Here is a 204,433-nt window from a genome sequence, read left to right on the forward strand (position 1 = left end):
TGCCAGGAGGCTGAGCAAATGCGAAGCTTCCGCAGGCGCGGGAGCTCCACCCTCGCTGCTCTTAGCCCACACTCATTTTGGCATGGTTTGTTAGGGGTCAGTCGGCTTCTTCTGTGGCTTCGATCTTGTCCTGGGTCCGGGTCTCAAAATCGCTTGCTGCGTGGCGTTCGCGAAGCTGCGTGTGCAACTCGCCAAAGGCGCGGTTCACCATACGGCCGCGGCTAACGGCTGGGCGAGCGTCGATTTCTTTGGCCCAACGCATCACATTTTTGTAGCTCTCCACATCCAAGAACTCAGCCGCATCATAGAGACGTCCTAGCACCAGCTGACCATACCAGGGCCAGATGGCGATATCGGCAATGCTGTAGTCTTCACCGGCGATGAACCGGTTCTCTGCCAATTGTCTGTCCAACACATCGAGCTGACGCTTGGCCTCCATCGCAAAGCGGTCGATGGGATATTGCCATTTCTCGGGTGCATAGGCGTAGAAGTGGCCAAAACCGCCGCCCAGATAGGGGGCACTGCCCATCTGCCAGAAAAGCCAATTCATCACTTCGGTACGCGCGCTGCCTTCTTTGGGCAGAAAGGCGTCGAATCTCTCTGCCAGGTGAACCAGAATAGAGCCCGATTCAAACACGCGCTGAGGCTCTGCGCCGCTGCGATCCATCAGGGCCGGGATCTTTGAATTCGGGTTGACCTCAACAAAGCCTGAGCCGAATTGATCACCCTCACCGATATTCACCAGCCAGGCGTCATATTCAGCGCCGCTGTGGCCAAGGGCCAGCAGTTCTTCGAGCATAACGGTGACCTTCACGCCATTGGGTGTGGCCAGGGAGTAGAGCTGCAAGGGGTGTTCACCCACAGGCAATTCCTTGTCGTGTGTTGCTCCGGCGATGGGGCGGTTGATCGACGCAAAGCGACCTCCGCTTTCTTGTTCCCAAACCCAAACCTTCGGAGGTGTATATGCTGTGTCGCTCATCTCTCTGCCTTGTCTAAAAGATCTGATTTCGTTTTCCAGTGCGCCAAATTGCGCAGTAGTCCCTGAAATAGGAACCTTCCTGAAAATTCCAATGACTGGAAGGTCCGATCAGATCTTTTTTGCAGCAGATCACAAAAACTCTACCGGGAACACAGTGGCGTGACCCCGGTTTCAACGGTCGATTTTCCTGCATATTGTCTCTTCAGCAGACCCCAAGCGGACACAGATCCCAATAGGGCGACGAATTTTCTTTTGTGCCGCTGGGAAGGCGGCGCCGACAAAAAAATAGGAGAAACACGAGATGAAGCGCTTTGCATTTGCTGCCCTGGCGGCCATCAGCTTTGGCTTCCCGGCCCTGGCGGGAGAGCAGTTTGTTGATGAAACGGGCTATGCTGTATCTGGGTTTGATGTTGTGGCTTACCGGAGCTTGGAACAGTCTTCTGTTGGGGCGGCGCAGCCAGCTGCGGTTCCTGGCCTGGCCAGTATCACGGCAGAGTACAATGGCGCGACTTTTGCCTTTGCCAGCGAAGAAAACCGGGCCAAGTTCCAGGAAAACCCTGCCTATTATGCTCCGCAATATGATGGCCACTGTGCCTATGGCGTGTCCCGCGGCGGTAAGGTGCCAGGAAATCCGAATCTGTGGCGGATTGTCGACGACAGGCTCTATCTGAACATCACACCTGTGGTTGTCGGGTTCTGGGAAGAGGATATTCCTGGGAACATCGAAACAGCAGAAGGCAACTGGCCCAGCATCGATCCCAAGCCAGCTTCGACCAACACAATCCCGAATTTCTCCTCTGCGGCGCCTGAAACAAACTGAGGCCGCAGCCAGTCAGACTGATCATGACAAAATGAAAAGCCCGCTTCTTCAATAGAAGCGGGCTTTTCATTTCAAATTCTGCGCTGCGGCGACTAGCGTTTACGGTCGCGACGCGCGCTCATGGGCTGGAACGCGACGCCAACATGGGCTTCGCAATAGGGCTTGCCCTGTTGAACCGGCAAGCCGCAGAACCAGAAATCCTCGGTTGCGGGGTCGCCAACCGGCCATTTGCAGGTTCGCTCTGTCAGTTCCATCAAGCTCAGCTTCTTGGCCTTCTTTTCGATCTCATTGACCTTGGCCAGCGCTTCGGGGCTGATCTCATTGGCAGAAGGCTGAGGTGGCAGGGGCTGTCCTGCGGGGATGATCTGCTTGCGCGCCGGCAGGCTGGGTTTTGCTTCGCTGTTGGCAGAAGCTGCAGGCTGCGCTGCCGCAGGCCGCGCGGGCTCAGTCTTGGGCTGCGGTTTGGGTTTGGGCGCGGCTTTGGGCGCCGGAGCCGGCTTTTCCTTGGCCTCTGCCGATTTGGCACTGCTGGTGGCGCGGTTGGAGAGGCCGAGGCGATGCACCTTGCCAATCACTGCATTGCGAGTCACCCCGCCCAGTTCTTTTGCGATCTGGCTGGCCGACTGGCCTTCGCCCCACATCTTTTTGAGCAATTCGACGCGCTCGTCAGTCCAGGACATCTGTTGCCTTTCCAAGCTAATAGCGGCCCCAGAATCCTGCGGCCGCCATCGTGTTCCGTATTCAACTGCCTATACTAGCCACTGAGGGCAGAGTTACAAGGCATCTTGCACCTGCTCAGGCTTTGTCTATGCAGTCAAACCACACAAGAGTGGAAAAAACATGTCACAAAACGAAACAGGATTTCAGCTGGCCCTTGGTGAACGGCGCTTTGGGCGGGTGAACTGGCTGGGGTTGCAGACATTGGCAGGTCGAGAAATCACCAGGTTTCTGGTCGTGTGGACCCAAACTTTGCTGGCGCCTTTGGTCACTGCGGCGCTGTTTTTGTTGATTTTCAACCTGGCCATAGGTCCGCGCCGGGGGGATGTCATGGGGGTTCCATTCCTGCAATTCCTTGCACCGGGCATCATGATGATGACGGTAATCCAAAATGCTTTTGCCAATACCTCTTCTTCCCTTGTCATCTCCAAGGTGCAGGGCAACATCGTGGATACGTTGATGCCACCGCTTTCCGGGCTGGAGATTCTGCTTGGCTATCTCGCGGGCGCAATGGTGCGTGGAGTGGTGATTGCTCTTGGTATTGCCTGCGGTTTGGCTGTGGTACTGGGGCTATTTCCCGCGCACCCTGTGCTCGCCTTGCTTTTTGTCACGCTCGGAGCGGTTTTCCTGGGAGGGCTTGGTATCGTTGCCGGGGTCTTTGCAGAAAAATTTGACCAGATGGCGGCAATCACCAATTTCATTGTGACCCCTTTGGCCTTCCTTTCAGGGACTTTCTACTCTGTTGCGGCCCTGCCGCCGGTGCTGCGCAGCCTGTCGCAGGTCAATCCGGTTTTCTATCTGATCGATGGGCTGCGATTTGCCATGATTGGAACTTCGGATGCACCAATTGGTCTGAGTATCGCGGTCTGCCTCCTGGCTTCCTGTTCGATCTGCGCATTGGCCTGGGCCATGCTGCAGCGGGGATATCGGTTGAAACCCTAAAGCTCCTTTGAATTCGGCGCTCTCTTGCTCAAGGCCGAGCAAACCGCCTATTCAGCGGCCAGTTCGCGGGGGGAATTCGCTGGTGATTGGCCCACTTGCCGGACGGGGGCGGATTGAGGTTGCCGTGGCCGTCCAAGGCGAGGATGGAGTTTGCCTGCCAGTAGCCCTGCTCCGGCAAGCGCCACGCCCCCGGCAGCAAAAATCCCGGCAACCGGCAGCAATAGCAAAACCGCCCAGGCAAGCCCCGGTGTGAGAATGCCCGAAACATCGCGGTAGCTGGAATAGACCGCTGACATCTCGGTCCGCTCAGAGGGTTTGACCGCCATCAAGAATGGCAGGCCCGCGCAGATGTCCAGCTCGATCAGGGCAATGGACCCCATGACCAGAAGGATGACTGCGACCCAGGGCTGGCCAGAGTTGAGGTAGGCCAGGGTAAAGCAGAGGGCGACAATGAGAAACCCGAACTGCACTGCAAAGCGGATAGAGTGCCGTTGGATCCAGCGTTGCAGCAGGGGGGCGCCAAAGAGGGCAGCATTGGTGAAGGAGAGAAGAAACCCTCCGAGCTCCTCTCCGAGGTTGGATTCGATTGCGAAAATCGGCAGGTAAACCACATAGATCCACCACCCGCAGGAGCGGATGACCGCAAAGAGCCAGCCAGCAATCAGACGCGGCTGCGCTAAAAAGCGCGGCAGATAGGCGAGGGGATTTGCCGCTGGGCTGCGCGCTTTGGAAATCTGTTTCCCGTTGCCCATGCGCATGCGCCAAAAGGTTGCCAGCATCACCAAAGCGGCAAACCCTGAGAGCAGAAACGGGGCAGGTTCCCAGTGTTTCATCATGACCACGCCGACCATGGGGCCGGCGGTCCAGCCGAGAGCTGAATAGAACATGCGAGAGGTCTCACAGCGGCCCAGTTCAACCCGTTCGATATAGTCTAGAACATAGGCGTTGAAACAAATGAAGGTCACCACCGCGGCAATGGTGTTGAGCGCCAAAGCCAGCAACATGCCAGTGGTTCCGCCCCAGCAGGCGCAGGCAGCTGAGGCAACAAACATCAGCGTTCCAATGGAATAGGCCCAACGACGCGGGATCAGCCGGATTAGTCCCGGCAAAAGCAGCCCAACAATCAGGGAGAGAATGCCAACCGCGAAATAGCTGGCAGAGACCAAAGCTGCGTCTCCGAGGCTTCGGTACAGGGCCAAAGGGAAAACCGAAATCAGACTTCCACGCACCACGGCCTCAAGGCCTGCGAGAATTCCAAAATCACGAATGGATGGGGCCGGAGAATGGCGCAGCCACTCCGGAATACGTCTCTCGTGCATCGACGCGCTCCTGCTCTGTTTCCAAGTAGGTTGCGCCGCAAATTCTTTGGGAAATGCCGGTTTTCGACCTCTGTGTCGCGGCTGGGATTTCTCACGAAAATTTATTTGCTCGGAGGGGTGCGCCTAGTTCCCGCTCTTGGCCCGCAACCGCCCCTCTCGCCAGGCCAGCAATGCCGCACCAGATAGGATGGTGGCTGCCCCGGCGATCGTGATGAGGTCAGGCTTTTTTGCAAAGCCAATAAAATCATAAAGCGTTGCAAAGATTAACGTGGCATAGCTGAATGGCGCTGCAAAAGAGGCATCCGCCCGGGCCATGCCATTGATGAAACAGGCCTGTGCGCAGGCCATCAGGATCCCTAGTCCCGCCAAGGCCAGCCATTGGGTCGGGGTAGGGGCCTGCCAAACAGTGCTGGCAGCGATGCTGGCGATGATCAGCCCCAGCGCATTGTTGAACCAAAGAACCTGCAAAGGGCTTTCCTGCCCCGCCAGTTTCTTTATCAGTATCAGCTCCATCCCCATGACAAGTGCTGCCGCCAGAGCCAAGAGAGCGGCGGGCTGGAAACTGGAAGGCCCGGGACGAAGCAGTATCAAAGCCCCCAGGAGCGCGACAAAGGCCGCAAGCCAGCGCCAGGGGCCAACCCGCTCTCCGAGGAGAGGGATCGCCAGCAGCATTGCAAAAACCGGATTGAGAAAGGTGATCGCGGTGGCATCCGCCAGGGGAATATAGGCCACGGAGGCAAACATCAGGGTCACACCCAGCCAGCCAAAACTGGTGCGCCCCAGATGCAGCCTCCACTGTGGTTTTTGCAGTTTGAAACGCAGGACAATCACCGCGCTGGAGATCGCAAGAAAGGCGAAACAGAAGCGGCCAAAGCTGATCTGCATCGGATGCAGCGGCGTACCCAGAGCCTCTGTGCCCAGGGCTTTGGCAAAAAGGGTGGTGGCGGCGATGAATACCGAGGCGGTGGTGATCAGGATGGCTGCCAGCGCCGGGTTTTGTTTTGTTTCGATCTGCATCTGGCCAGCTGTGCGGTGCCAATCCTTCTTTTGCAAGTCCTATCGCCTCGCCTACGGTTCTGCGTGGTCAGGTGCCACGCCGCACCTTGCATGGCAGGGGTGGCAAAATGTTTGCGCAATGGCTCCGAAAGGGGTTTCTTTTTGGCATTCGCTCCGATATGGAGCCTGCCTATGATCAAAGATGCACATATCCCTTTGCTGCGACGCCGACGCCGTTTGGCGTAATTTGGCCGTTTTGATCTCTTGTGCCTGTCCTGTGGTGCAAAAACACTCTCCCATTATTGACCCTTTGGCCCGGCTCATGCACTGCTTTGGCCTCAACCCGTGAAAAAGGATGATCCTGATGATCCCCTCCGTATTGCCCACCTATAATCGCGCTCCATTGGAGTTCGTGAAAGGCGAAGGTTCCTGGCTGATTGAGGCGGATGGGCGACGTTTTCTGGATCTTGGTTCCGGGATTGCGGTGAATGCGCTGGGCCATGCCCACCCAAAGCTGGTTGAGGTTCTCAGCACCCAGGCGCAAAACCTTTGGCATGTCTCCAACCTCTATAAGATCCCGCAGCAGGAAAAGCTGGCGGATCTGCTGGTGGAGCATACCTTTGCCGATACGGTCTTTTTCACCAATTCCGGCACAGAAGCCTGCGAGCTGGCGGTGAAGATGGCGCGCAAGTTTTTCTACGAGAAAGACCAGCCGGAGCGGGTGGAGATTATCACCTTCGATGGCTCCTTCCATGGCCGCTCCTCGGCGGGGATCGCTGCTGCAGGCAGCGAGAAAATGACCCAGGGATTCGGTCCGCTTCTACCCGGATTTGTGCATCTCACCTTTGGCGATCTGGATGGGGTGACCAATGCGATCACCGATCAGACTGCGGCCATTCTGATTGAACCGGTGCAGGGCGAAGGCGGTATTCGCCCGGTGCCAGACGCGGAACTGAAGGCGCTGCGCCAAATCTGTGATGAGGCGGGCATCCTGCTGATCCTGGACGAAGTGCAATGCGGTGTGGGCCGGACCGGCAAGCTCTTTGCCCATGAATGGGCGGGCATCGCGCCTGACATCATGATGGTGGCCAAGGGCATCGGCGGCGGCTTCCCGCTGGGCGCTGTGCTGGCCACGGAGGAGGCCGCCTCTGGCATGACAGCCGGCACCCATGGTTCCACCTATGGCGGCAACCCCCTGGGCTGCGCCGTGGGCTGCGCCGTGGTAGAGGAAGTGACCGCCGACGGATTCCTTGAAGAGGTGAACCGCAAGGCGGGCCTGCTGCGGCAAAAACTTGAGGGGATCGTTGCTGATTATCCCGATGTTTTTGAAGAGGTCCGTGGATCTGGGTTGATGCTTGGCCTCAAATGCAAAGTCTCCAACATTGATGTTGTAAACGAAGGCTATGAAAAAGAGCTTATCACGGTTCCTGCCGCCGATAACGTTATCCGTCTGTTGCCACCTTTGAATCTTTCGGATGAAGACGTCGCTGAAGCCGCTTTGCGAATTGAGGCGACCGCTGGCGGTGTGCGTATCGGCAACGGCTGACCCCAGAAAAGACCAAAATGTTGTTGAGCTGGGCAAAGCAGCCTGCAGCTCTGACCTAAAAGTAAAGCGATTCCACGATGAAGCACTTCCTAGACATCCACAAAACCGACCCTGCTGATCTGCGGGCCATCATCGATCAGGCCAGCGCCACCAAACAGGCCCGTCTGGGCCGGCCCAAAGCTGCGTTGGACGATGAGCTGCCGCTCAAGGACCGTATGGTGGCGCTCATCTTTGAAAAACCCTCGACCCGGACCCGCGTCTCCTTTGACGTTGGCGTGCGCCAAATGGGAGGCCAGACCATGGTTCTCTCGGGCAAGGACATGCAACTGGGCCATGGCGAAACCATCGCCGACACCGCCCGCGTGCTTAGCCGCTATGTGGACATGATCATGATCCGCACCTTCGATGAGACCGTGCTGACCGAGATGGCGGAATATGCCGATGTGCCGGTGATCAACGGGCTCACCGACCGCACCCATCCCTGCCAAATCATGGCGGATGTCCTGACCTATGAAGAGCACCGCGGCCCGATCAAGGGCAAAAAGGTGGTCTGGGCCGGGGACGGCAACAATGTCTGCGCCTCATTCCTGCATGCGGCGGGCCAATTCGGTTTTGACCTCACCTTTACCGGTCCCGCGCAGCTGGACCCAGAGGAGGAGTTCATCGGCCTGGCCCGCAAAGCGGGTTCGAAGATCTCAATCGAGCGTGATGCCTTCAAGGCCGTCGAGGGTGCTGATCTGATCGTCGCCGATACCTGGGTTTCGATGCATGACAGCCAGTCCTCGAAAGAGCGCCGCCACAACATGCTGCGCCCCTATCAGGTCAATGATGAGCTGATGTCCCACGCCAAGTCGGATGCGCTGTTCATGCATTGCCTGCCAGCCCACCGGGAAGAAGAAGTGACCTCTTCTGTCATGGACGGGGCACAGTCGGTGATCTTTGATGAGGCCGAGAACCGGCTCCATGCCCAGAAAGCCGTCATGCGCTGGTGCCTGGAAGGCTAGGCCTTTTCTCACCACACGTCACATGGGTTGACCTCTGGTCATTCCTTGCAGCTTCTGAAACCCTCACCTCACTTCAACATGAGGCGAGGGTTTTTCTATGTCGAGCAATGTGGCGCTTTTGGTGGTGGATATGCAGGAGGAAATGGCCATTGTTACGGCCTCTGGCCGTCAACGGGCCATTCCGAATGCCGAAGAGAATATCGCGCAATTGGTCAGCGGGTTTCGCCGGGCTGGCCTGCCGGTGGTGCATGTCATGCATGATGATCCGCAACCCGAAAGCAAATTTCGCCGCGATCTGCCAAGTGGCCAGCCGATGGCGTGTTCCAAGCCCATCGAGGGAGAAGAGGTTTTCTGGAAGACCGGTTCCTCAGGATTTACCGGAACAAGGCTGGCAGAGGGTTTGGCAAAACGGGGGATCACAAAGCTGGTAATTGTTGGCGGGGTTGCGGCCTTCTGTGTAAATTCCACCGCCCGCTTCGCCGCCAACCTCGGCTTTGAAACCGAAGTGGTGGAAGATGCGCTGATTGCCTTTGACATGCCCGCGCGCAAAGGCGGGATGCTGGATGCGGAAGTTGTCCTGGAGGTGACGCTCTCTGCGCTTCATGCGGGCTTTGGCAAAGTTCTGCCCGCAAGTGAGGTCATGGAGCAATTGGCTATGCCAGCTTGATCTCGCGTTTCGTCGTGAAATCTGTTGGCATTATGGGTTGATGCTGGAACGAAAAAGGCCTGCTGCAGGAAATGCAGCAGGCCTTTTGGTGTTTTGCTCCACAGGTCAGAAGGGCCTGAAGAGTGCGTCGCGGAAGTTACCCTGCGACGGCGTTCAGCAACAGATAGATCACGCCAGAAAGCAGTGCTGCCGCAGGCACAGTGATGACCCAGGCCGCAGCGATGGTCATGAAGTGGCTGCGACGAACCAGCTTGCGGCGGCGGCGCTCTTCTGGAGCGAGACGCAGTTCAGCCGGACGTGCCCCTGCGGATTTCTTCAAGCGACGCTCATGGTGCCATTCGCGGAAGAACCCAACGCCAAAGACCGCACCAACCGCGATATGGGTGGAGGAAACGGGCAGGCCCAGCCAGCTCGCCACAATCACGGTGATGGCCGCCGACAGCGACACACAATAGGCGCGCATCGGGTTCAGCTTGGTGATCTGGCTGCCAACCATGCGGATCAGCTTGGGGCCAAAGAGGAAGAGACCAAAGGAAATCCCGAAGGCGCCGATCACCATGACCCAGGTCGGGATCGCCACTTTGGAGGCAAAATCGCCGAACTCGGAAGCATGCACAATGGCGGCCAGCGGGCCTACGGCATTGGCCACGTCATTTGCACCATGCGCAAAGGAAAGAAGGGCGGCAGAGATCACCAGCGGGATGCGGAAGAGAACCTTCAGCGACTTGTTGCGGTTCTCCATGCCCTCGGACTGGCGCTTGATCAGCGGAGCGGTGATGACATAAGCGACCGCGCCTACCATGGCGCCGATCAAGAGCGCGGTCTGCAGGTCGATCTTGATGATGCGCTTCAGGCCTTTGAGGGCCAGATAGGCGCCAAAAGCGCCGGCCATGATGCCGACCAGGACCGGCACCCAGCGGCGCGCGGCTTCGATCTTATCCTCTTGATAGATGATCTTGGCCTTAATCAGGGCCAGGAAGAGCGCCGCAATGACACCGCCCAGCACTGGGGAGATCACCCAGCTGGCGGCGATTTTGCTCATGGTGGCCCAATTCACCGCAGTGAAGCCAGCCGCGGCAATGCCTGCGCCCATGACGCCACCAACAACAGAGTGGGTGGTGGAGACCGGAGCGCCGATCCAAGTGGCCAAGTTGACCCAGAGCGCAGAGGAGATCAGCGCTGCCATCATCGCCCAGATGAAGACTTCGGAGGTGGCAACGACTTCGGGGTCGATAATGCCCTTTGAGATGGTGGAGACCACATCGCCGCCGGCAATCAGGGCGCCTGCGCTCTCGAAAATCGCGGCAATCATGATGGCGCCGCCCATGGTCAGGGCATTTGCGCCCACCGATGGGCCCATATTGTTGGCGACATCATTGGCGCCGATATTGATCGCCATATAGGCACCAAAGACCGCAGCGGCGACAACAATCAGATTGGCCTGGCTACCGCCAAAGAAAATCGCAGCACCTAGGCCTGCCATCACGATAAAAACCAGGGCGATCCCTGGTGCGATCATGGGCCGGGCCACATATTGGGTGGCGGATTCAAGATGGGAGAAGCGATGTAGATCGCGATCCAGCGTTTCGCGGTGATCCGCGTCATTGGGTGATGGAGTGCTCACAGTAGTCGTCCCTCTGGAGGCAAAGATGAGGGTGCACTAAGTGAGCCTGCTGCATGTGGCAAGCCAAACTGTCACAAAATTGACGCAGAAGTGTTACAATTGGCGCAGGAGAGCCTGCAATTCGGGCTCCCGCACCCGATTTGCCGCCTCTTGCGGAGAGAACCATTGCCTTTTGCGCTGATGGGCCTCTGGGTAGTCATCGCAGAGTTCTACATTTGCGATGGAGTAGACAAAGGTCTCCACCGGTACCGGCAGCCCGGTCTTCAGCTCTTTTTCATAGCTGAAGGCGCCAATGGGCGCGCCCTCCACTTGGCCCTTTTGGACACCAGCCTCTTCCCAGGCTTCCTGCAGAGCGCTTTCTCCGCCGTCCTTTCCCTTGATGGGCCAGCCCTTGGGCAGGATCCAGCGCCCGGTGCCCCGGCTGGTGACCATCAGCACTTCTTTCTGGTCCTCTGTCGTGCGATAGCAAAGCGCTGCAACCTGAACGCGCTTGGGGCGAAACAACATCGGCTTGATCACCGAGCTCCAGGCTTTGGAGAAAACATTGCTCATTGGAACCGCCTTTTTGTCATTTTTTGCTTTGCCGGGAGAACAGATAAAGGAACATAGTGAGCCTGTGGATAAAGTGCAAGTTGGGTGCGGTTTTGCTGTCTCTCCTATGGGGTGTAGTTATGTTTTTCCTTTTCAGCTGAAAGGAAGGCACCTGCAAAAGCGCGTTCAATGGTGAAGTTTAGTAAACAAAGGCAAAGAGAATATGAAAACCGCATTGATAACAGGCGCTGCTCGCGGCATCGGGCTTGCAACAGCCAAGATCCTGAAGGCGGAGGGGTGGAAGGTTGTCCTATTGGATCGGGACAGTGAAGAGCTTTCCCGCGCGTCCGAGACGATTGAGGATTGCCTGCCTATCGTGGCGGATGTCTCACAGCCCGAGGAGGTTGACCGCGCCTTGGCGACACTCACCGAGCAATGCGGCAGGTTGGATGGTTTGGTTAATAATGCAGGTGTTGCGGATTTTGGTCCTATCCGCGAGACCAACTTTGCGCGTTGGCGGCGGGTCATGGAAACCAATCTTGATGGGCCATTCCTAATGACCCAGGCCTTTACTGAGCTTCTAGCTGCGGATGGTGGCGGTGCAGTGGTCAACATTACCTCCATCTCTGGTCTGCGCGCCAGCACCCTGCGGGTGGCCTACGGCACCTCAAAGGCCGCACTGGCGCAGCTGACCTTACAACAAGCCGTGGAGCTGGGCGAACTGGGGGTCCGGGTGAATGCAGTGGCGCCGGGGCCGGTGGCGACCAAACTGGCCATGGCGGTGCATACGCAGGATATCATTGATGCCTATCACGACGCCCTGCCGCTGAACCGCTATGGCAAGGAGGAAGAAATCGCAGCGGCTATCGTGTTTCTCTTGTCGGAGAAGGCCAGTTTTGTCACCGGGCAAATACTGGCAGCAGATGGGGGATTTGAGGCAACCGGGATAGGGCTGCCTTCCCTGCGAGGTTGATCCCAGAGTAGAGGTCCTAGTGATGAGGGCAAGGCGGGGCGCTCCCGCCTGCGAGTCTGGTGCATCAAAGATGCCCCAACCGCAGTTGGGCCGAGCAGCGCCCTGGGTGGCGCGCTGGTCACCGCTCCTTGCGCCGTTTCGCCCTGAGCGTCGGATCTTCCTGGGTGGGGTCCTCTGGCCAGGGGTGTTTGGGGTATTGCGCTCGCATGTCCTTGCGCACGTCCGAGTAAGAACCGGCCCAGAAGCCGGGCAGGTCCATGGTGATCTGGATTGGGCGCTGCGCGGGGGACAAGAGCGTCACCTTCAAGGGCGCGCCGCCAACACTTGGGTGCCGGGTGACGCCGAAAAGCTCTTGTAGCCTGACGGAGATTTCAGGACCTCCACTGCCATAGGTGATTGGGATCTTGCGCCCCAGAGGTGTCACAAAACTGCCGGGCGCCTCCCGATCCAGGAGCTGGGTTTGCTCCCAACTGAGGGCGGCACGCAGGGCAGGGAGAAGATCGAACTGTTTCCAGGCGGCAGCGGAGCGCACGCCTGAAAGCACCGGCAGCAGCCAGTCTTCCAGCCGCACCATGAGGCCCGCCTCGGAGAAATCAGGCAATTCATGTCCTTCTGCGCGCAGCAGCTCGACCCGGGCGCAGAGCCGGGCCGAGGCGCCTTCGATGCGAAGTCCAAGGTCGCGCACGCCGTCAAGCATGGCCAGGGCAATCTGATCTTCTGGCGCATCCTTCCAGATGCGGTCTTCCAGAACCAGTGCACCAAAACGCTCTTGCCTGCGCGCTTCGACGCGGCGCTCGCGTTTGGACCAGCTGCACTGGTCATGCCATGAGATTTGATCGGCAAAGAGCTCCCGAATCTCCGCTAGAGAGATCTGTGTAGCCAGCCGCAGACGGGCTTCGCGCGGGTTGCCGTCGGTGTCCAGAGCCACCAGAAATGGCGCTGCTGCCAAGCTGTCGCCCGCATCGAGGATCGCCCCTTTGCCCCCGGAGAGGACATACCGCGGCTGGTCTCCCTTGCGGCGCTGGCCGATCCGGTCGGGGTAGGCCAGAGCAGCCATGGCTGCCGGGGGCAGTTTGGGCTGGGCCCCCTTAAGCTGTCGGCGCAGCCGTGCGGCCTCGGAGCGGATCTGCTCCACCACCGCGCGGTTCAGCTGATAGGGGCGCTTTTGCTGAAATGCCTTGGGGTCCTTGATGGCCTCAAGCCGCAGCAAGAGGTCGCTGGGCGCCCCTTTCAGGGGATCGCGGTTGGCCAGAAGTGCTGCCAGTTCCGTGGCCTGCAGCCCGGCTTCGAGCAGCATATGGCCAAGGCGCGGATGCAGGGGCAGGGCGGCCAGGGCCTTGCCATGGGGGGTGATGCGGTTTTCCGCGTCTAAGGCACCCAGCATCTGCAAGAGGCTGCGGGCCTCGGCAAGGCTGCCCTCTGGCGGCGGGGTCAGGAACGAGAGTTCCTCTGGCGCAGCACCCCAAAGGGCCAGCTCCAGTGCCAGTCCGGTCAGGTCTGCTGAGACGACTTCCGGGGGCGGGAATGCGGCGAGCGCGCCTTCTTCGCCCTTGCTCCAGAGCCGGTAGCAGGTGCCTGGAGCCACCCGGCCCGCGCGACCCTGGCGCTGGGTGGCTTCGGCGCGGGTGACGCGCTCGGTTATCAGCCGTGACATGCCGGAGCCTGGGTCAAAACGCGCGCGCCGGGCCTGGCCCATATCGACCACTACGCGAATATCCTGAATGGTCAGCGAGGTTTCTGCGATGGAGGTGGCCAGAACCACTTTCCGACCCGATTTGGCCGGGCGGATGGCGGCTTGCTGCTGGGCAAAGGGCAGGGCGCCAAAAAGGGGCTGGATCTGGCAATCTGCGGGCAGGCGCCGGGCGAGTGTTTGTTCGGCCCGGCGGATTTCACCTTCGCCGGGCAGGAAAACCAGAATGCCGCCGCCATTCTCACCCCTGTGCGCGGATTTGCGAGTTTCGCTCTCGGCCTGGACCACGAGATCGCAAAGCGCATCCAGTCGACGGGCCTGCGCAGGCAGGGGACGGTCCAGCCAGCGGGTCTCTACTGGGAAACTGCGCCCTTCTGATGTGATCAGGGGCGCATCCATCAGTGCGGCGACCGGGGCGGCATCCAGGGTCGCGGACATCGCCAAGAGGATCAGATCCTCGCGCAGGGCGCTGGCGGCCTCCAGGCAGAAAGCGAGGCCCAGGTCCGCATTGAGGGAGCGTTCGTGAAACTCGTCGAAAATCACCGCACCCACGCCGGGCAGGTCCGGGTCTGACTGCAGCATGCGGGTCAGGATGCCTTCGGTGACCACTTCGATGCGGGTGGATTTGCTGCACTTGGCCTCACCGCGGATGCGGTAGCCCACGGTTTGGCCGGCTTCCTCGCCCAGTGTTTCGGCCATGCGCTGGGCCGCAGCGCGGGCGGCGAGGCGACGGGGTTCCAGCATGATGATGCGACCGGGGCAGAGGCCAGCTTCGAGCATGGCCAGCGGCACACGCGTGGTTTTGCCAGCGCCGGGAGGGGCTTGCAGGACTGCGCGTCCGCTTTGCTTCAATGCGCTGAGCAATTCGGGCAGGGCTTCTTCGATCGGCAACCGTATCATGAGCCGCTTATCGCCAAAGCAAGGCGGCAGGTCTAGGGGTGGCCGACAGGCAATGCAGCTCTTGGGAAAGCTTTGACGTTTCCCGGCATGCCTGCGACGGAGAAGCACTGGACAAGGGGGATGCGCCTGCGTCAATTAAGCGGAACATTTGCAGATGCAGGGGGCGGGACGTGGACATTGCCGAGCTGAGTGAAAAGATACTCAATGGAGACCGCCGTGCTTTGGCACGGGCCATCACCTTGGTTGAAAGCGGCCGGGAAGATCACCGGACACAGGCAACCGCTTTGCTGGAAACACTCGCCAAGTCCAAGCGTCAATCCCTGCGTATTGGGCTTTCGGGCACGCCCGGTGTTGGAAAATCCACCTTTATTGAGAGCTTTGGCATGATGCTGACTGCCCAAGGGTTGCGGGTGGCCGTTCTGGCGGTGGATCCAAGCTCTGCCCGCTCAGGCGGGTCAATTCTGGGGGATAAAACCCGGATGGAGCGCCTAAGTCGCGAGCGCTCTGCCTTTATTCGCCCCTCTCCCAGTCAGACAACACTGGGGGGCGTTGCACGGCGCACCCGCGAGGCGGTGGCGCTATGCGAGGCGGCTGGGTTTGACGTGGTCCTGGTTGAGACAGTCGGGGTTGGCCAGTCCGAAACAGTGGTGGCACAGATGTCGGATCTATTCCTGCTCCTGCTGGCGCCTGCGGGCGGCGATGAGCTGCAGGGTGTCAAACGCGGCATCATGGAGATGGCCGATATCATCCTGGTGAACAAGGCTGACGGAGATCTGAAACGCACCGCGATCCGCACTTGTGCGGATTACACTGGCGCGCTGCGGCTTTTGCGCAAGCGGCCACAGGATCCTGTGGGGTTTCCGATGGCACGTACCGTTTCCGCCGTGGAAGAGTCAGGGCTTCAGGAGGCCTGGGAGGAGATGCAGAAGCTCTCTGACTGGCGCAAAGAGCAAGGCCATTGGCACCGCAGCCGTGCGGAGCAGGCGCGCTATTGGTTTAGCGAAGATGTGCGCCAGGCCCTGCTGGCGCGGCTTGAAACCCCCTGGGCACAGGCGCGTATGTCTGAGTTGTCTGATTCTGTTGCAGGTGGCGAAATCTCTCCGGCTTTGGCGGCACAGGATATGCTGAAGGGCATTGGGGCCGCGGGGTAGGATACCCTTAAATTGAGATCGGGACCTCCTGGGTTTTCAATTTCCACGCGCTGGGCTGGTCAAGCCCCGCTGAACCCCCTATAGGACTTGTGAAATCACCGGTTGGGCGAGGGTCCGGCTGTTTCCGCAGGGCACATCCATAAAACCCTGCCATATGGCTTGACCCCCGGGGCGATTCCTCCTAAATGCATCCAACCAGTTTTCGGGCGCCGCCTATGGCCGCGCCCTTTGAGATATGGCGGATGATTCGAGTTTGTCGGGTGCCGCCCCAGATACGAAGGATGAACCAATGTCGCGCCGTTGCGAACTGACCGGAAAAGGCCCGATGACTGGCAACAATGTCAGCCACGCCAACAACAAAACCAAGCGTCGCTTTCTGCCCAACCTGAACGACGTGACCCTGCAGTCCGAGACTCTGGGTCGTGGCATCAAGCTGCGCATCTCTGCTGCTGCTCTGCGCTCGGTTGATCACCGTGGTGGCCTGGACGCCTTCCTGGCAAAAGCCAAAGACGATGAGCTGTCCACAGCCGCGCTGAAAGTGAAAAAAGAGATCGCAAAAGCACAAGCTGCTGAAGCCTGATCCTTTTCACATTTCGTGAATTCAAGGCGCCGTGCATCGCAAGATGCGCGGCGTTTTGCCATTATTCCTATATCTGATTTACAACTTGCAGAGGCAGGAGTGGAGGGGCATACCCTAGGATAATGCGATCAACCCTGCGGACATATCTGGCCCTTGTTTTGGCCCTTGTCATGACCCTCACCGGGCATGCGGCGGCCTCTATGCAAGTTGGAGGGCAAGCAGCAGTTGGTCAGATGGTGCTTTGCACCGGTTCCGGCCCCGTGGTGGTCTATACAGACAGCGATGGCCAGCCGACCCCCCCACCACATCACTGTCCTGACTGTGTTCTGAGTGTATTGGAGGTGACCCGCTCGGGTGATGTTGCCACCGTGCCGTTCTATGGTGGTGAAGAGCGTCAGAGCAGAACCGAAGCGGTTCTTTCTGTCAGTACAGTTCTTGTCTATGCGGTTGCGCGCTCGCCACCCCTGACGCTGTGACCCCACGCAAGATCCAAACCTCAGAAAATTGAATAGTCTAAGAAGGAGACTGATATGTCCCTGAAATCCGTTGTTGCTGCGGCTGTTGCTGCCGTTGTGTTTGCTGGCGCTGCCTATGCTGAAGGCGCCAAGATCATGGTGCATGACCAATATGCGCGCGTTTCTGCCAAAGCCTCCAAGAGTGGCGCTGCCTTCATGGAAATCATGAACATGGCATCTGAAGCGGATCAATTGATTGCCGCACGTTCTGATGTCGCCAAGCGGGTGGAATTGCACACCCATATGGAAAGTGGCGATGGCATCATGAAGATGATGCATGTGGAAGAGGGCTTTGCCATCCCTGCTGGCGGTATGCACAAGCTGCAGCGTGGTGGCGACCATGTGATGTTCATGGGTCTCAACCAGTCGCTGGAACATGGGGATACGGTCAAAGTGACCCTGGTGTTCCAGAATGCTGGTGAAGTGGAGATCGAGATCCCGGTGGATCTGGAACGCAAACCCGCCGAAGGTGGGCACATGGATCACTCGAGCCATTCGAACTGATTTGTTGCTTCAGTCGTGACTCATGGCCCGCTGCATCCTGATGCAGCGGGTTTTTTATGTGAGCAGAGCCGCTACCCATTCTGGGACGGTCTCTGTTGCAGGACCAAACCGATGGCTGTGAAAGCGATTGGCCAGATCGGAAGGCTCCAGGTTGATTTCCAGGGTTTCTGCCCCAAAGGATCGGGCCGCCTCGACAAAGCCGGCTGCCGGATAGACCTGGGCGGAGGTTCCAATGGCAACAAACAGGCTGGCTTCGCTTAGATGTGCCTCGATCTCCTCCATCGCATAGGGGATTTCACCAAACCAAACGATGTCGGGTCGCGCCGACGGTGCGCTAGAGTGAGGGCAGGTGGTTTCAGGTTCCATCTCATCAGGGGCAGGCCAGCGGTGGTCACAGGTCGCGCAGAGTGCGCCTTCCAATACGCCATGCATATGGATCACGTTCCGCGCACCGCCCTTCTCATGCAGGCTGTCGACATTCTGCGTTACAATCACCACTTCGCCGGGAAAGTGCTCTTGCAGCTGTGCAAGGGCTTGATGGGCCTTATTTGCTTTGGCTTCAGCCGCTTGAATGCGGCGGGCGTTGTAAAAATCATGCACCAACCTTGGATTTCGGGCAAAGCCTTCAGGCGTTGCCACATCTTCGATTGCATGCTGCGCCCAAAGCCCGCCCTCATCACGAAACGTACCTAGTCCGCTTTCGGCTGATATGCCCGCGCCGGTCAGGATAACAATTTTCTCGCGCTTTGCTTGCATCGCTTGACTTCCCTGTCTTAACACAGCCCCAAGGAGGAATGGCCACCATGACGCAAAAAGTGCTCTTTGTCTGCCTGGGAAATATCTGTCGCTCACCTGCGGCAGAGGGGGTCTTTCGCTCTCTTTGCCCCAACGTCGCGACCGATAGTGCTGGCACGGCAAGTTACCATGTCGGAGATCCCCCCTATGGGGCAATGCAGCAAGCAATCAGGGGTAGGGGTTTTGACATCTCGGACCTGCGGGCGCGGCAGTTCCGGCCCGTGGATTTCCAGACCTTTGATCTGATCGTCGCCATGGATGACAACAATCTGTCAAACATCGAGGCCCTACGACCTAAAGGCAATGAAACGCCCGTGCGGCTCTTTACCGACTATGCGCCGCAATCCGGCATGGATCACGTTCCTGATCCCTATTACACGCGGGATTTTGAGGGCTGTCTGGACCTTATTGAGGCCGCGGCAAAGGGGCTGAGAGACAGTCTTGGAGGAGACGGTTAGAATTGACCTTCGACCAGTTTGAACTCTTCCGCGAGCCATGGGAGGCGATTGACCGCAGGTTCCACCATTTGCCGCCGCAGCAGATCTAGCGTGGTCTGGGCCACCGTACGGGGCAGCTGATCAGCCCAGTCCCTGCTGGTGAACAGAGAAATGGTGCGCGCGGAATTGCCAAAGGGCAGAGGGTAGGCTTCAATCTGGTCGTGGAAACGCACGGCCCGCATATAGCCCAGAGGAGTCGTGATCGCCCAGCCGATACGGCGGGCAACCATCGCCATAAGGGCAAGGTGAGACCCGACTTCAAAGCGGTTTTCAAATTCGGCTTGAGCCCGCTGCAGCTGCGCCTCGATCTGTTGCGCGATCATCTGATCCCCCGCATAGCGCAGGAAAGGCAGGCTGCTCAGCTGATCTAGAACGCCGCTAGCATCGCTGAAGAACCCATTGGGGGCCACCAGAATGAAGGGATCGCGCACCAGCGGGTATTCGATAAGCCCCTCATGCAGCTCCCCTGTAGTGGCGGAGATTGCGATGTGAATGTCCTCTGCCTCGATTGCCCGCAGGATTTCGAGGCTGGAGGCGGTGATCATCTTGAACCGGCACTGTGATAGGCGCTCCGCCAAGGCAGTGACCAGGCGCGGTGTTAGATCATTGTCGAAATCATCGATCAGTCCAATGGAGAGGGCCGGCAGATGGCTGAGATCTGTCATCGACAGCTCGCTCTGCGCTAGGCGCAGCTCCGACAGAACTGCTTCGGTGCGGGCCAGGAAATTGCGACCAGCAGAGGTGGGAACCATAGGGCGACGGCTATGATCAACCAGATCTGTTCCCAGCGCTTTCTCAAGGTTTCGCAACTGCTGGCTGACAGCAGGCTGGCTGAGGCCGGTGACTTCAGCGGTTTGTGCAACAGAGCCCGTCTTGGCAAGGGTCTCAAAGACCTCCAGACCCCTAAGGGTAACGCCCTTTATCAACATGCACATACTCCAAAAAAACTAATCAAACTTTCCCGTTCACGGCAGGCCTAAACCGGTGCGGGGTATGTTTGCAACCGTTTTTCTCCCTAGAGTGGAAGAGGTTAGATCAGTTCCACAGATTCGCCACAGGTTGCCGGTTGTGGCATCCTATCTAATTTATGAAATATAATTGAAACGGAATGTAAAGCCAAAGTCGCAGTGAAACATCACTTCTTCCAAGAGTGCGTTATGCGGCTAAAATGGCAGGGATCAGTGCTAGCTGCAGGTTTTTGCGGCGCTGTCACCAAAGAGCTTATAGCGCTCCCAGAGCCGTGCGTCGCGACTGCTGTCTGACTGACGGGTAACCTGCGCCTGATGCGGGTCGGCAAACCATTTTGAGACGGTCTTGCGCTCAGCGGTGGTGAGTTTCACATTGGCCACTTTTTGGATGCAGCGGCAGAGGGAGGGGTTTGCGGCGGAGCGATCCGATTGACGGCAGGCGCGCTCGATTGCGCCTGCTTCGGCAGCAGGTGCCAGAGCAACGGTGACAGAAAGAGCCTGCAGAGCCACAACCAACCCAAGCCCCGCTGTGCGCAGAGAGATCATCCGAGCCTTCATCCTACTGTCCTTTTTGTCTGCCGGGTGGTCTTTGCCACCCCGGAATGGGCGGCACTATGGCCAAAGCTGCCTGAGTCGGCAATCGTGGTTAACACCGGTTCAAAATTGCGCAGGAATTTGCCTGACCGTCTTTTCCTCGCATCGTCGATTGGCAACTCATTGGGACTGCAAGCTCACATGACCGGCAGGAAGCCGGTCAGCGCTCAACCTAGGTCAGGCGCCGATCTTCGGTGCAATCATTTTGCTAGTTGAAGGACAGCAAGCGTTCGCCCGGGTGGGTGCGGAACGCGCCCGCCGTGGGGCGGGCGGACGCGTGCCCGTCACAGCCGTGACGGGCGAGTCTCAAACAGAGGGGCTAGTGCGCAAGTGAGGTGAGAAATTTACCTATTGCTTTGGCCACAGCGTCTATCGACCCAGGTTTTACGATTTCGGTTGCGCCAACTGGCCCCATAGTAGCCCCAAAGGCTTTTGCCGCAGCCTTTACCGAGACATCCATTGTTGCACCGCAATAGGCCGCAATCCTCAGCGCTATTTCAGACAGGGATTGGGCAACGCGTTTCAGAACGCTGGGCGAGGGTTCTGGCTTAGCAAGTTCGGTTTCCAGTTCTTCAATGTCCGACCAGATCAAGACAAGGTCTTTCTTGAAGGCCTTGGCGTTTGGACCATCCATCGGCGGGCCGCCGTTGTCGCCGATCTGCGGGTTTCTGGCTAGGGCCTGTTGCTGTGCGCTCAGTTGCTCTTTGAGGGTGGCAACCTCTTGCTCTAACTCAAACTTCGTACGAATACGCTCGATTTCTTTGGCGACGGCTTCGGGGCCTGCTTCCCAGACGGCGTCTTCAATCAGCGCCACCCGGCGTTGCAGCTCCCAGTCGAGCGGTTTGCCGTCGAGGAAGCCTTGAAACCAAGCGGTCCAAAATGCCCAAGTTGTAGAGCCCTCCATTGTGTGGCGAAAACTCGCCCAGGCCCCTAAGGTGGAGGCGCTAGCTATGTTTGCCGGCCACAGAGGCTTCTCAAGCACGTCATGTGAATCCAAATACTGCCCAGGTTCCGGATCTGTAAGAGCAGCTGAGAGCGCCCATTTGCCACCAGTTTTGTCCGATGCACTAAATGAAACTGTGTCTCCTGCGCTTCCAGCGTAGCCATCAAAGGAAATTGCGGTGGCTGAGCTAACTGCTGCAAGTTCGGGGTTTCTTGTTGCGTTGGAAAAGTCTTTCAGAGTTGCAGGATAAGCTAGCTCACGTGTCAAATTCTGAAAGGTCCACCGGCCCTCCACCGAAAGTTCCCTGGTGGCTAGCTGGGCTAGGCTCAACAGCGCGCGCAATGAATGGAGCTCAGTTCTTGGGGACTGAAAGTAGTTCGGTCCGTCTGCGAGTATCAAAGGTACGCCCCTCAGGGCGGCCCGAACTCCGACAGCAATAGCCATTTCGGTTTCTTGTGCTTTAAGCCAATACTCTAGGGCCGCGACGCTGTCTATCTTAGAGAAATCGCCCAAATCAGTCTTCCACATTCAAATAACTGCTTTGCAGCTTACACGCCCGCTTGACCACGGCCAGAATCCAAATCATATCCCCATCCATGACTGATCTGGCCAAAATCCGCAATTTCTCCATCGTCGCCCATATCGACCATGGCAAATCCACCCTCGCTGACCGGCTCATCCAAGAGACCGGAACAGTGGAGGACCGCGATATGAAGGCGCAGCTCCTCGACTCGATGGATATCGAGCGCGAGCGCGGCATCACCATCAAGGCCAACACGGTCCGGATCGAATACAACGCCGAAGACGGTGAGCACTATGTGCTGAACCTTATCGACACCCCCGGCCACGTCGATTTTGCCTATGAGGTCTCCCGCTCCATGCGTGCGGTTGAAGGTTCCTTGCTGGTGGTTGACAGTACCCAGGGTGTTGAAGCGCAGACATTGGCCAATGTCTATCACGCTATTGAGGCGGATCATGAGATCGTGCCGGTGCTGAACAAGATCGACCTGCCGGCCTCTGACTGCGACCGGGTGGCGGAGCAGATCGAGGATGTGATCGGCATCGACGCGACCGAGGCCATTCAGGTCTCTGCCAAGACCGGTCAGGGTATCCGCGAAACGCTGGAAAGCATCGTGCACAAACTGCCCGCCCCAACCGGCGACCGCGATGCGCCGCTGAAGGCGATGCTGGTGGACAGCTGGTATGACGCCTATCTCGGCGTGATCGTTCTGGTGCGGATCATGGACGGCGTCCTGAAGAAGGGCGACAAGGTCAAGATGCTCTCCAACGGGTCGGTGCATCATGTGGACCGCATTGGCGTCTTCCGCCCCGAGATGACCGTGATTGACGAGCTGGGACCGGGCGAGATTGGCTTCCTCACCGCTTCGATCAAGCAGGTGCGCGACACCCGCGTGGGTGACACCATCACCCATGAGAAAAAGGGCACAGAAGATGCGCTGCCCGGCTTTAAGCCCGCGCAGCCGGTGGTCTTCTGCGGGCTCTTCCCGGTGGACAGTGCCGAGTTCGAAGACCTGCGCGATGCGATTGATAAACTGGCACTGAACGACGCCTCCTTCTCCTATGAAATGGAGACCTCGGCGGCGCTGGGCTTTGGCTTCCGCTGCGGTTTCCTGGGCCTCTTGCACCTGGAGGTGATCCGCGACCGGATCGAGCGCGAGTATGATATCGAGCTGATCACCACCGCGCCGAGCGTGGTCTATCACGTCTATATGAAAGACGGGACCATGATTGATCTGCACAACCCGGCTGATATGCCGGATCTGTCGGTGGTGGATCACTTGGAAGAGCCGCGCATCAAGGCGACCATCCTGGTGCCGGATGAATATCTGGGCGATGTGCTGAAGCTCTGCCAGGAGCGGCGCGGGGTGCAGATGGATCTGACCTACGCGGGCAGCCGTGCCATGGCGGTCTATGACCTGCCGCTGAATGAGGTGGTCTTTGATTTCTACGACCGGCTGAAATCGGTGACCAAGGGCTATGCCTCTTTTGACTATCAGATGACCGGCTATCAGACCGATAATCTGGTCAAGATGTCGGTGCTGGTGAACGATGAGCCGGTGGATGCGCTGTCGATGATGGTGCACCGGGACCGCGCCGAGCAGCGTGGTCGCGCCATGTGTGAAAAGCTGAAAGAGCTGATCCCGCGTCACATGTTCAAGATCCCGATCCAGGCGGCTATCGGCGGCAAGGTTATCGCGCGTGAGACATTGTCTGCGATGCGCAAGGACGTGACCGCAAAATGCTACGGCGGCGACGCAACCCGGAAGAAGAAACTGCTGGAAAAGCAGAAGAAGGGTAAGAAAAAAATGCGTCAGTTCGGCAAGGTCGACATCCCGCAAGAGGCCTTTATCAGCGCCCTGAAGATGGATAGCTGAGCCCCGGCGACTACCCGAGAGCAGGTTCTTTGCTCTGCGTTGAATACCAAAAGCGAGGCTTCGGCCTCGTTTTTTTGCCTCTACCTATCATTTAGGCGTTTCAGTTGTGGATGGGCGGCCAGCTATGGGTTCTCGCTAGAGGAGAGTGTTTTACGATGATTTTGGCAGGGGCGCCTCCTTACCATCAAATCTGCGAAACACTCCCCAGATCTCGCGAGTGGGTTGATCCGCGTCAAAGTGATACACTTGTTATTGGGGTTGGCTTTGATGGGTCAGCTGAATGGGAGGATCAGAAATGGATCTTTTACAATACAAGCAGGTACTTTCGGCGCGGCGTAAGGCCTTGACTGGGCACCTGGTTGAGGTTGAGCATGATTTGGATGCGCCACAGCCAAGCGATTGGGAGGATCGCGCCTCGGAGCGGCAGGGCGATGAGGTGCTGGAGCGTCTTGGTCTCAAGGAACTGGAGGAGCTTCGCCAGATTGATGCCGCGCTCGCAAGACTGCGGGAGGGCTCTTATGGGTTTTGTCAGATTTGTGGAGATGGGATAAACCCAGAGCGGTTGAGCACTCTTCCTGCGACACCCTTTTGTAGCAGCTGTGCGCAATAAGCGCGAAGCCTGGCTGCGGGCGGATCTTTGCGAGAGGGCAAATTGTGGCGTATCTTTTGGTGGTCCTTGAGAGTTGTCGCCGAGAGGCCGTAGATGGAATTCGGCCACAAAATGTTGCGCAAAGTGCCTTGGCCCGCCAAAAGCGCAAAGGCCCCGTTGCCGCTCCGGCGGGGATGTGGCACAACCCTTGCTAACCGACTGAACAGATGAGTTTAGCATATGACCGATTTCGCCGAACGCCGCCGCATGATGGTTGACACGCAGGTCCGCCCTTCGGATGTGACCAAATACCCAATTATCGAGGCTCTGCTTTCTGTACCGCGCGAAGAATTTGTACCCGTTGCGCAGAAAGAAGGCGCCTATGCGGATCGCAACATGGAGCTGGGAGGCGGCCGGTCGCTGCTAGAAGCACGCACATTGGCGAAGGTTTTGGATGCGCTAGATATCCAACCAAATGAACTGGTGCTGGATGTTGCTTGCGGGCAGGGCTACTCCACCGCCGTAGCAGCGCAGATGGCAGAGATGGTCATTGGCGTGGAAGAAGACGAAACAATGGCCGCTGAAGCGCAGGAGCAGCTTTCGACAATTGGCGCGGACAATGCCATCGTGCATATGGGCCCTCTGACCGAAGGTGCTGCCGAACATGGCCCCTATGATGTCATCATGGTTCAGGGCGGGGTGGAAACTGTACCCGAAGGGCTCTTGAACCAGTTGAAAGATGGCGGGCGCATTGCTGTTCTCTTCATGACCGGATCACTTGGTGAAGTGAAGATCGGTTACAAAAACGCAGGTCGCATCTCTTGGCGATTTGAGTTCAATGCCGGTGCGGCGGTATTGCCTGGTTTTGAACAGCCAAGGTCCTTTGCCTTGTGATTTTCAAAGGCCAATCCGGTTGTGGGGGTGCGCCTTTGCATAAAGGATTGAACATTTTGGCAGCCCAAAGGGGCTGCCAGTACCCATAAACCAACCGCGGCTGGCGGCGCGGCAAACGATAAGGCCACCGAATGTATAAGAAACTCTCGGTAAACCTGGTGAAAACGTTTGTACGGGCTGGCACCGTCGCATTTGCTTTGTCTCAGGCTGCCAGTGCGGATAACCTCTCGGACGCTATGATTGGCGCCTACAAAAGCAGCGGTCTCTTGGAGCAAAACAGAGCATTGCTGCGGGCCAGCGATGAGAGCGTGGCCGCTGCTGTGGCGGCACTTCGCCCGGTTATCAATTACACGCTCACGGCACAGACCCGTCGCAACCGCTCGGCAACCCGTCGCTCGGTTTTGTTGTCGGAGTCTGAAACGAACGGGATTGTTCCGGCGTTGAACTTGACCTGGCTGCTTTATGATGGCGGGGCAAGCAAGCTGAACCAGCTGGGCGCGCAGGAAACCGTGCTGGCCACGCGACAGACGCTATTGCAGATTGAGCAGCAAGTTTTGTTCTCTGCGGTGCAGGCCTATGTGGATGTGCTGCTGCAGCAGGATACTGTTCAGCTTCAGAGCAACAACCTGCGTTTGCTGCAGGAAGAGCTGAAAGCGTCGCAGGATCGTTTCGAAGTTGGCGAAGTGACACGGACGGATGTCGCACTGGCGCAGAGCCGGGTTGCTTCTGCACGGGCCAATCTGATTTCGAGCCGTGGCAACCTGCAAGAGGCGCAGGCGACCTATATCGAGGTTGTTGGGCACCCTATTGGGACCGTAGCCGGGCAGCCACCGCTGCCGCAGCGCGTCGCCTCGATCAATGCCGCTGAATCCATCGCGGTGCGTAACCATCCAAGTTTGCTGTCTCAGCAACACACGGTGAAGGCTGCGGATTACGCCGTTCAAAGTGCGAAAAAGGGCCTGGGGCCGCGTGTCACCTTTAGTGCGGACGCCAGCGTGACCCATGATTGGAACAATTCGCTGAACACCAATTCCTCTGGCGCGAGCTTGACCTACTCACAACCGCTCTATGCGGGGGGCTCTTTGGCCTCTTCGGTGCGGGCCAGGTTTGCTCAACTGGATGCGGCCAAGGGGGCCTTGGTCTCAGCACGCCGTGCGGTATCTCAGGATGTCGCGGCGGCCTATGTCTCTCTCGATGCCGCGACGGCCAGCCTTGTTTCCTCGAACGAAAGTGTTCGGGCGGCACGAGTTGCCTTTGATGGGATCCGCGAAGAGGCGACACTGGGCGCACGCACAACTCTGGATGTTTTGCAGGCAGAGCAGGACCTTTTGAATGCGCAGACTGCTCGGGTTCAAGCGCGTGCAAATCAGGCTCTTGCAGCTTATTCGCTGCTTCAAGCTCAGGGATTGCTGACTGCAGAACACCTTGGTCTGGCAGTGGAAATCTACGATCCGACGCTTTATTACAATCTGGTCAAGGACGCTCCGGCGCAGGTCAGCCGCCGCAGCAAAGACCTGGATCGTGTGCTTAGAGCTCTGGGAAAAAACTAATTTTTCCTCTAAATGTTGTCTGAAGAGATGCGGGAAGTTACACTTGCCGCAAATCTAAAGAGTGGTTCACCAAAAATGTCCGACCCCGTCTCGCAGGCTGAAATCGAAGATGTTCTTTCCTCCATCCGCCGTTTGGTCAGCGAAGATGGGCGAAAAGCACCTGAGGTGGAAGGCAAGGCCCCCCCTGTAAAGCGTGTCGATTCTCGTTTGGTTTTGACCCCAGCACTTAGGGTTCATGAAGGCGGGGAAGCCCGAGTGGCTGAGATGCCACTGCGGGCGCGTGACCCACAACAAGAAGATACCGCCGCTGCTGCAAAGGGCGCAAGCGAACCGCATCAACTTGTCTCTGAGGTCGAAGCTGAGGCTGAAGTTAGAGTTGGTTCGGATGAGATCGTGGCCCATCCCAGTGCGGGGGAGCACGCCGCTGGCAACGAAGGCGAAGGCGTAGAGGAAGTAGCTGCGGTTCAACAGGTCGCGGACGAGCTGGAGGAAGCACCCTGGCGAGACCCTTCTGCAACGCTGTATCAGGCGGCAGAACACGCCGGGAATGTTGAGGATCTCGAAGCGCTCATCGCGCCGAAAGAAGAAACTTCAGATGCAGACACCAATGTGTCCGCAGTCGTAAAGAAAATTGCCGAACTGGAAGCCAAGGTAGCGCAACGTGGGGATCATTGGGAACCGGACGGGATGTCCGGTGAGCCCTATTCCGGTAAGGGCAATGTGGAAACTCTGGAGTGGCAAGATCACCTGGAGGACGAGGCGCCCGAAGCTCACGAGAGCGCAGTTCACGAGAGCCAGGAAACCCCTTCGCTAGAGGCAGAGGCCTTGGCACAAGATGCGGTTTTGGAGGGCGCGCGGGATGCTCTCAATGATCTGGCGGCAGAGGAAAGCGTGATCGATGAGGAGAGCCTGCGCGAACTCGTGGCTGAGATTGTCCGTTCAGAGCTGCAGGGCCCATTGGGGGAGCGTATCACACGCAATGTGCGCAAGCTCGTCCGTCGTGAAATTCACCGCGCATTGGCCGCTCAGGATCTGATCTAATCCAGTCCTTGAGCGTTCTTTGACGGGCGTCCTTTAGTGTGATGAGACGCCTGTAGTGTCGCTCGACCTAACCTTAGATCTAACATCCGTCATAAACTAAGGGCCTGTTTCAATGAAACAGGCGCCTTTGCCGAGTGTGCCTTGAGAAGGGGCCAGACACGCTGACCATTCCTACCATTGTTTTGATTTGGTTTCTGGCCTCGAAAATGGCCTAATTTCCCTGTGGAACAGGTTGGGCAAGCTCCAGTAGATGATCCAGATCCATATGGCGCTCCAGATGATCCGCCAGATGATCCAGGGTTTCCTCCACGCCATCCTCGTAGCCGACTGTGCTTTCGTACCCAAGACCAGAGAGGAAGCTGGCGCGAAAGGCGTCAGAGCTGAAAAGCCCGTGTAGATAAGAGCCGCGCACGCGACCGTCTCTGGAGGCTGCCCCCTCAAACCGGTCACCAACCCGAAGCCAGGCACGATCGCAATCGGGGCCAGAGCTGCGGCCCATATGGATCTCATACCCGGAGACGGGCAGGTTTCCATCGCGACTGATCGCTTCGGTTAAGGAGACCCGCTTTTCACCGGACATGACCGTGTGAATATCCAGAAGACCCAGGCCCTCTACCTTGCCGGGACGACCATCTACACCATCTGGATCGTCTATGGTCTTACCCAGCATCTGATAGCCTCCGCAAAGCCCCAATACGTGGCCTCCGCGCCGGTGATGGGCAAGGATATCGATATCCCAGCCTTGCGCGCGCAGATAGTTCAGATCGCCAATGGTGCTCTTGCTGCCGGGAATGAGAATGAGATCCGCATCGCCGGGCAGGGCTTTGCCCGGAGGCACGATTTCGATCGACACCTCGGGTTCTGCGGCCAGTGGGTCGAGATCGTCAAAATTCGCCATCCGCTCCAGCTGGGGCACGACGATCTTGCAGCCACCGCCCTGATGAGAGGCAATATCCATCATATCTTCAGCGGGCAGCTTCCAGGCCTCCCAGAACCAGGGGACAACGCCCAACGAAGGCCAGCCAGTGCGCCGAGCAATATCATCGCGTCCAGCATCAAACAGGCTGAGATCGCCACGGAACCGGTTCACGGCAAAGCCAACAATCCGTTCCAGGTCCACTTGCTCCAGAACCGCCTGCGTGCCGACGATCTGCGCAATGACGCCACCGCGATGGATGTCACCAACCAACATCACGGGCGCCTCTACCGCACAGGCGAACCCCATATTAGCAATGTCGCCTTTGCGCAGGTTTGTTTCTGCCGGGGAGCCCGCACCTTCGATCAAGATCAAATCCGCCTGTTGGGCCAGTCGGAAATAGCTCTCTTTTGCGGCCTCCAGCAGTCCAGATTTGTCCCGCATAAAGGAACCTGCTGCCTGGGTGCCGCGTCGTTTCCCCTGAACGATGACTTGCGCACCGGTGTCAGTTTCCGGCTTTAACAGCACCGGGTTCATATCCGTATGAGGGGGCAGCCCCGCAGCGCGCGCCTGCAGGGCCTGAGCGCGCCCGATCTCACCCCCTTCGGGGGTAACCGCAGCATTGTTGGACATGTTCTGGGGTTTGAAAGGCGCAACTTTCAGACCGCGGCGCTTGTAGGCGCGTGCTAGCCCGGCCACCAACATGGATTTGCCAACATTGCTGCCGGTTCCCTGAATCATAAGTGCGCGTGCGGGCATGTGGCTCTCTCGTTCTGCTGCAAGCTGTTGCCAGCTTTGATGCCGGATTCGCGGCAAAAGGAAAAGCACCGCTGGTAACGAGCCTAAGCAATCGCTGGCTGAAAACTCTGGGGAATGCGCCGCAAGCAGGCCCCGGCGCGACATCAAAAATCCATTTCGCAAGCGGTGCAGGCGAGGGGCTCCCCAAAAAGAAAAACGCGCCCCCCAGGACGCGTTTTTCTTCTGGCAGTTTTTTGGCTGCAGCTCAGGCGGCTTCGGCCTGTGCTGCATTGCGGCGCTCGCTTTCCTCGCGCGACAGAGCGACAGAGGTACGCACACCCCGGCCAACAAATTCCATCAGGCCACCAACAACCCGCTCATTGGGGTCGATGCCGGCGCAGCTTAGTACTTCACGGCCATCACGGGACCGTGCCCAACGTGCAATCTGCTCTGGCCCATTGCCATATTTTTTATCATCCGCAATGGCATCATCCAGCGCGGCCAGCACTACAGCGGCAAAGAGCTTACGTGCTCGATTGCCCTGTTCATTATTATAGGCAGTGCCGTCAACGAAATCTCGCATCTCGTTTCCTTTGTTGTTCTTGCTATTGCAATTCTCGGCGTGGCGTTCCTTATGACGGAACTATGACGATTCGGGTAGCCCGCAAATGCATAGCTTTCATGCAATTAACGCATAGCTAACGTGGTGCAACTACGAGATATCGTTGTCTTGCCAGCCGAGACCACGAAAGATATAGGATCGCTTAAGATATCATCAACCTTCCCAGATGGATTTTTCAGATGCCCAAGATCAATGGTAACGAAATCCGCCCCGGCAATGTTCTGGAGCACAACGACGGACTTTGGGCGGCGGTCAAGGTCGATCACGTAAAGCCCGGCAAGGGCGGTGCCTTTGCTCAGGTCGAGCTGCGCAACCTGCGCAACGGCTCCAAGCTGAACGAACGCTTCCGTTCGGCGGATAAGGTCGAGCGCGTGCGCCTGGAGCAGAAAGATCAGCAGTTCCTCTATGAGAGCGACGGCATGCTGGTCTTCATGGACGCCGAAACCTATGAGCAGATCGAACTGCCAGCGGAGCTTTTGGGCGATCGTCGCCCGTTTCTGCAGGACGGCATGACCATCGTAGTAGAATTCTACGACGAAGAGGCACTGAACGCGACCGTTCCGCAGAAAGTGATCTGCAAGATCGTCGAGACCGAGCCAGTCGTCAAAGGCCAGACTGCTGCCAATTCCTTTAAACCTGCGATCCTGGACAATGGTGTAAAAGTCATGGTTCCTCCTTTTGTTGGTCAGGACGAGATGATCGTGGTCAATACCGAGACCATGGAGTATTCCGAACGCGCTTGATCTCGAAGAAAACAACGCAAAAGAACCCCCGGTGCATGGCGCTGGGGGTTTTGTTTTGGGTTTTGGGCCCCGGCGATGAGGGGCGCTAGTTATAGTCGATTTCGATCTGTTGCAGTTCCAGGCTGAACCCGCACTCATCCATCATCTTGCCATAGGCCGCAGTAAAGCCAGCAAGTGAGGCACGCATTAGGTGGATGCCTCCGTCATAGGGGCGCACCATATGGGCATCCAGATGCGTGCCCGATTGCATCCACTTGATCATCTCGAGCGCATTGTCCCAGCGTACTCTGACCGTAGTCTCCTGCAGGCCTTCTTCGTTGATATCGGTATGGGCGAGCCCATAGAAGACTACCTTCTGGTCCACGATGAAACCAACGGCCTGGCCATTGACCATCTGCGTAGAATGACCGCGTGGTGCCACCGAGTTGAGCTGAAGCTGGGGAAAGCTCTCCGGTGGGCCCACATCATCACGGGTGACTTTCATCCTGAGGGTGGGCATGCCGTCTCCACCAGTCCATGCGGAACAATCCAGCCAGTCGTGTTCTTCGGTAATCCGCTCTTCAACGGCGACGGACCAGTCCTTGTACTCCCAATACCCTGTGGCATGTGCGGGAGCTATCCCCAGTGACAGGCCCAAGCCGACTGCGGGCAAACTTGCTGCCCTTTTCAAAATACCCATCATTGGACCCTTTGCTGAATTGGCGGATTTGCGCAAACCTAATGCGCAGGGCCTTGCCAGCTGGTTACGGCGAGACCTTCAATTGCAGCAATTTGAATCAGTTCCGGATTACTTTTGATTGCTTGATTAAAGCCCAACAAATCGCAAGTCCTCCGCTGAGGGCTCACCCCTCCTTGGACCATGAGATCTGGACGCCAGCGGCCTCCATATCTTCGCCCGCGCGATCATAGCGGAGGTAGGCGATGGCCTGCCCATCGGCGGACGTGAAGAGGGTGCCAACGGCTTTGTCCTGGCGCTTGATCTCGCTACCGCTGGGGGCCTCGCCTGTGACTTTGACCGTGACCAGGCCTTTGCGCAGCTCAGTCTTGTGCTTCATCCGCGCGGTCACTTCCTGTCCAACGTAGCAGCCCTTGCGAAAATCGACACCGTTCAGGCGTTCAAAGCCAGCCTCTAGGATGTAGCTGTCCGGGCCCAGCTCAATGCTGGTTTCCGGGATGCAATGGGCAACACGGATCGCATTCCAATTGCTCCCGTCATCGCCGCCCTCGTCGCCATAGAGGCGCCAGCCCATGGCTGAGTGGCGCGGGTCCGACAGGGCGCCCTCCGGGGCCTCACCTGTGCCGCGTTTGACTTGCAGGTCGGTCGTTTCGATCTCAACCGCTGCGCGTAGGCGATACATCGACAGGCGCTTGGCCAAACCCTCTGCCAGGCTCTCATCGACATCCAGCAGCACGGCCTCGCCAGCGGGTGCGAGAAAAAAGTCTGCGATGTATTTCCCCTGTGGGGTTAGCAAAGCGGCATAGACCAGCCCGTGATCCAACTTGTTCACATCATTTGTGATCAATCCCTGCAGAAAGCTGCGGGTATCTGGGCCGGAAAGGCGGAGGATTTTGCGCGCGGTCATGCCGGATGCTCCGTAATTTTGCTTGGCCCGATGGAAACGAGCTTTACCAGTGATATAGAAACCGGGACGGAGTTGAATAGGAAATCGTCATGCCTGCCCCCATCAGTGTCATTGTTCCCAGTCTGAATGCAGCCGAGGAGTTGCCGGGCTGTCTGGCTGCCTTGATGGAGGGGCTCGAAGCCGGATTGATCCGAGAATTGGTGCTGAGTGACGGCGGCTCGCAAGATGCCACGGTTTCGCTTGCTGAAGAGGCCGGCGCCACAGTTGTCGTCGGACCAGCGTCCCGTGGTGGGCAGTTGCGCCGTGGCTGTGCCAGGGCAAAGGGAGACTGGTTGCTGATCCTTCATGCGGATACACAATTGCAAGAAGGTTGGAGCAGGGTGGTCGCAGAGCACCTGAGAGAGGGGCAGGGCAGCCCCGCATATTTTCAGCTTCGCTTTCGCGCCAAAGGGGTCATGCCAGGTTGGGTTGCTGGTTGGGCGAACCTGCGCGCGCGCCTCTTTGCGCTGCCCTATGGGGATCAAGGACTACTGATCCCTCGAGCGGTCTATGAGGCTGCCGGGGGTTATCCTGATCAACCTTTGATGGAGGATGTCGCTTTGGTAAACCGCCTCAATGGTATTGTTGCCTTGAAAGCCGTCGCAGCGACCGGTGCAGAACGCTACCAGCGCAATGGATGGCTTCGACGCGGTAGCAGAAACCTCTGGACTTTGGCGCGCTACCTCTTGGGGTGGGACCCGGTGGACCTGGCGCAACGCTATCAAAAATAGCAAAGATCAGCGATTCGGGCCTTTGGCAGAAAGGCAGTAGTCTTGGGCCGAGGTGCAGAGAAGGCCTTAACTGATCAGACGACCAAAGATGCGGCTGAACCAGCCTGGTTGCGCTTGGGACCCGTTGTTTTCTGGCGTAGGGATCTGCGCGGCGACACCTGCTGGATCCATCAGGGTTTTGCCATCCTGGAACTGCAACCGGTAGAGATCCGCGTAGATGCCACCACGTGCCAAAAGTTCTTCATGAGTGCCTTGGTCGATGACTTGGCCGCGATCCATGACCACGATCTTGTCAGCGTTTCGAATGGTCGACAGACGGTGGGCAATCACCAGTGTTGTGCGCCCACCAGAAAGCTGATCCAGAGCCTGCTGAACCACCTTTTCGGATTGGGCGTCCAGGGCGGAAGTCGCCTCATCCAGCAAGAGGATAGGGGTGTTTCGCAGCAAGGCACGGGCGATCACAACCCGCTGGCGTTGCCCACCGGAGAGGGCCGAGCCACGCGGCCCAACTCGTGTGTCCAATCCCTCAGGCAGCTTTGGCAGGAAGTCTGCCACATGGGAGGCTTCCAAGGCCTTTTGCAGGGCATCTTCGCTGACGTCTTGTCCCAGCACGATATTCTCACGCAGGGTTTCATCAAACAGGAGTGCCTCTTGGGTCACAACCGAGAATAGCCCGCGCAGATCATCTGTCGCCAGATCGGCTACAGGGGTGTCACCCACGGCTACGCGACCCTCTTGCGGATCAACCATCCGGGTCAGGAGGTTGAAGATTGTGGACTTTCCAGCCCCAGAGGCCCCAACCAAAGCAGTGGTCTTGCCAGCGGCCGCCTCCAATGTCAGTCCGCGCAGGATCTTCGCGTCGCCATAGTTCAGATCAACATTGCTGAGTGTAATGTCGGGCAGGCCTTCGGGGGCGGGTTTGGGGTCTTCGGGTGAGGTCAGAAGGATTGGCGCGTCCATCAGCGCCTTGATACGCTCCAGAGCTGCCGCCGCCGCCTGCCAAACGCCTGAGATATTGGCGAGCCGACGCATGGGTTCAAAGGATAGGCCAATGGAGGTGAAAAAGCTCATGAACTGGCCGACGGTCTTATCGCCAGAGATGATCTCTGACCCGCCATAGAGCAGTACGGCCATGAAGCCGACACCAGCCATGATGTCGGTCATGCCGGAAATGGAGGAGGTCCCAAAGGCGGCTTTGACCTCTGCCCCGACAAAGCGGTCGGTATGCTGGCCGAATTTCTGCAGCTGATACTCTTCCAGCTTGTTCAGCTTGATCGGGACGATGCCATGGAAAATCTCATCAAGGCGGGTAGCAAGGGCGGCCCCCAGATCCCGCGCTTCGGATGCCCGGCGGCGCACGTATTTCTGCAATAGTGAAATGGGCAGAAGCAGGCCGGGAACACCAATCAGCAGGATTGCGGTCCAGCGCCAGTCAATGCTGATAGCCACGCCGAGCACCGCAACCAAAGCAACCGCATCGCGTCCGGCCCCGGTTATCATCGCCTGCCAGACCGAGTTGATTGCACTCACATCGCTCTGCACCCGTTGCAATAGCAATCCCGGTGCATGGGTCTGATGAAATGCAGGATCCTGACGGATCAGACGAGCAAGCATATCCTTGCGTAAATGCGCCGCAGAGGTCTGCGAGACCTTACTTAGGAGGACCTTTTGGGTGACGCTGGAAATCCCACGCATGGAAAAAATCGCCAGGAAGGCGAGACTGACCCAGACCAGCGCATTGGTATTGCCCGCAACAAAAACCAAATCAAACATCGGCTGCATCATGTAGCCCAGCGCGCCCATGGTGGCGCCTTCGATCAGCATAAAAATCACAGCTATGCCCAGCAATCCCATGTAGTGGCGGAGATAGCCGCGCCATAGCCAGCCCAACAGCTCGCGGGAGGAAGTATGCTCTTGCTTCATGGATTGAGGTTCCGGCTGGGACAACGTTGTTGCTCTGGGGTCATTTTGCGCCAAGATCGGCGCGCCTGCGCCATTTAAGCAGCTCAGAGGTTTGGCGCAAGCGGTTGCCAGATATGTCTGCCTGAACGCGGGGTTTCAGCATCAAAAAAAGCGCTTTAGGCAATTGACCTTATACAGACGCAGGCTAGGGTTGCACCAATTGCGAATTGGTCCAGCCTGGCGGGCGCCGGATTGGACACCAACAGGCGGATCAGAACAGATGCAGGAAAACTACACTCATTCCGGTGGCCGCGGGTATCTTGCCATACCCGGACCATCAGTCATTCCTGACGAGGTGCTGCAAGCGATGCACCGTCCTTCCCCAAATATCTATGCGGGGGATTTGCTGACCCTGACAGATAGCCTGATCCCAGATCTTAAGGCAGTTGCACGCACCAAACACAGCGTCGCGATTTATATCGCCAATGGGCATGGTGCCTGGGAAGCAGCACTGATGAACACATTGCAGCCAGGTGATAGGGTTCTGGTCCCTTCATCGGGGCGCTTTGCAATTGGCTGGGCCGAGATGGCCGAGGCCCTGGGGATCGAGGTTGAGATCCTCGATTTTGGCACTGAAGCTGCCTGGGATTTTGAAAGGATCGCCGAAGCCTTGAAGGCAGATATCGGCCATCAGTTCAAAGCGGTGCTTGGTGTTCATACAGACACTTCCAGCTCTATCCGCAATGATGTCGCCGCGTTGCGTCACCTGATGGATGAGCTGCAGCATCCTGCCCTGCTCATGGCAGATTGCATCGCTTCTCTTGGTTGTGACCGCTTTGAGATGGACCTCTGGGGAGTCGATGTGATGGTTTCAGCCTGTCAAAAAGGTCTGATGACCCCGGCTGGGATCAGTTTTGTTTTCTTTAACGACAAAGCGGCAGCGGCGCGGGCGCGTCTTCCTCGGATCAGCCAATATTGGGATTGGAGCCCGCGCGCCAACCCGGAAGTGTTTTACCAGTACTTTGGGGGCACCGCTCCGACCCATCACCTTTATGGGTTGAGAGCGGCATTGGATTTGATCCACGCAGAAGGCATGGAACAGGTCTGGGCGCGGCATGCCCGACTTGCTCAGGCCATTTGGACTGCCTGCGAGGCTTGGGGAGACATTGAAGACCCCTCAAAGGGCCTGCGTTTCAATGCCCCAAGCCGAGCGCTGAGGTCCCATGCGGTAACGGCTTTGCATCTTCCCTCTCCCAAAGCCAGTGATCTTCGAGCCTGGCTGGAAAGCAATCTGGGCCTGACACTTGGAATTGGATTGGGGCTTGCACCTTCTGACAGCCCCGCTTGGCACGGGCATTTTCGCTTGGGCCATATGGGGCACGTCAATGGCCATATGATTATGGGGCTCTTGGGTGGCATTGAAACAGGGTTCAAAGCACTTTCTATTCCACATGGGGCCGGGGCACTTGAAGGCGCTGCCAAGGTCTTTTCGGCAAAGGCTACTGACCTTTTGTGACAGGCTTTGGTGGCGGCATCTCACTTCTAGCCTGCCAAGCAAGGCCAGGCTTCAAACCCGACCGTTCCAATCGGTGGTGGTGAGTTTGGGCAGTCCCGCTCAGAAAGAGCATAGGCGGGGACAGAAGGCCCCCGTCTGCCAAGAACTTTCAAGAGTGAGCCTTGGCTCAGCTCTCGCTTTCCAGCATGCGTGCTTCGATGCGATCGATCATGTGGTTCAGGAACAAGGCCAGCAACAGAACGGGAACCATGCCGAATAGGACCCAAATTGCGAAGAAGATCCACAAAAGATTGATACCAAGGAAGGCAATGGCCGCTGAAAACAGGTCCGTTGCTTCTTCAGGCTGCTTGGTGGCCTGCCTGTGGTTATGATTGTGATAGTCCATGAGTAGTCCTCCTGGATATTTACCAGGAAGAGGGTAGCCCAAGAAAGGTGAATGTCCGGTAAAACCCGCGAGAGCGATGCGAGAGGTGTTAATCCCGTTGCCTTTGACCCGCCCGCTCCAGCGCCATGGGCAGAGCAGCCTCAAGAAGTAGAAGGTCGCTTTCTGGGCCACAGCTGACCCGGATGCAGCGGTTTTGTGGCGGCGCAAATGGCATGCGTACAAAGAAACCATCTGCGACCAGTTCTTCCAATACGGCTTTTGCGAAATCACCATCGGAACCACAGTCGATAGTGACAAAGTTGGTTGCCGAGGGAAGCGGGACCAGTCCGTTGTTCCTGGCGATTTCTGCAATTCTATTGCGAGCCGCCTCCATCTGTTTGAGCACGTGGGCCAGCCAGTCCTGGTCTTGCAATGCTGCAAGTGCTCCCGCTTGGGCGGCGCGGTTCATGCCGAAGTGATTTCGAACCTTGTTGAAAGCGGTGATCAGCTCAGGATGGGCGAGGGCATAGCCAACCCTGGCACCGGCCATGCCATAGGCTTTTGAAAAAGTGCGCATACGGATCACGCGCGGATCATCGGCGTCAATTGCGGCCGCTGTGCCTTCGGGCGCGCATTCGACATAGGCCTCATCCAGCAGCAGCAGGCATCCTTCCGGCAGATCCTCAAGGGCATCGACAATCTTCTGGCCGCTGTGCCAGCTTCCCATCGGGTTATCCGGATTGGCCAGATAAACCAGTTTTGCACCGACCTCGGCCGCTTTTGCAAAGAGGGCTGCTGGGTCTTCATGGTCACCTTTGTAGGGCACGAAATGCAGCTCTCCGCCAAAACCCGCGACATGGTAGTTAAAGGTTGGATAGGCGCCAGAGGAGGTGACAACCGGATCACCAGGGCCAATGAGCAACCGGACCAAATAGCCCAAGAGGCCGTCGATGCCTTCGCCGACCATGATATTGGCTGGTTCGACCCCATGGTGCGCAGCCAGGGCCTGGATCAGATCGAAGTTCTCTGGGTCTCCATATTTCCAGATCTCGGCTGAGGCTGCTCGCATGGCCTCAATCGCCTTGGGGGAAGGGCCAAAGATGTTTTCATTGGCGCCGAGCCGCGCTTTGAACACCGCACCACGGGTGCGCTCCTGTGTTTCCGGTCCCACAAAGGGCACAGTTGAGGGCAAAGATTGGGCGAGCGGCGTATAGCGAGGTTTTGTCATGGGCGCAGATAACGCGATGGCAGGTTGAACAGCAAGTCTTGCGTAAGAGCAGGTCCCGACGCAGAGTATGGCCAGACAATCAGGACCTGTATTCATGAAGAAAATTCTGCTGCTGATTTTGGCCCTTGGCATGGGCTATTTGCTGTTTTGGCCGGTGCCGGTTGAACCAGAAAAGTATGAGCCCCTGAAGGGCCCCGGCTTTACCGGAGAATTCTACGAGAATTCGGATATGGATGCCCTGGAATTGGTCCTGCTGCCGGATGATGCCATCGGGCCAGAGGATCTGGCGGTGATGCCCGATGGCACGATCTATACCACTGATCTCTCGGGGAAGCTTTACCGTATTGATGGTTCTGCGCCTGAGCTGGTCGAGGATCTCGGCGGGCGGCCCCTGGGTTTGGATGCCGGACCTGATGGGGCGCTCTACATTGCGGATAGTTTCCGCGGGATTATGCGCTGGAGCGGGCCGGGCACGCTGGAGGTGCTGGTGGATGAGGTCGAAGGCCAGCCGCTGATCTATGCCAACCAACTGGATGTGGCCAAGGACGGGACCATCTATTTCTCCAATTCCTCTGACCGCTTTGATCCCGAAACCATGGGCGGCACAAAGCCCACCTCGGTTCTGACCATCTGGGAGCAATCGAAAACGGGCTATGTCGCACGCCGTAACCCTGATGGATCGGTTGAAAAACTCGCCAGTGGTTTTGTCTACACCAATGGGGTGGCGCTTTCGGAGGAGGAAGACTTCCTCCTGATCAATGAGACTGGGCGCGCACGGGTGCATCGCCTCTGGCTCACCGGGGAGAAGACTGGCGAATTGGAGCTGTTCCTGGGCAATCTGCCCGGTTACCCCGACAATCTGGAAGCCCAAGGGGATGGCTCTTTCTGGCTGGCCTTTGCCAGTCCGCGTGTGCCCGCTGAGGTGCTGATGCCCTATCCCTTTCTGCGTAAGGTGCTCTGGCGCCTGGGGCCAAAGGTTCGCCCTGCACCGATCCACCGGGGTATGGTGATCCAGTTCAATAAGGATGGTGAGATCCTGCGCAACCTGCAGGATCCTACTGGGCGCTTTGGGGTGACCACCGGGGCTTTGATCGTCGAAGACCAATTCTATGTGATGTCATTGGAGGGGCGCGGCTTTGGACGTGCTGGGCTGTCTGACATCCCACCTATTCCATGAGCCGTATTTTCGGCGGAAACGGTCAGCGCTTCGCTGGCCGTTTTCATTTTTGAGCACAGGCCCTGCTGATTGGAGAAATGGAAATTCCTCAAAAGCTGCCCTGACGTTCCCGTGGTATGGGAGGGCATTCCAAGGCAGACTTTTGGCAAAAGATAACAGGAGAATGAACCATGGCGCGGGTTTCCGTTGAGATTACAGACCACATTGCCCATGTGACCCTGACACGGGGCGACAAGATGAACGCGCTGGATGATGCCATGGTCAAGGGTATCCTGGGCGCGGCCGAGGAGGTGTCGGCCTCTGATGCGCGCGTGGTGGTCCTATCCGGGGAAGGAAAGAGCTTCTGTGCCGGCCTCGACCTGATGAGTTTCATGCAGATGGGCAAGGTCGACCCCAAGGCCTGGCTGATGGAGCGTAGTCATCACGATGCCAATGAGATGCAGGAGGTCTCTATGGCCTGGCGCCGGTTGGATATTCCGGTGATTGCCGCCCTGCAGGGAGCTGTCTACGGCGGAGGTCTGCAACTGGCGCTGGGCGCGGATATCCGCATCGCTGCACCGGATGCCAGATTGGCGGTGATGGAGATGAAATGGGGGATCATTCCGGATATGGGTGGCATGGTTCTGCTGCCCAAACTTGTGCGGTCCGATGTGTTGCGCCAGCTCACCTATACGGCCGCGCCCATTGAGGCTGAACAGGCAGAACGCTGGGGGCTGGTGACATCGCTATCAGAGGATCCGCTGGCGGCGGCGCAGGCCATGGCGGCTGAAATCGCTAGCAAGGGGCCCAATGCCATCAAAGCGGCCAAGCGGATGATCGATTTTGCCGAATCCGGGGCCAGCCAGTCAGAGGTTCTGCTGCGCGAAAGTGCGGAGCAGGTCGAACTGATCGGCAAACCCGAGCAGATGGAAGTTATCGCCGCTCAGATGCAAAAACGCGCGCCGGTCTTTAAATAGAAAATCCAATGCCTATATCGGGTTGGACAGTGTCCCCTCCCTAACTGTCCTAGGCTTCTTTCACCTGCGTCCCACGGGTGAAGAGACAGTAAAGGCGGCACCGGTTTGATCCGGCGCCGCCTGAAATTTTTTCTCAATGGCTCAGAAATTGGCCGGGATTACTCCGCTGCGGTTTTCCCCTGCGGGATCACCTCATAGCCGGGCTCTTCAGGCTCATCATCTAGCATTTCCGGCGGAAAGCCCGGCGCGCGAATGTCGAGGCCGGTTGCGTCCTCAAGACGGCGGATGATGTTGGGCGATAGTTCGCGGTCACCATATTTGGCGATACCGTCGTCAAAGATCTTGACCATCAGCGGGCTGACTTCCAGCGGCACATTGGCGCGATCAGCCACCTCCTGGAACAGGCCCACATCTTTTTTCACCAGATCCATGGTGAAGGAGATGTCGCGGCTGCCGTTCAGGATCACCTGGCTTTCGGTCACATGGCTGAAAGAGTTGCCAGAGCTGATCTTGATCGCTTCATAGGTGGTGTTGAGGTCCATGCCTGCAGCCGCTGCAGTGACCAGCGCCTCGGCATTGGCGACCAGATGCACAGTGGCCAGATAGTTGGTCACCACCTTCAGAACCGAAGCAGAGCCCAGATCGCCGGTATGCAGAATGCGGCGGCCCATGGTGGTCAGGAAGGGCAGGATACGGTCAAAGGTTTCACGGTCACATCCGGCAAAGATCGAGATATTGCCGGTATCGGCCCGGTGGCAGCCGCCCGAAACCGGGCAATCGACCGCTGCGCCGCCACGCTCAATGACCATGGCGCCCAGGCGCTTGGCCTCGGCCTCATCCGTAGTGGACATCTCCATCCAGATCTTACCGGGCTTCACCTCTGGCAGCATTTCCTGCATCACCGCATCAGAGGCGGATGGCGAGGGCAAGCAGGTGATCACAGCATCACAATCACGCATCATCTGCGCTGGGCCTTCCCCCGCGGTTGCACCTTTTTCAACGAATTTCGCCATCAGGTCCGAATTGAGATCAAAGACCGTCAGGTCAACGCCGTTGCGCAAGAGCGACCCAGAGAGTTTGTGACCGACATTGCCGAGGCCGACAAATCCGACTTTCATGTGCTTTCCTCCCAAGCAGAAATGTCAAAATGGGGCCGTGTTCGACAGTCCCGTTCCTTGGTCAAGAAAAGGCGCGACGAGCTAAAAGTAAAATGATAAAAAATCGGCAAAATGGTCAAAAAATTTTGGTGATACTATGGATGACCGCCTGGCAAATTTGACCTGGCTGCGCACCTTCGAGACTGCGGCGAGGTTGCTCAATTTTACCGAGACAGGCCGCGAGCTGGGGCTGACGCAGACCGCTGTCAGCCTGCATATCCGCTCGCTGGAGGCGCGCCTGGGCAGTCAGCTGTTCTATCGCAACGCCAGACATCTGGAACTGACAGAGATCGGCCAGGCCTATGCTTTGACGGTGCGCCAGGCGCTCGGGGATATTTCTCTCTCGACACGGCGACTATTTGGGGCCGAACAGGCGCAGACCCTCACGGTGAGGGTACCTGTCTCTACCTCAGCGCTGTGGCTGGCGCATCTTTTGCCGGAATTCTCAAAGGCCCATCCCGAAATAAATATCAGGTTGGTCTCCAATATCTGGGCGGAACCCGAGCCGCGGGATGAGGTGGACGCGGATGTGGAGATCCGCCTGGGACGGGGTGATTGGGAGGATGTGACCGCGGTTCAGCTCTCAGAGGAAACCATCGTTCCGGTTGGTTCTGCAGCAGCGGCGAAGCCGGGAGATATCGCGGCGCTGCTGCAGGGCCCGCATATCCATATTCTGGGCTATGAGGATCACTGGGCCCGCTACTTTGCTGCGCATGATCTGACCTATATGGACCAGCACGCGCGATTTTCTGTAGATACCACGGTCGCGGCGCTGCAGCTAGTCGCGGGAGGCGGGGGATATGCGACGGTGCTAACACGGTTTGCCTGGCTGGCGATTTCGACAGGCATGCCCTTGGCGATAGCCGGGCCAGAGATGCCCTTTCAACAATCACACTATCTGATCAGGCGGCATGGGCGAAAACCTCTGCGGCCAGAGGTGCAATTGTTCGAAGCATGGCTGGCAGAGTGTTTTACTGGCGCCCCTGATAGGTTTGGGGGCGAGGGGTAAGCTATCTGGGGGCGTCGCGCATCAATGAGCTGCCACTTCCCCAGGTTCGAACCATTGCATTCGGTTTGGCCCAGGGATTTGCAGCTATCAACCAGCACCAAAGGCTCTAAAAGCAAAGGGCCGCTGCCAGGTTTGGCAACGGCCCAGAGCTGGTGTCAGGTCATCTGAGATCAGAGCGAGGCCTGATAGATCTTTTCGATGTTGGAGCCCAGAGCTGCGTTATATTCTTCTTCTGTCATCGCGACGTTCAGACCTTCGGTCAGGGCGCGGCTGAAGGAGGCAATCATTTTGCCGTTCTGGGCCAGTTTCTCGCAGGCATCAGCGGTGCTGTAGCCACCGGAAAGCGCCACAACGCGAACAACGGAAGGGTGATCAGCCAGGGAATCATAAAGACCCGCTTCTGTTGGGATGGTCAGTTTCAGCGAAACCTTGGTGCCTTCGGGCAGGGCGTCCAACTGATCTTTGATCTCAGCCTTCAGGAAGATCTCCGCTTCCGCTTTGGTGGGGGAGTTGATATCGACCTCGGGTTCGATGATCGGAACCAGACCAGCGGCTGCAATTTGCTGGCCGACTTCGAACTGCTGGGCCACGACATTCTTGATGCCTTGTGGGTTGGCCTCTTTTACCACCGAACGCATCTTGGTGCCAAAGATGCCTTTTTCGTTCGCGCGGGCCAAAAGCGCGCCGAGTTCGGGCATGGGCTTCATCATCTGAACGCCGTCAGCTTCATCCGCCAGGCCTTTGTCGACTTTCAGGAAGGGGACTACGCCGCATTTTTCCCAGAGGTAGCTGGGAACGGGCGTGCCGTCGATCGCATTGTCCATGGTTTTTTCAAACAGGATCGCGCCGAGGATCTTGCCAGAGCTGAAATCCGGGGAGCAGATGATACGGGCGCGCATCTTCTGGATCTCGTCAAACATCTCATCATCATTGGAATAGGCGTCTTCGGTTACGCCATAAAGACCCAGAGCCTTTGGGGTGGAGCCGCCCGACTGATCCAAAGCCGCAATGAAACCGCCACCATTGGCGATACGGTCGAACTGTTCCTGATTGATCGAAGTCGCTTGCGTCATGATCCGGACTCTCCACATAATGTCGTTGCTATAACTGGCTCTTCCTATAACGCGGTTCTGTCAGGAAACAACTGGCGAGAAGCGACGCTATCGCTAACGGAGGAAGGATTTTCTTGCGTCACGCGCCATCTGATAGCGCATTTCCAGATCCGCGATCCGGGCCATCGCAGTTTTTCGCGCGGTAGGGTCTTGGGTATCTCGATAGAGCTTGCGAGCTTCATCCAGCTCAGCCTTTAGTCTGAGCTCCTCGGGCACCACCCCCGCCTGCGCCATGATCTTCATGCCTGCCGCGATGCCGGGATCGACCAGGGCTTCACCGCTGCGGTCAGGCAGCGGTTGGCCTTCGCCTTCCAGGCCCTCCAATTGCCCTTCGGATTTGGCTTTTAGGATCTGGCGTTCGATGAGGTTTCTAAAACCGCGCAAGCGTCGCCCCTCTCAATTCCGAGTTAGCTACCCGAACAGGTTGCTGTTGTTAGCTTGATACCAGCAAAGCCCCTTATGTCCAGCATACCCTTCTCCTCCCAGGCCCTGATAATATCGCGGGTTTCGGATTTGGTGAAACCATTCTGCGGTAGGATGCCGCCGGCTTCGGCATTTGTCATTTGGCAGCCATTCTCGCGGATCAGTTTGAGGAGCAGGTCAGATTTCTCCTGCGTTTGGGCGAGCGCAGAGCTGGAGAATAGGAGGCACAGGGCAAGTGAAAAGAGGCGCATGGGGAAAGGTCCAAAGTAGTTGGGTTGAATGCGCTCAGTTGAACACCCCCGGCACTGTCCTGCAAGTTAGGGCTACGGGGAAATTCCCATGACCCTGCACCTATGGAATTGGCTACGAGCGAATGGGAAACGGGCGGAACCTGTCTAAGGCCCGCCCGTAAAATGTATTTACATAATGGGGTGCAGATCAGACCAGACGCGAGGTCTCTTTTGCGGCGCGGACAAAATCTGCAAAGAGCGGATGCGGCGCGAAAGGCTTGGACTTCAACTCCGGATGGAACTGAACCCCGATGAACCAGGGGTGGTCCGCCCATTCCACGATCTCGGGTAGGCGTCCGTCGGGCGACATACCAGAGAACTTGAGGCCACATTCCTCCAGCTTTTCGCGGTATTTGATGTCGACCTCATAGCGGTGACGGTGACGCTCTTCGATATGGCTGCTGCCATAGACCGACGAAACCAGCGACTCCTCGGCCAATGTGGCATCATAGGCGCCCAGGCGCATGGTGCCGCCCTTGTCGTCATCGGCCTTGCGGCTGACTTTATGGTTGCCCTGCACCCATTCTTTCAGGTGATAGACAACGGGCTCAAAGCGTTTCTTACCGGCCTCATGGTCGAATTCTTCCGAACCCGCCTCGCTGATGCCAGCCACGTTGCGGGCCGCTTCGATCACCGCCATCTGCATGCCAAGGCAAATGCCGAGGTAGGGGACGTTATTCTCGCGCGCATATTGCGCTGCCTTGATCTTACCCTCGGTGCCGCGCTCTCCAAAGCCGCCGGGAACCAGGATGGCATGGAAGCCCTGCAAATGCGGAGTGGCATCTTCGCGGTCAAAGAGTTCGGCGTCGACCCATTCGATCTTGACCTTCACGCGATTGGCCATGCCGCCATGGGTCAGGGCCTCAGCGATGGATTTATAAGCGTCTTCCAGCTGGGTGTATTTGCCAACGATAGCAACGCGCACTTCGCCTTCGGGGTTATAGATGCGGTCGGCCACATCTTCCCAGCGTGCCAGGTTCGGTTTGGGGGCAGGGGCAATGCCAAAGGCATCCAAGACAGCCTGATCCAGGCCTTCGCGGTGATAGGCCAACGGCGCTTCATAGATCGATTTCAGATCCTGTGCGGCGATAACACTGTCAGGACGCACGTTGCAGAACAGCGCCAATTTCTCGCGCTCTTTACGCGGGATAGGCCCTTCGGAACGGCAAACCAGCAGGTCCGGCGCCAGGCCGATGGAGCGCAGCTCTTTGACCGAGTGCTGGGTCGGTTTGGTCTTCAACTCACCAGAGGCCTTGATATAGGGCAGCAGCGTCAGATGCATGAAGATGCACTCGCCGCGCGGCTTGTCCTGGGCGAACTGGCGGATGGCTTCAAAGAAGGGCAGGCCTTCGATGTCGCCCACGGTGCCACCGATCTCGCAGAGCATGAAATCGACCTCATCCTCACCGATCGAGATGAAGTCTTTGATCTCATTGGTGACATGCGGGATCACCTGAATGGTCTTGCCCAGGTAGTCGCCGCGACGCTCTTTTTCCAGAACGTTGGTATAGATCCGACCAGAAGAGACAGAATCGGTCTTGCGGGCTGGAACGCCGGTGAAGCGCTCGTAGTGCCCCAAGTCCAGATCGGTTTCGGCACCATCGTCGGTGACAAAGACCTCGCCGTGTTCAAAGGGGCTCATCGTGCCCGGATCGACGTTCAGGTAGGGGTCCAATTTGCGCAACCGGACGGAATAGCCGCGGGCCTGAAGCAGTGCGCCCAGTGCCGCCGAAGCCAGGCCTTTGCCCAGAGATGAGACCACACCGCCAGTGATGAAGATGAAACGCGCCATGAGTGTTCGGCTGCCCCCGTGAGATGTAAATATCGAGCTGCCCGGCAGAGTTCGAATCTACTCGAAAACCGCAGCATCACGGGACTTTATATATATAGGATTCGCACAAAGAGTGCAAGGGAACCGCAAGATGCTGTTGCGGCCCCAAAAACCCTCTCTAGGTGTAGTGGTTTAGTCTGCGGCAGGAACCAGAGGCGCATTGTCGCCTTCGGCTGGTGGCAGAAGATCGCTGCCCAGGGGCGCTGCCGGAGCGCTTGCGGCACCTTCATCAGCACCATCAGTGGCTTCGATTCGGTCAGTTACCGAAGAGCCTGCAGATTTCTGTGCAGCCAGCACGGTCAGTGTTACCGAGGTGCAGATAAAGGCAATCGCCAAAGCCCAGGTCACTTTGCTTAGTGCGGTTGCAGCAGAACGGCCGGTCATGGCGCCACCGCCGCCGCCCCCCATACCCAGGCCGCCGCCTTCGGAGCGCTGCAGGAGCACAACGGCAATAAGGCCGAGAGCAAGAAGAAGATGGATGATGAGAACAACGTTTTCCATAGGACCCTGCGGCTGTTGGCTGAGTATCGGGCGGTAAATAGGCAAGAATGGACAAAGGGGCAAGGGCTCAGTTCACATTGTCTACAGCATTGCGATGACGTGGTGTCAAAGCCGCCTCCCTAGGTACAAATGTAACTGGACCTTTGGGCTTTCTTTAGGGCAGGCTCCGCCTATGCCACATGATCATACCGACCACCCGCACGCGCTTTTGCCGCCAGAGCCCGCGCTCCGCGTCAAAGCGCTTGAAACGATTCTCACACGCAAGGGTCTGATCGATCCGGCGGCATTGGATGAGATTATCGATACCTATCAGAACAAAATCGGACCGCAGAATGGCGCTTCGGTCGTTGCCCGCGCCTGGAGTGACCCTGCCTTCAAGGCCGCTTTGCTGGAGAATGCGGACCCGGTTCTTGCCGATCTTGGTTTCTATGGCCGTCAGGGTGAACATATGGTGGTGGTCGAGAATACGCCGAACCAGCACAACATGGTCGTCTGCACCCTCTGCAGTTGCTATCCGTGGCCGCTTTTGGGAATTCCGCCCGGTTGGTATAAATCCGATGCCTATCGCGCCCGTGCCGTGCGGGAACCGCGCAAAGTCCTGGCGGATTTTGGCGTGACATTGCCAGAAGGAACCGCGGTGCGGGTTTGGGATTCCACCGCCGAAGTGCGCTATCTTGTCTTGCCTATGCGCCCTGAGGGCACAGAAGCGATGACTGAGGAAGAGCTGGCTGCCCTGGTCTCACGCGACAGCATGATTGGCACCGATCTGCCAAAGGTGCCCGCATGAGCCGCCTTCATGACATGGGCGGTCGGTTCGGAGATGGTCCCGTTGTGCCCGAAGCAGCTGATGCTGCCGTCTTTGAACAGGATTGGCATGCGCGCGCCTTGGCCGTCACGCTGGCCTGTGGCGCTTTGGGGAAATGGAATATCGACATCTCTCGCCACGCAAGAGAGAGGCTCTCACCCAAGGATTATAGCCGCTTCAGCTACTACGAAAAGTGGATATCTGCCCTGGCGGATTTGCTGGTCGAGACAGGTGTTCTGACCAGTGAAGACTTGACGGGAGAGAGTGGGTCCAGCCCGCATGACCTGGCCAGCAAAGCACTAAAGGCCGATCAGGTCGCGGGTGTTCTAGCCAAGGGTGGGCCTGCGGATCGGCCAAGCGATGTCCCCGTGCTCTTTGCGCCCGGTACGAAGGTGATGACACGTGCAATCGCGGAAAACACCGCAGTGGACGGGGGGCATACTCGATTGCCCAGCTATGTTGCTGGGGCGCAAGGGGAAATCCTGCGGCTACATGGAACCCATGTCCTGCCGGACAGCAATGCCCATGGCCTGGGTGAGGCACCAGAACCGCTCTATGCAGTGGTTTTCAAGGCGTCAGAGCTATGGCAGCACCCGGAACACCCTGATGACGAAGTGGTTCTGGATCTTTGGCAAAGCTATCTTGCACCCGCTCCTGCGGGTAGGGAGCAGGGGGTATGACTGAGTGTCTCGACCATAGCGCGCCGGAACCGGTTTTTGCGGAGCCCTGGCATGCTCAGATCTTTGCCCTCACGGTACATCTGAATGAAGCCGGAAGGTTTTCCTGGGCAGAATGGGTCGGGCGCTTCTCTGCGACCTTGAAACACCATGGGCTCGCACGGGACCTGGATGGGGGCAACGACTATTTCGTCGCTTGGCTGGAAACGCTGGAGGCGATTCTGGCGGAAGAGGGGACGGCACCGTCCAAAGAGGTGGAGCGCGTGCGGCAGAGCTGGGAAGACGCCTTTCTGGCGACCCCGCATGGGCAACCGGTGCGGATAGAGGCCCCGTAAAGTCCTATTTGCAGCTCAAATCCGGTTTAGCTTGGCAATGGTAGCAGCCTGCGGCGAATTTACGGTTTCGCTGCAGCGCATGCATCGCTATACGGGGCTCTGGTTTTACCCAGCATAATTCAACCAGCATGCAAAGGACCTGAGATGGCCAATGTCGTGGTAGTCGGTGCCCAGTGGGGCGATGAAGGAAAAGGCAAGATCGTTGACTGGCTCAGCGAACGCGCCGATGTGATTGCGCGTTTTCAGGGCGGTCACAATGCCGGCCATACGCTGGTCATCGACAGCAAGGTTTACAAACTGCATGCGCTGCCCTCTGGTGTGGTGCGCGGTGGCAAACTTTCGGTGATCGGAAACGGCGTGGTGCTGGACCCCTGGCATCTGCTGAAAGAGATCGAAACCGTGCGCGCGCAGGGGGTCGAGATCACCCCTGAAACCCTGATGATCGCCGAGAACACGCCGCTGATTCTGCCTCTGCATGGTGAGTTGGACCGGGCGCGCGAAGAGGCGGCCTCCAAAGGCACCAAGATCGGTACCACTGGCCGTGGCATTGGCCCCGCCTATGAGGACAAAGTAGGCCGCCGCGCGATCCGCGTTGCCGACCTGGCGGATGAAGCCACATTGATCGCCCGTGTCGACCGCGCGCTGCAGCACCACGACCCGCTGCGCAAAGGCCTGGGCGTTGAAGCCATCGACCGTGATGCGCTGATCGAGCAGTTGAAAGAGATTGCTCCGAAGATCCTGCCCTATGCCGCACCGGTCTGGAAGGTTCTGAACGAAAAGCGCAAAGCAGGAAAACGGATCCTCTTCGAAGGTGCGCAGGGCGCGCTGCTGGACATCGATTTCGGTACCTATCCCTTTGTCACCTCTTCCAATGTGATTGCCGGGCAAGCTGCGACCGGTGTTGGCATCGGGCCGGGGTCAATCGACTACGTTCTGGGCATCGTGAAGGCCTATACCACCCGCGTGGGCGAGGGACCTTTCCCGACCGAACTTTTAAACGCAGAGGGTAATCCGGATGCGGATGGCCAACGTCTGGGGGAGCGCGGTCACGAGTTCGGCACCACCACAGGCCGTCAGCGCCGCTGTGGTTGGTTCGATGCGGCTTTGGTGCGTCAGACCTGCGCCACCTCTGGTATCAAAGGCATCTGCCTGACCAAACTGGATGTTCTGGACGGCTTTGAAACCCTGAAAATCTGCACCGGATATGACCTGGATGGTGAGCATCTGGACTATCTGCCAACCGCGGCGGATCAGCAGGCGCGTTGCAAACCCATCTACGAAGAAATGCCGGGCTGGAGCGAGTCGACCGAGGGTGCGCGCAGCTGGAATGAGCTGCCAGCCAATGCCATCAAATATGTCAAACGAGTTGAAGAGCTGATCGAATGCCCGGTGGCACTGCTTTCCACCAGCCCGGAGCGGGACGACACCATTTTGGTGACCGATCCCTTTGCCGACTGATGGCCCTTAGCTATAAGGCGCGCAGACGTTGGTCATTGGTGCTGTTGCTGGTGGGCATGCCCCTCTACATCATCGCCGTGATCAATGTGCTGGCCTGGTTGGGGCGGCCTTCGATCTTGGTAGAGTTGCTTGTCTATATCGTTCTGGGCGTGGCCTGGGTTTTGCCTTTCAAATTCGTGTTCCGCGGCGTGGGCAAAGAAGATCCCAATGCTGCGGTAAGCGAGCAAGAAAAAGAGCGCTAGGCAAGCTTCTCTTGTGCTTAGAAATACGAAAGAAGGCCGGGCAATTGCCCGGCCTTCTTTGTTTGGTGGAGGTCTAATAGCGTCCAGGCCTAGCCAGCGGCGCGTTTTCCAGGCTGAAAGCCGATCTCTTCGGTGGCTGCAAAGCGGCCATTGTCAGCCCGCTCAATCTTACCTTCGCGCAGGAGCTGGCCAAAAGAGCGTAGACCATCTTCGCGATTGAATTGCATGCTACCTGCGCTGCGGACCTTGTTCATCAGCTGTGGACGCGAGAAATCATTCCGCCCTTCAACAAAGCTGAGATAGGAGGCTGCGGCTTCCAGCAACTCGCCCAGGTCAACCGCGCCGCAGTCGCTGGCATATTGCTTGAAGCCACCGTCTTCTTCGCGACCATTGGCCAGTTCCTCTTCCTGCATTGAAACACGGCGCGGGCGGATCGGCTTAGCCTGGGTTTGCTGAGCCGCATCTACCCGTTGCTCTGCCACCAGTTTCAAAGGTGCAGGGCGGCTTACTTCGGAACGGGGGCGTGCCGCTCTGACGGCTTTGCCACCGGCGGGGCGGCGGGGCCTGACAACATTGGCAAGGTCTTCGCGATAGGGTTCAGACTCATCTGCAGCAGGTTTGTCGCCGGTGGCGGAACGATCTGCTGTTTCAGCTGCGACCGCAGCGCGCAGCTGCTTGTAGGTCTCGCGTTGCGACGCACCTTCCGGGTCCCCCAACTTGCTCTCAGCCGCTTCCATAAGGCGAGAGACATCGCTATCGGGGGAGGATTGAACTTGGACGGGGTGGTCAGTCTGAGCTTGATCTTGTGCAGGTTCCGGATGGGCCGGGGCCTCTGTAGCTTCGGTATCCGCCATACCATCAAGCGAGGTCTCGCCTGCTTCAGTCTCTGTCGGCTTATTGGAGGCCAGAAGTTCTGCTTCAACCTCCGCCAGTTCGCGGAGAAGGTCCGCCTCGTCCTCATCATCCAGCGAGCTATTCGCAAAAATCGATTCGGATTCTGCTGCTGTGGCTTTGTTTTGGGGCGCCACTTGAGGTTCTTCGCGCACTGCTTGGCGTAGAGTTCCCTGCGCAACAGCCTTTTCAAGATCTGCGCGCTTCATCCTGATGATGCGCGCCCTTGGTTTTTCCTTGGGTTGCGCGCTGTCCTGTGCAGCAACGGGCCGAGGCGCTTGTGGCTCCTGAGGGGCAGCACTCTCTGGGGGAGTTTCACCGGTAGGGGCATCGGTATCAACCGCGTTTGCAGCGGTTCCTGTGGGTGTTTCCGCCTGGCTGACTTTCAGATCCAAACGGTTAAGAGCCCGAGAGATCTCATCATCCTCGACCAGCGCGTCTTCGGCGGCTTCCAATTCCTCATCGGCGAGTTCTGCGTCGTCGATGAGGGCGGCACCTGTACCACTGATGCTCTCTGCGTGTTGATCTTCAGAAAACTCGTTTTCCGCTGGGGCCTGGGCGACAACAGCGCGAATGCGCTGCAGCTTCGCGGCAATGCTATCAATGGCGGGAATGGTATCGGCGTCGCGAGAGGTTGCTTGCGGTTGCTCTTCAGTGATTTCCGCTACAGCTTCGCCAGCCTCTTCGACATCATCTTCGGCCTCTTCGAAGAATTCTGCCACATCGGCAGAAGGCTCCTCTTCCACATCGGCAGAGGGCTCCTCTTCGATTTCGACTGAATTCTCTGGGGAGGTTGCCGGTGCCTGGGCCACGGCAGCGGAAATTGCCGCGATCGTGTCCATGTCAACAGTTGGGCCACCGGCCTGTTCGGCTTTGGCATCGGCTTCCGAAATGCTGTTTTCAGAGAGGTCTGCTTCTTCGGCCACTTCAACTGAGAGTTCCTGGGATTCATCCTCCAGGTCGTGAGCAGCGATGTCACTTGCCGCCTGTTCGTCCACTTCAAAGAGCACGTCTTCGCTAGGGCTGTCTTCAGACCGCGGAACGTCTTCCACCGCCTCTGCTTCGATGGGGGCAGTTTCTTGATGTTCAACAGCCGCTTCCGCTGCTTCCTCTGTGGGGGCTTTTGGATCTTGAGGTTCGCTTGTTGCTGGTTGGACTGGTGCAGGTTGAACCAACTGTTCAGCGGCAGCGCCACCCGGGCTTAGCTCCGGAGTAGCTGCGCGCAGGTGAATCCCCTCGCTGCTGGTACGTGCCTCAACTTGCCTTGCGACTTCGCGCTGAGCAATTCGCGCCAGCATTTCGGCATCGGGCTGCGGGGGTTCCGCTCCAAAATACCGATCGTCTGAGGCAAGATCACGGAAGTACTCAGCAATGGCCTTCATTGTGCCAAAGGAATCCTCGAAGCCCTCCAACGTGCATGAAAAGGTCCCGTAGGAAACGGTCAACACTTTGTTGTTCTGTACCATCGGTTCGCTCGTCCTCACCAAAGCAATTGGAGTTCACAATATGGGCTAGGTCGTCAATATCTGCTCAAATCCGTGCAATTGGTCGTATCATTTTGTGTTTAGATTGTGGCCGGTTTCCAGATCTGTCAGTAATCGACCCATGAAGAAGCTGATTGTTGACGAAACGCGCCCAGTAACGCTTTTGGGCGGTGGCAGGCCGGGACCACAGGATCTGGAGGAATCACTGTCTCTGGCACCAGTATTGGTGGCTGCGGACGGTGGCGCAACCCTTGCGCTTTCTTTTGGCAAGATGCCAGAGGCGGTAATTGGCGATTTTGATTCAATTTCTGCGCAGTCTCTGGCGCAGATCCCGCAATCACATCAGTTTTTGATTTCTGAGCAGGAAACCACGGATTTCGACAAGGCGCTTCGCGCAATCAAGGCGCCTATTGTGCTGGGTGTTGGCTTCCTGGGGGGAAGGCTGGATCATCAACTCGCGGCTCTGAATGTTCTGGTACGCCACGCGGAACAGCCCTGTATCCTGCTCAGTGAGCATGAAATCACGTTCCATGTCTCTCGTCCGCTAGAGCTGGATTTGAAACAAGGAGATACCGTCTCCCTGTTCCCACTGTCAGCTATCAGGGCAAAATCAGAAGGGTTGGAATGGCCTCTGGAGGGGTTATTGCTGGAACCAGATGGCTTCATCGGCACCTCAAACAGAGCGACGGGTCCAGTCCGACTGGAGGTCGAGGGGCCGGGACTTTTGGCGATGATCCCGCGCCACTACCTGCAGGAACTCATGCGGGCTCTGATAGCTTAGATTTGAGTGTCGCTTCGCGCGCGGAGGTACGTTCACGCATGATGGCGTAGAGCCCAGCGGCCATGGTCAGAGCGATGCCAAAGCTGGCGAGCGTATTGGGCAATTCGTTGAAAATGGCCCAGCCAGCCAGGGTGGCAAAGGGAATTTCCAAATATTGCATGCTGGCAAGCGTGGAGGCGGGCGCAAAACGCAGGCTCCATGTCATCAATAGATGTGCAAAAGTCCCAAGCGCCCCGGCCGCCGCGAGCAGAAACCAGGTATCGGAAGGCGGGAGATCCGTGCTGAGCACGGCAATGTCAAAACCCTGACCAAAGGCAAACAGCGGTAACATCAACACAGAGGCGATAATGCCGGAGAGTGCTTGCAGCGGGATCGGGGAGGTCTCTTTGGAGATCTTGCGAGTGACCAGCATGAAGACTGCAAAGATGACCGCAACGGCAAGGGGCCAAAGCGCATGTAACCCGACAACGGCAAAACTGGGCTGAATGACCAGAAGCGTGCCGACAAATCCCACAATACAGGCGGCTAGACGTCGCCAGCCGACATCCTCATTCAAATAGTACTTCCCAAGCAAAAGCATGATGAAGGGCATGACAAAGGCAATTGCCACCGCATCCGCCAATGGCAGATAGCGCAGGGCAGTGAACATCGCGCTGATGCCGGCCATCTGCAGTAGGGTGCGCAACAGGACCATAGGCAACAGCGCTCTGGGGAGTTTTAGGCTTTGCCCCATGAAATAGGAGATTGGAACAAGTAAAATCGCCTGCGCTGCAAAGCGCACAAAGACAACCTGCCCAACCGGAACGCTTTCTGCCAGCAGTTTGGCAATGGCATCCCCGAGCGGGATCAAAATGCAAAAGCCTAGCATCAAGGCTATGCCCAGAAGTGGGCGATCATGTGTCAGATCAGGTTTCATGGCGCCACGCTAGGGGGGGCTCGCGACAGGTGCAAGACGCAGTTGCTCTATGCCGTGACGTCGGAAGATCAGAGCTGATGGCAAAGCTGGTCTAATCAGGAAGCGGTTGAACCTTTGTGTAGTCAGGGCCAAAGCAGCTTGGCAGCCCGTCGTTCAACTGTACCCAGGGCAGTTTTTCCTCATAGGCCACATGCAGAGTGGGCTGCAGCTCTTCCGGGTTTTCCAGCACCGAGACATAGAGATGCATCACATCTGACATCGCTTGAGAGCGAAAGGACATCGGGGTGCCGCAATGGGGGCAAAAACTGCGCTCAACCCCTGGTGAGGAAGCGAAGAGTTTTGGCGCTTCTCCGGTCCAGCGCCAATTGCCATCGCGAATGCCAAAATAGGTTGTCATAGGTGCAGCGCATTGACGCCGACAGCTTTCGCAGTGACAGGACACACAAGACAGGACTGGTGTGTCGACTTCAAATGAGCATTTGCCGCAAAGACAGTGACCGCGCATCCTTCACCTCCCAAGTATTCCTGCCCAGTTTGCAACAGCAAACGGGGCAGGCCAAGAAGAGGGACGCCACAAAGGGGTCAGACAGCGACCCTGCAGGCGGGGCGATCAGCAGTTTGGCACGTTGACGGCCAATCCACCTAGTGAGGTTTCCTTATATTTCTCATGCATGTCGGCGCCGGTCTGACGCATGGTCTCGATGGCCGCATCCAGCGGCACAAAATGCTCACCATCGCCGCGCAGCGCCAGAGAGGCAGCGGAGACCGCTTTGATCGCAGCCAGGCCATTGCGCTCGATGCAGGGCACCTGAACCAGACCTTTGACCGGATCACAGGTCATGCCCAGGTGATGTTCCAATGCGATCTCGGCGGCGTTTTCCACCTGTTCGGGTGTGCCGCCCATAACCGCGCAAAGGCCAGCCGCCGCCATGGCAGAGGCAGAACCCACTTCAGCCTGGCAGCCGGCCTCAGCCCCGGAGATGGAAGCATTGTATTTGACCAAACCGCCGATGGCAGCAGCGGTGAGCAGGAAGTCTTCAACATGGCTCTCGGATGCGCCAGGAACATGGTCAAGATAGTAGCGCAGCACGGCGGGCATGGTGCCGGCGGCACCATTGGTGGGCGCGGTCACGACCTGACCACCAGCGGCGTTCTCTTCGTTGACGGCCATGGCATAGACGCTCATCCAGTCGTTGATGGTATGCGGTGCCTGCAGGTTCATGCCGCGTTCTGCCATCAAGGCATCATAGATGCCCTTGGCGCGGCGGCGCACGTTCAGCCCACCGGGCAGGATGCCATCGCGCTCCAGCCCGCGATTGATGCAGTCGTTCATCACCTGCCACAGACGGGCTGTGCCCTTGGCAAAGCTGTCGGGGCAGCCGCGTGCAATTTCGTTCTCACGCTTCATCTGGGCGATGCTTTTACCGCTGGATTTGGCCATCTCCAGCATCATTGCCGCACTGGTGAAGGGGAAAGGGACAGGGGGGCCATCATTGGTGTCCTTGCCCTCGGCCAGTTCTTCCTCCGTCAGGACAAAGCCGCCGCCAACGGAATAAAAGACCTGACGCAGGATCACGTCGCCCTGGGCGTCGGTTGCCATCAGAATCATGCCGTTGGCATGGCCTTCGAGCGCATGATCATAATCAAAGATCATGTCCGCCTTGGGATCGAAATGCAGCTCCGGCAATCCCTCGGGCTGCATCTTGTGGGTCTTGTTCAGCTCGGCCAGAAAAGCCTCTGCCTTATCATCGTCATAGGTGTCGGGGATAAATCCGCCCAGGCCCAGAACGGTCGCGCGATCGGTGGCATGACCAACACCGGTAAAGGCCAGGGAGCCATGCAATGAGGCGCGCAACCCGTGGAATTCAAAGGGCGAAGCGCGCATCATATCCAGAAAGCGTGCCGCCGCCACCATGGGACCCATGGTGTGCGAAGAGGAAGGGCCGATGCCCACTTTGAACATGTCGAAGACGGAGAGGAACATCAGGTGGCTGATCCTTCTGGCGGATTGGCAGGGAGTGGCTTTGTGAACGGGGTCTCGCCCAGGCCTTCGGCTTTGATGGCCGCATGGACAGCAGGACGGGATTCGAGCTTGCTCAGCAGAGCGTGCAGGTGCGGATAGGTGCTCAGATCATACCAGGAACGATCACCCTGTTCCGGATAGAGTGCCATCCAGCGCAGCATCGGAGCAATATAGTAGTCCAGTGCCGAGGGGGTCTCGGCGCCGAACCAGCTCAGGTCTTGGCTGGCGAGATCATCTAAATGCCCGAGATGGGCCTTGAGGCGCTCTCTGAGGCCCGCGCGCAATGCAGCGTGATGGCTTGGGTCCGATCCGATGTATTTCTCCGGATAGAAGGACATCCTTAGGTCTGCGTGCAGCGTATTGGAGGCAAAGAACAGCCATTTCAGGAAAGCGGCGCGCTCTGGGCTGATTGCCTCCGGGGCGAGAGCGCCGTGTCGATCTGCCAGCCAAAGCAATATGGCGGCAGTCTCAAACATGGGTCCGTCTGGTGTTTCCAATACTGGAATTAGCCCATTTGGGTTGAGGCGCCGATAGGCCGCCCCATCCTGCGCGCGGCTGCGCCGATCCACCAGACTGGTCTCATAGGAGAGGCCAAGCTCCTCCAGCGCCAGGCGAATGATCAGCGAGGCGTTGTCTGGAGCATAGTGGAGGCGGTAGGTTTGCGTCATGGAAGTATTCTAAAAGGGTGGTAGTGCCAAGAAGTGCCCGTTTCCGGCGTTTCCAATAGGAAACCCGCCTTTTACCTATATCTTTGACACCTGTTTTCTAAAACCTCTGTTTTGGCCAATGCAGCGACCCAGATCGAGAATGGGTTTTGCTACTCGCGCTTGGCGCGACCATTCCTTATAAGACTGACAGACCTATTAGGAGCGGATGCCATGAGCGGAGAACTCTCACCGATTGACAAAGCCAAATTCGTTGCTGCCAAGCAGGCGGCGGGGCTGGTTGAGAGTGGCATGCGGGTTGGGCTGGGAACTGGCTCCACCGCAGCATGGCTGGTGCGCTGCCTGGGGGAGATGGTGCGCGAGGAAGGGCTGCGCTTCACGGCAATCCCCACCTCCACCCGAACCGCTGAACTGGCCCGTGAGTTGGGTATCAAAGTGACCTCTCTGGATGAGGCCAAATGGCTGGATCTGACCATCGATGGGGCGGATGAGTTTGATAAGGATCTAAACCTCATCAAGGGGGGTGGCGGCGCGCTTTTGCAGGAAAAAATTGTCGCGACCGCCTCTGACCAAATGGTAGTGATTGCGGATGCTGGCAAAGAGGTCGAGTGCCTCGGAGCCTTTCCACTGCCCTTGGAAGTCATTCCCTTTGGCTGGCAAACCTCGCAGGCGCTTTTGGAAGAAAGCCTTATTTCCATGGATGTTTTGGGTCGCAACGCCACATTGCGGATGAACGGAGATGCGCCCTTTGTGACGGATGAGGGCAACTATATTCTTGATCTGCACCTTAAACGGATCGGCAATGCGCGCCAGCTCTCTTTGGTGGTCAATCAGATCCCGGGTGTGGTTGAGAACGGGTTGTTCATCGATATCTGTGACACAGTGATCATCGGTTACGGCGATGGCAATGTCGAAACACGGGACATCAACGAAGGCACGATAGAGCGGGAAAAACTCGATTTTGTCGAAAGCGACAATCTGTTTACCGATCTTTCTGACTAAGCGACTGAGACCATTCAGTCCCGGCGCTTGTGTGATTGAGTGAATGCCTGTTAGGGTTGAGTTGTTTGTAGCAATCTCACGATATTAGCCCAATGACAGTTTCCTCCCAGGACTTTGCAACCGAAGCACAGCTCTCACGGCCTCCATTCAACCTCATACTTCATATAGTTAGTTCAGGGTTTTTCACTGCAATCTGGTTGACTGCCTGTTATAGTTCCATCTCCTATGCCACTGATGACAGCAACGCCGCCCTCGCGCGGATTGGATCCGTTGCACTTGCCTTGCTTTGGCTCTGGCTGGCCTATGTATGTCTGAAAAACCTGGTCACTCGAATGCCATTGGCAAAGGTCAATGCTGTTGGGATTGAACTGCGCCACATAGGGGGCAGGCCCTGGCACATTCCTTGGGCACGCCTGCAAAATGTTTCTGGCTGGAGTGAGAACCTGGAAGTGCCCGAGGATCAGATCTCTGTCCACTTCACAGAGCTTGGCCACGAAAAGAGTGTTCGGTTGCGGTTAGATCCTCGAAAGAAGGCAGAGGCACAGGCTTTTGGGGCAGCATTGCGCCATTACCGACCGGATTTTCAGCAGCCAGGTTCTGGAAAAGTTTAACCATCGATGCAGTTTGCGCTGGCTCGCGTCCTGAAGACGCCGAGATTGTTCTGCCTTGCGGAAAAATTAAGTTTTCCACCTGACAACGCTGTGTGCGTGGTTAGGGCGAGGTTGAAAGCGGTGCAACTACTCCCATTTGTGCATATGGCATTTGGTGATCTCTTGTGGGATACACCTGATCAAAGACTTGCAAAGGGCGGCTTCACATGAGCTTTGACTATGATCTTTTTGTAATTGGTGGCGGTTCCGGCGGCGTGCGCGCGGCACGGGTGGCGGCACAAGAGGGCGTTAAGGTCGCCCTGGCCGAGGAAGACCGCTATGGAGGTACCTGCGTCATTCGTGGCTGCGTGCCAAAGAAACTGATGGTCTTTGCCTCGGAGTATTCCGGTATGGTCGAAGATGCCCAGGCCTATGGCTGGGACATCCAGCCCGGCAGCTTTGACTGGGATGCCTTCAAGGGCAAGCTGCATGCAGAGTTGGACCGTCTGGAAGGTATCTATCGTGGTATTCTTAAAAACAACGGGGTTGAGAGCTTTGACGCTCGTGCCAAGCTGGTGGATGCCCATACGGTGGAGCTTTCCGACGGCACCCGCAAAAGCGCCAAGCATATCCTGATCGCAACCGGTGGCTGGCCCAGCGTGCCAGAGTTCCCAGGCTCGGAATTGGCGATTACTTCGAATGAGATGTTTCATCTGGAGAAACTGCCAGAGAGCATTCTGATCGTGGGCGGCGGCTATATCGCCTCTGAATTTGCCGGGATCATGAATGGGCTGCGGGTGAAAACCACTCAGTTCTATCGCGGCACCCAGATCCTGCGCGGCTTTGACGAAGAAGCTCGTGATGTGGTTGCGGCCGGTATGATCGAAGCAGGCGTGGACCTGCAACTGGAAACCAATGTGGTTTCGATGGTGAAGGAGGGCGACAAGATCCGCGTCACTGACACCAAAGGAAATGAGACCCTGTTTGATCAGGTGATGTATGCCACTGGCCGTCACCCCAATGCGGACAACTTGGGTCTGGAAGAGCAGGGTGTGAAGCGCGGCAAAAAGGGTGAGATCCTGGTGGATCAATACAGCCAGACCGCGGTTCCTTCGATCTATGCGGTTGGCGACGTGACGGATCGGGCTAATCTGACACCCGTGGCGATCCGTGAAGGCATGGCCTTTGTGGAGACTGTCATCAAAGGCAACCCAACCAGCCCGGATCATGAGTTGATCCCAACGGCAATCTTTACTCAGCCGGAAATGGGTACGGTCGGGCTGAGCGAAGAAGAAGCGGCAAGCCAGGAAGCGATCGAGGTCTATGCGGCTTCGTTTAAGCCGATGCAGCAGAGTTTCGCCGGGCGCGCACAGAAAGTACTGATGAAACTCATCGTGAGTAAGGCAAGCCGAAAGGTGCTGGGATGCCACATTGTGGCACCTGGTGCAGGTGAGATGATCCAATTGGCAGGAATTGCTGTAAAAATGGGCGCAACCAAAGAAGATTTCGACCGGACGGTTGCGGTTCACCCCACCATGTCGGAAGAATTGGTGACAATGAAAGTGCCGACGCGGGAAACTTGAACCGGTCGCAACGAGCACAGAGATTTAGACAAACGTTACGCATCACTGCGGTAATAACGGGATAGGAGACAAATGGCGGGCAATAGCGGTGGCCCCTGGGGGGGCGGAGGCTCTTCTGGTGGCGGAGGCAACCGGGGCAATAATGGTGGCGGCAACAATGGCGGCGGCGATGGTCGACGTCCAGAGGATCCGCAGATCCCCGAAATCGACGAGCTGATGAAAAAGGGCCAGGAGCAGCTGCGCGTTCTGATGGGCGGTCGCGGTGGCGGCAATCAGGGCGGCGGTGGCCGGGGTGGTCGCAGCGGCGGCGGTGGTGCGCCTTTGTTTACCAAAGGGACCGTTGGTATCGGTGTGATTATTGCCGCTGTCCTTTGGGGGATGAGCAGCTTTTACACTGTGAAACCGGAAGAACAGTCAGTTGAGCTGTTTCTGGGTGAATATTCATCAACCGGGCAGCCGGGTCTGAACTTTGCACCCTGGCCATTGGTCACCAAAGAAATTCTGCCGGTGACTCGCGAACAGACCGAAGATATCGGTGTGGGCGGCGGTCGCAGCTCTGACGCGGGTCTGATGCTGACCGGGGATGAGAACATCGTTGATATTGATTTCCAGGTGGTCTGGAACATCAATGATCCGGCGAAGTTTCTGTTCAACTTGCGTGATGCACGCACCACCATCCGTGCGGTGTCTGAATCGGCGATGCGTGAGATTATCGCCCAGTCGGAACTGGCACCAATCCTGAACCGGGATCGTGGTGCTATTGCTTCGCGCTTGCAGGAGCTGATCCAGTTCACGTTGGATGACTACGACAGCGGCATCAACATTATCCGGGTGAACTTTGATAAAGCTGACCCGCCGGCTTCCGTGATCGCGGCATTCCGGGATGTTCAGGCTGCTGAACAGGAGCGCGACCAGCGTCAGAACGAAGCTGATGCCTATGCCAACAACGCGCTGGCTGAAGCCCGTGGTCAGGCGGCAGAGCTCTTGGAAAAGGCCGAAGGTTATCGTGCCCAGGTGGTGAACGAAGCCCAGGGTGAAGCAAGCCGCTTCTCTGCCGTTCTGGAGGAATACTCCAAAGCGCCTGAAGTGACCCGCAAGCGCCTCTATCTGGAAACCATGGAAGAGGTTCTGGGGCGTGTTGATAAGATCATTCTGGATGATCAATCCGGCGAAGGGCAGGGGGTTGTTCCCTATCTGCCGCTCAATGAACTGCGCCGCGGAGGAAGCAACTGATGCGTAAGACAACTCTTTTGCTGCCAGTGCTGGTGATCGCGACGATTGCAGCGCTATCATCGGTGTTTATCGTGGACGAGCGTGAAAAGGCGCTGGTGCTGCAGTTTGGCCGGGTTGTTTCGGTCAAGGAAGATCCAGGTCTGGCGTTCAAGATTCCGCTGATCCAGGAAGTGGTGCGCTATGACGACCGCATTCTGAGCCGCGATATTGACCCCTTGGAAATCACCCCGTCGGATGATCGTCGTCTGGTGGTTGACGCCTTTGCCCGCTACCGCATCGCTGATGTGGAGCGCTTCCGCCAGGCGGTTGGTGCCGGTGGTATTGCCACCGCTGAAAACCGTCTGGATTCGATCCTTCGTGCGCAAACCCGTGAGATCCTCGGCTCGGTGAGCTCGAATGACATCCTGTCTTCGGACCGGGCAGCACTGATGCTGCGCATTCGCAACGGAGCGATTGCCGACGCGCTGGCGCTGGGCATTTCCATCATTGACGTGCGCCTTAAACGCACCGATCTGCCAGCCGAAAACCTGGATGCAACCTTCCAGCGGATGCGGGCCGAGCGTGTGCGTGAAGCTACTGACGAACGTGCCCGTGGTAATGAGGCCGCGCAGCGCATTCGCGCCCAGGCTGACCGTACCGTGGTCGAGCTGGTCTCGGAAGCGCAGCGTGAAGCGGAGATCATTCGCGGTGAGGCCGATGCCGAACGCAACGCGATCTTTGCCAAAGCCTATGGTGCGGATCCGGAGTTCTTTGAATTCTACCGCTCGCTTAACGCCTATGGGAATTCGCTTCTGGCTGGGAATTCTTCGTTGGTGCTGTCGCCAAACAACGAATTCTTCAACTACCTGAAGTCTTCGGACGGCAAGGCAGCCGGACAGTAATGGGCTTTGTCCTCTTGGCCCTTGGGCTGGTATTGATTGTGGAGGGGCTGGTCTATGCACTGGCCCCTTCGCTTGTTGAGAGGTTGCTGATCGTACTGCGCAGCATGAGCCTTCCTGAAAGGCGGAATGCGGGAATGGCAGCACTTGTTCTGGGGCTCCTGCTCCTTTGGCTTGCCAGCCTGACGGATCTCTCCCTCTAGGCGCGGGTTTTCGTGTGTCCTGCCCGGGCAAGGCCAACCGGGGGGAGCAGATACGCGGAAAAGCGCCGGATCTGGCAACAGCTCCCATCAACTTGCCTCACTTCGGTTTGATAAAGCTCACGATGTGTTGCGATGTGCTATTCTCCCCCTAGATTGAAACCGTGATTTCGTGATTTCATGGGAGCGCCCGCTTTGGTCAGAATTCGTAGGAGCCAAAGCTGAAAACAAGAACCGTAAAACAGGACAGGACTGGCGATGAATAGGAGAGGCTCTGTGCCGCAGCAGGCAAGTACAGTTTCAAAGGTGTTAGACGGGCAGGCCGTCATGTGGCGCATGCTCTGGCTTGCGATGCTGAGTTTTGTCCTGATTGTCGCGCAAGCGATGATCGCACAGGCCCGCCCCGAGAGCCTGGCCCCCTTGGCGGACAAGGTGAGCCCGGCGGTTGTGAATATTACTACATCAACAGTGATCGAAGGGCGGACCGGCCCGCAGGGGATCGTACCCGAGGGCTCCCCCTTCGAAGAGTTCTTCCGCGAGTTTCAGGATCGCAACCGTGGTGAGGGGCGCCCGCAACGCTCTTCCGCGCTGGGGTCTGGTTTTGTCATCTCGGAAGATGGCTACATCGTTACCAACAACCATGTGATCGATAAGGCGGATGAGATCCAGATTGAGTTCTTTCCGGGAGAAGGTCAGCCGGGAGAGCTGCTGCCAGCCAAGGTGATCGGAACAGATCCCAATACGGATATTGCGCTTTTGAAAGTTGAAGCGCCGATGCCGCTGAAATTTGTCAATTTTGGCGATAGCGACGTGATGCGTGTCGGCGACTGGGTCATGGCCGTGGGCAATCCCCTGGGGCAGGGTTTTTCTGTCTCCGCCGGTATTGTGTCCCAGCGCAACCGAGAACTTCAGGGCGCTTATGACGACTACATCCAGACCGACGCAGCCATCAACAGGGGCAATTCTGGCGGGCCGCTTTTCAATATGGATGGTGACGTGATTGGGGTGAACACTGCTATTCTGTCCCCCAACGGCGGGTCGATTGGCATCGGTTTTTCCATGGCTTCCAATGTGGTGACCAAGGTGGTCAACCAACTCAAGGAGTTTGGTGAAACCCGTCGGGGCTGGCTGGGTGTGCGTATCCAGGATGTGGACGAAGATGTGGCGGAGGCGATTGGCCTGGAGGGCACCGAAGGTGTTCTGGTCAACGATGTTCCTGATGGTCCTGCCAAGGATGCTGGAATGCAGGCCGGTGATGTAATCCTGAGCTTCGACGGCAAGGATGTGCCGGATACCCGCAGCCTTGTTCGCACCGTCGGCAATACCGAAGTTGGCAAAACCGTGCGTGTTGTTGTCTATCGTGAAGGCAAGACCGAAACGCTGAAGGTGACTCTTGGTCGCCGGGAAGAGGCAGAGCGTCAGGCCTCTGACGAACCCGAGAAATCAGAGACAGAGCCAACTGTGACCGAGAAGGAGATCCTGGGTCTCACCGTTGGTGTCCTCACAGATTCCGTTCGCACAGAGCTGAACCTTACCGACAAGATTGAGGGTCTGATCATTCTCTCGGTGGATGAAACCACTGAAGCCTGGGAGAAGGGCCTTAGGGCTGGTGATGTCATCACCGAAGCGGACCAGCAGAAGGTGAGCACCATCAGTGCATTGGAAACCCGTGTCACAGAAGCAAAAGAAGCTGGGCGTAAGTCTTTGCTGCTGCTTGTCCGCCGCAATGGTGAGCCACGGTTCATGGCGCTGAACCTCAAAGAGTAAGACCAAAGCTTACCAGTTGTTCAGGGTGAACGATCAGGAGAGGCTGGGCTTTTGCCCGGCCTTTCTTTTGGGGCCTTGCCTAGGTGGAATCTTGACTGGACTGAAGCTTGCCGTGGTGGGGATGCCCCAAACTGGACTTGGTGAAACCACCGCGCAGACGGAGGGCTTGATGTTTCATTTCCACTTGGACCGGTGACGGATGTTCATGGAAGATGCCCCATGGGCCTTTTCCAAAAGGGAAAGAGCCATGCGCTGGCGGGCACATGGCTCTCTTTAGAGACCGGTAGCCACTGGGATGGATGTGAGCAGCTACCTTGTTTAGGGTTTTAACATAGCGGAATGGGGGCTTCTGTGAACTGGATCACAGGTTTCTGAGAAACTGTGATTTCTTGTGTCTTGCGTGTCGCCGACGGCAGCAAGATCCAATTCACCAACCGAAAGCTAGATGGATTCGGGCTCCGCCAGCATGGCCAAGGCACCCCGATCAAGGATCTGTAGACCACCTCGGTTGATCTCTATCAGGCCGCTACGTTTCCAATTCGACAAGGTTTTAGAAACGGCTTCGCGGGTTGCTCCAACATATTCTGCAAGCTCGGACTGCGAGAGGCCCAGGCGTCCATCGCCGCCATCAGGTGCAAGATAGAGCAGCTTTCGCGCCAGTCGCACGGGCATGGGCAGGAAGACTTGCTCGTTCAACTGCATATTCATCCAACGCATGCGTTGCCCTGCCAAACGCAGTAGATCCCCCGCAAGTTCGGGCTGCCTTTGGATTTGGGTCAGGATGTCTCGATTGCGCAACCTAAGAAGTCGGCTGGGTTCTGCTGCCGTGACTGTCGCGGTTCTGGGTCCCGGATCAAAAAGCGCGATTTCACCAAAAACAGCACCTGGTCGCATTAGATCCAGGGAAAGCTTCCGCCCGGCGGCCGAGAGGATCGATACCTCAAGAGAGCCATCAATGACGGCGTAGAAGGCATCTCCAGTATCACCCTGTTCAAAAAGAACTTCACCATTGGTCAGGCGAATATCACTGGCCTGGCTTTCCAACATCTGCCGCAGCGAGCCAGAGGCGCCAGACAGAAAGCCTGTTTCAGGCAAACGGATCTGTCGCATGTTCAAACTTCTCCTCGTTGGGATGAGTGGCAAAGCGCCACGCTGTGCGGATTGGTCGACCTCCTATCAGATCAGCCGCGGGCAGGAAACAGTGGGGACAGGCGAAATACTGAGGGGGCAGGCCAAGCTGGACCCTAACTGTCAGTTCGGGGCACAGCGATCAAGCCAAGATGACGTGCGGTCGCAAGAGAGAGCGTGCTACTGTCTAGACCGGAGGCCTTTTGAAATCTGCGCAATGCGAGCCTTGTGGTGCGATCCATGTAACCAGTGATACGCCCATTATAGAAACCTCTCGCAGCCAGCGCTCGTTGCACCGAGGCGATGAACTCAGGTGTGAGCGCTTCGGGGCAGGGGGTTTCGATCCAGCTGACACGCCGTGGTTCGACGATCTCCTGTCTGGTTTCGGTGCGGAAAACCGCTGGCGTAATTATCTCTCCCTCTGCGTTCTTCTGAACATCTGTGACAAGGACCTGCTCTGTAACGGTTTCGACGACGGCGGGGCTGGTGTTTTGATGCCAGCAACTTCCTTCGGGTGCTCCGGGTGGGGCTAGCCGCTCTTGCCGGGGAGGCTGCGCCGGGGAAGACGTGCTAGTCGTTGCCGTGGAGCATCCGGTTAATAGCCCAACACTGATGAGCGCTGGAAACAAGTGGCCAATAAAAGAAGGGTTCTTCATGCTCGTCTGCCCTTAGCTTGACCAGTCCGGTCTGCTTTTTGTCGAAACCTAGACCAGAAATCAGGCTTAGCAAAGCTGTGTTTGAGTGGGCGCGAACTATGGATCATTGCTGGCCTGCTACGACGTGGCACAAAGCGAGGCCTCGCGGCCGGTGCAGCCTGCTTTCTTTTGCCGAAGTGTAGGAACTTCGCATCCATTCGGCACTTTTCTTGCCTGACGGCCTAGGACCGGCATGTGATGCCGCAATTGGGGCTGGCGTGGTCGCAGTGGCTTGGATACACATTCGGGCAAGTACCGAGAAGGGGAAATACGGACTATGGCAAAGATTACCTATGTCGAACACAACGGCACCGAACATGTAGTCGAGGTTGCGAATGGCCTCACCGTTATGGAAGGTGCGCGCGACAATAATATTCCGGGAATTGAAGCGGATTGTGGCGGCGCCTGTGCCTGCTCCACCTGTCACGTTTATATCCACCCTGATTGGGTTGAAAAGCTTCCAGCCAAAGATGACATGGAAGAGGACATGTTGGATTTTGCCTTTGAGCCGGATCCTGCGCGTTCTCGCCTGACTTGTCAGGTCAAAGTGACCGACGCAATGGATGGCCTGATTGTCCAAATGCCTGAAAAACAAATCTGATGAGGAAGGGGACCAAAGCACAACGCCTTCGGTCCCACCTTTCAAGAGGTTTCCTGCATTGTCTGCGGGGAACCTCTTTGGCATTGACAGCAATCGTTGCAAACTTTCTGGCCGCGCCAGTTTCAGCGACGCCTCCGGATGTGATTGTCAAAGCCGAGTTTTCTGAACCGACCCAGCGCTATGGACATGCCGTTTTGGGCCCCAATGCGGAATGGGGCGCTTTGGTTCTGACCGTTGATCCCTGTCTCGACTGTGGGGATGGCAGACCATATGAGGTCACGATCCGCCTGCCAGAGAGCCGGGTTTTTGAGGATCTCGCGCCCCGAATTGTTCAGGGTGACGAAACCCCGACATTGGTCATGGTGGTCGAAAGCAGCCAGACAGAGGGTGCTCGCCTTGCTCTCTATGATGAGCAAGGGCTTTATGCTGCCACCCCCTTTATCGGACGGCGTTACCGTTGGTTGGCGCCTATCAGCGCGCAGGACCTCAATGGGGATGGCTGGCCGGAATTCGCCTATATTGATCGCCCTCACCTGGCAAAAACGCTGCGGATCTGGACCTTGAAAGAGGGTGAGCTGCGCCAGGTTGCCAGCAAAGCTGGACTGACCAACCACAAGATTGGTCAGGATTTCATCACTTCCGGCCTGCGTGATTGCGGAAATGGGCCTGAGATCATCACAGTCAATGCCGATTGGTCAAAAGTGATGTCCTCTCGGCTGACAGAGAGTGGGATCGTCACACAGGAGTTGCGTCCACTAGACCCCGATGTGGGGCTAGGACCTGTCCTGGCCTGCGAGGGCAGCTAGACCTACACCCGCAAAAGCTAAAGAAAGCGCCGCATGGTGATCGATGTGGGCCGGTCATACCCTGCATGAGCCGTGCGCTCGATCTCATGAAACCCCATGGCTGCAAAAGCCCGGTGGTTCTCGGTGAGTTCGATGCGGCTTTGAAGCTCGACATGTTGTTTGCCGGTTTCTGCCGCGCGGTGAAGCGTCAGATCCAATAGCTGACGGGCTAGGCCCTTGCCACGATATGCTTCCGCGACGGCTAGCTTCCCAAGATAGAGATGATCCTGATGAGGACTGAGGAAAACACAGGCCTGGGGCGGTGCCCCGATCACCCAGATCTCGCCTGTCCGGCATTGCTGGCGCAGGGTTTCCAGCGTGAGCTTCAGCATCGAAGAAGGGGGATCAATGCGCCCCTCCATATAGGCAAAGCTTTCCTGAATAAGCGAAAGAACCGCTGCGAGTTCCTCTTCATCCGTAGCGCGTAAACACCGGGCCTGATCCATCTATCTACCTAGATCTGCTCTGTTTTCTTAAGCGAGCTACTCCCAACCACATGGTCCCCGGTGATGTCGCCCAGCGACGAGAACAAAGCGGCGGTATTGCTGACACCCATCTTCTTTAGAAGGCTGCCACGGTGCACCTCAACAGTGCGGTAGCTCAGGTTCAGGGTCCGGGCTATTTCCTTGCTGGTCTGCCCTTCGCCGAGCAGAGAATAAACTTCGCGCTCCCGTCGGGTGAGGGGTTGATAGGGGCGCTGTTCAGAAAGATCGGCAAAGCTCCATACTGCGCGCCCCAAGGGGTCTTCGGGGGTAAAGCTATGGCCTCGAACCCTAACCCAGAACAGTTCGCCGGACTTGCGTCGCATCACCCGTTCATCCCAATAGAGAGCTCCGCGCCCAAGGCTCTTGTTGCCGCGGTCACGAACATTCAGAAACTCTTCCTCAGAGGGATAGAGAAAAGTAAAAAGCCGATCCAGCATCTCGGCACGGCTGTACCCGAACATGGTGCAAAAGCGCTGATTGCACTCCTTTAGAACCCTGTTCTCGGTTGCGACAATTCCAATTGGCACAAAGTCAAAAGCCAGAGCGGTCAAGTCCCGCTCACCGAACAGGCTATCCAGTGCTTCCTGTGAGGGTGGGTTTTCCATGCTCTCTCCTGGGCTTGCGGCGACCTTAGCTTGCCTTGGGGAAGGTGGGAACCAGACAATTGCGGAAGACCCTCCTCAAAGAGTCTATTTCGAACAACGCTCGCAGCGTCACAAAGAAAGGATCTGGAATGAGCCCATCTGTTCGATGCTGCAGTATGCAAGAATGTCGGCAGATGAACTATATTGACATTCATGTTGTCAATATGACAATGATAGTGACATTATGAAAAGTGAGAAACTATACCAACTGATATGGATGTCGCGCCCGCTCATGCAGGCTGCCGAATCCTGTGTAGAGAACGGGTTGTCGGGGACAGGCATCACCGTGCGAATGCGTGCGGTTCTGGAGATACTGCGGGCGCAAGGAAATCTGTCTGTCCCAGAAATTGCGGCCAAGCTCGATATCAAACGTCAGTACGTCCAACTCATGGTCAACGAAACGCTTTCGGCAGGCTTCACGATGCAGTGTCCCAATCCTCGACATGTGCGATCACCACTTCTGGCGCTGACCGAAAGAGGCAGCGCGTTGATCGACGAAGTCATCGCGCGGGAGATGAAACTGATGCAAGTCGTGAGCGAGGAGTTTTCAGAGGATGAAATCGCAACTGCGCTGAAAGTGGTTCTGTCCGTGACCGCCCAACTCAAAGCCCAAAAAGATAACCAACCATGACACTCATTTACGGATTGGGCGCACTGGCGCTCGTATTTCTTGTTTGGTTCACGACCGGGATAATACGCATAGGATCCATTAGTGATGGCAAACAAATCGGGGATCGATCAGAAACCGCCCTTATCCTGATAGATCTGCAATCAGTGTTTTGGGAGGACGGTCCCTATTCCGATGCTTCGAAAACAGAAGCCAAAGCTGCCATCCTTGAAGAAATCGAAGAGGCAAAATCGAAGGGACTTCCGATCATTGCTCTTCGTCAGGAATGGTCTATTCCGTCGACCAAGATGGTAGCGCGATTGACAATGAAAAGCCAAGCAATTGAAGGAACACCCGGCACAGAACTGGCAGAGCCATTTGCCGACCTCGCAGACCATGTTCTGGTCAAACGGGTTCAAGATGGGTTCGAGACTGGAGAGCTCGACCAACTTCTTGCGACACTAAACGTCGGAAAACTCCGTTTGGTTGGTTTGGACTTTAACTATTGTGTCCAGAAAACCGCGCTTGCCGCCCGAAAGCGGGGCTTTGAGGTCACCATCATCAAGCGAGGCACACTTTCGGCGGCTCCCACTGATCAATCAGAGATGCGAATGGCGTCACAGAATATTGCGCTGCAGTAACAAGGGCGGCAATCAGGATTGCAGACATTGAAATCAATAGTTAGGGAGGCGGCAATGCCCGCATCTCGGCGGCCACTCATCTTGTTCTGACTGGATTGTCTTGGGCAACAAAACAAGCCTTGTTAGGCTAGGCGCTTTCCTCAAAATCACGTTTGTGTCGAATTGGTTCCGCTGAAGCCGGGCAGAGCAAGCCCCATCTCTTTTGTGGGACCTGCAAGGTGGCTCAAATTCGCTGGAGAGCCGCTAGCCTTTGAGTGCGCGCCAACCGATGTCGCGGCGGAAGAACCCTTGGGGCCAGTCGATACCATCTACCATAGCATAGGCGCGGTCGCGCGCTTCCGATAGGGTGGCCCCTCGTGCTGTCACGTTCAAAACGCGCCCACCGACAGCTTGAATCTGGCCTTCGCTTGCCTTGGTGCCGGCGTGAAAGACCATGTTGCTGCTATCTTCAGGGAGAGCATCCAGCCCCTTGATGATAGAGCCTTTCTCATAGCTGCCAGGGTAGCCTTCGGCAGCCAGAACAACGGTAATGGCGTGATCCTCGGCCCAGTTCACCTGCGCCTCGCGCAGGCGCCCTTCGGCGGCGGCCTGCATCAGGTCAAGCGCTTGCGCACCCAGACGCATCATCAGGACCTGGCACTCAGGATCGCCAAAGCGCACATTGTATTCTACCAGGCGCGGCTGGCCATCCTTGATCATCAGCCCAGCATAGAGAACCCCCTGATAGGGCATGCCACGATCCGCCATGACCTTCATGGTTGGCTTCACTATTTCTTCCATCGCCTTTGCTTCGATTGCTGGCGAGAGGACCGGAGCCGGTGAATAGGCACCCATGCCGCCAGTGTTCGGCCCGGTGTCCCCTTCGCCGACGCGCTTATGGTCCTGAGCAGATCCGATGGCGAGAACGTCCTCACCATCCACCAGCACAAAGAGCGAAGCCTCTTCGCCTTCCATGAACTCTTCGATCACCACCTCGGCGCCAGCGCCGCCAAAGGCGCCGCCAAACATGTCATCGATGGCGGCCAGGGCCTCATCTTCGGTCATGGCAATGATCACACCCTTGCCTGCCGCCAGACCATCGGCTTTGACCACCGTAGGGGCGCCATGCTTGCGCACATGTGCCTTGGCGGCTTCGGCATCGGTGAAATGCCCATAGCCTGCAGTCGGCGCATTGGCGGCATCGCAGATCTCTTTGGTAAAGCTCTTGGAAGCTTCCAGCTTGGCTGCCGCTTCGGAGGGGCCAAAGACCAGGAGGCCTGCCTCGCGCAGCCGATCGGCCACACCCGCAGCCAGCGGCGCTTCCGGGCCGATGATGACAAAATCGATGGCGTTTTCTTCGGCAAAAGCAGCGACCGCACCGCCATCCTCAATATTGAAACTGGCACAATCCGCAATCTGGGCAATGCCGGCATTACCTGGTGCAACAATCAGCTTGTCGCATTTGGGGTTCTGCATCACCGCCCAGGCCAATGCATGTTCGCGACCGCCACTGCCGAGGATAAGGATGTTCATCTGCGCATTCTCCAATTTGCCAATGCCACACCCCAAGAGATGCCTTCCGGGGCTTGCCATGCTTGCGGCGCGTTCTATGCTGCGCGCGGCTTCAAAACAAGAACCACCTGTGCCGCAGGAGAGCAGTACCCCCATGTCAGACCTCTTTGACGACCCCCAACCGGGCCAGAACACACCGGAGTTTAGCGTTTCGGAAATTTCCGGAGAGGTGAAGCGCACCCTGGAAGGAACCTTTGGCAGAATCCGGGTAAAGGGTGAAGTCGGTCGCGTGTTCAAAGCCCGCTCGGGCCATCTTTATTATGATATCAAAGATGACCGCTCTGTCCTGGCCTGCACCACCTGGAAAGGGCAGATCTCCAGTCTTTCGGTTGTCCCCGAAGAGGGATTGGAAGTGGTGGTGACCGGACGGCTCACCGCCTTTGGTGCGCAGTCCAAATACAACATGAATGTGGATGAAGTTGCGGTTGCGGGGCAGGGCGCGCTGATGGCGCTTTTGGAAAAGCGCAAGAAACAGCTGGAGGCCGAGGGTCTCTTTGCGATGGAGCGCAAAAAGCCGCTGCCCTATCTGCCACAGATCATCGGGGTGGTGACCTCACCGTCCGGTGCGGTGATCCGGGATATCCTGCACCGCCTGCGGGACCGCTTCCCGCGCAAGGTTTTGGTTTGGCCCGTGGCCGTGCAGGGGCAGAACTGTGCGCCAGAGGTGGCGCGTGCTATCGAAGGGTTCAACCGGTTGACGCCAGGCGGCGCCTTGCCACGTCCTGATCTGATCATTGTTGCCCGCGGTGGAGGAGCGATTGAAGATCTCTGGGGCTTTAACGAAGAAATCGTGGCGCGGGCTGCCGCCGCCAGTGAGATCCCGCTGATCTCGGCCGTTGGTCATGAGACTGACACGACATTGATCGATTTTGTTTCCGATCTGCGCGCGCCAACGCCCACAGCAGCTGCGGAACATGCGGTGCCTGTGCGGTTGGAATTGATGGCCTGGAGCGAGGCACAGGGGGCACGGCTTACCCGTGGTGTGAGCCAGGCGGTGCAGCAGCGCCGTCAACGATTGAATGATCTGTCCCGTGCAATTCCACGGCCTGAAACTCTGCTGGAGACACCACGCCAGCGTCTGGACCGGGTTTCAGAAACGCTGCCGCGCGCCCTGATGGCTGGGGTGCAAAAGCGTCAGGTCACCCTGAGCCGCGCAGCTGCGGCGCTGCGCCCCGCAACCCTGCGTCAACTGGTTTCCTCCCGTCAGGACCGTTTGCGAAACCTTTCTTCGCGACTGAGCCCACGCCCACTTGACCAAGAAGTTGACAGGCAAAAAGAGCAGCTCTCACGTCTGGGGATCCGGCTGAAGTCCGCGCAGGACCTGCGCCTGGAGCGGATGCAGCGATCTCTCGCGACAGCTGGCCGCCAACTGGAAATCCTTAGCTATAAAGCAACGTTGGACCGGGGCTATGCTGTTGTGCGAAGTGGTGCGGATTTGATTACGAGCTCGGTTGAAGCACAGAATGCTGGCCCATTGACGATTGAGTTTGCGGATGGCGAATTTCGACTGGAAAACACCGAGGAAGCGGCTACGGAGGCCGCAAGCGGGCCTCAGCAGAAATCGGCATCGTCGAAACAGGTGACGTCGAAACCGGTGAAACAAACAAAGGCAAAACCTGAGAAGCCAGATGGAGAGCAAGGCTCTCTCTTCTGATCGTACTTTTCTGGTCGCATGGACCCTGAACGCCGTCTAATCGTTTGTTCAGACACCGGTGTCTGGGCCCATGCAATACATCTCTGCGCCAAAGTCCTCGGCCTCATAAAGCTCGGTTGCTTGTGGGTCGTTTTCAAAGCGCGCAAATAGACCCTTGGACGACAGCTCAAAACTCCAGCATTGAGGATCCAGCCGATCTTCATAGACAAAGCAGATCTGATCAGCCTCTTGGTACCAGTGGCCTTCTTGACAGCGGCCATCCAGAAACGACCAGATAACTCTTTGTCCTGGGAGATAACGCTCAACCCCGTAGGCTTGGCCTGCAAAACCGTAAAAGAGGGTTTTCCCGCGAGTGTAGCGGTCAAATTCCTCTGCACTAAGAGGCTCCCCGCTGTGCCCGGTGAGCGGGGTTAGGATCAGCAGGGCAAAGAGAATCACAAACTGGCGCATAAATGAATTGTGCCAGAGGTCGCGATATCAGTCTAAGCTTTGTGGTCCTGGTGGCGGCAGTCAATGGATTGCTGGACCATTGTACGGTTCATGACCCGGCGCCAAAGTGGGGGAAACAAGGCCAGCACTGCCATAACCGGAAGGGAGTAGGGCAAGAGAGGCATCGCCGGTTCAAGGCGTAGCTCTGGGTAGCGGCGTTTGGGCGACAGGTGGTGATCCGAATGTCGAGGCGCGTTCAGCATCATGGAGGAGGAGTACCAATGCGGTGCATTCCAGGAATGTGCAGGCCCAACCGGTTCAGGTCGGCCATCTGCCCGGCTATTTCGTTGCAACCCGTAGTGTTGCACATAGTCCGCCAGCAAGATCTGCACCTGGGCATAGAAGGCCACAAACAGGCAGGCACCAAGGCCCGCTATCCCGCCCACAAGATAGGCAAGGCCCAGCGTTAAAACGGCTCCGCCAGAATACGCAAGATAGGGATGCGACAAAGGGGAGGCAGGCTTTTCCCTCCTGGCACGCGCTTGGTTTTCAGCGACGAGCCCCGCACGAAGCGACCCAATCCAGGCGCGTGGGAAAAAGCGATAAAAGCCCTCACCCTGTCGGGCGGTGTTGGGATCCATCCTGGTTGCCACATGAACGTGGTGAACTTTCAAATGGGCCGAAACATGATGTCCAAAGAGCATCGAGCAATAGACCAGAAGACCGAGCCGGCGCATCCCTCTGGAAGGGTGGTGGATCAACTCATGTGCGTTGGGATGGCTGATCTGCCCCATGAAAAGTGCAAAACTCAGTAAGAGTGCAAACCCGGAACCGAGCGGAAGGTTGAGCGCTGCGTCAAGCACCGGATAGAGAACGAGGATATGTCCCAGAGCAAGGCAGACTGAAAGTAGGTCTGCAAAAACGCCCGGTTCCCGGACCTGATTGCGTCGCCCGATCTGATCCAAGCCAAAAACAAGCAGGGTTTGGTAAAGCAATGCCAACCAGGGGAGCCAAGACATTTCGTTGGCCCAAATCGCTGAAGCCGCCAATAGGGCCAATGGGCTGAGGCTGGCAAATGCAAACCAAAACACGTCAACCTCCTCCTTGGCGCGACAACAGAGCTTTCCTTTTGGTCACCTTTGACCAAAGCCCGGTGAAAGGGCAAGCATGTTGGTCTAGACAAAGGCGCTGGGGGTGAGGGCATGACACTCGGGACTATTTTGGCAACAATTGCTGCGCTTTCAGCGCTGGGCTATCTCTTTTTTTGCGCCAAGGAAGCTTCTGCACTGCGAAGTTTCCTCAAAACAATCTCCGTTGCCCTATTGGGGCTCGCCGCTTGGATGGCGGGTGCTCCTATGTTGCTGGTCTTGGCGCTTTTGCTCTGCGCACTGGGGGATTTCTTCCTTTCCCGCGAAGGGGAAGGGGCCTTTATGGCTGGGGTCGGCGCCTTTGCAGCGGGACATCTGGTCTATGTTGTTTTGTTTTTGGGGCTGGAAGAAAGCGTGTTGGCACGTCTCTTTGGTTTGCCTAATGCTTTGTTTGCTTTGCTGATTTTGGTCGTAGGAGCTGCGATGATGCGGATCCTTGCGCCAAAAGCCGGTGAATTGAAATTCGCGGTGCTGGCCTATATCCCAATCATCTTGTCCATGGGGCTTGCAGCGCTCAGCATAGAAGCAACAGGCGCGTTGCTTTGGATCTTGCCTGCGGCTCTGGCCTTTATGGTTTCAGACATTGTTCTGGCCTTTGAGACCTTTGTGCTGGCTGAGGACCATTGGCTGCGGCGCTGGACACCCTATGCTGTCTGGCCACTTTACTGGGGTGCACAGGGCGGGTTTTTTCTGGCATTTTCCTGAGGCTGCGACCTCATCTGCTTTGCAACCGGCGCCAAAGCGCATTAGGTGGGGGTGAAACCCTTTTGCGGAGGCCCGGATGGCGTTTTTCTCAAAGCTCAAGGAGCGTTTGTTCAAATCCTCGTCAAAGCTTGATGAGGGGTTGGATGCGATCGTGGAAGACGGCGCAGATAGCCCTGTTGCGGCGCCGGAAGCACCTGTCGCCGAACCCGCGCTACAAGAGCAGCCCATAGAACAACCGGCTGAAGAAAAAACGACTGAACGGGACAGCCAAGCGGCTGAGCCGAGCCCAGCTCCGGCAGCCTCGGCTCCAGAGAGCAAAGCCAAGTCGCCTGGTCTTTTGGGGCGACTGATTGGACGTAGCAGCGCCAGTGAACCACGGCGGGTTCTGGATGACGATATGCTGGAGCAGCTGGAAGAGTTGCTGATTGCTGCAGATATGGGGGTGGATACGGCACTTCGCGTGACCTCCAACATGGCAGAGGGGCGACTGGGTAAAAAACTCTCAGCCCGCGAAATCAAAGAACTGCTTGCCGCTGAAGTTGCCCGTGTCATGGAGACGGTCGCGAAGCCCATGCCGATCTATGCGCATCGTCCACAGGTGGTGCTGGTGGTTGGGGTGAATGGCTCTGGCAAGACGACAACCATCGGTAAACTGGCCAGCCAATTCAAAGGCGCAGGCAAGAAAGTGGTCATTGCCGCTGGCGATACATTCCGTGCCGCCGCAGTGGAGCAGTTGCAGGTCTGGGGCGAACGAGCGGGTGTGCCGGTTCTGACGGCCCCGGAAGGGTCTGATCCTGCCAGCCTTGCCTTTGATGCAATGACAAAGGCGCAGGAAGAGGGGGCTGATCTGTTGATGATCGACACCGCTGGGCGATTGCAAAACCGCGCGGACCTGATGGAAGAACTGGCCAAGATCGTTCGGGTGATCCGGAAAAAGGACGAAACAGCGCCACACAATACGCTTTTGGTTCTGGATGCAACCACCGGTCAAAACGCGCTCAGCCAGGTAGAGACCTTCCGCAAGATCTCTGATGTGTCCGGACTGGTGATGACCAAGCTCGATGGCACCGCAAAGGGCGGCGTTCTGGTGGCGCTGGCGGATAAATTTGGCCTGCCCATCCACGCGATCGGCGTGGGCGAACAGATTGATGACCTTGCGCCCTTTGACCCAGAGGAATTTGCAGCGGCTCTGACCGGTCTGGACCAGAGCTAAGGCAATTTCCGGGTTTTCTAACAGCGGGGGCCTTGCGCCTTTGTCCGCAAAAGGCTTTTGAGTTTGAGCGATTGGCTGATTTCATTGGAAGGGACCGAGGCCGGGCATCAGGTTGCCCTTGCCCTGGCCATCATGGCGGCCTTCCTGCATGCGGTCTTTGGCGCCCTGCAAAAAGGTCGCCATGATCCATGGCTGTCGCGCGGGGCGATCGATCTCTCCTATTGCCTGATGGCCGCGCCTTTTGCGCTATTCGTGGTGCCCTGGCCTGAACCGCATATGTGGCTGATCTTCTTGATCATCTGGGTCATTCATATCTGCTACAAACTGCTGCAGGCCTTGGCCTATACCAAGGGCAGCTACACGGTGGTCTACCCGGTGGTGCGCGGCACTGGACCGTTTTTTACCGTGATCGGCGCCTATCTTCTGTTCGGGGAAGTCTTCTCGCTCACGCAGTGGATGGGCGTCGGCGTTTTGCTGGCGGGGATCTTTGGGCTGGCGGCGTATAATTTCCGCCATCTGACGGTTGAGCGCGAAACTCTCGGCATTGCCTTGGCGCTTGCGGTTGCGACAGGGCTCTTTGTGGCGCTCTACACCACCTATGATGCCTATGGCATCCGGGCGACGGCGGATCCGTTTACCTTTCTGGCCTGGTTCTTCATGATCGATGGGGCGACATTCCCATTTTTGGCCTTTGCGCATTGGCGTCGCATGGCGAATCCACCTGCGCTGGGCCCCTTGATGTTGAAGGGCGGCTTTGGTGGCATCGTCGCTTTTATGTCCTTTGGTGCGATCATGCTGGCAACCCGGCTCGATAAGGTCGGTGAGGCGGCGGTCCTGCGCGAGACCTCAACCGTCTTTGCCGCCCTTATCGGCTGGCTTGTGCTGAAGGAAACCGTAGGCCCGCGTAGGATCGCCTTGATGGCTTTGATCGCGTTGGGTGCCGTGATAGTGGAGATGGGCGGGTAAGCGCGCTCGCCAGATTTACGCAAGACCCTGAGGAGCCCCAATGGCTGAGAAGAAGATCAATCCAACGCTGAAAATGCTGCTGGAACTTGGCCCCGTGGCCCTGTTCTTTGTTGGCTACCTCAAATTGCGTGATGAGGTATTTCTGATTGGCGGGCAGGAATACGATGGGTTCATCGTGGTAACTGCAGGGTTCATTCCGCTCATGATCCTGTCGACTTTCGCGCTCTGGCGACTTACCGGGCATCTTTCGCGGATGCAGCTGGCGACGCTGGTGCTGGTGGTGATCTTTGGCGGGCTTTCGGTCTGGTTCAACGATGAGCGCTTCTTCAAAATCAAACCAACGCTGATTTACCTTTTGTTTGGTGGCATTCTGGGCATTGGTCTCTTGCGGGGACAAAGCTATCTCAAAGTTGTGATGGAAGAACTGATGCCGCTGGAACAGGAAGGCTGGATGATCCTGACCCGCAGAATGTGCTTCTTTTTCCTCTCCCTGGCCATCGCCAATGAAGCGATATGGCGCACCATGAGCACGGATAGCTGGGTCTACTTTAAAACCTTTGGCCTGCCGGTCGCCATGTTTGGCTTCTTCATGCTGCAGGGGCAGGTCTTTTCCAAATATGGCATCGAGCAGGAAGAGGGCTAGCCTATTAGGAATACCCGATGACGCGCCCGCCGCTCTAGATTTGACTGGGCGGCACAACAGAAGCGTCAGAAGATTTCATGAAGGTAGACTGTGCATCCATTGGTGACCTGTTGCCAAGGATCACGAAACATCGTTTTGACAGCGCGCATTCCTAACTGACTGTGGGCCACTGAGCCGTCCAGATATGCCGCTTCATTCGGGACTAGAACCCCCGGGGTGTTCCCGGCCTTGGGTAATCTGTCGTTGGAGATTTAGAACCAATGGCGGCCTAAGCTGAGAGAAGGTTCGGCCCACCTGGTTGGACTGAAAATGAGGCGCGTTTGCAGCAAAGCAAAGGGTGCGCCTCGGGCGTCTTACATCTGATCTCTTCTCGCTTTTGGAAACGGCTTTGTCCCGCCCGAAGTGGACATCAGCGGGTGTGACGTTGTTCAGGCTCTCGTGGTAGTGCTTTTGGCTAGGTGCTGATGTCAGACTCAGCGCGTTTCTGTCTTTCCTGAGACATCAAAAATTGATGCCTCTTGTAAGGCGCGCGGGAAGCTGTTCGATGCCTTGTCCTCAGGATGATCAAACCCACGGCTTAGGATCACAAGATGTAGAAGGCCTTCGTTTGTTCTGGCAGAGAGAACCACGCTACTGCTGATTTGCAGAGGTCATTTTTTCAAGGTGTTCTTTTGCGGCCCGTAACTTGGCTTCGCAGGCTTCGATAAGGTCGTCAGCAGCATAGTCCTGGGCTTCGAGCAGGGTGATTTGCTGCTCGATAGAAGCGATCACTTCTTCCATCCGTTTGATTAGGGCTGCAGGCATCAAAACCTTCCGAAACTATTCTGCGCGCAGAATAGCGAAACAAATCTGCGCAAAAAATATGTGAGTCAGATTTGCCTTTTTTGCTGCTTTTGCGCTCATCGGACCGATGTGAGCTGAGGGGGCTATCTGTTTGGGTGGGGGAAATATCTGCTTGTAACAGGGAATTTGAGTAATTATACAAATGTATAAATAAGGCGCGTAGACCTCTTGCAGCCCTGCTGGCTATGTCGGGGAGAAGGGCGGGAACGCTGCCCTGGCAAGGATCCTGCGGGTGTAAGGGGGTGAGGTTTTGTCAAAAGCTGGGCAATCCGCTTTTGATCAAGCTTTGAAAGATGGAATGTGACTGGAGCAGAGGAGAGCCTGTCATGAAGCAGACTGCGATCACAAAGCGTCTTGCCGGTTTGGGCGGGGCAAAGTGGGAGGTTTACCTCAAGGCCAAGGAACTGGTCGCGGAGGGGCATGACATTGTCGAAATGACAATTGGGGAACCTGATGTCGCGGCCCCTTCTGAACTTATCGAAGCGGGTGTTCAGTCGCTGCGCAATGGGCGAACCACCTATTCGAACGGACGCGGAGAGGCGGGGCTGCGTGCCGCACTGGCAGAGCATTACTCAAACCAGACCGGTCAGCTGATCAGCGACAATCAGGTTCTGTGCTTTCCTGGCACTCAGACAGCGCTTTTTGCGGTGCTTATGGGCGTAGCAGAGGCGGGTTGCGAGGTTCTAATCGGAGATCCGATGTATGCGACCTATGAGGGGGTTGTACGCGCCAGTGGCGCCGATGTTGTGCCGGTTCCATTGCGGCCGGAAAACGGGTTTCGTATTTCTGCCCGCGATATTGCGGAGCGGATCACGCCTCGCACTTCTGCCATTCTCTTGACAACGCCCCATAACCCCACCGGATCCATTTTGACCCGCGCGGATATCGAGGAGATTGGCGCGCTGGCCCTGGAACATGACCTGTGGATCATTTCCGATGAGGTCTATGCCGAGCTGGTCTTTGACGGGGCGGAGTTTGTCTCTCCACTGTCTGACCCAAAGCTCGCGGAGCGCGTCATTGTTGTCTCATCGGTGTCCAAATCGCATGCAGCACCGGGATTTCGCAGTGGCTGGTGCATCGGCCCAGAGGCATTTACCGATGCTCTCTTACCCTTTTCCGAGACGATGCTCTTTGGAAACCAACCCTTCATTGCGGATATGACGGAATTGGCCATTCGCGAAGGCTCCAGTGTGGCTGCAGGTATGGCGTCCCGCTATGCCGCACGGGCGGAGCGACTGTATGAACGTCTGTCAGCGGAGACAAAGCTGAAGGTTCACAGACCGCAGGCGGGGATGTTTGCCATGATCGAGGTCTCTGCCACCGGCATGAATGGCGATGAATACGCGCTGCATCTGTTGGAGCGGGGCAAGGTTGCGGTCATGCCTGGTTCTTCTTTTGGCGACACCGTGGGCAACTGGGTTCGGGTGGCCTTGACGGTAGACGAAGAGAGCTTTGCCGCAGCCCTGGACCGGATCACCGCCCATGCAAAATCACTCGAGGTAGAACTGACATGAAAAGCATAGGTGAAGCACTGGTCGCTCAGTTGGTTGAGAGGGGTGTCGACACTGTGTTTGGCATTCCCGGTGTCCATACCATCGAACTCTATCGCGGGCTTGCAGAGTCCGGGATCAAACATGTCACCCCACGCCATGAGCAAGGGGCCGGATTTATGGCAGATGGCTATGCGCGGGTTTCGGGCAAGCCTGGCGTTGCCTTTGTAATCACTGGGCCGGGGCTGACCAATACCCTGACAGCGATGGGACAGGCCCGAGCTGATAGCGTGCCGATGCTGGTTGTCTCTGGTGTCAATCAAGTGGCGAGCCTAGGCAAAGGCCTGGGGCATCTCCATGAGCTTCCTGACCAGCTGGCGCTGGCGCAGACCGTTGCGCTGCATTCTGAACGTCTGGAAAGATCTTCTGATCTGCTACCCGCATTGGATCGCGCTTTTGGCCCCTTCAACTCCGGTAGGCCGGGACCAACCCATATTGAGGTGCCGCTGGACGTCGCTGGGCAAGAGTTTGCTGGTAGCGCTCTGTCGGAAGGGAGCAAGACTACGCCGAAGGCCGATGCAGAGTTTCTGGCGCAGGCTGCGCAAAAACTCAATTCTGCCAAGGCGCCAGTCATTTTGGCGGGTGGCGGCGTGCGGCAGTCACGGGCGTTGGTTCAGGCGCTGGCAGAGCGCCTGGATGCCGCCGTAGTCCAGACGGTAAACGCGCGCGGCCTGATGTTTGAGCATCCCCTAGGGGTGCCCGCCAGCCCCAGCCTGGCAGCGGTGCGCACTCTGATAGAGGGCGCTGACTTGGTGCTGGCGCTGGGGACCGAAATCGGCCAGACCGATTTTGACATGTATGCTACAGGCACCATGGCACGGATGCCGGGGTTGATCCGGGTCGATCTTTGCCCCGACCAACTGGCCCGCCATGAGGCTGAGATCGCAATCGAGGGGGATGCCGCCGAGGTGACGAGTGCTCTTCTGTCTCTGCTGGAAGGGAATGACCCGGCGGGCGAAGGTTCTGCACGCGCTGCCAAAGCACGCGCGGGCGCGATGGAGGAAATCGGCGCAGATATGAGAGCGGCCTGCGAGGTTCTAGACGCGATGCGGGATGCGGTCCCAGAGGCCTTGATGGTGGGAGACTCCGTCTACCCGATCTACGCGGGCAATCTCTATTATGATCATGATCGGCCCGGAGGCTGGTTCAACGCAGCCACAGGCTTTGGTGCGCTGGGCTATGGTATCCCGGCGGCGATTGGTGCCTCTTTGGCGGATCCCTCAGCCCCCGTTATCTGTATCGTGGGGGATGGCGGCGCGCAGTTCAGCCTGCCTGAATTGATGTGTGCGGTGGATGAGAAACTGCCCATCACTTTTGTGATCTGGAACAACCACGGCTATCAGGAAATCGCCACCTCTATGCAGGATGCTGATGTAAAGGTCGTTGGCTGCGATCCGACGCCGCCGGATTTTGAATTTGTGGCGCGCTCCTGCGGCATGCCCTTTCAACGGATCAAGTCGGACCCACACATGGTGTCCGAGGCCCTGCAACAGGCGCAAGGTGTTCCTGGACCCAGAATGGTGGAAATCCAAACGCCAAACTTGGCGCAGGCCAACTAGGAGAAACTCTTCCCCTTGGATCAGAACGCAAAGTCGCACAAATATTCCGTGCGGCTTTGGCTTTCGCCTGGGCCGAGAAAATCTGTCGCTATGGTTCTCTGTCTTGCCCAGGTGGCTGCAAATGTGGCATCCAATCAGATAACATGACGAACACGACCCCTCCCTACCCGCCTGTGTGACCTATGGCGGAAGAACTTCAAAACAGCCTGTTCAAGGTCCTGAGCAACCTTTCGGAGGTCGGCTATTCTGTTGGTCTTGGGTTTATTGGTTTTGAACCCCATTACGTAAAATCTACATATTCTAAGGCCTGGGTTGCACGCTACGTTGAGCGGCTGTTCATTCAGACCGACCCGACGGTTCAGTTTGGCCTGAGCCGGACTGGACATGTGACTTGGAAGCAGTTGCAGGAACTCTATCCAGAATCCAAAACCTTCTTTGATGAAGCGGCGCTCTTTGGTCTGCGTCATGGCAATACCCTGTCCCTACGTATTGACGGACAAATCTCTGTGCTGAGCTGCTCTGGCAGCCCTTGGAACGAACAGGAATTGCGCATGGCAGATGCGGCCCTGCGGGGGCTTGCGGTTTTGCTATCCAAACCCCGAGAGGGGAGGGATTTTGGCCTGCCAGAACGTGTCAAAGATGTATTGGCGCTTATGGTCAGTGGCGCAAGGGACCAGGAAATTGCTGAGATCCTCAGCATTAAGATCGAAACGGTTCGGGCGCGGCGTCAACTGGCGTTTCAGCTGACAAACACAAGAACAATCGCTCAACTTATATCAGAAGTGATAAAAAACGGGCTAATCTGAGCCTTCCTGATTTCTTCGCATGGTTGCAACAACAAAATGGCGCTGAACTTTGGAGAGTGCCATGCAACTACATGTTTTCAATTATCTGGACCAATACAAACACGGCTCGGTCTATCGAGAATTCCTGGGGCTTCGTAAGCGAGTCCTCGTGGACGGACTTGGGTGGCAGATCCCACACAACAGCGAGGTGGAAGAGGACCAATATGACAATCCCACAGCGGTCTATTCCGTCGTTCGCGCCAATGGAGCAGTGATCGCGGGTGCGCGCGCAGCCCCGTGTAATTCCCAATGGGGCGAGTGGAGCTATATGTTGAAAGACGCCCGCGATGGAAAGATCGACGCAATACCCAAGGATCTGCTGCAGACCTACCCAGAGTCAGCAAGCACTTGGGAATGCACCCGTTTTGTCTCTGCCAACACTGGCTTTGCGCGGCAGAGTTCTTGGGCAGCTGAACACATGGAAACCGCGACCAAATTGGTTGTTGCGGGTCTTTGCGAATTTGCCTTTGATCAGGGGGGAGAGCATCTGATGTCGCTCTCCCCATTGGGTTTGGGTCGCCTGCTCAGATCCTTCGGTTATCAGGCCAAAACTGCGGGAGGAGGCTACCGATGCAGGGAGGATGGCAGGCGCTATCGCCCTTTCTTTATGACCTGTGATAAACACGTGAACCGGGGTTTGTTTCAGCGTCATTTGGCAGCGGATCAGACGCAATGGGAATTGCGTTGCCCAGCTGATAACCTGCACTGGCACCCGCAAAAGCAGCACTCCCCCCTACACATTGGCAATCAACAGCATGGCTAAGAAGACCGGCCCGCAACAACGCCCTTCTCGTGAAAGAGAAGGGCGCAGGGGATAGGCTTTGGAGGGGTCACCCTTCCGCGAGAAAAACCAAGGAAACTGGGAGCTCTTTCTCTTTCTTGGGATTTGCACCCAGTCTTGCCAAAACAAAAGGAAAGCCACGGGAAAAAGTTGGCGCCTCTTCGCTAGGCGGCGCCTAGCGCAGCTGTGAAGTGGGCCAAGGTGGACAGATACGAGCGGGAATTGTAATCAGAAAGGTGAAAGAAGCACGGAACAGGACGCAAGAGTGAAGAGAACGACGCTATGGCGGCGAACGCCTCCTGCGGTTTTTCCGGTTTGTCTGGGGTTGATGGGGCTGGGCCTGGGCTGGCGCAATGCGTCAACGATCCTGCCGATCGCCCATGAAATCGGGGATCTGCTGCTGGGGTTTTCTACGGCATACTTCCTGTGGTTCCTGGTGTTGTATCTGGCCAAACTCGCCGTACGTCCCACCGTCATCTTTGATGATATGAAGCGGGCACCGGCACGCGCCGGAGTTGCTGCCAGCGCGATGTGCATGATGCTCTTGGCTGCGGCCCTGCTGCCCTTGGGTGTTTCTGTTCCACAGGTCTGGTGGAGTGGGGTTATTCTGCAGATTGCGGCCAGTGCGGTTGTCTGTTGGTCCCTTTGGCGAGAGCCCGCTGCCACGCGCCGCTTCTCTCCCTTTCAATATCTGACCTTTGTGGGACCGATCGTTGGCCCGATTGCAGGCATTCCACTGGGCTACGTCTGGCAAAGTATTGTGCTGACCTATGCTGCCCTGGTTGCACATGTGGTGATTTCTCTGGGGCTGACCCTGCGCCTTGGCAAAACCCGCCCTCCAGAAGCGATGCGCCCCTCTTTGGTCATCTTCCTCTCGCCAAATTGCCTCTTTGCGATCAGTTTTGGCCTGCTAGGGGTGGAAGGTGGTTTCTGGGGGTTTTACTGGTTTTCCAACGCGGTAGCCCTGTTATTGCTGGCTCTGACCCCCTGGTTGATCCGTGGCGGCTGGAGCCCGGTTTGGGCCAGTTTCACCTTCCCCTTGACTGCGTTTCTCCAGATGCAGGTCATGGCGATGCAGAAAGGCGCGGGAGATATTGCGCTGTTTGGCGTGATCGCCACGCTCTTGATCGCGACGCCCTTGGTGCTGGGCATCGCTTATCGTTTCACACTCGAATGGGTCTCGGGGGAACTGGCGGAAAAGAGCGGCGCCGCCGAAGCCTAGGGCTGAGATTCAGGACGAAAACCAAAGATCAAAGCTTGAATTGAGCCGAGTGAACCTTTGTCATTGAAAGCTAGCCCAGAGTGACAGAGGCACAGCCACGCAGGGCAGCGGCGTCTTCTGCTATGCAAAAAACAGGCGCCTGGACATTTGGGCAGGTTTTGTCGGGCGGGGTGTAAGTGCGCACAAAACTATCCCGCGCGGTGGTGTTTTCCATCAGGCTGCGGGCAACGGTCCCGGCAAAGTAAATGCCCCCTGCAGGGAGATAGGCGAGCCGCAGATTTCGACACAGCCGTGCCAGCAGCTCACCGTAGAAGGTCAGGAACTCCTGCACCTGGGGAAGGTCCTGCAGCGCCATGATTTCCTGCCCTTTGAGCGCCGGGGAAGACGGCTGGAGGCGGTTGTAGAGGGCAGCAAAGCCCCGTCCTGAGAAGCAATCTTCCACAGTTGGAAAACCCGCTGCGCCCTCTGGCAGTTGAGCTTGCAAAGCCTGGAAGACCTCCAAGGGGAGGGACACATGACCTGCCTCCGCACCAAGTGGCGAGGCGCCCTGATCCGTGATCAAGACCGGGCTGACGTTGAAACCGGTTCCGATCCCAACCACGAGAGCTTGCTGGGGGCCGCTATGTTTGGATTTTGGGGCATCCGTTTCAGTTACATGCAGCAAAGACGCATCGGATAGATGCGGCAATGCATGACCAAGCGCGCCGAGATCATTCATCAGATGCGTCCTGAGGGAAAAGCGCGTGCCTAGCGCCTTGCTGTCAAAATGCCAGTCCCGGTTGGTAAGACGACCGGATTGCCCCGCCACAGGTCCGGCAATTGCGACAACCATCTCGCTTGCCTTGGGGTGACCTTCCTGTGTGAGGAAGGCCTCAACCAATGTGTCAAAGCTGGCATAGTCGTCATTGGCAAACCGGCGAGAGGTGCCAATTGTGCCATCCGCGAATGACAGCGCGAGGCGGCAATTGGTGCCGCCTACATCTGCAACGATCCGTGTCATTTCTCTCACTTGCGCTTGGTTCAATTCAGCCGTTTGCCGGTATCCGGCGCAAAGTATGACACTTTGCCCAGGTCAAAGGCCAGATCCAGCATCGCACCGGGCTGCGCCTTGGTCTCCGCATGGAGCCGCGCCGTCACCTGGCGTCCACCCAGTTCCGAGACCACATAGGTATCGGCGCCGGCCGGTTCTACCAGATCGATGCGGCACTCGGCTGCCTGGACCTTTTGACCACTGCGGAAGCCCGCTTCGGCGATGTCCTCGGGGCGCAGGCCAAGGATGATATCTGCAGGCAACTCTCCGGAGTGTTCACCCTCCAGAACCATTGGTTCACCTTCTGCGCGCTCAATCTCTATCTGCAGGGCTTTGCCATTGCGGCGGGTGCGGGCCGGGATCAGGTTCATTGCAGGCGACCCCATGAAATCCGCAACAAAGAGATTGGCTGGGTGGTTGTAGATCTCTGCGGGCGTGCCGATCTGCTGCACCACGCCGCCTTTCATGACCACGATCTTGGTCGCCAGGGTCATCGCCTCGATCTGGTCATGGGTCACATAGACCATGGTGGCACCAAGGTTCTGGTGCAGTTTCTTGATTTCGCTGCGCATGCTGACCCGCAGTTTGGCATCAAGGTTAGAAAGTGGCTCATCAAAGAGGAAGAGCTTGGGGTCACGCACCAGAGCGCGGCCCATGGCCACCCGCTGCCGCTGCCCACCTGAAAGCTGACCGGGGCGGCGGTTGAGCAGGGGTTCGATCTGCAGCTGGGCCGCTACCTCCGCCAGCTTGCGCTCTTGCGTGGCCTGATCCACCCCGCGTACCTTCATGCCAAAGGTGATGTTCTTGGCCACCGACATGGTGGGGTAGAGTGCATAGGACTGGAACACCATGGCAATATCGCGGTCCTTGGGGCTGACATGGGTCATGTCCCGACCGCCAATATCGATTGTGCCGCCGGTGATCGGCTCCAGCCCGGCAATACAGTTCAACAGCGTGGACTTGCCGCAGCCCGAGGGGCCGACGAGAACCAGAAAATCACCTGGTTCGATGGCGACATTGATGTCTTTCAGGATCTCTGTCGCGCCATAGTTCTTGTAGAGGTTCTTGATATCCAGGATCGGGGCCATGGGATTATCCTTTCACGGATCCCGCGGTCAGACCGCGGATAAAGTATTTGCCAGCAACGACATAGACGAGCAGCGTAGGAAGGGCGGCAATGATGGCTGCGGCCATATCCACGTTGTATTCCTTCACGCCGGTGGTGGAGTTGACGATATTGTTCAGCGCAACGGTGACAGGCTGCGTGCCCGCCTGGCTAAAGGAGACACCAAAGAGGAAGTCATTCCAGATCTGGGTAAATTGCCAGATGACCGTCACAACGATGATCGGCAGAGAGAGCGGCAGGAAGATCGACCAGAAGATGCGGAAGAAACCGGCCCCATCAACCTTGGCCGCTTTGACCAGATCTGCGGGTATGGTGACATAGAAGTTGCGGAAGAACAGGGTGGTAAAGCCCAAACCATAGATCACATGGGTCAGGATCAGCCCCGGAATGGTTCCGGCCAGCCCCATCTTTCCCAACATCATCGCCATTGGCAACAGCACCACCTGAAAGGGGATGAAGCAGCCAAAGAGCATCAGCGAGAAGATCAGGTTGGCACCGCGGAAATTCCACTGTGCGATGACATAGCCATTGGCCGCTCCCAGACCGGTGGAGAGAAGAACAGCGGGCACCGCAATCAATACGGAATTCCAGAAATAGGGCTGCAGGCCTTCGCATTTGATGCCAGTGCAGGCACCAGACCAGGCGGTGCGCCAGGCCTCGAATGTCAGCTCACGCGGGAAGGCGATAAGGCTACCGGTGCGGATTTCCTCCAGGCTTTTAAGCGAGGTTGTAACCATCACAAAAAGCGGCATCAGGTAAAAGAGCGCAAAGAGACCCAGCATGGCAAAGAGCAGCCAGCGCAGCGCCAGTTTTTGGACATCAGAGTTGCGGTTTTGGGTGGCAGCGGGAGACATTGGCGCAAAATCAGTCATGTTTCGCCCTCAGTTCAGAGTAGAGATAGGGCACTACGATGGCAAAGACGACGCCCATCATCACCATGGCAGAGCTGGCGGCCTGTCCCAGATCGCCGCGCGAAAAGGCCATGGCGTACATATAGGTGGCGGGCAGATCCGTGGCATAGCCAGGGCCGCCACCGGTAAGGGCAATGACCAAATCGAAGCTCTTGATTGCCAGATGAGCCAACACGATAAAGGCCGAGAGGAAAATCGGGGCCATCGAAGGCAGGATGATCGCGCTATAGATCCGCCAGTTTGGGATGCCATCAACCTGTGCGGCCTTGATGATTTCGCCATCAACACTGCGCAACCCCGCCAGGAACAGCGCCATGACAAAGCCAGAGGCCTGCCAGACACCGGCGATCACGATGGCATAGATTGCCATGTCAGGGTTGATCACCCAATCAAAGGAAAAGCTCTCAAAACCCCAGCTGCGCACCATGGCTTCGATGCCGAGGCCGGGGTTCATGATCCATTTCCAGGCGGTGCCGGTCACGATCATCGACAGCGCCATGGGGTAGAGGTAGATCGTGCGTAGAGCGCCCTCAACACGGATCTTTTGATCCAACAGGATCGCCAGCAGCAGTCCCAGGCACATTGAAATGACAATGAAAAGGACGCCAAAAACCAGCAGGTTCTCCATCGCTGTGTCCCAACGAGGGGAGGAGAAGAGTTTCTTGTACTGGATGGTGCCATGCAGATCGTATTTCGGCAGCAGGCGGGAGCGGGTTAAAGAGACCCAGGCGGTCCAACCGATGAAGCCGTAGACAAAGATCAGCAATGCAACGAAGGAGGGTGCCAGAACCACTTTCGGGATCTGGTTTTCAAACCAAGTGACCATGAGATCGGCCCTTTATGTCGTCAGCGCTCCGTCCCAGAATGAATGGGACGGAGCAACCTGTTTGGGAGAGGTCAGGCGATTATAGCGAGTTTGCTACGGCTTCAGACAACATCTTTACCGCATCTGCAGAAGACATGTCCGAATTGAAATGCGCCGTGACAACATCGGTGATTGCACCGGACTGGGCGCCACGCAGCGCCATACCATGGGCATAGCTGGGCAGGAGCGATCCATCCTTCGAGCTGGAGGTCATCTCTGAAGCGGAGAGATGCGCGCAGCTGTCAAACTCATCCATGGCCACATCGGTGCGCGCCGGGATCGACCCCTTGTTGAGGTTAAAGACCTTCTGGAAGTTCTGACCAACAATCAGTTTTGCCAAAAGCGACTGGCCTTCCTGTTTGTCACTGCCATCGACGTCGAACATGGCAAAGCTGTCCACGTTATAAAGGAAGCCATTGCCCGGCGCAGAGGCACAGAGGAAGTCTTCGCCCGGTGCTTTGCCAGCGGCCAGGAATTCACCTTTGGCCCAGTCGCCCATGATCTGGAAGGCGGCCTCACCGTTCATCACCATGGCGGTGGCCAGGTTCCAGTCGCGGCCGGGGAAATTGGCATCGACATAGCCGCGCATCTTGCGCATCTGGTCAAAGACCGCGACCATCTTGTCCCCGGTCAGCACATCCTGATCCAGTTCGACAAAGGCTTTCTGGAAGTCTTCAGCACCAAGGATACCCAGGGCGACAACCTCAAAGACCGTGGCATCCTGCCAGGCCTGGCCACCATGCGCCAGGGGGATGATGCCAGCGGCCTGCAGCTTATCTGCGGCGGCGTTGAATTCTTCCCAACTGGTGGGCATGGCGATGCCGTTTGCTTCCAGCACGGAAGCATTCGCCCAGAGCCAATCGACACGGTGGACATTGACGGGGGCGGCGCACCACTGGCCTTCGCATTTCATATGCGCGGCGATGGAGGCGGGCAGAACCTTGTCCCAACCTTCGGCCTCGGCAACAGAGGAGATATCGGCCAGGACGCCTTCTTCGTACCACTCCTGGATCGCGGGGCCTTTCAGTTGCACAGCGGTTGGTGCATTGCCAGAGAGGACACGGGCACGCAGCGCAGTCATGGCCGCATCACCGCCGCCACCGGCTACGGGCATATCTGTCCAGGTGCCACCATTGGCGGCAAATTCTTCCTGCAGCACCGCCACGGATTTGGCCTCACCGCCGGATGTCCACCAGTGCAGAACCTCTGCCTGTGGGCCGGCCTGCGCCAGGGTCGCGGCGCTGAGCGCCAGGCTGGATGCGGCAGCAAACAAAGTCATTTTCATTGGAATCTTCCTCCCAAGTTTCTTCAGGGTGCCGACCTCCTCCGGGCGGCATTGAGGTTAACCTGCGCTCAGAGCTGCTGTTGTCGCAATGGTTGAAACCGGCAAAGCGGGTCCTGATGGGCAGAAATCCTAAGGTTCCGTTACAACTTGTTACCTGCCACTTGAAATTGGTGCAGATTGATCTGCAAGACTACCAAAGCCCCTCTGTCGAAGGTGAGGTGGCAGAGATCTAGGATAGAGAACTGAACATGGCGATTCCCCGACTTCTTGTGGTGGACGACGACGCAGAGACCCGCAGCATGCTGACCCAGTTTCTGCAGCAAAGCGGCTTTATTGCGTTGCCTGCCGAGAGTGAGGCCGAAATTCGCAGCCACCTGGAAGCCGGTCGCATAGATCTGATCCTGTTGGATGTGATGCTGGGCGCTGAAAACGGGATCAAGATCTGCGCCCAGCTGCGCACAGAGCAGGAGGTGCCAATCATTCTGGTCTCGGCTCTGTCGCAGGATCATCAGCGCATGGCCGGCTATGAGGTCGGTGCCGACGACTATATCGCCAAGCCCTTCAATCCGCAGCTCTTGCTGGCGCGGGTCAAGGCGGTGCTGCAAAGGGCGCGTCGCAGCCCTTCGCTTGTCTATCGGCGCAAGACTGCGATCTTTCGCTTCGGTGGCTGGAGTTTTGACGCCAAACGCGGAGAGGTGCTTTCGCCGCAGGGCTATCAGGTGGCGCTGTCGCAGCGTGAACGTGAGTTGCTCAAGGTGTTTCTGGCCAGTCCGCATATTCCGCTGAAGCGGGAAGAGATCCATGCGGCACTGGATGTCGAACGCGAAGGGGCTGGTCCCACCGAAGGATCGGGGCGGGCGATTGATATGCTGGTCGGGCGCTTGCGTTCAAAGATCGAGGCTGACCCCAAGGAGCCGCAGATGCTGCGCACCGCGCGTGGGGTCGGCTACATCTTCTCTGTTGATGTCGAAACGGAGGAAGCAGGGTGAGCGGATCCCTGCCTCTGCGCTCCCTGGCTTGGGTCTGGGTCTTGGTGGCTTTTGCAACCGGACTTCTCTCTGCGGGGCTTTGGTTCCATTCGGAACGGTCCTGGCAGGCCCATCTGAACCGCAGCGAACTGGCTGGAGTGCTGCTTTACAATAGTCTTTTGTATCACGCCCCCTTGCCGCGCGGAGTCACGCTTGGCGTCTTGAGGTCGCCAGAGTCCGAGACAGCTGCGGTGCAGGGAGGACAACCCGTACCGCCTGATGTTAGAGGCGCGGTCTTTTCCACCAATGTTTCCATCCTGGATCGGCCGCAACCGGGCGGTGTTGGCGAAGATCTGCGCTTGGTCATCCTTTCGGATAACATGCGCTATGCGGTTTCGGATCTTGTTGCGGGGCAGGACAGCAGCCCGGCTGCAAAACTGGGCAAGGTGACGCAGCTGCTAGCGCGCTATTGCAGTCGCCCTCGGGTCTTTGCCCGGATTGGTGCAGGCCAATGGCGATTGGTGACAGGGGACGCGGTCTGGAGCTGCGATGCTGCTCCTAACGATCTGCGCCTTCCAGCAGTGATCCTGGCGCTGGTTGCATTGATGCTTTTGCTGAGCCAATCCGCTGGTATCGCCGCCCGCTTTGAGAGCTTTGCCAGAACCCTTCGCCAGGATCGGCGTTTTGGTGCGCCGGATAATTACTCCAGCGATGGGCCGGCTGAGCTGCGCGATATTGTGGATGCGGTGAATGGTCATCTGGAGAAAGCACGCACCCAGCTCAGCAAACGCGCAGCGGTTCTATCGGGGGTGAGCCATGATCTTGGTACCCCGGCAACACGTCTGCGCCTGCGTGCGGCCCTGATCAGCGATCAGGAACTGCGGGGAAAACTAGAAGCGGATATCGACAGCATGACGGGTATGATCGAAAGCGTGCTGACCTATACACGCTCTGAGATGAGCGTTGAAGAGCCCCGCCAGATCTCCCTGCAGGCGCTGGTTGAGGCCGTGGTGGCGGATTATCAGGATCTGGGTCGCCCGGTAGATTTGGCGGCAGCATCGATGGCACCGATCCAGGGGGGCGCTTCCTTGTTCTCCGCAAGAGCCGCGCAGGTGAACCTGACGGAAACCCGACGTATCCTGGTCACCGCAAGACCTATTCTATTGGAACGCGCCCTTTGCAACTTGATCGACAATGCCCTCAAATATGGCCGACGCGCCCATGTTTCGTTGGAGGCCAACAGTGAAATGGCCGTGATCGAGGTTGAGGATGAGGGGTCAGAGTTGGACGTAGCAGAAATAGAGCGTGTGCTTGCCCCCTTCAGGCGCGGGGCCAATACCGGGGCAATTGATGGATTTGGCCTTGGGCTGACGATTGTGGCGACGGTTGCCGAGCAGCACGGTGGTAGCTTGCACTATGAGATGGGGCAAAGAGGGCTACGGGCCCAGCTGGAAATCTGTCGCCAATAGTGAGCGGCAGGCCTTGAATGGAGTCTGACCAGCGAAGAGAGGCCACGGGAGACAAACAAACCCCAGCCCTACACGGGTCAAAAGAGGCCGCGTCGACAAGACCCAAAGACAGAAAACCAAAAGGCTAGGGGGTGGATGGCTGTGTACGCCCATCGATCAGCGGATTTGGCTTTGCAAAACCGATCAGATCTTCCTGATCGCGGATCGTGATCTTATTGCCCTTCACCTCCACCCCATAGGGTTTCAGCCCCTTGAAGGCGCGTGAGAGGTTTTCCGAGGTCATGCCCAGCACAGAGGCGAGACGACGCTTTTCGGTTTCCAGTTCAAATGTCTCACCGCCACCGGCGCGGACCTGTTGGCGCAGCAGGTAATTGGCCAGGCGCTCCAGCGAGGTTCTGAGTTTCAGATCCTTGGTGTTCTTGATCACGCCACGATAGCAGCTGGCCAGCTCATCCACGATCGAGAGGGCAAATTTGGTGTCCATCTCAAAGACGTCGCGCACATCTTGACTGGGGATCAGCATAATCCTGCTTTTCTCCATCGTGCGCGCGGACATCAGATAGGGCGCATCCTTGACTGTTGCGGCCAGGATAAAGGTGGAAACCGGGCGCACCGTTGCCATGCTGGTTTCGCGATCATTCCAAGTCGAGAACAGGTCAACCGATCCTGTCAGAAGAATATGGAGAAAGTCACTTGGATCGCCCTCTGAGATCAATTCGATCTGCGGCGGGAAATTCTGCACATAGGAGGCACGCACCAAGCGTTGAAAACTCTCCTCTTCCATGTCCGAAAACAAATGCAGGGCCCGGATCTCGGGAAGATGTGAATCGGGCATGCCTAGCGTCACCAGCTTAGTTTTCGTTTATGCGTAAATCGCGCATTCAATTGATAAATGTCAACTGCTCGCTTGATCTCTGCGGCAAAACTGCTTGATCTGCACTTCTGGGTAAGCTGACATTCTTGAGTAACGCGTTTATTTTAGCTGATTTTCCCGGATTTCCTGATCTGGATCAATCTTTTTCCGAACCACAAGGGGCACCTCTCCCTGCAAAGCCCGCATTGCGGGTTGTTCGTCAAATTCGGAGGGACACCGATGGAAATCCAAAATAAGGCAACAAGCCTTTGGGGAAATTTCTTCAACGTCAAGATGGTGCAGATCCGCACCTTCCACATGACGTGGTTTGCATTCTTCTCCTGCTTCTTTGCATGGTTCGGCATTGCGCCGCTGATGATCATCGTTCGCGATGAGCTGCAGCTCACAAAATCACAGGTCGGCTGGTCGATCATTGCATCCGTTGCGGTGACAGTCTTTGCCCGCTTCTTTATCGGTTGGCTCTGCGACCGGATCGGGCCCAGGCTCTCATATACATATCTGTTGATCTTCGGCGCCTTCCCCGTTGCGGGCATCGGCTTGGCAGACAGCTTTGAGATGTTCCTGTTCTTCCGCCTCTTCATCGGTGTGATCGGCGCGGCCTTCGTGATTACCCAGTACCACACCACCGTGATGTTCGCGCCCAACGTCGTTGGCACCGCAAACGCCACATCGGCGGGCTGGGGTAACCTTGGTGGCGGTGTCACTCAGTTCGCCATGCCGATGGTCTTCTCGATGTTCGTTGTTGGCTTCGGCTTCTCTGACGCGGTTGGCTGGCGCCTGTCGATGATGGTTGTTGGCGGTGTGATCTTCGTGGTTGGTATCGCTTACTACTTCCTGACTCAGGATGCCCCTGAGGGGAACTACAAGGAACTGCGCGAGCAGGGTAAACTGCCGCCGAAAAAATCGGTGACCGCCGATTACTTTAAGGCCATGGCCGACTACCGGGTCTGGATCCTTTTCCTGATCTACGGCGCCTGCTTCGGTATCGAGCTGACCGTCAACAACGTCGCAGCCCTCTACTTCTATGACTACTTCGACCTGAGCCTGGTGGCTGCGGGCGGTGTGGCGGCCTCATTCGGTCTGATGAACATCTTCGCCCGGACCCTGGGCGGTATCTTCGGCGATAACTTCGGCGCTCTCTGGGGCCTCAAGGGCCGCTCATTCTGGCTCTTCATCGTGCTCCTGGGCGAAGGCTGTGCCTTGATGATCTTCAGCCAGATGCAGGTGCTCTTCCTGGCGCTGCCGATGCTGATCATCTTCTCGCTCTTCACTCAGATGGCCGAAGGCGCCACCTACTCTGTGGTTCCCTTTATCAACAAGAAAGCCCTGGGCGCCGTTGCCGGCGTGGTGGGTGCGGGCGGTAACGCCGGTGCTGTCGCCGCAGGCTTCCTGTTCAAAGGTGCCATGGAATGGAACGACGTCTTCTTCGTGATCGGCGTGACTGTCGCCTGTGCCTCGGTTCTGGCCTTCTTCGTCCGCTTCTCTGAAGCCCAGGAAGAGGAAGAGCGCGCCAACTTCGAACATGCTTCTCTGGATCTGCTGCGGGTGCGCGCTGAACGCGCCAACAACGCTCTCGCTCAGTCGGTGGCTGTGGTCGAGGAGTGGAACCGCAAGCACCCCGAAGCACAGAAATCCTGAATTCAAACTCTGGCGGGCCGTATCCCGGCCCGCCGCAACCTCAATCTGAGGAGAAAACCAAGTGGGACAAGACCTAAGAAACTATACACCGGAAGATGAGGCCTTTTGGTCCTCGACCGGTAAGTCGATTGCCACCAGGAACCTGTGGATTTCGATCCCCTCGCTTCTCTGCGGCTTTGCTGTTTGGCTCTACTGGGGCATCATCACCGTTCAGATGATCAACCTCGGCTTTGACTTTGAAAAGTCCGAGCTGTTCACCCTGGCGGCCATCGCGGGCCTCACCGGTGCGACCCTGCGTATTCCGTCGACCTTCTTCATCCGTATCGCGGGTGGTCGAAACACCATCTTCTTTACCACAGCCCTTCTGATGATCCCGGCGGCTGGCGCAGGCTTTGCGCTGCAGAACCCGGATACCCCGCTGTGGCAGTTCCAGATCCTCGCCTTCCTCTCCGGTATCGGCGGCGGTAACTTCTCCTCCTCGATGTCCAACATCTCCTTCTTCTACCCCAAGAAGGTACAGGGCTATGCGCTGGGCATGAACGCGGGTCTGGGCAACTTTGGTGTGACCACCATGCAGATCGTTATCCCGCTGGTGATGACCTTTGGTCTGTTTGGCGGCGAGCCAATGATCCTGGAAAACACCTCGGGTACTCTGATCGGCAAGATCCCCGCAGGCACCGAGACCTATATCCACAACGCAGGCTATGTCTGGTTGCTGCTGTTGATCCCACTGGCCTTTGCGGGTTGGTTCGGTATGAACAATATCCGCGATGAGCACGTCAGCCCCGACATCCCGAACCCCGTTGGCGCCTTCTCGACCATCACCTTCATGCTGCTGATTGGTTTTGTCGCTGCTGCTATCGGCCTGTGGCTGATGCTGCCCGCCAAGGTTGGCGGTTCCGGCTTCATGATTTCCAAATGGATCGTGCTGCCGATCGTGATCGCGCTGACCGTCTTCATGCTGAAACTGATCCCCGGCCAGGTTGGTCAGAACCTGACCCGCCAGTACCAGATCTTCGGCAACAAGCACACCTGGGCGATGACCGTGATCTACACCATGACCTTTGGTTCCTTCATCGGTTATGCGGCGACCTTTGCTCTGGCAATCAAAGTGGTCTTTGGTTTCAGCCACATCGAAGTTGATGGCCTGATGACCCATGACACCGTGAACCCCAATGGTCCTTCGGCCCTGATGTATGCCTGGATGGGCCCCTTCATCGGCGCGCTGATCCGTCCTGTTGGCGGTATGATTGCAGACAAACTGGGCGGCGCCCGTGTGACCCAGTGGATCTCCATCATCATGGTCGCTTCTGCTCTGGGTGTGGCTTACTTCCTCAAGCAGGCCTATGTCTCGGCAACTCCTGAACAGTACTTCTTCCCCTTCATGGCGCTGTTCCTGATCCTCTTTGCTGCAACCGGTATCGGCAATGGCTCGACCTTCCGGACCATCGCGGTTGCCTTCAACAAAGAGCAGGCTGGCCCGGTTCTGGGCTGGACCGCCGCAGTTGCTGCCTATGGCGCCTTCATCATCCCGAAAGTCTTCGGTGAGCAGATCAAAGCCGCGACCCCTGAGTATGCACTCTACGGTTTCGCAGTCTTCTACGGCGTCTGCATCCTGATCAACTGGTGGTTCTACCTGCGCCCCGGCGCCTACATCAAGAACCCTTAATAGCTCGTCAGCCCCGGCCGCCCGCCCGGCCGGGGCAAGCCCGCCAATCCAAGGAGAGACCCCATGAGCCATCTGCTCGACAGGCTAAACTTCCTTCAGTCCAAAGAACTTGAACAGTTCTCCAATGGCCACGGTCAGGTCACACGTGAGAACCGCGACTGGGAAGACACATATCGCAACCGCTGGCGTCACGACAAAATCGTGCGCTCCACCCACGGGGTGAACTGTACCGGGTCCTGCTCCTGGAAGATCTACGTGAAATCCGGCATCGTCACCTGGGAAACCCAGCAAACCGATTACCCGCGCACGCGTCCTGACCTTCCAAACCACGAACCGCGCGGCTGTGCCCGCGGCGCCAGCTACAGCTGGTATCTCTATTCCGCCAATCGGGTGAAAAACCCGCTGGTGCGCGGCCGTCTTCTGAAGACCTGGCGCAAGATGCGCGCCACCATGAGCCCGATCGAAGCCTGGACCAAACTACAGAACGACCCGGTGCTGCGCGCCTCTTATGTTGAGACCCGCGGTAAGGGCGGTTTTGTCCGCGCCACCTGGGACGAGGCCACCGAAATCACCGCCGCAGCCAACGCATATACCACCAAGACATACGGTCCCGACCGCATCTTCGGCTTCTCGCCGATCCCTGCGATGTCGATGATCTCCTACGCTGCTGGTTCGCGCTATTTGTCGCTGATGGGCGGCGTCTGCATGTCCTTCTACGACTGGTATTGCGATCTTCCGCCAGCCTCGCCGATGATCTGGGGTGAGCAGACCGACGTTCCGGAATCCGCTGACTGGTACAATGCCGGCTACCTGCTCCTTTGGGGCTCCAACGTGCCGCAGACCCGGACACCGGATGCACACTTCTACACCGAAGCGCGTTACCGCGGCACCAAATCCGCCGTCATCTGCCCCGACTATTCGGAAGCCGCCAAGTTTGGCGATGTCTGGCTGAACGTCAAACAGGGCACCGACGCGGCGCTGGGCATGGCATTCGGCCACGTGATCCTGCGCGAATTCCACCTCGACCGTCAGGCCGAGTATTTTGAAAACTACTGCCGCAAGTACTCTGACTTCCCCATGCTGGTGAAGCTGGAAGAAAAAGACGGTCGCCTGGTTCCGGGCCGCTTCCTGCGCGCCGACGATCTGGACGGCAAGCTGGGCGAAGAGAACAATCCCGAATGGAAAACCATTGCCTGGGATGAGACCTCTGGCGGTCTGGTCGCTCCGAACGGTTCCATCGGTTACCGCTGGGGCGAGCAGGGCGAATGGAACCTGGAAGAGAAGGCCAAAGAGGCTGAGACCAACCTGAAGATGTCGCTGATCATGGAAGAAGACCATGATGACGTCCTGGGCGTGGACTTCCCCTATTTCGGCGGCGACGCCACCGAGCCCTTCGCCACCGATGCGGACCACCCCGAGGTTCTGACCCGCAACATTCCGGTCAAATCGCTGAAGACTGCGGATGGCGAAATCAAAGTCGCAACCGTCTTTGACCTCTACTGCGCCAACTACGGTCTTGACCGGAACCTGGGCGGTGACTGGGTTGCCAAGGACTACGACGATGAGATGCCCGGCACCCCCGCCTGGGCCGAGAAGATCACCGGTGTTCCGCGTGAGAAGATCATCCACGTTGCCCGTGAATTCGCACAGAACGCCGAGAAGACCGAAGGCAAGTCCATGGTCATCATCGGTGCTGCGATGAACCACTGGTACCACATGGACATGAACTACCGCGGTGTCATCAACATGCTGGTGATGTGCGGCTGTGTCGGTCAGTCCGGCGGCGGCTGGGCCCACTATGTGGGTCAGGAGAAGCTGCGTCCGCAGACCGGCTGGCAGCCTCTGGCCTTCGCACTCGACTGGGGCCGTCCGCCACGCCACATGAACTCCACCTCGGCCTGGTATGCCCATACCGACCAGTGGCGTTATGAGACCCTGGAAGCGGAAGAGATCCTGTCTCCGACCCGCCCAGAGGGTGATTGGGACATCAACCTGATCGACTATAACGTCCGCGCCGAGCGCATGGGCTGGCTGCCCTCTGCGCCGCAGCTGAAGACCAACCCGCTGGAAGTGGCGAAACAGGCCAAGGCCGCTGGCAAGGACATCCCTGCCTTTGTGGCTGAGCAGCTGAAATCCGGTGAGCTGGAAATGTCCTGCGAAGACCCTGACGCGCCCGAAAACTGGCCGCGCAACCTCTTCGTCTGGCGCTCCAACCTGCTGGGCTCCTCCGGTAAGGGCCACGAGTACTTCCTCAAGCACCTTCTCGGCACCGATCACGGTGTGATGGGCAAGGATCTTGGCGAAGAAGGTCGTCAACTGCCCAAAGAAGCCAAGTGGCACAAAGATGGCCCGCGCGGCAAGCTGGACCTCTTGGTCACCATCGACTTCCGTATGTCGACCACTGCGGTCTATGCGGATATCGTGCTGCCCACCGCCTCCTGGTATGAGAAGAACGACCTCAACACCTCGGACATGCACCCCTTCATCCACCCGCTGCAGGCGGCTGTGGACCCGGCCTATGAGTCCAAGTCGGACTGGGAAATCTTCAAGGCGATTGCCAAGAAGGTGCAGGAAGTGGCGCCCGAGATCCTGGGTCAGGAAACCGATATCGTCGCGCTGCCTCTGCTGCACGACACCCCGGCCGAAGTGGCACAGGACCAGGTCAAAGACTGGAAGAAGGGCGAATGCGACCTGATCCCAGGCAAGACCGCGCCAAACTACATTCCGGTAGAGCGGGACTACACCGCGATCTACGACCGGTTTGTGGCGCTTGGCCCGCTTTTGGACAAGCTGGGCAATGGCGGTAAGGGCATCAACTGGAACACCGAGCACGAAGTGCAGCATCTGCGCGACCTGAACGGTGAGTGGAAAGACGGCCCCGCCAAGGGCTGTGCCAAGATCGTCACCGACATCGATGCAACCGAGGTTGTCTTGATGCTGGCGCCGGAAACCAACGGTGAAGTCGCGGTGAAGGCCTGGGATGCTTTGTCCCAGAACACCGGTCTGGACCACACCCACCTGGCGCTGCCGAAGGAAGAGGAAAAGATCCGCTTCCGCGACATCGCTGCCCAGCCGCGCAAGATCATCTCCTCCCCGACCTGGTCTGGTCTGGAAAGCGAGCATGTTTGCTATAACGCCGGCTACACCAACGTGCATGAACTGATCCCATGGCGGACCCTCACCGGTCGTCAGCAGCTGTATCAGGACCACTTGTGGATGCGCGCCTTTGGCGAAGGCTTCATGTCCTACCGGCCTCCGGTCGATCTGAAGACGATCAACAAGGACGTGCAGGACGATGGTGATACGCTGCACCTGAACTTCATCACGCCGCACCAGAAATGGGGTATCCACTCCACCTATTCCGACAACCTGTTGATGCTGACGCTGAACAGGGGCGGGCCGGTGATCTGGATCTCCGAGAATGATGCGAAGAAAGCGAACATCGTAGATAACGACTGGGTCGAGCTCTACAACACCAACGGCGCTCTGACAGCGCGGGCGGTTGTTTCGCAGCGGATGAAGGATGGCACCACCTTCATGTACCACGCTCAGGAGAAAATCGTGAACACGCCCGGCTCTGAAAAGACCGGTAAACGTGGCGGGATCCACAACTCTGTGACCCGGACGGTTCTGAAACCGACCCATATGATCGGTGGCTATGCCCAGCAGTCCTACGGGTTCAACTACTACGGCACCGTGGGTGCAAACCGGGACGAGTTTGTGGTCGTTCGGAAAATGAAGAATGTCGATTGGCTCGACCGCGAAGCGACCCAGAAGGAGGCAGCAGAATGAGAGTACGCGCTCAAATCGGAATGGTGCTGAACCTCGATAAATGTATCGGGTGCCACACGTGCTCCGTCACCTGTAAGAATGTTTGGACCAGCCGCGACGGTGTCGAATACGCCTGGTTCAACAATGTCGAAACCAAGCCGGGCACCGGTTATCCCACCGACTGGGAAAACCAGGACCGCTGGAATGGCGGTTGGGAGCGCACCCGTAGCGGTAAGCTCCAGCCCAAGCAGGGTTCTAAGTGGCGGATCCTGGCGAATATCTTCGCCAACCCGGACCTGCCCGAGATCGACGACTACTATGAGCCGTTTGATTTCGACTATGACCACCTGAAGTCGGCTCCCGAAATGGAGGCCTTCCCCACCGCGCGCCCACGGTCCAAGATCACCGGCGAGCGGATGGAGAAGATCCACAAAGGTCCGAACTGGGAAGAGATCCTGGGCGGTGAATTCTCGAAGCGGTCTGAGGACTACAACTTCGAGGGCATCCAAAAGGAGATCTACGGGGAATATGAGAATACATTCATGATGTATCTCCCCCGTCTCTGCGAGCACTGCCTGAACCCGGCCTGTGCTGCCTCCTGCCCATCGGGTGCGATCTACAAGCGTGAGGAAGACGGCATCGTCCTGATCGACCAGGAGAAATGCCGCGGCTGGCGGATGTGTGTCTCCGGTTGTCCTTACAAGAAGATCTACTACAACTGGCAGAGCGGAAAATCCGAGAAATGCACCCTGTGCTATCCCCGGATTGAAAGCGGCAACCCAACTGTCTGTTCCGAGACCTGCGTGGGCCGGATCCGCTATCTGGGCGTCATGCTCTATGATGCGGACAAGATCGAAGAGGCGGCAAATGCGCCTGCCAAAACCGATCTCTACGATGCGCAGCTCGATGTCTTCCTGGATCCCAACGATCCGGCAGTGATCGAGACCGCCCGTGCCGATGGCATCCCCGAGGACTGGATCAAGGCGGCACAGGAAAGTCCGGTCTGGAAGATGGCGATGGACTGGAAAGTGGCCTTCCCGCTGCACCCGGAATACCGCACCCTTCCCATGGTCTGGTACATCCCGCCGCTCTCGCCGATCCAGAATGCGGCTGAAGCCGGAGCGATTGGAATGGACGGCGCAATGCCCGACGTGCGCAACCTGCGGATCCCGCTCAAGTATCTCGCCAACATGCTGACCGCAGGCGACGAAGAGCCAGTGGCCCTGGCGCTGGAGCGGATGATGGCGATGCGCAGCTACATGCGCGCCAAAACCATCGACGGTGTGCGCGATGAGGCGGTGGCCGCCAAGGTTGGCCTCAACGGTGACATGATCGAAGACATGTACAAGATCATGGCGCTGGCCGATTACGAAGATCGTTTCGTGATCCCGACCACCCACCGTGAACAGGTCGAAGAAGCCTATGACCTGCGCGGTGGCTGCGGCTTTACCGACACCAATGGCTGCTCCAGCGGTGTCAGCAAGGGCTCGCTCTTTGGCGGTTCCAAGAAACCCCTGAGAATGCCTGAGGAGGTACGTTAATGGACCGCACACTCAAAGCCATCTCGCTGATGCTGAGCTACCCCACGCGGGAGCTGCAGGAAGCGATGCCGGAAATCGGAGGCGTTCTCGCCTCCGACACCCGGATGACCGCAGCCATGCGGCGCGCGCTGCGCCCACTGGTCGAAGCCCTGCGCGATGAGGACATCTACGATCTCGAAGAGAAATACGTGATGCTCTTTGACCGTTCCCGCACCCTCAGCCTCAACCTGTTTGAGCATGTGCACGGTGAAAGCCGTGACCGGGGCGGGGCGATGGTCTCCTTGCTGGAAACCTACCGCGAAGGTGGGTTTGAACCCCATACTTCGGAACTGCCCGACCACCTTCCGGTGTTGCTTGAATTCCTGGCTATGCGTCCCTTTGCAGAAGTACAGGAAACTCTGGCGGACGCAGCCCATATCTTTGAGGCTCTGAGCGAGCGGCTAGCCCGCCGTGAAAGCCCCTATGGTGCTGTGTTCGCCGGTCTTTTGCAGCTGGCTGGCGTCAAAGCCGACAAAGAGGCCGTTGCCGAGCTACTGGAACAGCCCGAAGTGGACCCCAACGATCTGGAAGCGCTGGATGCGGTCTGGGAAGAAAGCGAAGTGCGCTTTGGCCCCGATCCCAATGCCGGCTGCCCGCAGGTGCGCGATATGCTGTCGCGCATGGATCTCCCCGCAACCCCCGCAGCGCCCACGCCTGGCGTCGCCGCTGAATAACGGAGGCTCTGATGCATAATTTCCTATTCGGTATCTACCCCTACATTGCCCTGGCCATTGGCATCATGGGTTCCATCGCCCGCTACGAGAGAGATCCTTTCACCTGGAAGACCTCCTCGAGCCAGCTGTTGCGCCGCAAGCAGCTGGTCATCGGCTCCTCGCTGTTCCACGTGGGCGTGCTGGTGATCTTTGTTGGTCACTTTGTGGGTCTCTTGACCCCGATCTGGGTCTTTGACGCCCTGGGCATCGGCCATGGCTTCAAGCAGGTTGGCGCGGTTGTTGTGGGCGGTATCGCCGGTATCATGGCGCTGGTGGGCGGCGGCATGCTGTTCCATCGCCGCTGGACCGACCCGCGCATCCGCAACAACTCCAGCTTTGCCGATATCGCCATTCTGGTGCTCCTGCTGGTGCAGCTGGTGCTGGGCCTGCTGACCATCTTTGCCTCGCTGGGTCATCTGGACGGCCATGAGATGGTCAAGTTCATGTCCTGGGCGCAGGGGATCTTCACCTTTGACGGTGCGGCTGCCTCCTACATCTCCGATGTGGCCTTGGTCTTCAAACTGCACCTCTTCCTGGGTCTGACCATCATTCTGGTCTTCCCCTTCACCCGCCTGGTTCACATGCTTTCGGTTCCGGTGCGCTACTTCACCCGTCCTGGCTATCAGGTGGTGCGTTCGCGCCGCAGCGAAGCCCTGCCACAGCGTGCAGGTCCGGTTGCTCCCGGCCGTTCCGCCAGCAAATAAACCAGAGGTATCAAAATGAATTCCGCCCTGTTCCCCGAGCTCGTCGTCAATGGTGAAACCGTCCCGCATACAGAGATTGCAGCGGAGACGCAGAACCAGGAAGCGCCTGCGGGCAAGCCCGGCATCGCCTGGCGCAAGGCCGCCAATGCGGTGGCCATCCGGACCCTTCTGTTGCAGGAGGCCCGGCGCCAGAAGATCGAGGCCGACCCACATGAGGTCGAACCAGGGCGGTTTGAAACCGACGAGGAGGCCCTGATCCGGGGCCTTCTCGAAACCGAAGTTGACGTGAAATCGCCAACGGATGACGAGATCAAGGCAGAATGGGCGCGCGATCCCGCCCGCTTCCGTTCCGCCCCCCTATGGGAGGTTTCCCATATCCTTTGCGCCTGTGATCCGCGCGATGAGGAAGGGCGTGAAAAAGCCCTGAAGAAGGCTCAGTTTCTGACCGCGACGCTGCTGGCCAAACCCAGCATCTTTGCCTCCTTGGCTAAAAAGGAAAGTGATTGCGGGTCCAAAGAGGCGGGCGGCTCTCTGGGGCAGCTGCGCCCAGGCGATTCCGTTCCGGAATTTGAACAGGTTCTGTTTGACCTTGAACAAGGTCAGATCACTGCAGAACCCGTACTCTCCCGTCATGGATACCACATTGTACGCATGGATGCCCTGGCCGAAGGCCAGGAACTGCCTTTTGAGGCCGCCAAACGCAGCATCATGCTGGCCATGGAGAAGGCTGCCTGGACGCGCGCGGCGCAGGCCTATGTACAGAAACTCATCGAAGGTGCCGAAATCTCCGGTGCCGATTTCAAACCGATCTGACATGAGAGGGGGGAGGTTTCGAAATATGACACCTCAAGTCAGCCAGAACCGCCAGGTTGGCACCTGCCTTCCCCCAACTGATTTTGCGCTCTTGGCTGACCCTTTGGGGTTTATCGCTGAGGATCATCTGCGAGAGCGCGAAATCTGCGCGTTACTGGACCGGATTGCGGCCTGTGCAAGAGCAGAGGGCAGCGCCGCGCCGGATGCTCAGGATCTCGATCGGGCCCTGGCCTTTTTGCAGAAAGAACTTCCACTTCACCTCGCGGATGAGGAAGAGGATCTCTTCCCGCTGATGCGGCGTTGCTGCGAAGCCGAAGATGAGATTGGGCGCGTCATTGAAAGATTGCTGAGCGATCACCATCACGCCTTGGCTGACACGCCTGAGGTGATCGAGGTGCTCAATCTACTTTGGGATCGCGCCCCTTTGGAAGCCGAAGCGCAGCTTATCTCGCGCTATGCCTCCCATGCGCGGCGACACCTCATTCTGGAAAATGCGGTCATCCTGCCAATTGCCCGGCTTCGCCTGCGGGCAGATGACCTTGATAGTCTGCGCCTGCGAATGATGCAGCGTCGGGGTCTTTCTAGCCTGGCGGAGCTGGATAATGCGTAGGGGCGATCTGCAAGTACCTGATAGGCGCGATGACCCGCCTGTGCAGTGCCACTCAAATGAGCGGAGCCTATAGGATGACCTATCTGGACAAAATTCAGGGACCGGGCTGCGGCTGTGAAGCCTACGACCAGGGCAAAAAGCTGGTCTCAATTGATCAGGCCTTTCAGGCGATCAACCAAACGGTTTCAGCGGTAAAGGAAGAAGAGATCCTGCCCCTGGCGAAAGCCCATGGCAGGGTGTTGTCCCAGCCGGTCCTGGCCCGCGGCATGACCCCTCCGTTTGATAACTCGGCCATGGATGGCTACGCCGTGCGCGCAGCTGATTTCCAAGGCGAAGGCCCCTGGCATATGCCGGTGGTGGGCCGTATCACCGCAGGCAGCACATTGGATCCGGAGATAGCACTACAGGGGGCTGCAGTTCGCATCTTTACCGGTGCCCCGGTGCCGGCCTCTTGCGACGCTGTCATCATGCAGGAAGCGGTGGAGCGAGAGGGCGACACCATAACCCTGCGCAGCAGGCCCACCCCTGGAAGCCATATTCGCAAAGCCGGAGAAGATATGCGCACAGGCGCGGAGATCTTGCCCGTCGGGACATTGCTTGGCGCTCGTGAAATCGCAGCCTGCGCCGCGGCAGGCCAGGGTGAGGTTTCGGTGACACGCAAGATACGTGTGGCCTTTGTGAGCAGCGGAGATGAGTTGAAGCAGCCTGGCACCGACCTGACAGGATCAGAGATTTGGGACGCCAATCTGCCAATGATACAGGCCTCTTTGCCTGAGCTTGCGCAACTTGACATCAAGGTATCAGGTGCCCGCGATGACGAAGGCAGCCTAGAGGCCAAGCTCAGCGACTACCTTGCTCAGGCTGATCTGGTCATCACCACCGGAGGCATCTCTGTCGGAGAGGCGGATCTGGTGAAGCCGACCATGCAGGCGCTGGGTGTCGCAGAGATTTTTAGCGGGGTGGCGATCAAACCGGGTAAGCCGGTTTCACTGGGCAGGCTGGATCAGGCGGTCTGGCTGGGACTGCCGGGCAACCCGCTTTCAGCCTATGTGACCTGGACGCTCTTTGGACGTGATCTCTTGGCGCGGCTGAGCGGTCAAAGCACTGTCAAATCCAAGCGCCGCCATGTTGTGCTGGCCGAGGAGGTGCAGCACCGGCCTGGTCGCTGTGAGCTACGCCCTGTGCGGCTCAGCGGATTTGACGGGCAGGGACGGGAAATCGCCTCCACAGAGCGCGCGACCCATAGCGCAAGGCTCTCTGGAATTTCCGAAGCAGAGGGTCTGATTTTTATCCCCGGAGATTGCGAAATGATCGCTGCCGGGGGGCTGGCCGAGTTTCTTCCGTTTGACGAATACTGAGGGAAAAAAAGTGCAGATAGCATATACAATGGCCCCGGGCCGTGGTGACACCGATCAAATCCTGTACCAGCTTGCCTCTCGTCTAATGACGGCCGGGGTGGAGCCCTGCGGGACCGTACAGATCAACACCGATCGAACGGATGGGGGGAAATGCGATATGGATGTTCAGGTGCTTCCTGATGGTCCAACTATTCGAATTTCTCAAAACCTCGGCAAGAGTGCCAGAGGCTGCCGGTTGAACCCTGATGCGCTGGAGCAGTCAGTCTCCCTGACGGAAACGGCCCTGCACAAGGGGGCGGATCTGTTGATCGTGAACAAATTTGGCAAGCATGAGGCCGAAGGCCGGGGTTTTCGTTCATTGATCGGGGATGCGTTGAGCCAAGGTATTCCTGTGCTCGTTGGATTGAATGATCTGAACCGCGACGCTTTCTTCGAATTCGTGGGGGGCGAGGGGTACGAAATTGCCCCCAATGTTGACCTTTTGGAAGCCTGGGTGTTGGACCACTGCAAGCTTTTGGGTACTGCAGCCTAGGGGCGCGCGGACGAAACTTGAAAATTGGCTTTTCTTGTCGGCTCCACTTTGCCGGGTTGAGTGGTTGAAGCAGCCGATAAAACCGGTGCTCCAACAAAGATGCCTTTGAAATATACCTACATTTGTGAGAGTTCTTCTGTGAAACGGTCCGCGACAGAGGCTCTGTGGGGGTCGCCCTTGCTGGGGTGAGAAATTAAGCAAATTGGAACTCTATTGAGGTACAGTACGGGTGGCATGAAGCAGATCTTGGTTGAAAATTTGGTGACGGTTCGGTGAATGGCCTTATGCGACTGAAAAAATACAACTATTTTCAGCGGGTCTATTTGCCGTTTGTGATCGCTTCGGTGGTGATGCTGGTTGGAGCAGTCTACTCTGAGCGGCAGAATTCGATCATCCACACTCAGGACCTGCGAAATTCAATCCGCAATCAGCTTGCAGGATATCAAGCTAGCCTCGAAGGTGCGCTAAACGCGGATATTCAACTGGTTCAGGGACTTGTGGCGGTCATGTCGACAGAACCTGACCTCAACCAAGAGCGATTTGAGCAGCTTGGTGAGATGGTGATTGGCAGCCACAGTGGGATCAGTCACCTGGCGGCTGCACCGGATTTGGTGATTTCCTTGATTTACCCGATCAAAGGCAATGAGCGTGCCTTGGGATTGGACTACAATAAGAATGACGCGCAACGTCGCGCTGCTTACAAGGTGCGCGATAGTGGCCAGATGGTTCTGGCCGGGCCGGTAAATCTGGTTCAAGGAGGTTCGGCATTCATAGGGCGTTTCCCGGTATTTATTGGCACCGGGGATGACAGGCGGTTCTGGGGTATCCTTTCATCTGTTATGCATGCGGACAAGCTATTTGCCGCGCATGGGCTTACTGATCCTGATCTAGACATCGAGATCGCGCTTGTTGGTCGTGATAGTATGGGGCCGCAAGGAGAGCAGTTCTTTGGTGAAACTGCTATTTTTGAAGATGATCCGGTTGTTTTGGATATCTCGCTACCCTCCGGGTCTTGGCTGATCGCTGCTCGTCCCAAAGGTGGTTGGCAAGCCCGGGCCGCAAATCCTTGGCCTTGGCGGTTGGTTATGCTTGTTGCCGGCACGCTGGTCTTGATACCGTTTTTCGCGGCTGGCCGACTTTCTGCCGCGCGCAAGGACATTATCAAGACCTTGATGCGCCGCGAAAGACAGTTGGAAACACTTTCTCGGCGGTTGGAAGTGGCGGTCGAAGTCTCCAAAATTGGCATTTGGGAATATGATGTAAAAACTCAGGAAGTGATCTGGGATCAGCTTTTGCGCGAGATCTATGGCTTGGAGCGACAAGAGCCGATCTCTCTTGATATCTGGAAAGGGTTTATCCACCCCGAGGACCGTGATGAGGCAGTAAAAACGCTAATGCGGGCCGCAGAAGAAGGCGGATACCACACTTCCGAGTATCGAATTCTGCAGTCTGATGGCAATCAGCGTCACATTCGGACCATGGGGACGACTTTCAAAGATGGCGCGGGCGGCATGCGCATGATCGGGGTGAACCTGGATGTCACCCGGGATGTTCACCTGCGTGAAAAATTGATCGAGGCGAACCACGCCCTGATGCAGCGAAACAATGAGCTTGAGGAAGCCCGCATTGCCGCTGAGCGTGCGGATCGCGCCAAAACGGAATTCCTGGCAAACATGAGCCATGAAATTCGCACCCCGATGAATGGGATCATCGGGATGGCCGATCTGATGAGTGAATCCAATTTGGGGGAAGGAGAGCGGCAGTATCTTGATACAATCCGGGACTCCTCCCATGCGCTTCTCAAGATTATCAATGACATCTTGGATCTGTCCCGCATGGAAGCAGGTAAGCTGGCGATCAGTCCGGTCGATTTTGACCTGCAGAGATGTATCAGTGGGGCGGTAAACCTGTTGCGGCCGCGGGCCCGGGAAAAGGGGCTCTGGCTGTCTCTGAGCTTTGAAGAGGGGCTGCCGGGATTGATGCGGGGCGACGATGGTCGCATTCGCCAAGTTTTGGTGAATCTCGTCGGCAATGCTGTCAAATTTACCCATAGCGGTGGGGTCGACATCCGGGTGAGCAAAGTTGCCGGGGATCCCTATCATTTGCAGATAGAAGTTGAAGACACCGGTATTGGCATCAAGCCTGAACAGGCTGCCCATATCTTTGATCGCTTTTCACAAGCGGATGCGGCGATCACGCGGTCCTTTGGCGGGACAGGGCTGGGCCTGACGATATCCAGCATCCTTGCGAGCAGAATGGGTGGGGGTATTACACTCTGCGAGGACAAGCAGGATGGCGCCTGCTTTACCCTGCAGCTGCGGCTGGAGCCAGCAGAGGGCGTGGTTCAGTTGGAGGAACCGGAACAACTCCCGGATATTGATCGCCTGGATGGAGTCAGAATCCTTTTGGCGGAGGATAACAAGACCAACCGCCTCTTGGTGCGCAAGTACCTGGCCGGGATAAAGTGTGAACTCAGCGAAGCGGAAAACGGACGCGAAGCGATCGCCCTATGTCAAGACATGCTGCCGGATATCATTCTGATGGATATGTCTATGCCCGAAATCGATGGGCTGGCTGCAACGCGCGAAATCCGCTCCATGAACCTCGTGCAGCCGATCATCGTGGCCCTGACCGCAAATGCCTTTGATTCCGACCGGGAGGCTTGCCTGGCAGCCGGGATGGACTATTTTTTACAAAAGCCGATTAACAAAACCGTTTTGTTGCAAACGCTTGCTATGTTGCGTGCCAGCCAATTGGAACAGAAGCAAGCGCTGGGCTAAAGATCGGGCACCCGGCCAGAAGCAGGTGGTGCGACTACGAGCAGAGCCATTTATGGACATCTGCTTTGGCCCTGCGACAGGCCTCCACCAGGGATGCCCCTTGCGCTAGTGAACAGGCAATTGCGGTTGCCAGGCTACATCCTGTTCCACGTTTGCTATGCGGTAGTCTCAGAGCGTCGAACTGATGATGATCTGTCCCGACCCAGAGGTGGTCGACGCAGCTTTCCCCTTGGTCATGCCCTCCCTTGATCAGCACAGCCTTTGGACCCAGCGACAGCAGGGCCTCTGCGAGGGGGCGATGGTCCAGTCTTTCGCCACTCGCGCCGCCACCAGATAGAAGGTGACTCTCCGGTAGATTGGGGGTGAGCAAGGAAACCCGTTGCAAAAGAGGGGTGAGTGTCTCCTTTGTCATTAACCTCTTGCCAGAGGTGCTTTTTAGCACTGGATCCAGGACTATAGGCATGTTCGCCGGCAGGTGTTTGCAAAGCAGATCCGCGGCAGCTGGGCTACCGATCATGCCGATCTTGATGGCCTTTGGTTTGGGGCTTGCCGGGTCTAGGGCAGCCAAGAGTTGTACTTCAATGATCTTGGCGGGGACTGGATGGATTTCCTGCACGTTTGCGTTGGTCTGCGCGGTCACTGCCGTCACGACAGGGGACAAGCTGCAGCCAAGTTTGGCAGCCATGGCCGTGTCTCTCGTCAGCCCCGCACCACCACTGGAATCGGTACCGCCAATTGCCAGTATATGGCTCATGCGCTTTCTAACTCCCTGCAGGCCTTGGCCCACATGCGGGTCTGAGCCTCTGGGTCGTCGGCCAGTTGGATGTCTGTGACAACGGCGGCGCTGTCAGCCCCGGCGTCAAAGACGCCTTGCAGTCGCTCCGGGGTCAGGCCTCCGATGGCGACCAGAGGCGTTTTACCGGCGATCTCTTTCCAGCGGGTCACACGCTCCAGCCCCTGGGCCCCCCATTTCATTTTCTTCAGCAAGGTTGGGTAGACCGGCCCCAGGGCAACATAGGCCGGATCATGGGAGAGCGCGCGTTCCAACTCTGCTTCGTCATGGGTCGACAGGCCAAAACGGATACCCCTGCGACGCAGGGCCGGGAAATCCGCCACCTCCATGTCCTCCTGGCCCAGGTGGACAAAATTGCAGTTCAGATCCAGCGCGGCCTGCCAGTAGTCGTTGACCACCAGTTGCGCATCATGAACGGCGCAGAAGTCGCGGGCGCGGGCGATCTGGCGGCGCACTTCCGCATCGGGCTCATCCTTGATGCGCAGTTGCACCAGCTTTGCCCCCTGCGGCACCAAGAGTTCAAGACGGCCAACATGGCCAACAATCAAGTAAAAGCGTTCCATTATGTCAACTCCGCAAGGCCGAGAACGGGCGTGGAAGGGACCGCCATATCACGACGTGGCATCGGTTCTGCCCGGAACCCGGTGCGACCGGCCTTGATTGCCTGCGCCATGGCTGCGGCCATGCTGACAGGATCGCCGGCCTTGGCCACGGCGGTGTTCAACAGCACTGCATCCATGCCAAGCTCCATTGCCAGAGCCGCATCCGAGGGGCGGCCGATCCCGGCGTCCACAATCAGTGGCACATCGGGAAAATGTGCCCGCATGGCGCGCAGCCCATCCGGGTTGCGTAGCCCCTGACCGGATCCAATTGGCGCCCCCCAGGGCATCAGCAATTCGCAGCCCGCCTCCAAGAGCTTTTCTCCGACCACCAGGTCCTCGGTGGTATAGGGAAAGACCTGAAATCCTTCATTGCAGAGGATCCGCGCGGCCTCCACCAGTCCAAAGACATCTGGCTGCAGGCTGTCGGAATGGCCGATCACCTCGAGCTTGATCCAGGGCGTGTCGAACAGCTCACGTGCCATATGGGCGGTGGTCACCGCCTCCTGCACCGAGTGGCATCCGGCAGTATTGGGCAGGATACGGCAGCCGCTCTCCTGCAAACCTTGCCAGAACCCGGCACCGCTCCCGGCGGCCGCTTCCCGGCGCAGCGAAACCGTGATGATCTCAGTGCCGCAGGCCCTGATCGCCGCATTCAACACGGCCGGGGAAGGGTACTGCGCTGTTCCCAGCAGCAAACGGGACGCAATTTCAATGCCATAGAGCTGCATTTCCTCACCCTCCCTGCATCGGGGAGAGCACCTCGACGCGGTCGCCCTCTGTTAACTTTTGGTCAATACGTTTCGCGCGCGAAACAAATTCACCGTTGAGGGCGGTGGCTATGGCCGGGCTGGTGTAGCCCAATTCCGCGAGAGCATCGGCCAGGGTCGCGCCAATGACCTCATGCGGTTCGGCGTTCACGATGATCTGCATCGGATGTCTCCTGAAAGAATTGCTGGGCCAATTGCCGGGCCAGGGCAGGGGCGGCCAGATAGCCGTGCCGGTATAGGCCGTTCACATGGGTTGTCTCACCCTGCAGGACCAGGCGCGGGATATTGTCAGCGAAGGCCGGACGCAGACCTGCACCGGTTTCCACCAGGCTGGCCTCTCCCAGGCCTGGGTGCAGGGCAAAGGCGGCGCCGAGGAGTTCCAGCGCCGAACGTACCGTGATGGGCCGCCACGAAGAGCTCTCGATCATGGTGGCGCCGATCATGTAGAGGCCCTGACCACGCGGCACCAGATAGACAGGTATGCGCGGGTGCAGGAAGCGGATGGTACGCGTGACCTCGACATCCGGCGCATCGATGAGGGCCATCTCTCCACGGACCGGGCGCAATCCCTGAAGGCCTGAGGCCATGCCGCGGCAATCCACATCAACCCGGTCCGGTGCTGGGGTGCCGTAGAGGATCTCCACCCCCAGCGCCTGCACCGCCTTGATCAGGTCCAGCATTGCCTGACGTGGGTCGAGATGGGCCTCCTCCTCAAAGAACAGCGCCTGCCCGTAGCGGCCAGCAAGGGCAGGTTCCAGTTCTGCGATTTCAGCCGCGCTGACGATCCTGTGGTTCTGCGTGCGGCGGGCAAAACGTGTCAGCTCTGCCCGATCGCGCGGCGGTGCTACCACCAGGGTGCCGCGTGTTTCGACCTTGGTGAATTGCTGCCACCAGGCCTTGGCGCCCACCCCCAGGCGGACCACTTCCGGCTCGGCTGTTTCTGCCTCGCACCAGGGGGCAAGCATGCCCCCCGCCAGCCAGGAGCAGCTGTTGTCGGAAGGGTCTTCGCCTTGCTCATAGATGGTTACGCGGGCACCGCGACTTGCCAACTCATAAGCGCTGGCAAGCCCGGCGACACCGGCACCTGCGATGGTGATCATTCCGCTGGTTCCGCCTTGGTATCCGCCGCCGGAACATAGAGCTCGCCACCCTCGCGGAACTTGGCCGCCATGGCCTCATAGCCCTCTTTCTGGGCCTCGGCACGGATGTCATGACTGATCCGCATGGAGCAGAACTTAGGTCCGCACATGGAACAGAAATGCGCGGTCTTATGCGCCTCCTTGGGTAGGGTCTGGTCGTGGTAATCCCGCGCGGTTTCGGGATCCAGCGCCAGGTTGAACTGGTCTTCCCAGCGGAATTCAAACCGCGCACGGGAGATCGCATCATCGCGCCGCTGCGCCCCCGGCAGACCCTTGGCCAAATCGGCGGCATGGGCGGCGATCTTATAGGTGATCACGCCCACCTTGACGTCATCGCGGTCCGGCAAGCCCAGGTGTTCCTTGGGCGTCACATAGCAGAGCATGGCACAGCCGAACCAGCCGATCATCGCGGCACCAATGCCAGAGGTGATGTGGTCATAGCCGGGTGCGATATCGGTGGTCAGCGGCCCAAGCGTGTAGAAGGGCGCCTCGTGGCAGCACTCCAACTGCTTGTCCATGTTCTCCTTGATCTTGTGCATTGCCACATGGCCGGGCCCCTCGATCATCACCTGGCAATCTTTGGCCCAGGCGATCTTGGTCAGCTCACCCAGGGTCTCCAGCTCGGCAAATTGCGCCTCGTCATTGGCGTCGGCGATGGAGCCGGGGCGCAACCCGTCGCCCAAGGAGAAGGAGACGTCATATTTGCGGCAGATGTCGCAGATCTCGTCAAAGTGCTCGTAAAGGAAGCTCTCCTTGTGGTGATGCAGGCACCATTGCGCCATGATCGAACCACCGCGTGAGACGATGCCGGTCACCCGGTTCACCGTCATCGGCACCATATGCAGGCGCACGCCGGCATGGATGGTGAAGTAATCCACGCCCTGTTCCGCCTGTTCAATCAGGGTGTCGCGGAAGACCTCCCAGGTCAGATCCTCGGCAATGCCGTTCACCTTTTCCAGCGCCTGGTACATCGGCACGGTTCCGATGGGCACAGGGGAGTTGCGGATGATCCATTCGCGGGTGTTGTGGATGTTGCGCCCTGTCGACAGGTCCATCACCGTATCCGCTCCCCAGCGGATCGCCCAGACCAGCTTATCCACTTCCTCTTCCATCGAGGAGGTCACCGCAGAGGTGCCCATATTGGCGTTGATCTTGACCAGGAAATTGCGGCCGATGATCATCGGTTCAATCTCTGGATGGTTGATATTGGCCGGGATGATGGCGCGGCCGGCGGCAATCTCGGAGCGAACAAATTCAGGGGTCACATAGTCGGGGATATTGGCGCCCCAATCGTGGCCGTCGCGGTGGCAGGGAGAGAGTTCGCGCAGCTGGTTTTCGCGGATGGCGACGAATTCCATCTCTGGCGTGATAATGCCTGCACGGGCATAGGCCAATTGGGTTGGGGCGGCATCGCCTTTGCCGCGCAGGGGCGCGGGTTTCACCGGGAACTCCGGCGTCAGGCGGTCGCCTTTGACAAAGCCATTGTCTGCATCGGTGATCTCGCGGCCCTGGTATTCTTCGACATCGCCGCGGGCCCGGATCCATTCGGCGCGCAAGCCAGGTAGGCCCTGGCGGATATCGGTGACGTGATCCGGATCGGTATAGGGGCCAGAGCTGTCATAGACCGGCAGGGGTGCCTCACCCGCCGTGGGGTGGGTGGAGATTTCGCGCATCGGCACGCGGATGCTGTCATGCAGCCCTCCGGGAACGTAGATTTTGCGGGATGCGGGCAGGGCGCCGGTGGTGACCGCTGGGGCCGGGGCGGGGCTGGCTTTGTTCATTTTGGTGCTCCTCGAGCCAAACTCAAAAAAGTCACCAGATGAGGTTTGGCTGGGAAGGCAGGGAGAAGGCGATAGACCCCCTCTGTTCGGTCGCGCGGTCAAGGGCGGATTGGGCCATTGGCAGCGCGTCCTAGCTTCCTACGCCAGTGTCAACTGGGTCAGGTTCAAAGGGTCGCGTCGCCGGGTGGATTGCTCCGCCCTGTCAGCCTCTCAGTCCCCTCGGTGGGACTCCCCTGCGTGGCTATAGGCTTAGGGGGAGTGGGGCGGAGAGGTCAATAGGAATTTTAGTAGATTATTTTAAATAAGCAAAAACAAATGGATAGCTTGTTAAAGGCGCGAATTGCCGCGTTGCAACATTAGTGCTTGGTTGGCGATGCTAAATTATCTATAAAAGTCAAAACCGGGCGCCTTGTGCCGGGATTCACGGATTTGAGCATCAGGAGAGACCATGCTGGACGCTGCACCCATTCGGAGTGATTGGACCCGCGAAGAAGCGGAGGAGATCTACAACCAGCCCTTTATGGATCTGCTGTTTCAAGCACAGAGCGTGCACCGCCAGCACTATGATCCCAATCAGGTGCAGAAATCCAAACTTCTCAGCATCAAGACCGGCGGCTGCGCCGAGGACTGTGCCTATTGCTCGCAATCGGCCCGCAATGGCGCCAAGCTTTCGGCCAGCAAGCTGATCGAAGTGGAGCGTGTCATTGCTGAGGCCCGCAAGGCCAAGGAAGGCGGCGCGACTCGCTACTGCATGGGCGCGGCCTGGCGCTCGCCCAAGGAACGCGACATGCCTGCATTGGAAGCCATGGTCGAGGGCGTCAAGGCGCTGGGCATGGAAACCTGCATGACCCTCGGCATGCTGGAAGAGGATCAGGTCTTCCGTCTGCGCGACGCGGGCCTCGACTACTACAACCACAATATCGACACCTCCGAGCGCTATTACAAAGAGATCATCACCACCCGCACCTTTGCGGACCGGATCGATACGCTGAACAAGGTGCGTGAAGCGGGCATCAAGGTCTGCTCTGGCGGCATCGTTGGTATGGGGGAGCAGCAGCTGGACCGCATCGATATGATGCTGGCGCTGGCCACTCTGGACGTGCACCCCGATTCCGTGCCTGTGAACATGCTGATCCCGATCGCCGACACGCCGCTGGCGGATGTGGCAAAACTCGACCCGATCGAATTTGTCCGCACCGTTGCGCTGGCGCGCATTCTGATGCCCAAGAGCCACGTGCGCCTCTCTGCCGGTCGCACCGATATGTCGGATGAGCTGCAGGCCATGTGTTTCTTTGCCGGCGCCAACTCGATCTTTGTCGGTGATACACTGCTGACCGCAGACAATCCTGAAGAGGACAAGGATCAGGTGCTTTTTGACAAGCTCGGGATCACCGCCATGGCGGTTGGCTGTGACGGTAGCCACGGTTAATGTCCGAGTTTCCGCGGCATCAGGCCTCGCTCGAGGCGCTCCGCAAACGCGGGCGTTATCGGGCTCTGGCGCCGCGAGCCGGGCATGACTTTGCCTCCAATGACTATCTGGGCCTTGCCAGTGGCGACCTCCTGAAGGCCGCCGCGATTGAGGCAATCGCCCGCGGCGTTCCCGTCGGGGCCGGCGGTTCGCGGCTCTTGCGCGGCAATGACAGCGAACATGAGCTGTTGGAGCGCGAGGCGGCGGAGTTCTTTGGGACCGAGGCCGCGCTATTCATGGGTGGCGGTTTCAACGCAAATCAGGCGATCTTTTCTTCTTTGCCGCAGCAGGGCGACCTGGTGCTGCATGACGCCTTGATCCACGCCAGCGCCCATGACGGCATGCGGCTGGGGCGCGCTGAAAACCGCAGCTTTGCCCATAACGATGTCGCAGAGGCCGCGGCACAGATTACGGCCTGGCGCAGTGTCGGCGGCACTGGCCGGGTCTGGATCGCGGTGGAGGCCATCTATTCCATGGATGGCGATATCGCCCCCATCGCCGAACTGGCGGCCCTTGCCCAGGCGGAGGATGCCGTGTTGGTGGTGGATGAGGCCCATGCCACCGGTCTGTTTGGTGATCAGGGGCGGGGGCTGGCGCATGAAATTGCCTCTCGTACCAATGTGATATCCCTGCATACCTGCGGCAAGGCGCTGGGTGTGTCCGGGGCTTTGATCTGCGGGGCTGAGGTCCTGATCGAGACCCTGATCAATCGCGCACGCGGCTTTATCTTTGCCACAGCTCCTTCGCCATTGAATGCAGCATTGGTGCGCGCTGCGCTAAAAGACCTGGCCAGCAACCCCGCGCGCCGCGCACAGGCCTGGGAGCGGGTCGATCTGGCCCATGCTGAGGCCAAGCGCCTCTGCGGGCTGGAAGGATTTTCCAGTCAAATCCTGCCGGTCATCATCGGCGAAGACCCCCTCTGCATGGAGGTGGCGTCGGCGCTACAGGGGCTGGGCTACGATATTCGCGGGGTTCGCCCACCGACCGTACCGCGTGGTACCGCGCGGCTGCGGATTTCAGTCACCGGCCGTCTGGAGCATGCCGTGGTGACGGAGATGTTTGAAAACCTGGCGCGGGAACTGGAGGTTCTGGCATGAGTGCTATTGTGGTTGCGGGCACCGATACTGGTATTGGCAAAACCGTTTTCAGCGCAGGGCTGGTGCAGGCACTGGGCGGGACTTATTGGAAGCCAGTGCAATCCGGTATCGAGGACGAGACAGACAGCCAGATCGTCACCCGTCTGTCCGGGCGTCCGGCCTTGCCTGAGGGTTGCATCTTCAGTTTGCCAGCCTCGCCGCATCTTTCGGCAGAGGCGGAAGGGGCAGAGATCGACCCTGACACATTGAACCTGCCAGAGGTCGAAAATGTTCTGGTGGCTGAAGGGGCGGGGGGGCTCATGGTGCCTTTGAACCGCAAAACCCTCTATCTTGATCTTTTTGCCCGTTGGGGTGCGCCGGTGGTGCTTTGCGCCCGTACCCAACTGGGCACCATCAATCATACCCTGTTGTCGCTAAAGGCGCTGCGGGATGCGGGTTGTCCGGTGGTTGGTGTGGCCTTTATCGGCGATGCAGAGCCAGAGGTGGAGGAAACCATCAGCCAGTTTGGCAAGGTGGCACATTTGGGACGGTTGCCGATGATTGACGAGTTGAGGGCTGTACCCGACCTCGGGGGGGAGCGAAGCGCTCTCCAGGGGGGGAGGTCGGACGCGGACCGGTCTACCGGCCTGGCCAGAACGGTGCTGAAAGAAACCTTCGCCAAACACATCAACCTCGATCTGATCAAGGAGGCGCTGGCATGAGCGCGGCAGACCTCACCCAGCTGGAATTCGATCAGCAGCACCTCTGGCATCCCTATACCAATGTGGTGAAACCCGGCCCGACCTTTGTTGTGAAGGAGAGCGAAGGCGTGCATATCACCCTGGAGGATGGCACCCGGCTGATTGATGCCATGTCCTCCTGGTGGTGCATGATGCATGGGCACCGGAACCCTGCAATCACCAAGGCGATCCACGACCAGCTGGATCGGCTGCCGCATGTGATGTTCGGCGGGCTCACCCATGATCCGGCCATCGATCTGGGGCGCAAACTGCTGGAGATCACGCCGGAAAGTCTGACGCGGATCTTTTACTGCGATTCAGGCTCAGTCTCGGTCGAAGTCGCGATGAAAATGGCGGTGCAGTACCAGCACGCCATGGGCTTTGAGGGCCGCAGCCAGTTCGCCACCGTGCGCTCTGGATACCATGGCGACACCTGGAAAGCGATGAGCGTCTGTGATCCTGACACTGGCATGCACCACCTGTTTCAGGGGGCATTGAGCGTGCAGCATTTTGTCTCCCGCCCGCCGGTCACCATCGATCAGGAATGGATTGACGACCCGGCCAGAAACGGTCTGGCGGAGCTGCGTCAGGTGCTGGAAGGCAGTGCCAAAAAGATCGCTGGTTTCATCCTGGAGCCCGTGGTCCAGGGCACCGGCGGCATGTACTTCTATCACCCGGAATACCTCAATCAGGCGCGTGCGCTTTGCGATGAGCTGGGCATCCTCTTGATCTTTGACGAGATCGCCACCGGGTTCGGACGTACTGGTGCACTTTTTGCCACGGATTTCTGCACTGTTGAACCTGACATTATTTGCCTCGGCAAGGGCCTCACCGGTGGGCATATCTCTTTTGCCTGCACTATGACCAATGACCTGGTGGCAGAAGGTGTTGGCGGGGGAAACCCCGGCATCTTCATGCATGGGCCGACCTATATGGCCAACCCGCTGGCCTGTGCCGCGGCCAAGGCCTCACTGGATCTGCTGACCGGCCAGGACTGGCAGGGCAGGGTGGCTGCGATAAGCGAGCAGATGCAGGCAGAGCTGGCCCCGGCACGCGATCTGCCCAATGTCGCTGATGTGCGCATTCTGGGTGCCATTGGCGTCATCGAGATGAAGCATCAGGTTTCAGCCGATGAGGCCCATGCCCGCGCCCATGAGATGGGCGTCTTCCTGCGTCCCTTTGGCAAGAATATCTATACCATGCCGCCCTTTATCACTTCTCCGGATCAGCTGAGCGAGATCACCGCAGGCATGCTGCGGCTGGCGCGGGAGCTGTAAACGATGGAGTTCCGCTGGATCAAATCAGGGCAGCGCCAGACCTTGGGGAGGAGCGGAGCGCCTTCCCAGGGGGAAGGTCAGGTGCTGCCCGGGCTGCCGTCCGGACGGAACCCAGAAGCGATCGTGGTCTTTGGCGGCTGGGCCGTCGGGCCGGAGGTGTTCCAGCGCCTCACCGGCGCGCAGGATGTGATCTTTGCCAGTGACTACCGCGATCTGGAGGCAGAGCTGCCGGACCTGACGGGTTACGAAAGGGTAAGCCTCCTTGCCTGGTCCTTCGGGGTATCGGCCTATGCTCATTGGCAGCAGGGGCGCAAAGACCCCTTTCACCGCAAAGTCGCGGTGAACGGCAGCCTGACACCGGTCAGCCGCACAAGGGGCGTCCCGCCCGTCGCCATGGCCAAGACCACGGAAACCCTGAGCCAGAGCGCCTATCAGCTGTTCCTTGCGCGAGTCTTCGGCGCGGGCCGGCCGGAGACTGTGATCGATGTTGAGGCGCGGCGTGCAGAACTGCAGGCAGTGGCCCGGCGCGGCGATGCGCCAGTGGTGGACTTCGACAAGATCTGGATCAGCCGCAGTGACAAGATCTTCCCTGCCGCCAATCTGAACCGCGCCTGGGCCGGGAGCAATGTACAGGAAATCGACGCGCCCCATGCACCCTTTGACCGCTTCTCTAGCTGGGAGGAACTGCTGTCATGAAGGATCAGATCTCCGCACCGCTGGATCAGTCCCGCCTGCGACAGAGCTTCTGCCGGGGGCTTGAGACCTATCATCAGCATGCCGAGGTCCAGGCGCTGATCGCGCAGGAGCTGGTGCAGCTGATGCAGCAGCACGGCGTGCCGCAGGCCCTGGGCAAGACCCTGGAGTTCGGCTGCGGCACCGGCCATCTGACCGCATCGCTGTCGCGCAGCTTTGATCCCGGCGCGCTGCTGCTCAATGATCTGGTGCCCGAAAGCGAAGCGCCGCTCCGGCAACTGCTGCAGCAAGCAGGACGCGCGGCTGAGTTCCGCTCCGGCGCCATCGAGACGCTGCCGCTGCCGGCGGATCTGGATCTCATTGCTTCGGCCTCAACCGTGCAATGGATTGAGGACCTCCCCGGTCTGCTCGCAAGGCTCGCTCAGCATCTGGCACCGGGCGGATGGCTGGCGCTCAGCGGTTTTGGCCGTGGGCAGTTCCGTGAATTGCAGGCGCTGGGCTCCGCCGCTGCCGCGCCAAGCTATTTTGACCGTGACGAATGGCCGGGCCTCTTGCCCGCCGGGCTGGAGATTGCGGTACTTCGCCAGCGCCCGGTTCCCTTGTTCTTCAACAGCGGTCTCGAGGTGCTGCGGCACCTGCGCAAGACTGGTGTGAACGGGCAGGCAGGTAAGCGCTGGTCCCGCAGTGACCTTGCGGAGTTTGACCGCGAATACCGCCGCCGCTTTGCCGTAGAAGGAGGCTTGCCGCTGACCTATGATGCGGTCTGGGTGCTGCTGCGCAAGCTGCCTGCCTGACAGGGCCGCGCTGATTGCCTTGGCCGGGAGCAACTGAGGTGACAGCCCTTTCATGATGGGGCCCGCATGACAGGTTCCGGAGCAGGCCGCCGGGCCGGGTGAATCACCTGCGGGCCTCCCGGAAATCTTGGATATCGGGCCAAGAATTTGAATGACTAATCAAGAAATACTGCTATAAGTGACGCATCTGGCTGCTAAGGGGTCGTAAATTGCTTGAGCGGTGCCGGGATCTGAGGCCACACTTGGCAGCACAATGCCAAATGGCCAGCGGTCCGCAAGTTGTAAGCAAGACCCTGCAGGCCGTTTGCCGAAGACCGGGGCCGCACATCGGCCCTTGATAATCTGCTCTGCCGGGCATGACCTCAGCAGGGCCAATTGACAGGGAAATCAATGATGAAACTTGCGACTTTCACATCCGTATTGGGCGCGGCCTCCTTGGCGGCCGGGGTGGCTGGCGCCGCAGATTTGGGGGCTGTGGACAAGCCGATCAAACTGGCGGTCAACGAATGGACCGGCCAGCATGTGACCACGCATATTGCCGGCGAAATGCTGAAAGCGGCGGGCTACAACGTTGAATATGTCACCGCCGGCATGATGAACCAGTTCCAGGCGATTGCAGACGGTGAAATCCACGCCACGCTGGAGATCTGGTCCTCCAACGTCTCAGACGAATATGCCAACAAGATTTCCGAAGGCACCATCGTGGAGCTGGGCGATCTCGAGCTCGACGCCAAGGAAGGCATCGCCTACCCGGCCCATGTTGCGGAGCTCTGCCCCGGCCTGCCAGCCTGGGAAGCGCTGAAAAACTGCGCGCCCCTCTTTGCGTCGGCTGAGACCCTGCCCGCAGGCCGTCTGGTCGACTACCCAGCGGATTGGGGCACGCCGGGTGCGGATCGGATGACCGGGTTGGAACTGCCCTTCAAAGCGGTGCCTGCGGGTTCCGAGGGTGCCCTGATTGCAGAGCTGCGCGCCTCCACTGAGCGCAAGACGCCGCTGCTGGTCACATTCTGGCAGCCCCATTGGGCGATGTCCGCTTATGATGTGAAATTCGTGGATCTGCCCGTGGGTGAGGACGCCTGTTTCAACGATCCGGCCTGGGGCCCCAACCCCAATGCGGTCAACGACTGCGACTTTGCGCCCTCGCGCATTTTCAAGGCCGCCTGGTCCGGTACTGCCGAAACCTGGCCCGCAGCCTTTGAGATCCTGACCAACTACACCCTGGCGGTGGAGCATCAGCAGCCGATGATGGGTGCGATCGACGTGGACGGCGGCTCTGTCGAAGAGGTTGTCGCTGCTTGGATGGCCGCCAATGAAGACAGCTGGCGCCCTGTCGTCGACGCTGCCACTAAGTGAGCCGCACAGCCATGAGCGGCTCTGACACGCCTGCCATCTCCTGCCAGAATGTCTGGCAGGTTTTCGGCAACAACGCAGACAGCGCTTTGAAAGAAGCGCTGTCCCGCCATCAGGACCCGGAAGAGGCCGCAAAGGAATTGCGCGCCAAGGGGCTGATCCCGGCGGTTCAAGACGCAAATTTCGAGGTCAAAGAGGGTGAGCTCTTTGTCATCATGGGGCTCTCGGGCTCTGGTAAATCCACTCTGATCCGTTGCATTTCACACCTGCTGCATGCCACAGGCGGCGAGATCCGGATCGAGGGCGAAGACATCGTTTCCGCCAGCAAGGCGCGGCTCATTGAGTTGCGGCGCAAGACGCTGGGCATGGTGTTCCAGCATTTCGGCCTGTTCCCGCATATGACGGTGCTGGACAATGTGGCCTATCCCCTACGGGTGCAGGGGGTGAAAAAGAAAGAGCGTCAGGCCAAGGCGCGTGAAGTGATCGAGCTGGTTGGCCTTGCGGGGCGTGAGGATCACTACCCGCGTGAACTCTCTGGAGGGCAGCGTCAGCGTGTCGGCATTGCCCGCTCGCTGGTGACCGATTGTTCCGTCTGGTTCCTGGATGAGCCTTTCTCGGCGCTGGATCCGTTGATCCGCCGCCAGCTGCAGGATGAGTTCCTGGATATCCAGGCCAAGCTGAAGACAACCATCGTCTTTATCACCCATGACATCAATGAGGCGCTGAAACTGGCGGACCGCATTGCCATCATGCGCGATGGCAAGATTGTTCAGATTGGCACCCCGGCGGACATCGTGCTGAACCCGGTCGATGACTACGTGCGCGAGTTCTCAAAAGATGTGGCCAAGGGGCGTCATGCCAATGTGGCCTCGGTGATGCAGGATGCAGCCCATAACCCCTATGGCGCAGATGATCCGGGCCTGCGCCAGGATATGACCCTGGATGCGGCCTTGGCGCGCTGCATGGACCTTTACGACCCTGTGCCAGTACGAGATGGTGCCGGTGAACTGGTCGGCGTGGTCAATCCCGCGGATCTGGCTGCGGCCCTCCAGGTGGAAGGTGCAGAATAATGATCGGCGGTCTGACGAGGGGCAGTCTGGCGGCTCTGATCGCGCTGGCTGTTGGCATCCTGTGCCTGTTGCTGGAGAGCGGGGCACCCTGGCTGACGGTCTTTCCAAAAAATTGGGTTCTGCCTGCGACTGATATCGTGGGGGAGGGCACCAAGACGCTGCTTTTATGGCTGAAACCTGCCGCGCGTCTGTTCTCTACCCTGATGAGCTATCCTATGACGGGGGCAAACTGGCTGTTGGCCTCTATCCCCTGGCCCTTCTTGATTGCCTCTGCCGTGGCGCTGGGCTGGCGTTTGGGCGGTGTGAAGATGGCTGCGATGGCGGCGATTGGTCTGGGGCTGGTTCTGCTCTCTGGCTATTGGCCCGAGGGTATGAACACCCTGGCCTTAGTGGCGGTTTCCGTCCCACTTGCCCTGGTTGCCGGTGCTGCGATTGGCATCCTCGCCAATGAATACCCCCGGGTGCGAGAGCCGGTGCAGGCGCTCTTGGATATCATGCAAACGGTGCCGACCTTTGCCTATCTCACACCTTTGCTGGTGCTTTTTGGCTTTGGCCCTGTGGTGGGGCTGATTGCCTCTGCGATCTATGCCGCCCCGCCGATGGCGCGCAATGTGCTTTTGGGACTGCAGCGGGTGGAAGCCGAAGTGAAAGAGGCAGCTGTCATGTCCGGGGGAACCCGTATGCAGCAGCTCTTCCAGGTAGAATTGCCCGCCGCGCGCCTGCAGATCATGGTTGGCGTCAACCAATGTCTGATGGCAGCGCTTTCGATGGTGATCATCGCCGCCGTAATCGGTGGTTTTCAGGACATCGGCTGGGAGGTTCTGTTGACCATGCGCAAGGCCCAGTTTGGCGCGGCGATGATGGCGGGCATGGTGATCGTGATCTTTGCCATCCTCATCGACCGGATGAGCGGCACGCTGGCCGAGGACCGCCGTCAGTTCTGGGATGGGCGCATCTCTATCGGGATCCTGATTGTGGGACTGGTCATAAGCCTCAGCTTCCTCAGCACCATGGGCGATCCCGGTAGCTATCAGGTTCTGGACCCGGTGGCCGACTGGCTGGATGCCTGGCTCACCAGTTTCACCACCGCCAATGCCGCCCTGCTGACCGCGCTGAAAAACGGTATCCTCTTCTATGTGCTGCTGCCACTGCGGATCGGGCTAGATCAGGCCATTCTGCCCTTTACCTGGGGGTTTCAGTGGACCACGGGCATGAGCCTGGGCTTCTTTGCGGTGTCGGGCGTTCTGGCCGCCACTCTTGCCCTCTCCGGGCGGCTGACGCAGGGGCTGGTGCTCCTGATCCTGGCGGGCATTCTGGAGACCGGCGTGTCACAACTGCCCTGGCCCTTTGTGCTGGCTGCGGTTGGTGCGCTTTCCTGGGTTGCGGGCGGACGCAGGCTGATGCTGCTGAGCGTGGTTCTGTTGTCGACCATCCTGTTTTCAGGCCTTTGGGAGCGGGCACTGCTGTCGCTTTACCTCTCTGGTGCAGCGGTCTTTGCCTGCGCGCTGCTGGGCGGGGCCATTGGCCTGATCTCAGCGGTGTCGCCCCTGGCCTGGCGCGTGGTGCGGCCGATCTGCGACATGCTGCAGACCATCCCGCTCTTTGTCTTCCTGATCCCGGTTCTGATGGTGTTTCAGATCGGTGAATTCTCTGCCTTCCTGGCGATCATCGCCTATGCCATCGTGCCGATGATCCGCTACACGCGGCAGGGGCTGATCGACACACCGGATGAGATGATGGAGGGGGCGATTGCCTCGGGTGCCACCACCTGGCAGATCCTCAAGGATGTGCGCGCACCCTATGCGGCGCCGACAATCCTTCTGGGGCTCAACCAGACCATCCTCTATGCCTTTGCCATGCTGGTGATCGCGGCTTTGATCGGTACCACCGGGCTGGGTCAGTCGATCTATCTGGCGCTGGGGCAGGCGGATGTTGGCCTGGGGATCTCTGCGGGGGCGGCCATGGCCATTCTGGCGCTGATTTCCGATCGCATCGTGCAGGGCTTTGCGGAAGAGCGCAAAAAGGCTCTGGGCCTCTGACATACTATTCCATGTCGCGGGAGAGACCTGCGGCATGGCCCCCTCTGGCGTCCCGGGGAAATTGCCTATAGCAATGAGGCGCAAATCCAAAATCAGAGCAGAGTTGAGGGTAGCGCGATGCAATTGGCCTATGTCATGACAGAAACCCGTGGAGCGACAGACAGGCTTTTGACCAGCCTTGCGGAGGCTCTGGAGGCCAAAGGCCTGCGCACCGCCGGAATCGTGCAAAGCAACACGGAATGCAGTGATCAAGAGCTCTGCGATATGGATGTTCGGGTTCTTCCTGCGGGAGAGACCATTCGTATTTCCCAATCTCTGGGCGCGGGCGCGCGGGGGTGCAGGCTGAACCCCGAAGCATTGGAGCGCGCGGTTGGCCTTGTCACGGCACGCCTGCAGGAAGAGCCCAAGCCGCAGATCCTGATCGTCAACAAGTTTGGCAAACACGAAGCGGATGGACGTGGAATGCGCCCCGTCATAGGAGAGGCCATGGCGCTGGGCATTCCGGTAATATCTGGCGTGAACCGAATGAATGTAGAGCCCTTCAAGTCTTTCTCGGAGGGTATGGCCGAAGCAGCGCCAACGGAGCTGGAGGCGCTTGTCGCCTGGGCGGAAGCCGCGATGCAGGCTGCGGGTTAGGCAGGCGATAGAAAAGGGGGAGCAACTCCGCCTCTATGGGACATCGCCCCAGTCTTGCCGAAATCGCCCTGCTACCCAATGCAGCACTCTTGATGTGAAAGGTAATCCACGCGAGAGGGGAGAAAACTGGCGAGGATTTATCTTTTGCTGACGGATGTTTCTGGCCCAGTTCCTTCGGCCTATCTGGCCGAGACCAAACACTGTCTAAACACTGCGGGCAGATGCAACGAAAGTGATCGGGTCATGCCGGTTCCATGCCCTGGTCTCTGGTTGGGATCGAGATGACAATCACGATACGATGAGAGAATTCCAAAATCTTTGCTCCAACTCTTTGTTGAAGCACCATTTTCTCAGATTTAGTTGGAGAGAAAATGGTGGGCGACCCTGGTTTCATAGTGATGAAGGCTTTCTGAACTAGTTTCTTCCAGTGTGCTGATATTCATCACTAATTTTACCACATACACCAAATAAGTGTTCATATATCTTACGGGATTTCCCAATCTCCGCCGCGCACAAAAACGCCCCAGGAGTTTCTGGGCATGGAAAAAAATTCACGACTAAGCGGTTCAAGACTGGCGACCACTCAGGCAGATCTTGTTTCAGACTTGAGTGTATGTAGGGCTCTTGCAGGTGCGGTCCGCGGTCTGGTACGGCGCAGGCTATATGGTTCGTCCATCAAGCAAACTGCAGGGATAAGTTGAGAGCCAATAGTCGACCTGAAGAACATCGTTAGGGCGATACCCTGCGTGAAAACCCTTTAACATGCACTTGCATGTGTTCGCGGGTGCGCATAAAACCACTGACGAAAATGCCTCGCCAGCCCCGATTCAGGGCAAGCCCAGCACCAACCTGAATCTTGGGGACTAACATGGCTATCCAAACTGCCGCGCTGCGCGCCCGTCTTTTGTGCGGGACTGCGCTTACACTTCTTTCTGCACTGCCTGCCGTCGCACAGGAGCTTGAGGGGGATGTCATCTCTCTCGATCCGATCCTGGTGCGCCAGCAAGATGAAAAGGGCAATGCCGCCGACCGCGCGTCGTCGGTCTATGTGGCGGATGCCGAGCTGGAACGCGCCCGGATGGGGGATGTCAAAGACCTGTTTGCCGGGATCGCCAGTGTCTCGGTCGGCGGTGCTATCCCGGTTGCGCAGAAGATTTTTGTCAACGGTATCGACATGCTGAACCTGGCGATCCAGGTGGATGGCGTGTCGCAAAATAACCGGGTTTTCCACCACCTCAGTGCCAATGCTTTTGATCCCGGCCTGATGAAATTTGTGCGCGTTGATCCAGGTGTCGCACCTGCAGATGCAGGCCCGCGGGCCATGGCGGGCCGCGTGGTCATGGAAACGGTCGATGCCGCAGATATCCTGACCGAAGGTCAAAGCGTCGGCGGCACCGCACGTATGAGCTACGGTGACAACGGCGGGACGACACAGGGCTCGCTGACCCTGGCTGGCGAAAGCAACGGTTTTGAGATCGTTGCCTATGCCAAACGCGCCACCGGAGACAATTTTGAGGACGGCGACGGCACAGAGATGACTGGAACCGCAGCCAATATGACCGCAGGCCTGCTGAAATTGGGCTACGAATCCGAGCAGGGGCACCGGGTTGAGTTCTCTGCGCAGCAGATTGAAGACGAGGAATGGCGCAACGATAAGCCGAACTTCGGCCCAAGCTCAGGCGGCACATATGCCTATCTGATCAAGCGCTATAACTATTCTTTGCGCTATGAAAACGTGAACAACACCGGCCTCTGGGATCCCTCCGCAACCCTTGGCTATTCGGGCACTGATGTGGATCGTCCGAATGATGCCTGGGCCGGGTCTACCAATTCGACCTCGCGTACCTACTCTCTGGTGCTGCAAAACGAATTCCACCTGTCTTACAGCAACAGTATTACCGCCGGTGTCGATTTCCAGAACCGCAAGACCTCGATCTCTGGCTCTTGGGTGACACCGGATTCCGCTTCGGAAGAATCCGACAATATCGGCATCTTTGCCCAGGCGCGTCTTGAGCCGACGGACCGTCTGAGCCTCTCTGCCGGTATGCGCTATGACTGGCAGGACTTTACCGGCTATCAATGGCTCCCTACCGATACCATTCACAGCTCCTCGCATAGCGGTGCCAGTGGAAACCTGTCTGTGGTCTATGACCTCACGGATGACGTCTCGTTGCGGGCGGGGTACTCGAATGTCTTTGGTGGCCTGGACCTCGGTGACAGTTTTGAGTTCTGGTTGACGCGTGATTATTCCGGCTTGCGGCCGTCTCGCGCGCAGAACATCATCATCGGGGCTGATTGGACCCCGGGCGCCTGGACCATCAGCGGTGAGCTGTTCAAGACAAAATTTAATGATGCGCGGGACGGAACAGCCGTCGTTGATTTCGAAAGCCAGGGCGCCAACATCGGTGCGACCTATGGCTGGGGCAGTGGCTTTGCGCGTCTGACCTATGCCTATAGTGATGCCTCGCTTGATGGTGCCCCCTCGAGCAACTTCGATCTGCGGGATTTTGGCGCACCTTTGGGGCATGTACTTGCTGTCGAAGTGCAGCAGGAATTGGCGCAGTATAACACGCTGGTGGGTGGCAGCATTGAAGCGGCAGCCTCCTATGACGCTGGCGGATCTTACGCGGGCCAAGAACTGCCTAGCTATGTCGTTGCCAATGTCTTTGCCGAATACTCACCACCTGCCTGGAACGGCGTGACCATTCGCGGCAGCATCAACAACCTGCTTGATGAAACCTATGCGGATCGGGCGACCTATGGGGGCGAATTTGCAGGCTTCCAAACTCTGAATGAACCCGGTCGGTCTTTCGTTGTCGAGGCAGTGATGAAGTTCTAAATCTCGGCACTTGCTGCCCTGGAGCCAGATGGTTTCAGGGCAGCAGTTTGATCAGCAGGCGGGATAGGGCATAGGCCTCGTCGGTTGTCATATGAGGACCAATTTCGCTTTGCATCGCATCCCAGTAAACCGGCCAGATCCGGGCGTGCATACCTTTGCCCTGCTCGGTCAGAAACAGGATCTGCTTGCGCCGTCCATCGGCAATGAACTCGCGGCGCAGCAGCCCAGCTTTTTCCATCCGGGCAACATGTCGCGACAGCGCGTATTGGGCAACAAAGAGCTTGTCTTCCAGGGCGGCCATGGGTTGGCCATCGGGGCCAGCCAGCTCGACCTCCAGCAGGATTTCATACCAGATCGGATCATTGATGCCGCAGGTCTTCAGCGACTTGGCAATACGCGGCAGGAATTTGCGTTGGGCCCGCATGATGTTGAACCACACACGGTTGTAGGAAACGACAGGGGTGTTGTCTCCGAAATAATCTGCACTGCTGGAGTGTTCTTCTCTGGCCGTCATAGGGAAACCTGCTGGTTGTGCCGCAGCTATTCTAGTCGGCTATGACGCCGAAATTCAACACCCCGTGTGAATGAAAAAAACAGGGAAAGCCAAAATGTTAGTAGCCAATCCAAGTCAGGATGACACATCAAGAACCGAAACGAAATTCCGCTCTGTCCGCGCCGCTGGATACCTCGCCACAATGGCAAATCATTTCTCGCGGAAAATCGAAGTGACTGAGGTTGAAGGTGCACTGCATTTGCAGTTCATCTGTGGGCTTGCGGTGCTTCGGGTGAGCGAGAACACCTTGCATATCCGCATTGAGGGACCCTCAAAGGAGGAGATGCAGCAGACTTGTCAGGTGGTCGAAAGCCATCTGTTGCGCTTTGCTTTTCGCGAAGAGCCTGAACCTCCGGTTTGGTGCGACCTGTGACGAAGCTCTGGCCTGTGCCTGCAGCCCGGAAGCGCTGGACAGGGCAAATACAATTCAATAGTCACATGACGAAACCCCTGCAGAGCCAGCTTCGGTCAGCCATGCAATATTGATGGAGAGATCAATGTTGAAATCGCTGATAACCTTGGCAGCACTGGCCTGCAGTACTTCCGCCTTTGCCGATCCGATTGAGGTGCGGACCTATCGTGGGCTGCAACAGGTTGAAGCCCTGCCAGAAAAGGTCGCCGTATTTGATGTGGCCGCTTTGGATACGCTCGCCGCGCTGGGGGTGAAACCCGCCGGTGTCATCGGCAATCTCTATGTTGATTACCTGGACGAGGTGGCACAGGGGGCCGAGGTCGTTGGCTCCTTGTTTGAACCCGATTTTGAAAGCATCAATGCGCTGGCACCGGACCTGATCCTTGCTGGAGGGCGCTCTTCCACCCAAACAGAGGCGCTGGCAGATTTTGCCCCAACCCTGGATATGACCATCTATGGTGATGATCTGATGGGCGTGGCGCTCCAACGGCTCGAAGACTATGGCCGCCTGTTTGACAAAGAGGTCGAAGCGACTGCTCTGCTGGAAAGTTTTCAGGCCAAGCTGGAGCAGACCAAATCCCTGGCGCGTGGCAAGGGCACTGCGTTGATCGTGATGACAAATGGTCCCAAGATTTCTGCCTTTGGCGCCAATGGGCGCTTTGGCTGGCTGCACACAACTCTGGAAGTGCCGCAGGCCGCTGCCGATTTGGGGCTGAATGCCCACGGGGAGGCAGTCTCGGCTGAGTTCATCCGTGACGCCAATCCAGAATATCTGTTTGTCGTCGACCGCCTGTCGGCCATTGGCCAGGGCGGCGAGGATGCAAAGGCCACGTTGGATAATGATCTGGTGCAGCAAACCACGGCCTGGCAGAATGGCCAGGTGGTCTATCTGGATGCAGCCAGCCTCTATATTGCGGGCGGCGGAATTCAATCGATGAACCGGGTGCTCGACCAGCTGATCGCAACCTTTGAGGCGAATGGCTAGCCTATGCCACACCTCTGGCTGCTGATCTGCCTCTGTTTGATCCTACTGTTATCCGTGCTGTCCGTCTTTGTCGGGGTGATTGACCTTACACCGATGGCGCTGTTGCAGGATCCAGAGGCGCTGCAATTGCTGGCGGTCAGCCGTCTGCCGCGCACCGCGGCGGCGGTGCTGACGGGCTGCTCCATGGCGGTCGGCGGTCAGATCATGCAGATCCTGGTGCGCAATAAGTTTGTCGAGCCAATCAGTGCAGGCACGGGGCAGGCGGCGGCGCTGGGTATCTTGCTTTCTGTGCTGCTATTCCCAGCCGCGGGGCTGGCGGTCAAGATGAGTCTGGCCGCCGCAACCGCACTGCTGGGCACGCTTGGTTTTCTGGCCTTGGTGCAGCGCCTACCGCCGACCGAGCCCCTTTTGGTGCCGTTGGTGGGGCTGGTCTATGGCGGAATCTTAGGCGCTGTGATGGTGTTCATCGCCTATCAGGCAGATCTGATCCAATACATTGATGTCTGGATGCTGGGGGAGTTTTCCGGCGTGATGCGTGGTCGGTATGAGCTGTTGTGGCTGGCGGGGATTGCTGCCTTTGTCAGCTATCTGATCGCCGATCAGTTTGCCATTTTGGGGCTGGGGCGCGACATGAGCCTGAGCCTCGGCCTCAACCATCGCCAAGTCATGGCCATGGGGCTGCTCTGTGTCTCGGTGGTGTCGGCGCTGACCGTGGTGACCGTGGGCATGTTGCCCTTTGTTGGGCTGATCATTCCCAATCTGATCAGCCGCCAATTGGGCGATAATCTGCGCGTCACCCTGCCGGTGACGGCGCTGTTGGGCGGGGTTTTTGTGCTGGGCTGCGATATTCTGGCCCGGGTGGTGCGCCATCCTTATGAGGTGCCGGTAGGCACGATCTTTGGGGTGCTAGGGACCCTTGCCTTTTTGTGGCTGATCTATGCGAGGCCCCGCAATGCTTAGGCTTCGTTTCCTTTGGTTGATCCTGGCGCTTGTCGTGGTCTCGGCGCTGTTCCTGACCCTTGGGGCCAAGGGAAGTTGGAGCTTTACGCTGTGGTTTCGGGGGCAGAAACTGGCCAGTCTTTTGCTCATTGGCGGCGCGGTCTCAACCGCGACCATCCTGTTTCAGACCATTACACATAACCGTATTCTGACACCCTCTATCATGGGGTTTGACGCGCTGTTTTTGCTGATCCTGACCCTGATGATCTTTGGGATGGGGGCAGGGGGCTATGCGCAGGTGCCCAAGGTAACGCTGTTCCTGATCAATCTGGTCCTGTTGACCCTGGCTTCGGTTGCGCTGTTTACGCTGCTCCTGCGCGACCAACGCAGTGATCTGATGCGTATGGTGCTGACGGGCATCATCCTGGGCGTGCTGTTTCGATCATTGGTGCTGTTTATCCAGCGCTTGATTGACCCAAGCGAGTTTGCAGTGCTGCAATCGGCCTCCTTTGCGCGCTTCAACAAGGCGGATGCGGATCTGTTGCTGGTGAGCGCCGTTCTGGTCTGTCTGACCTGGGCGGCCGTTTGGCGGATGCGGCATCGGCTTGATGTTCTGGCCCTGGGCGAGGTGCTGCCGGTCAGCCTGGGGGCGGATCCGCGGCGGGGGCAGCTTGTGGTGTTAATGCTGATTTCGGTGCTGGTTTCGGTCTCGACCGCGCTGGTGGGGCCGGTGGCCTTTCTGGGGCTTCTGGTCAGCAGCCTGACGTACCGGGTGATCCCCAGCTGGCACCATGGCCATATTCTGCCCGCTGCCATTCTGATTGGCGGCCTCACATTGGTGGGCGGGCAACTGGTGCTGGAGCGCGTTTTGCATTTTGAAACCCCGCTTGCCGTTGTGGTGGAATGCCTTGGCGGGTTGGTCTTTTTGATTTTGATCCTGCGAAAGGGCAGCACATGATCCGCATCCGCAATGTCAGCCACCAGATTGCCGGGCAGACCATCTTGCAAGGTGTAGACCTTGATATCCAGCAGGGCGGGCTGACGGCGCTTGTCGGGCCCAATGGCGCCGGGAAATCAACGCTTTTGTCGCTGGTTGCACGCCTGCAGACCCTGCAATCTGGACAGATCGAAATCAATGGGCAGGATTTACAGCAGATCAGCCATGGCGATCTGGCGCAGATGCTGGCCATCCTACCTCAGGTTCTGACCAGCACTCACCGTATCAGTGTCCAAGATCTGGTTGGTTTTGGCCGCTATCCCTATAGCCTGGGACGGTTGGGGCCTAAGGACCGTGAGATTATTGCAGAGGTTCTGCAAAGCTTTGAGCTGCAAGAGATCAAACACCGGTTTCTGGATACCCTGTCGGGCGGTCAGCGCCAGCGCGCCTATACTGCCATGGCCTGGGCGCAGGACACCGAGTACCTGCTGCTGGATGAGCCATTGAACAATCTGGACATCGCCGCCTCGCGCAGTCTGATGTCGCGGCTTAAAAGCCTGGCAGCCCAGCAGGGGCGCACAATTGTCATTGTCCTGCATGACATCAACTACGCGGCGGGCTATGCGGATCATATCGTCGCCATGAAGGCCGGGTGTGTTGTCACGGCCGGTCCGCCTCAGGAGGTCGTCAGCGAAGCCTTTTTGCGCTCGGTTTTTGACACCGATGCCAGGGTGATTGTGGCCAATGATAGGCCACTGGTGATCGTTTAACGCGCGATGCTGCGACAACAGGCCTCTGTTTGAAAAGAATTTTTTGACACGCCTTGAAGACTCAGAACCCAGCCCTTAACAGCTTGTGCCAGCCAACCCCTGCTTCGAATGCATGCCGGGACCAAGCCATTGACCCCATCCTTTAGGAGGCGAAAATGGCCACTAAAAAACTCTCTCTTTGTCTGTTGATGAGTACAGCACTGGTGCCGGGAATGGTCACGGCTGAAGAGATTCAGCTGGACCCCATCAATGTCAGCGGCGAAGTCGAGGACCAGCACGGCACAGTATCGCTGTCTGGCGAAACACTTGAGGATCTCGCCCCTCGCGAGATGTCAGATCTGTTTGCCGGTGAAGCTTCGGTGATGAGCTCGGTCATCCCCACCGGAAACAAGACCTTTGTCAACGGGCTGTCCAGCTCGATGATGAATGTCACCGTTGATGGTACACTGCAAGGCGATGGCGTCTTCCACCATGCGACCACCGGTATGTATGACCCGGCCCTGTTCAAAGCTGCTACTATCAAACCCGGAGTTGTTGCCGCCGATGATGGACCTCGGGCCAATGCGGGCTCGATCTCTTACGAGACCAAGGACGCGGCGGACCTGCTGCAGGAGGGCGACAATTTTGGCGGGGTGGCCAGCCTGTCCTTTGACAGCAACAGTTCCACCTTCCGCCGCGACCTGACTCTGTTTGGTCGCCAGGGCGCCTTTGAGTATATTCTTTATGGATCCAAGGCGACAGGCGATGACTATGAGGACGGAGCGGGCACGACTTATCGTGGGTCCGCCGCAGATCTAGCCTCTTTCTTGGGGAAGATCGCTTACCAGTGGGATAATGGTTACCGGCTGGAGTTCGCTGGCTCCGGAACTCAGGATACTGGCTGGCGGCAGGCGCGACCCAATTTTGGCGATCTGACCGGGGTGGTGTTCCCGCTGTTTGATACCGAAGTCGAACAAAGCAACTACAGCCTGACGCTCAAAAATGAAAACGCCACCGGTGGGTTCTCCCCTGAATTTCACCTCGGCTTTTCCTCCAGCTTCCTCGATCAGGGTGACCCGGTCGACCCGAGCTACACACGACCCTTGTGGGGTGGTGAGGTTGAGACCTGGAATGGTAAGATCCAGAATGAATTCCTGTTTGGCAATCACAGCCTAACCGCTGGGATCGACTTTTTTGAACAGACAGGCACTGGTGGGGCGGTTCAGGGCACTTTCACCGACCCGGCAACGATTGGGGGCTCCTTTGGTCCCTATACCGAGAAAACCAGCAATATCGGCATCTTTGCCCAGATGCGGTCAGATCTTTCCGATGCCTTCTCCCTGTCCTATGGCCTGCGGGCGGATCATCAGGACTTCACCGGTTGGGACGGGACCAAGCTTTCGGACGACGGCTTCTCCTACAATATCTCAGGAAGCTATGCGCTGAGCGATGCGGTGACGCTTGAGGCCGCCTATTCGCAGGTCTGGGGCGGCTATGAACTGGGCGAAACTGCGATCATCAACTACTCCTACCCCTGGGTGAACTACGCGGGCATGCAGGCGCAAGAGACCGAAAATATTCGTATTGGCCTGCAGGTGAATACTGGAAACTGGGATGCGAGCTTTGCCCTGTTCCGCACCGATGCCGAGAATATTCGCACCCGCAACAGCGCAGATCAGGCGACCTCGAGCAATATCGTCACCGAAGGTATCGACGCCTCGCTGGGCTATAATTTTGCATCCGGTTATCTGCGCGGCACCTATACCTATGCCGACGTGACCGAAGACGGCCAGATCTCCAACACCACCAATTATTATGCAGCCCAGCCCATGGGGCATATCCTTGCCATCCAGGGGGCCTTTGATGTGGCAACCGATTGGAGAGTTGGCGGCACTGCCGAGGCGGCCCTGTCGCTGGATCTCGCCAATGCCACACTGCCGGGATATGAGGTGGTCAATCTGTTTGCCGAGTATAAACCCGCCCGTGTTCAGGGGCTTACGGTGCGTGCCGAGATCAACAATCTGTTCGACAGCTACTACATCTCGCGGGCCACACAGGGCAGCGACAATGGTCGGGTGCTGGCCTATGGCGAACCAGGGCGCTCGCTTGCGGTCACGGCCCGGCTGGCTTTCTAGGGTACAGGCTTGACATGAAAATCGACGGCCCCGGGTGTTCCGGGGCCGCATTTCCTTTGGTCATTTTTGCTTAGCTGGCCTTCTGGGTCCCTTTTCAGAGGTTCCGTACCGCGATGGAAAACGTGCGTCCTGCCTGGATCTGGCCCGAGGCTGAGCCTCTCCCAAGTCCTTGGCTCAGAGGCCATGTCTCACAGAAGAAGTATCGGCAGGGCGGGGTGTTATTCTGGCAGGCCATATCGCAGCTGTCCTGTCCGGTTGTGGAAGACATAGAGCCGGATCCGCAGGGGCGGCTTTGTCTGACTTTTCTGTGGCAGGGTGGTGACCAAAGCCACCCCTGGCTGATCGGCGGGCCAAGCGTTGATCACCTGCCGCTTTGGCAGATCAAAGGCAGCGACATTTGGTTTCGCACGATCTGGGTGCCCCAGGATCTGGTACTGGCCTATCGTTTTGCGCAGATCCCGCCGTCTCAGACCAAAACGCAGGATGCGTTTCGCGCCGCTGTTCGGCAAAGCGTGAAGCCCGACTCCTTGAACCCGGATACCCTGTCCGGCGCTTGGCAAGGACATCAGGAGGCCTTCAGCACCATCGACTTACCGCGCGAGCGGAGCGTGCCCCCCACGAGGCAGCCACTGCTGAACGATCCGGGGCATAGCCATCACTTCGCCTTTCATAGTCGCCTTTTGAACGCCCCCCGTGACATCTACATCCAGACGCCGCCACCTTGTTTGGCACAGGCTGAGCCGCAGCGGTTGTTGTTCCTGCTGGATGGGGAGAGATGCAAACAGGTCTTGCAGCTGCCAGAAGTACTGGCCTCTGCACAGATTTCTGGGCAGATCCCTGCCACAACCGTGGTCTATGTTGGAGCAGGCCAGGGAGCAAGCCGGGCGCAGGAGTTGGGGTGCAATCCTGCCTTTGCCCGCGCGCTTTCCTGTGAACTGCTGCCGCAGGTCGAGCAAGTTCTGGGCCGCAGCTTTGCACCTGCGCAAACGCAGATCGCAGGGGCCAGTCTGGGCGGTCTAGCGGCACTGCATACGGCATTGCTTTTTCCAGAGAAGTTTCAGCAGGTGATCGCGCTGTCGGGGTCTTTCTGGTGGTCGGGCTTTGCAGAGTTGAGGTCTGCAACCGATCTGCGGCAGCTGCGTGCCCGGTTTTCTGTTGGCTGTTATGAAAGGGGCGGTCTGTTTGAGCGCCCCGACTTGGTTGCGGCGTCCCAGCGGGTTGCAAAAAACCTGCAAACAAGGGGCGCGGAGGCTGCGGTTTCGATCCGCAGTGGCGGTCATGATCCGGCGCTGTGGCGGCAGTCCCTATTGCAGGATCTTGTGAGCCTATCGTGATTAATCCCTAGGAGAGTTTCAGGGGCAATCTCAGGAAATCTCGCCGTCGCAGTTGCCGGTAAGTCGTGATTAAATATGACAAATCAGCAACAGAACGGCGCACCGCCCTCGTCACTCTTGACCTTCCTCACCGGAGTTCATAGCGCAGCAATACCCAGCTCTCCGTCAGGCAAAAACAATAACCGCAGCATAGGCGGAGATGGGATATGCTTTTACACCGAACGACCGTTTCGATTTGGGCTTTGATGGCGGCAACGCCTCTTATGGCCCAGGTTGTTGACCTTCAAGAAATCAATGTCTCGGGCGAGACCGAAGAAGCCTATTTTGGCAAGAGCGTCGAGCTCGATACCGGAACAGTGTCGAAGACTGGCGACAGCATTCTGGAAACGCCTCGCTCCGTCAGCGTGATCACCGCACAGCAGATGGCCGAGCGCGGAGCGCAAAGTGTCGACCAGGTTTTGCAGTACTCAGCAGGAATTGTTGGCGGCCAGTGGGGCCAGGATGCCCGCTCGGATTGGTCCCTGATCCGTGGCTTTTCCCCCTCGACGCTGCACGACGGGCTGCCCTCGCGCTATGGGTTTTACAACGATACCCGACCCGAGACCTTTATGCTGAACAGTGTTGAGGTTCTGAAAGGTCCGGCCTCTGGACTTTATGGCAGCGGCTCTGTTGGCGGGGTGGTCAATACCACCTCAAAAACTGCTGCCCAGGATGCAGATAACATGGTGCAGGTTCAGGCGGGCTCCAATGATCGCATGCAAATCGCCGGAGATGTCAGCGGCGATCTGAACGAGGCTGGCACGTTGCGCTATCGCTTTGTCGGATTGCTGCGGGAGTCTGAGGATTCCGTTGATTTTTCCCAGGATGATGCCATTGCTTTGGCGCCTTCGATCACCTGGAAGCCCAGTGAAGATACCGAACTGACAGTGCTGGCCAACTATCAGAAGAACGATGGCAGCCCGCTGATCCAGTTTGCCTCGATCTATGGGACGTTGCTACCGGCAACCGGCTTTGGCAACGGGACATATCTGGACAGTGATACCTTTATCGGCGAGCCGGGCTTTGACAGCTATAACACCGAGCAGCGCGCGATCACTGCAATGTTCAAGCACCGCTTCAATGCGACCTGGAGCATGAATGCCAGTGCGCGTTACCTGGAAGGTGAGTCCCTGTACCAGCACGCCTGGTGGGCTTTTGATAACTTTGGGACCGGGCGCTACAATCCGGATGGCACCATCAACCGGACGTTTTACCGGGCTGAAAATGAGCTGAAGACCTGGGGCCTGGACAGCTACGCCACAGCTGAATACGGCCTGGGTGGCGTTGAGATGCGGACCATTCTTGGGGCCAGCTATACTCAGGGTTACTATGATAGTGATACGGGCTATGGGGCCCAGGTTGCGCCGATTGATCCGTTCAACCCAACCTATGGCGGGTTCAACCCGATCACGGTGACGGATACGCCAGGCAATACCATCACTGAATGGGGCCTCTACGTGCAGCAGCGCGCAGTATTCCAGGATCGGCTCTTTGTGGATCTAGGCCTGCGCTACGGCGATATCGAGACCGGCACCAGCAATGGTAGCTTTGGCGCCACAACTGTGGCCGCACAGGACAGCGCCTGGACCGGAAATGCGGCGGTTCTCTATCGCTTTGACAGTGGTTTGGCGCCTTACCTCAGCTATGCCCAGAGTTTCCGGCAGGATGCCATTGGCGCCGATGTCAATGGAAACCCCTTCGAGCCAACCGAGGGTGAGCAGTTCGAACTGGGTCTGAAGTACCAGCCAACAGGGACGGATACCTTGTTTACGGTTGCGGCCTTTGACCTGACAAAATCCAACCTGACGGTTGCAGATGCCGCCAACCCTGGTTTCCAGGTGCAAACCGGAGAGGCACGTGCAAAGGGCTTTGAACTTGAGGCCTTCCACCGCTTTGGCGATATCTCGGTCAATTTTGCCTATACCTATCTCGACACCGAGGATGCCGAAGGGGATTACATCGCCCAGGTACCAAAAAATGCGGCCTCGCTTTGGGTGAACTATGAACCGCTTGATGGGGCCATGTCTGGTTGGAAGCTGGGCGCTGGCATGCGTTACAACGGCGAAGCCTGGGGCGGTGCCAGCACCTATTTGACGCCGTCTTACACGCTATATGATGCGGCGGTGTCCTATGGCCGGGACAATTGGCTGGTGGCGCTGAATGTACGTAACCTCACAGACGAGCGCTACATCAGCACCTGCCAGTCCGGTGCCTGCTACTTTGGCGAAGGCAGAAATGTTGCCCTGACCCTGACCTCCAAATTCTAAAACCATCCCAGGTGCAAAGAGGCTGAGGGCTGATGTGCACCTGGGTATTGCAGCAAAAAAGACCTCGCGCCGTGTTTATGGGGCGCGGGGTTTCTTGTGTAGTGATAGAGCCTAGACCAAGTGGATTATTTGGAAAAGTTCATCGGTAGATTGAAGGTTAACTGGGCAGCGTCATATCCTTTGGGGGCTTTGGGGAATTTTCCGGCCCGAGCGACGGCCTTTAGCGCGGCCTGATCAAAGGCGGCAACGCCGGAGGAATTGGCGACCCGGTAGTTGACCAGCGCGCCGCTGGCCGCCACCGTAATGCGCAGGACAACCCGCCCAGATCCGCGTGCCCCCGCGGGATAGCGTTTGCGCCGCTCAATCCGGGAACGGATTTTTGCCCCCCAGATTGACTGTAGCTTTGCCCTTTGCCCAGCCGAGATCGTCGCCGTACTGGCGCCGCCCGCGGCCCCCGCCTGAGCCCCGCCGCCAGATCCGGCAGCCCGTTGCGCTGCACGGCCAGCAGAGGTCTGATTTGCGGTCTGCGCCGTTGGCGGCGTCTCAACTGGTTTGGGGGCTGGTTTGGGCCTGGGTTTTGGTTCCGGCTTTGGTTCAGGTTCAGGTTCAGGTTCAGGTGGCGGCGGGGGGGGCGGCGTTGACTGATCAATCTCCACCACATCCGCCTCCTCCGGCTCCTTTAGGGCCACAAGCACAGCGGCACGCGGCGCATCGGCCAGTTCAAACTCTGGCATCTGCGGCGCCTCCGTTGGTGCCAGGGGCTGTTCCAGCTCCGGGTTTACCATCTGTGGACGTGGCGGCGGGCGGTCCCAGGTCTCGACCATTTCCGCAACCGTGGCGCTGGCGGCTTCTATCGAAACCATGGCCTCCCCCCCGGCACCGCTGGACTGCACGCCAGATTCCGGGGCCGAGGCAAAAAGGCTAACGTGAATAAGCGCGGCCAGGCCAGCAAACAGGGTGACTTCGGCTGCACGTTTCATTGCGGGGTCACCACCAGTTCGGCGCGGGCAAGCCCTGCGGCAGCAAGCTTTTTCAAAATGCCAGCCAAAGTAGTTGCTTCCAGTTTGGCATCCGCACGCAGCAGCACCACCGGAGCATCGGCACTTGCGCGCGCCAGCTGCTCCAGCGCGACCTCACCTTCGACGCTGTCAAAATGCATCCGCCCCTCGGCATCAATGTAGAGTACCGGCTCAGCTTCGGCCTCCGCCTTAAGATTGGCGCCGGGTGGCGTGACCTCAAAGGGTTCCGGCTGCGCCAGATGCGAGGTCATCAGAAAGAAGATCAGCAGCAGGAACACCACATTGATCATCGGCACGATGGATTCCGCGCGGGAGCGTTTCACTGGAGGGGAAAGGTCCATTGCGTGTCTCACTCCACCAGCACCACGTTGACCAGACCGGCGTCGCGCAGCAGGGTCGTCACGTCGATGATACGCTGCAAATCCGCCCCATCGCGGCCGCGCAGGATGAGGATATCCTGGGGCGAAGACATCAGCCGCGCGAGCGCCTCGGGCAGGTGACTGTCGGCAACAGGAACGCCGTTCAGATCCAGATTGCCCGCCCCAATCCCCACCAGACGTGGCGGCCCGGTGTATTCACCGCCGCGCCCGGCAAGGGGCAGCTCCAAAACAGCATCGGTGCCAAAGCGCGAGGCCAGCATAAAGAAGACCAGCAGCAAAAAGACCACGTCGATCATCGGGGTCAGGCTGGGTTTGCGCCTCGGACGCCTGGCTTCGGTGAACTGCATCGTCTTACTCGGCCGCCATGGGGAGGTCTTGCGGCGCTTCGGCTACAAACAGTCGGGTGGCGCTGTCTTCGATATCCTGACGGATGCGGGTGATGACGGATTCAAACCAGGTGAGGGCCGCCGAGGCCGGGATGGCCACGGCCATGCCAGCGGCCGTGGTCAACAGCGCTTCCCAGATGCCCCCGGCCAGCAGTGCCGGATCGGCCTTGGAGCCCGCCTGTTGCAGCGCCTGAAAGGCGGCGATCATGCCCAGAACCGTCCCCAGCAGACCCAGCAGCGGAGCAATTGTTGCAATCAGCTCCAGCGCGCCCAGCCCGGTGCCTGCCTGCGCCAGGTGTTTTTTGGCAATCCTTGCGGTTTCTTCGCGGGCGCGGTCCTCGGGGAGATTGCACAGGGCGGCTAACCCGGCGCTGACCACCTTGGAACGAATGCCCATCCGGCCCTCAACAATGGCCAGAGCCGCCGCAGGGTTACCCGCTTCATAGGCCAAGACCGCCTTGCTGGCCTTGCCACGGGACCAGGCGCCAATCAGGGCCAACCGCCAGATCTTCCAAAGGATCAGCGCCAGGGTGATCACCGAAAGCGCCGCGATAGCCCAGATCGAAGGCCCGCCGTCGCGCAGGAATTTCATGGCTTTGTCAGAAGTCTCCTCTGCCAGCAGCAGCATTTCTTCCTGTCGGCTGAGCGGCTCTAGGGCGGGCAGTTCAACAGCGACACTTGGTGCGGTCTCATCACCCAATTCGGCAGGCGCGGCGGCGGGATCGGTAGCTTCTGGCGAGACGGGAGAGGGGGGGACAGGCACAGCTGTGGCTGGGGCACTGCTGGCCGTGGCCTCGCTGGTGGGAGTCGCAGGTGCCGCCATTTGCGCGGAGCCCTCTGGCGTAGTGCCCTCGGCAGGGGTGGACAGGGATGGGGGCGCAGCATTCAAATCAGTTGGTGCGATAAGCGGCGTCACCAGACCACTGCCCGTGCTGTCGACAGTGGGCGCGGCAAGGACGGGCGCCGAAGAGGTCGGGGCCTGAGCTGTTTCTTGCGCCGTGGCAAAGGAGGCGGTGGCCAACAATAAGGCAACTGAGAGAGAGATGTGCGCGGTCATGGCTTGCTCCAATAGGCGGCGAGGTAGCTGGTTCCGGGGGCTGGTTTGTCCGCCTTCAGGGCTTCACGCACGGGCGTCACATCTGACTTTTCGCTGGCCAGCCACAGGAAGTGATCCGGGTGTTCCCGGTGCGCGGCCAAAGCCTGGTACGGCAGATCCTGGGCCTCTTCGCGGGTGAGCCAGGTGAGCGTGATGCCTGCCGGAGCGGTGATGGGATAGCCGCAGTCAGCGCCCTGGGCGGCGACAAGGGTCACCTGGCCCTCGCTATTGGCGGGCAGGGTTTCGAGAATGCGCGCCACTGCCGGGAAAGCAGTTTCATCGGCAAAGATGCAGATCTTGGAGTTTGCTGGAATGCCACCGCCGCCGGGGCCTGCGATGACCAGTAGATCGCCAGTGCTGGCGTTCTGTACCCAGTTGGTCACGCGTCCTCCGTCATGCAAGAAGACATCAAAATCCATTAGTCCGGAAGCTCGGTCGATCCAACGGGTGGTATAGGCCGGGCGATGCAACGCCTTTTCCCCTTTGGGCCAGACGGTTGATCCGTTCTCAGTCAGGCTGGGCCATTCCGGTTCGATGCAATCGGCGGCAGGCAGAAGCAGGCGGAAGTGGATGGCGTCATCCTGGAAACTGCTCAGATCATCGGCCTTGATGCGCACCCGAAGGAAGGCGGTTCCCACCGGGGAGATAGAGACGACCCGGGTAAAATGCAGATTTGGCGGGCGGTTGGGCAGGGTTGCGCTATCCGACCAGCGCAGATCCTTTGCCGCCTCGGGCAGCAGGTGAGACAGGGTTTCGCTAAAGCTGTCCTTAAGCATAAACAGACGGTCCGGCAATGCCGCTGAAACTCGAATGCGGATGCCACCTTCTGCGGGTTCAAAGCGGTATTGCCCAAAGGAGGGCACTTCAATACTGACTGCGCGCTCACTGTCTTCCACCACCTGCAGCTCGTGCTCCTGGGCCTGGTACAGCATCACCTGCCGCATGGCTGTATAGGACAGGCCCGTCAGCAGGGCTGTGGCATCAATTGGGAAACTTGGGTTTATCGTCATGCTACGATCCTATTCGGGGATGACATGTGGGGTGCCGTGCACCGGGTCGGAAATAATCTGACATTTGAGATCAAAGACCTGTTCCATATTGTTTCGGGTGACGACCTCGGCGGGGTTGCCCGTGGTGAAGATGGCGCCCGCGCGCAGGGCGATGATGTGATCGGCAAAGCGGGCGGCCAGATTGATGTCATGGAGCACCATGGCCACGGTTTGGTTGCTTTGCTTGTTGAGCGACTGGATCAGGGACAGAAGTTCGATCTGATGTGGCAGGTCCAGGTAGGTCGTCGGCTCATCCAACAGCAGGATTTGGGTATCCTGCGCCAGGGCCATTGCGATCCAGGCCCGTTGCCGCTGACCACCAGACAGGGCCTCGAGAGGGCGGTTGGCATTGTGGGCCATACCGGTCAGGTCCAGCGCCCGGCCCACGGCCTCAGCGTCCTGATGGGACCATTGTCGCAGCGCCGATTGATGGGGCGTGCGGCCGCGTGTCACCAGATCCCGAACCGTCAGCCCTTCGGGGGCGCTGGGCGATTGCGGTAGGATAGCCAGACGTTGGGCAACCGAGCGGTTGGCTTGCTTATGGATGCTCTTGCCGTCCAACAAGACCTCTCCGCTGTCTGGTTTTTGCAGCCGCGCCAGGGATCTGAGAAAGGTGGACTTTCCGCAGGCATTGGGCCCGACAATGACAGTTATTTTGCCATCCGGAATATCCGCGCTCAGATCCTTCAGGATCGGCGTTTTGGCAAAGGCAACCGATAGGGCATTGGCGTGCAGGTGGGCAGGGGCATTCATTCAAAGCTTTCCTTTGCGAAATTGAACCATCAGCAGCCAGATCATCACAGGGCCACCGATCAGGGCGGTAAAGACGCCTGCGGGCAGTTGAATGCTGGGAACCATGCGAGAGGCCGTATCCGCTGCCAGCACCAGCAGGGCGCCGATCACGGCCGCCCCCAGAAGGGCGGGTTTGCCATTGGGAACCAGTGCGCGTGCAATTGGTCCGGCGGCAAAGGCGACAAAGGGCAGGGGGCCGGCGGTGCAAACCGCAAGGGCCGCCAGCAGAATGCCCAGTCCAGTGAGCCCCAGGCGCAGCGGCGACAGCCGCAGGCCCAGGCTGCTGCTCAGGTCATCCGACAGGCCAAGCCGGGCCAAGGGGAAATGGATCCAGAAGATTGCCGGAGCCAAAAGGAGCAACCCGGACCATACAATAGTGACATCCTGCCAATCGCGCGCGTTTAGCGTGCCAATCAGCCACTCCGCCATATCGGCGGCGGTTCTGGCGTCGGTCCGGCTCAGCAGCAGATCAGACAGGGCGGCTAGGGCAAAGCCAATGCCTAGTCCGATCAGCACCAGGCGTTGGGGTTGCAGCCCGTTCTTCCAGGCCAGACCCACAACCAGAATGGCCGTAAACAGCGCGCCAGAAAGAGCCCCCAAGAGAACATTGCCACCGGTCAGAATAATCGCAATCAGTGCCCCGCAACTGGCACCAGAGTTGAAGCCAATGACATCCGGCGAGGCCAGCGGATTGCGCATCATGGTCTGAAACATCGCCCCCGACAGGCCAAAACAGGCCCCAGCCCCAAGGGCTGTCAGGATCCTTGGCAGGCGGTGATCCATCAGGATCATTCTTTCAATCTCTGAACCTGCTCCCAACAGAACGCTGAGCCAGCTGGTCTCAGTAAAGGCATAGCTGCCAAGGCGCAGGGCCAGAACCGTGCCCAAGTTGACCAGCAGCAAGAGGCCAAAGCCGACAGCAACAGCACGCGGTGAGAAGGACAGGGACAGGAAGGGCAGGCGCAGACTCCAGCTCATAGCGCAGTGCTCCCATTGCGGCGGATCAGCCAGACAAGTGCTGGCCCTCCAATCAGGGCGGCCATAACCCCCGCCTGCATATTGCCTCCAAAGACCGGCAAACGCCCGGTGAGATCTGCCAGGATCATCAGCCCGGCCCCCAAAAGAGTGGAAAACAACAAGCACCAGCGCATATCTGCGCCGGAAAAGCGCCGCGCCATATGGGGCACGATCAGACCCACAAAGGCGATAGGCCCGGCCATAGACACCGTGGCACCGCAGAGGCAGACAATAGCACAGAGGGCAAGCCCCCGCGCCAGCCCAATCCGCAGGCCCAGGCTGCGGGCGGTGTCCGCGCCTAGCATCATGGCGTTCAGGTTGAAGGAAGAAACCGCAGCAAGCGCCGCGCCCAGGGCAAAGAAGGGCAGCAGAGCTGCAAGCGTAGGCATCTCAATCCCGTCCAGACCTCCCAGCACCCAAAAGCGATAGACATCCAGGCTGCGCTGGCTGATCAGCAAGAGGCTGCGCCCAAGCGCCAGGAACAGCGCGCTGAGGGCCGCGCCCGCCAGGATTAATCGCAGCGGGGTACCCCGACCTGCACCGCCCAGGAAGAACACCAGAACCGTGCTGATCAACCCGCCCCCCATGGCAACCCAGACAAAGGAGGCCGGGTCGGAAATGCCCAGTAGGAAGATGCAGAGGATCACCCCCAGCGAGGCCCCACCATTGATGCCCAGCAAGCCGGGATCCGCCAGCGGGTTTCTGGTCAGGCTTTGGATCAAGGCGCCGGAAGTGGCCAGGGCAGCTCCGGCCAACCAGGCGGCCAGCAGCCTGGGCAGCCGCATGCCCTGAATGACCAAATGATCGGCCTTTGTGGCATCATAAGCCACAAAAGAGTCCCAGATGCTGTGCCAGCTGATCGGGCGCAGGCCAAAACGCAGCGAGAGGGCCGACAGCAAGAGCAGGCTTAACAGGATCGCCATCAGCCAGATTTGGCGGGCCGAGGCGCGGCGGTCCGAGAGCGGGGGGGCGGTTTCAAGGATCGTCATGTCAAAACCCTTCCGGCAGCAGGCCTGCCTCGGCGGTGCTGGCAACAGCGCTGGCCGGGTCGCCATCCATGGCGGCCTCCAACAGGGGCACCAGACGATCCAACGCGTAGTTCAGGCTTAGGGGGCTGGAATGGGACAGCGCGGCAGAGAGCAGCAGGTCGGCATAGATCTCGCGGCCCTCACCATAGGCGCGCAGGGTCGGGCGCAGGGGCATCCGTTCAAGCCGACTGACAGAGCCGCCCGCATCCAGCCAAATGAGGGCATCAACATCGATGGGGGAGAGGTCTTCTGGCGGGATCAGCACGTAGTAATTGTTGAAGGAGGCCCGGGTGTTGATTGCCTCCGGCACCTTGAAGCCCAAGGCTTCGATAAACTGGCCCCGGATGTCGCGGGCAGAATAGGCCCCATTCTGACCTGCCCAGACCATAACAGAACTGGCCCCGTCCCACTCCGGGTGGGCCTGGCGAATGTCGTGAAAGCGTGCGTCAATTCCGGTGATGATCTCTTCAGCCTGATCCAAGCTACCGGTGGCGCGCCCCAGGGTCCGCAGCATCTCCTGCCAGGGGGTGCCATAGTCGCCATATTGGGCTTGCGGCGGTACGGTTGGGGCAATGCGGGACAAGAGCTGATATTCACGGCTCGTCATGCCTGACCATTGACCCACAATCAGGTCCGGCTGCATGGCCGCTATGGCCTCGATATCGATTTCGCCCTGCATGACGATTGGCGTCGCCTCACCCAGTGCCTCTGAAGCCCAGGGCCAGACGCCATAGGGATGTGGGCCGAACCATTTGCGCAGGGCATGTGGCGGCTTGCCCAGAGCCAACAAGAAATCGTGGCCAATAAAGCTGAGAGAAACAATGCGGTTTGGTTCTGTTTGAATCGTCGTCTCTCCATATTGGTGTTCAATCACAACAGGAAAGGCTTGAGACTTGGCATCTTTGGGGGCTGACGCGAGTGCCAAAACAACAGCAAACAGACCCAGGTGAAGAAACCGGATTAGAAAACTCGAAGATCTAAAAGTCGAAAGAACCGAAGGTCTTGAGACGAAGCTAAGGTGCACCAGACTGCTCCAATGAGCTGTGACAGGAGTGATCCTACGCAGCTATTGTGTGGTATGGCTGGGCGTTGAAGAGGAGGGACACTCCACAACACCTTGCTTCGATGAAAAGGTATGAGATGGACCCATATTTTTCCTTACGAGTTTTGTCAAGAATTGTGGCAAACCAAGAACCCAAAACCCAATTTCCCCGAAAATTCCCTAAACAGGATTGGTCCTTCGAACTACAACAACCCCAATCCAAAAAGCCACTCTTGGAAAATCGTCCTCCGCCCAAAACACCGGGGTGCGAATATACCCACGCTGCAGGGAGCCAGAAGGACCCACGAATTCACTTGCAGAGGTCCGGTAGAGGATCGATGGCGAACCCTCGTTTGAGCGCAATGTATGGAGCAGTCAACAGCTGCGAGGCGCGGAGTTCATCTCAGCCCTATAACTTGACGACCACGCGGTAGTTGAGGGCTTCCTTGCGAGGATTGCTGACGGCTCAGGCCGGACACTAGTTCTGAGGTGGACGGCCAAAGTCTCGCAATAAGTGGGCGGAAACCGGACCTTAGCTGCATCTGCGAAGGTTCCGTGCCAGACGGGTAAGAGCGGCCATTCAAGCTCTATCAGACCGAAACCCACATGCTGCGCTGCGTACCAAGGTCAGCAAAGCGCAGAAAGCACCATTTGCAAAATCTCGAGCAATTTCTTCGCCGACCACCGAAGTCAGCCCAAAGATGTCATGCGAGCAAGTCGGGGTGAATGGCAGGTTTTGCCTCAAATTAGTCGTGTTCAGAAAGCGCAACTCTGCAGTAGATTGTGGCAATGTCTAACAGGCCGCTGATTATTCAATAATATGAGACAAAATTTAGGTCTTTACGACGACGCAATCAGTTGCCGTAAACTTTCTTCGGTAAAGGGTTTTGTCAGTTTTGCAGGTGGTGCTGCATGATCAAAGAACGCTGGAGTCCGATAGGTTTCCCGGGTCGATATGAGGACCAGGCGGCACTCCGGATGCAGCCGGCAGGCAAGGTGAAGCAACTCCCATCCGGATTCACCACTGTCCAGATTCAAGTCGCTTATCACCAGGTCCAACTTGGGTTGCTGCTGCAACTGGGCACCGCCCTCTTTGAAGCCAGAGGCCTGAACGACCGTAAAGCCTAAACGCTGCAATGCCTCGGAGGTGGAAGTCAGATAGACAGGATCGTCATCAACAACCAAAGCGGTGCCTGGCACGGTCATCTCTCCGCTTTGTCCGGGTTCCCTGGAGAGTGCCGGAAAACTTAAGGTAACGGTTGTGCCCTGATCCGGCGGCTGCGTTTGAGACTGTATTTTGAGGCTCCCGCCTGACTGGTGCACAAACCCGTCGACCATCGACAGTCCCAACCCGGTGCCGCTGCCATCTTCACGGTTGGAATAAAACGGTTCTGTGGCACGGCGCAGCACTTCCGGGGTCATGCCTGACCCATTATCGCGGACCGACAATCTCGCCTCGTCCTCGCCGCTCACGCGGACGTGGATGCAGCCGCTTCCGCCGATCGCCTGACCGGCATTGAGACAAAGGTTCAGGACCGCACTCTCCAGCTGGCCAGGGTCAACCCTGGCAAACACCGGAGTCTCCGGCACCTCAAAAGACATCGTTACCGATTCCGGCATTCCGATCTCCAGCAGGTCAGCCATGCCCTCAATCAATTGGCCAACATCAGTCACCTGCGGCTCCAAATGCTGTTTGCGGGCAAAGGCCAGCAAGCGTTCGGTCAGAGACACCCCCAGATCCAAGGCAGACTGGATACGTCCGCGCAGATCCTTGGAACTCTCCGCGCCGGCCTCTTCCAAAAGATGCAGGTTGCCCGAGATGCTGGACAGAATATTGCCAAAGTCATGCGCCACTTCGCCGGACACTTTGCCCAAGGCCTCCACCCGCCGGATTTCCTCAAGCCGCTGCTCTACCCGCTTGCGTTCGGTGGTTTCAGAGATCAGCCAAACCTCTTCGCCATTCGGCAAGGGCGAGCGGCGAAGTTCCAGCACATTGCCCGCCGAGTCTATGTACTCTTCAAAGCCGCCGCGCTCACTTGCCGAGGTTTGACGCACAAAGCTGGAACGCTTGATCAAGTCCGCCATATTGGCCTTTTGACCTGGTGTTGCGGCAGGCAGTCTCAGGAGTTTTCGCAGGGTTTCATTTTCAGCTTCTATCCAGCCGCCTGCCGTGGCGATTGCCACCCCGTCCTTGATGTTGCGGAACACCCGCGAGAACAAGGCGTTCTGATGGCCGATCTGCCGGGTGCGCAACTCCAGTTTGCGTGCGCTCTCCCGAAATACCCGGAATGCCGCATAGAGCTGTCCGATCTCATCTTCCGAACCTGGTCCAACCGGCAGCTCGGTCCGGTGATTGCCTGCTGCTAGACGGCGCATCGCTGCAGCAATCAAGTGCAGATTGCGTGCAACATACCGCGACACATAAAGCGAAGAAGAAATCGCCACCAGAAGGCTTGCGGCCGTCAAGGCCAGAAACACCTTCTTGGCAACCTCAAGACTGCTGGAGGTCTCACTCCGCGCTTGCGAAAGCCGTGCCTCAGCCTCAGCTACCTTTGCCTCGGCAAAACTGCTCACGCGCCTGGCTTCCTGCCGGATGCGGAACAAGGCGTTTTCGGCATCCAGCCGTGCCGCCAGGCTCCGATGTTTCAGTACAAAAAGACTTTCGCTGCGCTGTGTTGCCGCTTCAATTTCCGCCAAAGTGTCTTCGTGCATCGGCGTCACGCTCCGCAGGGCTGCATCCCGCTGTTTGCTGTAGCGCTGGCTAAGCTCACCCAATTCGATCAAGGCATTGGCCCGCCCGGCGCCGATTGCACTTGCCGTGAGCTGTTGCAGCGCGGCCCAGACTTCGCGCTCTGCCAGGGGTAAAGCACTGTCACTGGCCAACCGCCGCGTTCTTTGGTTCAACCGCTCCATCTCGCGGTCAATGGAAGCCAGCTCGGCCTGTCGCGCCGTCTGCGGTGCCAGCGCATTGGTCAGGTCGTCGATCGCCAGCCGCAGCCGCGCCACCGGCAGGCCTAGAGCTGCATCGCCCGCCGACAAGGCCTCTATCCGGCTCAGGTTCTGCAGTACTTTCGTCTTTTCCTGCTCCAACTGAAAAGGCGGGAACAGGGCGTATAAGAACGGGGCGGATGTGGCCAGGTCTGCGGTCTCCCGCGAGAGATCCAATGCATCCGAGACTTCGGCCAGGGTCTCCTTGTGCAGCACGTTCATCCACAGCTCGGTGCGGTTGAGCACCAGTATGCCTATGGTGCTCACCAGCATGATCAATCCGAACAGCACCGCGATGGCGGCTGACAGCCGGAACCGGACGCTCAAACGCGGCAGGAAAGACATCAGGGGTGATCCGGTCCGAGATCGAAGATATAGCCCTGAGTGCGCCGGGTCAGCAGGTGCACCGGCTTGGAGGGAACTAGCTCGATTTTCCGCCTGAGCCGCAGAATCAGAACATCGATGGTCCGGTCAACGTAGCGCTCCATATCCGACCCAAGCTCTGTCAGCAGCTCAGGCCGCGGTATCACTCGGTTGGGATTGCGCACAAAGTATTCCAGCAGCCGGTATTCGGCATTGGTCAGCGGCACCTCCTCGCCATCAGCATCCAGCAGACGCCGCGACTGCACATCGACCCGCATGTCACGAAAAGATATTCCCGGCCCGCTTGCGATACCTGGCTTGGCACTGCCATGGCCGTACCGGCGCAAAACAGCACGGATGCGGGCGACCAGCTCGCGCGGATTGAAGGGCTTGATCAGGTAATCATCCGCACCGGTTTCCAGCCCGATGATCTTGTCGATCTCGTCCCCCACCCCTGTCAGCATCACAATTGGGATCTCATAGCGTTCCCGGATGTGGATCGCCAATGTGAGGCCGGACTCTCCGCGCAGGCGAAGATCGATCAGCGCCAGATTCACCTGCGGCGGGTCTCCCAGGGCCATGAACGAGGCAATATCGGGGCAGCAGACCGCCCCGAAGCCACTGTCCCGCACCAAAGCAGAGAGCGTGTCCCGCACGTTTTCATCATCATCAACAATCGCGATGAGCGGTTCAGATTGGTCCCTCTGCATGAAACATCATCCTGTGGCTTTGACTGGCCTCTTTGCTGATCAAAGACCCAGTGATTTGAATCAGTTCTGCGGAGCATGCCAGATTGTGCATGGCTGCGCGCGGCTTTGTAACATTGTTAACAGTAATCCCGCTTTTCATCTGTTCCATTAACAGAACCAGGCTCGCCACGCCGGCCTCAGCGCTCATAGACTGCAAGGATCGGCGCCTTGCTTTTGGGTTTCTTTTCCTGAGGGCCGGCGCTATTAGGGAGGAAAACATGACACCAATTATTACCCGCGCCGCAACGGCTTTGGGCATTCTTTCGGTCAGCGCCTTTGCTGCGGCTGCCGACTGCGCTGACCGCGGTGCATTGGACGAGCTCTACTGCGACGCCAACGGCGATCTGGTTGCAGACACGCCGGCCGATCCGGCAGAGCTGCGCAACCCGGACACGCTGGTCTTTGCCTATACGCCTGTTGAAGACCCTGCCGTGTATGCGGACATCTGGGCGCCATTTATTGCGCATATGGAAGAGGTGACCGGCAAAGAGGTGCAGTTCTTTGCGGTGCAGTCCAACTCCGCCGAAGTCGAGGCCATGCGCTCAGGCCGCCTGCACGTTGCAGGCTTTTCCACCGGCCCGACACCCTTTGCCGTGAACCTCGCCGGCGCGGTGCCCTTTGCCATTATGGGGGCGGAGGACGGCCAGTTTGGCTACAAGCTGCAGGTCTTCACCCAGGCTGACAGCGACATTCAAGAGGTCAAGGACCTGGCCGGACGCCGTGTGGCCCATACCTCGCCAACTTCCAACTCCGGCAACCAGGCGCCGCGCGCGCTGTTCCCAAGCCTGGGAGTGGAGCCGGACAAAGACTACGAAGTGACATACTCCGGTTCACATGACCAATCCATGCTGGGTGTCGTGGCAGGCGACTATGATGCTGCCCCAGTGGCATCCGAAGTTGTGGAGCGCATGGCGGAGCGCGGTCTTTACGACCCGGAAGACGTGCGCATGATCTGGGAAAGCGATCCCTTCCCAACCACCTCCTTCACCGTGGCTCACAACCTGGATCCGGAATTGTCTGAGAAGATCAAAGAAGCCTTCTTCACCTTTGACTTTGCCGACACCAAGTTGGGAGAAGAGTTTGCTGGCGTGAGCAAGTTCATCCCGATCACCTACAAGGATCAGTGGGCTGTCATCCGTCAGATCCAGAGCTCCAACGGTGTGGAATACACTCCGCAGGGTCTTGCAGGCAAATAACGTCCCAGCCAAACCAAGCCCGGGCAGCGCAGGACGTTGACCGGGCCTTTTTTCGGCCCCGCGCATGTCTCAGCAATGACATCACAGGCAAGGCCGCACTATCTCCGAAAGATCGCAATGCTAAAAATATCCAAACTCACAAAACGTTATGGCTCGGGCGATCCTGTGCTCAAAGAGCTGGACCTGACCGTCGAAGGCGATCAGCTCACCTCTGTGATTGGCTCTTCCGGGGCGGGCAAAAGCACGCTGCTGCGCTGCATCAACCGCCTGGTGGAACCGACCTCCGGCACGGTTGATCTGAACGGAACCGACTTCACCGCCCTCAAAGGGCGCGAACTGCGGTCCGCACGCCGCCGCATTGGCATGGTCTTTCAAAGCTTCAATCTGATTGACCGTCTGACGGTGATGGAAAACGTGCAATCCGGCCGTCTCGGCTATATCTCCACCTGGGCCGCGCTCACGCGCCGCTACCCGCGCGAGGACATCCGTCACGCCTATGAGCTAATGGAACGGGTTGGCATCGCCCATTACGCCGATCGCCGCGCGGATGAGCTGTCCGGCGGCGAACGCCAGCGCGTCGGCGTGGTGCGCGCCCTGATGCAGCGCCCCGAAATCCTGCTGGCGGATGAACCCACCGCATCGCTGGATCCCAAAACCTCCGAACAGATCATGTCGCTGCTGCGCGACTTGGCCTCAGAGTTGAAACTGCCGGTGATCATCAACATCCACAACGTGACCGAAGCAAAAGAATACAGCGACCGCATCGTAGGGATGCGCTATGGCCGCATCATCTTTGACGATCTGCCAGGCAAACTGACCAAATCCGAAATGGATGAAATCTATGCAGGCGTGCCTGCCATGGACCGGGCCGAAGCTGGAGCCGCTGCATGAGCACCGCCAAAGACACATGGCGCAAGCCGCCATTCATAACCAACCCGCTTCTGCGCTACGGGCTCTACGGCGCGGTGGCGGCCTATGTCCTCCTTACCCTGGCGACTCTGCCGATCGACTGGGACCGCGTCTCAGACGGCATGCGCCGGGCAGAACGTATCTTCAGCGGGGCCTTTCCGCCCAGTTTTGAACGCTCCGGCCTGCTGATCGGCGGTTTTATGGAAAGCCTGAAAATCGCCATCCTCGCCACCGTCGGAGGCATCCTGCTCTCCGTGCCCCTGGCCTTCATGGCGGCACGCAATATCGCAATCAAGCCGGTCTTCCTTCTGGGCCGCGGCATCATCATCGTCGCTCGCAGCTTCCACCCCGTGATCGTGGCTATCATTTTCGTCAAAGCCGTCGGCTTTGGCCCCTTTGCCGGTGCGCTCACGCTAGTGGTCTATTCAATCGGCTTTGTTGCCAAGCTGCTGGCTGAGCGCATCGAGGAAATCGACTTTGGCCAGGTGGAGGCCATGCGCTCTGTCGGCGCAGGCTATCTGGCCACTTTGGTCTACGCCGTGTTCCCGCAAATCATGGCGCGTCTTGTCGGTCTGGGCATCTACCAGCTCGACAGCAACCTGCGCGCCTCAGCCGTGGTCGGCATTGTCGGCGCAGGCGGCATCGGTGCCACTCTGGCCAATGCTTTTGGCCGGTATGATTATGACTTTGCACTTGCGATCACCATGGTCATCGTCGGTGTCATCCTCGTTTCCGAGGCAATCAGCGGCTTTATCAGGAAACGGATCGCATGATGAGCAGCCATTCTATGCAGCAAAAGCTTGACCACTGGAGCCGTTTCACCCCGAGACAACGCCTCATGCGCTACGGCGGATTTACCCTGACCTTGCTTGCGGTTGCTTGGTCACTCTCCAGCATCAATGTGATCTGGGAGTGGGTCTGGGACGCCCCCAGGCAAATGGGCGACCTCTTCGGGCGCATGATGCCGCCAGACCCCAGCAATCTGCCGTCCATCCTTGAGGCGATCTGGCAGACTGTGAATATCGCCACGCTGGCCACATTGCTTGCCGTCGCCCTTGCCCTGCCTGTGGCCTATATCTCGGCGCAGAACACTACGCCAAACCGGCTTTGCCTCTGGATCGGGCGTTTCATCCTGGTGTCATCCCGCTCGGTCAATACGATCATCTGGGCGCTGCTTTTTGTGGCCATCTTTGGGCCTGGGATTGTCGCCGGCATTGTCGCGATCATGTTCCGGTCCATTGGCTTTTTGGGAAAACTCCTTGGCGAAGCCATTGAGGAAATCGACATCAAACCCGTCGAGGCCCTGGAAGCCTGCGGCGCGTCCAGGTTCAAAATCGTGCTCTACGCCATTGTGCCCCAGGTCATGCCCGCATTCTTTGCGGTGGCGATCCTTCGCTGGGACATCAACCTGCGGGAATCCACGGTGCTGGGGCTTGTCGGTGCAGGCGGCATTGGCATGATCTTGCAAGGGGCCATCGACACCTTCAACTGGCCAGAAGTCTCCATGGTGCTGGTCACCATCCTGGCGCTGGTGGTGTTCGGAGAAGTTGTTTCATCCTATCTGCGCAAGAAAATCCTATGATCTGACAAAGGCGGCCGGCAGCTTCGGCCGCCTTCTCTTATTGGGTACCCTCCTATGATCGACACGCAAAGGGCATTTGCCCGCTACGAGACCCTGCGCGCGGCGCTGCCCGCCGCCACGTTCCCGGCCGCCTCGAAATACGGTCAGGACCTCAGCGATACGGTTGACGACTTTGACGCCTATATCCTTGATGCCTTTGGGGTTTTGAACCGGGGTGAAACCGCCATCGCCGGTGCGGTCAAACGAATGGCCGGGCTGCGCGCCGCCGGGAAGCGGCTGATCGTTCTGACCAATGCAGCCAGCTATACGCGCACCGGAATTCTAGCCAAATATCATCGTCTGGGATTTGATTTTGGGGCAGAGGAGGTAGTCTCCAGCCGTGATGTGGCTTTTGCAAATCTGCCCAAGCTGGAGAAGGGGCTGCACTGGGCAGCCATTTGCGCCGAAGGGGACAGCTTCAACGATGCTCCGGCTTCTGCCAGCCTTCGGGACTTCGCCGAATTCCCCGGCCTGATCGAGCACGCGGGCGGTTTTCTGTTTCTCTCCACCGCCCGGTGGAAAGATCCTGACACCGAGGCGCTGATCACGGCGCTTGCAGCCAACCCGCGCCCCCTCGTTATTGCCAACCCGGATCTCGTGGCTCCGCGCGAATTCGGGCTGACAATCGAACCCGGCATGATCGGTCACCGCATCGCCGAGCGCACAAATGCAGAGGTCATGTTTTTCGGCAAGCCCTATGTTAACGCGTTCAGCGCTGCATTGGCCCGCCTCAACGGCGTCTCGCGCAATCGTATCGCTATGGTTGGCGACACCCTGCATACAGATGTGCTGGGAGGGGCTGCCGCGGGTATCCGCACCATTCTTGTGACGGATCACGGCCTGTTTGCGGGACAGGATGTGATGCCGTTTATCTCCAGCAGCAAGATCCGGCCCGATTGGATTGTTGCGACGACCTAGAGGCTCTGCACAGTCCAACGAATGTCATTGCCGTGTTTTCGATCACTTGACTTGAATCGTTGACTGCGGGCCTAGAACCGCCGCTTTCTGCTCAAACAATCGAAGCCTCCCAGCGGCTTCCTAGTGCGCCTGCGGCGTGGATCGCTCACAATGCCGCCAAATCCCACGACTTTGCACTGGCAGCTTCCTGCGCTTCGCTGAAACTGAAGCAGATCGCAGCCTTGGAAAGCGTTCACTTTGGCCGACAAGGGGCCGCTTTTGGTAAGGCCGGCTGAAGGTTTTGCAGTTGCGGCATACTGGAGGCAGAGCAACTGTCCAATGACTGCATTGGGCTGATAGATTTTCGAAAGGAGACATTCCTACGAGCCGTTGCGACCCAGTCAATAGACCAAGCATTCCGCATACCCTTCGCGATCTTTGGGGGGCTGGACAACCAAGGCCGTTGGAAATGGGGTAAGGCCTTAGAGGGCGGAGTGCGCAAATTAGCGTTGGACAAGAAATTTAAACCGGACGGTTCCCTGCGGTTCATGAACCCAATGCTAGAGCGGGTTCGCTCCGGTATGGTAGATCGACATGGACAAAGCTCCGCCTACGTTGAACGTGAGCGCCTGCGAGGAATTGAAGAGGCCGCCATTGCCACCAAAGGAAAAGAGCATCTACAATCTCTATTAGATAGTGGTATCGGCCCCTCTGAAGCAAAGGTTTTGCACGATATCTTGACCGAGGGCCATGTGGACAACGACAAGATGATGGCTCTTGCTGCACCAATCCGTGAAGCTATTGATGATCTTGGCGCAGAGGCTGCAGAGCTAGGGTTGATTTCTCGTGAATCCTACGAGCGGAACCGTGGCACCTATGTACATCGTGTGTATGAGAAGCACGAGAGCAATGAAGGGCGCTTTGCTCAGTGGGCCACAGGCTTAGGCCGGAGTCGCCGCCGCAAAATCATCGGAGAGCAATTCAAGGGGCGGGGGGTTTATGAACAAGTAAAGACGAACGAGATCTTCAAGACAAATTCGGACTTCTTGGAGGGGCGACGGGGGAAGCCTCAAAATGGTGACAAGATAATTATTCTTGATCGACGCGATACGGACGGCATTGATGCGCTTCCGGGAATTGAGGGGCCAAAGGGCAAGTTGGCTCGACGGGTCTATTGGCCATCTGAAGCCAAAATCCCCAAAGCTCTGGCTAACTATGACAATCGAGGAACGTTTGAGGTTCGCGGCACCCCAAAAGGCAAGGTGACACTGTGGCGAGATTTCTCAAAGGCTGAGCGATTGCAGATGGGGGAAATCATGGATGCGCGATACACCGTGGCCAAGACATTTGCACTCATGGCAGAAGATCTGGCTACCGGTCGGTTCTTTAAGGATATCGCTGAGAATGATGAATGGTCACGGTCGACACCGCCAGATGGGGAAATAGTCGATGAAGACCCGATGCTCAACTCTGGGCTCAAGCGTATGTGGGTTGATCCAAATCTGGACTGGGTCAAGGTACCAGATACCAAGATTCCCAAGTCCGATACTTTCCGATATGGGGCTTTGGCTGGGCGGTATGTTCGGGCAGAGATTTGGCGGGATATGGAGGAGCTTCGCATTCTGCAAACCCCAAACTTCTTCAAAAAAATGATGATGCAGTGGAAGTTGAACAAATCTGCCAGGTCGCCCGTGACCCATATGAATAACGTTATGAGTAATTTCATTCTGATGGACATGGCAGATGTAAGGATCTCCGATCTAGTAGGTGCCCTTCGCGAGTTTGCATTAGATGGCGATACGTACAAGGAAGCTGCTGCTGCGGGCGCCTTCGGGGCTGACATGGTAACGCAAGAATTGCGGGACAATGTGTTGAAACCATTGTTGCAAGAAATGCGGGATGATATGCGCGGTCGCCGTGGAGTCGGTCGGATCGGAACTGGCAAGGGAGCATTTGAAGCCGGAATTGGTCGACTCGGTTGGGTGCTGGATCGAGTTGCCCGAGGGATGAAAACTCTGGATCAGAGAATGATCAACGCCTACCAATTCGAGGATCAACTTTTCCGAATGGCCACCTATATGCGCCGCCGCCAACAAGGTAGCACTGTCGAAGAGGCGGCCGTCGAAGCGCGCGACCAATTCATCAACTATGACATTCGTGCGCCGTGGATCAATGCCGCGAGAGCTACTGTCCTACCATTTTTATCCTACACCTATCGGGCAATTCCAAAGATTGCTCAAACTGTGGCAGAGCGCCCGTGGAAGATGGCCAAGTATTTCGCGGTCTACCAAGGGCTTAACATGTTGGCCTATGCCGCTGCTCCTAGTGAATGGGGCGAAGAGGAAGAACGCGGGTCTCTAGGTGATTGGGAAAGCGGTCAGTCTTGGTTTGGCACCGACCATATGATCCGAATGCCTTATCTGAGCAAAGGGAATCCGGTTTTTCTGAATGCACGACGCTGGGTGCCAGGTGGGGATGTATTCGATATGGGGAGTGGTGACATTCCAGCGTGGCTGCAAATCGGTGGACCGATTGTGATGGCGTTCGAGTTGTATGCGAATAAGCAGATGTTTACTGGCGATGAGATATTCAATGAAATCACCGACACCTTTCCTGAAAGAATGTGGGAGCGTGGAAAGTTCATTTATAAGTCTGCGATCCCGTCTGCTCCCTGGGTGCCTGGATCATGGTACTGGGATAAGATTGCTCGTGCACGAACCGGTGAGGCGCTCCAATGGGGAAACAATGAACCTTACAGTTTGCCAGAGTCTATACTGAGTTCTGTAGGCCTGAAGCTGAAACCCAAAGATGTCGAAGTGGGGTATGAAAGTCGCGAGTTCCAACTAAGTCTTATTGAACGGGAACTTTCGGGACAAGCGAACTTCCTCAAACGACAACTGAAGCGTCGGCTCATTACCCGCGAGGTCTATGACAAAGGGATGGTAACGATTCAGCGCAAAAGAGACAGGATTGAGGAACGCCGTGAAGAACTAAGACGTAAACGGCGCTAATACTCTACAATCCCTGTTCCCCGGACGTAGCCAGAGCTACTGGTGGGGAGTGAGTTGGTTGCGACCCAAACAACTCCTGTTGCCGCTGCCAAGCCGACGATTACCACAACAGTATAGGCCCATTGCTGGTCAATTTTGTCGGCAATGGGTCGCAATGCTGCGGCAACGATGGCAGTGATCAGCATGTAAAATTGAGCCTCCCCACCTGAAGTGGTCCGCCCCTATGTTTAGGAAACGGAGGACGAAGAATGGCAAACAAGCGACCGAAGCCCGAAGAGATTGTCTCGAAGTTACGGCAGGTTGAAGTTCTGATTGGTCAAGGCATGTCTCGTCTTGATGCGATCAGGCAGATCGGCGTTGTTGAACAAACCTATTACCGCTGGCGAAAGAAGTACGGCGGAATGGGTGTAGATCAGTTGAAGGAACTGAAACGGCTTCAGAAAGAGAACGAGCGGTTGAGACGCGCAGTTTCTGATCTGACGTTGGACAAACTGATCCTGACGGAAGCAACAAAGGGAGTGATGGCCGTCTAGGAATTGATCCTGTGGATCAATTCAGGCCCGAACGGGCGGAGCCCCTGAGCCCCGCTCGTCGTCGTGCCTGCATCGATCATGTCCGCAGCCAGCTCAATGTATCTGAACGCCGCGCCTGCCGCGTGCTGGGACAACACCGGTCCACTCAGCGACGCATCCCAAGATGCCGCGCGGACGAGGACAGGTTGGTCGCCGACATGATCGAGCTGGCCCGACAGTATGGCCGATATGGCTATCGCAGGATCGCTGCGCTGCTGAGAGAGGCCGGGTGGTCTGTCAGCGACGGACGGATTGAACGGCTTTGGCGACGAGAGGGGCTGAAAGTGCCAGCAAAACAACCGAAGAAAGGACGGCTCTGGCTGAATGACGGATCATGTGTCCGGCTTCGGCCAGAGCATCGCAATCACGTGTGGAGCTATGACTTCGTCCATTGCCGAACCGACGACGGCAGAGCCTTCCGGACGCTGAACATCCTTGATGAGCACAGCCGGGAATGCTTGGCAATCAGGGTCGAGCGGAAACTGAACTCGACCGATGTGATCGACGTTCTGACAGACCTGTTCATACTTCGCGGCGCGCCCAGTTTCATACGTTCTGACAATGGGCCGGAATTTGTCGCCCAGGCTGTCCGAGACTGGATCGCCGCCGTCGGCGCCAAGACGGCTTACATCGAACCCGGCAGCCCATGGGAGAACGGATATTGTGAAAGCTTCAATGGCCGGTTCAGGGACGAGCTGCTCAACGGAGAGATCTTCTACAGCCTACGCGAAGCTCAAATTCTGATCGAACAATGGAGGAGACACTACAACACAAAGCGGCCCCACAGTGCACTGGGCTATCGCCCACCAGCGCCCCAAACCATCATCCCGATAGATCACAGGCTGATGATGCACTAACAATCAATTTGGACCAGTCAGATGAGGCTGCTCAGGGCCTGCAGGCAACAATCGCGGTGAATTCTGAAAAAATTTTCCGCCTGCAGGTCGACATAAACAGGGCGCAAGCCGCCCTCGATCAAGCTAATTCAGAAATTCAGCAGTCCTTTACGGACTCTCTGGGATCCAAACTCTCCACTTTGGAAGCATCGTTGATAGAATCCTGGGGCAAACCTCGCCTTCTGAAAACCATCAGCTCCAAGGACTTGAGCCACAATTACCCCTGGCTAGCTGGTGCAGTAGGGCCCGAGGAAATGGTGCAACTCAACGTCGCTTATGATGAAGTTGGAAATTACTGCTATCTTTGCGCTAAGCCGGATCCTGCCTCAGACGGAGGCAAACCAACACATGTTCGGTCGCCTGGAAGCCCCTCAGATTTTGAAACGCAGTGGCTTCAGAAGCTTCTTCAAAGTGAAGGCAGTGTGTTTAGGTGAGAAGCCTATTTTTGGCTTGCAACCAAAAAATCGGAAAATTGGCTAGATGTAGCGAAATGAAGAAGAGCTTTCTCTTTGTTGTTTTCTTCAGTCTTTCCAGTTCTGCTTGGGCCTCAGGGATCAAAGTCCGCGATGCCGATACAATTGTCGTCAGTGGAACTCCAGTACGGCTTCAAGGGGTCGATGCTCCTGAACTGAACACCAGGGCGGGTAAAGAAGCGCGCCGCTGGATGGTCAACTACCTTTCTGATCGAAATGTGGAGTGCAGCTTGAGCGGTGAGAGGTCCTATGATCGATACATAGGGGTTTGCTTCGCTGACGGTCACGACATTGGTGCAGAGGTCATCGCAGCAGGTCATGCGCTGGATTGTCAGCGATATTCAGGCGGCCGGTATAGTCACCTTGAAACACCTGCTGCTAGATCGCGAATCCGACGGGCGAAGTACTGTCGATAGCGGAAAGAGCCACCGAAAACTGCGGTACACCTTCCTCATAACCCATTGAAACTTAATAGGCGCGATAGGCGAGGTGCGGTACACCAACTCCATTGAAAACATTGAATTTTTAGAGGGAGTTGGTGGGCGACCCTGGAATCGAACCAGGCGTGCGTCTCCGCGAGGGAGTTACAGTCCCCTGCCACACCTTGCGGCCTGTCGCCCACTAGCAAGTCGCTGTTGACCTGCTGTGAGGGCGTGATTACTAGCGCACCTAAGGGGCGTCAACAGGAAAATCGCAAGTTTTTTATCCTGGCCCAAAATTCCTTTTGCTGGAGAGACCTATGTCCAAGAAACCCACCAAAAAACCCCAGTGGGTGATTGAAAAGGAGCAGAATAAAAAGGCAGGGGTCGACAATGTCTGGCTCTTTGGTCTGCATGCCGTGCGCGACGCGCTGATGAACCCAAATCGTGAAAAGTTGCGCCTTATTGTGACGCTCAATGCGCAAAACAAGCTGGAAGATGCGATCGCTGCCGCTGGAATCACGCCCGAGGTTGTGGACCCGCGCAGATTTAACGCACCACTTGACCCAAACTCAGTGCACCAGGGTGCTGCGCTGGAGGTGAAGCCACTCAACTGGGGTAGCCTGGCCGAAAATTGCATCGGCGCTGAGGTTCCACGGGTGATTCTGCTGGATCGCGTTACCGATCCCCATAATGTCGGCGCGATTCTGCGCTCTGCGGAAGTTCTGGGCGCGAGCGCTGTGATCGGCACCCGGCATCATTCTGCGCCTGAAACAGGTGCCTTGGCCAAAACCGCCTCTGGCGCATTGGAGCGCCAACCCTATCTGCGGATGCGCAATCTGGCGGATACCATCACCGAGTTGCAGAACATGGGCTTTGTCGTGCTGGGGTTGGATGGCGAAGCTGAAGACACCATCGAAAGCTGCCTGCAAGGGCGCAAAGATCTGCCCGTTGCCCTAGTCCTAGGAGCGGAAGGGCCGGGTCTGCGGCAGAAAACCAAGGAAACGGTGGATCATCTGGTGAAAATCGACGCATCCGGTGGATTTGGCTCTCTCAACGTCTCAAATGCGGCGGCAATTGCCCTATATGCTTCTAAGGAGCGGAGCTAACAGGAGCGGGAGGTCGTCCAACATGGCGCATTGCAGCATTTCCGGAGGTAAGATCCTCAACTGTTGCTATTGCGGTGTGCAGGCGACTTTCGTGCCGAGCGGCCTGTCTGCTGGGGCTGGGGTGACCTCTCTGGTTTGCAGCGCCTGCGGTGCCCCTCTGGCAGCGCAAAAGGCGCGGCCACTGGCCCCTGGAAAGGGTGCGAGCCTGCCTGAAGGGGCCAAGATTGGCGCATCGAGTGTCCGGGAAGGCAAAGCGAAAAAGGTCAAATCCAAGGGAAAGATCAAAAAAACCAAGGCCCAGAAGGGCAGCTATGCGAAGGTTTCAGTCCAGAAACCTCGCAAGAAAAAGAAAAGCCTGTTTCAGAAGGTTTTTTCGGAGGCTGTGGATCTTGTGGAAGACATCTTTGATTAGGCTGGTTTGATTAGGCTGGGGGTGCGAGATCCTTCCGTTAAGGTAAACCTTCGATCACAAACGCGTAATCCACCTAGGAAAGTTAAAGATCTCACGGCAGATTGGCAGAGTTCCAAATTCTGATTGCGGAGTCGATTTGTGATTTTGCGCCTTTTTGCGGCCCTTCTTGCTGCTTTCACCTTCTTCGGGCCAACAGAGTCCCGTGCCGAAATGCCGATTTTTTCGGAGCAAAACGGATTGGCCATTGGTGGCTATGATGTTGTGGCTTTCTTTGATGAGCAGCATGCCATGCGCGGCAATAGTGCACATGCCCTGATGTGGAAGGGTGTTGTCTGGCATTTCGCAACTGCTGGAAACCAGGCAAGGTTTGAAGCCAACCCGCGCGCCTATGCCCCTGTTTTTGGTGGATATTGTGCCTATGCGATGGCGCGGGGGTATCTGGCAGCAGGAAATCCTGAGCTTTGGGTGATCGAGGATGGGGAATTGTTTTTGCTCAATAACTCTGCCGCGCATGGGTTGTGGCAGCAGGATGCCACGGCCCTGAATGAAATCGCGCGGGAAAACTGGCCCAGCGTGTTGAGAAAGTAAAAAAATCTATCACGAACCTGCGATGAGATCTTTTTTTCAACTGTTGCCATACTACATCAAGTAATGACTGCGGGTTGGAACCTCCGCAGCATCTACACTGTCCCTCGTTCCATACCTTGCGCCCGGAATGCCCTCCGGGCGCTTTTTTCTTGCAGGGAAGGCATTGCTAGGCAAAACCGGACAGAAGCCTTTGCCCTAAGCGACATACACGCGAGATGGGGGCGGAGGGGAAAACCTGGTCAGGAGATGTGATGCCAGACTATAGCGATGTCCTGCTGAAGCAGGTGCTGCAAGAGGTGAAGCGGGTGGCAGTGGTTGGGGTTTCGATGAACCCCATTCGCCCCAGCTACTATGTCGCCCGCTATCTGAGCCTGAAGGGCTATGAGGTCGTTCCGGTCAATCCAGGGCACGCGGGCAAGATGTTGTTCGGCCAGGAGGTAAAGGCGCGCCTTTCGGATGTAGAGGGTCAGGTCGATATGGTGGATATTTTCCGCCGCTCCGAAGCGGTGCCGCCGATCGTGGAGGAGGCTTTGTCCTGCTTCCCCTCCCTCAAGGTGGTCTGGATGCAGATTGGGGTTGAGCATGGCGAAGCCGCAGCTCTGGCAGAGGCGCGCGGTGTCACGGTGATCCAGAACCGCTGTCCCAAAATCGAATACCAACGGCTTTTCGGCGAGCTGCGCATGGGGGGCTTCGCCACCGGAATTATTTCTTCCAAGCTGTAAAGGGAGGCGGCGAAGCAGGGGGGCTCCCGCCTGTTCCAGCCGTCCTGCCGGACAGCTTCACAGTTGGGCCCGGCGCCGCTGCGCGGCGTGCAAAAAGTTCGCTGAGAAGCGCTTCAGGGGCAGAACTGCCCTGAAGCGCCTGGGCAAGTATTTGCCGCTCTCAACCGCCTCAAGGGTGAACCGCGCCTTTGGCGCGGCCGCGGGGCGGCCCTTGACCCATTTGAGACCTGACGGGGGACCGTAGGCTTTCGCGGGGGAAGGAGGTGAACCTAGAGACCGGTCTAGCTTTGCGGGCGGCTGGCCTTTTCGGCAATGCCGCTGAGGCCCTGGCGCTCGGCCAGAACTTGCAGAACCTGATCCAGGGTCACATCGCGCGCCGCCAGCATCACCAGGAAATGGTAGAGCACATCGGCACCTTCGGAGGCGAGCTTTTCCTTGTCGCCCTTGACGGCTTCGATGATGGCCTCAATCGCTTCTTCACCGAATTTCTCGGCACATTTTTCCGGGCCTTTGGAGAGCAGTTTTGCGGTCCAGCTGCTGTCTGGATCAGCTCCCTTGCGGGAGTGGATTGTGGCTTCCAGGTCGTGGAGAATGCTCATGTCAGCCTCATCGGGATACCAGCGGCGGCCATATGCTCTTTGGCCTGCTGAATTGTGTATTCGCCAAAATGAAAGATAGAAGCGGCCAGCACGGCGGAAGCGCCGCCCTTGGTGACGCCTTCGACCAAGTGATCTAGGTTGCCAACCCCGCCGGAGGCAATCACCGGCACATCGACGGCATCGGAGATCGCCTTAGTCAGGGGCAGGTTGAATCCCGCTTTTGTGCCGTCGCGGTCCATGGAAGTCAGGAGGATCTCCCCTGCGCCCTTGGCCACTACGGTGCGGGCAAATTCCACCGCGTCTATGCCAGTTGATTTACGTCCCCCATGGGTGAAGATCTCCCAGCGGCCGGGTTCCACGGTTTTGGCGTCGATGGCGCAGACGATGCACTGGCTGCCGAATTGATCGGCTGCCTCGGCAATCACATCGGGATTGGCTACAGCGGCGGAATTGAAAGAGACCTTGTCGGCGCCAGCCAGCAAAAGCGCGCGCACGTCTTCCTTGCTGCGCACGCCACCGCCCACGGTCAGGGGTACAAAACATTGTTCAGCAGTGCGGCGCACCACGTCGAACATAGTTCCGCGATTCTCATGGGTGGCATGGATGTCGAGGAAACAGATCTCATCTGCGCCGGCCGCATCATAGGCCTTGGCGCTTTCGACCGGGTCACCGGCATCGCGCAGGCCAACAAAATTAACACCTTTGACAACACGGCCATCGGCAACATCGAGACAGGGGATGATACGGGTTTTCAGCATGGCGCTTTGCCTTTCGCGTGCTGCTCAGGATCCTTGCTTGGAGTGGGTACGAAAACAGAAGCGAAAGAGCAACCGTTCTGTCGTGGTTTGGGGCGCGGATCATGAATGTGGTACAATTGCTTTTGGGTCTGATTGCAATGGAGCGTGAAGATGCAGGAGTTGGTGAAACGGTCCTTGGCCGGTGTTGTGCTTGGTTTGGTGTTGGTCGGAGCGGACCAAGCCCGGGCCGGAGCCTTTATGACGGCGGAGGAGATGCTGGAAGTGATCCCAGGTGCATCGCTGACCGGCATTTCGAATGAAGATTTTGAAACCCGTTGGGTACAGCGCTATGAGCGTGGTGAACGATCCGGCATAGCCCAAGGGCGTTTTGGAGAGCGGAGCTATGCCTCTCGATGGTCGGTGCGTCGGGATCTGTGGTGCGAAGACTGGGGATCTGGTTCAGGGTGCTGGCGGCTGAAGCGTATAGACGGAGCAACGCTGCAACCCTACAGGGGGAGCGAGAAGTTACCGAATGCTTGGATGATCCTGCATCCTGCAGAGAGCCAGGAGTGAGGCTGAACCTGACCGATTGAAGGCCCTGTTCGCAATGCAGCGCGGCTTGAGATGAGCCTAGCTGGCGTTCCTGATCCTGCCCATGGCATCGCGTACGATCAGAATGTGAAAAGGCATGACCACCGCTAGGTAGATCCGGCCCAGGAGGTTGTTGCGATGCACCCAAGTGGCCATATGTATCATCCCGTCCTGCTGCCTGATGCAGATCCGAAAATCGAGGTGGTTATCATCAGCCCCAAGAATGATCTCACTCTCATCCTGATAGGTGACGGGAAAAATCGCGTTCTGACCGGCATCTGCGACGTCGGTTTTCAAGCCAAGCGGGCGAACAATCCGGTTGCGAAGCGACAAGAGCGCCCTTGCCCAGCCGGGCATGGACAGGCCAACTTTGGCAGCCTGTTCCGGGTCTAGGCCGCTGTTGACCGCATAGCCATCGATGAAATCTCCCGGCTGAACCTGTGACCAGAGGTGCGAGTTGCGGGGAAGGGGCGTCGTCTGAATCTGAGGCATGGATCTGTCCTGTGCGCGTTTCCAGCACAGGATGATCATGTCGAGAGGCAAAGCGCCAGGGGCGGAATGTCGCGCTTAAAGAGGGGCGCGGTTTGCCCCATCCTGTCTACGGGCAAGCCTCTCCTCTCAGAGGGCTTAGCCCTGTCTTACATAGCCAAGGATCAGCCTTTCAGAAGGTTCAGCGCCTCACCAAGATCAATCGCTCCGTCGTAGAGCGCGCGGCCGGAGATCGCGCCGTTCAGGGGTGCGCCGCAGGATTTCAGCGCCTTGAGGTCCTCAAGTGACGAAACTCCACCGGAGGCGATCACCGGAATGGAGACCGCTTTGGCCAGGGCCGCGGTGGCCTCGACATTAGGGCCCTTCATGGCGCCGTCGCGCAGGATATCGGTGTAGATGATGGCTGCAACGCCCGCGTCTTCAAAGCTCTTTGCCAGATCTGTCACCATGACATCGGTCTCTTCGGCCCAGCCCTTGGTTGCGACCTTGCCGTTGCGGGCGTCGATGCCGACGGCGACCTTGCCGGGGAATTCGCGTGCGGCTTCGCGCACCAATTCGGGGTTCTCTACCGCGACCGTGCCCAGGATCACGCGAGCCAGGCCCTTGGTGATCCAGCCCTCGATAGTCTTCATGTCGCGGATGCCACCGCCAAGCTGGGCGGGCACTTTGCACTGCTTCAGGATCTCTTCCACCGGGGCGGCATTGACCGGCTCACCCGCAAAGGCACCGTTGAGGTCAACCAAATGCAGCCATTCGCAGCCTGCGGCAACAAACTCCAGCGCCTGGGAGGCAGGGTTATCGTTGAACACGGTGGTTTTGTCCATGTCACCATGCAGAAGGCGGACGGCCTGGCCATCTTTGAGGTCAATCGCGGGGTAAAGGATCATTTGCGCTGCCTTTGTCATCAGGGCCGGGGGATCCGGCCGGATCTGTCAGCGGTGTTTTGCACAAGGCGGGGCAGGATTGCAACGCGACCCAAAGTCAAGCTTGCTTGAATCCGCATCCATGCGTCACTCTGACCAAAAAAATGGGAGAAGACTTATGCGGAGAATTCTGACGACGGCTTTGGCTGCTGGATTTGCGGCTTTCACATCTGTTGGTATGGCGTTGGCTGATCCGGTGCTGGGCACCTGGCAGACGCAGCCGGATGATGGCTCTTACGCGCATATCAAAATGCAGAAATGTGGCGCGGCTATCTGTGGCAAGATCGCCCGGACGTTTAACTCGGATGGTGAGTATCAATCCCCCAACATTGGCAAGACCCTGGTCATCGACATGGTTCCCGGTGGTGGTGGCTATTATGAGGGCAAGGTCTGGCGTCCCTCGAATGACAAGATTTATGTGGGTAAGATGGACCTCAGCGGCAAGAAGCTGGCGCTGCGTGGTTGCGTTGCCGGCGGGCTGATCTGCTCCAAACAAACCTGGACCCGCGTGGATTAAGGGGGAGCCCTACGAGCAGGGGTTGTTAGAAATTCCTAGAGCAGCCCCAGTTGCACCGGGATCGGAACAAAGCCGCGCCTGATCGCCTGATCGCGCAATAGATCAAAACTCTGGCTGGCCTCGGCGTGGTTCAGGAAGTAACCGCGCCGGAGCTGCCCACCGGCGGCACCAATCGGGCCTTTGGCTTGTTCCAGACACCATTCCCCAAAAAGCGTCTGGCTGAGCCGCAGCACGCAATAGCGATGATGACCTTCGATATGGTCGAATTTTTCCAGCCGGATCTGCACGAAAGGGTCTTTGCCTGTTTCTTTTCAGGGCCTCTCTATGCCTGCAAGCGGCGGCGCTGTCCATCTTCGCCTGCATCTGTTCGAGGGGAGCAAGATCAAAAAACGGCTGCCCCTTTGCTGGGGCAGCCGCTGAAACTGAAAGTTCAGTTTGGCGGGGGGAGGTTAAACCGCCCCGGTGTACTCGCCACGTGCGGGGTAGTCATTGGCAATGGCAAAATCCAACGCGCCGACCAGCTCTGAGAAATGCGGGCGTACAAAGGGCATGGTCTGGGTCGAGCCATAGTAAAGCGTCTGCTCAGGTGTCACCATGAAGAGGCCGGGTTCCGAGAAGAGGGCAGGCTCTTCGATTCCGATGGAGGTCTTGCCGCGAGAAGTTGAGATGTAGAGCCCCCATTCGCGGGCTTTTTCCAGCGACAGATCATAGGCGAACCGCAGAGCGCTGGCTTCGATCTTATCCGCCATCGCACGGGTGCGTTCCTCACCATCCGAGGAAATGGCGACACAGTTGACGCCGCGCTCGGCAAAATCAGCAACGCGCTTTTCCAGCTCTTTCAGATATGTGGCGCAGAGCGGGCAATGCAATCCACGATAAAAGCAGACCACGGTGCCACGGCTGCCCTCTTCGCTGGAGAGGTCAAAGGTCCCGCCACCAAGCAGGGGCAGGTTAAGGTCAGGGGTCTTTTGGCGTGGGGTCAGCATTGCTGCGCTCCTTACATGGTGGATATTGGATGGTGAGTGTTTCTTGCTCCCCTTGTGTCAGATTTTGAATGCTTGAAAATCCGAAAAACCAAACCTAAAATCTGATATTCGGTGGTTTTGAAGGAGATATATGGTGGATCGGCTCACCACACTGATGGAGCGTTTCCAGCTCAGCGTTTCGCCTGCCGACCGGGTAGAGGCCAATCTTCTGGCACTTGGCGATCAGGAACAGCCGACCTGCCTTAAGTTTTATCCCCGTGGCCAGGCCGACTATGGGGGGCAGAAAGACCTGTTGTTTGCCGCCCGCGTAGATTGGGTTTCGGGGCACAACCCTTTGATGTCGGCTCTGCCGAAGATGGTGCATTTTGATCTGAGTGCGAGCGGCGATACGCTGGATCTGGTGCAACTTATGCTCAGCGAGGCGCGGGTGCACCGCTGTGGGGCGCAATCGGTGATCAACCGCCTTGGTGAAGTACTGATGGTGCGGCTCCTGCGCAATCAGATCGAGCAGGGCGCGACAGAACCCGGTCTGCTGGCTGGGCTGGCAGATGCGCGGCTCAGCCGGGCTATTGTCTGTATCCATGACCACCCTGGGCGACTCTGGTCCAATGGGGATCTCGCGGCAGAGGCCGGGCTATCGCTGTCGCGCTTTTGTCAGCTATTTGCCGCAGAAGTCGGGGAGACGCCGATGGGGTATCTGCGGCGCTGGCGCTTGACCCTGGCGCATCAGGACCTGGGGCGAGGGGACCGGGTGGAGGCGGTGGCGCGGCGCTATGCCTATTCCTCCCCCGAGGGGTTCACCCGTGCCTTTCGTAAAGCCTATGGCCTGGCGCCAGTTGCTCTGCGTCAGGCGGTTGGCTAGGGCATGGGCTGGGCCTGCGAGACGCAGACTGCCGCTGCGGTTTAACCCGTGTAGGTCGGAACGAGGTGGGGAATCTGGAAAGTGGCAGGGATGTGAAAAAGGGCGCTTGTGCGCCCTTGCTCCTTGATCTGTCTTGCCCTCAGGGCGTCCAGGTCAGGAAATTGCCAATCATGCGCAGCCCCACATCCTGGCTTTTCTCCGGGTGGAACTGCATACCCAGCATGGTGTCGCGTCCGATCACCGCAGTCACATCACCGGCATAGTCCACATGGGCCAGCCGTTCGGCGTCATTCTGCGCCTTGAAGTGATAGGAGTGCACAAAATAGACGTGATCGCCGGATTTGATCCCGTCAAAAATTGCATGGGGGTGGTCAATTACCAGATCGTTCCATCCCATGTGGGGCACTTTCAGGTTGGTATCCTCTGGGGTGATCTTCACCACATCACCCGAGACCCAATCAAGCCCGGTTGTTTCCTGGTATTCCAGACCCCGGCTCGCCATCAGCTGCATGCCGACGCAGATGCCCAAAAAGGGGCGCCCCTTGGTCTCGACCGCCTCGACCATGGCATCATAGATGCCTTTGTGGCCACGCAGCTCTGCCGCGCAGGCCGGGAAGGCGCCGTCACCCGGCAGCACCAGCCTATCGGCCCGGGCGACAACATCCGCATCCGAGGTGACAACGACCTCACCTGCGTCCACTTCCCGTGCCATGCGCTGGAAGGCCTTTTCAGCGGAATGAAGATTTCCCGATTCGTAGTCGATGATGGCAGTCAGCATGGGGCGATCTCTCCAGGTGGTCCGGTCTTGACCTCTCTTGAATGATGCAAAAGGTCAAGACCACAGGAGGGGCAGGGGTTACTTTGCGGCAGATGCTGTGTCGATATCCCGGCCAATTCCCCGCAAGAGCGCCATGACCGGAAGGAACAGCGGGTGGTGATCCGCACTGCCATCTGATGGGCCAAAGGTGCCCGCAAGAAACAGATGCGAAAACCCGTGGATCAGCGACCAGACCTGCGTTTCAATGACCCTCGGCTCCGTGCCTTCTGGAACGAAGGGGGCGCAGGCAGCGCGCAGAACCCCGTAAGCAGTGGCATCGCCTGGGCTTGGGGGCTCTTCGAACCGATCCATCGGGCCACAGCTGAAGATCAGGTCAAAGAGGGCAGGGTTTTCCACTGCAAAATCCAGATATCCGCGGCAAAGCGACAGGATATGCCCCTTTGGGGATTGGTCGCCGGTCTCGCGCGCCTGGATCATCTTGTTGCGAAAGCGATCGAACCCTTCGGCGGCGATGGCCGCGCGCAGGCCGGCGAGCCCGTCAAAGTGATGCGCCGGAGCGGCATGTGAGACCCCTGCACGGGCAGCACAGCGGCGCAGGGTCAGCGATTCGGCGCCGCCCTCATCCAGAATTTCGATGCCCGCGCGGATCAAGGCGGCCCGAAGGTCCCCGTGGTGGTGCGATTTTTTATCTTTGGCTTCAGTCATTTGGTGGCAAGGGTAGCAGTTAACTTGACAGTGTCAATCTGATCTGATTTTTACTATGTAAAGTTTACAGTGTCAAGTTTGGGGGAGGCGAAATGACCATGCGTGTTTTGGACCTGTTGCGGGGTGTGTTTTTCTGGCTGCTCTGTGTGCTGATTGCACTGGCCTCCTGGCGGTTCCTGGTTCTGGGGGTTGAGGTCTCTATGCCCTTTGTTGCCTATCACGCAGGCGAACGCCCCTGGAGTTTCTTTGCTCATATTGGGCTTGCGCCCGTGGCATTGGCATTGATGCCCTTTCAGTTCTGGAAGGGGTTGCGGCAGCGGCGACCTATCCTGCACCGCTGGATCGGACGCAGCTATGGTGTGGCTATTTTGCTCTCTGGCTGTGGCGCGCTGATGATGGCGCTAAACTCCACCGCTGGGCCTGTCGCCGCCTCGGGCTTTGCGGTCCTGGCACTGCTCTGGTTGGGGACAACCGGCCTTGGGATCTTTGCGGCCATTCAGGGTCGCTACCTGGATCACCAGCGCTGGATGCTGCGTTCTGCGGCCCTGACCTTTGCGGCGGTGACGCTGCGGGTCTATCTGCCCTTTCTCTTTGCCACATTAGGCGAAGAAAGCGGCTATAGCCTGGTGGCCTGGGCCTGCTGGGTTCCCAATGCACTGGTGGCGGAATGGTTGATCCGCCGGAGTGCAAAAAAGCCGGTTGTCCAACCGGCTTGATGCGTCTCGTTTTGATGGAATTTGGGGCGTTCAGAGCGCCCCTTTGGTTGACGGGATGGCATCCGCTTTGCGCGGGTCGGTCTCAACCGCCAGACGCAGGGCGCGGGCCACGGCCTTAAAGGCGGCCTCAACAATGTGGTGGCTGTTGAACCCGTGCAATTGGTCGATGTGCAGAGTGATGCCGCCATGGGCCGCCAGCGCGGTAAAGAACTCCCGCACCAGCTCGGTGTCAAAGGTGCCGATCTTCTGGGTTGCGATCTCGACATTCCAGACCAGAAAGGGGCGCGCTGAAAGGTCCAGCGCACAGCGTACCTGGGCATCATCCATCGGCAGGTGGCATTCTCCGTAGCGGCGGATGCCTTTCTTGTCGCCAAGCGCTTGCGCCAGGGCCTGCCCCAGAGCGATGCCCGTGTCCTCCACCGTGTGGTGGTCATCGATGTGGTAATCCCCCTTGGCGCGGATCGTCATGTCGATCAGGGAATGGCGCGCCAGTTGGTCCAGCATATGGTCAAAGAAGCCAACGCCGGTCTGATTGTCGTAGGAACCGCTGCCATCAAGGTTGATCTCAACCGTGATTTCGGTCTCGGCGGTCTGACGGCTGATCTTGGCGCTGCGCATGGCGATATCCTCTGTGTTCTGCGCTAGGCTTATAGGGCTGGTCTGGGGCTTGGCTCAAGCCCTAGCGCACGCGTGAAGGCTCTGGTGTTGCCCGGAGGGGCTGCGGCCATTGCGCCCAGGCGCCGCGCGTGTCAGCTTGGGTCACAAATCACCCTTTTCAAAGGAACAAGAGCCGCCCATGTCGACCTGTGTTTTTATCCAGATCCGCTGCAAGCCCGGCACCACCTACAAAGTGGCAGAAGAGATCGCCCTACGCGAGATCCACTCGGAGCTTTATTCCACCAGCGGTGAATATGATCTCCTGATGAAGCTCTACATTCCGGGGGATGAGGATGTTGGGAAATATATCAACGACCATCTCCTGGTGATCGAGAATATCGAACGCTCTTTGACCACCATGACCTTTAAGGTTTTCTAGGCCAATCAGGCCCATGAATAGCGCCAAGCCTGCGTGCAACAATAGAAAACGCCCCGGAGCACCGGGGCGTTTTTTGTTTCAGGCAGAAGAGTTAAGCTTCAAGCAGGCCCTCGGATTTGAGGCTGTCATAGCTGCTGTCCAGCGCGGTTCCTACGCGGGCGAGCATGTCGTCGACTTCAGCTTTGGTGATGATCAGGGGCGGGCAGAACGCCAGCGCATTGCCGGCTACCGCGCGCAGGATGACACCATTGTCCTGGCAGGCCTTCACGGTGGCTGCGCCGCCCTTGCCACCGGCAATGGTCGCGCCTGTGGTTTTGTTAGAGACCAACTCCAGTGCTGCAATCAGACCTTTGCCGCGCACTTCGCCCACAAGCGGGTGATCGGTGAAGATTTCACGAAGTTGGGCCTGCATGTATTCGCCGACCTCGGCCGCATGATCATAAAGATTGTCGCGCTCATAGATTTCCAGCGTCTTCAGCGCGGCGGCGCAGGCGGCGGGGTGGCCGGAATAGGTGTAGCCATGGCCAAAGACGCCAACTTCGTTCGAAGGAGCCACCATTTCCTTATACATCCAGCCGGGAATGACCGAAGCGGAGATCGGGAAATAGGCTGAGGAGAGCTGCTTGGCGAAGGTCATCAGATCCGGCTTGATGCCCATGGTGGTGCAGCCGAAATCCGCACCGGTGCGGCCAAAGCCGCAGATCACCTCATCCGCCCAGACCAAGATGCCGTATTTGCGCAGCAACTCCTGCAGCTTCTCATAATAGCCGTCGGGCGGGACGATCACGCCGGAGGCGCCGGTGATCGGCTCCACGATCATTGCTGCAATGGTATCGGGATCCTCGGCCAGAATCTGATTTTCGAGGTTCTTCAGGATACGGTCGACAAACTGCGCCTCGGTCTCATTGCCCTGACGGCCGGTGTAGTAATGCGGTGCATCGGTGCGAAGGATGCTCAGCGCCTCAATCGGGGCATCAAAATGCGCCAGGTTTGCGGGCAGGGAGGTCAGCGAGCCTGCTGCAACGGTAACGCCGTGATAACCGCGCTCACGGGTGATAATCTTGCGCTTTTGCGGCTTGCCGATGGCATTGAAGTAATAGCGCAGCATCTTGTAATGGCTGTCATTGGCGTCTGAGCCTGAGTTGCCAAAGAAGAAATAGGCGTCCTCGACCGGCACCATTGATTTTAGTTTTTCCGCCAGATCGATGATCGGCTGATGGGTCTTGCCGCCAAAGGTATGGGAAAAGGGCAGGGTGTTGAGCTGCTGAGTGATCGCGTCGATCACCTCCTTGTTGTCATAGCCCAGAGATGTGCACCACAGACCTGCCAGGCCTTCGATGTATTTGTTGCCCTTGTCGTCAAAGACATAGATGCCTTCGCCGCGTTCCAGACACATCTGTTCCGTCGCGGTGAGATTGGTGGTGGGGTAGATGACTGGGGCCATATCTGCTTCCTCCTGCACTCCGGTTTTGCTCCTGGGATGACCGGTGAGATTCGTCCAAAGCCGGGCGTTCCCGGCGGCTTTGCATTAGCATTGGCGGTTTTTTCAAAGTAGGTCAAAGGAATTTGATCAAAAAATCCTAACAGTAGTCCAGCCCTTTGCAGAGCAATGGAAATGAAGCATGAAAAACAAAGGGATAAGAAACCAAAAGGCCGCTGTCGCAATGCGCGCAACGGCCTTTTCAGATCCCGATGGAGCGGGCGAGGCGATTCGAACGCCCGACCCTAACCTTGGCAAGGTTATGCTCTACCCCTGAGCTACGCCCGCGCTGCCATCTGGTAGGGTGGGATTTAGGAAAAACGCCAAAGGAAGGCAAGAGGCAAAAGCAAGATCAATGTCAAAAAGTGTTCGATAGTTATGCCCAACTTGTCATCTCGGGAATTCTACGTTTCCTAATTTGTGCATAACCTTTCCAGGCATCTTTGGCGCTCCTTCCCCCAGATAGAACTAGGCTACCCTGCAATATGGCGTGCATGTTCGTTTCGGGTATCTCTTTTGGGTTGAGGGGGGCACAGCTGCGGATTAAGGTCCTCGCTGTGTTTGACACCCATGCATTTATCCAAACACATTTAATCAATTTGTAGAAAGGGCTCCCAATGCCTACCCCCTTGCAAAAAACTCTTACTTCATTTCTGCCAAACTGGATCGAAAGTTTTGCACAAAGCGTAAAATCTGAAGCTCCAACAGAAGATCAGAACGCCGCCAAAGCAAAAGATATCGAGGTGATTGAGTATAGGCTTGCAGCCGATGGTGACACAATCACAGGTGGGGCGGACGACGATCACCTGTCAGGAACCGATGATGATGAATTCCTGATCGGTCTAGGCGGAGATGATACACTCCAGGGCGGCGCTGGTGATGATGATCTGGACGGTGGCGAAGGGGATGACTTTCTTGTTGGTGGAACCAGCACCGGAGCGGGCAGCGGTGAGGACACCCTAAGAGGTGGCGCTGGAGAAGACACCCTGATGGCTGGTCTTGAAGGTGGCTTGTTGCAGGGGGGCGCTGATGACGATTTGCTCCTGGGTCTCGCAGGCGACGATCGAATGGAAGGTGGGTATGGAGATGATGTATTAAGAGGAGCGGCCGGTGAAGATGAGCTTTTTGGAAACTCGGGTCATGACGAACTCTTGGGGGATGATGGCAATGACTATCTGAGTGGTCACACCGGCGATGACACCCTAGTGGGAGGACGCGGTCGCGACAGTTTGCGTGGCGGCCAAGGCAATGACTCTCTACGCGGCAATGCTGGCAATGACATTATTGATGGCCATGAAGGCGATGACACCCTCTTGGGGGACCGGGGCCACGACACCCTTTCGGGCGGCGCTGGTGATGACTATTTGCACGGCGGCGAAAGCTCTGACCTGCTCCTAGGTGGGGCAGGTGACGATTCGATGGTCGGTGGCGTGGGGAGCGATACCCTCTATGGTGGGGAAGGCAATGACAGAATTGAGGTCAATACCCATTCATGGAGTAGTCGAAATACAGGAAGTTTTGTCGATGGTGGCAGTGGGAATGATTCCATCAGCGGAGCGATTGGTGACGATACGCTCTTGGGTGGAGATGGGGATGACACCATTAGAGGCGGTTCTGGGGCTGATTCCATAGATGGCGGCAGTGGAGATGATAGATTGTTTGGGTCCCGCGGCTATGGGGATAGCGAAGGGATCCTGATTACTGGTGGCTCAGGAAACGATACCATTTTTGGAGATGGAACAATCCACGGCGGGACCGGTGATGATAGTATTGATGGGGGTTACCGTCAGGATACCATCTATGGCGGCGAAGGTAGTGACTATATTCGAGGTGAGGGCGATGATGACCTGATATTCGGCGGTGATGGAGATGATGCCCTGCGTGGCAATGGAGGCGATGATACCCTTTACGCTGATAGCGGTTCGGACACCTTGATTGGGGGTGCGGATGATGATCACCTCTATGCGGGTGACGGTTCTTCATTGCTAACAGGTGGTGAGGACGCAGATACCTTCTACTTTGGCAGCAATGAAGGGGTTTCTCGGATTACGGATTTCGAGGTGGAGCTGGACGCCCTGATGGTTTCGGATGGGGGAGACTATGTGCAGCTCAGCGCGTCGGACCTCACCCAGGAAGGCGACCATGTCGTCTATTATGGGCAATCAGACCCCACGGTTGCCTCTTCGGCGCCTAGCATCATGTTCATCGAGAACGTTACGATTCAGGAATTGCTGGATAATGATGTAATCCTGTCCTAACTCTCTGAAAGTTTAGGGCCAAGGGCAGCGTCCAAACTGCGACGCTGCCTTTTTTGTTGAGCGGCTGAGCTTGCTTGCTTCAAACAAATGGACGCGACAAGTCGGGGAATCAATCAAAGATCGCTGTAGGGGGTAACTTTAGAAAATCATCAAGCTCTAGTGGAAAACGACTTTCGGGCTTAGGCTTTTTTTGCGAAAGCAATTGCCCTGCCATGGCTGTTAGTACAACCAATCCGTTGGTGGATCTCAGCGCGAGAGGAAAGCGAAATGCCAAGACTAGACATGGATTTTTGAAAGTGGGCTTCAACGTGACTTTGAGTTGTCAGCGTCATTTTACCTGATGGAGCGGGCGAGGCGATTCGAACGCCCGACCCTAACCTTGGCAAGGTTATGCTCTACCCCTGAGCTACGCCCGCGCTACCATCCGGTGAGCGCTGTTTAGGGCTTTCCGATTTGCGCCGCAAGTGGAAAATGACGGGAAATTTCTGTTGCCCAAGGAAATTTGGCCCAGGCGCGTCTGGGCGAATACTGTATTAGCTGGCTTCATATAAGGGCGGGCACTGCACTTGGGCCCTAGTCCAGATGATGCCTGGACTGTTGCACCAGACGGACATGATAGTCGCTTTCGATCCGGCAAGAGATGAATGCACCCGAGGGGCAGGAGGGCAGATCCAGCGCCTTGATCAGCTGCGCATCCTTTTGCCCTTCTAGCAACAGGATACGCTCACGGGCCAGAATATCGCGGGTTCCATGGCCCCCATCCGCGCGGATGCGGCGCATGAAGTCCTTTTGCTGGGCGACGGCCTCAACCACGTCGCGGGGAATGGGTTGCCTTTGGATTAGGCGAAACAGGTGGGCCATACGCTCGTTGCCGGTTTCACCTGCAAAAATCTGTTCTACGGCTTGGTCATCGGCATTGCGCCAGAAATTGGCCGGATAGGGATGATCCTTGAAAAGCCAGAGGATATGTTTGAAACCCTCGGCAGAGATGCTGCGCTTTGCGTCCTTGTTCTGCCCGGCAGTGAGGTAATCACGCCGCGCAACGATCAATCCCAGATAGCAACGCGCCCGCACCTCATCAGCAGCGACCAGCATACAGACAGAGTCGAGAGCCTCGGTTGGGATCATCCAGTTGCCGCCCATCGTATGTTTGATGTCCACGTCTTGACCCAGGATCAGGGTGTCGAGACGCCCCTTGCGCAGTCTCAGGAGTGCTCGCAACTCAATCTCCACCCGAGTGCCGATATAGGTCTTTTCGGTCTTTTCCAGATCCTCATAGGCGCGCCGCCCGGTCTTGGGCGTCATGATCACATCATCGATGCACTGTCGCAGCATCTGCGGCACATCGTGCTCCAGCGCCAAGGTGCCGCCAGCACGTGCGGTGATCTCGTCGGCCAGCGGGGTGAGGACCGCGAAATCCAGATGACCCGGCAGGACAAGGCTGTTTGGGAGTTTTTGCTTCATGGCAGGTACCGCCTGGCTGATAGGCCAGGCAGCGCCCGTCCCGCCCCCCCACGGGGCGGGCGCTTTACGCCCTCCCCGCGCGGGATGGGCGCTGCCTTCCACACCGTTTTTGAAAAGTCCGGCTTAGGCCCGCACAGCATGAAGTTTCGGCTTGGAAATCGCCGCCTTCAATTCTCGCGCCACGGCCTCTGCCACTGGGGGCGGGAAGGCATTGCCAACCTGACGGTAGGCATTGGTCTTGGCACCGGTGAAATGCCATTCATCCGGAAAACCCTGAATGCGTGCCACCATGCGCACGGTGAGCCGCGGCATATCATTGTGAAACGGATCCGGAGCCTCATAGGCGATTGTGCGCCCTTCAACACCCAGTGCAGCCCAGGCACGCCGGGCACGGGTTGGGCCCAGATCCGGACCACCGTGTTTCTTGGAGCCACCCACAATAGTGGGTGCAATCTCATCCGCCTTTGCGGCCCATGCCTCTGCGCCGCGCCAGCCGCGTTCCTGCATTAGGTCCAGCAGGGTTTCACCAACTGTGCGTGGGTTATGCGGCAGGGGTTCGGGCCAGTTGAACTGACCGGAGAACTCTTTGCGCAGGGCCACAATGGCAACACGCGGGCGCAACTGCGGGACCCCATAGTCAGAGGCATTCAATAGCCGCCAGTCGGTCTCGTAACCCAGTTTTGTCAGCTGCTTTTTCAGCTTCTCGCGGTAGTCGTGAAAGACCGCATCGAGGAAACCACGTACGTTTTCGATCATTACCGCGCGCGGACGGGTGGCATCTACAATCTCTATGGCATCGTCAAAGAGGTTTCGCTCATCCTTCTCGCCCAGCTGTTTTCCCGCAACGGAGAACGGCGGGCAGGGCAAGCCACCAGCCAGGAGGTCGATCCCGCGGTAATTTCCTGCAACCTCTTTGAAATTGCGCACGTCCTCTTCCAGCACATTCCAGGAGGGGCGGTTGTGGCGCAGGGTGGCACAGCAGTGCTTATCGATCTCCACCAGCGCAGTATGGTCAAAGCCTGCCTTTTCCAGCCCAAGGGCCTGGCCGCCTGCTCCTGCACATAGTTCCACCGATGTCAGCATTCTATTCTGCCTGCCCGCTTTTCGTTCTTGCTCTGTTCTTAGGTGGAAAGGTGATTCCACGCAAGGCTCTCTGTCGGGCAGGTTATGCGGAAATCCACAAAAGCGAAAGGCCGCCCCGAAGGGCGGCCTATTCGTTTCCCGATGGAGCGGGCGAGGCGATTCGAACGCCCGACCCTAACCTTGGCAAGGTTATGCTCTACCCCTGAGCTACGCCCGCGCTGCCATCCGGTGAGCGGTGAGATAGGGCTTTGGCCGCAGAGCTGCAAGGGTAAAAATGGGCTGTTGCGAAAAAAAGTTCAAAGAGAGCGACGGAACTGCGTGAGCCATGCGTTCCAGGACCAATGACAGGATTCAAAAGGGCATTTTGACATGGCACGTTTGGCAGCAAAACAATCAGATCTGGGTCGATTTGTCCTGCTGGGGGCCGCGATCTTTCTTGGCGGTGCGGTTCAGGGCAAAGACCTGATGGGTGAGGGGAAGCCTCATGCCAGAATGGAGCCGCATGCCGCTGTGGAGGCTCAAACCGCGTGGCCTGCTGTTCCGGAGATCACGGGAGAGAGGGCCTCTGTTTGGAAAGCTATTTGGGGCGGTACCTGTCCCGAGGCGGAGGAAAAGAAAACCACTGGTTCTAGCTGGAGCTGAGAGCCACCCCTCTTGGCTTGAGAATTGAAAGCTGCAAAGAAAAACGGGCGCCCAATGGCGCCCGTTTCTACTTGGTGTGAGGGGTGGGTTTATTCAAGCTCGATCAGCAGGTCCTTGGCGTCGATCTGTCCGCCCGCCTGCACATGCACGTCTTTCACCGTTGCGCTGCGTTCTGCGTGCAGGCCTGTTTCCATCTTCATGGCTTCGATGGTCAGGAGCATATCGCCTTCGTGCACTTCCTGGCCTACCTGCACTGCGACAGAGGCGACAACGCCCGGCATTGGCGCGCCGATGTGGTTCGGGTTGCCCGCTTCGGCCTTGGCGCGCTGCTCGGTGGTGGCTTTGACCAGGCGGTTGGGGACGCGGATCACACGCGGCTGACCGTTGAGTTCAAAGAAGACCTTGACCTCACCCTTTTCGTCGGTCTCACCAAGTGCCTGCAGACGGATCTCCAGGGTCTTGCCCGGATCGATCTCGGCGGTGATCTCTTCACCCGGTTCCATACCGTAGAAGAAGGTCTTGGTTGGCAGGGCCCGCACTGGACCATACTGACGGTGACGGCCCATGTAGTCGAGGAAGACCTTGGGATACATCATGTAACCGTTCAGATCCTCATCATCCACCGCCTTGCCTTCCAGCATCTGGCTCAGCTCGGCGCGGGTCTCTTCCAGATCCACCGGCTCCAGATGGGCGCCGGGGCGCTCCAGGTTGGGGGCATCGCCCTTCAGCACCTTGGAGACGATACTCTCAGGGAAGCCACCGGGAGGCTGGCCCAGGTTGCCGCGCATCATGTCGACGACGCTATCGGGGAAGGAGACTTCGGTCGCGGGATCCTCGACCTCGGTGCGAGAGAGGTTCTGGCTGACCATCATCAATGCCATGTCGCCCACCACTTTGGAGGAGGGGGTCACTTTGACGATGTCACCAAACATCTGGTTCACATCGGCATAGGTCTGGGCGACCTCATGCCAGCGCTCTTCCAGACCCAGGGAGCGCGCCTGCGCTTTGAGGTTGGTGAACTGGCCACCGGGCATCTCGTGCAGGTAAACCTCAGAGGCCGGGGCGGCGAGGCCGCTTTCAAAGGCGGCATATTGCATCCGCACCTGTTCCCAGTAGTCTGAGATTTCGCGCACTTTAGTGATGTCGATGCCGGTGTCGCGGTCGGTGTTGCGCAGACCTTCGATGATCGAACCCAAGCAGGGCTGAGACGTCCCGCCCGAGAAGGCATCCATGGCCGCATCCACAGCATCAACACCCGCATCCGCTGCCGCCAGAATGGTGGCACCGGCAATGCCAGAGGTGTCATGAGTGTGGAAGTGGATTGGCAGGCCGACTTCTTCCTTCAGGGTCTTGATCAGCTGACGTGCCGCGGCAGGTTTCAACAGGCCCGCCATGTCCTTGAGGCCCAGAATATGGGCGCCGGCGGCTTCCATCTCCTTGGCCATACCAACATAGTACTTCAGGTCGTACTTGGCGCGGTCGGGATCCAGGATGTCACCGGTGTAGCAGACAGTACCTTCGCAGATCTTGCCGCTTTCAACTACGGCATCCATGGCGACACGCATGTTCTCAACCCAGTTGAGGCTGTCAAAGACGCGGAAGACATCAACACCTGTCTCTGCCGCCTGGCGCACGAATTCCTGCACCACATTGTCTGGATAGTTGGTGTAGCCAACGCCATTGGAGGCACGCAGCAGCATCTGCGTCATTAGGTTCGGCATGGCCTCGCGCAGGTCGCGCAGGCGTTGCCAGGGGCATTCCTGCAGGAAGCGATAGGCCACATCAAATGTCGCACCGCCCCAGCACTCAACCGAGAACAGCTGGCTGAGGTTCTGCGCATAGGCAGGCGCTACCTTGATCATATCGATGGAGCGCATACGGGTCGCCAGCAGGGACTGGTGACCATCGCGCATGGTGGTATCGGTGAGGAGCAGCTGACGCTGTGCCTTCATCCAGTCAGCAACAGCCTGGGCCCCCTTCTGCTCTAGCAGATTGCGGGTGCCATAGGGGGTGCTGGCGGGTTCCACCTGAGGTGCGCGCGGCGCTTTCAGATCCGCAGCAGGGGCTGCGCGGCCCTCTGTCTCTGGATGGCCATTGACGGTGATGTCGGCAATATAGGTCAGGACCTTGGTGCCGCGGTCGCGCCGTTTGGCAAATTGGAACAGCTCCGGCGTCTCATCAATGAATTTGGTGGTATATTCATTGTTGAGGAAGGTCGGATGCTTCAGCAGGTTTTCGACAAAGGCGATATTGGTGCTGACACCGCGCACCCGGAATTCGCGCAGGGCGCGGTCCATGCGGGCAATTGCCTTTTCCGGGGTCTGAGCCGAAGCCGTGACCTTGGTCAGGAGAGAGTCATAGTAGCGGGTGATTACGCCGCCCGCATAGGCGGTGCCGCCGTCCAGACGGATGCCCATGCCAGTGGCCGAACGATAAGCGGTGATGCGGCCATAGTCGGGGATGAAGTTGTTCAGCGGATCTTCGGTCGTGACGCGAGTTTGCAGCGCGTGACCAGTGAGCTGAATGTCACTCTGGGCGGCCTTGCCTGTCGCCTCGGCGATGGTCTTGCCCTCGGCGATCAGGATCTGCGCCTGAACGATGTCGATGCCGGTAACTTCCTCGGTGACGGTGTGTTCCACCTGTACCCGTGGGTTCACCTCGATGAAATAGAACTTGCCATCGTTCATATCCATCAGGAATTCGACGGTGCCGGCGCATTCATAATTCACATGCTGGCAGATCTTGCGACCCAGATCGCAAATCTCGGCGCGCTGCTCTTCGGACAGATAGGGCGCAGGGGCGCGTTCAACCACTTTCTGGTTGCGGCGCTGCACTGAGCAGTCGCGCTCAAAGAGGTGGTAGATCTCACCGTGTTTGTCACCGAGGATCTGCACCTCAACGTGACGGGCACGGGTGATCATCTTTTCCAGATAGCCTTCGCCATTGCCAAAGGCTGCTTCGGCCTCGCGGCGGCCTTCCAGAACCTTTTCTTCCAACTCACTCTCGCCCTGGATCGGGCGCATGCCGCGACCACCGCCGCCCCAGGAGGCTTTCAGCATCAGGGGATAGCCAATCTCGGCTGCTTCCTTGCGGATCGCGTCCATGTCGTCGCCGAGCACTTCTGTCGCAGGGATGACAGGCACGCCGGCAGCAATGGCAACTTTGCGGGCCGAAGCCTTGTCGCCCAGGGCGCGCATGGTCTCGGCCTTGGGGCCGATGAAGGTGATGCCGTTGCGCGCACAGGCATCCACAAAATCGGGGTTCTCCGACAGCAGGCCATAGCCGGGGTGAATGGCATCGGCACCGCTCTCTTTGGCGACGCGAATGATCTCATCGATCGACAGATAGGCGGCCACAGGGCCCATGCCTTCACCGATGCGATAGGCTTCATCCGCCTTAAAGCGATGCAGCCCCAGTTTATCCTCTTCGGCATAAACCGCGACAGTGCGCTTGCCCATCTCATTCGCGGCCCGCATCACGCGAATGGCAATCTCGCCCCTGTTCGCTATCAGGATCTTTTTGAAGTCAGTCATCTTGGCTCCCCCGGGGTGGTGCTTGGTTGGCGAAGTGTTAGGTGCATATTAGGCGATGGTATACCCCCAGTTCTGGGTATCTGCGGCATGATTGCGCTCTCATGCGTCCAATTTCCGTCAGTTTTGCTGCACCTGCGACATAATGGCGTGCATTTTTCGCGAAGAATTGTTCTCATTCTGCACAAAAATTAGGCAAAGCCTTTTTTGATCGAATCTTAGGTCACCGGCTTTGACATATTCAAAGGAAGGCGAGAAGTGACGGCGGGGAACATCCGAACCGGGAAATTTGAAAAGTCAGGCCTTTTTCATTTGTATCATCATGTTAAGGAATTGGCCGCAGGCTGTAACGAAAGAGTGCGCATTTCAACTTTGCGTATCTCTGTCGGTTTGATGAGGCCTAGCTGTCCCATGTTCGCCTCCAGATCCTTGCGCAGGATGTCGCAGAGATGGGTCAGCCCCTGATCCCCTAATGCTGCGAGTGCAAAGTGTGGCGCGCGGCCTAGCATCACAAAATCCGCACCCAGCGCCAAAGCACGTAAAATATCCAGACCTGTTTCCGCGCCGCTGTCAAAGATCAACGGCAACGCGCAGGCTTTGCGAATGGCAGGCAGCATCTCGATTGATGCGGGGCTGGCGTCGAATTGCCGCCCGGCATGGTTGGAGACCCAGAGGGCGTCGACGCCAAGCTCTTGCAGCCTGGAGGCATCTTCCGGGCGCATGACGCCTTTGATGACCAGCTTGCCCTGCCAGTTTTCTCGCAGCCATTTGACGTAATTCCAATTAGGGGAGGTTCGCAGCAAATACCCTATATGTGCAGTCGAAGAACGCGCATTGTTTGGTCCAGAGACATATTTATCAAGAGTGCGCATATGGGGCATGCCGCCCTCAGCCCGGTGATGCCAGGCCATACCCAGGGCCCAGGCGGGGCGCCGCATGACCTGTGCCAGCAGGCGTGGCGTCAGGCGCGGTGGTTGTGTCAGACCGGAACGGGTCTGACGCTCCCGGCGGGAAGCAACCGGAACATCGACTGTCAGGATCAAGGTGCCAAAACCCGCATCGCGCGCGCGCTCCAGCATGTCCCGGCGTATCCCCTCATCTTTAGGGGGATAAAGCTGGAACCAGGCATTCTCTCCGAGATGCGGGGCCAGATCCTCAGGGGACTGGCTGGCCACGGTTGAGAGGCAGTAAGGGATCTGTTCCTGGGCGGCGCATTTGGCCAACCGGGCCTCTGCGTTTGGCCAGACTAGCCCGGACATTCCGATTGGGGCAAACCCAAAGGGCAAGGCGCAAGGCTTGCCCAGCAAGTCTACTGACAAATCACATTCTTGCGGCCCGTGCAGAATGGAGGGAAGGAACCCAATTGACGCGAGAACGGCTCGATTTCGCCCTTTGGTCGCCTCACTGCCAGTGCCGCTGTCCAGGTATTCCCAGACAAAGGGGGGCAGGCGCCTGCGCGCCTGCTTGCGTAAATCAGAGAGAGCTGGAAAACGCTGATGTAGGTCCATGCCCGACATTGATAAGTCGCCATCCGGGAATGGCAAGCTGATTGCAGCTGCATCGTCAAACCAGTGCAGCCGCGTTTGCCCTGGTTATCCTTACCCGTTCCAAATTCCGGGTCAGCAAGTGGATTATTCAGCTGCGAAACCATGATCGGGTTTTGGGGGGCCAAAAAACTCGGCATCAGACGAGGGGTTGCGTGCTTCAGGACTGCTGCCTGAAGCAATGCAGATTTGATTTCGCCCTTTTGCCTTCGCTTCATAAAGCGCCTCATCCGCTGACCGCAGCAATTCTTGCGGCATCGCGCCATTTGCCGGGTAATGCGCGACCCCAAGCGAGATGGTAATCCGTGGCAAGGATTTATCGCCATAGCGGACCACGATGGCCTCGATGGACTGTCGCAACAATTCCGCCTTGGTCATGACGTCTTCACGAGAGAGCCCGGGCAGGATCAATGTGAACTCCTCACCCCCAGGGCGGCAGGCAATCTGATCACCTTCGCAGGTTTGCTCCATGACGGATCCGACCGCGCGAAGCACCATATCCCCGGCGTCATGACCATGGTTGTCGTTGAACTTCTTAAAGTGGTCCACATCGACCGCCACCAAGCTGAGTGTTTTGCCAGAGTGTTGGCTGCTGTTTATGAACTTGCGCAGGGAATCGTTCATATGGCGGCGGTTGAACAGACCGGTCAAAGGATCGCGGACCGACTGGTCCTGCAGTTGGTCACGCATGCGCACATTGGCAATCGCCATGGAGATTTGTTCGGCACACATCTGTGCCAGTTTCCGGCATGCGCCAAATTCATCAAATGCGGTTTGTCTTGCGCGCAGATGCATCAGGCCTACTGTCTCGCCATGGGCAAGGATCGGGAAACAATAATAGGGTCGACCGTCGTGGGGCTCAGCATGTTCGCAGACAAAGGCGATCTCAGCTGAGCCAAACTCGTAGGTGCGCCCACGGCGCAAGCCCCAGCATTCTTCTGAGTGAATATGGTCCTTATGTGAACCACCGTTCCAGCTGGAACAGCCGTCCAGCACGTCACGAGAATTCGAATAGACATAAATACTGCCCTCTGAACTGGGCAGGATATGCGTCATAAAACGAGCGACCATATCAAAAAGCTCATCTAGAGAACGGCTGGACTGCAGCCATTCATTGAGCTCCCCCAAGAGCTGGACCTCGCGGGCCAGCCGGAGTTGCTCATTCATAATTTCGCGCTCGCTCTCGTTGCGGTCGTGCACTTGCTTGAGGCGCAGACGATTGGATTTGAACACCATAAAGACAGCAAAGGAGAGTGCTATCATAGAGATGCCAGTCAGTACCGACAGAGACATGCGAGCGCGCTGGATAAAGGTGGCACGGCGCTCGGTGATGTCAGTGTAAAACTCGATTGCACCATCGAAATGGGCATTGTGCATAAGGGGCACATAGACAACTGCGACTTCACGCGTTTCATCAGAATTCAGATCCGCAACATGTAGCGCCATGCCATCAATCTCATTCTTCAGGCGGCGTTCATGTTTGTAGTAGACATCCCCTTTGCCGACCACGGCATCAAACAGACTGCGGGTTTCAAAATCACCAATTTCGTCGGTCCGCGTGGACCAGAAAATCATCCCGTCTGGCGTATAGAGGCGAAACCGATAGATGTCTGAAGCTTCGGGTAGCAGGGATAGAAACCGTGCATCAGATGGGGTAACCGAACCCTCATTAAAGGTGGTCTCTGGATCCTCCAGTTGCAGAACCACGCGACGACGCCAAAGCTCCGCTTCTTGCCGGATATCTGCTTCGAGCATGCGGTCAACCACGGGGGCGGGGACCGCGAGTATCGCCCAAACGCTGCCGACGCCCATCGCACCAAAAAGTAGAAGCAATGCGAGGCTGCGTAGCTGTTGTGCAAGGTTCTGCTTAAATTTTTCGGTCATTGCGTTTCCACCATAGGGAGAATCCCTATTGAACAGAGACAGCCTTTCTATCAGGTTACGGAGTGATAAAAGTACCAGAAAAGTGACTAAGGGTCGCGAGGTTTACCTAGATAAGTTGAATCCAACTCTCGCCAAAATGTAGCTTGCCCCCGTGGCTGCGAGGTAACTTGACTGCAAATTGCTGAAGAAAATGTAACTATGTGCAAGAGGGAGAAAAGCCCTGCAGCGCGAGGCAGGAGCAATCCGGAAGCTAGGCTCTGGACCCATTGATTTGGTTGCGGTCTCCGCGCGATCTTGATTCAAGCTCCCAAGCTTTAGGGGGCGTGATGAGCAATCTTTTCTGGCTGACTGACGAGCAGATGGCGCGGCTCCGGCCATACTTTCCGAAGAGCCATGGCAAGCCACGCGTCGATGATAGGCGTGTTCTGAGTGGCATTATCTTCATCAATCGCAATGGCTTGCGTTGGAGCGATGCACCAAGGGAATATGGTCCGCCCAAGACACTCTACAATCGCTGGAAACGGTGGAGCGACATGGGCGTGTTTGCTCGGATCATGGAAGGGTTGGCGGCGGAAGCCGCTGATCACAAGACCATCATGATTGATGCCACTTACCTCAAGGCTCACCGCACGGCTTCCAGCCTGCGGTTAAAAAGGGGGGCGTGGCAGGCTGATTGGCCGAACAAAGGGGGGGATGAACACCAAGCTGCATGCGGTCACTGACACCAACGGTCGTCCGATCCGCTTCTTTATGACGGCCGGTCAAATCAGCGACTACACCGGAGCCAGGGCTTTGGTCAGCAGCCTGCCATCAGCCGATTGGCTGTTGGGAAACCGCGGTTATGACGCGGACTGGTTCCGCGAAGCCCTTGTAGATAAGGGGATCAAGCCCTGCATTCTAGGGCGGAAGTCACGCGACAAAACCATCCGATATGACAAGCGGCGCTACAAACGACGCAACCGGATCGAGATCATGTTCGGACGCCTGAAGGACTGGCGTCGTGTCGCCACCCGCTATGACAGATGCCCAAAGGTGTTCCTGTCAGCCATAGCACTTGCAGCCACGGTCTTGTTCTGGCTGTAAATCAATGAGTCTGGAACCTAGGGGCTCAACTGCTCATGACCTCCAGCTATCATGCTGGATTCACACGATGAATATTCTCAGGCGATTTGCGCAACAAAGCCCAACCAAGCCAGTTTCGCAAGTTCTAGCTTTTTGAGTTTCCGTAGCTTTCTTGTGGTCGCCGATGTAGGGGCTATGGCGCTGGCAAGAGTATGTCGCGGTTTCCTCGCCTTCTCCAAGGTTCCGGAGCCCGTTCATATATCTCGCGGCGTTCCATCCATGCCTTTGTGGTTGATTGGCGTGGAAATTGGTGTGGCAGCTGAAAAATTGGTTGCCTCTTGCGTTTTAAAATTTTTTGCGCCTTATAGGCGATGCGTCCGTCGGATAACTTGCGCTCTGCAACCGTTCCCATGATGCGCCTGTTGCTGGGTGTGCCGAGAAAAAGTTGGTATGCAGCGAAGGCGTAACTTCAAACGAGAGGGGGTGTAGATGCTCGCATATCGGCGGTGAAAACCCGAAATCGCACCCGGAATTGAGTGCGAAATTGGGTGGCGTATTTGAAATTTAAGAGTTAAACGCTCTTTCTGTGGCTGATTTGTAACCGGATTGCGGGCCACGTTAAATATCCCGCTAAAGAGGTCAGGATGTGAAGGACCCCCTTTCGCTTGGCCGAATGGGGGTTTTTTGTTGCGCGAATAGCGCAGGAGGACACAAGATGAGTGAGAACTGGAACAAGCGTACCAAACTGGTGCATGGGGGCAGCCGCCGCAGCCAATACAATGAGGTGAGCGAGGCGATCTTTTTGACCCAGGGCTTTGTCTATGAAACGGCTGAGCAGGCAGAGGCACGGTTCATTGAAACCGGACCGGATGAGTTCATCTACGCCCGCTATGGCAACCCAACCGTGGCGATGTTCGAAGAGCGCATCGCGCTGCTGGAAGGGGCAGAAGACGCCTTTGCAACGGCCTCTGGTATGGCTGCTGTGAGCGGCGCGCTGACCTCATTGCTGAAGGCTGGGGATCATGTGGTTTCCGCCAAGGCGCTTTTTGGTTCTTGCCTTTATATTCTGGAAAATATCCTGGCCCGATACGGGGTTGAGGTGAGTTTTGTTGACGGAACCGACCTCGATCAGTGGCGTGCTGCAATGCGCCCGGATACCAAAGCGGTTTTCTTTGAAAGCATGTCGAACCCGACGCTTGAGGTGATCGACATTGAAGCGGTCTGCAACATCGCACATGAAGTGGGTGCCACGGTTGTGGTGGACAATGTTTTCTCGACGCCGGTTTTCTCACGCGCGATTGAGCAGGGGGCCGATGTGGTGGTCTATTCGGCGACCAAACATATCGATGGGCAGGGTCGCGTTCTGGGCGGTGTGGTTCTGGGGTCCAAGGACTATATCCGAGGCACGCTGGAACCCTATATGAAACACACAGGCGGTAGCCTCAGCCCCTTCAGTGCCTGGACCTTGCTGAAGGGCCTAGAAACCATTGATCTGCGGGTGAAAGCACAGGCGGAAAGTGCGTTGAAAATTGCCGAGGCCCTGGACGGTCATCCGCAGCTGGAGCGTATGATCTATCCTGGTCTGCCAAAGCACGCCCAGAATGCGCTGGTGCAGCGCCAATTGGGAGGGCAGGGCGGCACCGTTCTGTCCTTGGATCTGAAGGGGGGCAAGGAAGCTGCTTTCAAGTTCCTCAACGCGCTGAGCATTCCGGTGATTTCCAACAACCTGGGTGATGCCAAATCCATTGCCACCCATCCGGCAACCACCACTCATCAGCGACTACCCGATGAGCAGAAGAACGAGCTGGGGATTACACCTGGTCTGGTGCGCTTTTCGGTTGGTCTGGAAGATAGCGATGACCTGATCGCGGATCTGAAGGCTGCTCTGGAAGCGGCCCAGTAACAGCGGGTCAGTTGTTTGTTTCTGCGCCAGTTGCTTTGGGCAATTGGCGCAGAGGCTTGAGCAGGGGCGTGTCACTCCCCCTTTGAAACAGTAGGTGTCGCAGGGAGAGGCCTGTTTTTTGACGGTTCTGTTTTGTATTCTGCCGCGCAGCGCTGTATGACGATTGCCCTGTGCTCTTTATACTGGGCAGCCTGAGCAAGGGGGATTGCGCCGATGAACGTGCATTCTGGTGAAATTGACGAAACGCCTGACCGCGCCGCAGCTGAGGCTGCGCTGGAGCTCCTGCGCTCTTGGGCTGGTACCGCAACCGAGACGGAAATTGCCCAGTTGGAGCCTGCGGTGGCGCGGCTCTTGCCTGGCCGCGAAGTGGGAAACTACCCTGATCTTTCGCGGAACTACCCTGAGGATTTCAAATCAGATGAGGCTTATCGGGAAACTCTACCGGATCTGCAGAACGGACCATCCAGTCTGATCCGTGGGGCCAAGGAGCAGATTCAGCACGTCGGAATTTCCAACTTTCGCCTCCCGATCCGCTTTCATACCCGTGATGGGGGCGATCTGATGCTGGAAACCAGCATCACCGGATCCGTTAGCTTGGAACCGGGCAAGAAGGGCATCAATATGTCCCGGATTATGCGCACCTTCTACAAGCACGCCGAAAAAACCTTTAGTTTTGAGGTGATGGAGGCAGCGCTTGACGACTATCTGAGCGACCTTGGCAGTCTGGACGCACGTATTCAGATGCGGTTTTCCTTCCCAGCAAAAGTCCAAAGTCTTCGTTCCGGTCTGAGCGGCTACCAATACTACGACTTTGCGCTGGAATTGGTCGATCATGATGGTGTGCGTGAGAAGATCATGCATCTCGACTATGTCTATTCCTCGACCTGCCCCTGTTCGCTGGAGCTATCAGAACATGCGCGGCAATCGCGCGGGCAGCTCGCAACGCCACATTCGCAGCGCTCCGTCGCTCGAATTTCTGTCCAGGCCGACCCGGCGGGGGAGTGCCTCTGGTTTGAAGATCTGATTGATCATTGCCGTGCGGCAGTTCCAACTGAGACGCAGGTCATGGTCAAACGCGAGGATGAGCAAGCCTTTGCTGAATTGAACGCCGCCAATCCGATCTTTGTCGAAGATGCTGCACGTCTTTTCTGTGAGGTTCTGCAAAACGACACTCGAATCGGTGATTTCAGAGTTGTCGCCAGCCATCAGGAAAGCCTGCACAGCCATGATGCGATTTCGGTTCTGACCAAGGGGCAGCTGTTTTCCAGCACCAGTCTCGATCCGCGATTGTTTTCTACACTGATCCATCAGGGCTAAGTAGGCGGCGGAGCTTCGCTTTGGGGCCATTGCCGCTTACTCGGACTTGACAGTTCCTTTGCAGAAGGCCAACCCTCAGCACATGTTGGATTTTCGCCCGGTTGGATATGTCATTGGCCTTTTGGTTGTTATCCTGGGCATCTTGATGTTTTTCCCCTTTCTGGCTGACCTGTTTGAGGGGCGGGGGGAATGGCCGGTGTTTCTGGAAAGCGGTGTCGTAACGGTCCTGCTTGGGGCTATGTTGGCGCTGACCTGCGGCAATACTGCCCACCAAGGATTGACGATCCGGCAGACCTTTCTGCTGACAACACTGGTCTGGGCGGCCTTGCCTGTTTTTGGTGCCATTCCCTTTATGCTGGGGGTAACGGAACTTGGCTTTACCGATGCTTTCTTTGAGGCGATGTCGGGGCTGACCACTACGGGTTCAACGGTTCTGTCGGGGCTGGATGATCTGCCACGCGGAATTCTGCTGTGGCGCGGGATTTTGCAATGGGTTGGGGGTATCGGCATCATTGTCGTGGCCATGGTGTTCCTGCCAGAGCTGCGCGTTGGCGGCATGCAGATCTTCCGGTCTGAGTCTTTTGACACCTTTGGCAAAATCCTGCCTCGAGCGCAGGCCATCGCAAAACAGATTTCCCTTATTTATCTCGGCCTGACCTTGGCTTGCATGTTGGCGTATCTGGTGCTGGGTATGGGCGGTTTCGATGCCATGGTGCATGCGATGACCACTATCGCTACCGGTGGTTTTGCCAATTACGATGCTTCCTTTGGCGCTTTTTCCGGTGTCACGGAATATGCGGCAGCCCTGTTCATGATCCTCGCGGCTCTTCCATTTGTGCGCTATGTGCAGCTGCTGAACGGGCAGTCGGAGCCGCTGTTCAGAGACAGTCAGATACGCGTGTTCCTTTTGACCCTGGGCACCTTGGTGCTTGTTGCGGCCGTTGTGCTCTACAATTCTGCAACGCATCAACCCGAAGGTGCTTTGCGGGCAGCTTTGTTCAATATCACCTCGATCATGTCCGGAACGGGCTATGCCAGCGCAGATTACATGCAATGGGGCAGCTTTCTGGTGATGATCTTCTTCTTTGTGGGGATGATCGGGGGCTGTGCGGGATCAACGGCCTGTTCCGTAAAGGTGTTTCGCTATCAACTGCTCTTTGCCTCTATCCGGGTGCAGATCCAGCGCATCCGTTCCCCCCATGGGATTTTTGTGCCTCGATTTGAGGGACGCGCCATCGGACCAGATGTCCTAAGTTCGGTTATCTCGTTCTTTATGCTCTTTGTTGTCACGATGGGCATCATTTCTTGGGCGCTGGCCCTAACGGGGCTCGATTTTGTGACCTCTGTCTCGGGCGCTGCAACCGCACTGGCAAATGTGGGCCCAGGCCTGGGAGAGACCATTGGCCCTGCGGGCAATTTCTCCTCTCTGAATGACGTCGCAAAATGGATCCTGAGCGCGGCCATGCTTATCGGCCGACTGGAGCTGACGGCAGTCTATGCGATTTTGACCCTGCGTTTCTGGCGGGCCTGAGTTTCCGGGGCCTCCTGCGCTGGCGGAGCGGTTGTCTCCTCCTCGCTGAAGAAAGCTGCGGCGGATTGACCTTATTTGTGAAATAGGCGCTGCTGGATTGTATCGGGACATTGCCTGCCCTTGCCCTGACATAGCCTGTCGCCTATGACGCGGTGATCGGAATCAACGAGCGCACGGAGACTTATGCCCATGCCCGTTCTAGTAATGAAATTTGGCGGCACTTCTGTTGCCAACCTTGACCGTATCCGCCGCGCGGCAAAACGCATCGGCGTTGAAGTTGCGAAGGGCTATGACGTCATCGTCATTGTCTCGGCAATGTCGGGCAAGACCAATGAGTTGGTCGGCTGGGTCAATGAGACCTCGCCGCTGCATGATGCCCGCGAGTATGATGCCGTTGTGTCTTCGGGTGAGAATATCACCGCGGGTCTGATGGCGCTGACACTGCAGGAAATGGATGTTCCGGCGCGCAGCTGGCAGGGCTGGCAGGTGCCGTTGAAAACCACCTCTGCCCACAGTCAGGCACGTATTGAGGAAATTCCAACAGAGAATATCAACGCCAAGTTTGGCGAAGGCATGCGTGTTGCTGTTGTGGCCGGTTTCCAGGGCATCAGCCCTGAAGGCCGTATCACCACACTGGGACGTGGCGGCTCTGATACCACAGCTGTGGCTTTTGCCGCGGCTTTTGAAGCAGAACGCTGTGACATCTATACTGATGTAGATGGTGTTTACACCACGGATCCCCGGATCTGCGACAAGGCACGTAAGCTCGACAAAATCGCCTTTGAAGAGATGCTGGAACTGGCCTCTCTGGGCGCCAAAGTTCTGCAAACCCGCTCAGTCGAACTAGCTATGCGGTATAAGGTCAAGCTGCGCGTTCTCTCGAGCTTTGAAGAACAATCCGACGAGGCCGGCACGCTGGTCTGTGACGAGGAGGAAATCATGGAATCCAATGTTGTGGCCGGTGTGGCCTATTCCCGTGACGAGGCCAAGATGACCCTGGTTTCTGTCGCTGACCGTCCCGGCATTGCCGCGACTATCTTTAATGCGCTTTCCGATGGCGGCGTAAATGTCGATATGATCATCCAGAACATCTCTGAGGAAGGTCGTACCGATATGACTTTCTCTTGCCCAACGGATCAGGTTGCGCGTGCTGAGCAGGCGCTGATCGCGATCAAGGATCAGGGTGAGCTGAACTATGCTGAACTGGTTGCCGACACGGATGTGGCAAAGGTCTCAGTCGTGGGGATCGGCATGCGTTCGCAATCTGGTGTTGCCGCCAAGATGTTCAAAGTGCTCTCCGACGATGGCATCAACATCAAGGTTATCACCACCTCAGAGATTAAAATTTCCGTTCTGATCGACCGGAAATACATGGAACTTGCTGTGCAAGCACTGCATGATGCCTTTGAGCTGGAAAAGGCTGCCTGAGACCTCTTGGGCTGCCTGACACAAAAGAAGCGTGAGCAGGGCCCATGGTCGAAAGTACAGAATCCGAAAGCCGCAAGCTGCTAGGGCGTTTGCGTGAAGCGATGGCCGGGGAAAACCCCGGCCAGGCGCGCTTGGATAAGATTACCCATCTGATCGCGGATAGCATGGGGACTGAGGTCTGTTCGGTCTATCTGTTTCGCGATGAAGAAACCCTGGAGCTCTGTGCAACCGAAGGTCTGAACGTGGAATCCGTTCACCAGACCCGGATGCGGATTGGAGAGGGGCTTGTTGGTCGTGTGGCCAAAAGTGGCAAGGTAATCAACACCCCCGACGCCCCTAGTGCCAAGGGGTTCCGCTATATGCCGGAAACCGGCGAAGAGCGGTTTTCCTCTTTTCTCGGTATTCCAGTCCAGCGGCTTGGCGAAATGCTCGGCGTGCTGGTGGTGCAATCCAAGGATGCAAGAGAGTTTTCTGCTGATGCGGTCTATGCTCTAGAGGTCGTGGCAATGGTCATCGCAGAGATGGCGGAACTTGGGGCCTTCGTTGGTGAAGGGGCAGCTCTGTCGCCTTTGCATCAGCAGGCTGTGTTGCTACCGGGAACTGCGGCCCAGGAAGGGGCCGCTGAGGGCCACGTCTGGCTGCATGAGCCACGTGTCGTTGTCACCAATCCCATCGCTGATGATCCTGAAAAGGAGCTGGAGCGCCTGACAGAGGCGGTCGAGCACCTGAGGGTCGGTGTCGATAAGATGCTGGAAATCTCTCAGAATGGCGACAAGGAGCAGCTGAAAGTTCTGGAAGCCTATCGGATGTTTGCCAATTCCAAAGGATGGATGCGGCGCATGGAGGAGGATATTTCGCGGGGGCTCAGCGCTGAAGCCGCTGTGGAGAAAGAACAATCCCAGGCCCGCGCCCGGATGGCCCAGGTTCAGGACGCTTACCTGCGCGAACGGCTCAGCGACCTTGATGATCTGTCCAATCGTCTGTTGCGGATTCTAACCGGGCAGGGGGCTGAGACGGGCGCGGAATTGCCGGATGACCCTATCCTTGTTGCGCGCAATATCGGACCCGCTGAACTGCTGGAGTATGGTCGCAATCTCAAAGGCATCGTCCTGGAGGAGGGCTCCGTCGGTTCCCATGCCGCTATTGTTGCGCGCGCTTTGGCAATCCCGCTGGTTGTGCATGCCAAACGCATCACCAATGAGGCGCTGAACGGTGACCATATCATGGTGGATGGCGAACAGGGTGTGGTCCATCTGCGCCCCGATGACAGTGTTGTCAGTGCCTTCCGTGACAAAATTGCGATGCTGGCGCAAGCGCAGGAGCGCTATGCCTCTATTCGCGAAAAACCTGCGGTGACACAGGATGGTGCGCGGATCAATCTGGTCATGAATGCGGGGCTCATGGCTGATCTTCCCTCGCTTGATGGGTCCGGCGCTGAAGGCGTTGGGCTATTCCGAACCGAGCTGCAGTTTCTGGTTCGCAACCAGATGCCAAAGCGAAGTGAACTCGTATCGCTTTATAAACGCGTATTGGATGCAGCCCACGGAAAGCGGGTTGTGTTTCGGACCCTCGACATCGGTTCGGACAAGGTACTGCCCTATATGAAGCCGCAGGATGAGCCGAATCCGGCTCTGGGGTGGCGCGCGATCCGGGTGGGTCTGGATAAGCCCGGGGTCATGCGGATGCAGCTGCAGGCTTTGATCCGAGCGGCCGAAGGTCGTCCTCTCACAATCATGTTCCCTTTTGTGGCACAGGCCGAAGAATATCGGGCTGCGCGGGCAGAGGTGAACAAGACATTGGAGCGCGAGCGGATTTTGGGCCATGCCCTGCCTGAAAAGCTGGAAATTGGGGCCATGTTGGAAACGCCCTCTCTCGCCTATGCTCCTCAGAAGTTTTTTGACGAGGTCGGTTTTTTGTCCATCGGCGGCAATGATCTCAAGCAGTTCTTCTTTGCTGCCGACCGAGAGAATGAACGTGTTCGCAAGCGCTATGATACGCTGAACTCCAGTTTCCTGAGCTTTATTGAGCGCATTGTTGAAAGGTGCGAGACTTCCAAAACGCCACTGAGTTTCTGCGGCGAAGATGCAGGACGCCCGATCGAAGCAGTGTGCCTGGCAGCAATGGGAATGCGAACGCTCTCTATGAGGCCAGCTTCAATTGGACCTGTTAAGTCCTTGTTAATGAAAGTCAACTTGGCTGATCTGAAGAAGATCATTACGGATGCTAGGCATCGGGGAGATCAAAGCGTACGACCTTCGGTCATGCGTTACCTTCGCGATCTCTAAAATTTAGCTGATTGTTAACCATCTTGCTGTGTACTGGGTATGACCCAGTGCAGTTTATTCTGATGCCCTAACATTGCCTATGCATGCCGCCATAAAAGCAGAGGTTTCAAGGGTTGTGACTGCGGGGTAGCGAGTTCTCCACAGGTTATCCACTTTCATAAAATATATCTTAAAGGTGAAATGTTCATCAAAAGTTCCGAATGGTTTGATGTTTGTCAATATTACTCCCGCTTTCGATGGTAAATTGTGCCTCAGGTTTTCCACATATCTTCGCTAACGAGCCATTGAAGAGAGTTACAGCAGGAAGTTCTGAGAATCTTTGTTTCTAAGCTGGATAGTAGGCTGGGCAAATAGGGATCAGTCAGAGTTCAAGGGCAGTTTCGCGGCAGCATTCCGACGGGTCTTTATGTCGTTATTCCAGAACTATTCACAGAAGGTTCTGTTTGTAACCTTCAGTTAACAAATATAGAAATTGTTTTATCACCAAGACATGAGTGAGGTGTCCACAGGCGTGATGCTTTGGGCTTCCAGCCTACTTCCGGATTTAATTTTAAGTATGAAATTTTAAGCTTGAAGTTTTGGGGCACCTGCTTATTCTAGTCCTGAACAATCAGGAGTGGAGGAGGTTGGCATGAAGATCCTTTGTCTAGGTGGTGGACCTGCGGGACTCTACTTTGCGATTTCCATGAAGCTTCGGCAGCCCGAAGCTGAGGTAACCGTCCTGGAGCGCAATAAGGCTGACGATACCTTTGGTTGGGGCGTGGTGCTTTCCGATGATGCACTGGAAAATCTCTCCGCAAATGACCAGGAGAGTGCGGCAGAAATCAAAGAAAATTTTGCCTATTGGGATGACATAGCCGTGGTTCAGAATGGCCACCGGACGGTCTCTGGCGGGCATGGATTTGCTGGCATCGGACGCAAGAAAATGCTGCTTATCCTGCAGGAACGTGCGCGCGCTCTTGGGGTGGATCTGCAGTTTGAAGCAGAGGCTCGGCCAGCCTCTCAGTATCAGGATGAATACGACGTTGTGGTTGGCTGCGACGGGCTCAATTCCGCAGTGCGCACAGAGTTTGCTGAGCAGTTTAAGCCGAATATTGATGTGCGCCCCTGCAAATTCATCTGGCTTGGAACGCATCAGAAATTTGATGACGCTTTCACCTTTGTCTTTGAAAAAACTCGGCACGGGTGGGTCTGGATTCATGCCTACCAATTCGACGACAATACCGCGACTGTGATTGTGGAGTGCTCCGCAGAAACCTGGGATAACTGGGGCTTTGAGGGTATGTCCAAGGAAGAGACCATTCGGACCTGCGAAGAAATCTTCGCAGATCATTTGGACGGTCATTCCCTGATTTCAAATGCGGACCATCTGCGCGGCTCTGCGGTCTGGATCAACTTTCCGCGTGTGCTTTGCGAAAAATGGCACCATGAAAACGTTGTTCTGTTGGGCGACGCCTCGGCCACGGCGCATTTCTCTATCGGTTCAGGTTCCAGGCTGGCCTTTGACAGCGCCATTGCCCTGGCAGAGCTGATCACGACGGAAGACACATTGGAAGGCGCCTTTGAACGCTACCAAGAGGAGCGCCGCCTGGATGTATTGCGCCTGCAGTCCGCTGCACGTAACTCTTTGGAGTGGTTCGAAGAAGTGGAGCGCTATCTGGATATGGATCCAGTACAGTTCAACTATTCACTGCTGACCCGCAGCCAGCGCATTTCCCATGAAAACCTGCGCTTGCGAGATGAAAATTGGCTGCGATCGGCGGAAAAATGGTTCCAGAACCAAGCAGGTGCAGCGCAGGATGCGCCAGCCCAGCCGCCGATGTTTGCGCCCTATAAGCTGCGAGATATGCAACTGAAAAACCGCGTCGTGGTCTCGCCCATGGCGCAGTACAAGGCCAAGGATGGCTGCCCAACCGATTGGCATCTGGTGCACTACGGCGAACGCGCCAAGGGCGGGGCCGGGCTGGTCTATACCGAAATGACCTGCGTCAGCGCCGAGGGCCGGATCACACCAGGCTGTCCCGGTCTATATGCGCCCGAACATGAGGCCGCCTGGACGCGATTGGTGGATTTTGTGCATCAGGAAACTGATGCAAAGATCTGCTGCCAGATCGGCCATTCGGGCCGCAAGGGCTCGACCCAGCTGGGCTGGGAGGTAATGGACGCGCCTCTGGCGGAGGGGAACTGGGATCTGGTCTCTGCATCGGCAATAGCCTGGTCGCCGGAAAACGCTACCCCGCGCGAGATCTCCCTGGCAGAAATGCAAGCGGTCAAAGCGGAGTTCGTGGGGGCTGCGCAGATGGCAGACCGTTGCGGCTTTGACATGATCGAACTTCATTCGGCCCACGGCTATCTTATTTCCTCGTTCATCTCTCCAAAATCGAACATTCGGACGGATGCCTACGGCGGCTCTCTGGAAAACCGCTTGCGCTACCCGCTGGAGGTCTTTGCCGCAATGCGTGACGTTTGGCCTGCAGGAAAACCGATGTCGGTGCGGATCTCGGCCAATGATTGGGTTGGTGACGAAGGTGTCACACCGGAGGAAGCGGTTGAGATTGCCAGGGCCTTCGCTGAGGCGGGTGTTGACATCATTGACGTTTCCGCCGGGCAGACCTCGATTGACGCACAGCCGGTCTATGGCCGCATGTTCCAGACGCCGTTTTCTGACCGCATCCGCAATGAGGCGGGGCTTGCCACCATGGCAGTGGGCAATATCTATGAGGCGGACCACGCCAATTCGATCCTGATGGCGGGGCGGGCGGATCTGGTCTGTGTCGGTCGGCCACACCTGGCGGATCCCTTCTGGACTCTGCATGAGGCCGCCCGCATCGGTGACCGCCAGGCTGACTGGCCCTTGCCCTACTTGGCAGGCCGGGATCAGGCCTGGCGTCTGGCGGACCGGGAAGCGGAGATCATCCGGGCATGAGCATTGATGGCAAACATGTTGTTATTTCAGGCGGCGGATCCGGCGTCGGGGCCGAACTGGCCCGCTGTTTTGCGGCCCAAGGCGCCAAGGTCAGCATTCTGGGGCGCCGGATGGAACCGCTGAAAGAAGTGGCCGCAGAAACCGGCGCGCTGCCTTTTGCCTGCGATGTCACCGACCGCAGCAGCCTGGATGCAGCGCTAGAGAAAGCCGCGCAGGTGCAGGGAGAGGTGGCAATCGCCCTGGCCAACGCCGGTGCCGCGCCGTCCAAGCCCTTTGACCGCATGACACCGCAGGATTTCACCTCCGCACTAGACGTGAACCTCCTTGGGGTTTTCAATTTGTGGCAGGCAGCTCTGCCGGGCATGAAGGCAGTGGGCTGGGGGCGCTTGATAGCCATTGCTTCAACAGCGGGTCTAAAAGGCTATCCCTATGTTTCCGGCTATTGCGCGGCAAAACATGGGGTTATCGGGCTGACCCGTGCTTTGGCGCAGGAATTGGCCAAGACCGGGGTGACGGCAAATGCTATCTGCCCGGGTTTCATCGAAACGCCGCTTCTGCAAAGATCCTTGGACAATATCATCGCCAAAACCGGGATGAGCCCGGAGCAAGCAGCCAAATCTCTGCGCCGGGGAAATCCGCAGGACCGGTTTATCCAGCCCGCGGAAGTCGCCGAAGCGGCGCTTTGGCTGGCGGGCTCAGGCGCTGCTTCGGTCAGCGGTGTGGCGCTGCCTATTTCTGGAGGGGAAATTTGACCAGTACGGAAACATCCAAGGACCGCCTGCGTCTCTGGCTCAGGGTGCTTAAGGCCACCCGCGCGGTGGAAGGCGCAATTCGTGAAAATCTGCGGCAGGATTTTTCAACAACTCTGCCACGCTTTGACGTCATGGCGGCGCTAACCCAGCATCAGGAAGGCCTTAAGATGAGTGAGCTTTCTTCGGTGCTGAAAGTCTCCAATGGCAATGTCACCGGTATTGTCGAGCGCCTTGTCGAAGACGGTCATGTGATGCGCGAAAAGGTTCCAGGTGATCGCCGCGCCAGCCGTGTGCGGATGACCGAGGCAGGGCTGGCTGAGTTTTCACGACAGGCCGAGGCCCATGAGGCATGGATCGACCAGATCTTTGCGGATGTGGCGCCGGACGAGGCGCAGCCGATGGCCGAAGCCCTGGACGCCGTAGCGCGCCGATTGGACCAAGGAGAATTCTGAGGATGAGCACCCCGAAACCAGAGCATTTCCTGCTCCATGTGGAAGATGGCATCGCGACTGTTTCGCTGAACCGGCCGGAGCGCAAGAACCCGCTGACCTTTGACAGCTATGCAGAGCTGCGCGACTGGTTCCGGGACCTGCACTATGATGACAGTATAAAGGCTGTGGTATTTGCCTCCAATGGTGGCAACTTCTGCTCGGGCGGCGATGTGCATGATATTATTGGGCCTTTGACCCGGATGAGCATGAAGGAACTCTTGGCCTTCACCCGGATGACCGGCGATCTGGTCAAGGCAATTGTGAATTGCGGCAAACCGGTGATTGCCGCCATCGATGGGATCTGTGTGGGGGCCGGTGCGATCATCGCCATGGCCTCGGATATACGGATTGCAACACCTGAGGCGAAAACCGCCTTTCTCTTCACCCGGGTTGGCCTCGCTGGCTGCGATATGGGCGCCTGTGCGATCTTGCCGCGCATCATTGGCCAGGGGCGGGCGGCAGAGCTGCTTTATACCGGGCGTTCGATGTCCGCTGAAGAGGGTGCCGCCTGGGGGTTTCATAACAAGCTGGTAGCGGCAGAGGATCTGGCGGCTGAGGCACAGAGCTGGGCGGAGCGGATCGCCGCGGGGCCGAATTTTGGCCATATGATGACCAAGACCATGCTGGCGCAGGAATGGTCGATGTCGATTGAACAGGCCATCGAAGCGGAAGCTCAGGCCCAGGCGATTTGTATGCAGACGGCAGATTTCGAACGCGCATATCATGCCTTTGTGAACAAGGAAAAACCTTTGTTCGAAGGGGATTGAACCCAGCTCTACCGCCTGGAGGTGAAGGAGGATGCCTCCGGCGGAGATATTTTGGGAAAGATGAAAAACCGGGGAGGAGCCCATGGCGGACCGCACGTTTCTGAGCTGGCCGTTTTTTGAAGACCGGCACAGGGAGCTGGCCTCAGAGCTTGAGGCCTGGGCTTCCAGTAATCTTGCAGGCATTGATCATTCCGACACCGATGCAGCTTGCCGCAGCTTGGTGGCCGCGCTGGGAGCGGGTGGTTGGGCAAGGCATTCCGGAGCAGAAACAGGGGAAAAGCTGGATGTACGCAGCCTCTGCCTGATCCGGGAAACCCTGGCACGCCATGACGGGCTGGCGGATTTTGCCTTTGCGATGCAGGGGCTTGGCACTGGAGCGATCTCCCTCTTCGGCAGTGAGGCGCAGCAGGCCGAATGGCTGCCCCTGACCCGATCGGGCAAGGCGATCTCTGCTTTTGCGCTGACGGAACCGCAATCCGGATCGGATGTGGCCAACTCGACCATGACGGCCCGGCAGGAGGGCGATCACTACGTTCTGAACGGCGAGAAGACCTGGATCTCCAATGGAGGCATCGCCGATGTTTACACGCTTTTTGCCCGCACCGGCGAAGCGCCTGGGGCCAAGGGATTGTCCGCTTTTGTAGTGCCCGCAGGATTGCCCGGATTTGAGGTGGTGGAACGGCAGGAGGTGATAGCACCGCACCCGCTGGCGACGCTGCGCTTTACGGATTGCCGGATACCGGCCTCCGCCATGCTGGGCGCTCCGGGCCATGGCTTCAAGATTGCCATGTCGGTGCTGGATGTCTTTCGCTCCACAGTTGCGGCGGCGGCATTAGGCTTTGCCCGGCGGGCGCTGGACGAGACCCTTGCGCGTGTTAGTTCTCGTACCGTGCAAGGTGCCCCGCTTTTCGAGCTGCAGATGGTTCAGGGGCATATCGCCGATATGGCGCTGGATGTGGATGCCGCAGCGCTGCTGGTCTATCGCGCGGCCTGGGCCAAGGACAGTGGCGCGGCGCGGGTGACCCGCGAAGCGGCCATGGCCAAGCTGTTTTCCACCGATCAGGCGCAGCAGGTTATCGATAAGGCAGTGCAGCTGCATGGCGGTGACGGCGTGCGCCGGGGCCAGAAAGTGGAAGAACTCTACCGTGATATCAGGGCCTTGCGCATCTACGAGGGCGCTTCGGATGTACAGCGCGTGGTGATTGCCCGCCAGACACTTGGCGCTTTTCAGGGAGGAAAGTGAGATGCTTGGACCGACAGCACATGAGGACCATTTCACCCGCAGCAATCTGCCCCCGGCGGATCAGTGGCCAGAGTTCCTGCTCGATGGGTTTGACTATCCCGAGTATCTGAATGTGGGTGTTGAGCTGACCGACGCCATGGTCGCGAAGGGGTTTGGCGATCATACGGCGCTTATCGGTAACGGCCGCCGCCGTACCTATAAAGAGCTGGCCGACTGGACCAACCGCTTGGCACATGTGCTGAGCGAGGATCTGGGAGTGAAACCGGGAAACCGGGTGCTGATCCGCTCGGCCAATAATCCGGCCATGGTGGCCTGCTGGCTGGCGGCGACAAAGGCAGGTGCCGTTGTGGTCAATACCATGCCGATGCTGCGCGCCGGGGAGCTTGGCCAGATCGTGGACAAGGGGGAAATCAGCCATGCGCTGTGCGACACCCGCCTCAAGGATGAGCTGGTGGCCTGCGCCAAGGAGTCCAAATACCTGAAAACTGTTGTTGGTTTTGACGGCACCTCCAACCATGATGCGGAGCTGGACCGGCTGGCCCTGGAAAAGCCCGTGACCTATGAGGCGGTGCAAACCGGCCGGGATGATGTGGCGCTATTAGGCTTTACCTCTGGCACAACGGGGTCGCCCAAGGCCACGATGCACTTTCACCGTGATCTTTTGATCATTGGCGATGGCTATGCGCGAGAGGTATTGGACGTACAGCCCGAGGATGTCTTTGTGGGTTCACCGCCGCTTGCGTTTACCTTTGGCCTTGGCGGTTTGGCGATTTTCCCGCTGCGCTTTGGCGCGGCTGCGACTTTGCTGGAGAATGCCTCGCCGCCCAATCTGATTGAAATCATTCAGAAATACAAAGCCACCGTCTGTTTTACCGCGCCAACAGCCTATCGGGTGATGCTGCAGGCTATGGAGGAGGGGGCCGATCTTTCCTCGCTCCGTGCTGCGGTTTCTGCGGGGGAGACCCTGCCAGCCCCGGTCTATGAAGACTGGATAGAAAAAACGGGCAAGCCGATGCTTGACGGCATAGGCGCTACGGAAATGTTGCACATCTTTCTGAGCAATCGGTTTGATGATCATCGTCCGGCTTGCACAGGCAAACCTATAGGTGGGTATCAGGTGAAAATCCTTGACGCTGAAGGAGGAGAGGCCCCGGTGGGGACCGTTGGACGGCTTGCGGTAAAGGGGCCTACGGGCTGTAGATACCTCGCCGATGATCGACAGGAGGGTTATGTCCGCGCGGGCTGGAACGTGACTGGCGATAGCTTCATGATGGATGCGGATGGCTATCTGCATTTTGCAGCGCGCAACGATGATATGATCATCTCCTCTGGCTACAATATCGCCGGCCCCGAGGTCGAAGCCGCCTTGCTCTCTCATGAGGCGGTTCTGGAATGCGCAGTCATTGGTGCACCGGACGAAGCGCGCGGGGAAGTTGTTGCCGCACATATCGTGCTGAGCGAAGGGCATGTGCCTTCAGATCCTTTGATCAAGCAGTTGCAGGACCATGTTAAAGCAACAATTGCTCCTTATAAGTATCCGCGACTGGTCCAGTTTACCAAGGCCTTGCCGAAGACAGAGACAGGTAAGATCCAGCGTTTTCGCCTAAAAAACTAGTCCTGCGTTTGTCCTGGTCGGGAGGGCATGATGAGGTGAAATACTGGGCTAGCGAGTTGTGCAGCCCAGCTGTTTGATGAGATCACGAATGAAGAAGGTGCGAAGGCTGAAATAAGGCAGCTCGCTGTCAGGCTTGTTCTGCGCTCCGCCAATCCAGGCCCGCGTTCAGCAACATGCGTTGAACGCGGCCAGGGTAGTCAGTGACGATCGCATCGACACCTAGATCGATCATGCGCTGGATATCCTCGGTCTCATTCACAGTCCAAACAGCAACCCGTAGGCCCAAAGCACGGGCTGATTGCAGATCTTCTTGGGTTAGGTCCAGATAGTAAGGGCACCAGATTTTTCCGCCGCGTTCTTTCACCAAGGCGGGAATATTACCCGCTTCCAGAAGGAGGCCTGGTTCAGTTGCGGGGTCTTCGCCCTTGTCTGCTTCATTATCCGGTAGTTGGCTCAGGAATGAAGTGGGCATTTCAGGTGTGAGTTCTTGGCAGTGTTCCAGTAGTGCCCAGTCGAAACTATGCATGATTGTCCGACTTGTGACGCCGTATTCGCGTAACACCTCAGCCACGGCCAAAACGATCCGGCGTCTGGCTT

188 protein-coding genes, 4 tRNA genes, 1 pseudogene and 1 riboswitch are annotated in these 204,433 nt (G+C 57.7%); of the genes and pseudogenes, 111 read left to right on the top strand and 82 right to left on the bottom strand.

Annotated features, from left to right (window positions below; all coding sequences use genetic code 11):
• Positions 1 to 97: 97 nt before the first annotated feature.
• On the bottom strand, positions 98 to 979 hold the full coding sequence (gene yghU, locus RSK20926_RS14910) for a glutathione-dependent disulfide-bond oxidoreductase (protein WP_008207940.1): 882 nt from the start codon (positions 977 to 979) through the stop codon (positions 98 to 100).
• A gap of 301 nt (positions 980 to 1,280) precedes the next feature.
• Between yghU and RSK20926_RS14915 the strand changes: the two genes are divergently transcribed.
• The gene (locus RSK20926_RS14915; protein WP_008207942.1) at positions 1,281 to 1,799 is read left to right on the top strand and encodes a YHS domain-containing (seleno)protein; all 519 of its coding nucleotides are present in this window, start codon (positions 1,281 to 1,283) and stop codon (positions 1,797 to 1,799) included.
• A gap of 92 nt (positions 1,800 to 1,891) precedes the next feature.
• Here the strand turns inward: RSK20926_RS14915 and RSK20926_RS14920 are convergent, their stop codons facing one another.
• A complete protein-coding gene (locus tag RSK20926_RS14920) occupies positions 1,892 to 2,479 on the bottom strand; it encodes a GcrA family cell cycle regulator (protein ID WP_008207943.1) in 588 nt (195 codons plus the stop codon).
• 160 nt (positions 2,480 to 2,639) lie between these two features.
• Here RSK20926_RS14920 and RSK20926_RS14925 point away from each other — a divergent pair, with 160 nt between their 5' ends.
• Positions 2,640 to 3,458 (top strand): ABC transporter permease, encoded by an 819-nt coding sequence (locus RSK20926_RS14925; protein ID WP_008207946.1) that lies wholly within the window; start codon positions 2,640 to 2,642, stop codon positions 3,456 to 3,458.
• A gap of 47 nt (positions 3,459 to 3,505) precedes the next feature.
• Here RSK20926_RS14925 and RSK20926_RS14930 read toward each other — a convergent pair whose 3' ends face one another.
• Together RSK20926_RS14930 and RSK20926_RS14935 are read right to left on the bottom strand one after the other, a co-directional pair.
• Positions 3,506 to 4,777, bottom strand: a complete 1,272-nt coding sequence (locus tag RSK20926_RS14930) for an MFS transporter (protein WP_008207948.1) — start codon at positions 4,775 to 4,777, stop codon at positions 3,506 to 3,508.
• A gap of 123 nt (positions 4,778 to 4,900) precedes the next feature.
• The gene (locus tag RSK20926_RS14935; protein ID WP_008207950.1) at positions 4,901 to 5,794 is read right to left on the bottom strand and encodes a DMT family transporter; all 894 of its coding nucleotides are present in this window, start codon (positions 5,792 to 5,794) and stop codon (positions 4,901 to 4,903) included.
• Positions 5,795 to 6,137: 343 nt separating this feature from the next.
• Between RSK20926_RS14935 and RSK20926_RS14940 the strand changes: the two genes are divergently transcribed.
• From RSK20926_RS14940 to RSK20926_RS14950, 3 genes are all read left to right on the top strand, one after another.
• A complete protein-coding gene (locus RSK20926_RS14940) occupies positions 6,138 to 7,319 on the top strand; it encodes an aspartate aminotransferase family protein (RefSeq protein ID WP_037255351.1) in 1,182 nt (393 codons plus the stop codon).
• 77 nt (positions 7,320 to 7,396) lie between these two features.
• Entirely contained in the window at positions 7,397 to 8,323 is a 927-nt protein-coding gene (argF, locus tag RSK20926_RS14945; protein WP_008207952.1) for an ornithine carbamoyltransferase, read from the top strand.
• 97 nt (positions 8,324 to 8,420) lie between these two features.
• Positions 8,421 to 8,990, top strand: a complete 570-nt coding sequence (locus RSK20926_RS14950; RefSeq protein ID WP_008207954.1) for an isochorismatase family protein — start codon at positions 8,421 to 8,423, stop codon at positions 8,988 to 8,990.
• A gap of 136 nt (positions 8,991 to 9,126) precedes the next feature.
• Here the strand turns inward: RSK20926_RS14950 and RSK20926_RS14955 are convergent, their stop codons facing one another.
• Positions 9,127 to 10,614, bottom strand: coding sequence for an inorganic phosphate transporter (locus RSK20926_RS14955; RefSeq protein ID WP_008207956.1), 1,488 nt, complete (start codon positions 10,612 to 10,614; stop codon positions 9,127 to 9,129).
• A 93-nt stretch (positions 10,615 to 10,707) separates the two neighbouring features.
• Positions 10,708 to 11,166, bottom strand: coding sequence for an NUDIX hydrolase (locus tag RSK20926_RS14960; protein ID WP_008207957.1), 459 nt, complete (start codon positions 11,164 to 11,166; stop codon positions 10,708 to 10,710).
• A gap of 202 nt (positions 11,167 to 11,368) precedes the next feature.
• Here RSK20926_RS14960 and RSK20926_RS14965 point away from each other — a divergent pair, with 202 nt between their 5' ends.
• The gene (locus RSK20926_RS14965; protein ID WP_008207958.1) at positions 11,369 to 12,118 is read left to right on the top strand and encodes an SDR family NAD(P)-dependent oxidoreductase; all 750 of its coding nucleotides are present in this window, start codon (positions 11,369 to 11,371) and stop codon (positions 12,116 to 12,118) included.
• 118 nt (positions 12,119 to 12,236) lie between these two features.
• On the opposite strand, the gene hrpB is transcribed toward RSK20926_RS14965, so the two are convergent.
• A complete protein-coding gene (gene hrpB / locus RSK20926_RS14970) occupies positions 12,237 to 14,708 on the bottom strand; it encodes an ATP-dependent helicase HrpB (RefSeq protein WP_008207959.1) in 2,472 nt (823 codons plus the stop codon).
• A gap of 170 nt (positions 14,709 to 14,878) precedes the next feature.
• Here hrpB and meaB point away from each other — a divergent pair, with 170 nt between their 5' ends.
• The 4 genes from meaB (at position 14,879) to RSK20926_RS14990 (ending at position 17,458) form a co-directional block, all read left to right on the top strand.
• Complete coding sequence (gene meaB, locus RSK20926_RS14975; RefSeq protein WP_008207960.1) at positions 14,879 to 15,859, top strand: methylmalonyl Co-A mutase-associated GTPase MeaB; 981 nt, start codon at positions 14,879 to 14,881, stop codon at positions 15,857 to 15,859.
• 289 nt (positions 15,860 to 16,148) lie between these two features.
• The gene (gene rpmB, locus RSK20926_RS14980) at positions 16,149 to 16,439 is read left to right on the top strand and encodes a 50S ribosomal protein L28 (protein ID WP_037255353.1); all 291 of its coding nucleotides are present in this window, start codon (positions 16,149 to 16,151) and stop codon (positions 16,437 to 16,439) included.
• A 122-nt stretch (positions 16,440 to 16,561) separates the two neighbouring features.
• The gene (locus RSK20926_RS14985; protein WP_008207962.1) at positions 16,562 to 16,915 is read left to right on the top strand and encodes a hypothetical protein; all 354 of its coding nucleotides are present in this window, start codon (positions 16,562 to 16,564) and stop codon (positions 16,913 to 16,915) included.
• A gap of 54 nt (positions 16,916 to 16,969) precedes the next feature.
• A complete protein-coding gene (locus RSK20926_RS14990) occupies positions 16,970 to 17,458 on the top strand; it encodes a copper chaperone PCu(A)C (RefSeq protein ID WP_008207963.1) in 489 nt (162 codons plus the stop codon).
• 54 nt (positions 17,459 to 17,512) lie between these two features.
• Here the strand turns inward: RSK20926_RS14990 and RSK20926_RS14995 are convergent, their stop codons facing one another.
• Positions 17,513 to 18,214, bottom strand: coding sequence for an NAD-dependent deacylase (locus RSK20926_RS14995; RefSeq protein WP_008207965.1), 702 nt, complete (start codon positions 18,212 to 18,214; stop codon positions 17,513 to 17,515).
• 47 nt (positions 18,215 to 18,261) lie between these two features.
• Between RSK20926_RS14995 and RSK20926_RS15000 the strand changes: the two genes are divergently transcribed.
• Positions 18,262 to 18,711 carry a low molecular weight protein-tyrosine-phosphatase gene (locus tag RSK20926_RS15000; RefSeq protein ID WP_037255355.1) on the top strand — a complete coding sequence of 150 codons (450 nt, stop codon included), beginning with the start codon at positions 18,262 to 18,264 and terminating at the stop codon, positions 18,709 to 18,711.
• Here the strand turns inward: RSK20926_RS15000 and RSK20926_RS15005 are convergent.
• From RSK20926_RS15005 to RSK20926_RS22885, 3 genes are all read right to left on the bottom strand, one after another.
• Complete coding sequence (locus tag RSK20926_RS15005; RefSeq protein WP_008207968.1) at positions 18,708 to 19,679, bottom strand: LysR family transcriptional regulator; 972 nt, start codon at positions 19,677 to 19,679, stop codon at positions 18,708 to 18,710. The genes RSK20926_RS15000 and RSK20926_RS15005 overlap by 4 nt on opposite strands.
• Before the next feature lie 255 nt (positions 19,680 to 19,934).
• Positions 19,935 to 20,276 carry a hypothetical protein gene (locus RSK20926_RS15010; protein ID WP_008207970.1) on the bottom strand — a complete coding sequence of 114 codons (342 nt, stop codon included), beginning with the start codon at positions 20,274 to 20,276 and terminating at the stop codon, positions 19,935 to 19,937.
• 355 nt (positions 20,277 to 20,631) lie between these two features.
• On the bottom strand, positions 20,632 to 21,216 hold the full coding sequence (locus RSK20926_RS22885) for a hypothetical protein (RefSeq protein WP_157133141.1): 585 nt from the start codon (positions 21,214 to 21,216) through the stop codon (positions 20,632 to 20,634).
• A gap of 635 nt (positions 21,217 to 21,851) precedes the next feature.
• Between RSK20926_RS22885 and lepA the strand changes: the two genes are divergently transcribed.
• The 5 genes from lepA to RSK20926_RS22170 all read left to right on the top strand — a co-directional run bounded on the left by lepA (position 21,852) and on the right by RSK20926_RS22170 (position 27,725).
• Positions 21,852 to 23,651, top strand: coding sequence for a translation elongation factor 4 (gene lepA, locus RSK20926_RS15020; RefSeq protein ID WP_008207977.1), 1,800 nt, complete (start codon positions 21,852 to 21,854; stop codon positions 23,649 to 23,651).
• A gap of 295 nt (positions 23,652 to 23,946) precedes the next feature.
• Complete coding sequence (locus tag RSK20926_RS15025; protein WP_008207979.1) at positions 23,947 to 24,261, top strand: TraR/DksA family transcriptional regulator; 315 nt, start codon at positions 23,947 to 23,949, stop codon at positions 24,259 to 24,261.
• Positions 24,262 to 24,480: 219 nt separating this feature from the next.
• Positions 24,481 to 25,134: a protein-L-isoaspartate O-methyltransferase family protein gene (locus RSK20926_RS15030; protein ID WP_008207982.1), complete on the top strand. Its 654-nt coding sequence runs from the start codon at positions 24,481 to 24,483 to the stop codon at positions 25,132 to 25,134.
• A 131-nt stretch (positions 25,135 to 25,265) separates the two neighbouring features.
• The gene (locus tag RSK20926_RS15035) at positions 25,266 to 26,684 is read left to right on the top strand and encodes a TolC family outer membrane protein (protein ID WP_037255313.1); all 1,419 of its coding nucleotides are present in this window, start codon (positions 25,266 to 25,268) and stop codon (positions 26,682 to 26,684) included.
• A gap of 75 nt (positions 26,685 to 26,759) precedes the next feature.
• Entirely contained in the window at positions 26,760 to 27,725 is a 966-nt protein-coding gene (locus tag RSK20926_RS22170) for a hypothetical protein (RefSeq protein ID WP_083805804.1), read from the top strand.
• Between the two features lie 211 nt (positions 27,726 to 27,936).
• Here RSK20926_RS22170 and RSK20926_RS15045 read toward each other — a convergent pair whose 3' ends face one another.
• Positions 27,937 to 29,400, bottom strand: coding sequence for a cobyric acid synthase (locus RSK20926_RS15045; protein ID WP_037255361.1), 1,464 nt, complete (start codon positions 29,398 to 29,400; stop codon positions 27,937 to 27,939).
• 244 nt (positions 29,401 to 29,644) lie between these two features.
• Complete coding sequence (locus RSK20926_RS15050; RefSeq protein WP_008207990.1) at positions 29,645 to 29,962, bottom strand: DUF6280 family protein; 318 nt, start codon at positions 29,960 to 29,962, stop codon at positions 29,645 to 29,647.
• Between the two features lie 218 nt (positions 29,963 to 30,180).
• Here RSK20926_RS15050 and efp point away from each other — a divergent pair, with 218 nt between their 5' ends.
• Positions 30,181 to 30,744: an elongation factor P gene (gene efp, locus RSK20926_RS15055; protein ID WP_008207991.1), complete on the top strand. Its 564-nt coding sequence runs from the start codon at positions 30,181 to 30,183 to the stop codon at positions 30,742 to 30,744.
• A gap of 85 nt (positions 30,745 to 30,829) precedes the next feature.
• Here the strand turns inward: efp and RSK20926_RS15060 are convergent, their stop codons facing one another.
• Both RSK20926_RS15060 and ygfZ read right to left on the bottom strand, forming a co-directional pair.
• Entirely contained in the window at positions 30,830 to 31,423 is a 594-nt protein-coding gene (locus RSK20926_RS15060) for a hypothetical protein (protein WP_232281910.1), read from the bottom strand.
• Between the two features lie 163 nt (positions 31,424 to 31,586).
• Positions 31,587 to 32,381 (bottom strand): CAF17-like 4Fe-4S cluster assembly/insertion protein YgfZ, encoded by a 795-nt coding sequence (ygfZ, locus tag RSK20926_RS15065; protein ID WP_269724417.1) that lies wholly within the window; start codon positions 32,379 to 32,381, stop codon positions 31,587 to 31,589.
• Between the two features lie 35 nt (positions 32,382 to 32,416).
• Between ygfZ and RSK20926_RS15070 the strand changes: the two genes are divergently transcribed.
• Complete coding sequence (locus tag RSK20926_RS15070; RefSeq protein WP_008207994.1) at positions 32,417 to 33,097, top strand: TIGR04283 family arsenosugar biosynthesis glycosyltransferase; 681 nt, start codon at positions 32,417 to 32,419, stop codon at positions 33,095 to 33,097.
• Positions 33,098 to 33,163: 66 nt separating this feature from the next.
• On the opposite strand, the gene RSK20926_RS15075 is transcribed toward RSK20926_RS15070, so the two are convergent.
• Positions 33,164 to 35,020 carry an ABC transporter ATP-binding protein gene (locus tag RSK20926_RS15075; RefSeq protein ID WP_008207996.1) on the bottom strand — a complete coding sequence of 619 codons (1,857 nt, stop codon included), beginning with the start codon at positions 35,018 to 35,020 and terminating at the stop codon, positions 33,164 to 33,166.
• A gap of 259 nt (positions 35,021 to 35,279) precedes the next feature.
• Between RSK20926_RS15075 and RSK20926_RS15080 the strand changes: the two genes are divergently transcribed.
• On the top strand, positions 35,280 to 36,515 hold the full coding sequence (locus RSK20926_RS15080) for a pyridoxal-phosphate-dependent aminotransferase family protein (RefSeq protein WP_008208000.1): 1,236 nt from the start codon (positions 35,280 to 35,282) through the stop codon (positions 36,513 to 36,515).
• A 166-nt stretch (positions 36,516 to 36,681) separates the two neighbouring features.
• Here the strand turns inward: RSK20926_RS15080 and RSK20926_RS15085 are convergent, their stop codons facing one another.
• Both RSK20926_RS15085 and RSK20926_RS15090 read right to left on the bottom strand, forming a co-directional pair.
• Positions 36,682 to 36,900 (bottom strand): hypothetical protein, encoded by a 219-nt coding sequence (locus RSK20926_RS15085; RefSeq protein WP_008208002.1) that lies wholly within the window; start codon positions 36,898 to 36,900, stop codon positions 36,682 to 36,684.
• 88 nt (positions 36,901 to 36,988) lie between these two features.
• The gene (locus RSK20926_RS15090; RefSeq protein WP_008208003.1) at positions 36,989 to 38,107 is read right to left on the bottom strand and encodes a pyridoxal phosphate-dependent aminotransferase; all 1,119 of its coding nucleotides are present in this window, start codon (positions 38,105 to 38,107) and stop codon (positions 36,989 to 36,991) included.
• 94 nt (positions 38,108 to 38,201) lie between these two features.
• Between RSK20926_RS15090 and RSK20926_RS15095 the strand changes: the two genes are divergently transcribed.
• Positions 38,202 to 39,284: an SMP-30/gluconolactonase/LRE family protein gene (locus RSK20926_RS15095; RefSeq protein ID WP_050773096.1), complete on the top strand. Its 1,083-nt coding sequence runs from the start codon at positions 38,202 to 38,204 to the stop codon at positions 39,282 to 39,284.
• 170 nt (positions 39,285 to 39,454) lie between these two features.
• Positions 39,455 to 40,240, top strand: coding sequence for a crotonase/enoyl-CoA hydratase family protein (locus RSK20926_RS15100; protein WP_008208008.1), 786 nt, complete (start codon positions 39,455 to 39,457; stop codon positions 40,238 to 40,240).
• 158 nt (positions 40,241 to 40,398) lie between these two features.
• Here the strand turns inward: RSK20926_RS15100 and RSK20926_RS15105 are convergent, their stop codons facing one another.
• Entirely contained in the window at positions 40,399 to 41,358 is a 960-nt protein-coding gene (locus tag RSK20926_RS15105) for an NAD(P)-dependent oxidoreductase (RefSeq protein WP_008208011.1), read from the bottom strand.
• 136 nt (positions 41,359 to 41,494) lie between these two features.
• On the opposite strand from RSK20926_RS15105, the gene RSK20926_RS15110 reads away from it, so the two are divergent.
• Positions 41,495 to 42,406: a LysR substrate-binding domain-containing protein gene (locus tag RSK20926_RS15110; RefSeq protein ID WP_008208012.1), complete on the top strand. Its 912-nt coding sequence runs from the start codon at positions 41,495 to 41,497 to the stop codon at positions 42,404 to 42,406.
• Positions 42,407 to 42,576: 170 nt separating this feature from the next.
• On the opposite strand, the gene RSK20926_RS15115 is transcribed toward RSK20926_RS15110, so the two are convergent.
• The 5 genes from RSK20926_RS15115 to secG all read right to left on the bottom strand — a co-directional run bounded on the left by RSK20926_RS15115 (position 42,577) and on the right by secG (position 46,563).
• Positions 42,577 to 43,479, bottom strand: a complete 903-nt coding sequence (locus RSK20926_RS15115) for a fructose bisphosphate aldolase (protein ID WP_008208014.1) — start codon at positions 43,477 to 43,479, stop codon at positions 42,577 to 42,579.
• Between the two features lie 93 nt (positions 43,480 to 43,572).
• The gene (locus RSK20926_RS15120; protein WP_008208016.1) at positions 43,573 to 43,902 is read right to left on the bottom strand and encodes a J-domain-containing protein; all 330 of its coding nucleotides are present in this window, start codon (positions 43,900 to 43,902) and stop codon (positions 43,573 to 43,575) included.
• A gap of 23 nt (positions 43,903 to 43,925) precedes the next feature.
• Positions 43,926 to 44,192: a hypothetical protein gene (locus RSK20926_RS15125; protein WP_008208018.1), complete on the bottom strand. Its 267-nt coding sequence runs from the start codon at positions 44,190 to 44,192 to the stop codon at positions 43,926 to 43,928.
• Positions 44,193 to 44,379: 187 nt separating this feature from the next.
• Complete coding sequence (locus tag RSK20926_RS15130; protein WP_008208020.1) at positions 44,380 to 46,023, bottom strand: CTP synthase; 1,644 nt, start codon at positions 46,021 to 46,023, stop codon at positions 44,380 to 44,382.
• 171 nt (positions 46,024 to 46,194) lie between these two features.
• On the bottom strand, positions 46,195 to 46,563 hold the full coding sequence (secG, locus tag RSK20926_RS15135; protein WP_008208021.1) for a preprotein translocase subunit SecG: 369 nt from the start codon (positions 46,561 to 46,563) through the stop codon (positions 46,195 to 46,197).
• 172 nt (positions 46,564 to 46,735) lie between these two features.
• Between secG and nthA the strand changes: the two genes are divergently transcribed.
• The 5 genes from nthA (at position 46,736) to RSK20926_RS15160 (ending at position 50,080) form a co-directional block, all read left to right on the top strand.
• Positions 46,736 to 47,350, top strand: a complete 615-nt coding sequence (nthA, locus tag RSK20926_RS15140; RefSeq protein ID WP_008208022.1) for a nitrile hydratase subunit alpha — start codon at positions 46,736 to 46,738, stop codon at positions 47,348 to 47,350.
• Positions 47,347 to 48,048, top strand: coding sequence for a nitrile hydratase subunit beta (gene nthB / locus RSK20926_RS15145; protein WP_008208023.1), 702 nt, complete (start codon positions 47,347 to 47,349; stop codon positions 48,046 to 48,048). Before nthA ends, nthB begins: the two co-directional genes overlap by 4 nt.
• Positions 48,045 to 48,380 (top strand): nitrile hydratase accessory protein, encoded by a 336-nt coding sequence (locus RSK20926_RS15150; RefSeq protein WP_008208024.1) that lies wholly within the window; start codon positions 48,045 to 48,047, stop codon positions 48,378 to 48,380. The genes nthB and RSK20926_RS15150 overlap by 4 nt, the downstream gene beginning before the upstream one ends.
• A 144-nt stretch (positions 48,381 to 48,524) precedes the next feature.
• Positions 48,525 to 49,838: an adenylosuccinate synthase gene (locus RSK20926_RS15155; RefSeq protein WP_008208025.1), complete on the top strand. Its 1,314-nt coding sequence runs from the start codon at positions 48,525 to 48,527 to the stop codon at positions 49,836 to 49,838.
• Positions 49,838 to 50,080: a DUF2842 domain-containing protein gene (locus tag RSK20926_RS15160; RefSeq protein WP_008208026.1), complete on the top strand. Its 243-nt coding sequence runs from the start codon at positions 49,838 to 49,840 to the stop codon at positions 50,078 to 50,080. Before RSK20926_RS15155 ends, RSK20926_RS15160 begins: the two co-directional genes overlap by 1 nt.
• Positions 50,081 to 50,169: 89 nt before the next feature.
• Here RSK20926_RS15160 and RSK20926_RS15165 read toward each other — a convergent pair whose 3' ends face one another.
• Positions 50,170 to 52,437, bottom strand: coding sequence for a hypothetical protein (locus tag RSK20926_RS15165; RefSeq protein ID WP_008208027.1), 2,268 nt, complete (start codon positions 52,435 to 52,437; stop codon positions 50,170 to 50,172).
• 139 nt (positions 52,438 to 52,576) lie between these two features.
• Here RSK20926_RS15165 and RSK20926_RS15170 point away from each other — a divergent pair, with 139 nt between their 5' ends.
• Positions 52,577 to 53,236: a thiamine diphosphokinase gene (locus tag RSK20926_RS15170; protein ID WP_008208028.1), complete on the top strand. Its 660-nt coding sequence runs from the start codon at positions 52,577 to 52,579 to the stop codon at positions 53,234 to 53,236.
• Here RSK20926_RS15170 and RSK20926_RS15175 read toward each other — a convergent pair.
• The 4 genes from RSK20926_RS15175 to RSK20926_RS15190 all read right to left on the bottom strand — a co-directional run bounded on the left by RSK20926_RS15175 (position 53,214) and on the right by RSK20926_RS15190 (position 56,843).
• On the bottom strand, positions 53,214 to 54,152 hold the full coding sequence (locus tag RSK20926_RS15175) for a DMT family transporter (RefSeq protein ID WP_008208029.1): 939 nt from the start codon (positions 54,150 to 54,152) through the stop codon (positions 53,214 to 53,216). The two genes, RSK20926_RS15170 and RSK20926_RS15175, sit on opposite strands and share 23 nt — an antisense overlap.
• Positions 54,153 to 54,243: 91 nt before the next feature.
• Positions 54,244 to 54,657 (bottom strand): GFA family protein, encoded by a 414-nt coding sequence (locus tag RSK20926_RS15180; RefSeq protein ID WP_083805800.1) that lies wholly within the window; start codon positions 54,655 to 54,657, stop codon positions 54,244 to 54,246.
• 105 nt (positions 54,658 to 54,762) lie between these two features.
• Positions 54,763 to 56,136, bottom strand: coding sequence for an L-serine ammonia-lyase (locus tag RSK20926_RS15185; RefSeq protein ID WP_008208033.1), 1,374 nt, complete (start codon positions 56,134 to 56,136; stop codon positions 54,763 to 54,765).
• Positions 56,136 to 56,843 (bottom strand): glutathione S-transferase family protein, encoded by a 708-nt coding sequence (locus RSK20926_RS15190; RefSeq protein WP_008208034.1) that lies wholly within the window; start codon positions 56,841 to 56,843, stop codon positions 56,136 to 56,138. The genes RSK20926_RS15185 and RSK20926_RS15190 overlap by 1 nt, the downstream gene beginning before the upstream one ends.
• Positions 56,844 to 57,053: 210 nt before the next feature.
• Here RSK20926_RS15190 and rpiA point away from each other — a divergent pair, with 210 nt between their 5' ends.
• From rpiA to RSK20926_RS15230, 7 genes are all read left to right on the top strand, one after another.
• Complete coding sequence (gene rpiA, locus RSK20926_RS15195) at positions 57,054 to 57,842, top strand: ribose-5-phosphate isomerase RpiA (protein WP_008208035.1); 789 nt, start codon at positions 57,054 to 57,056, stop codon at positions 57,840 to 57,842.
• Between the two features lie 197 nt (positions 57,843 to 58,039).
• Positions 58,040 to 58,453 (top strand): hypothetical protein, encoded by a 414-nt coding sequence (locus RSK20926_RS15200; RefSeq protein ID WP_008208036.1) that lies wholly within the window; start codon positions 58,040 to 58,042, stop codon positions 58,451 to 58,453.
• A 206-nt stretch (positions 58,454 to 58,659) separates the two neighbouring features.
• Positions 58,660 to 60,015: a glutathione-disulfide reductase gene (gene gor / locus RSK20926_RS15210; RefSeq protein WP_008208040.1), complete on the top strand. Its 1,356-nt coding sequence runs from the start codon at positions 58,660 to 58,662 to the stop codon at positions 60,013 to 60,015.
• A gap of 72 nt (positions 60,016 to 60,087) precedes the next feature.
• A complete protein-coding gene (gene hflK, locus RSK20926_RS15215) occupies positions 60,088 to 61,248 on the top strand; it encodes an FtsH protease activity modulator HflK (protein ID WP_008208042.1) in 1,161 nt (386 codons plus the stop codon).
• Complete coding sequence (hflC, locus tag RSK20926_RS15220) at positions 61,248 to 62,129, top strand: protease modulator HflC (RefSeq protein ID WP_008208043.1); 882 nt, start codon at positions 61,248 to 61,250, stop codon at positions 62,127 to 62,129. The genes hflK and hflC overlap by 1 nt, the downstream gene beginning before the upstream one ends.
• A complete protein-coding gene (locus tag RSK20926_RS15225; protein ID WP_008208044.1) occupies positions 62,129 to 62,329 on the top strand; it encodes a DUF2065 family protein in 201 nt (66 codons plus the stop codon). The genes hflC and RSK20926_RS15225 overlap by 1 nt, the downstream gene beginning before the upstream one ends.
• Before the next feature lie 324 nt (positions 62,330 to 62,653).
• On the top strand, positions 62,654 to 64,093 hold the full coding sequence (locus RSK20926_RS15230; RefSeq protein WP_008208045.1) for a Do family serine endopeptidase: 1,440 nt from the start codon (positions 62,654 to 62,656) through the stop codon (positions 64,091 to 64,093).
• A 441-nt stretch (positions 64,094 to 64,534) separates the two neighbouring features.
• Here RSK20926_RS15230 and RSK20926_RS15240 read toward each other — a convergent pair whose 3' ends face one another.
• Positions 64,535 to 65,203: a Crp/Fnr family transcriptional regulator gene (locus tag RSK20926_RS15240; protein ID WP_008208046.1), complete on the bottom strand. Its 669-nt coding sequence runs from the start codon at positions 65,201 to 65,203 to the stop codon at positions 64,535 to 64,537.
• 134 nt (positions 65,204 to 65,337) lie between these two features.
• Entirely contained in the window at positions 65,338 to 65,877 is a 540-nt protein-coding gene (locus RSK20926_RS15245) for a peptidoglycan-binding domain-containing protein (RefSeq protein ID WP_083805801.1), read from the bottom strand.
• Positions 65,878 to 66,193: 316 nt separating this feature from the next.
• Between RSK20926_RS15245 and RSK20926_RS15250 the strand changes: the two genes are divergently transcribed.
• Together RSK20926_RS15250 and RSK20926_RS15255 are read left to right on the top strand one after the other, a co-directional pair.
• Positions 66,194 to 66,517, top strand: a complete 324-nt coding sequence (locus RSK20926_RS15250) for a 2Fe-2S iron-sulfur cluster-binding protein (RefSeq protein ID WP_008208048.1) — start codon at positions 66,194 to 66,196, stop codon at positions 66,515 to 66,517.
• Positions 66,518 to 66,594: 77 nt separating this feature from the next.
• Positions 66,595 to 67,323: a hypothetical protein gene (locus RSK20926_RS15255; RefSeq protein WP_008208049.1), complete on the top strand. Its 729-nt coding sequence runs from the start codon at positions 66,595 to 66,597 to the stop codon at positions 67,321 to 67,323.
• A 17-nt stretch (positions 67,324 to 67,340) separates the two neighbouring features.
• Here the strand turns inward: RSK20926_RS15255 and RSK20926_RS15260 are convergent, their stop codons facing one another.
• Positions 67,341 to 67,808 carry a GNAT family N-acetyltransferase gene (locus tag RSK20926_RS15260; RefSeq protein WP_008208051.1) on the bottom strand — a complete coding sequence of 156 codons (468 nt, stop codon included), beginning with the start codon at positions 67,806 to 67,808 and terminating at the stop codon, positions 67,341 to 67,343.
• 8 nt (positions 67,809 to 67,816) lie between these two features.
• The gene (locus RSK20926_RS15265; RefSeq protein ID WP_008208052.1) at positions 67,817 to 68,452 is read right to left on the bottom strand and encodes a PAS and helix-turn-helix domain-containing protein; all 636 of its coding nucleotides are present in this window, start codon (positions 68,450 to 68,452) and stop codon (positions 67,817 to 67,819) included.
• 223 nt (positions 68,453 to 68,675) lie between these two features.
• On the opposite strand from RSK20926_RS15265, the gene RSK20926_RS15270 reads away from it, so the two are divergent.
• Both RSK20926_RS15270 and RSK20926_RS15275 read left to right on the top strand, forming a co-directional pair.
• Positions 68,676 to 69,122 (top strand): MarR family winged helix-turn-helix transcriptional regulator, encoded by a 447-nt coding sequence (locus RSK20926_RS15270; protein WP_037255324.1) that lies wholly within the window; start codon positions 68,676 to 68,678, stop codon positions 69,120 to 69,122.
• Positions 69,119 to 69,739, top strand: coding sequence for a cysteine hydrolase family protein (locus RSK20926_RS15275; RefSeq protein ID WP_008208056.1), 621 nt, complete (start codon positions 69,119 to 69,121; stop codon positions 69,737 to 69,739). The genes RSK20926_RS15270 and RSK20926_RS15275 overlap by 4 nt, the downstream gene beginning before the upstream one ends.
• Before the next feature lie 243 nt (positions 69,740 to 69,982).
• On the opposite strand, the gene purD is transcribed toward RSK20926_RS15275, so the two are convergent.
• Positions 69,983 to 71,251 (bottom strand): phosphoribosylamine--glycine ligase, encoded by a 1,269-nt coding sequence (purD, locus tag RSK20926_RS15280; protein WP_037255365.1) that lies wholly within the window; start codon positions 71,249 to 71,251, stop codon positions 69,983 to 69,985.
• Between the two features lie 133 nt (positions 71,252 to 71,384).
• Between purD and xseA the strand changes: the two genes are divergently transcribed.
• The gene (gene xseA, locus RSK20926_RS15285) at positions 71,385 to 72,944 is read left to right on the top strand and encodes an exodeoxyribonuclease VII large subunit (RefSeq protein ID WP_037255325.1); all 1,560 of its coding nucleotides are present in this window, start codon (positions 71,385 to 71,387) and stop codon (positions 72,942 to 72,944) included.
• Between the two features lie 48 nt (positions 72,945 to 72,992).
• Here the strand turns inward: xseA and RSK20926_RS15290 are convergent, their stop codons facing one another.
• A complete protein-coding gene (locus tag RSK20926_RS15290) occupies positions 72,993 to 73,394 on the bottom strand; it encodes a hypothetical protein (RefSeq protein ID WP_008208063.1) in 402 nt (133 codons plus the stop codon).
• A 32-nt stretch (positions 73,395 to 73,426) separates the two neighbouring features.
• A complete protein-coding gene (locus RSK20926_RS15295) occupies positions 73,427 to 74,464 on the bottom strand; it encodes an alkane 1-monooxygenase (protein WP_050773098.1) in 1,038 nt (345 codons plus the stop codon).
• Positions 74,465 to 74,575: 111 nt separating this feature from the next.
• On the opposite strand from RSK20926_RS15295, the gene RSK20926_RS15300 reads away from it, so the two are divergent.
• The 4 genes from RSK20926_RS15300 (at position 74,576) to RSK20926_RS15315 (ending at position 78,048) form a co-directional block, all read left to right on the top strand.
• A complete protein-coding gene (locus tag RSK20926_RS15300; RefSeq protein WP_008208067.1) occupies positions 74,576 to 75,226 on the top strand; it encodes a lysoplasmalogenase in 651 nt (216 codons plus the stop codon).
• 76 nt (positions 75,227 to 75,302) lie between these two features.
• On the top strand, positions 75,303 to 76,439 hold the full coding sequence (gene ftsY / locus RSK20926_RS15305) for a signal recognition particle-docking protein FtsY (protein ID WP_008208068.1): 1,137 nt from the start codon (positions 75,303 to 75,305) through the stop codon (positions 76,437 to 76,439).
• A 63-nt stretch (positions 76,440 to 76,502) separates the two neighbouring features.
• Positions 76,503 to 77,405 (top strand): DMT family transporter, encoded by a 903-nt coding sequence (locus RSK20926_RS15310; RefSeq protein WP_008208069.1) that lies wholly within the window; start codon positions 76,503 to 76,505, stop codon positions 77,403 to 77,405.
• 40 nt (positions 77,406 to 77,445) lie between these two features.
• Positions 77,446 to 78,048, top strand: coding sequence for an inner membrane-spanning protein YciB (locus RSK20926_RS15315; RefSeq protein WP_008208070.1), 603 nt, complete (start codon positions 77,446 to 77,448; stop codon positions 78,046 to 78,048).
• Positions 78,049 to 78,678: 630 nt separating this feature from the next.
• Here the strand turns inward: RSK20926_RS15315 and RSK20926_RS22895 are convergent.
• Complete coding sequence (locus tag RSK20926_RS22895) at positions 78,679 to 78,852, bottom strand: hypothetical protein (protein ID WP_157133142.1); 174 nt, start codon at positions 78,850 to 78,852, stop codon at positions 78,679 to 78,681.
• A gap of 365 nt (positions 78,853 to 79,217) precedes the next feature.
• Between RSK20926_RS22895 and RSK20926_RS15320 the strand changes: the two genes are divergently transcribed.
• From RSK20926_RS15320 to RSK20926_RS15340, 5 genes are all read left to right on the top strand, one after another.
• Positions 79,218 to 80,405 carry a pyridoxal phosphate-dependent aminotransferase gene (locus RSK20926_RS15320; protein ID WP_008208073.1) on the top strand — a complete coding sequence of 396 codons (1,188 nt, stop codon included), beginning with the start codon at positions 79,218 to 79,220 and terminating at the stop codon, positions 80,403 to 80,405.
• Positions 80,402 to 82,000 carry a 5-guanidino-2-oxopentanoate decarboxylase gene (locus RSK20926_RS15325; protein ID WP_008208074.1) on the top strand — a complete coding sequence of 533 codons (1,599 nt, stop codon included), beginning with the start codon at positions 80,402 to 80,404 and terminating at the stop codon, positions 81,998 to 82,000. Before RSK20926_RS15320 ends, RSK20926_RS15325 begins: the two co-directional genes overlap by 4 nt.
• 182 nt (positions 82,001 to 82,182) lie before the next feature.
• Complete coding sequence (locus tag RSK20926_RS15330) at positions 82,183 to 82,806, top strand: helix-turn-helix transcriptional regulator (protein ID WP_008208075.1); 624 nt, start codon at positions 82,183 to 82,185, stop codon at positions 82,804 to 82,806.
• A 61-nt stretch (positions 82,807 to 82,867) separates the two neighbouring features.
• On the top strand, positions 82,868 to 83,608 hold the full coding sequence (locus RSK20926_RS15335) for an acyl-homoserine-lactone synthase (protein ID WP_008208076.1): 741 nt from the start codon (positions 82,868 to 82,870) through the stop codon (positions 83,606 to 83,608).
• Positions 83,609 to 83,891: 283 nt separating this feature from the next.
• On the top strand, positions 83,892 to 84,848 hold the full coding sequence (locus tag RSK20926_RS15340; RefSeq protein ID WP_157133143.1) for a hypothetical protein: 957 nt from the start codon (positions 83,892 to 83,894) through the stop codon (positions 84,846 to 84,848).
• Between the two features lie 70 nt (positions 84,849 to 84,918).
• On the opposite strand, the gene RSK20926_RS15345 is transcribed toward RSK20926_RS15340, so the two are convergent.
• The 5 genes from RSK20926_RS15345 to RSK20926_RS15365 all read right to left on the bottom strand — a co-directional run bounded on the left by RSK20926_RS15345 (position 84,919) and on the right by RSK20926_RS15365 (position 90,065).
• Complete coding sequence (locus tag RSK20926_RS15345; protein WP_037255326.1) at positions 84,919 to 85,848, bottom strand: glucokinase; 930 nt, start codon at positions 85,846 to 85,848, stop codon at positions 84,919 to 84,921.
• Between the two features lie 20 nt (positions 85,849 to 85,868).
• Entirely contained in the window at positions 85,869 to 86,966 is a 1,098-nt protein-coding gene (locus RSK20926_RS15350; protein ID WP_008208080.1) for an ABC transporter ATP-binding protein, read from the bottom strand.
• Between the two features lie 4 nt (positions 86,967 to 86,970).
• The gene (locus RSK20926_RS15355) at positions 86,971 to 87,876 is read right to left on the bottom strand and encodes a carbohydrate ABC transporter permease (RefSeq protein WP_008208081.1); all 906 of its coding nucleotides are present in this window, start codon (positions 87,874 to 87,876) and stop codon (positions 86,971 to 86,973) included.
• Positions 87,869 to 88,741: a carbohydrate ABC transporter permease gene (locus RSK20926_RS15360; protein ID WP_008208082.1), complete on the bottom strand. Its 873-nt coding sequence runs from the start codon at positions 88,739 to 88,741 to the stop codon at positions 87,869 to 87,871. Before RSK20926_RS15360 ends, RSK20926_RS15355 begins: the two co-directional genes overlap by 8 nt.
• Positions 88,742 to 88,820: 79 nt before the next feature.
• Positions 88,821 to 90,065: an ABC transporter substrate-binding protein gene (locus RSK20926_RS15365; RefSeq protein ID WP_008208083.1), complete on the bottom strand. Its 1,245-nt coding sequence runs from the start codon at positions 90,063 to 90,065 to the stop codon at positions 88,821 to 88,823.
• A gap of 248 nt (positions 90,066 to 90,313) precedes the next feature.
• On the opposite strand from RSK20926_RS15365, the gene RSK20926_RS15375 reads away from it, so the two are divergent.
• A complete protein-coding gene (locus RSK20926_RS15375) occupies positions 90,314 to 91,054 on the top strand; it encodes a response regulator transcription factor (RefSeq protein ID WP_008208084.1) in 741 nt (246 codons plus the stop codon).
• Positions 91,051 to 92,502: a sensor histidine kinase gene (locus RSK20926_RS15380; RefSeq protein ID WP_008208085.1), complete on the top strand. Its 1,452-nt coding sequence runs from the start codon at positions 91,051 to 91,053 to the stop codon at positions 92,500 to 92,502. The genes RSK20926_RS15375 and RSK20926_RS15380 overlap by 4 nt, the downstream gene beginning before the upstream one ends.
• A gap of 124 nt (positions 92,503 to 92,626) precedes the next feature.
• Here RSK20926_RS15380 and RSK20926_RS15385 read toward each other — a convergent pair whose 3' ends face one another.
• The gene (locus RSK20926_RS15385) at positions 92,627 to 93,337 is read right to left on the bottom strand and encodes a cyclic nucleotide-binding domain-containing protein (protein WP_008208086.1); all 711 of its coding nucleotides are present in this window, start codon (positions 93,335 to 93,337) and stop codon (positions 92,627 to 92,629) included.
• A gap of 258 nt (positions 93,338 to 93,595) precedes the next feature.
• Between RSK20926_RS15385 and RSK20926_RS15390 the strand changes: the two genes are divergently transcribed.
• The 11 genes from RSK20926_RS15390 (at position 93,596) to RSK20926_RS15440 (ending at position 109,544) form a co-directional block, all read left to right on the top strand.
• Positions 93,596 to 95,014 carry an MFS transporter gene (locus tag RSK20926_RS15390; RefSeq protein ID WP_008208088.1) on the top strand — a complete coding sequence of 473 codons (1,419 nt, stop codon included), beginning with the start codon at positions 93,596 to 93,598 and terminating at the stop codon, positions 95,012 to 95,014.
• A gap of 61 nt (positions 95,015 to 95,075) precedes the next feature.
• On the top strand, positions 95,076 to 96,683 hold the full coding sequence (locus RSK20926_RS15395) for an MFS transporter (RefSeq protein ID WP_008208089.1): 1,608 nt from the start codon (positions 95,076 to 95,078) through the stop codon (positions 96,681 to 96,683).
• Positions 96,684 to 96,746: 63 nt separating this feature from the next.
• Positions 96,747 to 100,475, top strand: coding sequence for a nitrate reductase subunit alpha (locus tag RSK20926_RS15400; RefSeq protein ID WP_008208091.1), 3,729 nt, complete (start codon positions 96,747 to 96,749; stop codon positions 100,473 to 100,475).
• Entirely contained in the window at positions 100,472 to 101,995 is a 1,524-nt protein-coding gene (gene narH, locus RSK20926_RS15405; RefSeq protein WP_008208092.1) for a nitrate reductase subunit beta, read from the top strand. Before RSK20926_RS15400 ends, narH begins: the two co-directional genes overlap by 4 nt.
• Entirely contained in the window at positions 101,995 to 102,708 is a 714-nt protein-coding gene (gene narJ / locus RSK20926_RS15410; RefSeq protein ID WP_008208093.1) for a nitrate reductase molybdenum cofactor assembly chaperone, read from the top strand. Before narH ends, narJ begins: the two co-directional genes overlap by 1 nt.
• Before the next feature lie 11 nt (positions 102,709 to 102,719).
• Positions 102,720 to 103,451, top strand: a complete 732-nt coding sequence (gene narI, locus RSK20926_RS15415) for a respiratory nitrate reductase subunit gamma (protein WP_008208094.1) — start codon at positions 102,720 to 102,722, stop codon at positions 103,449 to 103,451.
• A gap of 15 nt (positions 103,452 to 103,466) precedes the next feature.
• Positions 103,467 to 104,264 (top strand): peptidylprolyl isomerase, encoded by a 798-nt coding sequence (locus tag RSK20926_RS15420; protein ID WP_008208095.1) that lies wholly within the window; start codon positions 103,467 to 103,469, stop codon positions 104,262 to 104,264.
• 25 nt (positions 104,265 to 104,289) lie between these two features.
• A complete protein-coding gene (locus RSK20926_RS15425; RefSeq protein ID WP_008208096.1) occupies positions 104,290 to 104,874 on the top strand; it encodes a hemerythrin domain-containing protein in 585 nt (194 codons plus the stop codon).
• 74 nt (positions 104,875 to 104,948) lie between these two features.
• A complete protein-coding gene (locus RSK20926_RS15430; protein WP_157133144.1) occupies positions 104,949 to 106,232 on the top strand; it encodes a molybdopterin molybdotransferase MoeA in 1,284 nt (427 codons plus the stop codon).
• Between the two features lie 10 nt (positions 106,233 to 106,242).
• Complete coding sequence (locus RSK20926_RS15435; protein WP_037255332.1) at positions 106,243 to 106,764, top strand: DUF2478 domain-containing protein; 522 nt, start codon at positions 106,243 to 106,245, stop codon at positions 106,762 to 106,764.
• Positions 106,765 to 107,048: 284 nt separating this feature from the next.
• Positions 107,049 to 109,544 carry an ATP-binding protein gene (locus RSK20926_RS15440; protein ID WP_008208101.1) on the top strand — a complete coding sequence of 832 codons (2,496 nt, stop codon included), beginning with the start codon at positions 107,049 to 107,051 and terminating at the stop codon, positions 109,542 to 109,544.
• A 34-nt stretch (positions 109,545 to 109,578) separates the two neighbouring features.
• Here the strand turns inward: RSK20926_RS15440 and RSK20926_RS15445 are convergent, their stop codons facing one another.
• From RSK20926_RS15445 to thiC, 6 genes are read right to left on the bottom strand one after another with little or no spacing between them, the layout of a single operon-like run.
• Positions 109,579 to 110,298 carry a hydroxymethylpyrimidine/phosphomethylpyrimidine kinase gene (locus RSK20926_RS15445; RefSeq protein WP_037255333.1) on the bottom strand — a complete coding sequence of 240 codons (720 nt, stop codon included), beginning with the start codon at positions 110,296 to 110,298 and terminating at the stop codon, positions 109,579 to 109,581.
• Positions 110,295 to 110,900 (bottom strand): thiamine phosphate synthase, encoded by a 606-nt coding sequence (locus RSK20926_RS15450; RefSeq protein ID WP_008208103.1) that lies wholly within the window; start codon positions 110,898 to 110,900, stop codon positions 110,295 to 110,297. The genes RSK20926_RS15445 and RSK20926_RS15450 overlap by 4 nt, the downstream gene beginning before the upstream one ends.
• Complete coding sequence (locus tag RSK20926_RS15455) at positions 110,900 to 111,667, bottom strand: thiazole synthase (protein ID WP_008208104.1); 768 nt, start codon at positions 111,665 to 111,667, stop codon at positions 110,900 to 110,902. The genes RSK20926_RS15450 and RSK20926_RS15455 overlap by 1 nt, the downstream gene beginning before the upstream one ends.
• A gap of 4 nt (positions 111,668 to 111,671) precedes the next feature.
• A complete protein-coding gene (gene thiS, locus RSK20926_RS15460; RefSeq protein ID WP_008208105.1) occupies positions 111,672 to 111,869 on the bottom strand; it encodes a sulfur carrier protein ThiS in 198 nt (65 codons plus the stop codon).
• The gene (locus tag RSK20926_RS15465) at positions 111,838 to 112,806 is read right to left on the bottom strand and encodes an FAD-dependent oxidoreductase (protein WP_008208106.1); all 969 of its coding nucleotides are present in this window, start codon (positions 112,804 to 112,806) and stop codon (positions 111,838 to 111,840) included. The genes thiS and RSK20926_RS15465 overlap by 32 nt, the downstream gene beginning before the upstream one ends.
• A complete protein-coding gene (gene thiC, locus RSK20926_RS15470; protein WP_008208107.1) occupies positions 112,803 to 114,626 on the bottom strand; it encodes a phosphomethylpyrimidine synthase ThiC in 1,824 nt (607 codons plus the stop codon). Before thiC ends, RSK20926_RS15465 begins: the two co-directional genes overlap by 4 nt.
• Positions 114,627 to 115,074: 448 nt before the next feature.
• On the opposite strand from thiC, the gene bioB reads away from it, so the two are divergent.
• From bioB to RSK20926_RS15525, 11 genes are all read left to right on the top strand, one after another.
• Positions 115,075 to 116,055, top strand: a complete 981-nt coding sequence (bioB, locus tag RSK20926_RS15475; RefSeq protein WP_008208108.1) for a biotin synthase BioB — start codon at positions 115,075 to 115,077, stop codon at positions 116,053 to 116,055.
• Positions 116,055 to 117,191, top strand: a complete 1,137-nt coding sequence (locus tag RSK20926_RS15480; RefSeq protein WP_008208110.1) for an 8-amino-7-oxononanoate synthase — start codon at positions 116,055 to 116,057, stop codon at positions 117,189 to 117,191. Before bioB ends, RSK20926_RS15480 begins: the two co-directional genes overlap by 1 nt.
• Positions 117,188 to 117,892, top strand: coding sequence for a dethiobiotin synthase (gene bioD / locus RSK20926_RS15485; protein ID WP_008208113.1), 705 nt, complete (start codon positions 117,188 to 117,190; stop codon positions 117,890 to 117,892). The genes RSK20926_RS15480 and bioD overlap by 4 nt, the downstream gene beginning before the upstream one ends.
• Positions 117,889 to 119,187: an adenosylmethionine--8-amino-7-oxononanoate transaminase gene (bioA, locus tag RSK20926_RS15490; protein ID WP_008208114.1), complete on the top strand. Its 1,299-nt coding sequence runs from the start codon at positions 117,889 to 117,891 to the stop codon at positions 119,185 to 119,187. The genes bioD and bioA overlap by 4 nt, the downstream gene beginning before the upstream one ends.
• A gap of 3 nt (positions 119,188 to 119,190) precedes the next feature.
• Positions 119,191 to 119,883: a pimeloyl-ACP methyl esterase BioG family protein gene (locus tag RSK20926_RS15495; RefSeq protein ID WP_008208115.1), complete on the top strand. Its 693-nt coding sequence runs from the start codon at positions 119,191 to 119,193 to the stop codon at positions 119,881 to 119,883.
• Complete coding sequence (locus RSK20926_RS15500) at positions 119,880 to 120,674, top strand: methyltransferase domain-containing protein (protein WP_008208116.1); 795 nt, start codon at positions 119,880 to 119,882, stop codon at positions 120,672 to 120,674. The genes RSK20926_RS15495 and RSK20926_RS15500 overlap by 4 nt, the downstream gene beginning before the upstream one ends.
• A gap of 393 nt (positions 120,675 to 121,067) precedes the next feature.
• The gene (locus tag RSK20926_RS15505; RefSeq protein WP_157133145.1) at positions 121,068 to 122,027 is read left to right on the top strand and encodes an ABC transporter substrate-binding protein; all 960 of its coding nucleotides are present in this window, start codon (positions 121,068 to 121,070) and stop codon (positions 122,025 to 122,027) included.
• 11 nt (positions 122,028 to 122,038) lie between these two features.
• A complete protein-coding gene (locus tag RSK20926_RS15510; protein WP_008208118.1) occupies positions 122,039 to 123,094 on the top strand; it encodes a quaternary amine ABC transporter ATP-binding protein in 1,056 nt (351 codons plus the stop codon).
• Positions 123,094 to 125,133, top strand: a complete 2,040-nt coding sequence (locus RSK20926_RS15515) for an ABC transporter permease (RefSeq protein WP_008208119.1) — start codon at positions 123,094 to 123,096, stop codon at positions 125,131 to 125,133. Before RSK20926_RS15510 ends, RSK20926_RS15515 begins: the two co-directional genes overlap by 1 nt.
• Positions 125,134 to 125,250: 117 nt before the next feature.
• Entirely contained in the window at positions 125,251 to 125,769 is a 519-nt protein-coding gene (locus RSK20926_RS15520; protein WP_008208120.1) for a DUF2478 domain-containing protein, read from the top strand.
• An 868-nt stretch (positions 125,770 to 126,637) separates the two neighbouring features.
• A complete protein-coding gene (locus RSK20926_RS15525) occupies positions 126,638 to 128,608 on the top strand; it encodes a TonB-dependent receptor plug domain-containing protein (protein ID WP_008208123.1) in 1,971 nt (656 codons plus the stop codon).
• Between the two features lie 34 nt (positions 128,609 to 128,642).
• Here RSK20926_RS15525 and RSK20926_RS15530 read toward each other — a convergent pair whose 3' ends face one another.
• Entirely contained in the window at positions 128,643 to 129,122 is a 480-nt protein-coding gene (locus RSK20926_RS15530; protein ID WP_008208124.1) for a MarR family winged helix-turn-helix transcriptional regulator, read from the bottom strand.
• 94 nt (positions 129,123 to 129,216) lie between these two features.
• Between RSK20926_RS15530 and RSK20926_RS15535 the strand changes: the two genes are divergently transcribed.
• From RSK20926_RS15535 to RSK20926_RS15570, 8 genes are all read left to right on the top strand, one after another.
• On the top strand, positions 129,217 to 129,534 hold the full coding sequence (locus RSK20926_RS15535; RefSeq protein ID WP_050773103.1) for a DUF2218 domain-containing protein: 318 nt from the start codon (positions 129,217 to 129,219) through the stop codon (positions 129,532 to 129,534).
• A gap of 124 nt (positions 129,535 to 129,658) precedes the next feature.
• A complete protein-coding gene (locus tag RSK20926_RS15540) occupies positions 129,659 to 130,558 on the top strand; it encodes a siderophore ABC transporter substrate-binding protein (protein ID WP_008208127.1) in 900 nt (299 codons plus the stop codon).
• A 3-nt stretch (positions 130,559 to 130,561) separates the two neighbouring features.
• A complete protein-coding gene (locus RSK20926_RS15545; protein ID WP_008208129.1) occupies positions 130,562 to 131,518 on the top strand; it encodes an ABC transporter permease in 957 nt (318 codons plus the stop codon).
• On the top strand, positions 131,511 to 132,455 hold the full coding sequence (locus RSK20926_RS15550; protein WP_008208131.1) for an iron chelate uptake ABC transporter family permease subunit: 945 nt from the start codon (positions 131,511 to 131,513) through the stop codon (positions 132,453 to 132,455). The genes RSK20926_RS15545 and RSK20926_RS15550 overlap by 8 nt, the downstream gene beginning before the upstream one ends.
• Complete coding sequence (locus tag RSK20926_RS15555) at positions 132,452 to 133,204, top strand: iron ABC transporter ATP-binding protein (RefSeq protein WP_008208132.1); 753 nt, start codon at positions 132,452 to 132,454, stop codon at positions 133,202 to 133,204. Before RSK20926_RS15550 ends, RSK20926_RS15555 begins: the two co-directional genes overlap by 4 nt.
• 155 nt (positions 133,205 to 133,359) lie before the next feature.
• Positions 133,360 to 135,318 carry a TonB-dependent receptor domain-containing protein gene (locus tag RSK20926_RS15560; protein WP_232281912.1) on the top strand — a complete coding sequence of 653 codons (1,959 nt, stop codon included), beginning with the start codon at positions 133,360 to 133,362 and terminating at the stop codon, positions 135,316 to 135,318.
• Positions 135,319 to 135,431: 113 nt separating this feature from the next.
• Positions 135,432 to 136,652, top strand: a complete 1,221-nt coding sequence (locus tag RSK20926_RS15565; RefSeq protein WP_008208134.1) for an alpha/beta hydrolase-fold protein — start codon at positions 135,432 to 135,434, stop codon at positions 136,650 to 136,652.
• A gap of 206 nt (positions 136,653 to 136,858) precedes the next feature.
• A complete protein-coding gene (locus tag RSK20926_RS15570) occupies positions 136,859 to 138,958 on the top strand; it encodes a TonB-dependent siderophore receptor (RefSeq protein ID WP_232281913.1) in 2,100 nt (699 codons plus the stop codon).
• 125 nt (positions 138,959 to 139,083) lie between these two features.
• On the opposite strand, the gene RSK20926_RS15575 is transcribed toward RSK20926_RS15570, so the two are convergent.
• From RSK20926_RS15575 to RSK20926_RS15625, 11 genes are all read right to left on the bottom strand, one after another.
• Entirely contained in the window at positions 139,084 to 139,938 is an 855-nt protein-coding gene (locus RSK20926_RS15575) for an energy transducer TonB (RefSeq protein WP_008208136.1), read from the bottom strand.
• Positions 139,935 to 140,318, bottom strand: coding sequence for an ExbD/TolR family protein (locus tag RSK20926_RS15580; RefSeq protein ID WP_037255336.1), 384 nt, complete (start codon positions 140,316 to 140,318; stop codon positions 139,935 to 139,937). Before RSK20926_RS15580 ends, RSK20926_RS15575 begins: the two co-directional genes overlap by 4 nt.
• Positions 140,319 to 140,326: 8 nt before the next feature.
• Entirely contained in the window at positions 140,327 to 140,704 is a 378-nt protein-coding gene (locus tag RSK20926_RS15585) for an ExbD/TolR family protein (RefSeq protein ID WP_008208138.1), read from the bottom strand.
• 4 nt (positions 140,705 to 140,708) lie between these two features.
• The gene (locus RSK20926_RS15590) at positions 140,709 to 141,800 is read right to left on the bottom strand and encodes a MotA/TolQ/ExbB proton channel family protein (RefSeq protein WP_008208139.1); all 1,092 of its coding nucleotides are present in this window, start codon (positions 141,798 to 141,800) and stop codon (positions 140,709 to 140,711) included.
• Positions 141,797 to 142,849, bottom strand: a complete 1,053-nt coding sequence (locus RSK20926_RS15595; protein ID WP_008208140.1) for a siderophore-interacting protein — start codon at positions 142,847 to 142,849, stop codon at positions 141,797 to 141,799. Before RSK20926_RS15595 ends, RSK20926_RS15590 begins: the two co-directional genes overlap by 4 nt.
• Before the next feature lie 9 nt (positions 142,850 to 142,858).
• Positions 142,859 to 143,641 carry an ABC transporter ATP-binding protein gene (locus RSK20926_RS15600; RefSeq protein ID WP_008208142.1) on the bottom strand — a complete coding sequence of 261 codons (783 nt, stop codon included), beginning with the start codon at positions 143,639 to 143,641 and terminating at the stop codon, positions 142,859 to 142,861.
• On the bottom strand, positions 143,642 to 144,658 hold the full coding sequence (locus tag RSK20926_RS15605) for a FecCD family ABC transporter permease (RefSeq protein WP_008208144.1): 1,017 nt from the start codon (positions 144,656 to 144,658) through the stop codon (positions 143,642 to 143,644). It abuts the gene before it with no gap.
• Positions 144,655 to 145,686: a FecCD family ABC transporter permease gene (locus RSK20926_RS15610; protein WP_008208146.1), complete on the bottom strand. Its 1,032-nt coding sequence runs from the start codon at positions 145,684 to 145,686 to the stop codon at positions 144,655 to 144,657. Before RSK20926_RS15610 ends, RSK20926_RS15605 begins: the two co-directional genes overlap by 4 nt.
• Before the next feature lies 1 nt (position 145,687).
• Complete coding sequence (locus tag RSK20926_RS15615) at positions 145,688 to 146,599, bottom strand: ABC transporter substrate-binding protein (RefSeq protein ID WP_232281914.1); 912 nt, start codon at positions 146,597 to 146,599, stop codon at positions 145,688 to 145,690.
• 1,008 nt (positions 146,600 to 147,607) lie between these two features.
• Positions 147,608 to 150,100 carry an ATP-binding protein gene (locus tag RSK20926_RS15620; protein WP_008208150.1) on the bottom strand — a complete coding sequence of 831 codons (2,493 nt, stop codon included), beginning with the start codon at positions 150,098 to 150,100 and terminating at the stop codon, positions 147,608 to 147,610.
• Positions 150,100 to 150,828, bottom strand: a complete 729-nt coding sequence (locus RSK20926_RS15625; RefSeq protein ID WP_008208152.1) for a response regulator transcription factor — start codon at positions 150,826 to 150,828, stop codon at positions 150,100 to 150,102. Before RSK20926_RS15625 ends, RSK20926_RS15620 begins: the two co-directional genes overlap by 1 nt.
• Positions 150,829 to 151,085: 257 nt before the next feature.
• Between RSK20926_RS15625 and phnD the strand changes: the two genes are divergently transcribed.
• From phnD to RSK20926_RS15665, 6 genes are all read left to right on the top strand, one after another.
• Entirely contained in the window at positions 151,086 to 152,063 is a 978-nt protein-coding gene (gene phnD / locus RSK20926_RS15635) for a phosphate/phosphite/phosphonate ABC transporter substrate-binding protein (protein ID WP_008208156.1), read from the top strand.
• Between the two features lie 117 nt (positions 152,064 to 152,180).
• Positions 152,181 to 152,954, top strand: coding sequence for a phosphonate ABC transporter ATP-binding protein (phnC, locus tag RSK20926_RS15640; RefSeq protein WP_037255337.1), 774 nt, complete (start codon positions 152,181 to 152,183; stop codon positions 152,952 to 152,954).
• The gene (gene phnE / locus RSK20926_RS15645; RefSeq protein ID WP_008208160.1) at positions 152,951 to 153,745 is read left to right on the top strand and encodes a phosphonate ABC transporter, permease protein PhnE; all 795 of its coding nucleotides are present in this window, start codon (positions 152,951 to 152,953) and stop codon (positions 153,743 to 153,745) included. Before phnC ends, phnE (RSK20926_RS15645) begins: the two co-directional genes overlap by 4 nt.
• Positions 153,745 to 154,554, top strand: coding sequence for a phosphonate ABC transporter, permease protein PhnE (phnE, locus tag RSK20926_RS15650; protein ID WP_198136590.1), 810 nt, complete (start codon positions 153,745 to 153,747; stop codon positions 154,552 to 154,554). Before phnE (RSK20926_RS15645) ends, phnE (RSK20926_RS15650) begins: the two co-directional genes overlap by 1 nt.
• Positions 154,555 to 154,608: 54 nt before the next feature.
• Positions 154,609 to 155,511 (top strand): HAD-IIA family hydrolase, encoded by a 903-nt coding sequence (locus tag RSK20926_RS15655; RefSeq protein ID WP_008208163.1) that lies wholly within the window; start codon positions 154,609 to 154,611, stop codon positions 155,509 to 155,511.
• 473 nt (positions 155,512 to 155,984) lie between these two features.
• Complete coding sequence (locus tag RSK20926_RS15665; RefSeq protein WP_037255339.1) at positions 155,985 to 158,501, top strand: hypothetical protein; 2,517 nt, start codon at positions 155,985 to 155,987, stop codon at positions 158,499 to 158,501.
• Here RSK20926_RS15665 and RSK20926_RS15670 read toward each other — a convergent pair.
• Positions 158,498 to 158,686: a hypothetical protein gene (locus tag RSK20926_RS15670; protein ID WP_008208170.1), complete on the bottom strand. Its 189-nt coding sequence runs from the start codon at positions 158,684 to 158,686 to the stop codon at positions 158,498 to 158,500. The genes RSK20926_RS15665 and RSK20926_RS15670 overlap by 4 nt on opposite strands.
• A 63-nt stretch (positions 158,687 to 158,749) precedes the next feature.
• Here RSK20926_RS15670 and RSK20926_RS22550 point away from each other — a divergent pair.
• The 3 genes and pseudogenes from RSK20926_RS22550 (at position 158,750) to RSK20926_RS22555 (ending at position 160,858) form a co-directional block, all read left to right on the top strand.
• Positions 158,750 to 159,930: pseudogene (locus tag RSK20926_RS22550) on the top strand (IS3 family transposase).
• An 8-nt stretch (positions 159,931 to 159,938) separates the two neighbouring features.
• Positions 159,939 to 160,403: a hypothetical protein gene (locus tag RSK20926_RS22900; RefSeq protein WP_157133147.1), complete on the top strand. Its 465-nt coding sequence runs from the start codon at positions 159,939 to 159,941 to the stop codon at positions 160,401 to 160,403.
• Positions 160,404 to 160,459: 56 nt separating this feature from the next.
• Complete coding sequence (locus RSK20926_RS22555) at positions 160,460 to 160,858, top strand: thermonuclease family protein (RefSeq protein WP_083805803.1); 399 nt, start codon at positions 160,460 to 160,462, stop codon at positions 160,856 to 160,858.
• A gap of 120 nt (positions 160,859 to 160,978) precedes the next feature.
• Here RSK20926_RS22555 and RSK20926_RS22905 read toward each other — a convergent pair.
• Positions 160,979 to 161,062, bottom strand: a tRNA-Tyr gene (locus tag RSK20926_RS22905).
• Positions 161,063 to 161,181: 119 nt separating this feature from the next.
• Here RSK20926_RS22905 and rlmB point away from each other — a divergent pair.
• From rlmB to RSK20926_RS15710, 3 genes are all read left to right on the top strand, one after another.
• A complete protein-coding gene (rlmB, locus tag RSK20926_RS15695; RefSeq protein ID WP_008208181.1) occupies positions 161,182 to 161,970 on the top strand; it encodes a 23S rRNA (guanosine(2251)-2'-O)-methyltransferase RlmB in 789 nt (262 codons plus the stop codon).
• Positions 161,971 to 162,592: 622 nt separating this feature from the next.
• Positions 162,593 to 162,970 carry a YHS domain-containing (seleno)protein gene (locus RSK20926_RS15705; RefSeq protein WP_232281915.1) on the top strand — a complete coding sequence of 126 codons (378 nt, stop codon included), beginning with the start codon at positions 162,593 to 162,595 and terminating at the stop codon, positions 162,968 to 162,970.
• Positions 162,971 to 163,221: 251 nt separating this feature from the next.
• Entirely contained in the window at positions 163,222 to 163,692 is a 471-nt protein-coding gene (locus tag RSK20926_RS15710) for a CoA-binding protein (protein WP_037255342.1), read from the top strand.
• Positions 163,693 to 163,973: 281 nt separating this feature from the next.
• Here the strand turns inward: RSK20926_RS15710 and RSK20926_RS15715 are convergent, their stop codons facing one another.
• Positions 163,974 to 164,291: a phosphoribosyl-ATP diphosphatase gene (locus tag RSK20926_RS15715; protein WP_008208186.1), complete on the bottom strand. Its 318-nt coding sequence runs from the start codon at positions 164,289 to 164,291 to the stop codon at positions 163,974 to 163,976.
• A complete protein-coding gene (hisF, locus tag RSK20926_RS15720; RefSeq protein ID WP_008208187.1) occupies positions 164,288 to 165,049 on the bottom strand; it encodes an imidazole glycerol phosphate synthase subunit HisF in 762 nt (253 codons plus the stop codon). Before hisF ends, RSK20926_RS15715 begins: the two co-directional genes overlap by 4 nt.
• 150 nt (positions 165,050 to 165,199) lie before the next feature.
• Between hisF and RSK20926_RS15725 the strand changes: the two genes are divergently transcribed.
• Complete coding sequence (locus RSK20926_RS15725; RefSeq protein ID WP_008208188.1) at positions 165,200 to 165,601, top strand: hypothetical protein; 402 nt, start codon at positions 165,200 to 165,202, stop codon at positions 165,599 to 165,601.
• 57 nt (positions 165,602 to 165,658) lie between these two features.
• Here RSK20926_RS15725 and RSK20926_RS15730 read toward each other — a convergent pair whose 3' ends face one another.
• Together RSK20926_RS15730 and hisA are read right to left on the bottom strand one after the other, a co-directional pair.
• Complete coding sequence (locus RSK20926_RS15730; protein ID WP_037255344.1) at positions 165,659 to 166,111, bottom strand: DUF2867 domain-containing protein; 453 nt, start codon at positions 166,109 to 166,111, stop codon at positions 165,659 to 165,661.
• 161 nt (positions 166,112 to 166,272) lie between these two features.
• Positions 166,273 to 166,995, bottom strand: a complete 723-nt coding sequence (gene hisA / locus RSK20926_RS15735; protein ID WP_037255378.1) for a 1-(5-phosphoribosyl)-5-[(5-phosphoribosylamino)methylideneamino]imidazole-4-carboxamide isomerase — start codon at positions 166,993 to 166,995, stop codon at positions 166,273 to 166,275.
• 154 nt (positions 166,996 to 167,149) lie between these two features.
• Here hisA and RSK20926_RS15740 point away from each other — a divergent pair, with 154 nt between their 5' ends.
• Positions 167,150 to 167,548, top strand: coding sequence for a DUF2147 domain-containing protein (locus tag RSK20926_RS15740; RefSeq protein ID WP_037255346.1), 399 nt, complete (start codon positions 167,150 to 167,152; stop codon positions 167,546 to 167,548).
• A 35-nt stretch (positions 167,549 to 167,583) separates the two neighbouring features.
• Here RSK20926_RS15740 and RSK20926_RS15745 read toward each other — a convergent pair whose 3' ends face one another.
• Together RSK20926_RS15745 and RSK20926_RS15750 are read right to left on the bottom strand one after the other, a co-directional pair.
• On the bottom strand, positions 167,584 to 167,835 hold the full coding sequence (locus RSK20926_RS15745) for a WGR domain-containing protein (protein ID WP_008208194.1): 252 nt from the start codon (positions 167,833 to 167,835) through the stop codon (positions 167,584 to 167,586).
• A gap of 162 nt (positions 167,836 to 167,997) precedes the next feature.
• Entirely contained in the window at positions 167,998 to 168,534 is a 537-nt protein-coding gene (locus RSK20926_RS15750; RefSeq protein WP_008208196.1) for a peroxiredoxin-like family protein, read from the bottom strand.
• A 130-nt stretch (positions 168,535 to 168,664) separates the two neighbouring features.
• On the opposite strand from RSK20926_RS15750, the gene RSK20926_RS15755 reads away from it, so the two are divergent.
• The gene (locus tag RSK20926_RS15755) at positions 168,665 to 169,396 is read left to right on the top strand and encodes a helix-turn-helix transcriptional regulator (protein WP_008208197.1); all 732 of its coding nucleotides are present in this window, start codon (positions 168,665 to 168,667) and stop codon (positions 169,394 to 169,396) included.
• A gap of 139 nt (positions 169,397 to 169,535) precedes the next feature.
• Here the strand turns inward: RSK20926_RS15755 and hisH are convergent, their stop codons facing one another.
• Together hisH and RSK20926_RS15765 are read right to left on the bottom strand one after the other, a co-directional pair.
• A complete protein-coding gene (hisH, locus tag RSK20926_RS15760; protein ID WP_008208198.1) occupies positions 169,536 to 170,174 on the bottom strand; it encodes an imidazole glycerol phosphate synthase subunit HisH in 639 nt (212 codons plus the stop codon).
• A gap of 78 nt (positions 170,175 to 170,252) precedes the next feature.
• Positions 170,253 to 170,879 carry a TetR/AcrR family transcriptional regulator gene (locus RSK20926_RS15765; protein WP_008208199.1) on the bottom strand — a complete coding sequence of 209 codons (627 nt, stop codon included), beginning with the start codon at positions 170,877 to 170,879 and terminating at the stop codon, positions 170,253 to 170,255.
• A gap of 92 nt (positions 170,880 to 170,971) precedes the next feature.
• Between RSK20926_RS15765 and RSK20926_RS15770 the strand changes: the two genes are divergently transcribed.
• Positions 170,972 to 171,595, top strand: a complete 624-nt coding sequence (locus RSK20926_RS15770; RefSeq protein WP_008208200.1) for a DUF2306 domain-containing protein — start codon at positions 170,972 to 170,974, stop codon at positions 171,593 to 171,595.
• Positions 171,596 to 171,625: 30 nt separating this feature from the next.
• On the opposite strand, the gene hisB is transcribed toward RSK20926_RS15770, so the two are convergent.
• Positions 171,626 to 172,213 (bottom strand): imidazoleglycerol-phosphate dehydratase HisB, encoded by a 588-nt coding sequence (gene hisB / locus RSK20926_RS15775; RefSeq protein ID WP_008208202.1) that lies wholly within the window; start codon positions 172,211 to 172,213, stop codon positions 171,626 to 171,628.
• Positions 172,214 to 172,391: 178 nt separating this feature from the next.
• On the opposite strand from hisB, the gene RSK20926_RS15780 reads away from it, so the two are divergent.
• Positions 172,392 to 172,631: an Lrp/AsnC family transcriptional regulator gene (locus RSK20926_RS15780; RefSeq protein ID WP_008208204.1), complete on the top strand. Its 240-nt coding sequence runs from the start codon at positions 172,392 to 172,394 to the stop codon at positions 172,629 to 172,631.
• A 91-nt stretch (positions 172,632 to 172,722) separates the two neighbouring features.
• On the opposite strand, the gene RSK20926_RS15785 is transcribed toward RSK20926_RS15780, so the two are convergent.
• On the bottom strand, positions 172,723 to 174,093 hold the full coding sequence (locus RSK20926_RS15785) for an aminotransferase (protein WP_008208206.1): 1,371 nt from the start codon (positions 174,091 to 174,093) through the stop codon (positions 172,723 to 172,725).
• 231 nt (positions 174,094 to 174,324) lie between these two features.
• Positions 174,325 to 174,399: transfer RNA gene (locus tag RSK20926_RS15790), tRNA-Gly, on the bottom strand.
• A 329-nt stretch (positions 174,400 to 174,728) separates the two neighbouring features.
• On the opposite strand from RSK20926_RS15790, the gene RSK20926_RS15795 reads away from it, so the two are divergent.
• Complete coding sequence (locus tag RSK20926_RS15795; RefSeq protein WP_008208208.1) at positions 174,729 to 176,369, top strand: calcium-binding protein; 1,641 nt, start codon at positions 174,729 to 174,731, stop codon at positions 176,367 to 176,369.
• Between the two features lie 341 nt (positions 176,370 to 176,710).
• Here the strand turns inward: RSK20926_RS15795 and RSK20926_RS15800 are convergent.
• From RSK20926_RS15800 to RSK20926_RS15835, 7 genes are all read right to left on the bottom strand, one after another.
• Positions 176,711 to 176,785, bottom strand: a tRNA-Gly gene (locus RSK20926_RS15800).
• Between the two features lie 157 nt (positions 176,786 to 176,942).
• Complete coding sequence (locus tag RSK20926_RS15805) at positions 176,943 to 177,833, bottom strand: NaeI family type II restriction endonuclease (RefSeq protein WP_008208209.1); 891 nt, start codon at positions 177,831 to 177,833, stop codon at positions 176,943 to 176,945.
• A gap of 123 nt (positions 177,834 to 177,956) precedes the next feature.
• Complete coding sequence (locus tag RSK20926_RS15810) at positions 177,957 to 178,916, bottom strand: DNA cytosine methyltransferase (protein ID WP_008208210.1); 960 nt, start codon at positions 178,914 to 178,916, stop codon at positions 177,957 to 177,959.
• A gap of 142 nt (positions 178,917 to 179,058) precedes the next feature.
• A tRNA-Gly gene (locus RSK20926_RS15815) sits at positions 179,059 to 179,133 on the bottom strand.
• Positions 179,134 to 179,647: 514 nt separating this feature from the next.
• Complete coding sequence (locus tag RSK20926_RS15825; RefSeq protein ID WP_008208212.1) at positions 179,648 to 183,091, bottom strand: pyruvate carboxylase; 3,444 nt, start codon at positions 183,089 to 183,091, stop codon at positions 179,648 to 179,650.
• A 317-nt stretch (positions 183,092 to 183,408) separates the two neighbouring features.
• On the bottom strand, positions 183,409 to 184,605 hold the full coding sequence (locus tag RSK20926_RS15830) for an alpha-hydroxy acid oxidase (RefSeq protein WP_008208213.1): 1,197 nt from the start codon (positions 184,603 to 184,605) through the stop codon (positions 183,409 to 183,411).
• Between the two features lie 114 nt (positions 184,606 to 184,719).
• Entirely contained in the window at positions 184,720 to 186,516 is a 1,797-nt protein-coding gene (locus tag RSK20926_RS15835) for a sensor domain-containing diguanylate cyclase (protein WP_008208214.1), read from the bottom strand.
• Positions 186,517 to 186,842: 326 nt separating this feature from the next.
• Here RSK20926_RS15835 and RSK20926_RS22560 point away from each other — a divergent pair.
• From RSK20926_RS22560 to RSK20926_RS15900, 12 genes are all read left to right on the top strand, one after another.
• A protein-coding gene (locus RSK20926_RS22560; protein ID WP_085979714.1) for an IS5 family transposase occupies positions 186,843 to 187,599 on the top strand; the annotation gives its coding sequence in 2 pieces (ribosomal slippage) (positions 186,843 to 187,168 and positions 187,167 to 187,599; 759 coding nt in all).
• A gap of 555 nt (positions 187,600 to 188,154) precedes the next feature.
• Positions 188,155 to 188,233, top strand: a riboswitch (SAM riboswitch).
• A 60-nt stretch (positions 188,234 to 188,293) separates the two neighbouring features.
• Complete coding sequence (gene metZ / locus RSK20926_RS15850) at positions 188,294 to 189,481, top strand: O-succinylhomoserine sulfhydrylase (protein ID WP_008208217.1); 1,188 nt, start codon at positions 188,294 to 188,296, stop codon at positions 189,479 to 189,481.
• 213 nt (positions 189,482 to 189,694) lie between these two features.
• On the top strand, positions 189,695 to 190,798 hold the full coding sequence (gene folE2 / locus RSK20926_RS15855) for a GTP cyclohydrolase FolE2 (protein WP_008208218.1): 1,104 nt from the start codon (positions 189,695 to 189,697) through the stop codon (positions 190,796 to 190,798).
• A gap of 82 nt (positions 190,799 to 190,880) precedes the next feature.
• A complete protein-coding gene (locus RSK20926_RS15860) occupies positions 190,881 to 192,329 on the top strand; it encodes a TrkH family potassium uptake protein (RefSeq protein WP_008208220.1) in 1,449 nt (482 codons plus the stop codon).
• 189 nt (positions 192,330 to 192,518) lie between these two features.
• Positions 192,519 to 193,757 carry an aspartate kinase gene (locus tag RSK20926_RS15865; RefSeq protein ID WP_037255347.1) on the top strand — a complete coding sequence of 413 codons (1,239 nt, stop codon included), beginning with the start codon at positions 192,519 to 192,521 and terminating at the stop codon, positions 193,755 to 193,757.
• A gap of 44 nt (positions 193,758 to 193,801) precedes the next feature.
• Complete coding sequence (gene ptsP, locus RSK20926_RS15870; protein ID WP_008208222.1) at positions 193,802 to 196,042, top strand: phosphoenolpyruvate--protein phosphotransferase; 2,241 nt, start codon at positions 193,802 to 193,804, stop codon at positions 196,040 to 196,042.
• A gap of 631 nt (positions 196,043 to 196,673) precedes the next feature.
• Positions 196,674 to 198,968: a bifunctional salicylyl-CoA 5-hydroxylase/oxidoreductase gene (locus RSK20926_RS15875; RefSeq protein ID WP_037255348.1), complete on the top strand. Its 2,295-nt coding sequence runs from the start codon at positions 196,674 to 196,676 to the stop codon at positions 198,966 to 198,968.
• Positions 198,965 to 199,720 carry an SDR family NAD(P)-dependent oxidoreductase gene (locus RSK20926_RS15880; RefSeq protein ID WP_008208224.1) on the top strand — a complete coding sequence of 252 codons (756 nt, stop codon included), beginning with the start codon at positions 198,965 to 198,967 and terminating at the stop codon, positions 199,718 to 199,720. The genes RSK20926_RS15875 and RSK20926_RS15880 overlap by 4 nt, the downstream gene beginning before the upstream one ends.
• Entirely contained in the window at positions 199,717 to 200,172 is a 456-nt protein-coding gene (locus RSK20926_RS15885) for a MarR family winged helix-turn-helix transcriptional regulator (protein ID WP_037255349.1), read from the top strand. Before RSK20926_RS15880 ends, RSK20926_RS15885 begins: the two co-directional genes overlap by 4 nt.
• Before the next feature lie 2 nt (positions 200,173 to 200,174).
• On the top strand, positions 200,175 to 200,978 hold the full coding sequence (locus RSK20926_RS15890; protein WP_008208226.1) for an enoyl-CoA hydratase family protein: 804 nt from the start codon (positions 200,175 to 200,177) through the stop codon (positions 200,976 to 200,978).
• Between the two features lie 82 nt (positions 200,979 to 201,060).
• Positions 201,061 to 202,221: an acyl-CoA dehydrogenase family protein gene (locus tag RSK20926_RS15895; protein WP_008208227.1), complete on the top strand. Its 1,161-nt coding sequence runs from the start codon at positions 201,061 to 201,063 to the stop codon at positions 202,219 to 202,221.
• A 1-nt stretch (position 202,222) separates the two neighbouring features.
• Complete coding sequence (locus tag RSK20926_RS15900; RefSeq protein WP_008208228.1) at positions 202,223 to 203,836, top strand: AMP-binding protein; 1,614 nt, start codon at positions 202,223 to 202,225, stop codon at positions 203,834 to 203,836.
• Between the two features lie 127 nt (positions 203,837 to 203,963).
• On the opposite strand, the gene RSK20926_RS15905 is transcribed toward RSK20926_RS15900, so the two are convergent.
• Positions 203,964 to 204,433 (bottom strand): glycerophosphodiester phosphodiesterase family protein (locus RSK20926_RS15905; protein ID WP_008208229.1); only part of this gene is annotated, 470 nt, incomplete at its 5' end.

The organism is Roseobacter sp. SK209-2-6 (genome assembly GCF_000169455.1).
Taxonomy (GTDB): Bacteria; Pseudomonadota; Alphaproteobacteria; order Rhodobacterales; family Rhodobacteraceae; genus Pseudophaeobacter.

Excerpts from the sequence above, each read along its gene's own strand:
- RSK20926_RS15825 (WP_008208212.1), bottom strand. The coding sequence starts at position 183,091 with ATGACTGACTTCAAAAAGATCCTGATAGCGAACAGGGGCGAGATTGCC.
- RSK20926_RS15795 (WP_008208208.1), top strand. The coding sequence starts at position 174,729 with ATGCCTACCCCCTTGCAAAAAACTCTTACTTCATTTCTGCCAAACTGG.
- RSK20926_RS15025 (WP_008207979.1), top strand. The coding sequence starts at position 23,947 with ATGGATCTTTTACAATACAAGCAGGTACTTTCGGCGCGGCGTAAGGCC.
- RSK20926_RS15130 (WP_008208020.1), bottom strand. The coding sequence starts at position 46,023 with ATGGCGCGTTTCATCTTCATCACTGGCGGTGTGGTCTCATCTCTGGGC.
- RSK20926_RS15465 (WP_008208106.1), bottom strand. The coding sequence starts at position 112,806 with ATGATCACCATCGCAGGTGCCGGTGTCGCCGGGCTTGCCAGCGCTTAT.
- RSK20926_RS14920 (WP_008207943.1), bottom strand. The coding sequence starts at position 2,479 with ATGTCCTGGACTGACGAGCGCGTCGAATTGCTCAAAAAGATGTGGGGC.
- RSK20926_RS15105 (WP_008208011.1), bottom strand. The coding sequence starts at position 41,358 with ATGAAAGTCGGATTTGTCGGCCTCGGCAATGTCGGTCACAAACTCTCT.
- rpmB (WP_037255353.1), top strand. The coding sequence starts at position 16,149 with ATGTCGCGCCGTTGCGAACTGACCGGAAAAGGCCCGATGACTGGCAAC.
- RSK20926_RS15810 (WP_008208210.1), bottom strand. The coding sequence starts at position 178,916 with ATGCTGACATCGGTGGAACTATGTGCAGGAGCAGGCGGCCAGGCCCTT.
- bioA (WP_008208114.1), top strand. The coding sequence starts at position 117,889 with ATGAGCGCGGCAGACCTCACCCAGCTGGAATTCGATCAGCAGCACCTC.
- RSK20926_RS14960 (WP_008207957.1), bottom strand. The coding sequence starts at position 11,166 with ATGAGCAATGTTTTCTCCAAAGCCTGGAGCTCGGTGATCAAGCCGATG.
- nthA (WP_008208022.1), top strand. The coding sequence starts at position 46,736 with ATGCCACATGATCATACCGACCACCCGCACGCGCTTTTGCCGCCAGAG.
- RSK20926_RS15290 (WP_008208063.1), bottom strand. The coding sequence starts at position 73,394 with ATGCGCCAGTTTGTGATTCTCTTTGCCCTGCTGATCCTAACCCCGCTC.
- RSK20926_RS15115 (WP_008208014.1), bottom strand. The coding sequence starts at position 43,479 with ATGACGCAAGCGACTTCGATCAATCAGGAACAGTTCGACCGTATCGCC.
- RSK20926_RS15230 (WP_008208045.1), top strand. The coding sequence starts at position 62,654 with ATGTGGCGCATGCTCTGGCTTGCGATGCTGAGTTTTGTCCTGATTGTC.
- RSK20926_RS15035 (WP_037255313.1), top strand. The coding sequence starts at position 25,266 with ATGTATAAGAAACTCTCGGTAAACCTGGTGAAAACGTTTGTACGGGCT.
- RSK20926_RS15605 (WP_008208144.1), bottom strand. The coding sequence starts at position 144,658 with ATGAGCTGGAGTCTGCGCCTGCCCTTCCTGTCCCTGTCCTTCTCACCG.
- RSK20926_RS15400 (WP_008208091.1), top strand. The coding sequence starts at position 96,747 with ATGAGCCATCTGCTCGACAGGCTAAACTTCCTTCAGTCCAAAGAACTT.
- RSK20926_RS15005 (WP_008207968.1), bottom strand. The coding sequence starts at position 19,679 with ATGTTGATAAAGGGCGTTACCCTTAGGGGTCTGGAGGTCTTTGAGACC.
- hisH (WP_008208198.1), bottom strand. The coding sequence starts at position 170,174 with ATGCTGACTGCCATCATCGACTACGAATCGGGAAATCTTCATTCCGCT.
- hflC (WP_008208043.1), top strand. The coding sequence starts at position 61,248 with ATGCGTAAGACAACTCTTTTGCTGCCAGTGCTGGTGATCGCGACGATT.
- RSK20926_RS15530 (WP_008208124.1), bottom strand. The coding sequence starts at position 129,122 with ATGACGGCCAGAGAAGAACACTCCAGCAGTGCAGATTATTTCGGAGAC.
- RSK20926_RS15600 (WP_008208142.1), bottom strand. The coding sequence starts at position 143,641 with ATGAATGCCCCTGCCCACCTGCACGCCAATGCCCTATCGGTTGCCTTT.
- RSK20926_RS15860 (WP_008208220.1), top strand. The coding sequence starts at position 190,881 with ATGTTGGATTTTCGCCCGGTTGGATATGTCATTGGCCTTTTGGTTGTT.
- RSK20926_RS15515 (WP_008208119.1), top strand. The coding sequence starts at position 123,094 with ATGATCGGCGGTCTGACGAGGGGCAGTCTGGCGGCTCTGATCGCGCTG.
- RSK20926_RS15585 (WP_008208138.1), bottom strand. The coding sequence starts at position 140,704 with ATGCAGTTCACCGAAGCCAGGCGTCCGAGGCGCAAACCCAGCCTGACC.
- RSK20926_RS15100 (WP_008208008.1), top strand. The coding sequence starts at position 39,455 with ATGGCGCGGGTTTCCGTTGAGATTACAGACCACATTGCCCATGTGACC.
- RSK20926_RS15550 (WP_008208131.1), top strand. The coding sequence starts at position 131,511 with ATGCTTAGGCTTCGTTTCCTTTGGTTGATCCTGGCGCTTGTCGTGGTC.
- RSK20926_RS15260 (WP_008208051.1), bottom strand. The coding sequence starts at position 67,808 with ATGGATCAGGCCCGGTGTTTACGCGCTACGGATGAAGAGGAACTCGCA.
- ptsP (WP_008208222.1), top strand. The coding sequence starts at position 193,802 with ATGGTCGAAAGTACAGAATCCGAAAGCCGCAAGCTGCTAGGGCGTTTG.
- RSK20926_RS15240 (WP_008208046.1), bottom strand. The coding sequence starts at position 65,203 with ATGCGACAGATCCGTTTGCCTGAAACAGGCTTTCTGTCTGGCGCCTCT.
- RSK20926_RS15175 (WP_008208029.1), bottom strand. The coding sequence starts at position 54,152 with ATGAAACCTGATCTGACACATGATCGCCCACTTCTGGGCATAGCCTTG.
- RSK20926_RS15875 (WP_037255348.1), top strand. The coding sequence starts at position 196,674 with ATGAAGATCCTTTGTCTAGGTGGTGGACCTGCGGGACTCTACTTTGCG.
- RSK20926_RS15740 (WP_037255346.1), top strand. The coding sequence starts at position 167,150 with ATGCGGAGAATTCTGACGACGGCTTTGGCTGCTGGATTTGCGGCTTTC.
- RSK20926_RS15505 (WP_157133145.1), top strand. The coding sequence starts at position 121,068 with ATGAAACTTGCGACTTTCACATCCGTATTGGGCGCGGCCTCCTTGGCG.
- RSK20926_RS15080 (WP_008208000.1), top strand. The coding sequence starts at position 35,280 with ATGCAGGAAAACTACACTCATTCCGGTGGCCGCGGGTATCTTGCCATA.
- RSK20926_RS15335 (WP_008208076.1), top strand. The coding sequence starts at position 82,868 with ATGCAACTACATGTTTTCAATTATCTGGACCAATACAAACACGGCTCG.
- RSK20926_RS15540 (WP_008208127.1), top strand. The coding sequence starts at position 129,659 with ATGTTGAAATCGCTGATAACCTTGGCAGCACTGGCCTGCAGTACTTCC.
- RSK20926_RS15355 (WP_008208081.1), bottom strand. The coding sequence starts at position 87,876 with ATGACTGATTTTGCGCCAATGTCTCCCGCTGCCACCCAAAACCGCAAC.
- RSK20926_RS15030 (WP_008207982.1), top strand. The coding sequence starts at position 24,481 with ATGACCGATTTCGCCGAACGCCGCCGCATGATGGTTGACACGCAGGTC.
- RSK20926_RS15835 (WP_008208214.1), bottom strand. The coding sequence starts at position 186,516 with ATGACCGAAAAATTTAAGCAGAACCTTGCACAACAGCTACGCAGCCTC.
- RSK20926_RS15495 (WP_008208115.1), top strand. The coding sequence starts at position 119,191 with ATGGAGTTCCGCTGGATCAAATCAGGGCAGCGCCAGACCTTGGGGAGG.
- RSK20926_RS15725 (WP_008208188.1), top strand. The coding sequence starts at position 165,200 with ATGCAGGAGTTGGTGAAACGGTCCTTGGCCGGTGTTGTGCTTGGTTTG.
- RSK20926_RS15050 (WP_008207990.1), bottom strand. The coding sequence starts at position 29,962 with ATGCGAGATTTCGTTGACGGCACTGCCTATAATAATGAACAGGGCAAT.
- RSK20926_RS15670 (WP_008208170.1), bottom strand. The coding sequence starts at position 158,686 with ATGCTGATCACTGCCATCGTTGCCGCAGCATTGCGACCCATTGCCGAC.
- RSK20926_RS15455 (WP_008208104.1), bottom strand. The coding sequence starts at position 111,667 with ATGCAGCTCTATGGCATTGAAATTGCGTCCCGTTTGCTGCTGGGAACA.
- RSK20926_RS15180 (WP_083805800.1), bottom strand. The coding sequence starts at position 54,657 with ATGCGCGGTCACTGTCTTTGCGGCAAATGCTCATTTGAAGTCGACACA.
- RSK20926_RS15445 (WP_037255333.1), bottom strand. The coding sequence starts at position 110,298 with ATGAGCCATATACTGGCAATTGGCGGTACCGATTCCAGTGGTGGTGCG.
- RSK20926_RS14930 (WP_008207948.1), bottom strand. The coding sequence starts at position 4,777 with ATGCACGAGAGACGTATTCCGGAGTGGCTGCGCCATTCTCCGGCCCCA.
- ftsY (WP_008208068.1), top strand. The coding sequence starts at position 75,303 with ATGGCGTTTTTCTCAAAGCTCAAGGAGCGTTTGTTCAAATCCTCGTCA.
- hrpB (WP_008207959.1), bottom strand. The coding sequence starts at position 14,708 with ATGATACGGTTGCCGATCGAAGAAGCCCTGCCCGAATTGCTCAGCGCA.
- yghU (WP_008207940.1), bottom strand. The coding sequence starts at position 979 with ATGAGCGACACAGCATATACACCTCCGAAGGTTTGGGTTTGGGAACAA.
- RSK20926_RS15880 (WP_008208224.1), top strand. The coding sequence starts at position 198,965 with ATGAGCATTGATGGCAAACATGTTGTTATTTCAGGCGGCGGATCCGGC.
- RSK20926_RS15070 (WP_008207994.1), top strand. The coding sequence starts at position 32,417 with ATGCCTGCCCCCATCAGTGTCATTGTTCCCAGTCTGAATGCAGCCGAG.
- RSK20926_RS15560 (WP_232281912.1), top strand. The coding sequence starts at position 133,360 with ATGGCCACTAAAAAACTCTCTCTTTGTCTGTTGATGAGTACAGCACTG.
- RSK20926_RS15830 (WP_008208213.1), bottom strand. The coding sequence starts at position 184,605 with ATGTCGGGCATGGACCTACATCAGCGTTTTCCAGCTCTCTCTGATTTA.
- RSK20926_RS15620 (WP_008208150.1), bottom strand. The coding sequence starts at position 150,100 with ATGTCTTTCCTGCCGCGTTTGAGCGTCCGGTTCCGGCTGTCAGCCGCC.
- bioD (WP_008208113.1), top strand. The coding sequence starts at position 117,188 with ATGAGTGCTATTGTGGTTGCGGGCACCGATACTGGTATTGGCAAAACC.
- RSK20926_RS15730 (WP_037255344.1), bottom strand. The coding sequence starts at position 166,111 with ATGCCTCAGATTCAGACGACGCCCCTTCCCCGCAACTCGCACCTCTGG.
- RSK20926_RS15315 (WP_008208070.1), top strand. The coding sequence starts at position 77,446 with ATGGCTGAGAAGAAGATCAATCCAACGCTGAAAATGCTGCTGGAACTT.
- RSK20926_RS15895 (WP_008208227.1), top strand. The coding sequence starts at position 201,061 with ATGGCGGACCGCACGTTTCTGAGCTGGCCGTTTTTTGAAGACCGGCAC.
- RSK20926_RS15345 (WP_037255326.1), bottom strand. The coding sequence starts at position 85,848 with ATGACACGGATCGTTGCAGATGTAGGCGGCACCAATTGCCGCCTCGCG.
- RSK20926_RS15385 (WP_008208086.1), bottom strand. The coding sequence starts at position 93,337 with ATGCCCGATTCACATCTTCCCGAGATCCGGGCCCTGCATTTGTTTTCG.
- narJ (WP_008208093.1), top strand. The coding sequence starts at position 101,995 with ATGGACCGCACACTCAAAGCCATCTCGCTGATGCTGAGCTACCCCACG.
- RSK20926_RS15125 (WP_008208018.1), bottom strand. The coding sequence starts at position 44,192 with ATGCGCCTCTTTTCACTTGCCCTGTGCCTCCTATTCTCCAGCTCTGCG.
- RSK20926_RS22170 (WP_083805804.1), top strand. The coding sequence starts at position 26,760 with ATGTCCGACCCCGTCTCGCAGGCTGAAATCGAAGATGTTCTTTCCTCC.
- gor (WP_008208040.1), top strand. The coding sequence starts at position 58,660 with ATGAGCTTTGACTATGATCTTTTTGTAATTGGTGGCGGTTCCGGCGGC.
- RSK20926_RS15780 (WP_008208204.1), top strand. The coding sequence starts at position 172,392 with ATGTCGACCTGTGTTTTTATCCAGATCCGCTGCAAGCCCGGCACCACC.
- RSK20926_RS15480 (WP_008208110.1), top strand. The coding sequence starts at position 116,055 with ATGTCCGAGTTTCCGCGGCATCAGGCCTCGCTCGAGGCGCTCCGCAAA.
- argF (WP_008207952.1), top strand. The coding sequence starts at position 7,397 with ATGAAGCACTTCCTAGACATCCACAAAACCGACCCTGCTGATCTGCGG.
- RSK20926_RS15770 (WP_008208200.1), top strand. The coding sequence starts at position 170,972 with ATGACCATGCGTGTTTTGGACCTGTTGCGGGGTGTGTTTTTCTGGCTG.
- RSK20926_RS15085 (WP_008208002.1), bottom strand. The coding sequence starts at position 36,900 with ATGGACTATCACAATCATAACCACAGGCAGGCCACCAAGCAGCCTGAA.
- RSK20926_RS14940 (WP_037255351.1), top strand. The coding sequence starts at position 6,138 with ATGATCCCCTCCGTATTGCCCACCTATAATCGCGCTCCATTGGAGTTC.
- thiC (WP_008208107.1), bottom strand. The coding sequence starts at position 114,626 with ATGAACAAAGCCAGCCCCGCCCCGGCCCCAGCGGTCACCACCGGCGCC.
- folE2 (WP_008208218.1), top strand. The coding sequence starts at position 189,695 with ATGAACGTGCATTCTGGTGAAATTGACGAAACGCCTGACCGCGCCGCA.
- RSK20926_RS15420 (WP_008208095.1), top strand. The coding sequence starts at position 103,467 with ATGAATTCCGCCCTGTTCCCCGAGCTCGTCGTCAATGGTGAAACCGTC.
- RSK20926_RS15750 (WP_008208196.1), bottom strand. The coding sequence starts at position 168,534 with ATGCTGACCCCACGCCAAAAGACCCCTGACCTTAACCTGCCCCTGCTT.
- RSK20926_RS15350 (WP_008208080.1), bottom strand. The coding sequence starts at position 86,966 with ATGGCCCCGATCCTGGATATCAAGAACCTCTACAAGAACTATGGCGCG.
- RSK20926_RS15520 (WP_008208120.1), top strand. The coding sequence starts at position 125,251 with ATGCAATTGGCCTATGTCATGACAGAAACCCGTGGAGCGACAGACAGG.
- RSK20926_RS15440 (WP_008208101.1), top strand. The coding sequence starts at position 107,049 with ATGCGACTGAAAAAATACAACTATTTTCAGCGGGTCTATTTGCCGTTT.
- RSK20926_RS15160 (WP_008208026.1), top strand. The coding sequence starts at position 49,838 with ATGGCCCTTAGCTATAAGGCGCGCAGACGTTGGTCATTGGTGCTGTTG.
- bioB (WP_008208108.1), top strand. The coding sequence starts at position 115,075 with ATGCTGGACGCTGCACCCATTCGGAGTGATTGGACCCGCGAAGAAGCG.
- RSK20926_RS14985 (WP_008207962.1), top strand. The coding sequence starts at position 16,562 with ATGCGATCAACCCTGCGGACATATCTGGCCCTTGTTTTGGCCCTTGTC.
- RSK20926_RS15595 (WP_008208140.1), bottom strand. The coding sequence starts at position 142,849 with ATGACGATAAACCCAAGTTTCCCAATTGATGCCACAGCCCTGCTGACG.
- RSK20926_RS14935 (WP_008207950.1), bottom strand. The coding sequence starts at position 5,794 with ATGCAGATCGAAACAAAACAAAACCCGGCGCTGGCAGCCATCCTGATC.
- RSK20926_RS15245 (WP_083805801.1), bottom strand. The coding sequence starts at position 65,877 with ATGAAGAACCCTTCTTTTATTGGCCACTTGTTTCCAGCGCTCATCAGT.
- RSK20926_RS15225 (WP_008208044.1), top strand. The coding sequence starts at position 62,129 with ATGGGCTTTGTCCTCTTGGCCCTTGGGCTGGTATTGATTGTGGAGGGG.
- RSK20926_RS22895 (WP_157133142.1), bottom strand. The coding sequence starts at position 78,852 with ATGCCTGCAGCCCTAATCAAACGGATGGAAGAAGTGATCGCTTCTATC.
- RSK20926_RS15590 (WP_008208139.1), bottom strand. The coding sequence starts at position 141,800 with ATGACCGCGCACATCTCTCTCTCAGTTGCCTTATTGTTGGCCACCGCC.
- RSK20926_RS15320 (WP_008208073.1), top strand. The coding sequence starts at position 79,218 with ATGAAGCAGACTGCGATCACAAAGCGTCTTGCCGGTTTGGGCGGGGCA.
- RSK20926_RS15165 (WP_008208027.1), bottom strand. The coding sequence starts at position 52,437 with ATGGTACAGAACAACAAAGTGTTGACCGTTTCCTACGGGACCTTTTCA.
- RSK20926_RS15300 (WP_008208067.1), top strand. The coding sequence starts at position 74,576 with ATGACACTCGGGACTATTTTGGCAACAATTGCTGCGCTTTCAGCGCTG.
- rlmB (WP_008208181.1), top strand. The coding sequence starts at position 161,182 with ATGTCCAAGAAACCCACCAAAAAACCCCAGTGGGTGATTGAAAAGGAG.
- phnD (WP_008208156.1), top strand. The coding sequence starts at position 151,086 with ATGACACCAATTATTACCCGCGCCGCAACGGCTTTGGGCATTCTTTCG.
- RSK20926_RS15330 (WP_008208075.1), top strand. The coding sequence starts at position 82,183 with ATGGCGGAAGAACTTCAAAACAGCCTGTTCAAGGTCCTGAGCAACCTT.
- xseA (WP_037255325.1), top strand. The coding sequence starts at position 71,385 with ATGTCAGACCTCTTTGACGACCCCCAACCGGGCCAGAACACACCGGAG.
- RSK20926_RS15525 (WP_008208123.1), top strand. The coding sequence starts at position 126,638 with ATGGCTATCCAAACTGCCGCGCTGCGCGCCCGTCTTTTGTGCGGGACT.
- RSK20926_RS15500 (WP_008208116.1), top strand. The coding sequence starts at position 119,880 with ATGAAGGATCAGATCTCCGCACCGCTGGATCAGTCCCGCCTGCGACAG.
- RSK20926_RS15075 (WP_008207996.1), bottom strand. The coding sequence starts at position 35,020 with ATGAAGCAAGAGCATACTTCCTCCCGCGAGCTGTTGGGCTGGCTATGG.
- RSK20926_RS15365 (WP_008208083.1), bottom strand. The coding sequence starts at position 90,065 with ATGAAAATGACTTTGTTTGCTGCCGCATCCAGCCTGGCGCTCAGCGCC.
- RSK20926_RS15510 (WP_008208118.1), top strand. The coding sequence starts at position 122,039 with ATGAGCGGCTCTGACACGCCTGCCATCTCCTGCCAGAATGTCTGGCAG.
- RSK20926_RS15270 (WP_037255324.1), top strand. The coding sequence starts at position 68,676 with ATGAAAAGTGAGAAACTATACCAACTGATATGGATGTCGCGCCCGCTC.
- RSK20926_RS15265 (WP_008208052.1), bottom strand. The coding sequence starts at position 68,452 with ATGGAAAACCCACCCTCACAGGAAGCACTGGATAGCCTGTTCGGTGAG.
- narH (WP_008208092.1), top strand. The coding sequence starts at position 100,472 with ATGAGAGTACGCGCTCAAATCGGAATGGTGCTGAACCTCGATAAATGT.
- RSK20926_RS15375 (WP_008208084.1), top strand. The coding sequence starts at position 90,314 with ATGGCGATTCCCCGACTTCTTGTGGTGGACGACGACGCAGAGACCCGC.
- hisB (WP_008208202.1), bottom strand. The coding sequence starts at position 172,213 with ATGCGCAGCGCCAAGATCAGCCGTCAGACCGCCGAGACCGAAATCACG.
- RSK20926_RS15705 (WP_232281915.1), top strand. The coding sequence starts at position 162,593 with ATGCCGATTTTTTCGGAGCAAAACGGATTGGCCATTGGTGGCTATGAT.
- RSK20926_RS15610 (WP_008208146.1), bottom strand. The coding sequence starts at position 145,686 with ATGACGATCCTTGAAACCGCCCCCCCGCTCTCGGACCGCCGCGCCTCG.
- RSK20926_RS15900 (WP_008208228.1), top strand. The coding sequence starts at position 202,223 with ATGCTTGGACCGACAGCACATGAGGACCATTTCACCCGCAGCAATCTG.
- RSK20926_RS15090 (WP_008208003.1), bottom strand. The coding sequence starts at position 38,107 with ATGACAAAACCTCGCTATACGCCGCTCGCCCAATCTTTGCCCTCAACT.
- hisF (WP_008208187.1), bottom strand. The coding sequence starts at position 165,049 with ATGCTGAAAACCCGTATCATCCCCTGTCTCGATGTTGCCGATGGCCGT.
- RSK20926_RS15190 (WP_008208034.1), bottom strand. The coding sequence starts at position 56,843 with ATGACGCAAACCTACCGCCTCCACTATGCTCCAGACAACGCCTCGCTG.
- rpiA (WP_008208035.1), top strand. The coding sequence starts at position 57,054 with ATGAGCGGAGAACTCTCACCGATTGACAAAGCCAAATTCGTTGCTGCC.
- RSK20926_RS15890 (WP_008208226.1), top strand. The coding sequence starts at position 200,175 with ATGAGCACCCCGAAACCAGAGCATTTCCTGCTCCATGTGGAAGATGGC.
- hflK (WP_008208042.1), top strand. The coding sequence starts at position 60,088 with ATGGCGGGCAATAGCGGTGGCCCCTGGGGGGGCGGAGGCTCTTCTGGT.
- RSK20926_RS15000 (WP_037255355.1), top strand. The coding sequence starts at position 18,262 with ATGACGCAAAAAGTGCTCTTTGTCTGCCTGGGAAATATCTGTCGCTCA.
- RSK20926_RS15430 (WP_157133144.1), top strand. The coding sequence starts at position 104,949 with ATGACCTATCTGGACAAAATTCAGGGACCGGGCTGCGGCTGTGAAGCC.
- secG (WP_008208021.1), bottom strand. The coding sequence starts at position 46,563 with ATGGAAAACGTTGTTCTCATCATCCATCTTCTTCTTGCTCTCGGCCTT.
- hisA (WP_037255378.1), bottom strand. The coding sequence starts at position 166,995 with ATGATCCTTTACCCCGCGATTGACCTCAAAGATGGCCAGGCCGTCCGC.
- RSK20926_RS15360 (WP_008208082.1), bottom strand. The coding sequence starts at position 88,741 with ATGGTCACTTGGTTTGAAAACCAGATCCCGAAAGTGGTTCTGGCACCC.
- RSK20926_RS15715 (WP_008208186.1), bottom strand. The coding sequence starts at position 164,291 with ATGAGCATTCTCCACGACCTGGAAGCCACAATCCACTCCCGCAAGGGA.
- RSK20926_RS15325 (WP_008208074.1), top strand. The coding sequence starts at position 80,402 with ATGAAAAGCATAGGTGAAGCACTGGTCGCTCAGTTGGTTGAGAGGGGT.
- RSK20926_RS15570 (WP_232281913.1), top strand. The coding sequence starts at position 136,859 with ATGCTTTTACACCGAACGACCGTTTCGATTTGGGCTTTGATGGCGGCA.
- nthB (WP_008208023.1), top strand. The coding sequence starts at position 47,347 with ATGAGCCGCCTTCATGACATGGGCGGTCGGTTCGGAGATGGTCCCGTT.
- RSK20926_RS15545 (WP_008208129.1), top strand. The coding sequence starts at position 130,562 with ATGCCACACCTCTGGCTGCTGATCTGCCTCTGTTTGATCCTACTGTTA.
- RSK20926_RS14990 (WP_008207963.1), top strand. The coding sequence starts at position 16,970 with ATGTCCCTGAAATCCGTTGTTGCTGCGGCTGTTGCTGCCGTTGTGTTT.
- RSK20926_RS14925 (WP_008207946.1), top strand. The coding sequence starts at position 2,640 with ATGTCACAAAACGAAACAGGATTTCAGCTGGCCCTTGGTGAACGGCGC.
- phnE (WP_198136590.1), top strand. The coding sequence starts at position 153,745 with ATGAGCAGCCATTCTATGCAGCAAAAGCTTGACCACTGGAGCCGTTTC.
- RSK20926_RS15565 (WP_008208134.1), top strand. The coding sequence starts at position 135,432 with ATGGAAAACGTGCGTCCTGCCTGGATCTGGCCCGAGGCTGAGCCTCTC.
- RSK20926_RS14915 (WP_008207942.1), top strand. The coding sequence starts at position 1,281 with ATGAAGCGCTTTGCATTTGCTGCCCTGGCGGCCATCAGCTTTGGCTTC.
- RSK20926_RS15390 (WP_008208088.1), top strand. The coding sequence starts at position 93,596 with ATGGAAATCCAAAATAAGGCAACAAGCCTTTGGGGAAATTTCTTCAAC.
- RSK20926_RS15155 (WP_008208025.1), top strand. The coding sequence starts at position 48,525 with ATGGCCAATGTCGTGGTAGTCGGTGCCCAGTGGGGCGATGAAGGAAAA.
- metZ (WP_008208217.1), top strand. The coding sequence starts at position 188,294 with ATGAGTGAGAACTGGAACAAGCGTACCAAACTGGTGCATGGGGGCAGC.
- RSK20926_RS15150 (WP_008208024.1), top strand. The coding sequence starts at position 48,045 with ATGACTGAGTGTCTCGACCATAGCGCGCCGGAACCGGTTTTTGCGGAG.
- RSK20926_RS15710 (WP_037255342.1), top strand. The coding sequence starts at position 163,222 with ATGCCAGACTATAGCGATGTCCTGCTGAAGCAGGTGCTGCAAGAGGTG.
- RSK20926_RS22555 (WP_083805803.1), top strand. The coding sequence starts at position 160,460 with ATGAAGAAGAGCTTTCTCTTTGTTGTTTTCTTCAGTCTTTCCAGTTCT.
- RSK20926_RS15755 (WP_008208197.1), top strand. The coding sequence starts at position 168,665 with ATGGTGGATCGGCTCACCACACTGATGGAGCGTTTCCAGCTCAGCGTT.
- RSK20926_RS15060 (WP_232281910.1), bottom strand. The coding sequence starts at position 31,423 with ATGGGTATTTTGAAAAGGGCAGCAAGTTTGCCCGCAGTCGGCTTGGGC.
- thiS (WP_008208105.1), bottom strand. The coding sequence starts at position 111,869 with ATGCAGATCATCGTGAACGCCGAACCGCATGAGGTCATTGGCGCGACC.
- RSK20926_RS15450 (WP_008208103.1), bottom strand. The coding sequence starts at position 110,900 with ATGGAACGCTTTTACTTGATTGTTGGCCATGTTGGCCGTCTTGAACTC.
- RSK20926_RS14950 (WP_008207954.1), top strand. The coding sequence starts at position 8,421 with ATGTCGAGCAATGTGGCGCTTTTGGTGGTGGATATGCAGGAGGAAATG.
- RSK20926_RS15275 (WP_008208056.1), top strand. The coding sequence starts at position 69,119 with ATGACACTCATTTACGGATTGGGCGCACTGGCGCTCGTATTTCTTGTT.
- RSK20926_RS14995 (WP_008207965.1), bottom strand. The coding sequence starts at position 18,214 with ATGCAAGCAAAGCGCGAGAAAATTGTTATCCTGACCGGCGCGGGCATA.
- lepA (WP_008207977.1), top strand. The coding sequence starts at position 21,852 with ATGACTGATCTGGCCAAAATCCGCAATTTCTCCATCGTCGCCCATATC.
- RSK20926_RS15575 (WP_008208136.1), bottom strand. The coding sequence starts at position 139,938 with ATGAAACGTGCAGCCGAAGTCACCCTGTTTGCTGGCCTGGCCGCGCTT.
- RSK20926_RS15805 (WP_008208209.1), bottom strand. The coding sequence starts at position 177,833 with ATGAAGCAAAAACTCCCAAACAGCCTTGTCCTGCCGGGTCATCTGGAT.
- RSK20926_RS15425 (WP_008208096.1), top strand. The coding sequence starts at position 104,290 with ATGACACCTCAAGTCAGCCAGAACCGCCAGGTTGGCACCTGCCTTCCC.
- purD (WP_037255365.1), bottom strand. The coding sequence starts at position 71,251 with ATGAACATCCTTATCCTCGGCAGTGGCGGTCGCGAACATGCATTGGCC.
- efp (WP_008207991.1), top strand. The coding sequence starts at position 30,181 with ATGCCCAAGATCAATGGTAACGAAATCCGCCCCGGCAATGTTCTGGAG.
- narI (WP_008208094.1), top strand. The coding sequence starts at position 102,720 with ATGCATAATTTCCTATTCGGTATCTACCCCTACATTGCCCTGGCCATT.
- RSK20926_RS15625 (WP_008208152.1), bottom strand. The coding sequence starts at position 150,828 with ATGCAGAGGGACCAATCTGAACCGCTCATCGCGATTGTTGATGATGAT.
- RSK20926_RS15655 (WP_008208163.1), top strand. The coding sequence starts at position 154,609 with ATGATCGACACGCAAAGGGCATTTGCCCGCTACGAGACCCTGCGCGCG.
- phnC (WP_037255337.1), top strand. The coding sequence starts at position 152,181 with ATGCTAAAAATATCCAAACTCACAAAACGTTATGGCTCGGGCGATCCT.
- RSK20926_RS15095 (WP_050773096.1), top strand. The coding sequence starts at position 38,202 with ATGAAGAAAATTCTGCTGCTGATTTTGGCCCTTGGCATGGGCTATTTG.
- RSK20926_RS15045 (WP_037255361.1), bottom strand. The coding sequence starts at position 29,400 with ATGCCCGCACGCGCACTTATGATTCAGGGAACCGGCAGCAATGTTGGC.
- RSK20926_RS15170 (WP_008208028.1), top strand. The coding sequence starts at position 52,577 with ATGAAGAAGCTGATTGTTGACGAAACGCGCCCAGTAACGCTTTTGGGC.
- RSK20926_RS22885 (WP_157133141.1), bottom strand. The coding sequence starts at position 21,216 with ATGGAGGGCTCTACAACTTGGGCATTTTGGACCGCTTGGTTTCAAGGC.
- RSK20926_RS15250 (WP_008208048.1), top strand. The coding sequence starts at position 66,194 with ATGGCAAAGATTACCTATGTCGAACACAACGGCACCGAACATGTAGTC.
- RSK20926_RS15555 (WP_008208132.1), top strand. The coding sequence starts at position 132,452 with ATGATCCGCATCCGCAATGTCAGCCACCAGATTGCCGGGCAGACCATC.
- RSK20926_RS15185 (WP_008208033.1), bottom strand. The coding sequence starts at position 56,136 with ATGTTCCTCTCCGTCTTCGACATGTTCAAAGTGGGCATCGGCCCTTCC.
- phnE (WP_008208160.1), top strand. The coding sequence starts at position 152,951 with ATGAGCACCGCCAAAGACACATGGCGCAAGCCGCCATTCATAACCAAC.
- RSK20926_RS15010 (WP_008207970.1), bottom strand. The coding sequence starts at position 20,276 with ATGAAGGCTCGGATGATCTCTCTGCGCACAGCGGGGCTTGGGTTGGTT.
- RSK20926_RS15765 (WP_008208199.1), bottom strand. The coding sequence starts at position 170,879 with ATGACTGAAGCCAAAGATAAAAAATCGCACCACCACGGGGACCTTCGG.
- RSK20926_RS15110 (WP_008208012.1), top strand. The coding sequence starts at position 41,495 with ATGGATGACCGCCTGGCAAATTTGACCTGGCTGCGCACCTTCGAGACT.
- RSK20926_RS15535 (WP_050773103.1), top strand. The coding sequence starts at position 129,217 with ATGTTAGTAGCCAATCCAAGTCAGGATGACACATCAAGAACCGAAACG.
- RSK20926_RS15865 (WP_037255347.1), top strand. The coding sequence starts at position 192,519 with ATGCCCGTTCTAGTAATGAAATTTGGCGGCACTTCTGTTGCCAACCTT.
- RSK20926_RS15580 (WP_037255336.1), bottom strand. The coding sequence starts at position 140,318 with ATGGACCTTTCCCCTCCAGTGAAACGCTCCCGCGCGGAATCCATCGTG.
- RSK20926_RS14965 (WP_008207958.1), top strand. The coding sequence starts at position 11,369 with ATGAAAACCGCATTGATAACAGGCGCTGCTCGCGGCATCGGGCTTGCA.